The 226,407-nt window shown below is 60.5% G+C and carries 208 protein-coding genes (3 of these 208 cut by a window edge); 104 read left to right on the top strand and 104 right to left on the bottom strand.

Annotated elements, in window-relative coordinates; translation table 11 throughout:
• A protein-coding gene (gene polA, locus ACP7BX_RS09770) for a DNA polymerase I (RefSeq protein WP_426126874.1) crosses the window boundary here: on the bottom strand, positions 1-1,528 show its 5' portion. Its footprint begins 1,250 nt before the window's first position; only the first 1,528 of its 2,778 coding nucleotides appear in the window; the start codon lies at positions 1,526-1,528; its stop codon lies off the left edge, out of view.
• 74 nt (positions 1,529-1,602) lie between these two features.
• On the opposite strand from polA, the gene ACP7BX_RS09765 reads away from it, so the two are divergent.
• Positions 1,603-1,893 carry a DUF2782 domain-containing protein gene (locus tag ACP7BX_RS09765; protein WP_038851128.1) on the top strand — a complete coding sequence of 97 codons (291 nt, stop codon included), beginning with the start codon at positions 1,603-1,605 and terminating at the stop codon, positions 1,891-1,893.
• 56 nt (positions 1,894-1,949) lie between these two features.
• The gene (locus tag ACP7BX_RS09760) at positions 1,950-2,903 is read left to right on the top strand and encodes a homoserine kinase (protein WP_426126876.1); all 954 of its coding nucleotides are present in this window, start codon (positions 1,950-1,952) and stop codon (positions 2,901-2,903) included.
• Positions 2,904-2,930: 27 nt separating this feature from the next.
• Here ACP7BX_RS09760 and znuA read toward each other — a convergent pair whose 3' ends face one another.
• Entirely contained in the window at positions 2,931-3,860 is a 930-nt protein-coding gene (gene znuA, locus ACP7BX_RS09755) for a zinc ABC transporter substrate-binding protein ZnuA (protein ID WP_426126878.1), read from the bottom strand.
• Positions 3,861-3,918: 58 nt separating this feature from the next.
• Between znuA and ACP7BX_RS09750 the strand changes: the two genes are divergently transcribed.
• Genes ACP7BX_RS09750 through ACP7BX_RS09735 form a run of 4 tightly spaced genes read left to right on the top strand, consistent with a single transcriptional unit; the run spans position 3,919 to position 6,724 of the window.
• Positions 3,919-4,401 carry a Fur family transcriptional regulator gene (locus ACP7BX_RS09750; protein ID WP_028618648.1) on the top strand — a complete coding sequence of 161 codons (483 nt, stop codon included), beginning with the start codon at positions 3,919-3,921 and terminating at the stop codon, positions 4,399-4,401.
• Entirely contained in the window at positions 4,401-5,186 is a 786-nt protein-coding gene (znuC, locus tag ACP7BX_RS09745; RefSeq protein ID WP_426126880.1) for a zinc ABC transporter ATP-binding protein ZnuC, read from the top strand. Before ACP7BX_RS09750 ends, znuC begins: the two co-directional genes overlap by 1 nt.
• On the top strand, positions 5,179-5,967 hold the full coding sequence (znuB, locus tag ACP7BX_RS09740) for a zinc ABC transporter permease subunit ZnuB (protein WP_010207821.1): 789 nt from the start codon (positions 5,179-5,181) through the stop codon (positions 5,965-5,967). The genes znuC and znuB overlap by 8 nt, the downstream gene beginning before the upstream one ends.
• Before the next feature lie 37 nt (positions 5,968-6,004).
• A complete protein-coding gene (locus ACP7BX_RS09735) occupies positions 6,005-6,724 on the top strand; it encodes a PA5502 family lipoprotein (RefSeq protein ID WP_033899234.1) in 720 nt (239 codons plus the stop codon).
• Positions 6,725-6,769: 45 nt separating this feature from the next.
• On the opposite strand, the gene katE is transcribed toward ACP7BX_RS09735, so the two are convergent.
• Complete coding sequence (katE, locus tag ACP7BX_RS09730) at positions 6,770-8,899, bottom strand: catalase HPII (RefSeq protein WP_314527292.1); 2,130 nt, start codon at positions 8,897-8,899, stop codon at positions 6,770-6,772.
• 228 nt (positions 8,900-9,127) lie between these two features.
• Between katE and ACP7BX_RS09725 the strand changes: the two genes are divergently transcribed.
• The 3 genes from ACP7BX_RS09725 to ACP7BX_RS09715 are packed head-to-tail and all read left to right on the top strand — an operon-like array spanning position 9,128 to position 11,631.
• A complete protein-coding gene (locus ACP7BX_RS09725) occupies positions 9,128-10,135 on the top strand; it encodes a methionine ABC transporter ATP-binding protein (RefSeq protein WP_016978781.1) in 1,008 nt (335 codons plus the stop codon).
• Positions 10,135-10,809, top strand: a complete 675-nt coding sequence (locus ACP7BX_RS09720) for a methionine ABC transporter permease (protein WP_010207814.1) — start codon at positions 10,135-10,137, stop codon at positions 10,807-10,809. The genes ACP7BX_RS09725 and ACP7BX_RS09720 overlap by 1 nt, the downstream gene beginning before the upstream one ends.
• Before the next feature lie 51 nt (positions 10,810-10,860).
• Positions 10,861-11,631, top strand: a complete 771-nt coding sequence (locus ACP7BX_RS09715; protein ID WP_033899227.1) for a MetQ/NlpA family ABC transporter substrate-binding protein — start codon at positions 10,861-10,863, stop codon at positions 11,629-11,631.
• 54 nt (positions 11,632-11,685) lie between these two features.
• On the opposite strand, the gene ACP7BX_RS09710 is transcribed toward ACP7BX_RS09715, so the two are convergent.
• The 5 genes from ACP7BX_RS09710 to ACP7BX_RS09690 are packed head-to-tail and all read right to left on the bottom strand — an operon-like array spanning position 11,686 to position 15,609.
• Entirely contained in the window at positions 11,686-12,321 is a 636-nt protein-coding gene (locus ACP7BX_RS09710) for an SCO family protein (RefSeq protein WP_426126884.1), read from the bottom strand.
• Positions 12,318-13,217, bottom strand: coding sequence for a heme o synthase (gene cyoE / locus ACP7BX_RS09705; RefSeq protein ID WP_038851113.1), 900 nt, complete (start codon positions 13,215-13,217; stop codon positions 12,318-12,320). The genes ACP7BX_RS09710 and cyoE overlap by 4 nt, the downstream gene beginning before the upstream one ends.
• Positions 13,205-14,284: a COX15/CtaA family protein gene (locus tag ACP7BX_RS09700; RefSeq protein WP_033899218.1), complete on the bottom strand. Its 1,080-nt coding sequence runs from the start codon at positions 14,282-14,284 to the stop codon at positions 13,205-13,207. The genes cyoE and ACP7BX_RS09700 overlap by 13 nt, the downstream gene beginning before the upstream one ends.
• Positions 14,285-14,294: 10 nt before the next feature.
• Entirely contained in the window at positions 14,295-14,879 is a 585-nt protein-coding gene (locus ACP7BX_RS09695) for a hypothetical protein (RefSeq protein ID WP_426126887.1), read from the bottom strand.
• Positions 14,845-15,609, bottom strand: a complete 765-nt coding sequence (locus ACP7BX_RS09690; RefSeq protein ID WP_426126889.1) for an SURF1 family protein — start codon at positions 15,607-15,609, stop codon at positions 14,845-14,847. The genes ACP7BX_RS09695 and ACP7BX_RS09690 overlap by 35 nt, the downstream gene beginning before the upstream one ends.
• 28 nt (positions 15,610-15,637) lie before the next feature.
• Between ACP7BX_RS09690 and ACP7BX_RS09685 the strand changes: the two genes are divergently transcribed.
• Positions 15,638-15,841 carry a twin transmembrane helix small protein gene (locus ACP7BX_RS09685; RefSeq protein ID WP_426126891.1) on the top strand — a complete coding sequence of 68 codons (204 nt, stop codon included), beginning with the start codon at positions 15,638-15,640 and terminating at the stop codon, positions 15,839-15,841.
• 6 nt (positions 15,842-15,847) lie between these two features.
• Here the strand turns inward: ACP7BX_RS09685 and ACP7BX_RS09680 are convergent, their stop codons facing one another.
• Genes ACP7BX_RS09680 through coxB form a run of 4 tightly spaced genes read right to left on the bottom strand, consistent with a single transcriptional unit; the run spans position 15,848 to position 20,116 of the window.
• Positions 15,848-16,735 carry a cytochrome c oxidase subunit 3 gene (locus ACP7BX_RS09680; protein WP_016978773.1) on the bottom strand — a complete coding sequence of 296 codons (888 nt, stop codon included), beginning with the start codon at positions 16,733-16,735 and terminating at the stop codon, positions 15,848-15,850.
• Positions 16,736-16,770: 35 nt separating this feature from the next.
• Positions 16,771-17,322: a cytochrome c oxidase assembly protein gene (locus tag ACP7BX_RS09675; RefSeq protein WP_033899210.1), complete on the bottom strand. Its 552-nt coding sequence runs from the start codon at positions 17,320-17,322 to the stop codon at positions 16,771-16,773.
• A gap of 21 nt (positions 17,323-17,343) precedes the next feature.
• Complete coding sequence (ctaD, locus tag ACP7BX_RS09670) at positions 17,344-18,930, bottom strand: cytochrome c oxidase subunit I (protein WP_033899208.1); 1,587 nt, start codon at positions 18,928-18,930, stop codon at positions 17,344-17,346.
• Between the two features lie 58 nt (positions 18,931-18,988).
• Complete coding sequence (coxB, locus tag ACP7BX_RS09665; RefSeq protein WP_426126894.1) at positions 18,989-20,116, bottom strand: cytochrome c oxidase subunit II; 1,128 nt, start codon at positions 20,114-20,116, stop codon at positions 18,989-18,991.
• 367 nt (positions 20,117-20,483) lie between these two features.
• Between coxB and ACP7BX_RS09660 the strand changes: the two genes are divergently transcribed.
• Positions 20,484-21,131 (top strand): hypothetical protein, encoded by a 648-nt coding sequence (locus tag ACP7BX_RS09660; protein WP_269132404.1) that lies wholly within the window; start codon positions 20,484-20,486, stop codon positions 21,129-21,131.
• Positions 21,132-21,199: 68 nt separating this feature from the next.
• Here the strand turns inward: ACP7BX_RS09660 and ACP7BX_RS09655 are convergent, their stop codons facing one another.
• From ACP7BX_RS09655 to ACP7BX_RS09630, 6 genes are all read right to left on the bottom strand, one after another.
• Positions 21,200-22,741: a SulP family inorganic anion transporter gene (locus ACP7BX_RS09655; RefSeq protein ID WP_426126896.1), complete on the bottom strand. Its 1,542-nt coding sequence runs from the start codon at positions 22,739-22,741 to the stop codon at positions 21,200-21,202.
• A gap of 85 nt (positions 22,742-22,826) precedes the next feature.
• On the bottom strand, positions 22,827-23,558 hold the full coding sequence (locus ACP7BX_RS09650; protein ID WP_033899200.1) for a carbonic anhydrase: 732 nt from the start codon (positions 23,556-23,558) through the stop codon (positions 22,827-22,829).
• Positions 23,559-23,785: 227 nt separating this feature from the next.
• Positions 23,786-24,844, bottom strand: coding sequence for a PA0069 family radical SAM protein (locus ACP7BX_RS09645; protein WP_038851104.1), 1,059 nt, complete (start codon positions 24,842-24,844; stop codon positions 23,786-23,788).
• Positions 24,845-24,925: 81 nt separating this feature from the next.
• Positions 24,926-26,224, bottom strand: coding sequence for a c-type cytochrome (locus ACP7BX_RS09640; RefSeq protein ID WP_426126899.1), 1,299 nt, complete (start codon positions 26,222-26,224; stop codon positions 24,926-24,928).
• A gap of 12 nt (positions 26,225-26,236) precedes the next feature.
• On the bottom strand, positions 26,237-28,021 hold the full coding sequence (locus ACP7BX_RS09635; RefSeq protein WP_038851101.1) for a GMC family oxidoreductase: 1,785 nt from the start codon (positions 28,019-28,021) through the stop codon (positions 26,237-26,239).
• A gap of 2 nt (positions 28,022-28,023) precedes the next feature.
• A complete protein-coding gene (locus ACP7BX_RS09630) occupies positions 28,024-28,776 on the bottom strand; it encodes a gluconate 2-dehydrogenase subunit 3 family protein (RefSeq protein WP_033900409.1) in 753 nt (250 codons plus the stop codon).
• A 231-nt stretch (positions 28,777-29,007) separates the two neighbouring features.
• Between ACP7BX_RS09630 and ACP7BX_RS09625 the strand changes: the two genes are divergently transcribed.
• Entirely contained in the window at positions 29,008-29,655 is a 648-nt protein-coding gene (locus ACP7BX_RS09625; RefSeq protein ID WP_426126901.1) for a tyrosine-protein phosphatase, read from the top strand.
• 2 nt (positions 29,656-29,657) lie between these two features.
• Here ACP7BX_RS09625 and ACP7BX_RS09620 read toward each other — a convergent pair whose 3' ends face one another.
• From ACP7BX_RS09620 to prlC, 3 genes are all read right to left on the bottom strand, one after another.
• Positions 29,658-31,661 carry a M3 family metallopeptidase gene (locus tag ACP7BX_RS09620; RefSeq protein ID WP_426126903.1) on the bottom strand — a complete coding sequence of 668 codons (2,004 nt, stop codon included), beginning with the start codon at positions 31,659-31,661 and terminating at the stop codon, positions 29,658-29,660.
• A 124-nt stretch (positions 31,662-31,785) separates the two neighbouring features.
• The gene (locus ACP7BX_RS09615; protein ID WP_010207776.1) at positions 31,786-32,061 is read right to left on the bottom strand and encodes a YheV family putative zinc ribbon protein; all 276 of its coding nucleotides are present in this window, start codon (positions 32,059-32,061) and stop codon (positions 31,786-31,788) included.
• On the bottom strand, positions 32,058-34,157 hold the full coding sequence (prlC, locus tag ACP7BX_RS09610) for an oligopeptidase A (protein WP_177075791.1): 2,100 nt from the start codon (positions 34,155-34,157) through the stop codon (positions 32,058-32,060). Before prlC ends, ACP7BX_RS09615 begins: the two co-directional genes overlap by 4 nt.
• Before the next feature lie 54 nt (positions 34,158-34,211).
• Here prlC and ACP7BX_RS09605 point away from each other — a divergent pair, with 54 nt between their 5' ends.
• On the top strand, positions 34,212-34,754 hold the full coding sequence (locus tag ACP7BX_RS09605) for a gamma carbonic anhydrase family protein (protein ID WP_058424404.1): 543 nt from the start codon (positions 34,212-34,214) through the stop codon (positions 34,752-34,754).
• Positions 34,751-35,410 carry an HAD family hydrolase gene (locus ACP7BX_RS09600; protein WP_426126906.1) on the top strand — a complete coding sequence of 220 codons (660 nt, stop codon included), beginning with the start codon at positions 34,751-34,753 and terminating at the stop codon, positions 35,408-35,410. The genes ACP7BX_RS09605 and ACP7BX_RS09600 overlap by 4 nt, the downstream gene beginning before the upstream one ends.
• 95 nt (positions 35,411-35,505) lie before the next feature.
• Here the strand turns inward: ACP7BX_RS09600 and ACP7BX_RS09595 are convergent, their stop codons facing one another.
• On the bottom strand, positions 35,506-36,549 hold the full coding sequence (locus ACP7BX_RS09595) for an aminopeptidase (RefSeq protein ID WP_426126908.1): 1,044 nt from the start codon (positions 36,547-36,549) through the stop codon (positions 35,506-35,508).
• Positions 36,550-36,691: 142 nt separating this feature from the next.
• Between ACP7BX_RS09595 and ACP7BX_RS09590 the strand changes: the two genes are divergently transcribed.
• Entirely contained in the window at positions 36,692-37,114 is a 423-nt protein-coding gene (locus tag ACP7BX_RS09590; RefSeq protein ID WP_426126910.1) for a hypothetical protein, read from the top strand.
• On the opposite strand, the gene ACP7BX_RS09585 is transcribed toward ACP7BX_RS09590, so the two are convergent.
• Both ACP7BX_RS09585 and ACP7BX_RS09580 read right to left on the bottom strand, forming a co-directional pair.
• Entirely contained in the window at positions 37,115-37,354 is a 240-nt protein-coding gene (locus tag ACP7BX_RS09585; protein ID WP_016969660.1) for a DUF1161 domain-containing protein, read from the bottom strand.
• Between the two features lie 109 nt (positions 37,355-37,463).
• Positions 37,464-37,895, bottom strand: coding sequence for an OsmC family protein (locus tag ACP7BX_RS09580; RefSeq protein WP_038851085.1), 432 nt, complete (start codon positions 37,893-37,895; stop codon positions 37,464-37,466).
• Positions 37,896-38,112: 217 nt separating this feature from the next.
• Between ACP7BX_RS09580 and ACP7BX_RS09575 the strand changes: the two genes are divergently transcribed.
• Positions 38,113-39,114 carry an LLM class flavin-dependent oxidoreductase gene (locus tag ACP7BX_RS09575; protein ID WP_426126912.1) on the top strand — a complete coding sequence of 334 codons (1,002 nt, stop codon included), beginning with the start codon at positions 38,113-38,115 and terminating at the stop codon, positions 39,112-39,114.
• Between the two features lie 59 nt (positions 39,115-39,173).
• Here ACP7BX_RS09575 and ACP7BX_RS09570 read toward each other — a convergent pair whose 3' ends face one another.
• Both ACP7BX_RS09570 and ACP7BX_RS09565 read right to left on the bottom strand, forming a co-directional pair.
• Positions 39,174-39,401: a DUF1161 domain-containing protein gene (locus tag ACP7BX_RS09570; protein WP_028618619.1), complete on the bottom strand. Its 228-nt coding sequence runs from the start codon at positions 39,399-39,401 to the stop codon at positions 39,174-39,176.
• 115 nt (positions 39,402-39,516) lie between these two features.
• The gene (locus ACP7BX_RS09565; RefSeq protein WP_007953919.1) at positions 39,517-39,732 is read right to left on the bottom strand and encodes a dodecin; all 216 of its coding nucleotides are present in this window, start codon (positions 39,730-39,732) and stop codon (positions 39,517-39,519) included.
• A 156-nt stretch (positions 39,733-39,888) separates the two neighbouring features.
• Here ACP7BX_RS09565 and ACP7BX_RS09560 point away from each other — a divergent pair, with 156 nt between their 5' ends.
• Positions 39,889-40,215, top strand: coding sequence for a DUF883 family protein (locus ACP7BX_RS09560; protein WP_003170746.1), 327 nt, complete (start codon positions 39,889-39,891; stop codon positions 40,213-40,215).
• On the opposite strand, the gene ACP7BX_RS09555 is transcribed toward ACP7BX_RS09560, so the two are convergent.
• Positions 40,212-41,108: a LysR family transcriptional regulator gene (locus tag ACP7BX_RS09555; protein ID WP_426126914.1), complete on the bottom strand. Its 897-nt coding sequence runs from the start codon at positions 41,106-41,108 to the stop codon at positions 40,212-40,214. The genes ACP7BX_RS09560 and ACP7BX_RS09555 overlap by 4 nt on opposite strands.
• 110 nt (positions 41,109-41,218) lie before the next feature.
• On the opposite strand from ACP7BX_RS09555, the gene trpB reads away from it, so the two are divergent.
• The 3 genes from trpB (at position 41,219) to ACP7BX_RS09540 (ending at position 43,831) form a co-directional block, all read left to right on the top strand.
• Positions 41,219-42,445 carry a tryptophan synthase subunit beta gene (gene trpB, locus ACP7BX_RS09550; RefSeq protein ID WP_016978751.1) on the top strand — a complete coding sequence of 409 codons (1,227 nt, stop codon included), beginning with the start codon at positions 41,219-41,221 and terminating at the stop codon, positions 42,443-42,445.
• Positions 42,445-43,254 carry a tryptophan synthase subunit alpha gene (gene trpA / locus ACP7BX_RS09545; protein ID WP_016978750.1) on the top strand — a complete coding sequence of 270 codons (810 nt, stop codon included), beginning with the start codon at positions 42,445-42,447 and terminating at the stop codon, positions 43,252-43,254. Before trpB ends, trpA begins: the two co-directional genes overlap by 1 nt.
• Positions 43,255-43,390: 136 nt before the next feature.
• Positions 43,391-43,831: an anti-virulence regulator CigR family protein gene (locus ACP7BX_RS09540; protein WP_426126916.1), complete on the top strand. Its 441-nt coding sequence runs from the start codon at positions 43,391-43,393 to the stop codon at positions 43,829-43,831.
• 58 nt (positions 43,832-43,889) lie between these two features.
• On the opposite strand, the gene ACP7BX_RS09535 is transcribed toward ACP7BX_RS09540, so the two are convergent.
• From ACP7BX_RS09535 to ACP7BX_RS09510, 6 genes are all read right to left on the bottom strand, one after another.
• Complete coding sequence (locus ACP7BX_RS09535; RefSeq protein WP_133079513.1) at positions 43,890-45,200, bottom strand: MFS transporter; 1,311 nt, start codon at positions 45,198-45,200, stop codon at positions 43,890-43,892.
• A 68-nt stretch (positions 45,201-45,268) separates the two neighbouring features.
• Positions 45,269-46,417, bottom strand: a complete 1,149-nt coding sequence (gene dgoD / locus ACP7BX_RS09530) for a galactonate dehydratase (protein WP_003170741.1) — start codon at positions 46,415-46,417, stop codon at positions 45,269-45,271.
• A 47-nt stretch (positions 46,418-46,464) separates the two neighbouring features.
• Positions 46,465-47,085 carry a 2-dehydro-3-deoxy-6-phosphogalactonate aldolase gene (locus tag ACP7BX_RS09525; RefSeq protein WP_426126919.1) on the bottom strand — a complete coding sequence of 207 codons (621 nt, stop codon included), beginning with the start codon at positions 47,083-47,085 and terminating at the stop codon, positions 46,465-46,467.
• A 1-nt stretch (position 47,086) separates the two neighbouring features.
• The gene (locus ACP7BX_RS09520) at positions 47,087-48,046 is read right to left on the bottom strand and encodes a 2-dehydro-3-deoxygalactonokinase (protein ID WP_426126921.1); all 960 of its coding nucleotides are present in this window, start codon (positions 48,044-48,046) and stop codon (positions 47,087-47,089) included.
• Positions 48,047-48,142: 96 nt separating this feature from the next.
• Positions 48,143-48,472, bottom strand: a complete 330-nt coding sequence (locus ACP7BX_RS09515) for a DOPA 4,5-dioxygenase family protein (RefSeq protein ID WP_025999921.1) — start codon at positions 48,470-48,472, stop codon at positions 48,143-48,145.
• A gap of 31 nt (positions 48,473-48,503) precedes the next feature.
• Positions 48,504-49,454 (bottom strand): choline sulfate utilization transcriptional regulator, encoded by a 951-nt coding sequence (locus ACP7BX_RS09510; protein ID WP_133079510.1) that lies wholly within the window; start codon positions 49,452-49,454, stop codon positions 48,504-48,506.
• Positions 49,455-49,557: 103 nt separating this feature from the next.
• Between ACP7BX_RS09510 and betC the strand changes: the two genes are divergently transcribed.
• From betC to ACP7BX_RS09495, 3 genes are all read left to right on the top strand, one after another.
• On the top strand, positions 49,558-51,072 hold the full coding sequence (betC, locus tag ACP7BX_RS09505; protein WP_426126924.1) for a choline-sulfatase: 1,515 nt from the start codon (positions 49,558-49,560) through the stop codon (positions 51,070-51,072).
• Positions 51,073-51,087: 15 nt separating this feature from the next.
• On the top strand, positions 51,088-52,002 hold the full coding sequence (gene choX, locus ACP7BX_RS09500) for a choline ABC transporter substrate-binding protein (protein WP_426126926.1): 915 nt from the start codon (positions 51,088-51,090) through the stop codon (positions 52,000-52,002).
• Between the two features lie 172 nt (positions 52,003-52,174).
• On the top strand, positions 52,175-53,743 hold the full coding sequence (locus ACP7BX_RS09495; RefSeq protein ID WP_426126928.1) for a SulP family inorganic anion transporter: 1,569 nt from the start codon (positions 52,175-52,177) through the stop codon (positions 53,741-53,743).
• On the opposite strand, the gene aroE is transcribed toward ACP7BX_RS09495, so the two are convergent.
• Entirely contained in the window at positions 53,744-54,565 is an 822-nt protein-coding gene (aroE, locus tag ACP7BX_RS09490) for a shikimate dehydrogenase (RefSeq protein ID WP_426126930.1), read from the bottom strand.
• Positions 54,565-55,497: an oxygen-dependent coproporphyrinogen oxidase gene (gene hemF, locus ACP7BX_RS09485; RefSeq protein WP_033900452.1), complete on the bottom strand. Its 933-nt coding sequence runs from the start codon at positions 55,495-55,497 to the stop codon at positions 54,565-54,567. The genes aroE and hemF overlap by 1 nt, the downstream gene beginning before the upstream one ends.
• A 159-nt stretch (positions 55,498-55,656) precedes the next feature.
• Here hemF and ACP7BX_RS09480 point away from each other — a divergent pair, with 159 nt between their 5' ends.
• Entirely contained in the window at positions 55,657-56,634 is a 978-nt protein-coding gene (locus ACP7BX_RS09480) for a quinone oxidoreductase family protein (protein ID WP_033900454.1), read from the top strand.
• A gap of 131 nt (positions 56,635-56,765) precedes the next feature.
• Here ACP7BX_RS09480 and ACP7BX_RS09475 read toward each other — a convergent pair whose 3' ends face one another.
• From ACP7BX_RS09475 to ACP7BX_RS09465, 3 genes are all read right to left on the bottom strand, one after another.
• The gene (locus tag ACP7BX_RS09475) at positions 56,766-57,323 is read right to left on the bottom strand and encodes an L-threonylcarbamoyladenylate synthase (protein ID WP_003170728.1); all 558 of its coding nucleotides are present in this window, start codon (positions 57,321-57,323) and stop codon (positions 56,766-56,768) included.
• A 54-nt stretch (positions 57,324-57,377) separates the two neighbouring features.
• Positions 57,378-58,472 (bottom strand): DNA-processing protein DprA, encoded by a 1,095-nt coding sequence (dprA, locus tag ACP7BX_RS09470; RefSeq protein ID WP_426126931.1) that lies wholly within the window; start codon positions 58,470-58,472, stop codon positions 57,378-57,380.
• A gap of 63 nt (positions 58,473-58,535) precedes the next feature.
• Complete coding sequence (locus ACP7BX_RS09465; RefSeq protein ID WP_426126933.1) at positions 58,536-59,312, bottom strand: peptidoglycan-binding protein; 777 nt, start codon at positions 59,310-59,312, stop codon at positions 58,536-58,538.
• 135 nt (positions 59,313-59,447) lie between these two features.
• Between ACP7BX_RS09465 and def the strand changes: the two genes are divergently transcribed.
• The 5 genes from def (at position 59,448) to ACP7BX_RS09440 (ending at position 64,007) form a co-directional block, all read left to right on the top strand.
• Positions 59,448-59,954, top strand: coding sequence for a peptide deformylase (def, locus tag ACP7BX_RS09460; RefSeq protein WP_016978734.1), 507 nt, complete (start codon positions 59,448-59,450; stop codon positions 59,952-59,954).
• Positions 59,955-60,022: 68 nt separating this feature from the next.
• Positions 60,023-60,973 carry a methionyl-tRNA formyltransferase gene (gene fmt, locus ACP7BX_RS09455; protein ID WP_177004951.1) on the top strand — a complete coding sequence of 317 codons (951 nt, stop codon included), beginning with the start codon at positions 60,023-60,025 and terminating at the stop codon, positions 60,971-60,973.
• Positions 60,970-62,280: a 16S rRNA (cytosine(967)-C(5))-methyltransferase RsmB gene (gene rsmB / locus ACP7BX_RS09450; RefSeq protein ID WP_426126935.1), complete on the top strand. Its 1,311-nt coding sequence runs from the start codon at positions 60,970-60,972 to the stop codon at positions 62,278-62,280. The genes fmt and rsmB overlap by 4 nt, the downstream gene beginning before the upstream one ends.
• Positions 62,281-62,302: 22 nt before the next feature.
• A complete protein-coding gene (gene trkA / locus ACP7BX_RS09445) occupies positions 62,303-63,676 on the top strand; it encodes a Trk system potassium transporter TrkA (protein WP_010207735.1) in 1,374 nt (457 codons plus the stop codon).
• Positions 63,677-63,695: 19 nt separating this feature from the next.
• A complete protein-coding gene (locus tag ACP7BX_RS09440) occupies positions 63,696-64,007 on the top strand; it encodes a tetratricopeptide repeat protein (RefSeq protein WP_426126937.1) in 312 nt (103 codons plus the stop codon).
• A 134-nt stretch (positions 64,008-64,141) separates the two neighbouring features.
• Here ACP7BX_RS09440 and ACP7BX_RS09435 read toward each other — a convergent pair whose 3' ends face one another.
• Both ACP7BX_RS09435 and ACP7BX_RS09430 read right to left on the bottom strand, forming a co-directional pair.
• A complete protein-coding gene (locus ACP7BX_RS09435; protein ID WP_033900470.1) occupies positions 64,142-65,029 on the bottom strand; it encodes a lysophospholipid acyltransferase in 888 nt (295 codons plus the stop codon).
• 40 nt (positions 65,030-65,069) lie between these two features.
• Positions 65,070-65,627: a DNA-3-methyladenine glycosylase I gene (locus ACP7BX_RS09430; RefSeq protein WP_426126939.1), complete on the bottom strand. Its 558-nt coding sequence runs from the start codon at positions 65,625-65,627 to the stop codon at positions 65,070-65,072.
• Positions 65,628-65,708: 81 nt separating this feature from the next.
• Between ACP7BX_RS09430 and glyQ the strand changes: the two genes are divergently transcribed.
• From glyQ to ACP7BX_RS09410, 4 genes are all read left to right on the top strand, one after another.
• The gene (gene glyQ, locus ACP7BX_RS09425) at positions 65,709-66,662 is read left to right on the top strand and encodes a glycine--tRNA ligase subunit alpha (RefSeq protein WP_003187265.1); all 954 of its coding nucleotides are present in this window, start codon (positions 65,709-65,711) and stop codon (positions 66,660-66,662) included.
• On the top strand, positions 66,659-68,713 hold the full coding sequence (glyS, locus tag ACP7BX_RS09420) for a glycine--tRNA ligase subunit beta (RefSeq protein ID WP_033900472.1): 2,055 nt from the start codon (positions 66,659-66,661) through the stop codon (positions 68,711-68,713). Before glyQ ends, glyS begins: the two co-directional genes overlap by 4 nt.
• Positions 68,714-68,715: 2 nt before the next feature.
• Positions 68,716-69,252, top strand: a complete 537-nt coding sequence (gene gmhB / locus ACP7BX_RS09415) for a D-glycero-beta-D-manno-heptose 1,7-bisphosphate 7-phosphatase (protein ID WP_012721458.1) — start codon at positions 68,716-68,718, stop codon at positions 69,250-69,252.
• 82 nt (positions 69,253-69,334) lie between these two features.
• Entirely contained in the window at positions 69,335-70,105 is a 771-nt protein-coding gene (locus ACP7BX_RS09410) for a lysophospholipid acyltransferase family protein (RefSeq protein WP_426126942.1), read from the top strand.
• A 181-nt stretch (positions 70,106-70,286) separates the two neighbouring features.
• Here ACP7BX_RS09410 and ACP7BX_RS09405 read toward each other — a convergent pair whose 3' ends face one another.
• Together ACP7BX_RS09405 and ACP7BX_RS09400 are read right to left on the bottom strand one after the other, a co-directional pair.
• Positions 70,287-72,566, bottom strand: a complete 2,280-nt coding sequence (locus ACP7BX_RS09405) for a CHASE2 domain-containing protein (RefSeq protein ID WP_426126944.1) — start codon at positions 72,564-72,566, stop codon at positions 70,287-70,289.
• 3 nt (positions 72,567-72,569) lie between these two features.
• On the bottom strand, positions 72,570-73,487 hold the full coding sequence (locus tag ACP7BX_RS09400) for a FecR family protein (RefSeq protein WP_426126946.1): 918 nt from the start codon (positions 73,485-73,487) through the stop codon (positions 72,570-72,572).
• A 253-nt stretch (positions 73,488-73,740) separates the two neighbouring features.
• Between ACP7BX_RS09400 and ACP7BX_RS09395 the strand changes: the two genes are divergently transcribed.
• The gene (locus ACP7BX_RS09395) at positions 73,741-74,463 is read left to right on the top strand and encodes a response regulator transcription factor (RefSeq protein ID WP_038847382.1); all 723 of its coding nucleotides are present in this window, start codon (positions 73,741-73,743) and stop codon (positions 74,461-74,463) included.
• A 106-nt stretch (positions 74,464-74,569) separates the two neighbouring features.
• Here the strand turns inward: ACP7BX_RS09395 and gyrB are convergent, their stop codons facing one another.
• From gyrB to dnaA, 4 genes are read right to left on the bottom strand one after another with little or no spacing between them, the layout of a single operon-like run.
• The gene (gyrB, locus tag ACP7BX_RS09390; RefSeq protein ID WP_017528682.1) at positions 74,570-76,987 is read right to left on the bottom strand and encodes a DNA topoisomerase (ATP-hydrolyzing) subunit B; all 2,418 of its coding nucleotides are present in this window, start codon (positions 76,985-76,987) and stop codon (positions 74,570-74,572) included.
• A 4-nt stretch (positions 76,988-76,991) separates the two neighbouring features.
• On the bottom strand, positions 76,992-78,095 hold the full coding sequence (gene recF / locus ACP7BX_RS09385) for a DNA replication/repair protein RecF (RefSeq protein WP_426126949.1): 1,104 nt from the start codon (positions 78,093-78,095) through the stop codon (positions 76,992-76,994).
• A 20-nt stretch (positions 78,096-78,115) separates the two neighbouring features.
• Entirely contained in the window at positions 78,116-79,219 is a 1,104-nt protein-coding gene (gene dnaN, locus ACP7BX_RS09380; protein ID WP_016970682.1) for a DNA polymerase III subunit beta, read from the bottom strand.
• 38 nt (positions 79,220-79,257) lie between these two features.
• Complete coding sequence (gene dnaA, locus ACP7BX_RS09375) at positions 79,258-80,775, bottom strand: chromosomal replication initiator protein DnaA (RefSeq protein WP_426126952.1); 1,518 nt, start codon at positions 80,773-80,775, stop codon at positions 79,258-79,260.
• A gap of 585 nt (positions 80,776-81,360) precedes the next feature.
• Here dnaA and rpmH point away from each other — a divergent pair.
• The 5 genes from rpmH (at position 81,361) to mnmE (ending at position 85,289) form a co-directional block, all read left to right on the top strand.
• The gene (gene rpmH, locus ACP7BX_RS09370; RefSeq protein WP_003213577.1) at positions 81,361-81,495 is read left to right on the top strand and encodes a 50S ribosomal protein L34; all 135 of its coding nucleotides are present in this window, start codon (positions 81,361-81,363) and stop codon (positions 81,493-81,495) included.
• A 16-nt stretch (positions 81,496-81,511) separates the two neighbouring features.
• Positions 81,512-81,916 carry a ribonuclease P protein component gene (rnpA, locus tag ACP7BX_RS09365; protein ID WP_314527403.1) on the top strand — a complete coding sequence of 135 codons (405 nt, stop codon included), beginning with the start codon at positions 81,512-81,514 and terminating at the stop codon, positions 81,914-81,916.
• The gene (yidD, locus tag ACP7BX_RS09360; RefSeq protein ID WP_010207715.1) at positions 81,909-82,154 is read left to right on the top strand and encodes a membrane protein insertion efficiency factor YidD; all 246 of its coding nucleotides are present in this window, start codon (positions 81,909-81,911) and stop codon (positions 82,152-82,154) included. The genes rnpA and yidD overlap by 8 nt, the downstream gene beginning before the upstream one ends.
• Before the next feature lie 2 nt (positions 82,155-82,156).
• Positions 82,157-83,839 (top strand): membrane protein insertase YidC, encoded by a 1,683-nt coding sequence (yidC, locus tag ACP7BX_RS09355; protein ID WP_426126954.1) that lies wholly within the window; start codon positions 82,157-82,159, stop codon positions 83,837-83,839.
• A gap of 79 nt (positions 83,840-83,918) precedes the next feature.
• Positions 83,919-85,289, top strand: coding sequence for a tRNA uridine-5-carboxymethylaminomethyl(34) synthesis GTPase MnmE (gene mnmE / locus ACP7BX_RS09350; protein WP_095014086.1), 1,371 nt, complete (start codon positions 83,919-83,921; stop codon positions 85,287-85,289).
• A gap of 19 nt (positions 85,290-85,308) precedes the next feature.
• Here mnmE and ACP7BX_RS09345 read toward each other — a convergent pair whose 3' ends face one another.
• From ACP7BX_RS09345 to ACP7BX_RS09335, 3 genes are all read right to left on the bottom strand, one after another.
• On the bottom strand, positions 85,309-87,747 hold the full coding sequence (locus ACP7BX_RS09345; protein WP_426126956.1) for a TonB-dependent siderophore receptor: 2,439 nt from the start codon (positions 87,745-87,747) through the stop codon (positions 85,309-85,311).
• A 91-nt stretch (positions 87,748-87,838) separates the two neighbouring features.
• Complete coding sequence (locus ACP7BX_RS09340) at positions 87,839-88,774, bottom strand: FecR domain-containing protein (protein ID WP_426126958.1); 936 nt, start codon at positions 88,772-88,774, stop codon at positions 87,839-87,841.
• The gene (locus tag ACP7BX_RS09335; protein ID WP_177110907.1) at positions 88,774-89,280 is read right to left on the bottom strand and encodes a sigma-70 family RNA polymerase sigma factor; all 507 of its coding nucleotides are present in this window, start codon (positions 89,278-89,280) and stop codon (positions 88,774-88,776) included. Before ACP7BX_RS09335 ends, ACP7BX_RS09340 begins: the two co-directional genes overlap by 1 nt.
• A 564-nt stretch (positions 89,281-89,844) precedes the next feature.
• Between ACP7BX_RS09335 and mnmG the strand changes: the two genes are divergently transcribed.
• The 19 genes from mnmG (at position 89,845) to ACP7BX_RS09240 (ending at position 107,829) form a co-directional block, all read left to right on the top strand.
• Entirely contained in the window at positions 89,845-91,737 is a 1,893-nt protein-coding gene (mnmG, locus tag ACP7BX_RS09330) for a tRNA uridine-5-carboxymethylaminomethyl(34) synthesis enzyme MnmG (protein ID WP_025999919.1), read from the top strand.
• Positions 91,734-92,378, top strand: a complete 645-nt coding sequence (gene rsmG / locus ACP7BX_RS09325; protein WP_426126961.1) for a 16S rRNA (guanine(527)-N(7))-methyltransferase RsmG — start codon at positions 91,734-91,736, stop codon at positions 92,376-92,378. The genes mnmG and rsmG overlap by 4 nt, the downstream gene beginning before the upstream one ends.
• An 18-nt stretch (positions 92,379-92,396) precedes the next feature.
• Positions 92,397-93,194 (top strand): ParA family protein, encoded by a 798-nt coding sequence (locus ACP7BX_RS09320; RefSeq protein WP_016978715.1) that lies wholly within the window; start codon positions 92,397-92,399, stop codon positions 93,192-93,194.
• Positions 93,195-93,203: 9 nt separating this feature from the next.
• Positions 93,204-94,076: a ParB/RepB/Spo0J family partition protein gene (locus ACP7BX_RS09315; RefSeq protein ID WP_016970690.1), complete on the top strand. Its 873-nt coding sequence runs from the start codon at positions 93,204-93,206 to the stop codon at positions 94,074-94,076.
• 148 nt (positions 94,077-94,224) lie between these two features.
• Positions 94,225-94,632: a F0F1 ATP synthase subunit I gene (locus ACP7BX_RS09310; RefSeq protein WP_010565865.1), complete on the top strand. Its 408-nt coding sequence runs from the start codon at positions 94,225-94,227 to the stop codon at positions 94,630-94,632.
• 16 nt (positions 94,633-94,648) lie between these two features.
• On the top strand, positions 94,649-95,518 hold the full coding sequence (atpB, locus tag ACP7BX_RS09305; protein WP_016978714.1) for a F0F1 ATP synthase subunit A: 870 nt from the start codon (positions 94,649-94,651) through the stop codon (positions 95,516-95,518).
• A gap of 134 nt (positions 95,519-95,652) precedes the next feature.
• Positions 95,653-95,910 (top strand): F0F1 ATP synthase subunit C, encoded by a 258-nt coding sequence (gene atpE, locus ACP7BX_RS09300; protein WP_002555987.1) that lies wholly within the window; start codon positions 95,653-95,655, stop codon positions 95,908-95,910.
• 56 nt (positions 95,911-95,966) lie between these two features.
• Entirely contained in the window at positions 95,967-96,437 is a 471-nt protein-coding gene (locus ACP7BX_RS09295) for a F0F1 ATP synthase subunit B (RefSeq protein ID WP_008439543.1), read from the top strand.
• Between the two features lie 12 nt (positions 96,438-96,449).
• Positions 96,450-96,986 carry a F0F1 ATP synthase subunit delta gene (locus ACP7BX_RS09290; RefSeq protein ID WP_010207689.1) on the top strand — a complete coding sequence of 179 codons (537 nt, stop codon included), beginning with the start codon at positions 96,450-96,452 and terminating at the stop codon, positions 96,984-96,986.
• Positions 96,987-97,007: 21 nt separating this feature from the next.
• Positions 97,008-98,552, top strand: a complete 1,545-nt coding sequence (gene atpA / locus ACP7BX_RS09285) for a F0F1 ATP synthase subunit alpha (protein WP_010207686.1) — start codon at positions 97,008-97,010, stop codon at positions 98,550-98,552.
• A gap of 50 nt (positions 98,553-98,602) precedes the next feature.
• Positions 98,603-99,463, top strand: a complete 861-nt coding sequence (atpG, locus tag ACP7BX_RS09280; protein WP_010207685.1) for a F0F1 ATP synthase subunit gamma — start codon at positions 98,603-98,605, stop codon at positions 99,461-99,463.
• 27 nt (positions 99,464-99,490) lie between these two features.
• Entirely contained in the window at positions 99,491-100,867 is a 1,377-nt protein-coding gene (gene atpD / locus ACP7BX_RS09275; RefSeq protein ID WP_010207684.1) for a F0F1 ATP synthase subunit beta, read from the top strand.
• A gap of 44 nt (positions 100,868-100,911) precedes the next feature.
• Positions 100,912-101,328 carry a F0F1 ATP synthase subunit epsilon gene (locus ACP7BX_RS09270; RefSeq protein WP_003177061.1) on the top strand — a complete coding sequence of 139 codons (417 nt, stop codon included), beginning with the start codon at positions 100,912-100,914 and terminating at the stop codon, positions 101,326-101,328.
• A 123-nt stretch (positions 101,329-101,451) separates the two neighbouring features.
• Positions 101,452-102,819: a bifunctional UDP-N-acetylglucosamine diphosphorylase/glucosamine-1-phosphate N-acetyltransferase GlmU gene (gene glmU, locus ACP7BX_RS09265; RefSeq protein WP_426126963.1), complete on the top strand. Its 1,368-nt coding sequence runs from the start codon at positions 101,452-101,454 to the stop codon at positions 102,817-102,819.
• 128 nt (positions 102,820-102,947) lie between these two features.
• The gene (locus ACP7BX_RS09260) at positions 102,948-103,715 is read left to right on the top strand and encodes a DeoR/GlpR family DNA-binding transcription regulator (RefSeq protein WP_061434700.1); all 768 of its coding nucleotides are present in this window, start codon (positions 102,948-102,950) and stop codon (positions 103,713-103,715) included.
• Between the two features lie 10 nt (positions 103,716-103,725).
• Positions 103,726-105,558, top strand: a complete 1,833-nt coding sequence (gene glmS, locus ACP7BX_RS09255) for a glutamine--fructose-6-phosphate transaminase (isomerizing) (RefSeq protein WP_426126964.1) — start codon at positions 103,726-103,728, stop codon at positions 105,556-105,558.
• A gap of 60 nt (positions 105,559-105,618) precedes the next feature.
• The gene (locus tag ACP7BX_RS09250) at positions 105,619-105,984 is read left to right on the top strand and encodes a hypothetical protein (RefSeq protein WP_426126965.1); all 366 of its coding nucleotides are present in this window, start codon (positions 105,619-105,621) and stop codon (positions 105,982-105,984) included.
• Between the two features lie 100 nt (positions 105,985-106,084).
• Positions 106,085-106,666 (top strand): LemA family protein, encoded by a 582-nt coding sequence (locus tag ACP7BX_RS09245; RefSeq protein WP_426126966.1) that lies wholly within the window; start codon positions 106,085-106,087, stop codon positions 106,664-106,666.
• Positions 106,663-107,829 (top strand): hypothetical protein, encoded by a 1,167-nt coding sequence (locus tag ACP7BX_RS09240; RefSeq protein WP_426126967.1) that lies wholly within the window; start codon positions 106,663-106,665, stop codon positions 107,827-107,829. Before ACP7BX_RS09245 ends, ACP7BX_RS09240 begins: the two co-directional genes overlap by 4 nt.
• A gap of 3 nt (positions 107,830-107,832) precedes the next feature.
• Here the strand turns inward: ACP7BX_RS09240 and ACP7BX_RS09235 are convergent, their stop codons facing one another.
• The 5 genes from ACP7BX_RS09235 to ACP7BX_RS09215 all read right to left on the bottom strand — a co-directional run bounded on the left by ACP7BX_RS09235 (position 107,833) and on the right by ACP7BX_RS09215 (position 118,497).
• Entirely contained in the window at positions 107,833-108,627 is a 795-nt protein-coding gene (locus tag ACP7BX_RS09235) for a hypothetical protein (RefSeq protein ID WP_426126968.1), read from the bottom strand.
• The gene (locus ACP7BX_RS09230) at positions 108,609-109,619 is read right to left on the bottom strand and encodes a hypothetical protein (RefSeq protein WP_426126969.1); all 1,011 of its coding nucleotides are present in this window, start codon (positions 109,617-109,619) and stop codon (positions 108,609-108,611) included. Before ACP7BX_RS09230 ends, ACP7BX_RS09235 begins: the two co-directional genes overlap by 19 nt.
• Before the next feature lie 85 nt (positions 109,620-109,704).
• Entirely contained in the window at positions 109,705-112,005 is a 2,301-nt protein-coding gene (gene pbpC / locus ACP7BX_RS09225; protein WP_314527122.1) for a penicillin-binding protein 1C, read from the bottom strand.
• Positions 111,986-117,790, bottom strand: coding sequence for an MG2 domain-containing protein (locus ACP7BX_RS09220; protein WP_426126971.1), 5,805 nt, complete (start codon positions 117,788-117,790; stop codon positions 111,986-111,988). The genes pbpC and ACP7BX_RS09220 overlap by 20 nt, the downstream gene beginning before the upstream one ends.
• Before the next feature lie 77 nt (positions 117,791-117,867).
• Positions 117,868-118,497 carry a LysE family translocator gene (locus ACP7BX_RS09215; protein ID WP_314527117.1) on the bottom strand — a complete coding sequence of 210 codons (630 nt, stop codon included), beginning with the start codon at positions 118,495-118,497 and terminating at the stop codon, positions 117,868-117,870.
• A gap of 135 nt (positions 118,498-118,632) precedes the next feature.
• On the opposite strand from ACP7BX_RS09215, the gene ACP7BX_RS09210 reads away from it, so the two are divergent.
• Complete coding sequence (locus ACP7BX_RS09210; protein WP_426127354.1) at positions 118,633-119,106, top strand: Lrp/AsnC family transcriptional regulator; 474 nt, start codon at positions 118,633-118,635, stop codon at positions 119,104-119,106.
• Between the two features lie 234 nt (positions 119,107-119,340).
• Here ACP7BX_RS09210 and ACP7BX_RS09205 read toward each other — a convergent pair whose 3' ends face one another.
• From ACP7BX_RS09205 to ACP7BX_RS09180, 6 genes are read right to left on the bottom strand one after another with little or no spacing between them, the layout of a single operon-like run.
• Entirely contained in the window at positions 119,341-120,273 is a 933-nt protein-coding gene (locus ACP7BX_RS09205; protein WP_010207670.1) for a phosphatidate cytidylyltransferase, read from the bottom strand.
• Position 120,274: 1 nt separating this feature from the next.
• Positions 120,275-120,895 (bottom strand): lysophospholipid acyltransferase family protein, encoded by a 621-nt coding sequence (locus ACP7BX_RS09200; RefSeq protein ID WP_426126973.1) that lies wholly within the window; start codon positions 120,893-120,895, stop codon positions 120,275-120,277.
• A gap of 9 nt (positions 120,896-120,904) precedes the next feature.
• Complete coding sequence (locus ACP7BX_RS09195) at positions 120,905-121,348, bottom strand: hypothetical protein (protein WP_016978701.1); 444 nt, start codon at positions 121,346-121,348, stop codon at positions 120,905-120,907.
• Entirely contained in the window at positions 121,338-122,636 is a 1,299-nt protein-coding gene (locus tag ACP7BX_RS09190; RefSeq protein WP_426126975.1) for a phosphatase PAP2/dual specificity phosphatase family protein, read from the bottom strand. Before ACP7BX_RS09190 ends, ACP7BX_RS09195 begins: the two co-directional genes overlap by 11 nt.
• A gap of 2 nt (positions 122,637-122,638) precedes the next feature.
• On the bottom strand, positions 122,639-124,387 hold the full coding sequence (locus ACP7BX_RS09185) for a bifunctional alpha/beta hydrolase/class I SAM-dependent methyltransferase (protein WP_426126977.1): 1,749 nt from the start codon (positions 124,385-124,387) through the stop codon (positions 122,639-122,641).
• A gap of 11 nt (positions 124,388-124,398) precedes the next feature.
• A complete protein-coding gene (locus ACP7BX_RS09180) occupies positions 124,399-125,022 on the bottom strand; it encodes a CDP-alcohol phosphatidyltransferase family protein (RefSeq protein WP_426126979.1) in 624 nt (207 codons plus the stop codon).
• A 186-nt stretch (positions 125,023-125,208) separates the two neighbouring features.
• Here ACP7BX_RS09180 and hflK (ACP7BX_RS09175) point away from each other — a divergent pair, with 186 nt between their 5' ends.
• From hflK (ACP7BX_RS09175) to cfaB, 8 genes are all read left to right on the top strand, one after another.
• Entirely contained in the window at positions 125,209-127,113 is a 1,905-nt protein-coding gene (gene hflK / locus ACP7BX_RS09175) for a protease modulator HflK (RefSeq protein WP_426126982.1), read from the top strand.
• Between the two features lie 12 nt (positions 127,114-127,125).
• The gene (hflC, locus tag ACP7BX_RS09170; protein WP_033897227.1) at positions 127,126-128,115 is read left to right on the top strand and encodes a protease modulator HflC; all 990 of its coding nucleotides are present in this window, start codon (positions 127,126-127,128) and stop codon (positions 128,113-128,115) included.
• Positions 128,112-129,146 (top strand): protease modulator HflK, encoded by a 1,035-nt coding sequence (gene hflK / locus ACP7BX_RS09165; RefSeq protein WP_426126984.1) that lies wholly within the window; start codon positions 128,112-128,114, stop codon positions 129,144-129,146. Before hflC ends, hflK (ACP7BX_RS09165) begins: the two co-directional genes overlap by 4 nt.
• Complete coding sequence (locus ACP7BX_RS09160; RefSeq protein WP_426126986.1) at positions 129,143-131,029, top strand: cation-translocating P-type ATPase; 1,887 nt, start codon at positions 129,143-129,145, stop codon at positions 131,027-131,029. Before hflK (ACP7BX_RS09165) ends, ACP7BX_RS09160 begins: the two co-directional genes overlap by 4 nt.
• Positions 131,030-131,145: 116 nt before the next feature.
• The gene (locus ACP7BX_RS09155) at positions 131,146-131,400 is read left to right on the top strand and encodes a membrane protein (RefSeq protein ID WP_016978693.1); all 255 of its coding nucleotides are present in this window, start codon (positions 131,146-131,148) and stop codon (positions 131,398-131,400) included.
• 65 nt (positions 131,401-131,465) lie between these two features.
• Positions 131,466-132,311: a DUF692 domain-containing protein gene (locus ACP7BX_RS09150; protein WP_038845437.1), complete on the top strand. Its 846-nt coding sequence runs from the start codon at positions 131,466-131,468 to the stop codon at positions 132,309-132,311.
• Positions 132,302-133,090, top strand: coding sequence for a DNA-binding domain-containing protein (locus tag ACP7BX_RS09145; protein WP_177110925.1), 789 nt, complete (start codon positions 132,302-132,304; stop codon positions 133,088-133,090). The genes ACP7BX_RS09150 and ACP7BX_RS09145 overlap by 10 nt, the downstream gene beginning before the upstream one ends.
• 87 nt (positions 133,091-133,177) lie before the next feature.
• On the top strand, positions 133,178-134,362 hold the full coding sequence (gene cfaB, locus ACP7BX_RS09140; protein WP_038845439.1) for a C17 cyclopropane fatty acid synthase CfaB: 1,185 nt from the start codon (positions 133,178-133,180) through the stop codon (positions 134,360-134,362).
• 5 nt (positions 134,363-134,367) lie between these two features.
• Here cfaB and cls read toward each other — a convergent pair whose 3' ends face one another.
• Positions 134,368-135,807 carry a cardiolipin synthase gene (cls, locus tag ACP7BX_RS09135; RefSeq protein ID WP_033897233.1) on the bottom strand — a complete coding sequence of 480 codons (1,440 nt, stop codon included), beginning with the start codon at positions 135,805-135,807 and terminating at the stop codon, positions 134,368-134,370.
• A 130-nt stretch (positions 135,808-135,937) separates the two neighbouring features.
• On the opposite strand from cls, the gene ACP7BX_RS09130 reads away from it, so the two are divergent.
• A complete protein-coding gene (locus ACP7BX_RS09130) occupies positions 135,938-136,459 on the top strand; it encodes a DUF3617 domain-containing protein (RefSeq protein WP_016978689.1) in 522 nt (173 codons plus the stop codon).
• Here ACP7BX_RS09130 and ACP7BX_RS09125 read toward each other — a convergent pair.
• From ACP7BX_RS09125 to folE2, 8 genes are read right to left on the bottom strand one after another with little or no spacing between them, the layout of a single operon-like run.
• Entirely contained in the window at positions 136,443-137,261 is an 819-nt protein-coding gene (locus tag ACP7BX_RS09125) for a His/Gly/Thr/Pro-type tRNA ligase C-terminal domain-containing protein (protein ID WP_133078432.1), read from the bottom strand. The genes ACP7BX_RS09130 and ACP7BX_RS09125 overlap by 17 nt on opposite strands.
• Positions 137,262-137,272: 11 nt before the next feature.
• The gene (locus ACP7BX_RS09120) at positions 137,273-138,610 is read right to left on the bottom strand and encodes a dihydroorotase (protein WP_426126990.1); all 1,338 of its coding nucleotides are present in this window, start codon (positions 138,608-138,610) and stop codon (positions 137,273-137,275) included.
• A 3-nt stretch (positions 138,611-138,613) separates the two neighbouring features.
• Positions 138,614-139,174 carry a DapH/DapD/GlmU-related protein gene (locus tag ACP7BX_RS09115; protein WP_028618554.1) on the bottom strand — a complete coding sequence of 187 codons (561 nt, stop codon included), beginning with the start codon at positions 139,172-139,174 and terminating at the stop codon, positions 138,614-138,616.
• Positions 139,171-139,584 (bottom strand): phosphoribosyl-AMP cyclohydrolase, encoded by a 414-nt coding sequence (gene hisI, locus ACP7BX_RS09110; RefSeq protein ID WP_426126992.1) that lies wholly within the window; start codon positions 139,582-139,584, stop codon positions 139,171-139,173. Before hisI ends, ACP7BX_RS09115 begins: the two co-directional genes overlap by 4 nt.
• Positions 139,581-140,459 carry a metal ABC transporter substrate-binding protein gene (locus ACP7BX_RS09105; protein ID WP_095014060.1) on the bottom strand — a complete coding sequence of 293 codons (879 nt, stop codon included), beginning with the start codon at positions 140,457-140,459 and terminating at the stop codon, positions 139,581-139,583. Before ACP7BX_RS09105 ends, hisI begins: the two co-directional genes overlap by 4 nt.
• An 11-nt stretch (positions 140,460-140,470) precedes the next feature.
• Positions 140,471-141,337 (bottom strand): metal ABC transporter permease, encoded by an 867-nt coding sequence (locus ACP7BX_RS09100; protein ID WP_016978683.1) that lies wholly within the window; start codon positions 141,335-141,337, stop codon positions 140,471-140,473.
• Complete coding sequence (locus ACP7BX_RS09095) at positions 141,337-142,005, bottom strand: metal ABC transporter ATP-binding protein (RefSeq protein ID WP_426126995.1); 669 nt, start codon at positions 142,003-142,005, stop codon at positions 141,337-141,339. The genes ACP7BX_RS09100 and ACP7BX_RS09095 overlap by 1 nt, the downstream gene beginning before the upstream one ends.
• A complete protein-coding gene (gene folE2 / locus ACP7BX_RS09090; protein ID WP_177052547.1) occupies positions 142,002-142,892 on the bottom strand; it encodes a GTP cyclohydrolase FolE2 in 891 nt (296 codons plus the stop codon). Before folE2 ends, ACP7BX_RS09095 begins: the two co-directional genes overlap by 4 nt.
• Positions 142,893-143,020: 128 nt before the next feature.
• On the opposite strand from folE2, the gene ACP7BX_RS09085 reads away from it, so the two are divergent.
• Complete coding sequence (locus tag ACP7BX_RS09085) at positions 143,021-144,223, top strand: N-acetylmuramoyl-L-alanine amidase (RefSeq protein ID WP_033897240.1); 1,203 nt, start codon at positions 143,021-143,023, stop codon at positions 144,221-144,223.
• On the opposite strand, the gene ACP7BX_RS09080 is transcribed toward ACP7BX_RS09085, so the two are convergent.
• Positions 144,220-144,588, bottom strand: a complete 369-nt coding sequence (locus ACP7BX_RS09080; protein WP_016978679.1) for a hypothetical protein — start codon at positions 144,586-144,588, stop codon at positions 144,220-144,222. The genes ACP7BX_RS09085 and ACP7BX_RS09080 overlap by 4 nt on opposite strands.
• Positions 144,589-144,715: 127 nt before the next feature.
• Between ACP7BX_RS09080 and dksA the strand changes: the two genes are divergently transcribed.
• The 4 genes from dksA to ACP7BX_RS09060 are packed head-to-tail and all read left to right on the top strand — an operon-like array spanning position 144,716 to position 148,007.
• Entirely contained in the window at positions 144,716-145,120 is a 405-nt protein-coding gene (gene dksA, locus ACP7BX_RS09075; protein ID WP_033897241.1) for an RNA polymerase-binding protein DksA, read from the top strand.
• Between the two features lie 27 nt (positions 145,121-145,147).
• Positions 145,148-146,356 carry a zinc metallochaperone GTPase ZigA gene (zigA, locus tag ACP7BX_RS09070; protein ID WP_133078425.1) on the top strand — a complete coding sequence of 403 codons (1,209 nt, stop codon included), beginning with the start codon at positions 145,148-145,150 and terminating at the stop codon, positions 146,354-146,356.
• Entirely contained in the window at positions 146,356-147,000 is a 645-nt protein-coding gene (locus ACP7BX_RS09065; RefSeq protein ID WP_426126999.1) for a DUF1826 domain-containing protein, read from the top strand. Before zigA ends, ACP7BX_RS09065 begins: the two co-directional genes overlap by 1 nt.
• A 44-nt stretch (positions 147,001-147,044) precedes the next feature.
• Positions 147,045-148,007 carry a CobW family GTP-binding protein gene (locus ACP7BX_RS09060; RefSeq protein ID WP_426127001.1) on the top strand — a complete coding sequence of 321 codons (963 nt, stop codon included), beginning with the start codon at positions 147,045-147,047 and terminating at the stop codon, positions 148,005-148,007.
• Here ACP7BX_RS09060 and ACP7BX_RS09055 read toward each other — a convergent pair.
• Positions 148,001-148,393 carry a DUF3301 domain-containing protein gene (locus ACP7BX_RS09055; RefSeq protein ID WP_016978674.1) on the bottom strand — a complete coding sequence of 131 codons (393 nt, stop codon included), beginning with the start codon at positions 148,391-148,393 and terminating at the stop codon, positions 148,001-148,003. The genes ACP7BX_RS09060 and ACP7BX_RS09055 overlap by 7 nt on opposite strands.
• Positions 148,394-148,510: 117 nt before the next feature.
• Here ACP7BX_RS09055 and pdxY point away from each other — a divergent pair, with 117 nt between their 5' ends.
• On the top strand, positions 148,511-149,383 hold the full coding sequence (gene pdxY / locus ACP7BX_RS09050) for a pyridoxal kinase PdxY (protein ID WP_033897245.1): 873 nt from the start codon (positions 148,511-148,513) through the stop codon (positions 149,381-149,383).
• Positions 149,384-149,464: 81 nt separating this feature from the next.
• A complete protein-coding gene (locus ACP7BX_RS09045) occupies positions 149,465-150,493 on the top strand; it encodes a hypothetical protein (RefSeq protein ID WP_426127003.1) in 1,029 nt (342 codons plus the stop codon).
• A 3-nt stretch (positions 150,494-150,496) separates the two neighbouring features.
• On the opposite strand, the gene ACP7BX_RS09040 is transcribed toward ACP7BX_RS09045, so the two are convergent.
• On the bottom strand, positions 150,497-150,982 hold the full coding sequence (locus tag ACP7BX_RS09040; protein WP_033897247.1) for an acyl-CoA thioesterase: 486 nt from the start codon (positions 150,980-150,982) through the stop codon (positions 150,497-150,499).
• A gap of 291 nt (positions 150,983-151,273) precedes the next feature.
• Here ACP7BX_RS09040 and ACP7BX_RS09035 point away from each other — a divergent pair, with 291 nt between their 5' ends.
• Entirely contained in the window at positions 151,274-153,037 is a 1,764-nt protein-coding gene (locus ACP7BX_RS09035; protein ID WP_033897248.1) for a cation:proton antiporter, read from the top strand.
• A gap of 16 nt (positions 153,038-153,053) precedes the next feature.
• Here ACP7BX_RS09035 and ACP7BX_RS09030 read toward each other — a convergent pair whose 3' ends face one another.
• From ACP7BX_RS09030 to uvrD, 3 genes are all read right to left on the bottom strand, one after another.
• The gene (locus tag ACP7BX_RS09030) at positions 153,054-153,461 is read right to left on the bottom strand and encodes an SMI1/KNR4 family protein (protein ID WP_017739032.1); all 408 of its coding nucleotides are present in this window, start codon (positions 153,459-153,461) and stop codon (positions 153,054-153,056) included.
• Positions 153,462-153,597: 136 nt separating this feature from the next.
• A complete protein-coding gene (locus ACP7BX_RS09025; protein WP_033897249.1) occupies positions 153,598-154,470 on the bottom strand; it encodes a Tim44 domain-containing protein in 873 nt (290 codons plus the stop codon).
• A 189-nt stretch (positions 154,471-154,659) separates the two neighbouring features.
• Positions 154,660-156,843, bottom strand: coding sequence for a DNA helicase II (gene uvrD / locus ACP7BX_RS09020; protein WP_033897250.1), 2,184 nt, complete (start codon positions 156,841-156,843; stop codon positions 154,660-154,662).
• A gap of 247 nt (positions 156,844-157,090) precedes the next feature.
• Between uvrD and ACP7BX_RS09015 the strand changes: the two genes are divergently transcribed.
• The 3 genes from ACP7BX_RS09015 (at position 157,091) to ACP7BX_RS09005 (ending at position 161,283) form a co-directional block, all read left to right on the top strand.
• The gene (locus ACP7BX_RS09015; protein ID WP_426127007.1) at positions 157,091-159,964 is read left to right on the top strand and encodes an EAL domain-containing protein; all 2,874 of its coding nucleotides are present in this window, start codon (positions 157,091-157,093) and stop codon (positions 159,962-159,964) included.
• Between the two features lie 161 nt (positions 159,965-160,125).
• Positions 160,126-160,992, top strand: coding sequence for a transcriptional regulator HexR (gene hexR, locus ACP7BX_RS09010; protein WP_003177007.1), 867 nt, complete (start codon positions 160,126-160,128; stop codon positions 160,990-160,992).
• A 93-nt stretch (positions 160,993-161,085) separates the two neighbouring features.
• Positions 161,086-161,283 carry a PA3496 family putative envelope integrity protein gene (locus ACP7BX_RS09005; RefSeq protein ID WP_073860054.1) on the top strand — a complete coding sequence of 66 codons (198 nt, stop codon included), beginning with the start codon at positions 161,086-161,088 and terminating at the stop codon, positions 161,281-161,283.
• On the opposite strand, the gene ACP7BX_RS09000 is transcribed toward ACP7BX_RS09005, so the two are convergent.
• Entirely contained in the window at positions 161,213-162,187 is a 975-nt protein-coding gene (locus ACP7BX_RS09000) for a LysR family transcriptional regulator (protein WP_033897252.1), read from the bottom strand. The genes ACP7BX_RS09005 and ACP7BX_RS09000 overlap by 71 nt on opposite strands.
• Before the next feature lie 196 nt (positions 162,188-162,383).
• On the opposite strand from ACP7BX_RS09000, the gene ACP7BX_RS08995 reads away from it, so the two are divergent.
• Both ACP7BX_RS08995 and oadA read left to right on the top strand, forming a co-directional pair.
• On the top strand, positions 162,384-163,799 hold the full coding sequence (locus ACP7BX_RS08995; RefSeq protein WP_016978663.1) for an acetyl-CoA carboxylase biotin carboxylase subunit: 1,416 nt from the start codon (positions 162,384-162,386) through the stop codon (positions 163,797-163,799).
• Between the two features lie 11 nt (positions 163,800-163,810).
• Positions 163,811-165,619, top strand: a complete 1,809-nt coding sequence (oadA, locus tag ACP7BX_RS08990; RefSeq protein WP_177058418.1) for a sodium-extruding oxaloacetate decarboxylase subunit alpha — start codon at positions 163,811-163,813, stop codon at positions 165,617-165,619.
• A gap of 71 nt (positions 165,620-165,690) precedes the next feature.
• Here oadA and ACP7BX_RS08985 read toward each other — a convergent pair whose 3' ends face one another.
• On the bottom strand, positions 165,691-166,974 hold the full coding sequence (locus tag ACP7BX_RS08985; protein WP_426127010.1) for an autotransporter outer membrane beta-barrel domain-containing protein: 1,284 nt from the start codon (positions 166,972-166,974) through the stop codon (positions 165,691-165,693).
• Between the two features lie 234 nt (positions 166,975-167,208).
• Here ACP7BX_RS08985 and ACP7BX_RS08980 point away from each other — a divergent pair, with 234 nt between their 5' ends.
• Both ACP7BX_RS08980 and ACP7BX_RS08975 read left to right on the top strand, forming a co-directional pair.
• Positions 167,209-168,543: a type II toxin-antitoxin system HipA family toxin gene (locus tag ACP7BX_RS08980; protein ID WP_426127012.1), complete on the top strand. Its 1,335-nt coding sequence runs from the start codon at positions 167,209-167,211 to the stop codon at positions 168,541-168,543.
• Positions 168,540-168,815, top strand: coding sequence for a helix-turn-helix domain-containing protein (locus ACP7BX_RS08975; RefSeq protein ID WP_177110939.1), 276 nt, complete (start codon positions 168,540-168,542; stop codon positions 168,813-168,815). The genes ACP7BX_RS08980 and ACP7BX_RS08975 overlap by 4 nt, the downstream gene beginning before the upstream one ends.
• Before the next feature lie 39 nt (positions 168,816-168,854).
• Here ACP7BX_RS08975 and ACP7BX_RS08970 read toward each other — a convergent pair whose 3' ends face one another.
• The 3 genes from ACP7BX_RS08970 to ACP7BX_RS08960 are packed head-to-tail and all read right to left on the bottom strand — an operon-like array spanning position 168,855 to position 170,618.
• Positions 168,855-169,526 (bottom strand): GNAT family N-acetyltransferase, encoded by a 672-nt coding sequence (locus tag ACP7BX_RS08970; protein ID WP_426127014.1) that lies wholly within the window; start codon positions 169,524-169,526, stop codon positions 168,855-168,857.
• Between the two features lie 10 nt (positions 169,527-169,536).
• Positions 169,537-169,983, bottom strand: coding sequence for a GNAT family N-acetyltransferase (locus tag ACP7BX_RS08965; RefSeq protein ID WP_314527043.1), 447 nt, complete (start codon positions 169,981-169,983; stop codon positions 169,537-169,539).
• Positions 169,980-170,618, bottom strand: coding sequence for an FMN-binding negative transcriptional regulator (locus ACP7BX_RS08960; RefSeq protein WP_426127017.1), 639 nt, complete (start codon positions 170,616-170,618; stop codon positions 169,980-169,982). Before ACP7BX_RS08960 ends, ACP7BX_RS08965 begins: the two co-directional genes overlap by 4 nt.
• Positions 170,619-170,705: 87 nt before the next feature.
• Between ACP7BX_RS08960 and ACP7BX_RS08955 the strand changes: the two genes are divergently transcribed.
• On the top strand, positions 170,706-172,244 hold the full coding sequence (locus ACP7BX_RS08955; protein WP_426127019.1) for a PLP-dependent aminotransferase family protein: 1,539 nt from the start codon (positions 170,706-170,708) through the stop codon (positions 172,242-172,244).
• Here ACP7BX_RS08955 and ACP7BX_RS08950 read toward each other — a convergent pair whose 3' ends face one another.
• From ACP7BX_RS08950 to ACP7BX_RS08935, 4 genes are all read right to left on the bottom strand, one after another.
• A complete protein-coding gene (locus ACP7BX_RS08950; RefSeq protein ID WP_426127021.1) occupies positions 172,245-173,336 on the bottom strand; it encodes a polyamine ABC transporter substrate-binding protein in 1,092 nt (363 codons plus the stop codon). It abuts the gene before it with no gap.
• A complete protein-coding gene (locus tag ACP7BX_RS08945) occupies positions 173,333-174,373 on the bottom strand; it encodes a histone deacetylase family protein (protein ID WP_426127023.1) in 1,041 nt (346 codons plus the stop codon). The genes ACP7BX_RS08950 and ACP7BX_RS08945 overlap by 4 nt, the downstream gene beginning before the upstream one ends.
• A 122-nt stretch (positions 174,374-174,495) precedes the next feature.
• Complete coding sequence (locus tag ACP7BX_RS08940; RefSeq protein ID WP_426127025.1) at positions 174,496-175,488, bottom strand: AraC family transcriptional regulator; 993 nt, start codon at positions 175,486-175,488, stop codon at positions 174,496-174,498.
• 63 nt (positions 175,489-175,551) lie between these two features.
• Positions 175,552-177,507 carry a hypothetical protein gene (locus tag ACP7BX_RS08935; RefSeq protein WP_426160573.1) on the bottom strand — a complete coding sequence of 652 codons (1,956 nt, stop codon included), beginning with the start codon at positions 177,505-177,507 and terminating at the stop codon, positions 175,552-175,554.
• A gap of 127 nt (positions 177,508-177,634) precedes the next feature.
• Here ACP7BX_RS08935 and ACP7BX_RS08930 point away from each other — a divergent pair, with 127 nt between their 5' ends.
• Positions 177,635-177,781, top strand: a complete 147-nt coding sequence (locus ACP7BX_RS08930; protein WP_426160574.1) for a hypothetical protein — start codon at positions 177,635-177,637, stop codon at positions 177,779-177,781.
• Here ACP7BX_RS08930 and ACP7BX_RS08925 read toward each other — a convergent pair.
• The 4 genes from ACP7BX_RS08925 to aspA form a co-directional block, all read right to left on the bottom strand.
• Positions 177,778-180,174 carry a dermonecrotic toxin domain-containing protein gene (locus tag ACP7BX_RS08925; RefSeq protein ID WP_426127029.1) on the bottom strand — a complete coding sequence of 799 codons (2,397 nt, stop codon included), beginning with the start codon at positions 180,172-180,174 and terminating at the stop codon, positions 177,778-177,780. The genes ACP7BX_RS08930 and ACP7BX_RS08925 overlap by 4 nt on opposite strands.
• A gap of 110 nt (positions 180,175-180,284) precedes the next feature.
• A complete protein-coding gene (locus tag ACP7BX_RS08920; RefSeq protein WP_426127031.1) occupies positions 180,285-181,262 on the bottom strand; it encodes an asparaginase in 978 nt (325 codons plus the stop codon).
• A gap of 78 nt (positions 181,263-181,340) precedes the next feature.
• Positions 181,341-182,786, bottom strand: coding sequence for an alanine/glycine:cation symporter family protein (locus tag ACP7BX_RS08915; protein WP_426127033.1), 1,446 nt, complete (start codon positions 182,784-182,786; stop codon positions 181,341-181,343).
• Positions 182,787-183,166: 380 nt separating this feature from the next.
• A complete protein-coding gene (gene aspA, locus ACP7BX_RS08910) occupies positions 183,167-184,591 on the bottom strand; it encodes an aspartate ammonia-lyase (protein WP_028618519.1) in 1,425 nt (474 codons plus the stop codon).
• A 182-nt stretch (positions 184,592-184,773) separates the two neighbouring features.
• Here aspA and ACP7BX_RS08905 point away from each other — a divergent pair, with 182 nt between their 5' ends.
• The 5 genes from ACP7BX_RS08905 (at position 184,774) to ACP7BX_RS08885 (ending at position 188,450) form a co-directional block, all read left to right on the top strand.
• Entirely contained in the window at positions 184,774-185,694 is a 921-nt protein-coding gene (locus ACP7BX_RS08905; protein ID WP_033897266.1) for a LysR substrate-binding domain-containing protein, read from the top strand.
• A 203-nt stretch (positions 185,695-185,897) separates the two neighbouring features.
• Complete coding sequence (gene purE / locus ACP7BX_RS08900) at positions 185,898-186,389, top strand: 5-(carboxyamino)imidazole ribonucleotide mutase (protein ID WP_003176980.1); 492 nt, start codon at positions 185,898-185,900, stop codon at positions 186,387-186,389.
• Positions 186,390-186,400: 11 nt separating this feature from the next.
• Positions 186,401-187,486: a 5-(carboxyamino)imidazole ribonucleotide synthase gene (locus ACP7BX_RS08895; protein WP_426127035.1), complete on the top strand. Its 1,086-nt coding sequence runs from the start codon at positions 186,401-186,403 to the stop codon at positions 187,484-187,486.
• A gap of 104 nt (positions 187,487-187,590) precedes the next feature.
• Positions 187,591-187,836: a GlsB/YeaQ/YmgE family stress response membrane protein gene (locus ACP7BX_RS08890; RefSeq protein ID WP_016978642.1), complete on the top strand. Its 246-nt coding sequence runs from the start codon at positions 187,591-187,593 to the stop codon at positions 187,834-187,836.
• Positions 187,837-187,913: 77 nt separating this feature from the next.
• Positions 187,914-188,450: a DUF3299 domain-containing protein gene (locus ACP7BX_RS08885; RefSeq protein WP_426127037.1), complete on the top strand. Its 537-nt coding sequence runs from the start codon at positions 187,914-187,916 to the stop codon at positions 188,448-188,450.
• On the opposite strand, the gene ACP7BX_RS08880 is transcribed toward ACP7BX_RS08885, so the two are convergent.
• The 3 genes from ACP7BX_RS08880 to ACP7BX_RS08870 form a co-directional block, all read right to left on the bottom strand.
• Positions 188,447-194,014 (bottom strand): hypothetical protein, encoded by a 5,568-nt coding sequence (locus ACP7BX_RS08880; RefSeq protein WP_426127039.1) that lies wholly within the window; start codon positions 194,012-194,014, stop codon positions 188,447-188,449. The genes ACP7BX_RS08885 and ACP7BX_RS08880 overlap by 4 nt on opposite strands.
• 200 nt (positions 194,015-194,214) lie before the next feature.
• Entirely contained in the window at positions 194,215-195,114 is a 900-nt protein-coding gene (locus ACP7BX_RS08875) for a D-hexose-6-phosphate mutarotase (protein WP_426127041.1), read from the bottom strand.
• A gap of 58 nt (positions 195,115-195,172) precedes the next feature.
• A complete protein-coding gene (locus tag ACP7BX_RS08870; RefSeq protein ID WP_003176975.1) occupies positions 195,173-195,577 on the bottom strand; it encodes an acyl-CoA thioesterase in 405 nt (134 codons plus the stop codon).
• A gap of 446 nt (positions 195,578-196,023) precedes the next feature.
• On the opposite strand from ACP7BX_RS08870, the gene ACP7BX_RS08865 reads away from it, so the two are divergent.
• The gene (locus ACP7BX_RS08865; RefSeq protein ID WP_010207587.1) at positions 196,024-197,313 is read left to right on the top strand and encodes an MFS transporter; all 1,290 of its coding nucleotides are present in this window, start codon (positions 196,024-196,026) and stop codon (positions 197,311-197,313) included.
• Here the strand turns inward: ACP7BX_RS08865 and ACP7BX_RS08860 are convergent.
• Positions 197,310-197,810, bottom strand: a complete 501-nt coding sequence (locus tag ACP7BX_RS08860; protein ID WP_426127043.1) for a type II toxin-antitoxin system VapC family toxin — start codon at positions 197,808-197,810, stop codon at positions 197,310-197,312. The genes ACP7BX_RS08865 and ACP7BX_RS08860 overlap by 4 nt on opposite strands.
• Positions 197,807-198,841, bottom strand: a complete 1,035-nt coding sequence (locus tag ACP7BX_RS08855) for a helix-turn-helix domain-containing protein (RefSeq protein WP_426127045.1) — start codon at positions 198,839-198,841, stop codon at positions 197,807-197,809. Before ACP7BX_RS08855 ends, ACP7BX_RS08860 begins: the two co-directional genes overlap by 4 nt.
• 293 nt (positions 198,842-199,134) lie before the next feature.
• On the opposite strand from ACP7BX_RS08855, the gene ACP7BX_RS08850 reads away from it, so the two are divergent.
• From ACP7BX_RS08850 to ACP7BX_RS08810, 9 genes are all read left to right on the top strand, one after another.
• Positions 199,135-200,121: a phosphate ABC transporter substrate-binding protein PstS gene (locus tag ACP7BX_RS08850; protein ID WP_016978637.1), complete on the top strand. Its 987-nt coding sequence runs from the start codon at positions 199,135-199,137 to the stop codon at positions 200,119-200,121.
• 384 nt (positions 200,122-200,505) lie between these two features.
• The gene (locus ACP7BX_RS08845; RefSeq protein WP_177052780.1) at positions 200,506-202,539 is read left to right on the top strand and encodes an ABC transporter permease subunit; all 2,034 of its coding nucleotides are present in this window, start codon (positions 200,506-200,508) and stop codon (positions 202,537-202,539) included.
• 15 nt (positions 202,540-202,554) lie between these two features.
• Complete coding sequence (pstA, locus tag ACP7BX_RS08840; RefSeq protein WP_033897271.1) at positions 202,555-204,225, top strand: phosphate ABC transporter permease PstA; 1,671 nt, start codon at positions 202,555-202,557, stop codon at positions 204,223-204,225.
• A 72-nt stretch (positions 204,226-204,297) separates the two neighbouring features.
• Complete coding sequence (gene pstB / locus ACP7BX_RS08835; RefSeq protein WP_025856391.1) at positions 204,298-205,131, top strand: phosphate ABC transporter ATP-binding protein PstB; 834 nt, start codon at positions 204,298-204,300, stop codon at positions 205,129-205,131.
• Positions 205,132-205,201: 70 nt separating this feature from the next.
• Positions 205,202-205,963: a phosphate signaling complex protein PhoU gene (gene phoU / locus ACP7BX_RS08830; protein ID WP_016978634.1), complete on the top strand. Its 762-nt coding sequence runs from the start codon at positions 205,202-205,204 to the stop codon at positions 205,961-205,963.
• Positions 205,964-206,132: 169 nt separating this feature from the next.
• Complete coding sequence (locus tag ACP7BX_RS08825; protein WP_426127047.1) at positions 206,133-207,041, top strand: response regulator; 909 nt, start codon at positions 206,133-206,135, stop codon at positions 207,039-207,041.
• 187 nt (positions 207,042-207,228) lie between these two features.
• Complete coding sequence (locus ACP7BX_RS08820; RefSeq protein ID WP_314527009.1) at positions 207,229-207,552, top strand: type II toxin-antitoxin system RelE/ParE family toxin; 324 nt, start codon at positions 207,229-207,231, stop codon at positions 207,550-207,552.
• A gap of 3 nt (positions 207,553-207,555) precedes the next feature.
• Positions 207,556-207,855: a helix-turn-helix domain-containing protein gene (locus ACP7BX_RS08815; RefSeq protein WP_314527008.1), complete on the top strand. Its 300-nt coding sequence runs from the start codon at positions 207,556-207,558 to the stop codon at positions 207,853-207,855.
• A gap of 55 nt (positions 207,856-207,910) precedes the next feature.
• Positions 207,911-208,582, top strand: a complete 672-nt coding sequence (locus tag ACP7BX_RS08810; protein ID WP_426127050.1) for a peptidoglycan DD-metalloendopeptidase family protein — start codon at positions 207,911-207,913, stop codon at positions 208,580-208,582.
• A gap of 3 nt (positions 208,583-208,585) precedes the next feature.
• Here the strand turns inward: ACP7BX_RS08810 and ACP7BX_RS08805 are convergent, their stop codons facing one another.
• The 3 genes from ACP7BX_RS08805 to phoB all read right to left on the bottom strand — a co-directional run bounded on the left by ACP7BX_RS08805 (position 208,586) and on the right by phoB (position 212,098).
• Positions 208,586-209,926 carry a hemolysin family protein gene (locus tag ACP7BX_RS08805; protein ID WP_010207573.1) on the bottom strand — a complete coding sequence of 447 codons (1,341 nt, stop codon included), beginning with the start codon at positions 209,924-209,926 and terminating at the stop codon, positions 208,586-208,588.
• A 124-nt stretch (positions 209,927-210,050) separates the two neighbouring features.
• Positions 210,051-211,337 carry a phosphate regulon sensor histidine kinase PhoR gene (gene phoR / locus ACP7BX_RS08800; RefSeq protein WP_426127357.1) on the bottom strand — a complete coding sequence of 429 codons (1,287 nt, stop codon included), beginning with the start codon at positions 211,335-211,337 and terminating at the stop codon, positions 210,051-210,053.
• Between the two features lie 71 nt (positions 211,338-211,408).
• Complete coding sequence (gene phoB / locus ACP7BX_RS08795; protein WP_003176964.1) at positions 211,409-212,098, bottom strand: phosphate regulon transcriptional regulator PhoB; 690 nt, start codon at positions 212,096-212,098, stop codon at positions 211,409-211,411.
• A gap of 155 nt (positions 212,099-212,253) precedes the next feature.
• Here phoB and ACP7BX_RS08790 point away from each other — a divergent pair, with 155 nt between their 5' ends.
• Positions 212,254-212,634 carry a COG4315 family predicted lipoprotein gene (locus ACP7BX_RS08790; RefSeq protein ID WP_426127051.1) on the top strand — a complete coding sequence of 127 codons (381 nt, stop codon included), beginning with the start codon at positions 212,254-212,256 and terminating at the stop codon, positions 212,632-212,634.
• A gap of 32 nt (positions 212,635-212,666) precedes the next feature.
• Here the strand turns inward: ACP7BX_RS08790 and ubiA are convergent, their stop codons facing one another.
• Positions 212,667-213,557 (bottom strand): 4-hydroxybenzoate octaprenyltransferase, encoded by an 891-nt coding sequence (gene ubiA, locus ACP7BX_RS08785; protein WP_426127052.1) that lies wholly within the window; start codon positions 213,555-213,557, stop codon positions 212,667-212,669.
• Positions 213,557-214,120 (bottom strand): chorismate--pyruvate lyase family protein, encoded by a 564-nt coding sequence (locus ACP7BX_RS08780; protein ID WP_033897276.1) that lies wholly within the window; start codon positions 214,118-214,120, stop codon positions 213,557-213,559. The genes ubiA and ACP7BX_RS08780 overlap by 1 nt, the downstream gene beginning before the upstream one ends.
• Positions 214,121-214,314: 194 nt before the next feature.
• Between ACP7BX_RS08780 and ACP7BX_RS08775 the strand changes: the two genes are divergently transcribed.
• The 3 genes from ACP7BX_RS08775 (at position 214,315) to ACP7BX_RS08765 (ending at position 216,135) form a co-directional block, all read left to right on the top strand.
• Positions 214,315-214,482 (top strand): rubredoxin, encoded by a 168-nt coding sequence (locus tag ACP7BX_RS08775; RefSeq protein ID WP_015886569.1) that lies wholly within the window; start codon positions 214,315-214,317, stop codon positions 214,480-214,482.
• 37 nt (positions 214,483-214,519) lie between these two features.
• Positions 214,520-215,668: an NAD(P)/FAD-dependent oxidoreductase gene (locus ACP7BX_RS08770; protein WP_426127054.1), complete on the top strand. Its 1,149-nt coding sequence runs from the start codon at positions 214,520-214,522 to the stop codon at positions 215,666-215,668.
• Positions 215,669-215,859: 191 nt separating this feature from the next.
• A complete protein-coding gene (locus ACP7BX_RS08765) occupies positions 215,860-216,135 on the top strand; it encodes an HU family DNA-binding protein (protein ID WP_003176958.1) in 276 nt (91 codons plus the stop codon).
• Between the two features lie 91 nt (positions 216,136-216,226).
• Here ACP7BX_RS08765 and ACP7BX_RS08760 read toward each other — a convergent pair whose 3' ends face one another.
• Positions 216,227-216,889, bottom strand: a complete 663-nt coding sequence (locus ACP7BX_RS08760; protein ID WP_314526989.1) for a hypothetical protein — start codon at positions 216,887-216,889, stop codon at positions 216,227-216,229.
• Positions 216,890-216,897: 8 nt separating this feature from the next.
• Positions 216,898-221,340 (bottom strand): RHS repeat-associated core domain-containing protein, encoded by a 4,443-nt coding sequence (locus tag ACP7BX_RS08755; protein WP_426127057.1) that lies wholly within the window; start codon positions 221,338-221,340, stop codon positions 216,898-216,900.
• 12 nt (positions 221,341-221,352) lie between these two features.
• Positions 221,353-221,787 (bottom strand): DcrB-related protein, encoded by a 435-nt coding sequence (locus ACP7BX_RS08750; RefSeq protein ID WP_010207557.1) that lies wholly within the window; start codon positions 221,785-221,787, stop codon positions 221,353-221,355.
• Positions 221,788-221,802: 15 nt separating this feature from the next.
• Positions 221,803-223,743, bottom strand: coding sequence for a type VI secretion system Vgr family protein (locus tag ACP7BX_RS08745; protein WP_426127059.1), 1,941 nt, complete (start codon positions 223,741-223,743; stop codon positions 221,803-221,805).
• A 3-nt stretch (positions 223,744-223,746) separates the two neighbouring features.
• Positions 223,747-226,407, bottom strand: partial view of a type VI secretion system ATPase TssH gene (tssH, locus tag ACP7BX_RS08740; RefSeq protein ID WP_426127061.1) — the 3' portion only. It continues 3 nt past the right edge of the window; the window shows 2,661 of its 2,664 coding nt (coding positions 4-2,664); its start codon lies off the right edge, out of view — the gene reads right to left on this strand; its stop codon occupies positions 223,747-223,749.
• Positions 226,403-226,407: the final stretch of a type VI secretion system baseplate subunit TssG gene (gene tssG, locus ACP7BX_RS08735; RefSeq protein ID WP_426127063.1), read on the bottom strand. 1,039 nt of this gene lie beyond the right edge of the window; the window shows 5 of its 1,044 coding nt (coding positions 1,040-1,044); its start codon lies beyond the right edge, outside the window; the stop codon is at positions 226,403-226,405. The genes tssH and tssG overlap by 8 nt, the downstream gene beginning before the upstream one ends.

Here is a 226,407-nt window from a genome sequence, read left to right as displayed (position 1 = left end):
CAAACAGCGCCTGGTGCAGGCGCAAGGTGATATCGGCGTCTTCCGCCGCATATGGGCCAGCCTGCTCCAGCGCGATCTGGTCGAACGTCAGCTGCTTGGCGCCTTTGCCTGCGATGTCCTGGAAGGCGACGGTGTCGTAGTCCAGGTACTTCTTGGCCAGGCTGTCCATGTCGTGGCGGGTGGCCGTGGAATTGAGCACATAGGATTCAAGCATGGTGTCGAAGGCGATGCCGCGCACGGTAATGCCATTTGCCGGATCGCCACCGATGGCACAGTTGGCCAGGATGTTCATGTCGAACTTGGCGTGCTGGCCGACCTTGAGCTTGCTCGGGTCTTCCAGCAGCGGCTTGAGGGCCAGCAGCACGGTGTCGCGATCCAACTGCTCCGGCGCGCCGATGTAGGAGTGGGTCAGCGGGATGTAGGCCGCTTCATGGGGCTGGACGGCGAAGGAAACGCCGACCAACTGCGCCTGTTGGGCGTCAATACCGGTGGTTTCGGTGTCGAAGGCGATCAACTTCGCGTCATTGAGCTTCTTTAACCAGATGTCGAAGGTCGCCTGGTCGAGAATCGTGGTGTAGCTCGCCTCTGCTGGCGCCACTGCCTCAACGACTTCCTCAACAGCAGGCGCCGCCTTGAGCTCCACACGCTTGGCGTCACGCTGTATTTCATCAAACCAGCTCTTGAACTCCAGCAGGGTGTACAACTCCAGCAGCTTCTCGCGATCCGGCTCGATCAGGTGCAGGTCATCCAGGCCGACATCCAATGGCACATCGCACTTGATCGTCGCCAACTGGTAGGAAAGAAATGCACTCTCGCGATGCTCTTCCAACTTGGCCGGCAGGGTTTTGGCGCCACGGATAGGCAGGGTCGGCACGATATCCAGCTGCTCATAGAGCTCTTTGATGCCGCCGTTCACGCCGACGAGCAAGCCGGAAGCAGTCTTGGGACCAATGCCCGGAACGCCTGGAATGTTGTCGGACGAATCGCCCATCAGCGCCAGGTAGTCGATAATCTGCTCCGGTGCGACGCCGAATTTCTCCTTTACGCCGTCGATATCCATCGAACTACCGGTCATGGTGTTGACCAAGGTAATGTGCCCGTCGACCAGCTGCGCCATGTCCTTGTCACCGGTCGAGATCACCACCGGGCGGTTGGCCGCCGCGCTGCTGCGGGCCAGGGTACCGATCACATCATCGGCCTCGACGCCTTCGACGCAGAGCAACGGGAAACCCAGGGCGATCACACTCTGGTGCAGGGGCTCGATCTGCAGGCGCATGTCATCGGGCATGCTCGGGCGGTTGGCCTTGTATTCGGCGTACATGTCATCGCGAAAGGTCCCACCCTTGGCGTCGAACACCACCGCGAACGGGCTGCCCGGATACTGCTTGCGCAGGCTTTTGAGCATGTTCAACACGCCCTTGACCGCACCGGTGGGCAGGCCTTTGGAGGTGGTCAGCGGTGGCAACGCGTGGAAGGCGCGGTACAGATAAGAAGAACCGTCCACCAGGACGAGGGGTGCTTGGCTCATGAGCAGAATCAACCTTTTCGGCGGGTCAGGCGCTAGAATAGCCGGACCAATGACGACAAAGGGACAAGGTTATCATGCGTACATTCAATCGCCTGCTGTTCACCGGCTTGATTGCACTCGCTCCGATGGCTGCCATGGCGGCAGACAGCGCCCCTGGGGGCGATCCGGAAGTGACCATTCGCACGGAAGGCGACAAGACCATCCAGGAGTACCGCCAAAACGGCTTCCTGTATGCGATCAAGGTAACGCCGAAGGGCGCGCCTCCGTACTTCCTGGTGCGCGCAGACGGAACCGACGCGAACTTCATCCGCTCTGACCAGCCGGATATGCTGATCCCGTCATGGAAGATTTTCGAATGGAAATGATTTCTTAACTTAAATTGGCGCCGCGCACTGCGGCGCCCGTACTGGCAGTTTTAACCATGTCTGTGTTCACCCCCCTGGCTCGGCCCGAGCTGGAAACCTTTCTCGCCCCTTACGGCCTCGGCCGCCTGATCGACTTCCAGGGGATTGCCGCCGGTAGTGAAAACACCAATTTCTTTATCAGCCTGGAGCAGGGCGAGTTCGTCCTGACCCTGGTCGAACGTGGCCCGGTCGCGGAAATGCCGTTCTTCATCGAACTGCTCGACGTGCTCCACGACGCCGACCTGCCCGTGCCCTACGCGCTGCGCACTACTGATGGCGTGGCCCTGCGCGAGCTGAAAGGCAAACCAGCGCTGCTGCAACCGCGCCTGGCCGGCAAGCACATCAAGGAAGCCAACGCCCAGCACTGCGCCCAGGTCGGTGATCTGCTGGGCCATCTGCACCTGGCAACCCAAGGTGAAAAGGTGTTGGAGCGCAAGACCGATCGCGGCCTGGACTGGATGCTCAGCGAAGGCGGGCAGTTGATTTCGCACTTGAACGACGCACAACAACGCCTGCTGCAGGATGCACTGACCGAGATCGCAGCCCACAAGGCTGAGATCCTCGCGCTGCCACGCGCCAACGTGCACGCCGACCTGTTCCGCGACAACGCGATGTTCGAAGGCACGCACCTTACAGGCTTGATTGACTTCTACAACGCCTGCTCCGGTCCGATGCTGTACGACGTGGCGATCGCGCTGAATGACTGGTGCTCAGACGCGGACGGCGTGATCGATGGGCAACGCGCACGGGCATTGCTGGGGGCTTATGCGAGCCTGCGGCCGTTTACCGCCAAGGAAGCCGAGTTGTGGCCGACGATGCTGCGCGTGGCCTGTGTACGGTTCTGGTTGTCACGCCTGATCGCGGCTGAATCGTTCGCCGGGCAGGACGTGTTGATCCATGACCCGGCGGAGTTCGAGCATCGGTTGGTGCAGCGTCAGCAGGTTACCGTGCACCTGCCCTTCGCACTCTAACCTTTGCAGGAGCCGGCTTGCCGGCTTCTACAAGGACTCCAGGCAACCCGCCAAGTCATTGCCCAACTTCTCCAACACCTGCTCATAACCCTGAGCGGTAGCCGGGATGTAACCACCCAGCGCATCCAACTCCGCCAGCTTCACCGGCAAACCGGAGACCAGCGTTTCAGCCAGACGCGGACGCAACGGCGGCTCGCTGAACACGCAAGTCTTGCCCACTTCCTGCAAGCGCGTACGCATCGCCGCCACATGCTGGGCGCCAGGTTGAACCTCAGCAGCCACGCTGAACACGCCGGTGTGCTTGAGGCCGTAGGCGTCTTCGAAGTAGTCGAAGGCTTCGTGAAAGACAAAGTAAGGTTTGCCATCAATCGGCGCCAGGCGGGCTTTCAGGCGAGCATCCAGGGCATCCAGGCGCTCATTGAAGGCCTTCACGTTGCTCTGGTAACGCGCAGCATTGACCGGGTCGGCGGCAGCCAGGTCAGCCGCCATGCGCGCCGCAATCACCCGAGCGTTCACCGTCGACAGCCACAGATGCGCATCCAGGCTGCCTGGGCGGTGATCGTGGTCATGCTCGTCGGCTTCATCGGCGTGTGAGTGGCTATCTTCGGCAAAACGACGCAACTTCATGCCTGGCAGGTCCTGCACTGCCACCGTCGCAGCCGTACGACCTTTCAGCACGCGCGGCAGGAAGCTCTCCATATCCGGGCCGATCCAGTACAGCAGGTCCACCGACTGCACGCGCCGTACGTCGGATGGACGCAGCGCATAGTTATGCGGCGACGCACCCGGCGGCAATAACACCTCGGGAACTGCCACACCGTCCTGCACAGCCGCGGCGATCAACTGCAACGGTTTGATGCTGGTCAGCACCTTGACCTCGGCCTGAGCGGCGCTCGCGACGAACAAACTGGTGACAAATACGACAAAAACGGGAAAAAGTCGGGACACGATGACCACTCAATGGCGTAGGAACGGGTAACATAATAACGTCTCTATCAAATGTCTGTCGCCGCTCATGCCTAAAACACCGCTTGCCAGCCGTCCCCACGACCACTCTCACTGCGTGCATACCGCGCTGTCGGAGGCCGATACCCTGTGCACACAGAAGGGTCTGCGCCTGACCGCCCTGCGTCGTCGCGTGCTGGAGTTGGTGTGGCAGAGCCATAAGCCGCTGGGCGCCTACGACATCCTGGGCGTGCTCAGCGAGCAGGATGGCCGCCGCGCCGCGCCGCCGACCGTGTACCGCGCGCTGGATTTCCTGCTGGAAAACGGCCTGGTGCACCGCATCGCCTCGCTGAACGCCTTTGTCGGCTGCAGCCACCCGGAACATGCGCACCAGGGCCAGTTCCTGATCTGCCGCGAGTGCCACGCCGCCATCGAGCTTGAACAAAAAAGTATCAGCGACGCCATCATCAAGAGCTCTGCCGACGTCGGTTTCCGGGTCGAAGGGCAAACGGTCGAAGTGGTCGGCCTGTGCGCGGGCTGCCAGGGGGCTTGATGAGCAACGCGTTAATCCGCCTGGAACAGGTCGGGGTCACGTTCGCCGGGCAAGCCGTGCTGGATAACATCGCGCTAAGCGTGGAGCCTGGGCAGATTGTCACCCTGATCGGCCCCAACGGCGCCGGCAAGACCACCCTGGTGCGCGCCGTACTCGGCCTGCTCAAGCCCGACACCGGCAGTGTGTGGCGCAAGCCCAAGCTGCGTGTCGGCTACATGCCGCAGAAGCTGCACGTGGACCCGACCCTGCCACTGTCCGTGTTGCGCTTCCTGCGCCTGGTGCCGGGTGTGGACCGTGCCCGTGCGCAAGCGGCGCTCAAGGAAGTCGGCGCCGAACAGGTGATCGACAGCCCGGTGCAAAGCATCTCCGGCGGCGAAATGCAGCGCGTGCTGCTGGGCCGTGCCTTGTTGCGCGAGCCGGAACTGTTGGTGCTGGATGAGCCCGTGCAAGGCGTCGACGTCGCCGGCCAGGCCGAGCTGTACAGCCTGATCACCCGCCTGCGCGACCGCCATGGCTGCGGCGTGTTGATGGTGTCCCACGATTTGCACCTGGTCATGAGTACCACCGACCAGGTGGTGTGCCTCAACCGTCACGTGTGCTGCTCCGGCCATCCGGAACAAGTCAGCGGCGACCCGGCCTTCGTCGAGCTGTTCGGCAAGAACGCCCAGAGCCTGGCGATCTACCACCACCATCACGACCACGCCCATGACCTGCATGGCGCCGTGGTCGACGATCCCGGCACACCTCATACCCACGTTCATGGAGATAGCTGCAAGCATGGCTGATTTTCTGCTCTACGCCCTGCTGGCAGGCTTGGCTTTGGCGTTGGTGGCGGGCCCACTGGGTTCGTTCGTGGTCTGGCGGCGCATGGCCTATTTTGGCGACACGTTGTCACATGCCGCGCTCTTGGGCGTGGCCATGGGCTTCTTGCTGGATGTCAGCCCGACCATCGCCGTGACCGTGGGCTGTCTGTTACTGGCGGTGCTGCTGGTGACCCTGCAACAGCGCCAGCCGCTGGCCTCCGACACCTTGTTGGGTATCCTGGCGCCCAGCACGCTGTCCCTGGGCCTGGTGGTGCTGAGCTTCATGCATGAAGTGCGCATCGACCTGATGGCCTACCTCTTTGGCGACCTGCTGGCAATCAGCACCACCGACCTGGCCTGGATTCTCGGCGGCAGCGCAGCCGTGCTGGTCTTGCTGGTGGCCCTATGGCGCCCACTGCTGGCAATCACCGTGCATGAAGAACTGGCCACGGTGGAAGGTTTGCCCGTGCCGAGCCTGCGCATGGCCCTGATGTTGTTGATCGCCGTGGTGATTGCTGTCGCGATGAAGATTGTCGGCGTATTGTTGATCACGTCGCTGCTGATCATTCCCGCAGCCGCCGCCCAGCGCCATGCCCGTTCGCCGGAGCAGATGGCCATCGGCGCAAGTTTGCTGGGGATGCTTGCGGTGTGCGGGGGCCTGGCGCTGTCCTGGTTCAAGGACACGCCGGCGGGGCCATCGATTGTGGTCACGGCCGCCGCCCTGTTTCTGCTGAGTTTTGTCCTGCCCCGTCGAGGGGTGTAGACTTGCTCGCTTTTTGCGCAAATAGAGAGTCGCAGGAATGAAGCCGTTCACCTCCCGTTATCTGCTCCTTGCCGCATTTTCCTTGCTGCTGGGCGCCTGTCAAAGCACACCGCCCGCCGCCCCCGAGGCCCCGGACGCACGCGCTGCGGCCATCGCGCAGCTGGAACAAAACCTGGCCAGCAGCGAGTTGGCCACCGCCGAAGACCAGCTGGCGGCACTGCAAGCCCAGTCGCCCAACGACCCGGCGCTGGAAAACTATCAGCGCCAATTGGCAGAAGCCTACCTGCAGCGCAGCCAGATCGTGCTGCAAAAGGGTGACGTCAACGCCGCCGCCACCGCCCTGAGCCGCGCCCGCGCCCTGATGCCCAAGGCGCCCGCACTGACCGGCGGCGTCAACAGCGCCATCACCCACGCCCGCAAGGCCGAGCTGGATAAAGCCGAAGCCGCCCTGAAAGCCGCCGAAGCCAAGCCCGCCGCCAAGGTCATCGACCCGGCGGCGCCCAGTACCACGGTGGCGCTGAACCTCACCGATATTGAAGAACTGCGCCATCAGCTGGATGCGATCGCCACTGACGTGGTGAATTACCAGTGCGATGTGACCATCCAGGCGCCGCGCACCCAGGATTACCCGTGGCTGGCCACGTTGCTGACCAAACGGGTGAAGCGAATTGATTCGGGGTATGACCTGAAGATTCACCGGCAGATCTTGAAGAAGATTCCGGCGCAGGTGGTGCTGATTCCGCGCAAGGCGGAGTAAGAAAAGATGATCGCTCCCACCGAGTGGGAGCGATCCTTTTAACGCTTAAGCCGGAATCGCCTTGGCCTTCGGCTCCCGATCCCAGACCCGATGCTGGGCAATCGCCGCCACAAACGCCTTCAATGCCTTGGCATCCCCACCGACGATCAACCCCGCATCAACTTCCAGCTTCAACAGGTCCAGCAACTGCTTGGCCTCGCCCACCACCGCAATCGCCTTCAGATGCTTGTACGCCTCCAGCAGGTAGTGCAGCGCCACGCCGTCCTCGCTCAACGCCTTTACCGACTTGGCGCCGCCGGGTACAAACACCGCGTCGAACGCCACGGATGGCAAGCCCTCCATGGACGCATCCACCGGCAAACTCTTGCCGTCCGCCGTGGTGACCGGTGCCGAGGTCGGCCCGAGCAATTTGGCGTGGGCACCTTCGGCCTTCAACACCTTCTTCAATGCCTCGATCGCCGCGCCATCCACACCGTTAGCCGCGAGAATCGCCACTTTGCGCGTCTTGATGTCGCCCGACAACAGGTTCGCCTGGCTCAAGGCCGGTGAGCGCGACAGCGACGTCTTGCGCTCCGGCACCGTGCCTTTCTTCGGCACCGGCAAGCCCAGGTTTTGCGCCACACGCTTGGCCAGTTCAAGGTCAATGTTGGCCAGGATCTCATTCACCTGGCGCGCGCGAATGAACTCACGCTCAACCTTGCCCAGCTCAAAGCTGTAGGCCGCAATAATGTGTTCCTGTTCATGCTTGCTCATGCTGTGGAAAAACAGCCGCGCCTGGGAAAAGTGATCGCCGAACGACTCGCTACGCTCACGCACCTTATGGGCGTCGATACGCTCATGGTACGACTCGAAGCCGCCGTCCTGCGCCGCAGGCGGGGTTTCCTTGGGCCAGCCGCCATCGATGGAGTTGGGCTCGTAGGCCGCACGCCCTTTGTCGATAGTGGTGCGGTGCATGGCATCGCGCTGGCCATTGTGGAAAGGCGCCACCGGACGGTTGATCGGCAGCTCATGAAAGTTCGGGCCACCGAGTCGGCTGATCTGCGTATCGGTGTAGGAAAACAGACGGCCTTGTAGCAAAGGGTCATTGGAGAAGTCGATGCCCGGCACGATGTGGCCTGGGCAGAAGGCGACTTGCTCGACTTCAGCAAAGAAGTTGTCCGGGTTGCGGTTCAGCACCATCTTGCCCAGCGGGGTGATAGGCACCAGTTCTTCCGGGATGAGCTTGGTCGGGTCGAGGATGTCGAAGTCGAACGCATGCTCCTTATCCTCAGGAATCACCTGCACGCCCAATTCCCACTCGGGGTAATCGCCCATCTCAATGGCTTCCCAGAGATCGCGGCGATGGTAGTCGGTATCTTTACCGGCGAGCTTTTGCGCTTCGTCCCACACCAGCGAGCAGGTGCCGGCAGTAGGGCGCCAGTGGAATTTAACGAAGTTGGACGTCCCTTCGGCGTTGATGAAGCGAAAGGTATGTACGCCAAAGCCTTGCATGGCCCGTAGGCTTTTAGGAATCGCTCGGTCGGACATTGCCCAAATCACCATATGCGCCGATTCCGGCTGCAGCGACACGAAGTCCCAGAACGTATCGTGGGCCGAACCGCCGGTAGGAATCTCGTTGTGGGGCTCAGGTTTTACCGCATGGACAAAGTCAGGAAACTTGATCGCATCCTGAATGAAAAACACCGGCATGTTGTTACCGACCAGGTCGAAGTTGCCCTCGTCGGTGAAGAACTTCACGGCAAAACCACGTACGTCGCGCACCGTATCACCCGAGCCACGCGGGCCTTGCACAGTGGAAAAGCGCAGGAACACCGGGGTTTTGTGCCCAGGATCACGCAGGAAACCGGCCTTGGTCAGCGCCGAATGGTTCTCATAGGTCTGAAAGTAACCATGGGCACCGGTGCCGCGCGCATGCACGATGCGCTCCGGGATGCGCTCATGGTCAAAATGCGTGATCTTTTCACGCATGATGAAATCTTCGAGCAGCGAAGGCCCGCGCGCGCCGACCTTCAAGCTGTTCTGGTTGTCGGAAATCTTTACACCTTGGTTGGTACGCAGGGCCTGGCCAGTCGCGTCAGAGCGGAATTCTTCCAAGGCCTCCAGCTTGGCATTGGTGTTCTTACGGTCCAGGGTGTCGGTTCCGGCGAGTTCGCTCTTTGGCTTTTTCGTACTCATCAGTCAAAACTCCTTATTCAGACCCAGGCACGGCACCCGGGAATCGCATTGCTTAAGTAGTGACTGATGGGGTTTTGGGCCGTTCCTTTTTTATGACCTTTGATCGCGTTATTGCCAAATCGCTGGATGAATGCGAAATAAATGCTAAGAAACGCTATACGGACAGGCTAAAATGCGCGCCCGGCTAACCGCTGATCCCTTTTCCATGCGCCCCACAAGGTTCGCTACGTGATCGAGTTTCAAAACGTCCATAAAACCTACCGCGTCGCCGGTAGGGATATTCCCGCGCTGCACCCCACCAGCCTGACCGTCGAGAACGGCCAGGTGTTTGGTCTGATCGGTCATTCCGGCGCGGGCAAAAGTACACTGCTGCGCCTGATCAACCGCCTCGAAGAACCGAGTGGCGGCCAGATCACGGTGGACGGCGAAGAAGTCACCGCCTTGGACGCCAACGGCCTGCGCCGTTTCCGCCAGCAGGTCGGGATGATTTTCCAGCACTTCAACCTGCTGGCGTCCAAGACCGTCGCCGATAACGTGGCACTGCCACTGACCCTGGCCGGCGAATTGTCGCGCAAGGACATCGACCTGCGTGTCGCGGAGTTGCTGGCGCGCGTGGGCTTGTCGGACCACGCCAAGAAATACCCGGCACAGTTGTCCGGTGGCCAGAAACAACGCGTCGGCATCGCCCGCGCCCTGGCGACCAAGCCGAAGATCCTGCTGTGCGACGAAGCCACCAGCGCCCTTGACCCGCAGACCACCGCCTCGGTGCTGCAACTGCTGGCCGAGATCAACCGCGAGTTGAAGCTGACCATCGTGTTGATCACCCATGAAATGGACGTGATCCGCCGCGTCTGCGACCAGGTGGCCGTAATGGACGCGGGCGTGATCGTCGAGCAAGGCTCGGTGGCCGATGTGTTCCTGCATCCCAAGCACCCGACCACCAAGCGCTTCGTGCAAGAGTCCGAGCAGGTCGACGAAAACGAGCAACGCGACGACTTTGCCCATGTGCCAGGCCGCATCGTGCGCCTGACATTCCAGGGCGAAGCGACTTACGCGCCGTTGCTGGGCACCGTCGCCCGCGAAACGGGTGTGGACTACAGCATCCTCGCCGGTCGTATCGACCGCATCAAAGACATCCCTTACGGGCAATTGACCCTCGCCGTCACCGGTGGCGACATGGAAGCCGCGTTTGCGCGCTTCACCGCCGCTGACGTCCACATGGAGATCCTGCGCTAATGGACGTCCTGTTGAGTTTCTTCGCCAATATCGACTGGTCGGAAATCTGGCTCGCTACCGGCGACACCATGACCATGCTGTTCGGCTCGCTGTTCTTCACCGTGGTGCTCGGCCTGCCGCTGGGCGTGCTGTTGTTCCTGACCAGCCCGCGCCAACTGTTCGAACAGAAAGGCCTGTACGCGCTGCTGTCGCTGATCGTGAACATCCTGCGCTCGCTGCCGTTCATCATCCTGTTGATCGTGATGATCCCGTTCACCGTCCTGATCACCGGCACTTCGCTGGGCGTGGCGGGTGCGATTCCGCCGCTGGTCGTGGGGGCAACGCCGTTCTTCGCGCGCCTGGTGGAAACCGCCCTGCGTGAAGTGGACCGCGGCATCATCGAGGCCACCCAATCCATGGGCGCCAGCACACGCCAGATCATTACCAACGCCTTGCTGCCCGAAGCCCGTCCTGGCATTTTCGCAGCGATTACGGTGACGGCGATTACACTGGTGTCCTACACGGCGATGGCCGGTGTGGTCGGTGCCGGAGGCCTCGGTGACCTGGCGATCCGTTTCGGTTACCAGCGTTTCCAGACCGATGTGATGGTGGTCACCGTAGTGATGCTGCTGATCCTGGTGCAAATTCTGCAAACCGTCGGCGACAAGCTGGTGGTGCACTTTTCTCGAAAATAACGGCCATTGCCGGCCGCACGCCGGTACATGCCCGAACAAGGAGCTTGTTGGATGAAAAAACTACTGGTTGCTTTCGCCGCCGTTGCCGCGTTTTCCGCCCACGCCGAGACCATCACGGTCGCTGCTTCGCCGGTGCCTCATGCGGAAATCCTGGAATTCGTGAAACCTGCCCTCGCCAAAGAAGGCGTAGACCTGCAGGTCAAAGTCTTCACCGATTACGTGCAGCCGAACGTACAAGTCGCTGAAAAGCGCTTGGACGCCAACTTCTTCCAGCACCAGCCGTACCTGGATGAGTTCAACAAGGCCAAGGGCACTCACCTGGTGAGCGTTGGCGCTGTGCACCTGGAACCTCTGGGCGCCTACTCCAGCAAGTACAAGAAGCTGGACGAGCTGCCAAGCGGCGCCAACGTGGTCATCCCGAACGATGCCACCAACGGCGGCCGCGCCCTGCTGCTGCTGGCCAAGAACGGCCTGATCACCCTGAAGGACCCGACCAACATCCTGTCGACCATCAAGGACATCACCGCCAACCCTAAAAGCCTGAAATTCCGCGAACTGGAAGCCGCCACCCTGCCGCGCGTGCTGACCCAGGTCGACCTGGCGCTGATCAACACCAACTACGCGCTGGAAGCCAAGCTGGACCCATCCAAGGATGCGCTGGTCATCGAAGGCAGCGACTCGCCTTACGTGAACATCCTGGTGACCCGCGAAGACAACAAAGACTCGGACGCCGTGAAGAAGCTGGTTGCAGCCCTGCACACGCCTGAAGTGAAGAAGTTCATCGAAGAGAAGTACAAAGGCGCGATCAAGCCGGCATTCTGATCCACCGCTGAAACAACAAAACCCCCATCCGACCCGGTCGAATGGGGGTTTTGTTTATGGGCGCTGTAGCAATGCAGGCAACTGCGCCACCAGCTTCTGGTTGTTCAACGGCGCACGGATGAACCCGCGCTGGGTTCCATCCGGCCCGATCAGCGCCAGGTTGCCACTGTGGTCGACGGTGTAGTTGGGCTTGCTGGTATCGGCCGGAATGAACGGAATGCTCACCGCATTCGACACCTTCTGCACCTCCTCGACATTCGCACCGGTCAACCCGACAAACTGCGGATCGAAGTAACCCAGGTACTGCTTGAGCTGAGTCGGCGTGTCGCGATGCGGATCGACGCTGACCAAGATCACCTGCAACTTATCCACAACGTCCTTGGGCAATTCGCTCTTGATCTGGCGCAGCTGGGCAAGGGTGGTCGGGCAGATGTCCGGGCAGAAGGTGTAGCCGAAGAATAACAAGCTCCACTTGCCTTTCAATTCGTTGACCACCACCGGCTGACCTTCCTGATTGGTCATGGTCACCGGCGGCAACTGACGGCTTTGCGGCAACAGGATGATGCCGGCGTCGATCAAGGCGGTGGGATCGCCCTGGCCTTTGCCCGAGAGCACTTTGTTGACGGTCAGGCCCATGATCAATGCCACCAGGGCCACCAGGATGAAGACAGTTTTTTGAGTTCGAGTCATAGGTTCAACAGTAGGTAGTGGTCGAGGAGCAGCGCGATAAACAGCAGCAGCAAGTACCAGATAGAGTACTTGAAGGTGTTGATCGCCGCGTGCGGCCGACCGCCACGGTACAACACCCAGGCCCATTGCAGAAAGCGCCCGCCCAATACCAGTGCGCACGCAAGGTAGAGCAGGCCGCTCATGTGGATCACATAGGGCATCAGGCTCACCGCCAGCAGGGCGAAGGTGTAGAGCAGGATATGCACCTTGGTGTAATGCTCGCCGTGGGTCACCGGCAGCATCGGGATATCGGCCTTGGCGTATTCTTCCTTGCGGTGAATGGCCAGGGCCCAGAAGTGCGGCGGGGTCCAGGCGAAGATGATCAGCACCAGCAACAGGGGCTCTGCGCTGACATGCCCGGTGACGGCCACCCATCCCAACAGCGGCGGCGCCGCGCCAGCCAGGCCGCCGATGACGATATTCTGCGGCGTCGCCCGCTTGAGAAAACCGGTATAGATCACGGCATAGCCAAGCAGCGAAGCCAAGGTCAGCCAGGCCGCCAGCGGGTTGGTGAACGCCAACAGCAGCGCCAATCCCGCAACAGCCAGAAACAATGCAAAGGCCAGCGCCGCCAGCGGCGATACACGCCCCTCTGCCAGCGGCCGCTTATGGGTGCGAGCCATTACGGCGTCAATCCGCCGGTCCACCACATGGTTCACGGCCGCCGCGCCGCCCGCACACAGGGCTATCCCCAGGTTGCCGAACACCAGCACCGTCCATGGCACGCCCGCGCGGGTCGCCAGGAACATCCCTACCAGGGAGGTGATGAGCATCAACACCACCACTTTCGGCTTGGTCAGCTCCAGGTAGTCACGCCAGATCGCCTGGCCGTGACGCGCACCGATCAAGGTCGCCATGGCATCTCTCCTTTAAGGGTGATGAGGCCCGATACGTGTTTGCGTGGGATAAAACGCCAGCCGAACGGCAGCTGGTTGCGCACCCGGACCAGGCTGGTACGGGCGTGGTAGTTGACCAGTACCAGCGTCAGCAACAAGGCCGCACCGCCAGCGTTGTGCCCGACCGCCACCGGCAGCGGCAAGTGGAAATACACATTGCTCAAGCCCAGACAGATTTGCGCCGCTAGGGCGATCAGCAGCAAGCCGGCCAAGCGCGTCATGCCCACTGCCCGCAGTTGCCAGGCCAGGCCCAGCAGCACCAGGCTGACGATGACGGCGCCAATGCGGTGGGTCAGGTGGATGGCCGTGCGCGCCTCGCTGTCCAGTTGTCCGCCCAAGTAATTGGGCCCGATGTGCTGGGTCAGATGAAAGCCATTGGCGAAATCCGCCGCCGGCCACCATTCGCCGTGGCATGTCGGCAGATCGATACAGGCCACCGCCGCGTAGTTGGAACTGACCCAGCCCCCCAGCGCGATCTGGCCGATCACCAGCACCAGGCCCGCCGTCGCCCAATATTGCAGGCGCTTGGGCACGATCAAAGCGGGCAATACGCCGGACAAGCGCAAGGTCAGCAGAAACAGCAGGCTCAAGGTCGCAAAGCCGCCCAATAAATGCCCCGTCACCACCTGCGGCCATAACTTCAATGTCACCGTCCACATGCCAAACGCCGCCTGGGCGAAGACCACCGCCAGCAGGAACAGCGGCAGCTTCACCGGCTGGCCGGGGTCGCGCCGATGGCTCCACGAACGCGCAGCCAGCAACACGATCAGCAAGCCCAGGGTGCCGGCGAAATAGCGATGGGTCATCTCGGCCCAGCCCTTGTCGGCCTCCACCGGCGTATCGGGGAAATGCAGCTCGGCATGAGCCAACTGGGCTTCGGTCTTGGGCACGCTGATGAAGCCGTAGCAGCCCGGCCAATCCGGGCAACCCAGGCCGGCGTGGGTCAGGCGCGTATAGGCGCCGAGCAGCACGACGATCAGCGCCAGCAAGGTGGCAAACAACGCGAGGCGAAATCCAGGTTTGGCCATGACGATGCCCTTATCCGATGTTCGACAGTTTCAGCAGGTGGCGCAGGTCGTTGAGCAAATCCTTGCCCTTGACCTTGGCGTCGTAGCGCAACACCAGGTTGCCGTGGGGATCGACGATCCACAGTTGCGCATCACCCGGCGCGGCAGCGTCTTTGCTGAAGGTCGACAAGTCCAGCGGGTAGCGTTGCAGCTGCGGGTATTCAATTTTCAACTTGGCCTCGTACTCCGCGCTCACCGGCTGCGCGCTGGCCAAGGCATGGCTGGCGCGGGAGGCATCTCGACCCAGGCTGATTTGCAGTTGGCGTGCGAGGTACACCAATTGCTGGCAATCCGCTGCACAGGCAGTGGGTGCGGTCACCAGCAGTTGCCAGCGCTGCTCATCGGCCTGTACGCCAATATCGGCGCGGGTCTGGCCGTTGCCAATCATCTCGCCGTGGTAGCTGCGGTTCTCCGGCACCCAGAACTGCAGCTTGTACATAAAGGTGGCCAGCGCCATGGGCCCGATCACCATCATCAGGATCAGGATCAACTGCCAACGGCCTTTACGCCGATTCGGGGCTTCAGACATGTTGAGTGGATTCGTGGCCGCTCCCATGGGGCTTCTCCTTTTTGTTGTGCCATCCGAGGTAGAGATAAAGCGCCAGCAACGCCAGCGACATGGCGAACCACTGCACGGCATACGCCAAGTGTTTTTCCGGGCCCATGGCGACGATCGGCCAGGTGGTTTCATAGGTGCCGGGGCCGGCTTCGGCCCGCAACTCATAGGCGAAACCGTTGCGACCCAACTCAGCCCAAAGCGCGGCGGGGTGCAAAGCCGTCAGCAAGCGTGGCCATTGCGCGGTCGCGGGGTCCGGGTGCAATTGGAAGGTTTCGCCGGGGGCGACGTACACCCAGGCATCAAGGTTCAGCGGCTGATCCGGCGTGGTGAAGACGGGCGGCGTGCGCCGATCCGGCCAGGGCAGCCAACCGCGATTGAGCAACAGCCACAGGCCACTGGCCTGGTCGTGGAAGGGTTGCAGCAGCTCTACGCCGGCCTTGCCATCGCGCATGCGGTTGTCGAGGAATACGCTGTGTTCGGCGTCAAATTGGCCGCGCAGACGAACGCGGCGGAAGGCCGGGTCCGCCATGTCGTTAAGTTGCGTGCTGCTGATCGGCTCAGCCGCGCGCCGCTCGGCGTAGCTGTCCACCAGCAGCTGTTTTTCATGGCCGCGAGACAACTGCCAGAACCCCAGGCCGACCATCAACGGCAGCAGCACCAACACCACCAATGTCGGTGCGATTCCCGGCCGAAAGCATTTTATGGCGCTGGCTATACTTGTTTTCATTGCCCGCCCATCCCGTTGGAGCCCGACCATGCTCAAAGCCGCTATTGCCCTGATGCTGATCGCGACCGTCGTGAGCCTGTTCAGTGGCTTGTTCTTCCTGGTCAAGGACGAGGGCAACTCCAATCGCCTCGTCACTGCCTTGACCGTGCGTGTCGTACTGGCCGTGGTCACCGTAGCGCTGATCGCCTGGGGCTTTTTCAGCGGCCAGCTGGTGTCTCATGCGCCGTGGTAAAGCGCCTCACAGCACATAGACGAAGAAAAACAGGCCGATCCACACCACATCCACAAAGTGCCAATACCAACTGGCCGCCTCGAAACCGAACTGGTGCTCGGCGTTGAAATGCCCCTTGAGGATGCGCATCAGCATCACGAACAGAATGATGGTGCCGATGGTGACGTGAGCGCCGTGGAACCCGGTGAGCATGAAGAACGTCGCGCCGTACACGCCGGAGCCCAAGGTCAGGCCCAGCTCTTTATAGGCGTGGATGTATTCCTCGGCCTGAAACCCCAGGAACGCCAGGCCCAACAGCACAGTGATCGCCAGCCAGATTTTCAGCGCGCCACGATGGCCTTTACGCAGCGCGTGGTGGGCGATGGTGATGGTCACGCTGGAGCTCACCAGCAGAATGGTGTTCACCAGCGGCAGGCCCCACGGGCTGATGGTGCCTTCCGGTGCCGGGTACATTTTCGGGTCGGGGTTATTCAGCAACGGCCAGGCAAACTCGAAGTTCGGCCACAGCATATGTGCGACGCCCTTGGAGCCTTCACCCGCCAGCCAGGGCGCCGACATGTGGCGCACGTAAAACAGCGCACCGAAGAAAGCGATAAAGAACATCACCTCGGAAAAGATGAACCAGGTCATGCCCCAGCGGAACGAGCGGTCCATCTGCGAACTGTACAAACCGGCGCGGCTTTCCTTGATCACCGCGCCGAACCAGCCGAACAGCATGTAGGCCAATAACAGCCCGCCAACGAAAAAGATCCACGGGCCGTGGGATTCCGCCCGCGCGGCTTTAAGGTCGTTGAACCACAGACCCAGTCCGTACACCGTGATCAACAGGCCAAACGTGGCAATTATTGGCCATTTGCTTTGCGCTGGTACGTAGTACGTATCATGAGACGACATGTATTCGCTCTCCTGATTGAGGGGGCAAACAGTAGCTAGCCGCCGCTGTGGGCAGCCACCGGCGGTTGGCGCGCAGTGATATCAAACAGCGTGTACGCCAGGGTCAGATGCTTCACATCCTTGGGCATGTCGCGGTCGACAATGAAACGCACCGGCATCTCGATGCGCTGGCCCGGTTGCAACACTTGCTGGGTGAAGCAAAAGCACTCGGTCTTGTGGAAGTACATCGCCGCTTCGGCCGGGGAAATACTGGGCACGGCCTGGGCCGTCATCGGCTTGTCGGTGGGGTTGTGGGCCACGAACAGCATCTCGGTCACCGCGCCCGGATTGACCACCACTTCGTCAGCCTTGGCGTAAAAATCCCAGACCATGTCGATGGCGTTGGTGGACAAAAACTGCACACGCACCTGACGCGTTGGGTCGACGATCTGCTCGCCCTCGTACTGCCCGGCTGTCTTGCCGTTGATGCCGAACGCCTTGCACATCACGTCGTAGATCGGCACCAACGCAAAGCCAAAGGCGAACATCGCCACCACCAGAATCAGCAGGCGGGTGACCAGGCGCTTGGTGGGCACGGACTCAGCCATGGCAGCCTCCCGTCATCCTGTTCATTTGACCTCCGGCGGCGTGGTGAAGGTGTGGTATGGCGCCGGCGACGGGACGCTCCACTCCAGGCCTTCAGCGCCATCCCACGGTTTGGCGGGTGCCGGCGGGCCGCCACGGATGCACTTGATCACAATGAACAGGAAGAAGATCTGTGTGGCGCCAAACATGAACGCGCCAATCGACGAGACCATGTTGAAATCGGCGAACTGCAGGTTGTAGTCCGGCACCCGGCGCGGCATGCCCGCCAGCCCGACGAAGTGCATCGGGAAAAACGCCATGTTCATGCCGACGAAAGACAGCCAGAAGTGCAGCTTGCCCAGGGTTTCGTCGTACATGTGGCCGGTCCATTTCGGCAGCCAGTAGTAGGCTGAGGCGAAGATGCCGAAGATCGCGCCGGGCACCAGTACGTAATGGAAATGCGCCACCACAAAATAAGTGTCGTGGTACTGGAAGTCCGCCGGGGCAATCGCCAGCATCAGCCCGGAGAACCCGCCGATAGTGAAGAGGATCACAAAGGCCACGGCAAACAGCATCGGCGTCTCGAAGGTCAGCGAGCCTTGCCACATGGTGCTGACCCAGTTGAACACCTTCACCCCTGTGGGCACGGCGATCAGAAGCGTGGCGTACATGAAGAACAACTCGCCCACCAGCGGAATGCCCACCACGAACATGTGGTGCGCCCACACGATAAACGACAAGAAGGCGATGCTCGCCGTGGCGTAGACCATCGAGGTGTAGCCGAACAGCGGCTTGCGCGAGAAGGTCGGGATGATCGAGCTGACGGCGCCGAAGGCCGGCAGGATCATGATGTACACCTCAGGGTGACCGAAGAACCAGAACACGTGCTGGAACAACACCGGGTCACCACCGCCGGCCGCACTGAAGAAGCTGGTGCCGAAATGGATATCCATCAGCATCATGGTCACGCAGCCCGCCAGCACCGGCATCACCGCGATCAGCAGGAACGCGGTGATCAGCCAGGTCCAGACGAACAGCGGCATTTTCATCAAGGTCATGCCCGGCGCACGCAGGTTGAGGATGGTGGCGACCACGTTGATCGCGCCCATGATCGAACTGATGCCCATCAGGTGGATCGCGAAGATAAAGAACGTCACGCTTTCCGGCGCGTAGGTGGTGGAGAGCGGCGCGTAGAAGGTCCAGCCGAAGTTCGGCCCGCCTCCGGGCGTGAACAGCGTCGAAACCAGCAACAGGAACGCCGCCGGCAACAGCCAGAAACTGAAGTTGTTCATGCGCGGCAGGGCCATGTCGGGCGCGCCGATCATCAGCGGGATCATCCAGTTGGCCAGGCCGACAAACGCCGGCATCACCGCGCCGAACACCATGATCAGCCCGTGCATAGTGGTCATCTGGTTGAAGAACGCTGGCTGCACGATCTGCAGGCCGGGCTGGAACAGCTCGGCCCGGATCACCATGGCGAACGAGCCGCCAAGCAGGAACATGGCGAAGGCGAACCACAGGTACATGGTGCCGATGTCTTTGTGGTTGGTGGTCAGCACCCAGCGCATCAACCCCTTGGCGGGGCCGTGGGCATGGTCGGCGTGACCATGGTCATCGATCACAGCGCTCATGGCCGTTCTCCTGCAAGCGGGTGGGCGGGGCGGGTCGAGGTAAACGCCTTGAGAGAGGTCATTTGCTTTCCGCCTGCTTGATGGCCAGCACGTCTTTAGGCGTGACCATGTCGCCTTTGTTGTTGCCCCAGGCATTGCGCTCGTAGGTCACCACGGCGGCGATGTCCACTTCCGAGAGCTGCTTGCCGAAGGCCGCCATCGCGGTGCCGGGCTTGCCGTGGTAGACGAGACTCAGGTGGTCAGCCGCAGGGCCGGTCGCGATCTTGGAGCCCTTGAGCGCCGGGAACATCGGCGGCAGGCCCTGGCCTTCGGCCTGGTGACAGGCCACGCAGGTGGTGTGGTAGACCTTGTCACCACGGGCCACCAGCTCTTCCAGCGTCCACTCTTTGGAGGTCAGCTCCTTGAGCTTGGCGGCCTCTGCCTTGCGCTCGCCCAGCCAGGTCTCGTAGTCGGCCTTGGACTTGACCTCGACCACGATGGGCATGAAGCCGTGGTCCTTGCCGCACAGTTCGGCGCACTGGCCACGGTAGATGCCGGGCTTCTCAACGCGGGTCCAGGCCTCGTTGACGAACCCAGGAATGGCGTCGCGCTTGACCGCAAAGGCCGGCACCCACCAGGAGTGGATCACGTCGGCGGCCGTCACCAGGAAACGCACCTTGGCGCCCACCGGCAGCACCAGCGGCTGGTCGACTTCCAATAGGTAGTGTTCGCCCTTGGTGGCCTGGTTATGGATCTGTTCGGCGGGCGTGGCCAGGTTGCTGAAGAACTCCACGTCCTGGCCCAGGTATTTGTAATGCCACTTCCACTGGTAGCCGGTGACCTGGATATCGATATCCGATTCACTGCTGTCGTAGATATTGATCAGGGTCTTGGTAGCCGGAATGGCCATCGCGATCAGGATCAGCAAGGGCACGACGGTCCAGAGGATTTCCACGGTGGTGCTCTCGTGGAACTTGGCCGCGACCTGGCCCGTGGACCGGCGATGAACGATCATCGACCAGAACATCGCGCCAAACACGATGATGCCGATCACCACACAGATCCAGAAAATGGTCATGTGCAGGTCGAACACAGCGTGACTGACTTCTGTCGCCCCTGGCGCCATATTCGTTGTCCAGGCGGCATGTGCCTGGCCGAATACTGACCACAACAGGAGGCCCATCCAAACGTGTGGATGTCGCATCATTGCGGGTTCCCCTTATCGTTCTTGTTATCCCGCCGGTTTGCACCTGCGTCGAAGGGAGCGGCTTCCATACTGCTTACAACCGCCTGGCCTTGCCTGCTTATGCAGTCTGGCGTCATCAGCTAATCGCGTACAAATCCGAGTATAGACAGGCTCTGCAACCCCGCAATGTGTAGGGGCAAATGAGTCAAAATGACCGGTCAGGGCTAATAAAACCGGGGGCGGAATCGTTTATCCGACGAACGATGGCAATTCGATATAACGCGGGCGCATAACCATGAAATAATTATGACAAATGCGTCTTAGGCGCTCGTATAAACGAGCTACCTTATCCTCTCCCTTTTCCTACGCCTGCATCACTGGAGCTTTCATGAACACCGCCGCATTGCGCGAGCAGATTTCCCGTGCCCATCAACACGAAGCCAGCACGGGCCAGCTTGCCCAGCAACTGGAAAAACAATTGCCGCACCTGCATTCGGCCATTTCCCTGGCTGACGGTGATCGCAACATTGTCATGACCCGCTTTGTCAGCGCCTACATCGACCTCGTCCCGGATTTGCTGGACGCCGCCAACGACGTGGCCCGCGAAGCCGGAATCGAAAGCCAGATCAAACCGGTGCTGAAGATTGCCGAGCATTTCTTCCTGCAACCACCCGCGATCCTGGCCGGCCACGAAGGCCTCGACGGCCTGCTGGACGAGGCCTACTTGGCGCATCGATTGGTTGAAGAGGTGAATGATCTGTATATCAAGCACTTTGGCCAGCCGTTGATTCCGGCAGATACCACGGTGGCCAATGTCATCGCCCACCAACTGATTGGCGAAACCTTCGCCAATCAGTTGGATGAAGCGGTGCACCACGCGGTGGATGAAATGCTCAACGAAGACAGCTTTGCGCTGGAGTCGGTGGAGGCTTACCGCGAGACGCTCAAAAGCCCGGACACGGAAGCGGCGTGGAAGCGCTGGCCGTGCCTGTCGCGGCAGTTGGGGGTTGAGTTGGCGTTGGATCAGCCGGCTTAGTTTCCTGGGTCGCAAATGATCAAATGTGGGAGCCGGGTTTGCCCGGCTCTCACAGGGCTCCTGGGTGGTTAGGCTGGCGCGGAACCTATCCCCGTCGTCATCCTGACCCGACCTTCCAGCCGTCGCTTCAACCCACGCGCCTCGATCACCAGCGTCGAGCCCTTGGCCGCATTGGCCCGCCCCCACTCCTCCAGCAGCTCCAGGCAGGAATGGTCGATGTAACTCAAGTTGCTCAACGGCACATGCAGGGTGGTCCCCTCAGGCACCGTCGACAGCACCTGGGTGAGCGCCGGCACTTTCAAGAAGGTCGCCGCGCCTGTCAGACGCAGTTCCATTTCACCCTCTTTAGGCAAATCGATCAGGCTCACTTTCAGGCGTGACGCCTTGAACGCCAGCTTGACCAACGTCAACCCGAAGCCCACCAGCACGCCGGTCAGCAGGTCGGTAAAGATGATCGCCAACGCCGTGGCCGCGTAGGTAAACATCGGCATCCGTCCATAGCGCCCCAGTGCCTTGAACGCCTTGATGTCCACCAGCTTGATCCCGGTGTACACCAACACACCCGCCAGGCTCGCCACCGGAATGCTTTGCAGCACACTCGACAGCAACAGCACGAACGCCAGCAGCCACAGGCCGTGGAACATCGCCGACAGACGGGTGGTCGCACCGGCCTGCACGTTGGCCGAGCTGCGCACGATTACACCGGTCATCGGCAAGGCACCGACCAGGCCACAGAGCATGTTGCCTACGCCCTGGGCGGACAATTCCTTATCGAAATCAGAACGCTGACCACTGTGCATACGATCGACCGCCGCAGCGGAAAGCAGGGTTTCGGCGCTCGCGATAAATGCCACGGCGAAGGCGGCGATCAGCAGTTGCGGGTCGGCGAGGTTGAGCAGGTCACTGGGGCGTAGCCAGTCGATAGCGTCAGCGAGGTTTTCCGGGACTTCCACACGCTTGACCTGCAGCGCCAGTACCAGGCTCACCGCAGTGGTCAGGCCCACACCCAACAAGGCGCCCGGCACAAAGCGCAGGCGTTGCGGGCGCAATTTGTCCCAGGCGTACATCACCAGCATGGTCGACAACCCCAGCAATCCCGCCTGCCACCCCAGGCCGCCGCCCAAGGTTGGGATCGCCGCGGCCAACGCCGCCGGGAACCCCGCCAGGTTATCCAGCCCGGAAGGCTTGGGCGCGCCGTCGAGCATCACGTGAATCTGGGACAGCACAATCAGCACGCCAATCCCCGCCAGCATGCCGTACACCACAGCCGGCGCCGTGACGCGGAACCAGCAGCCCAGGCGCAACCGCCCGGCCACCAATTGCAGGAAGCCCGCCAACAACAAGATTGGGCCCAGCATCAGCATGCCGTGCTGACGCACCAGCTCGAACACCAACACAGCCAGGCCTGCTGCGGGACCACTGACCTGCAGCGGCGAGCCTGCCAGCCAACCCACCACCAGGCCACCGATGATCCCGGTGATCAGACCTTTTGCCGGCGGCATGCCAGAGGCAATCGCGATCCCCATGCACAACGGCAGGGCGACCAGAAACACAACCACCGAGGCGAGCAGCTCCCGTGGCAATACAGCTTTGAATTGAGCAGCACGCATGATGACTCTCCCGAGGCATTCGCCGGGCGCGGCAAAGCCTGGCTGCGTCCATGGCAGCCACCGCTTTACCCGGCAGGGAAGTGTTTTAGAAGCGCGCTTTAGGCGTCGCGGAAGGAATCGGCCCGTCACCGCTCAACGAGCGGAACGCTGACTGGTCCGCATCGTAGGCCCGGATTTCACTGGTCTCGATGTTGTAGATCCAACCATGGATAAACAAATGACCATTGGCCATGCGCGAAGCCACGGAAGGGTGGGTGCGCAAATGTTGCAGCTGGGCGATGACGTTTTCTTCGGTCAGCACCTTCATGCTCTCGCCTTCGTTGGCGCAGTCACAGTTGTCTTCAACCATGGACTTGGCAACTTCGGCATGCCGCAACCAGGCCCTGACGGTTGGCATTTTCTCCAGGCTGGCGGGGTTGAGTACCGCACGCATGGCGCCGCAATCGGAGTGCCCGCAGACAATGATGTGCTGCACGCCCAAGGCCAATACCGCGTACTCGATGGCAGTGGACACACCGCCGTTCATCTGGCCGTAAGGCGGCACCACGTTACCGACGTTACGCGTCACGAACAGGTCGCCAGGCGAACTCTGGGTGATCAGCTCGGGCACGATGCGCGAGTCGGCGCACGTGATGAACATCGCCCGTGGGCTCTGGGCCGTGGCGAGTTTCTTGAACAGTTCTTCCTGCTGGGGGAAGACGTCGTGATGGAAATGCAAAAAGCCGTCAACGATATGCTTAAGCGCTGCATCGGCGGTTTCCGCCACCTGAGGGGCTGAAGCCGACGCAGCCAACGGCTGTTTATCCTGGTCACTCATGATTCATCCTCTTGATTAATGCAGGGGAGCTTTCAGGTCAGTTCGACGCCGGGCCAAGAGAACAGTTGCAAACGCCTCAAAACCGGGCCGCCGACTCATCAGTCACTCGCTGAACAAGGTAACCGCCGAAACTTAACTCAAACTGAATGAACCGCTCTAGATCGCGGGTTTCAGTGATGTCAAAGTGAGACCATTCCTACAAGAAAGGCAAACCTTTCCTCTTCAGTCTACAACAAAGCCATCTGCCTGCCCGGTGGGCAAAAGGCCGTACAGTCCAGATTGAAACCTTCCCGCCGATCGAGCCCCAGGCGCTTGATCGCCTTGCTGAAGCGCTGGGCCAGCAAATCGGCAAACGGCCCTTCACCGCGCATGCGTACGCCAAAACGGCTGTCATACACCTCACCGCCACGCACCTGGCGCACAAGGCTCATCACATGAGCCGCCCGTTGCGGGTAATGCGCCGCCAGCCACTCCTCGAACAGCGGCGCCACCTCCAGCGGCAGGCGCAACATCATGTACGCCGCACTTTGCGCGCCCGCAGCATGGGCCTCGGTCAGCAGGCTCTCCAATTCGCTGTCGTTGATCATCGGGATCATCGGCGAACACAGCACGCCCACCGGGATCCCCGCCTCACGCATCACCCGAATCGCCCGCAACCGTGCCTTGGGCGCCGCCGTGCGCGGCTCCAGGATGCGCTTGAGCTCATCGTCCAGGCTGGTGAGGCTGATCATAACCGCCACCAATCGCTGGCGCGCCAACTCGGTGAGCAGGTCCAGGTCGCGCAAAATCAGCGAGCCCTTGGTGATGATGGTCACCGGATGCCGATAACGCAGCAGCACTTCGAGGGTTTGCCGGGTAATCCTGTACTCACGCTCGATCGGCTGGTACGGGTCGGTATTGGAACCCAGGTTGATCGGCGCGCACACATAACCCGGCTTCGACAGCTGCTGCTCCAGCACGTCCGCGGCATTGGTCTTGGCGATCAGTTTGGTTTCGAAATCCAACCCCGGCGACATGTCCCAATAGGCATGACTGGGCCGCGCATAGCAGTAGATGCAACCATGCTCGCAGCCACGATAGGGGTTGATGGAACGATCGAACGGCAAGTCCGGCGAGTTGTTACGGGTGATGATGCTCTTGGCCGTCTCGATACGCACTTCGGTGCCCTGGGTCGGAGGCACTTCCTGAAACCAGCCATCGTCCTCGGCGACGCTCACCGTAGGGGCAAAGCGATTATGCAGGTTGGTGGCCGTGCCCCGGCCACGGGGCGGCAGCGGAGTAGACATGAAAGCGCCTCGATACTGTTTTTATATACAGTATCGAGACGCGAGGGTTCTGACCAGTGCCGTTTGGCGGTCAGGCAAGCCTCAGTGCTTCTGCGTCACTTGCCCCAGGTCATCACCGGAGGTAGTGCGCATGTCGTTGTGGCGCAGGTCCTTCACATCGCTGGCGTTAACCGGGGCGCCCTTATTGCCCCAGCTGCCACGGATGAAGCTCACCACATCCGCCACTTCCTGATCCGACAACCGCCAGGCGAACGCCGGCATGGTGAAGGTCGACGGCGCCGCGTGGGTCGCCGGCAAGGTGCCGCCGTTCAACACGATGTTGATCAACGACGTGGCATCCGCCGTCTGCACTACCGGGTTGCCCGCCAGCGCTGGGAACACCCGCGTGTAGCCATGGCCATCGGTACGGTGGCAGGCCGCACAGTTGTCGATATACACCGAGGCGCCGCGCTGGCTGTCATCGCCTTTCCACAACGCCTCGGCCACTTGCTTGTCGTACTGGTGCGGCTGATCCTTGGAATTCACCGCCGGCAGGCTCTTGAGGTAACGGGCGATAGCCGTCAGGTCATTTTCCGACATGTACTGCATGCTGTGGACGACCACGTCGCTCATGCCACCAAATACCGCGCTGCGGTCACTGCGGCCGGTCTTGAGGAACTGCACCAGTTGCTCCTCGCTCCAGCTGCCGAGGCCATCCTTGTGGTCACCGCGCAGGCTTTTGGCGATCCAACCTTCCAGCGGCGCGCTGCCGGACAGGAAGGCATTGCCGTCAGCGGCACTCAGGGCTTTTTCCTGCATGGTCAGCGCCCGTGGCGTGTGGCACGCACCGCAATGGCCAAGGCCTTCCACCAGGTAGGCGCCCCGGCTGGTCACCGGGTCGGCCTCGGCTTGGGCCGGATGCTCCTCGACTGAAGGCGCAAACATCCAACGCCATGCCGCCAACGGCCAGCGCATGCTCAGTGGCCAGGGAATATCGCTGTCCTTGTTCTCCTGGGCGACCGGTTCAACACCCTTCATGAAATACGCATACAACGCCTGCATGTCGCTGTCGCTGACACGCGCATAAGACGGGTAGGGCATTGCCGGGTAAAGCGTACTACCGCTCTTGGCGACACCGTGGCGCACGGCCTTGTCGAAGTCTTCGAAGCTGTAGTCGCCCAGGCCGGTCTTGTCCGGGGTGATGTTGGTGGAATAGATCACGCCAATCGGGGTTTCCATTGGCAGGCCGCCAGCAAAGGGTTTACCCCCTTTGGCAGTGTGGCAAGCCACGCAGTCACCTGCGCGGGCCAGGTATTCACCTTGCTTGATCAAGTCCGTTTCAGCGGCGCTGACAGAGCAGCTGCTGAAAAGGGCGAAGGTCGCGATAACAAGTGCTTTCATGGTCATCGCTCCTTATGCCTGAACCAGTGGGCCGGGGTTTTTCAGGTACTGCTCGCGGATGGCCCGCGCCGACCAATAGGTCAACGCCGCCACCAGCCCTGTAGGGTTGTAGCCCAAGCCTTGTGGGAAAGCGGATGCACCTGGGACAAACACGTTGTGCACATCCCAGCACTGCAGGTAGCGATTCAACGCACTGGTTTTCGGGTCGGTGCCCATGATCGCGCCACCGTTCAAGTGGGTGGTCTGGTACGACGCCGTGTTGAAGTGCTCGCCGACTTTTTTGCCGAGCACGGCAATGGCCTTGGGGTTCATCGCCTCCGCGACCTTGCCCATTTTCTCGACCATGAAGCGGTTCATCTTGATGTCGTTTTCCTGCCAGTCGAATGTCATCCGCAGCAACGGCTGGCCGTAGGCATCACGGTACACCGGGTCCAGATCCAGGTAGTTACCCCGGTAGGATTGATGGGCACCGTGGGCATCCATCGACACCTGGTGGGTGTAGTAATCGGCGGTGGCGCGCTTCCAGGCACTGCCCCAGGCTGGGGTGCCCGGCGGGTTGGACGTACCGGCAATCGGCCGGCTGCCGGCCTGGTTGACCCACATCGGCGAACCGCCCACAAAGCCATGGGGCCCGTGGTCGAAGTTGTCGGCGTTGAAGTCATCGATGGCCACGCCATTGCCGCCCGCGCCGATGAAGTTGTTGGTGTGGGTGTCCTTGTCGAAGAACGCCTTGATGGTCGCCATGTTCTGGTAGGCGAAGTTCCTGCCCACCACGCCCTCGTTGGTGATCGGGTCGTAGGGTTTGCCGATACCGGAAAGCAGCATCAAGCGCACGTTATGGAACTGGAACGCGCCGAGGATCACCAGATCCGCCGGTTGCTCGCATTCCCGGCCCTGGGCGTCGATGTACGTCACGCCCGTGGCCTTGCTCTTGGTGCTGTCGAGGTTGACCTTGAGCACGTGGGAATTGGGCCGCAGTTCAAAGTTCGGCACCTGGCGCAACGCCGGCAGGATGTTCACGTTCGGCGAGGCCTTGGAGTACATGTAGCAGACGTAGCCGCTGCAAAAACCGCAGAAGTTGCACGGCCCCATCTGGGCGCCGTAGGGGTTGGTGTAAGGCCCCGAGGTATTGGCTGAGGGCAGGTTGTAGGGTTTGTAACCCACATCACTAGCCGCTTTCTGAAACAACTGTGCGGAGACGGTGTTTTTCTGCGACTCCAGCGGGAACGGGTTGGAACGATCGGGCGCGTACGGGTTGCCGCCACGGCCTTCGCCAACCAGTTGGCCTTTCACGGTCCAGGCTTGGCCGGAAGTGCCGAAGACTTTTTCTGCGTAGTCGAAGAACGGCTCCAGCTCTTCGTAACTCACGCCGAAGTCCTGGATGGTCATGTCCTTGGGAATGAAGTTTTTGCCGTAGCGTTCTTCATAATGGCTGCGCATGCGCAGCTCGATCGGATCGACACGGAAATGCACGCCGGACCAATGCAGGCCCGCACCGCCCACGCCATTGCCCGGCAGGAACGCACCCAACTGACGGTTGGGCAGGGCGACGTCATTCACGCTATGGCGAATGGTCACCGTCTCCTTGGAGATATCCTGGAAGAGTTTCTTACGCACGCTGTAGGTCAATTCGTCGATGACCTGGGGATAGTTGCCGTCCGGGTAAGTGTCCTGCATCGGGCCGCGCTCCAGCGCTACCACGTTCAGGCCTGCTTCCGTCAGTTCCTTGGCCATGATCGCGCCGGTCCAGCCGAAGCCAACGATCACTGCATCGACTTTCTTCATGATGGTCGCCACGTTTATGCCCTCTCGCCGCGGATGGAAACTGCCGGGAAGGGGTATTGCTCGTTGCGTTCAACCCAGTCCATGAAGTCGGCGCGGGCGCCGGGGAAGCCGATCATGGTCCAGCCGACCATGCCTTTGTTGCCACCGTGGATCGGGTCGCAGAAGAAGCCTTCCTTGGTGTTTTGCAGCAACAGGTTGAAGAACATCTTGGGCGGCACCGCCTCGAAATGCGCTGTCACCTCACCGCCGCCAGCCTCCAGACGGCGCAGCATATCGTCTCGGGTAGCGCTGTCTTGCGCAGCAAAAACTTTGCCGTTGAAGGCTTTCGACCAAGCATCCGTCGCAGCAATGCCCAGGCGATAGATCTCTTTGGGCACCAATTTGCTCTGCCAACCCATCTCTGGGGGCGCATCAGCGTTGAAAGGACCTTGCATGAACCACAGGGCGCCGCTGGCGTACGGCGTGTTCATCTGGCGGTCGATGTATTCCGGCGCACCCGCTTCCAGGGCACCTGGGCCTTGGGCATCGGCGGGAATCAATTGCGCGACGGCGGCGTTGATAAACGCCCATTCCTCGGCGGTGAAATACGTGGGTTCGTAGGCCTTTTCGCTGGCTTTAGGCTTGGCCGGCGCGGCCTGGGCCGGCTCAGGCGTGGCCATCAGCATCGAGCCGCCAAGGCCGGTGCTGGCAACCGTGACCACCGGGATCAAGGTCAAGGATTTGCGCAGAAAGTCACGCCGGGGGTTGTCTTGATCTTGATCAGACATGGTGGCACCTCATCATGTGGTCACGGGTTTATCAGCCGGCTTCTGTTGAGCGGCTTGGTTTTTTTCGGCAAACAATAGTTACAAATGATAGCAGGCTATGCATCGAGAGAAGCGTTTCAGCGACTAAAGACTGAGGATTCACGGTTCTTTGACGGCGTCCTCACACATCATTGACCCCCCTTGGACCAACCTGAGCGGCATTCACCTATCTCCTGCCCGGTCATGTCACCCATGCTCAAGAATCAATGGCTGCCAGCCTTCGGCCTCGCGTTCATCGCGCTGTTCTCCAGTGCCTTCGTTCAAGCCGACGAGCCGATTTCCATTCGTTCCCCCGAGTGGGCACAACCGGTGGGCACTCAATACAACCTTCACCAGATGACGCCCACGCTCTATCGCAGCGCGCTACCGGACAGCAACGCCGCGCCGCTGCTGGAAAAGCTCAAGATTGGCACCGTGATCAATTTCCTGCCGGAATCCGATGCCGACTGGCTCAAATCCCCCGATATCCGCCAGGTACAGCTGACTTATCGCACCAACCATGTGGATGATTCCGACGTACTGGCGGCCCTGAGAGCCATCCAGGAAGCCGAAACCAACGGTCCGGTGCTGATGCATTGCAAGCACGGCTCTGACCGTACCGGCCTGATGGCGGCGATGTATCGGGTGGTGATTCAGGGGTGGAGCAAGGAAGATGCGCTGAACGAGATGACCTTGGGCGGCTTCGGCACCAGCAATGGCTTCAAGGACGGTGTTCGCTACATGATGAGGGCCGATGTCGCCAAGTTACGCCATGCGTTACTCAATGGAGAATGCAGCACCAGTGCCTTCGCCCTGTGTTCGATGAAGAGTTGGATGAACACCGCCAACACTGGCTCCTGAATTCAAACTGCGTTGCCGGGTGTAACGTCTAAAAATAAACGAACCGATTCAACCAACGGTCGAGAGTGACCGGGAGCAAGCACGAGCTCGCGAAACGCACGACCCGTCTGCGGGTTGAACACACCCTCCTGCTCAAACCTTTTGAAGGCTGCACGTGCCAGTACTTCAGACCATTGGTAGGCATAAAATCCGCTTTCGTATCCCGACACCATATGGCTGAAGCCATTGGCGTAACGCACAGCGTCCAGCGCCGGAAGGTGCCCGACTTCACGGTTGGCACTCGCGAATACCTGCTCAATACTGCGGCCATCGCCTTGGGTGCGGTGCACTTCGATATCAAACAACGCCATGGTCAATGACTCTGCACGCGCCCAAGAGGTCTGGGTATTGGCATACGCGACTTGCTGCCGGGCTAACGTCTCAGGCAAATTCGCGCTCGTTTCGTGATGACTGGAAAGCCAGACAAGGCATTCAGGTGAATCACACCAGCGTTCAAAGAATTGACCGCAAAATTCCGCACTGTCCATGCCCACATCATCGACGCCCATTTTGGTGCGATAGCCTAAGCCCATCATCATGTGCTGGAAGCAGTGACCGAACTCATGAAAAAGGATCTTGAGCTGCCGATGCCCGAGCAAACAAGGCTCATCAGGAGCCCCTTCAAACTGGCTAAAGAGCACGACCATCGGTTGCACTCTGCGACTTTCAGCCGTAGTCCAGCGATTTCTCAACGATAATGCGTAGGGGAAATCCTCGGCATTTTGCCGATAGGGTACGAAATAGATCTGACCCAGCACTTCACCCTGATCCAGTAGCTGAAAGAGGCGAACCCCGGGCGCCCAGGAATCGAAGCCATACAGTTCGATAATTTGGATGTCGAACAGACGCCCCACGAGCGCAAACAACCGAGATAAGGTGGTATCGAGGGGAAAATAGACGCGCAGTTCCTCTTCGGCAATACCACTGGTTCTTTGCCGAATGATTTGCGCCAGAAAAGCGTGGTCCCAGGGTTGCAGGTCTACCAGCCCAAGCTCTTGACCCAATGCCGTGATCGCCTGCTTGTCATGTGCGAAGACTGTGCGTGATGCCGAAATCTGGTCACGAATAAAAGCCAGCACTTGATCATCGGTATCCAAAACTTGGAATTCGAGTGCCAATTGAACAAAGTTGGTGTAACCCAATAGCTTGGCTTTTTGATTACGGCTGACCATCAGCCTCTGCAACAACGGACCATTGTCGAACTGCCCGGCGTGCGGACCCAGGTCAGAAGCACGCGTGTTGTAGGCGGTGAAAATCTCCTCTCGCAATATTCGATTCTGCGCGTAAGCCATGCAGTCGCGGTAACTCTCCTCATTCAATGTCATCAGCCAACCTTGCAGGTTAACCGCACGGGCATTGCGTGCCATACGCGCTTTGAGCGCCGAAGAAAGTCCCAGCAGCACTGATTCATCGGTGATGTGCTTGCGCCACGCGCTGTTGGCCTGTTCCAACCGAGTCAGGAACGATTGCTGGAGACCGGCAATTTCACGGTCGAGCGTCGCCAGTCTTTTTTGCGCAACGGGCTCCAACTCGATACCCGCTAGCCGAAATCTACTCAGGGTGCGCCTCAGCAAACTCTGACGGGACGCATCGAACAGAGCTGCTGGTGAGCTCTCAACCAACATTTTGTAGCAGTCGAACAGCCCACGATGACTCGTCAGTTCTCTCACGAACTCTACGGCCCGAAAAGTGGCTTGCGCGCTGGCTTCCATCCACTGCTGATCGGTGTTTACGCTGTCGAGGAGGGAGATCACAACTAACACCTCGTCGATACGAGAGGTGACAGCTTCCATCGCCAGCACCAGATCATCCCAGTTTGGGTACTGCCGTTGGCTGGCGGTGATACGGGCTACTTCGGTGCGACTGCGCAACACCATCGCATCGATGGCAGGCACGAGATGCTCGGCACGAATGGCCGAGAAAGGCAGCAGGTGATAATCCTGCAACAAGGGATTGGGGTCGGGCATGGTGCTTCCTTGAAGACAACAACAGGGAGTTGTCATCCTGGAACACGCCACAGCAGAGAAGGGTGTAAATGCTTAACGCTCTTCGCCCTGAATTTTTTGTTTCAGGGCGAAGACATCACTGTTGTCAGTCTTTTTTCAGCTTCGGATTAGGAAAGAACTGCACTGCCTGCACCTTGGGGTCCGCCGGCGCTTTCAACGCCGAGGTGTTCACCCGCGTGCCCAATTCCTTGGGCACCGACAGCCCTTGGTCATTCAGCGTGTCGGTATAGCCGCAGGCCACGCACTCGCGATGGGGCACGTTGTCCTCGGTCCACATCTTCAACTTGTCCGGCTCGCTGCACGCCGGGCAGACCGCCCCGGCGATAAATTGCTTTTTGGTGATCACAGGCCCTTCACTCATGCTGCCGCGTCCTCACTCAGGCCGCTGTGGCGCAAGAGTGCGTCAATCGACGGCGCACGTCCGCGGAAGTCGACGAACAGCACCATCGGTTCCTGGGAACCGCCACGCGCCAGGATCGCCTCGCGGAAGGCGCGGCCGGTCTCAGCGTTGAGTACGCCCTCTTCTTCAAACTTGGAGAAGGCATCCGCCGACAACACTTCAGCCCACTTGTAGCTGTAGTAACCCGCCGCATAACCGCCAGCGAAAATGTGCGCGAAGCTGTTGGGGAAGCGGTTGTAGGCCGGCGGACGCATCACCGACACCTCATCGCGCACGCCTTCGAGCACCTGGGCCACGCTGCGGCCATCACCGTGGGTGGCATGCAGTTCGAAGTCGAACAGCGAAAACTCCAGCTGACGCACCATCATCAAGCCGGATTGGAAGTTTTTGGCGGCGAGCATTTTTTCCAGCAAGTCCTGGGGCAGTGGTTCGCCGCTCTCGTAGTGACCGGAGATCAACGCCAGGCCTTCCGGCTCCCAGCACCAGTTCTCCATGAACTGGCTCGGCAACTCTACCGCATCCCACGCCACGCCGTTGATACCGGACACGCCAGCATGTTCAACGCGGGTCAGCAGGTGATGCAGGCCGTGGCCGAATTCGTGGAACAGCGTGGTCACTTCATCGTGGGTCAGCAGGGCAGGCTTGCCGCTGTCAGCCGGGGTGAAGTTGCACACCAGGTTGGCCACTGGGCTCTGCAGTACGCCGTCGATTTTGCGGCGACGGTCGCGCGCGCCGTCCATCCACGCGCCGCCACGCTTGTTGGCGCGGGCGTACAGGTCGAAGAAGAAGCGGCCGACGTGCTGGCCGTTTTCCTTGATTTCAAACAGGCGGACATCCGGGTGCCAGGTGTCGAAGCCTTTTTGCTCGGCGATTTCGATGCCGTACAGGCGTTGCACGATGGCAAACAGGCCGCTCAAGACTTTGTCGATCGGGAAGTAGGCGCGCAGGGCTTCCTGGGACACGCTGTAGCGTTGCTCGCGAAGTTTTTCGCCGTAGAAACCGCTGTCCCAGCTTTGCAGGTCGGCGCAGCCTTGTTCGGCGGCGTAGGCCTTGAGCTGCTGCAGGTCCTGGGCGGCAAACGGCTTGCTGCGCTTGGCCAGGTCACGCAGGAAGCTCAGCACCTGGTCGCTGGACTCAGCCATTTTGGTGGCCAGGCTCAGTTCGGAGAAGGAGGCGTAGCCCAACAGCTTGGCCAGCTCCTGACGCAGGTCGAGGATCTGTTCCATCACCGGGCCGTTATCGTTCTGACCGGCATTCGGGCCTTGGTCCGACGCACGGGTGCAGTAGGCCGCGTAGACTTCTTCACGCAGGGCGCGGTCCTGGGCGTAGGTCATCACCGCGTAGTAGCTTGGGAATTCCAGGGTGATCAGCCAGCCGTCGAGGCTTTTGGCCTGGGCGGCGGCGGCCATTTGCGCCTTGGCCGAATCGGTCAGGCCGGCGAGGGTAGCTTCATCGGTGACGTGTTTGGTCCAGGCCTGGGTGGCGTCCAGCAACTGGTTGGAAAATTTGCTGCCCAGCTCGGATAGCTTGCTCTGCACTTCGGCGTAGCGTTTTTGCTGCTCCGGCGGCAGATCGATACCCGACAAGCGGAAGTCACGCAGGGAGTGTTCCAGGATGGTTTTTTGCGCCACGTCGAAACCGGCGGCTTCCGGACTGTTGGCCAGGGCTTCGAAGGCCTGGAACAGTGCGCGGTTCTGGCCCATCTCGGTAGAGTAGGCGCTCAACGCCGGCAGGCAGCCTTCATAGGCTTCGCGCAGTTCGGCGCTGTTGCACACGGCGTTGAGGTGGCTGACCGGGCTCCAGGCGGCGCCCAGGCGGTCATTCAGTTCGTCCATGGCCAGGACCAGACCGGCCCACGTCGGATTTTTCCCCTGGCTTTGCAGGATGCCTTCGATGGCAACGCGGTTGTCGGCGAGGATCTGTTCGATGGCCGGCTGGACGTGCTCGGCACGGATCGCCGAGAACGGCGGCAGGTCGTAGGACTGCAGAAGCGGGTTGTTCGCGCTCACGGTGGGCACCTTGGCTGAAGAAACATGTAAGAACAAAGATGGGGCCATCTTAATTACAATCAACGCCCACCGCAGCTATCAGCAGAAGAGAGAGAGGCTATCGTGACCCTTCGCACCTATCAGAACCACACGCCGGCCCTGGGCGCCGGGGCTTTTGTCGATATTTCGGCGGTGGTGATCGGCGACGTCGAAATCGGCGCCGACAGCTCGGTCTGGCCGCTGACCGTGATCCGCGGCGACATGCACCGCATCCGCATCGGTGCGCGCACCAGCGTGCAGGATGGCTGCGTGCTGCACATCACCCACGCAGGGCCCTTCAATCCGGATGGCTTCCCGTTGCTGATCGGCGACGACGTGACCATCGCCCACAAAGTCATGCTGCATGGCTGCACCGTGGGCAGCCGCATCCTGATCGGCATGGGCAGCATCGTCATGGACGGCGCGGTGGTGGAAGACGACGTGATCATCGGCGCCGGCAGCCTGGTGCCGCCAGGCAAGAAACTCGAAAGCGGGTTCCTGTACGTGGGCAGCCCGGTTAAACAAATCCGCCCGCTGACTGACAAGGAACGCGCCTTTTTCACCTACAGCGCCGCGAACTACGTGAAGCTCAAAGACCTGCACCTGGCTGAAGGATTCGACCGATGACCCTGCATTATCAAACCGTGCTGTTCGACCTGGACGGCACGCTCACTGACCCGCGCGAAGGCATTACCCGCTCGATCCAATATGCCCTCGGCAAACTGGGGATCGACGAGCCGGACCTGACCAAGCTGGAGCACTTCATCGGCCCGCCGTTGCTGCAAGCGTTCATGCAGTTCTACGGTTTTGACGAAGCCAAGGCCTGGGAGGCGGTGAATTTCTACCGCGAGCGCTTCAAGGTGACCGGCTTGTATGAGAACCGCGTGTTCGACGGCGTGATGCCGTTGCTGGATGACTTGAGCGGCCAGGGGCGCCAGCTCTACGTCGCCACCTCCAAGCCTTGGGTATTCGCCCGCGAGATCGCCCGGCACTTCGATTTCGCCAAGCACTTCAAGGTGATCTACGGCAGCGAACTGGACGGTACGCGCACCAACAAGGTCGAACTGATCGCCCACTTGATGAGCGAGGAAGGCCTGGACCCGGCCACCACCCTGATGATTGGTGACCGCAAGCATGACCTGATCGGCGCACGCAGCAACGGGTTGGACTCGGCGGCGGTGGGGTATGGGTTTGGCAGTTTTGAAGAGCTGAATGCCGAGGCGCCGACTTGGCATTTTGAAACATTGGGTGAGATGCATCAGGCGTTTTTGCAGCGGCCTTAAGATAGCTATCGCAGGCAAGCCAGCTCCCACAGTTGAACGCATTCTCATGTTGAAAATCGGTCAACTGTGAGAGCTGGCTTGCCTGCGAAGAGGCCCTAAAGGCCATCACCTTGCAACTGCCTCAACGCTGCTTTGCGCTGGTCAATCGGCATCCCACCGGTCTTCTCCACCGCCTTATAAAACCTCACCCAATCCCCACCTTCCCGCGCAAACAGCGCCGCAAACGCTGGCACCCACTGGTCATATAGCCCGAACGGCAACAACCGCGCGTTGTTCATCGGCTGGTTGATCCACGCGTCATAACGCTTATCCCCGCCCCACTGGCTGTCGCGCAGTTGCCGGTACTCGCTACGCAAACGCTCGAACTCGGCCGCCTTGGCCTGGCGCATCGCATCAGCCGCCAACGGTTGGGCGTAGAGTTTTTCCAAACGTTGCCGGGTGTCGAGGACCAGCTGGATAAACTGGTCACGCTGCTTCGACGTCGACAGGCTCTGCGGCGGCAACCCCCGCGCAGCACGCCATTGCCGCGTGCCTTCTTGCTCGACGAAATTGGCAAACGACTCGTTGAACTCGGTGTCGTCCTTCACATAGAAACGTTGGTGCGCCAGCTCATGGAAAATCAACGTGGCCAGGCGCTCATCGCCCCAGCTCATCATCGAATTCATGATCGGGTCGTTGAACCAGCCCAAGGTGGAATAGGCCTCGACGCCACCAATCGACACATCCATGCCGCGCTGTTTCAACAACGCCGCCTCACCGCGCGCCGCACCCTGGTTGTAGTAGCCGCGATAGGCCACACAACCGGCAATGGGGAAGCAATGGGTTTCGGGGGACAGGGAAAATTCCTGCGTGGCAAAGACATTCCAGACCACATAGGGCCGACCAATATCCGCATACAACCTGTAGCTCTGGTTGTCTGGCAGGTGCAAATGCTCACTGGCGAACGTGCGTGCTTTTTGTGATTGCGCCAGGTGTTCGCGCAACAGCGGTGGGCGGGACGGGTCGGCCAAGACCTGCGCCACTGGCTCTCGGGCCCGCAGCAATTGCCATTGGCCGCTGGCCAACTGGCTGTAATAACTGACACTGGAGCAGCCGCTGAGCAGCAAGACCATCACCCCTGGAAGAAAACGCCTGACCATGCCCCGACCGCTCCTGGGTAATTTGCTCGCCAGACTATCGCGCCTGTGCGGAATTTTTCCATGGCATGACGTGTTTATACTCATAGGGAGTCTGCTGCCATCGGCGCCAGGCTCACTACTTCCTTCCCATTGAGTGCCTGCCATGCGCCAGCTCTTGCTTCCCGTTGCCGCCCTGCTCCTCGGTGCCTGCACCACCACGCCCGTGCCACCGGCGGATCCGCAACAAGCCTGGGTCGACTTCACCACGCCGACACCGGGTTCCAAGCTGGTGATGGCGCAGCGCCTGGATGGCAAGAACCTGGAGGACGGGCGTTACTTCCAATTCCCGCCCGGCCATCACGAGCTGATGGTGCGCTTCGACTTTGAAGTCCCGGCCGGCGGCGGTTTGGGTGGGCTCAGCCAGATGATGTATCGCACCTGCTTCATGACCCTGGAATATGACCACTTCCAGGCCGGCCAGCGTTATGTGCTGGAAGGGCGCTCGCTGGCCTTCACGCCGAATATCCGGTTGTATGATTCAGCGCGTCAGTTGCTCGCGGAGGAACGCAGCGTCAACTGCATCTGATCAGTCGTTGTTTTTCTGGTAGATGATGCGCTTGGTGCCGTTTTCGCACGAACCGACAATCATCGCACTGTCGTGATTCTTGGCTTCTTCGGCGGTGATGATTTCCAGGGTGTACGAAGGAATCGCCTTGGCCTGGATCTTCACTTCAATCTCTTTCCTGAGCTCTTCACAATCTTTTGGCGCGGCCACGGCCGAAGTGGCCAATACACCGCAGATGATTGCCAAGGCAAAACGTTTCATGTGTGAAGCTCCCTGAATGCACTGCGCACGGATGTGCGCTTAGGCTGCAGGCTATTCGATCATATTTGGGGCTTCAGGAGCGAGCCTGCTCGCTCCTGAAGTAGAAGGCTTAGCCGACCAGCGTGGCATCCAGGCTGATCTTCGCATTCAGCACCTTGGACACCGGGCACCCTTCCTTGGCTTTTTTGCTCAGTTCATCGAACTGCGCCTGGCTTGCACCGGGAATCTTGGCCTTGAGGATCAGGTGCACGGCGGTGATCGCAAAACCGCCGTCCACCTGGTCCAGGGTCACTTCGGCCTGGGTGTCGATGCTGTCAGCCTTGAGCCCGGCATCGCCGAGAATCATGGAAAAGGCCATGGAGAAACAGCCAGCGTGGGCCGCTCCGATCAGTTCTTCGGGGTTGGTGCCCTTGCCACCCTCGAAACGCGCCTTGAAGCCGTAGGGCGCTTCACGTAGCACGCCGGTTTCCGTGGAAATGGACCCCAGGCCTGTCTTCAGGTCACCTTCCCAATGCGCGGATGCTTTTTTCACGATACTCATAGCGGTCTCCTCGAACGGTGGTTTTGCGTCAGTAAGGGTTCTGAGGATAGTCGGACTGGCAAAGTTCATCTTGTGAGAGAAACCTAGCAATCAAGTAGGAAATTTCCTGAGTCGCTATTGAATCTCGGGTATATGCCCTCATTGCATAGGCATGCACATGAAGCGGCAGGTTTTGGTTCGTCTAAGAAGCCTGCGCCCCTATTGGAGAAGCAGGCTTATGAAATCGCTGTCCGACGTAAAATTTTCCACCCTCGACCTGGTGCCCGTACGCGCCAATGGCAGCATCGCGCAGTCGCTGCGCAATTCCCTGGACCTGGCCCAGCACGTGGAAAAATTCGGCTACAACCGTTTCTGGGTGGCCGAGCACCACAATATGGACGGTATCGCCAGTTCGGCCACTTCGGTGCTGCTGGGCTACCTGGCCGGTGGTACGTCGACCATTCGCGTCGGTTCCGGCGGTGTAATGCTGCCCAACCACGCGCCGCTGGTGATTGCCGAACAGTTCGGCACCCTGGAGAGCCTCTACCCCGGCCGTATCGACCTGGGCCTGGGCCGCGCCCCTGGCTCCGACCAGATGACCGCCCGCGCCCTGCGCCGTGAACGCTCCGGCAGCGCGGATGAGTTCCCGGAAGACGTGGCTGAGCTGATGGCCTACCTGGGCCCACGCACTCCCGACCAACGGATCATCGCCGTGCCTGGCACCGGCACCAACGTACCGGTGTGGCTGCTCGGCTCCAGCTTGTTCAGTGCACAGCTGGCAGGCGAACGCGGTTTGCCCTACGCCTTCGCCTCGCATTTCGCACCCCGCCTGATGCATGAGGCGATTCGCGTGTACCGCAATCACTTCAAACCTTCAGCCGTGCTGGATAAACCCTACGTGATGCTCGGCATTCCTCTGGTGGCGGCAGACACCGACGAGCACGCCGACTACCTGGCAACCTCGGTCTACCAACGCATCCTCGCGCTAATGCGCGGGCAAAGCCTGGTGCAGCGCCCACCCGTAAAAACCATGGACGGCCTGTGGTTGCCCCATGAAAAAGACGCGGTCGGCAGCTTCCTGGGCCTGGCAATGGTCGGCGGCCCGGCGAAGATCCGCGCCAAGCTGGAGGTGTTGGTCGAGCAGACCGGCGCCGACGGGCTGATTTTCACCAGCGACCTGTACGAGCATGCCGACCGGATTCATTCCTACGAACTGCTGGCGCAGGTGATGAAGGGCTAAAACCTTCAGACGAAAAAAACCGACGCAGCGCGTCGGTTTTTTATGTCTGCAACACGGGATTAACCGCGCTTGTAGGCAATTTCCTTGGTGCCACCCTCGCAGGTGCCGACCACTGTGTGATCGCTCGGCGCAGCGCCTTTATCCACCACTTCCAGCGAATAACCCGAAGCGCCCTTGGCGTCGATTTTCGCTGCAATTTCGCTTTTGAGCTCTTCACAAGGCTTGCCCGCCGCCAGGGCCGTGCCTGCAATGCTCAACAAACCTACCGCTAACAGGAACTTCTTCATCCGTTACTTTCCTTGCGCTGATCGAAAAGAGCGTGCCGACGCTTGTGGCATCGGCACCCATTGGTTGTAGCGCAGGTTATGGCAATCGGCCAGTCAGCAAGTTCAACCGATGCGATTAACTACTGGCAATTCGGAACCCCACCTTGAGGGTGACCTGGAAGTGCGCAGCCTTGCCGTCCTTGATGTGACCACGGGTTTCAGTCACCTCGAACCATTCCAGATGCTTGATGCTCTTGTTGGCCTCGGCCAGCGCATTGTTGATGGCGTCTTCGATGCTGGAGGTAGACGAGCCCACCAGTTCGACTTTCTTGTAGGTGTGATGATCACTCATGGCAGTTCTCCTAAGGGTCGTTAAGCAAGCGTAGCAGTCAATGTTCGTACTGCTTCTGGCGACTGTTCGTACCCGAAAGTTCAGATTTACTGCACTTTCTGAAACGGCCGCAGTCGGTATCTACACACGCCACTCAATCACTTCAGGAGAGTCCACATGGCCAACACTTCTTTACGCAAAGCGTCGCTGGAAAGCATGGAAGCCGAGATTTCGAGCCTGCTCAAGTCTTTGGAAAGCCTCAAGGACGATGCATCCGACGAGTCGCGCAAAACCTTGAAGGCCCTGAAAAGCAATGCCGAGAATGCCCTCAAGCACTCCCGCCACCTGATCAGCGATGCCTACGAAGAAAGCAAAGTCAAAATTCGCGAAACCGGTGTTGCAACCCGGGACTACGCGCAAGAGCACCCATGGACCACAGCCGGCGTTGCCGTCGGTGCACTGGGCCTGCTCGCAGCTTATCTGCTGTGCAAACGCGGCGATTAAACCGGTTCGCGCCGTAGCTCAGCCTTGAGCCACTGCGCCAGCTGCTCGGCGCGCCCATCGGCGGCGCGCTTGGGCAGCCACAGCGCCAGGTGCGCCGGGGTTTCACTGAAACCCCACGGCGCCACCAGGCGACCCGCACGCAAGTCCTCGGCCACCAGCGGCTGCGGGGCGATGGCTACACCCAATCCTGCCACTGCCGCCTCCAGTAAATAATACAAATGCTCAAACCCCTGGCCGTGTTTCAACGCGCCGTGCTCGATGCCGTGCTGCGCCGCCCAACTGGGCCAAGCTTGCGGGCGTGACGTGGTGTGCAACAGCTTTTCACCACACAAGGCCTCGGCGGATGCCTTGCGCAAACGTTCATAGCCGGCAAAACGCGGGCTCATCACCGGGCCGATGCGTTCACTGGCCAGCTCATACACCTGCATATCCGCCGGCCATGGCGGCTCAGCGAACACCAACAGTGCGTCCAAGCCTGGGCGGCGCGGGTCCAGATCCCCATCACCCGCCGACAGGTGCAGGCGCAGGTCCGGCAAGTCCGCATTCAAGCGGCCCAGGCGCGGGATCAACCAGCGCGCCAGCAGGCTGCCCGAACAACCGAGTACAAAAGGCGCGTCGGCGCTGGCCTGGGTCAGCTCGGCACACACATCCCTCAATCGCTCGAAGGCCTCGGCGCTGGCATCCCGCAGCCGAACGCCCGCATCTGTGAGTTTAAGGCCGCGACCTTCCTTGACGAACAGGCTGATCCCCAAATGCTCCTCCAGCACCTTCAACTGGCGGCTGACAGCACCGTGGGTCACATGCAATTGCTCGGCGGCCTGACTGACGCTGTTCAAGCGCGCAGTCGCTTCAAAGGCACGCAGGGCATTGAGGGGTGGAAGGTCTCGGCTCATCTGTGAGTTTTCCTGACAGGTTGTGGCGATCTTATCGGTTTTCAGCGTAGAACGTCAGGGGTAGAGTGGCCCTCATTGCTTCCCACACCCCTTCTTTCCTGGAGCGTCCCATGACTCAGTCCCAGACCGATCTACGCAACGGCCCAGACGCCAACGGCCTGTTTGGCGCGTTCGGCGGCCGCTACGTCGCTGAAACCCTGATGCCGTTGATCCTCGACCTGGCCCGCGAATACGAAGCGGCCAAGGAAGATCCGGCATTCAAAGAGGAATTGGCCTACTTCCAGCGTGACTACGTCGGTCGTCCAAGTCCGCTGTACTTCGCCGAACGCCTGACCGAATTCTGCGGCGGCGCCAAGATCTACCTCAAGCGCGAAGAGCTGAACCACACCGGCGCGCACAAAATCAACAACTGCATCGGCCAGATACTGCTGGCCCGGCGCATGGGTAAAAAACGCATCATCGCCGAGACCGGCGCCGGCATGCACGGCGTGGCCACTGCCACCGTGGCCGCACGCTTCGGCCTGCAATGCGTGATCTACATGGGCACCACTGACATCGAGCGCCAGCAAGCCAACGTGTTCCGCATGAAGCTGCTGGGCGCCGAAGTGATCCCAGTGGTGGCCGGCACCGGCACCCTGAAAGACGCGATGAACGAAGCCCTGCGTGACTGGGTGACCAACGTCGACAGCACCTTCTACCTGATCGGCACCGTGGCCGGCCCGCACCCTTACCCTGCAATGGTGCGCGACTTCCAGGCCGTGATCGGCAAGGAAACCCGCGACCAGCTGCAAGCCCAGGAAGGCCGCCTGCCGGACAGCCTGGTGGCGTGCATCGGCGGCGGTTCCAATGCCATGGGCTTGTTCCACCCGTTCCTGGACGACACCAGCGTCGAGATCATCGGCGTTGAAGCGGCCGGCCACGGCATCGAAACCGGCAAACACGCCGCCAGCCTCAACGGTGGCGTACCGGGCGTACTGCACGGCAACCGTACGTTCCTGTTGCAGGACGACGACGGCCAGATCATCGACGCCCACTCGATCTCCGCTGGCCTGGATTACCCCGGCATCGGCCCGGAACACGCGTGGTTGCACGACATCGGTCGCGTCCAGTACACCTCGGTGACCGACGATGAAGCCCTCGACGCCTTCCACAAATGCTGCCGCCTGGAAGGGATCATTCCCGCCCTGGAAAGCGCCCACGCCTTGGCCGAAGTGTTCAAACGCGCGCCGACCCTGCCGAAGGATCACCTGATGGTGGTCAACCTGTCCGGTCGTGGCGACAAAGACATGCAGACCGTGATGCACCATATGGAAACCTCTCAGCAGGAGAAACACTGATGAGCCGCCTGCAAACCCGCTTCGCGCAGCTTAAAGAACAGAATCGCGCCGCCCTGGTGACCTTCGTTACCGCTGGCGACCCTGGCTACGACACCTCGCTGGCGATCCTCAAAGGCTTGCCAGCCGCCGGCGCCGACGTGATCGAGCTGGGCATGCCCTTCACCGACCCGATGGCCGACGGCCCGGCCATTCAACTGGCCAACATCCGCGCGTTGAACGCCAAGCAGAACCTGGTGAAAACCCTGCAGATGGTCCGCGAGTTCCGCCAGGACAACAACGACACGCCACTGGTGTTGATGGGCTACTTCAACCCAATCCACAAATACGGCGTGCCGCAGTTCATCGCCGACGCCAAGGAAGCCGGCGTGGACGGCCTGATCGTGGTCGACATGCCACCTGAACATAACGGCGAGCTGTGCGACCCGGCCCAGGCCGCAGGCATCGACTTTATCCGCCTGACCACGCCAACCACCGATGACGTGCGCCTGCCGACGGTTCTGAATGGCAGCTCCGGCTTTGTGTACTACGTGTCGGTGGCCGGTGTGACCGGTGCTGGCGCCGCGACCCTGGAGCACGTCGAAGAAGCCGTGACCCGCCTGCGTCGCCATACCGACCTGCCGATCAGCATCGGTTTTGGTATCCGCACGCCGGAACAAGCGGCGGCCATCGCCCGCTTGGCTGACGGTGTCGTCGTAGGTTCGGCGCTGATCGACCACATCGCCAACGCCAAGAATGATCAGCAAGCCATCGATGGTGTGCTGAGCCTGTGTGCGGCATTGTCGGAAGGCGTGCGTAACGCTCGTAAGTAAGGGCCCCGTAAGCAGTTGGTAAAGTTCCTGATACAGAGGAATCAACCCGCCCGGGCACGGCCTAAACAGCAAGACCAAGGGATTTCGAACCTCGTTCGAAATCCCTTTTTTGTTTGCGTGCCCTGAGGAATACCCGATGAAAATGCCCAAAACCGTGATTGCCGGCCTTGGTGTGCTGGTGCTTGGCGCCGGCGCCCTGGTGCAGGCTGCGCCTTATGACCAAGGCGGCCCTGACCGTGGCGGCCCACAAGGCCAGCACGAACAACGCGGCGATGACCATCGCGGCCCGCAGGACAACCGTCGCGGCGGCCCGCCCCAGGACTTCGGCCCGGTCCGCCAGATCATCCACGACAACCACGGCCAGTTCGCCCGCGGCGCACCGCCACCGCCGAATGTACGCCTGGTGCGTGGCCAGCCGCTGCCGCGTGGCTATTACGGCGAACGTCTCGATAACCGGGCCCTGGCGCGCCTGCCGGTGTATCCCGGCTATGAATGGCGCCGTTCGGGCCCGGATGTGGTGTTGATCGCCGTGGGTACGGGCATCGTCTATGAGATTCTGGACGGTGTCCTCAACTAACCCCGAGCCATGACTTCGTGGCGACTTGGCTTTTTTGTGGTGAGCGTCTCACCACAGGTTATTCGTTCAACTCGATGCGCTCCACCTTGCCCACCAGCAATATGTAGGAGAGCGCCCCGAGCAACGCCAGCACCGCGATATAGGTAATCGCTGGCGCAAACGAATCCCCACTGGCCAGAAAGCCAATCACGATAGGCGTGGCAATCGCCGACAGGTTGCCGATGAAGTTGAACACCCCACCGGTCAGCCCCAACAGGCGGGCCGGTGCCAGGGTCGAGACCAGCGACCAGGTAATCGACGCCAACCCATTACCAAAGAACGCCACCGCCAGGAACGCAATCACCCACGCGGTCGAGTCCACATAGTTGGCGCCGATGATCGCCGTGGAGATCAGCAGCCCGCCAATGATCGGCAACTTGCGCGCAAACCCCACCGACGCGCCGCGACGAATCAGCCAGTCGGAAAAGATCCCCGAACACAGCACGCCGACAAACGCCGCCAGGAATGGCAATGACGCCAGCAGTCCGGACTTGATGAAGTCCATGCCGCGGTATTTCACCAGGTAGGTCGGGAACCACGTCAGGAAGAACCACAGCGTGGAGTTGAGGCAGAACTGCCCCAGGTAGATCCCCCAGAGTTTGCGCTTGCTCAACACGATGCCCAGGTCGACCCAACTGAACGGCGCCTTGGCGGCTTTTTCCTGCATATCCACCAAGCCGCCACCTTCACGGATCAGGTCGATTTCAGCGGCATTCGCGCCTTTGAAATCCTTCGGTTCGCGGTACACCGCGTACCAGATCACCGCCCATACAATGCCCACGCCACCGGTCGCGACAAACACCATGTGCCAGCCAAAGGCATGTTGCAGCCAGGCCAGTACCGGCGTGAGGAATGCCAGCCCGACAAATTGCCCGGAGGTATAAACGCCAATCGCCGTGGCGCGCTCACGCTCGGGGAACCAGGTGGTGACCACGCGGCTGTTGATCGGGTAGGCCGGCGCTTCCAACGCGCCCACCGCCATGCGCAGCACGAACAACGCGATAAAACTGGCTGCAAACCCGAGCATGACGGTGGCGATGGACCACAACAGCAGGGCCGCCGTGTAGAGGATGCGCGGCGGCACGCGGTCTACCAGCCAGCCACCGGGGATCTGCATGGCGGCGTAGGTCCAGCCGAACGCGGAGAAAATCAGCCCGACGTGCACCGGGTCGATCCCCAGTTCGCTGGTCAGGGCCGGAGCGGCGATGGACAGGTTGCTGCGGTCGAGGTAGTTGATGACCACGGTGATAAACAGCAGCACCATGATGAAGAAGCGCTTTCGGGTAGGCGTGACTAAAGAAGCCTGCCCGGTGAAGGATTCAGGGTGCATGGGGGGTTGCCTCTTCTTATGTTTATTGAGGGCTTGCAGGAGCCGGCAGCCCGGCTCCTACAGGGTGCTTACCACTCGGCGAAGCTGCCGTCGGCGTGGCGCCATATAGGGTTGCGCCAGCGATGGCCGATGGCGGCGCGTTCGATTACGTATTCCTCGTTGATCTCGATGCCCAGGCCCGGCCCGTTGGGGATCTTCACAAAGCCCTGGTCATAGTCGAACACGCCCGGATCGCGCACGTAGTCGAGCAGGTCATTGCTCTCGTTGTAGTGAATGCCCAGGCTTTGCTCCTGGATAAACGCGTTGTAGCAGACCGCGTCCAATTGCAGGCACGCCGCCAGGGCAATCGGGCCCAGCGGGCAGTGCAGGGCCAGGGCCACGTCGTAGGCTTCGGCCATGTTGGCGATCTTGCGGGTTTCGGTGATGCCGCCGGCGTGGGACGCATCCGGCTGGATGATGTCGACGTAGCCTTCGCTGAGCACACGCTTGAAGTCCCAACGCGAGAACAGGCGCTCGCCCAGGGCAATCGGCGTGCTGGTCAGCGGCGCCAGCTCTTTGAGCGCTTCGTAGTTTTCGCTGAGCACCGGTTCTTCGATGAACATCAGTTTGTACGGGTCGAGTTCCTTCATCAGCACCTTGGCCATGGGCTTGTGCACCCGGCCATGGAAGTCGACGCCGATGCCAACGTTGGGGCCCACCGCGTCACGCACAGCGGCAACGTTGGCCAGGGCCAGGTCGACTTTCTCGAAGCTGTCGACGAACTGCAACTCTTCGGTGCCGTTCATCTTCACCGCCGTGAAACCACGGGCCACGGCCTCTTTGGCAGCACGGGCGGTGTCGGCCGGGCGGTCGCCGCCGATCCAGGAATACACGCGGATCTTGTCACGCACCTGGCCGCCGAGCAGGTCGCTGACTGACACACCGAGGGCCTTGCCCTTGATGTCCCACAGCGCCTGGTCGATGCCGGCGAGGGCACTCATGTGCACGGCGCCGCCGCGGTAGAAGCCGCCGCGATAGAGCACGGTCCAGATGTCTTCGATATTGCGGGGGTCTTTGCCGATCAGGTAGTCGGACAGTTCTTCGACAGCCGCTGCCACGGTGTGGGCGCGGCCCTCGACCACGGGCTCACCCCAGCCGGTCACACCCTGGTCGGTCTCGACCTTGAGGAAGCACCAGCGCGGTGGGACGATAAAGGTCGTCAGTTTGGTGATTTTCATCTGTTATCTCTCTTATAGATGCGGCGCCGGCAGGCGCGAAACTTGATTCAGTTGAGGGCTTTCCAGGCGGCGACATAAGCCTGGGCGCGGCTCGCGACCTGATCCACAGTCATACCCGGTTTGAACAACCCGGAACCCAGCCCGAAACCTTTGGCGCCGGCGTCGGTGAACACCTGCATGTTGTCCGGGGTAATGCCGCCCACCGGCAGCAGCAAGGTGCCGGCTGGCAATACCGCCAGCCACGCCTTGATCACCGAAGGGCCCATTTGCTCGGCGGGGAACAGCTTCAGCACGTCGGCACCTTCGCCCAGTGCGGCGAAGGCTTCGGTCGGCGTGGCCACGCCCGGCGACAGAAACAGGCCTGCAGCTTTGGCGGCACGCAACACCTTGGCATCGCTGTGGGGCATGACGATCACCTGGCCACCGGCCGCCTTTACCTGCTCGACCTGCTCCGGCGTCAACACCGTGCCGGCACCGATCAGGCAATCGGCGGGCAAGCTGTCGCGCAGGGTGCGGATGCTGGTGTAAGGGTCGGGAGAATTCAGCGGGACTTCGATCACCCGAAACCCCGCCTGGTACAACACCTGGCCGACAGCCTGGGCTTCGTCCGGGCGAATGCCGCGCAGGATGGCGATCAAACCGTTTTGCGCTAGTGCTTGTTTGAGCATGTCAGGCCTCCAATACAGGTTGAGTGAGCCCGGCCGCTACGGCCAATTGCCACAGGCCGCGCTCGGTGGCTTCCTGCGCCAGGCTGACGTGGGCAAAGCCGCAAAGGGCGAGGGCGCGTTGATAACGGGCGCAGAGGGGCACGGCGCCGACCAGGATGATCGGCTTGTGTTTGGCGTTGTCGGGCAGGCCGGCGAGTTCATGGCCGATAAGCAAGCCGGACAGGTAATCGGGCTGTTGGTCAGGCGCGAGTTCGCCGGTGAGCCCGAGGGTGCGGGCACTGAACAAGGTGGACAGCACGCCGCGCTGGCCGTCTTCGGAAAGCGCCACGTGCACGCCTCGGTCGAAGGCTTCGGCCTGGAATCGTTCGCTGGGTTGCTGGGTACGCCCGAGGATGCTGTGTTTGCTCAACACTGCAAACAGCTCGCCGGTCATGAAGGTATCGAAGTGCGTGATGCAGCCGTCGACCACCTCGACCCACTTGGAATGGCTGCCCGGCAGGCCAATCAACACATCGGCGCCCAGCCCTTGCAGTACGCCCAGCACCTGGGTTTCTTCGCCACGCATTACGTTGGGCAAGCCGACCTGCTCGATCACGCCCGGCACGATGTGCACGGCCACGCCGCGCAGGCTGTGCACCTGATGCAGCGCCTGGCCAAGGCTGGCGACGTCGACCGGGGTATTGCGATAGGCCGCTTCGCTCCAGCCTTGGGCGCTGCCGACCATGCCACAGGCAATCACCGGCAAACCCGGTTCGGCATCGAGCCAATCCCCGCACGCCGCATCGAACGCCAACTCAAAGCCGTTGCTGCAACGCACGCCGCCAATGTCCCGGGGTTCGCTGGGCAAATGCATGATGCCCCACGCCAGCGAGCGCTGTTCCAGCACGGTGCCTGCGGGGCCGAGTTTGTAAGCACGAAGGGAGCTGGTCCCCCAATCGAGCGCGATCAATTGCGCCTGCATCGCTTCACCTGAGTTCTGAGCGGATGCAGCGAATATAAACCTACGCGGGCGCAAGTCTCAATATATAAATATCAATCCCATATTTAGGGATTTTATTCAGGAAAAGGCTGACAAGTTCAGTTCGCGCATTGCTCCCATCCAGACTGCATAGTCGGTGTGGTCCTTCAAGTCATCGCCGGTCTCGGGGTGCAGGAACACCACCAGTCCGTTGCGATGGATCACCAACCACGGCAGCACCACGCCGATGTATTCGGGATCGAACGCCAGCTGGCAGCTCCAATCCGGGTGCGGGCCCACCGGTCGTTCGTGCACACGGCCCATGCGCAGCGGGAAGAGTTTGGCGGCGTCTTCGCACAGGGAGCGCGCCTGTTCGATCGTGCTGGCGTCGAAGTAGATATGGGCGTGATAGCCCTTGATACGTTGCATGGCGGACTCCGGATCCAATATGCGCCAGATGCTAGACCGCAATGGACGGCAGGGCCAGCCCGGTCAGCGACTGGGCGCTGCTGGCTTGTTCTGCCACCAGCCAGTCGACGAAGCGCTCGACCAACTGCCCTCGGCGTTTGCGCTGGGGTTGCACCACGTAATAGCCAAAACGCGAGATGACGGTGTCGCCCACCGGTCGGCACAACCAGCCCTGCTCCAGCAGGTTATCCACAAGGTGCCGCCAGCCGATAGCCACGCCCTGGCCGGCAATCGCCGCCTGGATCAACAGGGTGTAATTGTCGAAACGCAATTGGCCGGGCGTCGGTGCGCTGGCGATGCCCAGTTCGCGAAACACACCGCTCCAGTCGAACCACTGGCTGTTGTTTTCCTGGCGCAGGTGCAGCAAGGGGACATCGTGCAAATTTTGCACAGTCAGCGGCGTCGCCTGTTCCTTGAGCCACTGCGGGCTGCACACCGGGAACACTTCCTCGTTGAACAGCCACAGGCTGTCGCCCTGCTTGAAACGGCCGTCGCCAAACAACACCGCCACGTCGATATCGCTGCGCAAAGTGGCGTGGTTGCGCTCGCTGGTCACCAGGCTCACATCGACCTGAGGGTTGGCCTGGTGAAAGCGATGCAGGCGCGGCATCAGCCAATAGGCGGCGAAGGCGAAGTCGGTGGCGACTTGCAGCACTTCATGCTGGTCCTGTTGGGTGATCAGGCTCAAGCCCTGGTTGATGCCCTGCAACCCGCCTTGCACATGCTCGAACAACAGGGCGCCAGCGTCAGTCAGTTCGATGCCCCGGTAGATGCGATCAAACAGGCGAATCGCCAACTGCTCTTCCAGGCGCTTGATCTGCTGGCTGATGGCCGGTTGGGTGGTGCCCAGTTCCATCGCCGCGGCGGTAAAACTGCGATGGCGTGCGGCGGCTTCGAAGGCGCGCAGCAAATCGAGGGACAGGTCACCGAGGGCTTCATACATAAGCTGTGCTTATCCTAGACATTGCTTTTCATGGGCTTTACCCCACTTTCCGTGGGTTGCATGCTCATTGGCATAAACACCGCCTATGGAATGCCGATAGATCATGAAGCGCAAGAACATTCTTTTCATCATGGCCGATCAAATGGCCGCCCCGTTGCTTCCGTTCTACGGTTCTTCGCCTATCAAGTTGCCCAACCTGAGTCGCCTCGCCGAGCAGGGTGTGGTGTTCGATGCCGCCTATTGCAACAGCCCGTTGTGTGCGCCGTCGCGTTTCACACTGGTGAGTGGCCAGTTGCCGAGCAAGATTGGCGCCTACGACAACGCCGCCGACTTCCCCGCCGATGTGCCGACCTACGCCCACTACCTGCGTCGCCTCGGCTATCGCACCGCTTTGTCGGGCAAGATGCACTTCTGCGGTCCGGACCAGTTGCATGGCTACGAAGAACGCCTGACCAGCGACATCTACCCCGCCGATTATGGCTGGGCGGTGAACTGGGACGAGCCGGACGTGCGCCCCACCTGGTATCACAACATGTCGTCGGTGCTGCAAGCCGGGCCGTGCGTGCGCACCAACCAGCTGGATTTCGACGAAGAGGTGGTGTTCAAGGCGCAGCAATACCTGTTCGACCATATCCGCGAAGACGGCGACCAGCCGTTCTGCCTGACGGTATCGATGACTCACCCTCACGACCCGTACACCATTCCCAAACCGTTCTGGGATCTGTACGACGACGCCGACATCCCTTTGCCTACAACGCCAGCGCAAGGCGATCTCGACCCGCATTCCCAGCGCTTGCTCAAGGTCTACGACCTGTGGGACAAGCCGCTGCCTGTGGATAAGATCCGCGATGCACGGCGTGCCTACTTCGGCGCGTGCAGCTACATCGACAGCAACGTCGGCAAGCTGCTGCAAACCCTGGAAGACACCGGCCTGGCCGACGACACCATCATCGTGTTCTCCGGCGACCACGGCGACATGCTCGGCGAACGCGGCCTCTGGTACAAAATGCACTGGTTTGAAATGGCCGCCCGCGTGCCGCTGCTGGTCAGTGCGCCGGGACAGTTCGCGGCAGGCCACGTGAGCAAAGCGGTGTCCACCGCCGACCTGCTTCCGACTCTGGTGGAACTGGCCGGCGGCGAATTGGACCCGCGCCTGCCGCTGGACGGCCGCTCGCTGGTCCCGCACTTGCAAGGGCAGGGCGGGCACGACGAAGTGTTTGGCGAATACATGGCCGAAGGCACCATCAGCCCGCTGATGATGATTCGGCGGGGCGCCTACAAATTCATCTACAGCGAAGACGACCCTTGTCTACTGTTCGATGTACACAACGACCCACGGGAGCAGGAAGACCTCAGCCAGTCGCCGCAACACCGGGCACTGTTTGCAGCCTTCCTGGACGAGGCGCGGGCCAAATGGGACATCCCGGCGATCCACCAACAGGTGCTCGCCAGCCAACGCCGCCGCCGTCTGGTGTTTGAAGCACTGACCCAGGGCAAGCTGAAGAGCTGGGATCACCAGCCACTGGTGGACGCCAGTCAGCAATACATGCGCAACCATATCGACCTCGACGACCTGGAGCGCAAGGCACGTTATCCACAACCCTGCCAAAACCAATAACACTGAGGGAAGGCCATGCAAAAGTTAACTGTGATGCTGGGGCTCCTGGCGCTGGGAAGCGCCAATGTTTACGCAGACGCCAGTTGTGAAACGGTAAAGATGGCCGATCCGGGCTGGAGCGATATTGCGGCCACCAATGCCATCACCGGTTTTCTGCTGACGGGCATGGGCTACAAACCCAAGGTCGACACCCTGGCGGTGCCGATCACCTTTGGCGGGCTCAAGGACGGCCAGGTGGATGTGTTTCTGGGCAACTGGATGCCGGCCCAGCAGGGTTTCTATGACAAGTTCGTGGCCAATGGCGACGTGGTGCAACTGGCGAAAAACCTCGACGGCACCGAGTTCACCCTCGCCGTGCCCGATTATGTGTGGGACGCCGGGGTGCATGACTTTGCCGACCTGAACAAATTTGCCGACAAGTTCGACAAAAAGATCTACGGCATCGGCTCCGGCGCACCGGCGAATATTTCGTTGCAGGAAATCATCAAGAAGAACGACTTTGCGCTCGGCCAGTGGAAGCTGGTGGAGTCCAGCGAACAGGCGATGCTCGCCGAAGTGTCGCGGGCGGTTAAGAAGCAGAAATTCGTGACCTTCCTCGGCTGGACCCCGCACCCGATGAACGTGCAGTTGAAAATGCACTACCTCAAGGGCGGCGAGAAATACTTTGGTGACACTGGCAGCGTGTATACCTTGACCCGCAAAGGGTATGCGCAGGCCTGCCCGAACGTAGGAAAACTGCTGACCAACCTGAGTTTTACCCAGGACATGGAAAACAGCATCATGGCCGAGGTGGCCAACAACAAGGTCAGCAATGCCGATGCGGCGAAGGCGTGGATCAAGGCCAACCCGGCGGTATTGGATAAATGGCTGGAGGGCGTGAAGACCGTGGACGGCAAGGATGCGCTGACGGCCGTAAAAGCCAAACTCTAAGCCTCACCGCCAAGCCCGGTTGAAACGGGCTTGTGTGGGAGCTGGCTTGCCTGCGATGCAAACGACTCGGTCTGTCAGTAAGACCGAGGGGATCCTATCGCAGGCAAGCCAGCTCCCACAGGGGCCGGTGTGTGCTGATACCCTGATGCAACCCTTTCAATCCGAGCCTTTCATGCCCCGGCCCAACCGCCATACACTCTTCCCCTTCCTCGCCTGGCTCCCGCGCCAGACCCGCGCCAGCGTCGGCCGGGATGCGATGGTGGGCCTCAGTGGCGCGGTTCTCGCCTTGCCACAGTCAATTGCCTACGCGCTGATCGCCGGTCTCCCACCCGAATACGGCCTGTACGCCGCAATCATCCCGGTGCTGATCGCCTGCCTCTGGGGTTCCTCCTGGCATCTGATCTGCGGTCCCACGGCGGCGATTTCCATTGTGCTCTACGCCAGCGTCAGCCCGTTGGCCGTGCCGGGGTCGCAGGACTACATCACCCTGATCCTGTTGCTGACCTTCCTCGCCGGGGTTTTCCAGTGGCTGCTGGGCATGCTGCGCTTTGGCGCGCTGGTGAATTTTGTCTCTCATTCGGTGGTGCTCGGTTTCACCCTGGGCGCCGCCGTGGTGATTGCGCTCGGGCAACTGCCCAATCTGCTGGGGCTGGATTTACCGAGCCAGGCCACGGCGATCAATAGCCTGCTGGCACTGATCCACCATAGCGGCGAATGGGACCAAGCGTCCCTCGTTCTCGGGCTCGGTACCTTGCTGGTGGGTGCACTGCTCAAATACCTCGTACCGCGCTGGCCGACCCTGTTGATCGCCCTGGCGCTGGGCAGCCTGGTGGCGTGGCTGTGGCCGGCGATGTTCGGGCATGTGGCGCTGGTCAGTTCGTTTATCGGCAAACTGCCGCCGTTCAGCCCGTTGCCCATGGACTTGGACGTGATCCTGCGCCTGCTGCCGAGCGCCGTGGCGGTGGGCATGCTGGGGCTGGTGACCAGCTTGTCGATTGCCCGCTCGCTGTCGGCGCGTTCGCAGCAATTGCTCGATGCCAACCAGGAAGTGCGAGCGCAGGGTTTATCCAACATCGTTGGCGGATTTTTCTCCGGGTATTTGTCAGCCGGTTCGTTCACACGCTCCGGCCTCAGCTACGAGGCGGGCGCCTGTTCGCCGTTGGCGGGCGTGTTTTCCGCATTGTGGGTGGCACTGTTTGCGCTGTTTGGCGCGGCATTGATCGCCCATATTCCGATCCCGAGCATGGCCGCAAGCATCTTGCTGATCAGTTGGGGTCTGGTGGACCGTCGCGGCATTCGCGCGTTATTCCGCGTCAGTCGCGCCGAGTTCGTGGTGATGAGCCTGACCTGCGTCGCCACCTTGCTGCTGGAGTTGCAAACAGCGATTTACGCCGGGGTGCTGGCGTCGCTGTTTTTCTACCTCAAGCGCACCTCGCAGCCACGGGTACAGCAATGGCGCGATGGCGATGAAGATGTGCTGCGGGTGGGCGGCTCGATCTTTTTCGGCGCCAGCCACTACCTGCAAGTACGCCTGCAAAGCCTGCAGGGCGAACGGGTGGTGATCGAGGCGCAGCAGATCAACTTTATCGACTATTCCGGGGTGGAGATGCTGCATCAGGAAGCGCGGCGCTTGCGCGGCTTGGGGCGCAGCCTGACATTGCGCCGGGCCAGGCCGCAGGTAGTAGAAGAGTTGAAAAAGCTGGAAGGGGCCGACAGCTGCCCCATCCAGTTCCAGGAGTGATTACAGCGCCAACTGGCGGCGTAGTTCAGCCAGTACGGGCGCCGAGTACGGGCGCACGCCGCGCCACAGGAAGAAGGCTTCCGCCGCCTGTTCCACCAGCATGCCCAGGCCATCCATCGCCACGGCTGCGCCTTGTTCGGTGGCCCAGCGGCAAAACGCGGTCGGTTCCTTGGCGTACATCATGTCGTAGCAAAAGGTCTTGCCCGGTTCGATCAGGCTGCCCGCAATCGGCGGTACATCGCCTGACAGGCTGGCGGAGGTGGCGTTGATGATCACGTCCACCGGCTCACGCAACCAATCGAAACCACTGGCAGACACCGGGCCCAGGTCGTCGAACAACTCAGCGAGCATTTCGGCCTTTTCCACGGTGCGGTTGGCGATGATCAGCGAAGCAGGCTGTTCGGCCAGCAACGGCTCCAACGCGCCGCGTACCGCGCCACCAGCGCCCAGCAACAAGATGCGTTTGCCTTGCAGGCTCAACCCGGCGTTAACCGTGAGATCACGCACCAAGCCCGCACCGTCGGTGTTGTCGCCCAACAGGCTGCCGTCGGCCAGTTTGCTCAGGGTGTTCACCGCGCCCGCGCGCTGGGCGCGGTCGGTCAAGGTGTTGGCCAAGCGGTAGGCATCCTCCTTGAACGGTACGGTGACGTTGGCACCCCGACCTTGTAGAAAAAACTCACGGGCACAGCCAGTGAAATCCTCCAGCGGCGCCAGCAAGGTGCTGTAGTCCAGTTGCTCGCCGGTCTGCTCGGCGAACATGCGATGGATCAGCGGCGACTTGCTGTGGCCGATGGGGTTGCCGAACACGACATAGCGGTCCATCAGACAGCCGCCTTGGGCGCGGTCAGGCCCAGCCAATCACGGTCTTGCAAGAAGTAGTCGGTGAGGCGCGCTTCTTCGCTGCCGGCCTCGGCCTTCCAGTCGTAGCTCCAGCGCACTTGCGGCGGCAGCGACATCAGGATCGACTCGGTACGCCCGCCCGATTGCAGGCCAAACAAGGTGCCACGGTCGTAGACCAGATTGAATTCAACGTAGCGGCCGCGACGGAATTCCTGGAATTCGCGCTGCTGCTCGGTGTAGGCGGTGGCCTTGCGGCGCTGCACGATCGGCAGGTAGGCGTCGATGTAGGCATCGCCGATGGCGCGGATGAAGGCGAAGCAGGTGTCGAAGTCCCACTCGTTCAGGTCATCGAAGAACAGGCCGCCGATGCCGCGCGGTTCGTTGCGGTGCTTGATGTGGAAGTAGGTGTCGCACCAGGCTTTGTAGCGCGAGTACACGTCTGGACCGAACGGCGCACAGGCCTGCTCGGCCACGCGGTGCCAGTGGATGCAGTCTTCTTCATTGCCGTAGTAAGGCGTGAGGTCGAAACCGCCACCGAACCACCACACGGGCTCTTCGCCTTCTTTTTCAGCGATGAAAAAGCGCACATTGGCGTGGGAAGTCGGTACGTGTGGGTTGTGCGGATGAATCACCAGCGACACACCCAGGGCTTCAAAGCCGCGACCGGCCAATTCAGGGCGATGCGCGCTGGCAGATGGTGGGAGACCGCTGCCAAACACGTGGGAAAAGTTGACGCCGCCTTTTTCGATCACCGAACCGTTTTCGATCACACGGGTGCGTCCGCCGCCGCCGGCAGGCCGGGTCCAGGCGTCTTCGATAAAGCGAGTGTCCGTCTCGAAGGTTTCCAGGGCGCTGCAAATGCGGTCTTGCAGGTCAAGCAGGTAGGCCTTTACAGCCTCGGTGCGGGTAGTCATGGCATCACCTTGAATCGGGCAAAGCTACGCGAGGCCATTGGGCGTCGGCGGCAAATGGGCGCACAGGATACCACTGCACCCGGTTGCGCCGCAGTTGACGAAGATCAAGCTTAGGAGTCCGATAGGGGGCTACGCGATTCGAACCCAGGAGAAGTGCAGATGGCCAAACGTATCCAGTTCAGCGCCCATGGCGGCCCCGAAGTGCTTGAGTATGTGGACTACACGCCGGCAGAGCCCGGCCCGCAGCAGGTTCGCGTGCGTAACGAGGCGATTGGCCTGAACTTCATCGACACCTATTTCCGCAGTGGCCTGTACGCACCGCCCGCATTGCCATCGGGGTTGGGCGCAGAAGGCGCCGGTGTGGTCGACGCGGTCGGCAGCGAAGTCACCCAGTTCAAGGTCGGTGACCGCGTGGCCTACGGCAGCGGCCCGCTGGGCGCCTACAGCCAACTGCATGTGCTGCCCGCCGCCAACCTGGTGCACCTGCCGGACGACATCAGCTTCGAACAAGCCGCCGGCGCCATGCTCAAAGGCCTGACCGTGCAGTACCTGCTGCGCCAGACCTATGAACTGAAGGGCGGCGAAACCATCCTGTTCCACGCCGCTGCCGGTGGCGTCGGCTCCCTGGCCTGCCAATGGGCCAAGGCTCTGGGTGTAAAGCTGATCGGTACTGTGAGTTCGCCGGAAAAAGCCGCCCTGGCCAAATCCCTCGGTGCCTGGGAAACCATCGACTACAGCAAGGAAGACGTCGCACAGCGCGTGTTGGAATTGACCGACGGCAAAAAAGTGCCGGTGGTGTACGACGGCGTCGGCAAAGACACCTGGCTGACCTCGCTGGACAGCGTGGCGCCACGTGGGCTGGTGGTGAGTTTCGGCAATGCGTCCGGCGCGGTGGATGGGGTGAATTTGGGGATTCTGTCGGCCAAGGGTTCGCTGTACGTCACCCGGCCGACCCTGGCGACCTATGCCAACAACCCGCAAAACCTGCAGGCGATGGCGGATGACCTGTTCTCGATGATCCAGAGCGGCAAGGTGCGCATTGATATCAACCAGCGGTATGCGCTGGCGGAGGCGGCGAAGGCGCAGACGGAGTTGTCGGGGCGCAGGACGACTGGGTCGACTATTTTGTTGCCGTAAGACAATGGATATCTGGAGCCTGTAAGGGCCTCATCGCGGGCAAGCCCGGCTCCCACATTTGACCGCGTTGTCATGAACAACACTGATCAAGTGTGGGAGCCGGGCTTGCCCGCGATGGCCGCGCCTCGGTCTCAGGAAGGCCGCACAACCTCGCCAGTCACCAAATCACGAATCAAGCTCGGATTCTTGCGCCCACCCAAGGCGCCACCCAGCACCAGATCCACCTGGCCACGGAAGTATTGCTCCACGCGAATCCGCGTGCGCGCCGCCGGGCGACCTTGCGGGTTGGCCGATGTGGAAATCAACGGCCCTACCAGCGAGCACAAATCCCGCACCAGCGGATGGTCAGTCACCCGCAGGGCAACGGTGTCGTGCACACCCGTCACCCACTCCGGCAACAAGTCCTGATGGGGCACCAGCCAGGTGTTCGGCCCTGGCCAGGTGCTGGCCATGCGGTCGATCCAGTCCTGCGGGAAGTCTTCGAACAGAAAATCGAACTGACGGATGTTGTCTGCCACCAGGATCAGGCCCTTGTCCACCGAACGGTTCTTGATGGCGAGCAAACGGTCTACTGCTTCTTCGTTCCACGGGTCGCAGCCCAAGCCCCAAACCGCTTCGGTTGGGTAGGCAATCACCGCGCCTGCGCGAATTTCTCGTGCGGTTTCCAGCACACGCCACCGGTTGACCATTGTTCACTCTCCAGACTAAAGCTCTGCGCAGTTTACCGATCTTCTTTACAAAACCTAGCAGCGTGCAAGCCAGCGCCCGCTTTCGCAGATGACCTGGCCTTCGAGCTCAAGCTCCGTAAGGCTCGCCAGTACCTGGGACAACGGCCGTCCACTGGCAATCGCCAGGGCTTCGCTGGTGTGAGGCGCCGCGTGCAGCAGTGCCACCAACGGATGGACAACCGGCATCGGGGCAGGGCGTGACAACGCCTGCCAACCACGCAAACCTTCCAGGATGTGTTCGATGGTCTCCACCAGCACCGCGCCATCCCGGATCAACTGATGGCAACCCTTGGCGCCGGGATGATGGATGGAGCCCGGAATCGCATACACCTCGCGCCCTTGCTCCGCCGCGAGTTTCGCCGTGATCAGCGAACCGCTGGCCATGCTGGCTTCCACCACCAGCACGCCCAGGGACAAGCCACTGATGATCCGATTGCGTCGAGGAAAGTTACCCGCCTGAGGCGGCGCATCCAGAGGGAACTCGGAAACCACCGCGCTGCCCTGGTCAATCATCGCCGCTGCCAGCCGGCGGTGGCGCTGTGGATAAAAATTTTCCAGCCCGGTGCCGAGCACGCCGATTGTCTGGCCGCCCACATCCAATGCCGCTTGATGGGCTGCACCGTCAATGCCTAACGCAAGGCCACTGGTGATGACAAAACCGGCGCTCGCCAAGCTGCGCGAGAACGCCGCCGCCGTGTCCATGCCGGGACGCGATGCACGGCGGCTGCCTACTATCGCCAGTTGCGGTTTTTCCAGGATCGCAGGGTCACCGGCGACGAATAACAGCGGCGGCGCATCATCAATCTGGGCAAGCAGTGCGGGGTAGTCCGGCTGGTCCCACATCAGCAAATGCTGGGCCGGACAGGCCAGCCAGGCCAAAGCCTCGCTGGCAGCATCGCGGATTTCATGACTGCGCCGGGCATCGGCGCTGATGGCCGGCAGCCCGAGTGAACGCCAGGCGCTGGCAGGCGCACTGATGGCTTTTGAGGCAGAGCCGAACGCCTCGATCAACAAGCGAAAACGCTTCGGACCCAGTTCTGGCAGCCTGTGCAAGCGTAGTCGGGCTTCCAGTTCTGATGGGGAAATTTCATGGTTATTTGTCGGAAACATCTGATCATCCTTGACCGTAACAAGCTGTGGATAACTCTGTTGGTAACTTATTTAGCAGGCTATTTATTGTGTTTGATGAACAGTCTCGAAACGGTCCATCACCGCCAGCGGTCGTGAGGCATTGAGCACCAGGCCGTAACTGAGCTTTTCGTAGGTACGAAACACCAGCAGGGTGCCGGCCCGTTCGTCGGGCAGTTTCGTCGGCGCGCCGGTCAGGCGGTCGCGCACCGTGGCGCCGGCCTTGATCACGCTGAGGAGTTGGCCTTCGACCAGGCCGTCACGACGGCCTTTGTTCAGGGTTACGGCATCCAGCACGCCGATCTGTGTCACGCCCTTGGGAATATCGATGATCTGCCCTTCGATAAAGGCGGCCGTTGGCGTGACGGCAAGAGCTGCCGGGTCGACGGGTGTTTGCGCACGCAGCAGGCGGTCACCGGGGCGCACCTCCTGGGTGACACGCTGCACAGCCAGGGTGGTGAGGTCGCCTGCGGTGACAAAACGGGCGGTGCCGATGTCGTCGGCGTTGATCCCCAACAGCTCTCGGGTCTGCGGGTCGGTGTAGGCCTTGCCCCGTCGGAATATGCCGTAGTTGGGCTGGGAAGGGTCCAGGTTGCCCCTGGCATACACCCGCTCGCCATTGGCGCCAAGCACGCGGCCAGCCTCGGCAGCAACGATGTACGGTGCGTTGTCCAGGTCCTGGGGTGTATCAAGGATGCGGTTATGCAGCAGGAAGCGCTGGATAGCCTGTTGCGTCGGTTGTTCCAGGCGCTGGACGGGCGGGGGCAGCAGGGCCATGGAAAACGGGGCCCACAGCAGCAAGACGAGTAGCGATTTCCTCATGGGGTGAATCTCCTTTATTATGTGCGTTCGCGTGAAATGCCTTGGCCTTCGCGGCTTTTAAGGGTTTCACACCGGTCGTGTGGGTCCATCCCAACGCCGATTTGCCTCTACCTCACATGTGCAGCAATTACGCTTATGGCTATTTTGAACATCCTCGAATTCCCCGACTCGCGCCTGCGCACGATCGCCAAACCGGTGGCCGTAGTGGACGACAAGGTTCGTCAGTTGGTCGATGACATGTTTGAAACAATGTATGAAGCCCCGGGTATCGGCCTCGCCGCGACCCAGGTCAACGTGCATCAGCGCGTCGTGGTCATGGACCTGTCGGAAGATCGCAGCGAACCGATGGTGTACATCAACCCGGAGTTCGAACCGCTGACCGACGAGATGGGCGAATACCAGGAAGGCTGCCTCTCCGTGCCGGAGTTCTACGAGAACGTCGAGCGCCCGCTGCGCGTGAAGATCAAGGCCCTGGACCGCGACGGCAAGCCGTTCGAGCTGATTGCCGAAGGCCTGCTGGCGGTGTGCATCCAGCACGAATGCGACCACCTCAACGGCAAGCTGTTTGTCGATTACCTGTCCACGCTCAAGCGCGACCGGATCAAGAAGAAGCTGGAAAAAAAGCATCGCCAGCAAGCTTGATGCCCCCTTCCAAAGGCTTGCTGCGGCAAGCCTTTTTCTTTTGTGACTGCTTTTAACCGAGACCTCCCATGACCGAGCCACTGCGCATTGTTTTTGCCGGCACGCCTGAATTTGCCGCCGAACACCTCAAGGCCCTGCTTGCCAGCCCTTATGACATCGTCGCGGTGTACACCCAGCCGGATCGCCCGGCCGGTCGTGGGCAAAAACTGATGCCGAGCCCGGTCAAGCAGCTGGCGCTGGAGCACAACATTCCCGTGCTGCAACCACCGACCCTGCGCAACGCCGAGGCCCAGGCCGAACTGGCCGCGCTGAAGCCGGACCTGTTGGTGGTGGTGGCCTACGGCTTGATCCTGCCGCAAGCGGTGCTGGATATCCCACGCCTGGGCTGCATCAACAGCCATGCCTCGCTGCTGCCTCGCTGGCGCGGTGCGGCGCCGATCCAGCGTGCCGTGGAAGCCGGTGACAGCGAAAGCGGCGTGACCGTGATGCGCATGGAAGCCGGCCTGGACACCGGCCCGATGCTGCTCAAGGTCACTACGCCGATCACTGGCGAAGACACCGGTGGCAGCCTGCACGACCGCCTTGCCGAGCTGGGCCCGCCCGCCGTGATCCAGGCCATCGCCGGCCTGGCTGCGGGCACCCTGGAAGGTGAAGTGCAGGACGACAGCCTGGCCACTTACGCCCACAAGCTGAACAAAGACGAAGCGCGCATCGACTGGAGCCGCCCGGCCTTGGAGCTGGAACGCCTGGTGCGTGCGTTCAACCCGTGGCCGATCTGCCACAGCACCCTCAACGGCGAAGCCTTGAAAGTGTTGGCCGCCACCTTGGCCGAGGGCAAAGGCGCTCCCGGTGAGATCATCGGCGCCAGCAAGGACGGCCTGTTGGTCGCCTGCGGTGAACAGGCGCTGTGCCTGACCCGTCTGCAATTGCCAGGTGGCAAGGCACTTAATTTCAGCGATTTGTTCAACAGCCGTCGTGAGAAATTTGCCGTGGGCACTCTCCTCGGGGCAGCTCAATGAACCCACGTCTGGCCGCCGCCAAGGCTCTCGCTGCCGTCCTCCAAGGCAAGGCTTCGCTGAACAGTTCGTTGCCGACCCAACTGGACAAGGTCGAAGACCGTGATCGCGGTTTCACCCAGGACCTGGCCTTTGGCACGGCCCGCTGGCAGCCACGGTTGTCGGCGTTGGCAACCAAGTTGCTGCAAAAGCCGTTCAAGGCGGCCGATGCAGATGTGGAAGCGCTGCTGCTGGTGGGCCTCTATCAACTGCTCTACACCCGCGTACCGGCCCACGCCGCTATCGGTGAAACCGTCGGTTGCGCCGACAAGCTGAAAAAACCTTGGGCCAAGGCCCTGCTCAACGCCGTGCTGCGCCGAGCCCAGCGAGAAAGCGAAGCGCTGCTGGCCGAGCTGGAACATGACCCGGTGGTACGCACCGCCCACCCGCGCTGGCTGCAAAAGTCCCTGAAAGCCTTCTGGCCGGAGCAATGGGAAGCTATTTGCGCGGCGAACAATGCGCATCCGCCGATGATCCTGCGGGTCAATCGTCGTCATCACAGCCGTGACGCCTACCTGCAATTGCTCACCGAGGCCGGTATCAACGCCACGCCGTGCGTGTACAGCGTCGACGGCATCGTGCTCGAAGCCGCCGCCGATGTACGCAGCCTGCCGGGCTTTGCCGAAGGCTGGATCAGCGTCCAGGATGAAGCCGCGCAACTGGCTGCCGACCTGCTCGACCTGGCACCCGGTCAACGCGTGCTCGATGCCTGCTGCGCGCCAGGCGGTAAGACCTGTCACATTCTGGAAGTCGAAAAAGACCTGGCCGGTGTGATCGCTGTCGACCTGGAAGCCAAGCGCCTGGTGCGCGTGCGCGAAAACCTCGCGCGCCTGGGCCTCAGCGCCGAGCTGATCGCCGCCGACGGCCGTGATACCGCCACCTGGTGGGACGGCAAGCCGTTCCAACGCATCCTGCTCGATGCACCCTGTTCCGCCACCGGCGTGATCCGCCGCCACCCGGATATCAAGCTCACCCGCCAACCCGACGACATCGCCGCCCTGGCCGTGCTGCAAGGCGAACTGCTCGACGCGATGTGGCCGACCCTGGAAGTCGGCGGCATCCTGCTCTACGCCACCTGTTCTACCTTGCCGACGGAAAACACCGAGGTGATCGAAGCCTTCCTCGCCCGCACCAGCGGCGCCCGGGAGCTGGACCTCGCCACCACGGCTGGCATCAAGCAACCCCATGGCCGCCAGTTGCTCGCGCAAGAAGGCGGACACGACGGCTTCTACTACGCCAAACTGATCAAGATCGCCGCCGCGCGCGGCTGAATGGTTTTAAGGGAGTGACCGGATGAAAATCATCATCCTTGGGGCAGGGCAGGTCGGTGGCACGCTGGCCGAACATTTGGCCAGCGAAGCCAACGACATCACCGTGGTCGACACCGACAGCGAGCGTCTGCGCAACCTGGGCGACCGCCTCGACATCCGCACCGTGCAAGGCCGCGCATCGTTCCCGACGGTGCTGCGTCAGGCCGGAGCCGACGATGCCGACATGCTGGTGGCCGTGACCAACAGCGACGAAACCAACATGGTCGCCTGCCAGGTCGCCCATACCCTGTTCCACACCCCGACCAAAATCGCCCGTGTACGCGAGGCGGCCTACCTGACCCGCGCCGGGCTGTTCGACAACGACGCGATTCCGGTCGACGTGCTGATCAGCCCTGAACAGGTGGTGACCCACTACATCAAGCGCCTGATCGAGATTCCGGGCGCCTTGCAGGTGATCGACTTCGCCGGCGGCAAGGCGCAACTGGTCGCGGTGAAGGCCTACTACGGCGGCCCGCTGGTGGGCCAGCAACTGCGCCAGTTGCGCGAGCACATGCCGAATGTGGAAACCCGCGTCGCGGCGATTTTCCGGCGCGACCGCCCGATCCTGCCCCAAGGCGACACGGTGATCGAGGCCGACGACGAAGTGTTTTTCATCGCCGCCAAGGCGAATATTCGTGCCGTCATGAGCGAAATGCGCCGCCTCGACGAGACCTATAAACGCATCGTCATCGCCGGCGGCGGGCAGATCGGCGAGCGTTTGGCCGAAGCCATCGAAAGCCGCTATCAGGTGAAGATCATCGAGATGAGTCCGGCACGTTGCCGGCATTTGTCCGACACCCTCGACAGCACCGTCGTACTGCAAGGCAGTGCCTCGGACCGCGACCTGCTGATGGAAGAGAACATCGCCGACGCGGATATCTTCCTGGCCCTGACCAACGACGACGAAGCCAACATCATGTCATCGCTACTGGCCAAGCGCCTGGGCGCGAAGAAGGTGATGACCATCATCAACAACCCGGCTTATGTGGACCTGATCCAGGGCGGCGATATCGACATCGCCATCAGCCCGCAGTTGGCGACCATCGGCACCTTGCTGGCCCACGTGCGTCGTGGCGATATCGTCAGCGTGCACTCCCTGCGCCGGGGTGCGGCGGAAGCCATCGAGGCGATTGCTCACGGTGATTCCAAGTCGAGCAAGGTGATCGGCAAGGCCATCCGCGATATCGGCTTGCCGCCGGGCACCACCATTGGCGCGATCATTCGCGACGAAGAGGTGATCATTGCCCACGACGACACAGTGATCGAAACCGGGGACCATGTGATCTTGTTCCTGGTGGACAAGAAACATATCCGCGATGTGGAGAAACTGTTCCACGTGGGCCTGAGCTTTTTCTGACACAACGGAGTACGCCTGCATGCTCGAATCCCTGGAAAAAATGCTCGCCAAGGGTGTGGATAATTCCCTGCTGCGTTTTGGTTTGGGCAAGGGTTATCTGGATTTGAAAGACAACGCCAAGGCGGCGGAGCATCTGCAGAAATGTGTGGAGTTCGACCCCAAGTATTCGGCGGCGTGGAAGTTGTTGGGTAAGGCGCAGTTGGGGTTGGAAGATCGTGCGGCGGCGCGGCTGGCGTGGGAGAAGGGCATCGAAGCGGCCCAGGCCCATGGCGACAAACAGGCCGAAAAAGAAATGGTGGTGTTCCTGAAGAAACTCGACCGCCAGGCCTGAGGTGATCCCCTGTGGGAGCTGGCTTGCCTGCGATAGCATCATCAACTCGGTTTAACTATAAGACCGAGTTGCCCGCATCGCAGGCAAGCCAGCTCCCACATTTGATCTCCATTGGGTGAGAGATTGGTGGTAAGTCAGTACCACCGCTCCTCACCCGGCGGGCGTTTCTTGAAGCGCTTCATGCTCCACATGTACTGGCTCGGATACGCGCCGACATAACGCTCCACCACTTTGCTCATCGCCGCGCAGGAGGTGGCGGTGTCGGTGCTGTACATGTCTTCCGGCGCCGCCTCCAGGATCACTTTGTAACCCGAACCGTCCGGCAGCCGCAGCGCGTGCAGGAACACGCCGACGGCCTTGTGACCGGCAAGCATGTTCGGCACGAACTTGCTGGTCAGCGCCTGGGTGGCAAAGAACGGCACGAAGATCCCTGCGGATTCCGCCGGCTCAGGATCCGCCGGAATGCCCACCTGGCCGCCTTTGCGAACTTCCTTGATCACGCTGAGGATGCCTTCCTTGGTCGACGCCGCCACGCGGTTGCCCAGTTGCACGCGCTGCTTGCGCAGCAACTCATCCACCGCCTTGAGCTTGGGCGGGCGGTAGAAAATGATCGGTTTGCACTGGCTGCAATAGAAGTGGTTCAGCACTTCCCAGTTGCCCAGGTGGCTGGTGATGCCGACCACGCCTTTGCCCGAGGCCAGGGCTTCGTGCAGCACCTCCAGGCCTTCGACTTCACGCACCAGGTCGATGGAACGCTGGGCCGGCCAGATCCAGGCGCAGGCGCTTTCGGTCAGGGACTTGCCGATGTCCATCAGGCTGCGGCCGACTAAAGCTTCACGCTCGACGGGGTCCATGTCCGGGAAGCATTTGGACAGGTTGATCCGCACCGTGTCGCGGGAGCGGTTAGGGGTTTTCCACATGATCCAGCCAATCGCCGTGCCGACGGCCTGGACAGCGCGCCAGGGCAGCAGGGCAAACAACCGGAGAGCGCCTACCAGCAAGGCGCCTTTCAACTTTTCCACAGGTCACTCCTGATCGTGTGTGGTGCGCAAAGCCGGCATTCTAACCGGCGTTGGCCAACTCCGCGTAACGGTCGCAGTCCTGAGTGTGGTCCATGACCATGCCTGAGGCCTGCATGAACGCGTAGCAAATGGTCGGCCCGACGAAGGTGAAACCGGCTTTTTTCAAGGCTTTGCTCATGGCTTCAGCTTCGGGTGTAATCGCTGGCACTTCGCTGCGGTCCTTGAAGTGATTGACCTTGGGATGGCCACCAACAAAGGACCAGAGCAGCCCCACCGGGTCCTCCAGCGCCAGCCAGGCAGCGGCATTGCGGCGGGTGGCGTTGAGTTTCAGGCGATTGCGCACGATGCCCGGATCCTGCATCAGCGCTTCGATCTCGTCATCGGTCAACCGCGCCAACCGCTGCGCATCAAAGCCAAACAAGACCTTTCGATAATGCTCGCGTTTGCGTAAAACGGTGATCCAGGAAAGGCCCGCCTGGAACCCTTCGAGTAAAAGCAACTCGAACAAACCCTGCGCATCGCGCAGCGGCGTTCCCCACTCCTGATCGTGATAAGCCATGTACAGCGGATCTTCAGAACACCAAAAGCAGCGTGGCATAAGGCTCCAGGGGATGGTGGCGCGGCCGAATCGGGTATACTCCCGCTCTTTAAATCGCAGCCCAAGTAACAGGTGAATTTCGTGAGCCAGCCTACGCCAGCCGTGCGTACCTTCCAAGACTTGATCCTCGCCCTCCAGCAATACTGGGCCGAGCAAGGTTGTGTGGTACTTCAGCCCTACGATATGGAAGTAGGCGCCGGCACTTTCCACACCGCTACATTCCTGCGGGCCATTGGCCCGGAAACCTGGAACGCCGCTTATGTGCAGCCCAGTCGTCGCCCGACTGACGGCCGCTACGGCGAAAACCCGAACCGTCTGCAGCACTACTACCAGTTCCAGGTGGTACTGAAGCCGAACCCGGACAACTTCCAGGAACTGTACCTGGGCTCGCTCAAGCACGTGGGCCTGGACCCACTGGTCCACGATATCCGTTTTGTCGAAGACAACTGGGAATCGCCGACCCTGGGCGCCTGGGGCCTGGGCTGGGAAGTCTGGCTCAACGGCATGGAAGTGACGCAGTTCACCTACTTCCAGCAAGCGGGCGGCATCGAGTGCTACCCGGTGACCGGCGAAATCACCTACGGCCTGGAACGCCTGGCCATGTACCTGCAAGGCGTGGACTCGGTCTACGACCTGGTGTGGGCTGACGGCCCGTTCGGCAAAGTCACCTACGGCGACGTGTTCCACCAGAACGAGGTGGAGCAATCCACTTACAACTTCGAACACGCCAACGTCGACAAACTGTTCGAACTGTTCGACTTCTATGAAAGCGAAGCCAAGCGCCTGATCGAGCTCGACCAGCCGCTGCCGTTGCCAAGCTATGAAATGGTGTTGAAGGCCTCCCATACCTTCAACCTGCTGGATGCCCGCCGTGCCATCTCGGTCACCGCGCGCCAGCAATACATCCTGCGTGTACGCACCCTGGCGCGTTCCGTCGCCCAAGCCTACCTGCTGGCTCGCGCCAAGCTGGGCTTCCCGATGGCAACCCCGGACCTGCGTGATGAAGTGTTGGCTAAGCTGGAGGCTGCACAATGAGTGCTCAAGATTTCCTGGTTGAACTGGGCACCGAAGAGCTGCCACCCAAGGCCCTGAACACCCTGGCCGACGCGTTCCTGGCCGGTATCGAAAAAGGCCTGCAGACCGCCGGTCTTAAATTCGCCGCGAAGAAAGTCTACGCCGCGCCACGTCGCCTGGCCGTGTTGCTGACCGCGCTGGAAACCCAGCAGCCGGACCGCAGCATCAACCTCGACGGCCCACCGCGCCAGGCGGCTTTCGATGCCGAAGGCAACCCGACTCAGGCCGCCCTTGGTTTTGCCAAGAAGTGCGGCGTGGAGCTGAGCGAGATCGACCAGAGCGGCCCGAAACTGCGCTTCAGCCAGGTCATCACCGGCAAGCCGACCGCCAGCCTGTTGCCGACCATTGTTGAAGATTCGTTGAACGACCTGCCGATCCCGAAGCGCATGCGCTGGGGCGCTCGCAAGGAAGAGTTCGTACGTCCGACCCAGTGGCTGGTGATGCTGCTCGGTGACCAAGTCATCGATTGCACCCTCCTTGCCCAGAAAGCCGGTCGTGATTCACGTGGTCACCGCTTCCATCACCCTGAAGCTGTACGCATCACCTCGCCGGCCAACTACGCCGCCGACCTGCGTGCCGCCTACGTGCTGGCCGACGCCAACGAGCGTCGCGAGCTGATCAGCAAGCGTACCGAAGAGCTGGCCCGCCTGCAGGAAGGCACCGCCATCGTGCCGCCAAGCCTGCTCGACGAAGTGACCGCGCTGGTTGAATGGCCGGTGCCGCTGGTGTGCTCGTTCGAAGAGCGCTTCCTCGACGTGCCGCAAGAAGCACTGATCACCACCATGCAGGACAACCAGAAGTATTTCTGCCTGCTGGACGTGGACGGCAAGTTGTTGCCGCGCTTCATCACCGTGGCCAATATCGAAAGCAAGGACCCGCAGCAGATCATCGCCGGTAACGAAAAAGTCGTTCGCCCGCGCCTGACTGACGCCGAGTTCTTTTTCAAGCAAGACAAGAAGCAGAAGCTGGAAGACTTCAACCTGCGCCTGCAGAACGTGGTGTTCCAGGAAAAACTCGGCAGCGTCTACGACAAGGCCGTGCGCGTTTCCAAGCTGGCCGCCTACATTGCGCCACGCATTGGTGGCGATTCCGCCTGGGCTGCGCGTGCAGGCCTGCTGTCCAAGTGCGACCTTGCCACCGAGATGGTCGGCGAGTTCCCGGAGATGCAAGGCGTTGCTGGCTACTACTACGCCCTCAACGACGGCGAGCCGGACGATGTGGCCCTGGCCCTGAACGAGCAGTACATGCCGCGCGGTGCCGGTGCTGAACTGCCAAGCACCTTGACCGGCGCTGCGGTGGCCATCGCCGACAAGCTGGATACCCTTGTGGGTATCTTCGGTATCGGCATGCTGCCAACCGGCAGCAAAGACCCGTATGCCCTGCGCCGTGCGGCCCTGGGCGTGCTGCGTATCCTGATCGACAAGAAGCTCGACCTCGACCTGACCCAGGCCGTGGTGTTTGCCGTCGGCCAGTTCGGTGCCAAGGTCAAGCAAGCCGGCCTGGCCGAGCAAGTGCTGGAGTTCGTGTTCGACCGCCTGCGCGCGCGCTACGAAGACGAAGGCGTGGACGTGTCGGTGTACCTGGCGGTACGTGCCCTGCAACCGGGTTCGGCGCTGGACTTTGACCAGCGCGTACAAGCCGTGCAGGCCTTCCGCAAACTGCCGGAAGCCGACGCCCTGGCCGCTGTGAACAAACGTGTGTCGAACCTGCTGAGCAAGGCCGAAGGCCTGGGCAATGCTGACGTCGACCCAGGCCTGTTTGCCGACGCCAAGGAGTTCTCGCTGAACTCGGCCATCGCCAAAGCGGAGACAGCAGTGAAACCGCTGATCGCCGAGCGCAACTACGCCGAAGCGCTCGCGCGCCTGGCCACCTTGCGTGACCCGGTGGATGCGTTCTTCGAAGCCGTGATGATCAATGCCGACGATGCCGGCGTACGCAAAAACCGCTACGCCATGCTGGCGCGCCTGCGCGGTCTGTTCGTCAACATTGCTGACATTTCGACGCTGAGCTGACCATGTTGAAACTGCTGATTCTCGATCGGGACGGGGTGATTAATTACGACTCCGACGCTTACATCAAGTCGGTGGCGGAATGGATTCCACTGCCCGGCTCGATCGAGGCCATCGCGCAGTTGAGCAAAGCCGGCTGGACGGTGGCCATCGCCACCAACCAGTCCGGCATCGCCCGAGGCTACTACGACATCGCCACCCTGGACGCCATGCACGCGCGCTTGCGCACGTTGGTGGCCGAGCAGGGCGGTGAGGTGGGGTTGGTGGTGTACTGCCCCCACGGGCCGGATGAGGGCTGCGATTGCCGCAAACCCAAGCCTGGCATGTTGAAAACCATTGCAGAACATTACAAGGTGCCGTTAGCTGGGATATGGTTCGTCGGGGACAGCCTCGGTGACCTGGAGGCGGCCAAAGCCGTCGACTCTCAGCCAGTTTTGGTTAAGACCGGAAAAGGCGAAAAGACCCAGGCGAAAAACCTGCCGGTAGGCACCTTGATTTTTGACGATCTGGCGGCCGTTGCCGCAGAACTTATCAACAACTAGCCACCCTCGACTTCCTGAACAAGGATTGCTCGGGAGTGCGCTTTTAGCAGGCGGGCCGCGTCCCGCAACGGTAAATGCCGCCATGTCGATTTTGCAGGCCATCAGAACCTTTTTCTTTTACCTGCTGCTGGGCACCAGTTCGTTCCTCTGGTGCACCCTGAGCTTTTTTATTGCGCCCTTTTTGCCATTCAAGGCGCGCTATCGCTTTATCAACGTCTATTGGTGCCGCTGCGCGCTGTGGCTGTCCAAGGTGTTCCTGAACATCCGATTCGAGGTCAAGGGCGCGGAAAACGTCCCGGACCAGCCATGCGTGATTCTGTCGAACCACCAGAGCACCTGGGAAACGTTCTTCCTGTCGGCGTACTTCTCGCCGTTGAGCCAGGTACTCAAGCGCGAGCTGTTGTACGTGCCGTTCTTCGGCTGGGCCATGGCCATGCTGCGTCCGATCGCCATCGACCGTGACAACCCCAAGGCCGCGCTCAAGCATGTGGCCAAGAAAGGCGATGAGCTGCTCAAGGACGGTGTTTGGGTGCTGATCTTCCCCGAAGGCACTCGTGTGCCCTACGGCACAGTAGGCAAGTTCTCACGCGGCGGTACGGCTTTGGCGGTCAATGCACATCTGCCGGTGCTGCCGATTGCGCATAACGCCGGCAAGTTCTGGCCAAAGACCGGCTGGGCTAAACGCGAAGGCACTATCACTGTGGTGATCGGCGAACCGATGTACGCCGAAGGTGAAGGACCTCGTGCCATCGCTGCGCTGAATGACCGCGCCCAGGCGTGGAACGAAGCCCAGCAACGGGCCATGGGGTCGCTGCCACCGGAGCCGGTTGTAGTCGACACGCCGGTGATCTGAGCACCTGTGGATAACCTGTGTACGGTTTGTTGGCGAATCGCCTTTTTTGTCTTTTAAGAGGCTGATTTACTTACATATTTCTCAAGCTCATAAAATCACGGAAAAGGTGCATAAGTTTTTTCCGCATAAAAAAACCGGTCCTTGTGACCGGTTTTTTATACACAGCAGCAAAGTACGTTTTTCAGTCTTCCAGCAGCGGCAGTTGAAGGCTGAATGTGGTGCCTTTGCCCACCACGCTTTCGCAACTGATGCGTCCGCCATGACGCTCTACCACGGCCTTGACCATGGTCAGTCCCAATCCCAGGCCTTCGCTGCCTTGGGACGAATCGAAGCGGCGGTATTGGCTGAACAGCTCCGGCAGGTCCTGTGCGGCAATCCCAGGGCCCTGGTCGCTGATACGACATTCCAACCAGCCTTCCGCGCTACTGTGCCTCAACCTCACGGTCGTCCCGGAAGGCGAATACTTGATGGCGTTCTCCAGCACGTTGAACAACGCGCGGGTTAGCAATGATTGGTCAGCCGACACCATGCCTTCATCGGCCTCGTCCAAGTCGTGAACCAGATGAATCCCTTTGAGCTGGGCGATCAGCGCCACTTGGTCAAAGGCATCCATGACCAACATGGCGAACAGCGTCGGTTGGAACTGGTAACCATCAGCCTCGGCTTTCGCCAGTTGCACGAAGGATTCGGTGAGACCCAAGGCACGGCGAACCTGTTGTTCGATCTGGGCAAACACCGGGGACTCGCCGTTATGCACATCCAGCAGCGCAAGGATCGCTGAATGGGGTGCGCGCAGGTCGTGAGAGAGGAACCGCAACATGGTCTCGCGGTGTTGCTGGGCTTCGCGCTCCTTGCTCAGATCCGTCAGGCTCAGCAGCCAACCAAGGGCGACATCGCCTTCAGCTGGCAGCAAGGGCGCAAGCTCCATGCGCAGGCTGCGTTGGTGGATGTCCCGGAACTCCACAAGCTCCAGCGCCGACAGGGCGGGGCGCACGCCATTGTGCAGCGGTGGGTAGCCCAAGTCCGCCAGCTGCTCCAACAGGTTTTCGTTGACCAGATCATTGCCGAACACTTGCCGAGAGATGCGGTTGGCCAGCAGGATATTGCCCTTGGGATCGGTAATCAGGGTTGCCACCGGCAGGCACTCCAGGCCATCGGCCATAAAGCGCCGTGTGTCGCGTGTGCGGCTTACGGCCTGTTCCAGGGCAAAGATACGTGCCTGCAACACATCGCCTTTGCTGGCAGGTGCACGGCGGCGTTCGGGCAGGACTTTGGGTTCGTTGTCCAGGCGTGCCAGTTCCCAGCCGAAATAGGCGAGGATCACACTGAGGCGGCGCCAGTTCCAGATCAGGTAACTGAGCAGCAAACCAATCAGACAGGCCGCAGGCGACCACCAATGCCCCAGACGCAACAGGGCCAGGGAACCGAGTAATGCGGCGCCCATGCAGCCCAGGGTCATCCACAGCGCATAGCGCGGGCGATAGAGCAGCAGGCCCAATAACAACGCCACCAATGAGGTCGCCATCAAGGCCGCAAGCCAGCCTGGCAGATCAACGATGCTGCGGCCTTGCAGCAAGCCATTCAGCACGTTGGCCTGGATCTCCACACCTGCCGTGGTGCCCACCGTCGAAGACACAGGTGTGACGAAACGATCGCCCATACCGGAGGCTGTCGACCCCACCAGGATCAGGCGACCACGCAGTTGCTCGGGAGCCACTTCACCGCGCAATACGCTGGCGTAGGACACGCTGGGAAAATGCGTATGAGGGGCAATAAACGGGATGCGAATAGCATGCTCCCGATGCCAGTGCTGAGTGAGCGATTGCAGAGGCTCGCCCGGCATTTCAGACAACTCTCCACTCATCTCGTAGGCCAGCCACGCCAGTTGCGGTGCCGTGGCATCGGGCGGGCCTTCACGCAGGTAGAGGCTGCGGACCACGCCATCGCTGTCTGCTTCAACGTTGATGTGGCCCACGCCTTTGGCGCATTTGAGCAGGGGCATCATCTGCGTGTCCGGTTGGCTGTAGTTCGCAGCACCTTCACGCACAAGGGGTAGCAAGACATTGCCAGCGTTGCAGACCGATTCGGCCAGGCGTTTGTCATTGGCGGGGTCACCGGGCTCACTGAAGATCACATCAAACAGAATGCCCGCCGGTTGCGCGGCACTCAGGCGATCAATCAGGTCGGCGTGCAGGCTGCGTGGCCAAGGCCATCGGCCGAGCTTCTTAAGGCTGGAATCATCGATCGTCACCAGCAGGATACGTGGGTCGACGGGTAGTGGTGCGAGGCGACGCAGGCTGTCGTATAACGGATTGTTCAAGGCCAGGCCCGGGCTCAGCGACAGGTAGGCGGTGATGGGCAACAACAGTAAACCAATCCACAACCACTCGCGCACCAGGCCGTGGAACAGGCGCTGGGCATGGGTGGGTTGACGTTTCTCGGCCTTGCCCCAGAGCATCATTGGTCAACGTACCTGGGCAGTGGGCGGGTAGTAGAAGATGTCATAGCCCCCGGTTTCTCCCTCCAGGCCGTTTTCGTCGTAAGCCGACAAGCGCACGTGATAGAACGAGGCTTTGAGCCCAGTGAAGCTCATTTTCGGCGTGCTGGAAAAGTTTTCCTGCTTGATGTTCATAAAGGCTTTGTCAGTGGCGACCTGTGCACGGTAGCGCCGGGCGCCGGGCAATGGCCGAAGGTATAAGCTCCAGACCGGCGCGTCGCCTTTCTGGCCGTCTTGGCCGATGAGCTTCGGTGCGGCCAGCAGTTCTACGGGATTGAGGTCGCCCTGTTTCTTGAAGAGCAGGCCTTGGCGTGCATCCACTTTGATCTCGCCTGTCCGATCCCGGTTGGCGGCGACTTGACCGTCCAACACCTCCAACAACGATCGCTCAGCGTCATTGCGCACTCGAAAGTGCGTACCTCGCACACCCAGCACACCGACCGGCGTCACGATCTGGAAGCGATCATGATCACTGGCACGCTTGATCACATACGCCTCGGCCTGACCTTGTTCGAGTACCACTTGGGGAATCGACAGCTTCTTCTCCAAGTGGAGCCGCACCTGGGAATCAGAGGGCAACACCACGCGGGATCCATCACCCAGCAACAGGCTGACAAACGCCGACGCCGAGGTCTTCACACCTTCCTGTTCATCAATAGACATGCCTTCGAGCAGGGGAGTCGTCTTGCCCTGGGTATCGAGCTTCCAGGCTTCACCGGTGAGATGCTGGACTACGGCAGGCAGAGGCTGGACCCGGCACAAAAAGTCATCGTCGATGTATGGCGCACGAACCTTTGTAGCAGCGCCCGCCGAGCCCACCATCATGATCAACAAAGAGGGAAGGGCGCAGCGCAGGCAATTAGGAGAAAGAAACATGGCGCTCATACAAGTCAGGGTTCCAGAGGGCAACAGACATCAGCGCACAGGAGTTTACGGCAGCGCATGCGTCGGCTGATCCTTTTCCTTAGGGTCAGGAGCCGGTATCTTTCCCACATTGGTATCGAGGACTTTCAATGGGTTAACCGCTCATTGATCCCAGCGTATAGAGAGATCCGAGGGGTCGATGAATCTGCGCACAATTCTTCAGATTCAAAACCGGCCGACGGCTGTCGCACTCTTCAAATGAAAGGACCCACCCATGCGTGTCGCAATACTGGATGACGAGCCCGCTGAACTGCGCCGGGTGGAACAGACACTGCGACAAATCCCCAGCACCGCCGAACAGCCCTGGTCCCTGCATTGCTTCGAACGCGGTGAAGACCTGTTACGCCAACTGCGCCGGGAAACCTTCGACCTGCTGATACTCGACTGGCAATTGCCGGACATCACCGGCATCGCTTTGCTGCGCTGGACCCGCGAACACATGGAGTCGCCACCTGCGGTCATTATGCTCACCAGCCGCGATGCCGAGAGCGACATTGTCACCGCGCTCAACAGCGGCGCGGACGATTACGTCAGCAAACCTTTCCGCCCCAACGAATTAAAAGCACGGGTCACTGCCGTTCTGCGTCGGCATGGCCTGCAGAAGTCTGCCACCCATGAAGTGCAGAGCTTTAATGACCTGACCTTTGATGACGCCGAATTGACGGTGACCCGCGCAGGCAAACCCATCAACCTCACGGAACGTGAATATCGTCTGGCCAGTTGTCTGTTCGCTAACTTGGCCCGACCACTGTCTCGTGAGTACCTCTACGAACGGTTCTGGACCCATGAGGAAATGGTGTCGTCACGACCGCTGGATACGCATATCTACCGGCTACGAAACAAGCTGGGGCTGACGGCGGATCGGGGTTGGCAGTTGCTGACGATCTATGGGTATGGGTATCGATTGGAGAGTGTGGCGGCAGCCTCTCAAGGCTGATTACGCTGATGTTCCACGTGGAGCATTTTCAAATTCGCTGATTTTCACCCAATAAAAAAGGCCAACGCTAAGCGTTGGCCTTTTTAGTTTGGCAGGCTTACCGGGATCAGAAGTCCAGGTTGGAAACCGCCAGGGCATTGCTTTCGATGAAGTCACGACGAGGTTCGACCGCATCACCCATCAGGGTGTTGAAGATCTGGTCCGCGCCAATGGCGTCTTCGATGGTCACGCGCAGCATGCGACGCTGGGCTGGGTCCATGGTGGTTTCCCACAGTTGATCCGGGTTCATTTCACCCAGGCCTTTGTATCGCTGGATGGTATGGCGCTTGGTGCTTTCCGCCATCAGCCAGTCGAGGGCTTCCTTGAATTCCTTGACCTGCTTCTTGCGTTCGCCACGCTGAATATAAGCGCCGTCGTCCAACAGGGTGCTCAATTGAGCGCCCAAGGTAACCACGGTCTTGTAGTCATTGCTGCCGAAGAAATCGCGGTTGAAGGTGACGTAGTTCGACAGGCCGTGGGAGATCAGTTCGACCTCTGGCAACCACACGTTACGTTCACGGTCTTCACGCAGGCTGGCTTTGTACACCAGGCCAGACTTCTCGACAGTACGCAGGCGCACTTCGTACTGAGCCAGCCAATCCTGCATCGCTGCGTGATCGCCCAGTTGCTCCAGGCTGACGGCCGGCAGGTAGATGAAGTGCTCGGTCAACTCCTGAGGGTACAGGCGCGACAGACGCTTGAGGGTCTTCATCACCATGCGGAAGTCGTTTACCAGACGTTCCAGCGACTCACCGGAAATGCCCGGTGCTTCGTCATTCAAGTGCAAGCTGGCATCTTCAAGGGCTGACTGCGTCATGTACTCTTCCATGGCGTCGTCGTCTTTGATGTATTGCTCTTGCTTGCCCTTTTTCACTTTGTACAACGGCGGCTGAGCGATGTAGATGTAGCCACGCTCGATCAGCTCCGGCAACTGACGGAAGAAGAAGGTCAGCAGCAGGGTACGGATGTGCGAACCGTCGACGTCAGCATCGGTCATGATGATGATGTTGTGGTAGCGCAGCTTGTCGATGTTGTACTCGTCGCGGCCGATACCGCAGCCCAACGCCGTGATCAAGGTGCCGACTTCCTGGGAGGAAATCATCTTGTCGAAGCGGGCCTTCTCGACGTTGAGGATCTTACCCTTCAACGGCAGGATGGCCTGGGTGCGACGGTTACGACCCTGCTTGGCGGAACCGCCAGCAGAGTCACCTTCCACCAGATACAGTTCGGAGAGGGCAGGGTCCTTCTCCTGGCAGTCAGCCAGTTTGCCTGGCAAGCCGGCGATATCCAGCGCACCTTTACGGCGAGTCATCTCGCGGGCTTTACGCGCGGCTTCACGGGCACGGGCAGCGTCGATCATCTTGCCGACGACCAGCTTGGCTTCGTTCGGGTTCTCCAGCAGGAAGTCGGAGAAGTACTTGCCCATCTCCTGTTCCACGGCGGTCTTCACTTCGGAAGACACCAGCTTGTCTTTGGTCTGGGAGCTGAACTTCGGATCCGGCACTTTTACCGAGATGATCGCGGTCAGACCTTCACGCGCATCGTCACCGGTGGTGGCGACTTTGTGCTTCTTGGCCAAGCCTTCGGCTTCGATGTAGGTGTTCAAGTTACGCGTCAGTGCGGAACGGAAACCCACCAAGTGAGTACCACCGTCGCGCTGAGGAATGTTGTTGGTGAAACACAACAGGTTCTCGTTGAAGCTGTCGTTCCACTGCAGGGCGATTTCCACGCCGATGCCGTCTTCACGCTGGATGTTGAAGTGGAACACCTGGTTGACCGCAGTCTTGTTGGTGTTCAGGTATTCAACGAACGCACGCAGGCCGCCTTCGTACTTGAACAGCTCTTCCTTGCCGCTGCGTTCGTCCTTGAGGACGATACCGACACCGGAGTTGAGGAAGGACAGTTCACGAATCCGCTTGGCCAGGATGTCCCAGCTGAAGTGGATATTCTTGAAGGTTTCAGCCGATGGCTTGAAGTGGATCTGCGTACCGGTGGTTTCGCTGTCACCGACGATTTTCATCGGTTCTTGTGGAACACCGTGGACGTAGGTCTGCTCCCAGATCTTGCCGCTGCGGCGAACTGTCAAGATCAGCTCTTCGGACAGTGCGTTCACCACAGACACACCTACACCGTGCAAACCACCGGAGACTTTGTAGGAGTTGTCATCGAACTTACCGCCGGCGTGGAGCACGGTCATGATGACCTCTGCCGCCGAAACGCCTTCTTCTTTGTGTACGTCTACCGGAATGCCGCGACCGTTGTCGCGCACGGTAATCGACTCATCCGGGTGGATGATGATGCTGATGTCGTCGCAGTGACCGGCCAGAGCTTCGTCGATGGAGTTGTCGACCACCTCGAACACCATGTGGTGCAGACCGCTACCGTCATCAGTGTCGCCAATGTACATACCGGGACGTTTGCGTACGGCATCCAAACCTTTCAGCACTTTAATGCTGGTCGAGTCGTACGTGTTTTCTTCGCTCATGCCTTCACTCCCGATGGTCGTGGGTCTGGGTGATACGGCCTTGTTCCACGTGGAACAAAGCGACTGGCGTTTCCGTCTGCCAGCCTTCCCTCAATAATTCGTGGTCTACACAGGTGATAAACACCTGGCAGCGTAATTCTTCCAACAAGCGGCATAGCGCGCGGCGGTGTTGCTCGTCGAGTTCCGACGGCAAGTCATCCACCAGATAAATACATTGTCCGCGTCGGGCCTGGCTAACCAGGTGGCCCTGGGCGATACGCAGCGCACACACCACCAACTTCTGCTGACCACGGGACAAGATCTCCGCGGCATTATGAGCGCCTAATCTAAGACGCAAATCAGCCCGTTGGGGTCCGGCCTGGGTATGGCCAATTTGCTGATCCCGCTGCAAGGATGTCGCGAGCACTGCACTCAGCTCACGTTCTTTATCCCAACCACGGTAATAACTCAGCGTCAGCCCCTCGAGATCCAACAACTCACTCAAGGTCTGCTCAAAGACTGGTTTCAAGGCTTTGATATAGGCACGGCGGTATTCATCAATTTCGTCGCTGGCCAGGCACAGTTCCCGGTCCCAGGCCGCTTGCGAAGCGGCGTCAAGTGTACCATGCCGCAGCCATGAGTTCCGCTGCCGCAGGGCCTTCTGCAGGCGCTGCCAAGTGGCCATGAAACGCGGTTCCACGTGGAACACTCCCCAATCGAGGAACTGCCTGCGGATTTTTGGTGCACCTTCCAACAGACGGAAACTGTCGGGGTTGATCAATTGCAGCGGCAGGATCTCTGCCAACTGCGCAGCACTGCGCGCGTTTTGCCCGTCAATGCGAATCTGGAATTCTCCGCCGCGATCACGGGATATCCCCAGGCTGCTGTGCCCACCTTCAGCGAGTTCGACCTGGCCAAACACGGTGCACGCCAATTGCTCGTACTGAATCACCGGTAACAAGCGAGCGCTGCGAAAGGAACGAGCGAGCCCCAGCAGGTGAATGGCTTCCAGCACGCTGGTTTTGCCACTGCCGTTGGCGCCGTGGAGGATATTGATGCGGGGAGAGGGGGAGAAGGTCACCGGGTGCAGATTGCGCACCGCGGTGACCGAGACGCGACTGAGGGACATCTAGCTTCTGCTGAGCATGATTACAGGCGCATCGGCATGACAACATACGCCGAGTCGTCGTTGTCGGATTCCTGTACCAGGGCGCTGCTGTTGGAGTCCGACAGAATCAGGCGAACCTGTTCGGTGGTCATCACACCCAGTACGTCCAGCAGGTAGCTCACGTTGAAGCCGATTTCCAGAGAGCCGCCGTTGTAGTCGACGCCCACTTCTTCTTCCGCTTCTTCCTGCTCCGGGTTGTTCGCCTGGATTTTCAGCTGACCGTTGGCCAGTTGCAGACGGATGCCACGGTACTTCTCGTTGGACAGAATTGCGGTACGGCTGAACGCTTCACGCAGCGCCTGACGATCACCCAGTACCAGCTTGTCGCCACCTTTAGGCAGCACGCGCTCGTAATCCGGGAACTTGCCGTCAACCAGCTTGGAGGTGAAGGTGAACTCGCCGGTGGTCGCACGAATATGGTGTTGACCCAACACGATGCTGACGTTGCCTTCCGGCTCGGTGAGCAGACGCGCCAATTCAAGGATACCTTTGCGCGGTACGATCACCTGGTGACGGTCCGGCTGACCGATATCGGCGCGCATCGAGCACATGGCCAGACGGTGACCGTCGGTCGCCACGGCGCGGATGATGCCTTCCGACACCTCCAGCAGCATGCCGTTGAGGTAGTAACGCACGTCCTGCTGAGCCATGGCGAAGCTGGTGCGCTCGATCAAACGACGCAGTTTGCTCTGCTCCAGGCTGCAGGTCAGCGAGCCAGGGCCTTCTTCCACAGTCGGGAAATCATTGGCCGGCAAAGTGGACAAGGTAAAGCGGCTGCGACCGGCCTTGACCACCAACTTCGCGTCATCAACCTTGATGTCGATCAGCGCGTCGTTCGGCAGGCTTTTGCAGATGTCCATCAGCTTGCGCGCCGGGACGGTGATCTCGCCGGGTTCGGCGGGCTCTTCCAGCTGCACACGACCGACCAGCTCGACTTCCAGGTCAGTACCGGTCAAGGACAATTGCTGGCCTTCGACTACCAGCAATACGTTGGAAAGCACCGGCAAGGTCTGTCGGCGCTCGACGACGCCTGCGACCAGTTGCAGGGGTTTCAACAGGGCTTCGCGTTGAATGGTGAAATGCATGGTCTAGTCCCTTGCCTTAATAAGCTGCGCTGGTGTCATCAAGTGGTCAGTGTACGCAGCAGGTTCTTGTAGTCCTCGCGAATATCCGCGTCGGATTCCTTAAGTTCATTGATCTTGCGGCACGCATGCAAGACCGTGGTGTGGTCGCGTCCGCCAAACACATCACCGATTTCCGGCAGGCTGTGGTTGGTCAGCTCCTTGGAGAGCGCCATGGCCACCTGACGGGGACGTGCCACCGAGCGCGACCGGCGCTTGGACAGCAGGTCGGAAATCTTGATCTTGTAGTACTCGGCCACGGTGCGCTGGATGTTATCCACACTCACCAGTTTGTCCTGCAGCGCCAACAAGTCCTTCAGGGATTCACGAATCAGCTCGATGGTGATGTCGCGGCCCATGAAGTGAGAGTGCGCGATGACCCGCTTGAGCGCGCCTTCCAACTCCCGCACGTTGGAGCGGATGCGTTGAGCGATGAAGAACGCCGCATCGTGGGGCAGATCGACTTTAGCCTGGTCGGCCTTTTTCATCAGGATCGCGACGCGGGTTTCCAGCTCCGGCGGCTCTACCGCAACGGTCAGACCCCAACCGAAGCGAGATTTCAGACGTTCTTCCAGGCCTTCGATTTCTTTCGGGTAACGGTCACTGGTCAAGATGACCTGTTGGCCACCTTCGAGCAGGGCGTTAAAGGTGTGGAAGAACTCTTCCTGGGAGCGTTCTTTGCGGGCAAAGAATTGAATGTCATCGATCAGCAACGCATCAACCGAGCGGTAGAACCGCTTGAACTCGTTGATGGCGTTGAGCTGCAAGGCCTTGACCATGTCGGCCACGAAGCGCTCCGAGTGCAGGTACACGACCTTGGCATTCGGGTTCTTCTTTAATAGGTGGTTACCCACAGCGTGCATCAAGTGGGTCTTACCCAAGCCAACACCGCCATAAAGGAAGAGCGGGTTGTAACCGTGCTTGGGGTTGTCAGCAACCTGCCAGGCGGCTGCGCGAGCCAGTTGGTTGGATTTACCTTCGACGAAGTTCTCGAAGGTAAAGGTGCGGTTCAGGTAGCTGGTGTGCTTGAGCGCGCCTTCGACCTGCACGGTGCGCTGTTCGGCGCGGACCGGGGCCTGTTGGGAGGCAGCACCTGCCATCGGGTCAAAGCTGTCGCGGGACGGCTCTTCATTCTCTGCTGCATTTTTCTGCGCAGAGGATTTGGAGGGCGCTGGTGCAGGCGTCGGCGCGCTGACAGCAGGTGCTGCTGCCGCCTGGGCTTGCGACGCAGCCGCGGCCAATGGCGCATTCGGCGCAGCGCGAGGCGCCGAGCTACGTTTGCTGCCTATTAATAAGGAGAGAACAGGCGCGAGGCCGTTGCCATGTTCATCGAGCAGTTCGAGAACGCGGCTCAGGTACTTCTCGTTGACCCAGTCGAGAACAAAACGATTGGGCGCGTAGACACGCAACTCGTCGCCTTCGGCTTCGACCTGTAGCGGACGGATCCAGGTGTTGAATTGCTGGGCAGGCAGCTCTTCGCGCAAAATCTCCACGCACTGCTGCCAAAGTTCCACTGACACGGATATCCCCTAAGTTGAAAGCCGGTGAGGCAAAAACAGCCGCCATTGTAGCGGCGAGCCGCCCACTTATCCACATGTAGGTTGATCAGAGGCCAGCCAAAATCAACGTGTTAACGGTGATAAATGCGACCAATGGTCTGTGCATAAGCTCTGTGGATAAGCGCCCTTGAGGTCGTTGTACAAGTGGGGGCGAAAGTCTGTGGGTAACTGGCCTGTGGATAACAACCCATTCCACCCACAGCTTATCCGACAGCGCAGCACAGGCAGAGCACCGTTTCTCCCCTGTGTTGTCATTCTCTGTACATCACGTGGAATATGGCCTAAAGGCAGTTATCCACAGATAATTGGCTGCCTAGCTTTTATAAGCTTTACAGAAAAGCTTTAAATAACTTCCTTCTTTATTTTTATATCTATGCCCTGACCTGAGAAAGCCGAGCGGACAGAAAAAGGTAAATGAGCGGCAGAGATCTAATTAAAGGAAAAGCTGGTTGGAAATTGACCTAGAGGCTTGCTTTCTCTAGAATCGCCGGTCTCTTAAAACGGGGGCCATTCCGGCCCGTTGTGGACGAACCAGGTAACAACGCCATGAAACGTACTTTCCAACCAAGCACCATCAAACGCGCCCGTACTCACGGCTTCCGTGCTCGCATGGCCACCAAGAACGGCCGTGCTGTCCTGTCGCGTCGCCGCGCCAAAGGTCGTGCGCGTCTGGCAGTTTGATAATCCGGTACTGGTGGTGAGTCAGGACTTCAGTCGGGAAAAGCGTCTGCTAACCCCCCGGCATTTCAAGGCAGTCTTTGACTCCCCCACCGGCAAGGTTCCGGGGAAAAATCTCCTGCTCCTTGCGCGTAACAACGATCTTGATCACCCCCGTCTCGGGTTGGTGATCGGCAAGAAGAGCGTAAAGCTCTCCGTTGAGCGCAATCGCCTCAAGCGTCTGATGCGCGAATCGTTTCGCCTCCACCAGGACACTCTGGTTGGTTGGGATATTGTTATCGTCGCGCGCAAAGGCTTGGGTGATGTAGAAAACCCCGAATTGATTCAGCATTTCGGCAAGCTCTGGAAACGTCTGGCGCGTACCAACAAGCCAGTCCCAGTTGCCAACACCGAAACTGTAGGGGTAGACAGCACCGATGCGTAAACTGGCCCTCGTTCCGATCCAGTTTTATCGCTATGCCATTAGTCCTCTGATGGCCAGCCACTGTCGTTTCTACCCCAGTTGTTCCTGCTACGCGTTAGAGGCCATAGAAAATCATGGTCTTCTGCGCGGTGGCTGGCTGACCTTTCGTCGTTTAGGTCGCTGTCATCCGTGGAATCCCGGTGGTTATGACCCGGTTCCACCTATCCCTACCTCCCGTTCTTCTTCGATGGCCGAGTAATCATGGATATTAAACGCACGATCCTGATCGTCGCCCTGGCAATCGTGTCCTACGTCATGGTTCTTCAGTGGAACCAGGACTACGGCCAGGCTGCCCTGCCGACTCAGAATGTTGCTACCAATCAGGCTGCGCCGGCTATTCCGGACACCCCGCTGGGTAACAATGCGTCCGCGAGTGCCGATGTTCCCAGCGCGAATGGCGAGACAAGCGCCCCTTTAGAAACGCCAGTGGTCACCAATAAAGACCTCATCCACGTTAAAACGGATGTGCTCGACCTGGCTATCGACCCACAAGGTGGTGATATCGCGCAGTTGAAACTGCCGCTGTATCCACGTCGCCAAGACCATCCGGATGTTCCGTTCCAACTGTTCGATAACGGTGGTGAACGTACTTATCTGGCACAAAGTGGCCTGACCGGCACCAACGGTCCGGATGCCCGTGCTACCGGTCGTCCGGTTTATTCGACCGAACAGAAGACTTATCAACTGGCTGATGGCCAGAACCAGTTGAACGTTGACCTGAAATTCAGCCTCGACGGCGTCAACTACATCAAGCGTTTCAGCTTTACCCGTGGTCTGTACGACTTGAAGGTCACTTACCTGATCGACAACGAAAGCGACAAACCATGGAGCGGCAACCTGTTTGCCCAGCTCAAGCGTGACGCCAGTTCCGATCCTTCTTCCAGCACTGCCACCGGCACCGCGACTTACCTGGGCGCCGCCCTGTGGACAAGTAGCGAACCGTACAAAAAAGTGTCGATGAAAGATATCGACAAGGGCTCGCTGAAGGAAACCGTCCAAGGTGGCTGGGTCGCCTGGCTTCAACACTACTTTGTGACCGCCTGGATCCCGAGCAAAGGCGACGCGAACCTGGTTCAAACCCGCAAGGACAGCCAAGGCAACTACATCATTGGCTTCACTGGCCCGGCGTTGACCGTCGCACCAAGTGCCAAGGCTGAAACCAGCGCCACCCTGTACGCTGGTCCGAAAAGCCAGGCTGTGCTGAAAGAGTTGTCCCCAGGTCTGGAACTGACTGTGGATTACGGTTTCCTGTGGTTCATCGCCCAGCCGATTTTCTGGTTGCTGCAACATATCCACAGCATTGTGGGTAACTGGGGCTTCTCGATTATCTTCCTGACCATGCTGATCAAGGGGATCTTCTTCCCACTGTCGGCAGCCAGCTACAAGTCGATGGCACGCATGCGCGCCGTGGCACCGAAACTGGCGGCGCTGAAAGAGCAACATGGTGATGACAGGCAGAAAATGTCGCAGGCCATGATGGAGCTGTACAAGAAAGAGAAGATCAACCCGCTGGGCGGATGCTTGCCGATTCTGGTACAGATGCCGGTATTCCTGTCGCTGTACTGGGTACTCCTGGAAAGCGTGGAAATGCGCCAGGCACCGTTCATGCTGTGGATAACTGACCTGTCGATCAAAGACCCGTTCTTTATCCTGCCGATCATCATGGGCGCAACCATGTTCATCCAGCAGCGTTTGAACCCGACTCCGCCGGATCCGATGCAGGCCAAGGTGATGAAAATGATGCCAATCATCTTCACCTTCTTCTTCCTGTGGTTCCCAGCGGGCCTGGTGCTGTACTGGGTGGTCAACAACGTGTTGTCGATCTCTCAACAGTGGTACATCACACGTAAAATCGAAGCGGCTACCGCAAAAGCCTCTGCGTAATTTACTCTGTGGATAACCACTCAAGACGCCCCCTAGTGGGGCGTTTTGCTTTCCGTCACTTTAGTTCTGGAACCTGCTGATGAGCGCTCCTCGTGAAACCATCGCTGCTGTCGCTACCGCTCAAGGTCGCGGCGGTGTCGGTATCGTTCGTATCTCCGGACCGCTCGCCGGTAAGGCGGCCGAGGCTATCAGCGGCCGCGAGTTGAAGCCGCGATATGCCCATTACGGGCCATTCCTCGATGCCGACAAAAGTGTGTTGGATGAAGGGCTGGCGATTTACTTTCCAGGGCCAAACTCATTCACCGGCGAAGATGTCCTGGAATTGCAGGGGCACGGCGGCCCGGTTGTGCTGGATATGTTGTTGCAGCGCTGCCTGCAATTGGGCTGCCGCTTGGCTCGCCCAGGAGAATTCAGTGAACGTGCCTTCCTGAACGACAAACTCGACCTGGCCCAGGCCGAAGCCATCGCTGACTTGATCGAAGCCAGTTCTGCACAGGCGGCACGCAATGCACTGCGTTCGCTGCAGGGTGCGTTTTCCCTGCGTGTGCATAACCTGACCGAGCAGTTGATCAGCCTGCGTATCTACGTCGAGGCGGCGATTGATTTCCCGGAGGAAGAAATCGACTTTCTCGCTGATGGCCACGTCTTGGCGATGCTGGATAAAGTGCGCGATGAGTTATCCACAGTACTGCGTGAAGCCGGGCAGGGCGCTTTGTTGCGCGATGGCATGACCGTGGTGATTGCCGGTCGGCCCAATGCCGGCAAATCCAGCCTGCTCAACGCCCTGGCGGGGCGTGAAGCGGCGATTGTTACCGAGATCGCCGGCACGACGCGGGATATCTTGCGTGAACATATCCACATCGACGGTATGCCCCTGCACGTGGTCGACACCGCTGGCTTGCGCGATACCGATGACCAGGTGGAAAAGATTGGCGTAGAACGAGCGCTCAAAGCCATCAGTGAAGCGGATCGGGTGCTGTTGGTGGTCGACGCCACCGCGCCTGAGGCCGTGGACCCTTTTGCACTGTGGCCGGAATTCCTTGAGCAACGGCCGGACCCGGCCAAAGTCACCTTGATCCGTAACAAGGCCGACCTGACCGGTGAAGCCATTGCTATGGAAACCAGCACCGATGGCCATGTCACCATCAGCCTGAGCGCGAAAGCGGCAGGGGATGGCCTGGAGCTGCTACGCGAACACCTCAAGGCCTGCATGGGCTACGAGCAGACCTCGGAAAGCAGCTTCAGCGCACGCCGCAGGCACCTGGAGGCGTTGCGCCATGCGAGCGCAGCGTTGGAACACGGCCGGGCGCAGTTGACCTTGGCAGGCGCAGGGGAGCTGCTGGCTGAAGATTTACGTCAGGCACAGCAGCTGTTGGGTGAGATCACCGGTGCATTCAGCTCCGATGATTTGCTGGGGCGGATTTTTTCCAGCTTCTGCATCGGTAAATAACCGAGTTATCCACAACGCCCTACCAGTTGTAAGACACCGTACCGAGCAAGGTACGGCTGTCACCCCAATAGCAGCGGCCCGCATCGTTGCATCCAGAAACATATTCCTTGTCGAACAGGTTCTTGGCGTTCACGTCCACGGACCAGTGTTTGTCGATCTGATAGCCAACGGCTGCATCCACCAAGGTGACGCTGCCGGCGTCCAACTTTCCGTAGAGCGTGGGTGCGGTGTAGGAAAAGGTACTGTCGAAGTAACGCACGCCGCCGCCCAGGGACAACCCCTTGAGTTGGCCATCGAGGAAGCGATACTTGCCCCACACCGACGCCTGGTTGCGCGGAACCCCCGTCATCTGACGCCCCTCGACCAGCGATGTTGCTGAATCCTTGGTAATCCGCGCATCTGTGTAGGTATAAGCCGCCGTCACATTCAGGTTGGGCGTGAGGTTGCTGTTCACCTCGACTTCCGCACCTTTGGCTCGGCTTTCGCCCACCTGGCGGTAACTGTTGGTGGTGGCGTCGAGGTAGGTATCGTCTTGCTTGCGCAAGTCATACACCGACACAGTCATCGCCGTATCCCAGCCGATCGGCTCGTACTTCACGCCCAGTTCGTACTGGCTGCTGGTGATTGGCTTCAGCGGTGACCCTGCGTTGGAGATCTGCTGCACAGGGACAAACGCAGTGGAATAGCTGACATACGGTGTCAGGCCGTTGTCGAACTGGTACATCACCCCGCCCTGGTAGGTGAACTTACGGTCTTGCGATCCCGTGTTGCTGGCTTTGTTCACCTTGTCACGGAAATCACTGTCGACCCAGTCCTGACGACCGCCGAGCAAAAACAACCAATGGTCATACTTGCTCTGGATCTGTGCATATACCCCTTTCATCTGCTGTTCGAGCAATGTGTTCTGCACCGCCACCGGGGTCAACGGATCCCGCAGGTATACCGGGTTATACACATTGATGGTGCCGGCAAACCCCGCGTCCCAATCCTGATTGAATGAGGTGCGGTCATAGCTGGCGCCGAACAGCACGGTGTTTTCCAGCCCACCGACCTGGAATTTTCCTTCCAGCTGGTTATCCAGGGAATAAACCATCGATTTGTTGTAGCGGTCGTAGGCGGTCATGTTCAACTGGGTGCCGAAGCCGCGGTTATTCAGGGCACTGGGCCAGGTTTCATGGCGGTTGATGCGTGATTGCATGTAGCGCGAGTTCTGCCTGAATTGCCAATCGTCGTTAAAGCTGTGGCTAAATTCATAGCCGGTGCTCCAGGCTTCGCGCTCGAACGTATTCCAGTCCGGATCGCCGAGCATGGTGTGTTTGGAGAGTTTGCCATTGGGATTTGTAAGCAAGGTGCCAGCGGCTGGCAGGCCGAGTTCCAGGTTGGTGTGATCCTTCTGGTAATTGGCCAACAAGGTAAGGCTGTTGTAATCGTCGAAGTTCAAGGTCAGGGATGGCGCGATGTAGAGGCGATCGTTCGGGACATGATCGGTCTGTGTGTCGGACTTGCGACCGAGCATCACCACCCGACCGAGAATATTGTCGCTGTCGTTGAGCGGACCCGAGATATCCACACCCACTTGGCGTCGGTTGTTCGAGCCATAGCCCAACTGCACCTCGCCCTGTGGCGTGGACGTAGGGTGTTTACTGACCAGGTTCACCAAGCCCCCAGGAGCATTTTCGCCGTAGAGCAGGGAGGAAGGACCTCGGAAGATTTCAACCCGCTCCAGGCCATAAGGCTCGCTGGTCGTGTCGTACCTATTACCTTGAACGCGTAGGCCATCACGCAGCAGGCCGTAGCCGTAATCCGTTGCGTTGAAACCGCGAATGAAGAACAGGTCACCCGCCAAACTATCGCCGGCGGCGAAGGGGGGCGCGAAGATACCTGGTACGTAGCCAAGGACTTCAGTCAGGCTCTGGGATTTCTGGTCCTTGATGCGCTGGCCGGTGACGACCGACACCGAACGGGGCGTTTCCGAGAGAGGTGTGCTGGTCTTGGTGCCGATCCGGCTGTTTTGTGCCTTGTAGCCTACGTCCCCAGCAATCTCTTGATTGAAACCAACCTGTTGATAAGTACTGACAGTGGTCGGCGCAAGGGTGAGTTCGCCAGCAGGAACAGCCTGCAAGACATAGCTGCCGGGGGCCTGGACGACCGCCTGTAACCCCGAGTTTTGCAGCAACAATGCAAAACCTTGGTCCACCGAATAGTTACCTTCCAGCCCCGACGTGTTCAAGCGCGCGGTCTGCTGGGGCGAAAAAGACAGGATCACGTTCGCCCTGGCCGCAAATTGGCTTAAGGCGCTGTCGAGAGGACCGGCGCCAATGGCGTAGTGTTGCACAGCGCTGGCGGCCATGACGCCTGTAGAGAGCAAGGCAGCGACAGTGGCAGCCGTGCCCAGTAGCAGGCTGCAGGTCATACCGTGGAGGGAAAGTCGCTGGCGAAACTGGGTGGGGAGGCGCATAGGTGAGTTAGCCCTGAAGGTTGCATCGTGATTACCTGTAGGGCCGATCCAGGCAAAAAAAAGATAACCCCCTTGTGGATAATTTTTTCGGTCAACTGCTTCGCTTCACCGAAATCCAATATCGCGTTAAATACCTCACCTGAATCGGCAAGGTGGCTTGCAGGTTGGCCAGTACCGCGTCGGTAGCGTCCAGACGGAACGTCCCGGAAACACGCAGTCGAGCGCTGGCCTGATCACATTGCAGGACACCCGGTCTATAACGTGAAAGTTCGTCGATCACCTCCCCCAGTCGAGCATCCAACACGATCAACTGGCCTTCGACCCAGGCAGCTTGGGACCTTCGATAATTGTGGTTCGGTCCTACGTTCTGACGATCAAAGTCGACGCATTCACCTGCACTGAGCAAGCGGAGATGATCGGGCTGATCACCGGGCAACACACTTACCCGGTCCTCCAGCACCCCGACACGCGTGGTGTCTGGCAATTGGCGTACGGTAAACCGGGTCCCCAGTGCCTGGATCCGGCCTTGGCGGGTGTCGACGTAAAAGGGGGGCTGCCCGCCCGACTTACCCGTGTGGATAAGTACTTCACCTTCGCGCAGTCGGATCAAACGCTGGCGCCCGTCGAAGACCACATCAATCGCCGTGCGGGTATTGAGGTCGATCCGCGTGCCGTCGGCCAACTCGATACGCCGGCGTTCGCCTACAGATGTGCGGTAGTCGGCGCCTACATTGCTGTACTGCTGAACATTCCAACCCAGATAACCTGTACTGCCCAATACGAGCATCCACTTCAATACCTGGCGACGTTGTTGAGTAGCCGACAAGGCGCGTCGGGTGAAGTCTTGGGGCAGGGCTCCAAGGCTGCGCTGCAACTGTTCCATCTGGTTCCATGCGACCTGATGGGAGGGATCGCCGTTGAGCCACTGCTGCCAGGCCAAGCGTTCCGCAGCCGTAGGTGGCTGGGATTGAAACTGCACATACCAACTGGCGGCGGCTTCGAAGGTCTTGCGATCAGGCGCCGCCATTACAGGCTGGCCATGATCAGCGAACACTCGGTCAACGCTCGGATCATGTGCTTCTTCACTGTAGTCAGTGACACCTGCAATTGGTCGGCGATCTGTTGATAAGTCAGTCCCTCAATCTGCGACAGCAAGAAGATCCGCCGCGCTCGCTCGCCGAGTCCGCACAAGGCTTTATCCACTGCCACCAGGGTTTCGATGATGATGGCTTTATCTTCTTCACTGATAGCTGTGGCTTCAGGCCGTTCGGCCAGGGTCTGCTTGTAAGCCTGCTCAATGGCGTGCCGACGGTAGCGATCAATCACCAGGCCCCGCGCGATAGTCGCCAAATAGTCCCGTGGTTCAAGGATCTGCGCCGCATGACGTCCGCCCAAGATACGCACAAACGTATCGTGAGCTACATCGGCCGCATCGCAGGCGTTATGCAACTTACCTTTGAGCCACCCGTGCAACCAGGAATGGTGTTGCTCATAAATGTGCTGGACTGCGGCCGTGTGCGAAGGAGGGGACATAGGGTATGACAAGGCGGGTTAATGATAATCGCTATTATTAACTGCCCTGCCGTTTTCTCACAATAGCTCTCTTTTTGCAGTACTCATCGCCGAGTCGGACGATTCTGCGGGCTTGGCCGTGGGCGAAATACACACCAAGTGACCGATTTCTGTGGATTAAGCCCTGTGAATAACCGCCTCTGTGCCCAGTTGATAACAGGGCCTGAAACCTGAGTAAAAACCCGCCTGTGGATAAGCACCTGTTTAATCCACAGGCTTAAAGCACTTATCCAAGCCCCTCATTGGTACATGACCACAGACTTTTGAATCTCTGTACACAACGTAATTAAAGGGTTGTAGAGATCTATCCACAGAAAGTTAGCTGCATAGAAATAAACATAAAAACAAAGATTTAATAAATTTCTCTCTTTTAATTTCTATTGTCTGTGATTCATCCACAGCTGGTTAAATTTTGTGCAAAGGGTTCTTTAGGAAGGGCTAAGTCCCTATACTTGCCGCCAAAGCTCCAAAACCCTTTCAACAGACAATTCCTGATTACCTACATAAGCAGGCACGAGGTGCGTGGTGGATTTCCCTTCCCGTTTTGAAGTGATCGTCATCGGCGGCGGTCATGCCGGTACCGAGGCAGCACTGGCGTCAGCACGCATGGGCGTAAAAACCCTGTTGCTCACGCACAACGTGGAGACCCTCGGTGCAATGAGTTGCAACCCCGCTATTGGTGGGATCGGCAAAAGCCATCTGGTCAAGGAAATCGATGCCCTTGGCGGCGTGATGGCCATGGCCACCGATAAGGGTGGTATTCAATTTCGTGTGCTCAACAGCCGCAAAGGCCCAGCCGTACGGGCTACCCGAGCTCAAGCCGACCGCATCCTGTACAAGGCGGCCGTGCGCGAAACCCTGGAAAACCAGCCGAACCTGTGGATATTTCAACAAGCCGCAGATGATCTGATCGTCGAACAAGACCAGGTACGCGGTGTTGTCACGCAAATGGGCCTGCGTTTCTTCGCAGAATCCGTGGTGTTGACCACCGGCACGTTCCTCGGCGGACTTATCCACATCGGTATGCAGAATTATTCCGGCGGTCGCGCCGGTGATCCGCCGTCGATTGCCCTGGCAAAACGCCTGCGTGAATTGCCGCTGCGTGTCGGGCGCCTGAAAACCGGGACCCCGCCGCGTATCGACGGGCGTTCTGTGGATTTCTCGGTGATGACCGAACAGGCCGGCGACACGCCGATTCCAGTCATGTCGTTCATGGGCTCCAAAGAGCAGCACCCGAAACAGGTGAGTTGCTGGATCACCCACACCAACGCCCGCACCCACGAAATCATTGCCGCGAACCTCGACCGTTCGCCGATGTACTCCGGGGTAATCGAAGGGATCGGCCCGCGTTATTGCCCATCGATCGAAGACAAGATCCACCGCTTTGCCGATAAGGAAAGCCACCAGGTGTTTATCGAGCCCGAAGGCTTGACCACCCATGAGCTGTACCCGAACGGGATTTCCACTTCCCTGCCGTTCGACGTGCAAATCCAGATCGTGCAATCGATCCGTGGCATGGAAAACGCACACATCGTGCGTCCGGGCTACGCCATCGAATACGACTACTTCGACCCGCGCGACCTGAAGTACAGCCTGGAAACCAAAGTGATTGGCGGTCTGTTCTTCGCCGGCCAAATCAACGGCACTACCGGTTACGAAGAAGCCGGCGCCCAAGGTTTGCTGGCCGGAACCAACGCAGCACTGCGTGCACAAGGCAAAGACAGCTGGTGCCCGCGTCGCGACGAAGCGTATATCGGCGTATTGGTCGATGACCTGATTACCCTGGGCACCCAGGAACCGTACCGGATGTTCACTTCCCGGGCGGAATACCGTTTGATCCTGCGTGAAGACAACGCCGACCTGCGTTTGACCGAAAAAGGTCGCGAACTCGGCCTGGTCGATGATGTGCGTTGGGAAGCCTTCTGCAAAAAACGCGAAAGCATTGCGTTGGAAGAACAGCGCCTGAAAAGCACTTGGGTTCGCCCTGGCACCGAACAAGGCGACGCGATCGCTGAAAAATTCGGCACGCCGCTGACCCACGAATACAACTTGCTCAACCTGCTGTCCCGTCCGGAAATCGACTACGCTGGTCTGGTCGAAGTGACCGGCCAGGGCGCGGAAGATCCCCAGGTCGCCGAGCAGGTTGAAATCAAGACCAAATACGCCGGATACATTGACCGTCAACAGGACGAGATCGCTCGCCTGCGCGCCAGTGAAGACACCAAGCTGCCTGCGGATATCGATTACACCGGGATTTCCGGGCTGTCGAAAGAAATCCAAAGCAAGCTGGGGATAACTCGTCCCGAGACATTGGGCCAGGCTTCACGTATCCCCGGCGTCACCCCGGCAGCCATTTCGCTGTTGATGATTCATTTGAAAAAACGCGGCGCGGGCCGTCAGTTGGAGCAAAGCGCTTGAGTTCGTTGGTCACCTCGCAACACGCAGAAGAGTTATCCACAGGTGCACGCCAGTTGGGCGTTGACCTGACCGAAACCCAGCATGAGTTGCTGTTGGGGTATTTGGCGTTGTTGATCAAATGGAACAAGGCTTACAACCTGACCGCGGTGCGTGATCCCGACGAAATGGTGTCCCGTCACTTGCTCGACAGCTTGAGCGTGATGCCCTTCATCGAAAACGGCCGCTGGTTGGACGTGGGCAGTGGCGGCGGTATGCCTGGCATTCCGTTAGCCATCTTGTCTCCCGAGTCCCAAGTTACCTGTCTGGACAGCAACGGCAAGAAAACCCGCTTCCTGACCCAGGTCAAACTCGAACTCAAGCTGGATAACCTGCACGTTATCCACAGTCGCGTAGAAGCCTTCACGCCTGAACTGCCTTTCAACGGAATTGTTTCCAGGGCCTTCAGCAGCATGGAGAACTTCAGCAACTGGACCCGCCACTTGGGCGATCGCGATACGCGCTGGTTGGCAATGAAGGGCGTCCATCCAAGCGATGAGCTGTTAGCATTGCCGGCAGACTTCCACCTCGATAGCGAACACGCCTTGGCCGTACCCGGTTGCCAAGGCCAACGCCATCTGCTGATACTGCGCCGCACGGCATGATTGGGAACACAAGCAAGAATGGCTAAGGTATTCGCGATAGCGAACCAGAAAGGTGGCGTGGGCAAAACCACCACCTGCATCAACCTCGCAGCATCCCTGGTCGCGACCAAGCGCCGGGTGCTGTTGATCGATCTCGATCCACAGGGCAACGCCACCATGGGTAGCGGTGTGGATAAACACGGCCTGGAAAACTCGGTCTACGACTTGCTGATTGGCGAGTGCGACCTGGCCCAGGCCATGCACTACTCCGAACACGGTGGTTATCAACTGCTGCCGGCTAACCGCGATTTGACCGCGGCGGAAGTGGTGCTGCTGGAAATGCAGATGAAAGAAAGCCGTCTGCGCAGCGCCTTGGCGCCGATCCGCGAGAATTACGATTACATTTTGATCGACTGCCCACCGTCGCTGTCGATGCTCACGCTGAACGCGTTGGTGGCCGCCGATGGGGTGATTATCCCCATGCAGTGCGAGTACTACGCACTGGAAGGGTTGAGCGACCTTGTGGATAACATCAAGCGCATCGCCGAGTTGCTCAACCCGAACCTGCAGATCGAAGGCCTGCTGCGGACCATGTTCGATCCACGCCTGAGCCTGATGAACGATGTGTCGGCGCAGCTCAAGGAACACTTTGGTGATCAGCTTTACGACACCGTGATCCCGCGCAACATCCGTCTGGCCGAAGCGCCAAGCTACGGCATGCCCGCGCTGGCGTATGACAAGTCCTCGCGTGGCGCCATTGCTTACCTGGCTCTGGCCGGCGAGATGGTTCGCCGCCAACGCCGCAACTCACGCACCGCTGCAGCCCAGCCAACTTAAGGAATCCCCATGGCCGTCAAGAAACGAGGTCTCGGACGTGGACTGGATGCACTGTTGAGTGGTCCGACCGTCACATCGCTTGAAGAACAAGCGGTGCAGGCCGACGAGCGTGAGTTGCAGCACCTGCCGCTGGACCTGATCCAGCGCGGCAAATACCAGCCACGCCGGGACATGGATCCCCAGGCGCTGGAGGAACTGGCCAATTCGATCAAGGCCCAGGGCGTGATGCAGCCGATTGTGGTTCGCCCGATTGGCGGCGGCCGCTTTGAAATCATCGCCGGTGAGCGGCGCTGGCGCGCAAGCCAGCAGGCCGGCAAGGAAACCATCCCGGCGATGGTGCGCGACGTACCAGATGAAACCGCCATCGCCATGGCGTTGATCGAAAACATCCAGCGCGAAGACCTCAACCCGATCGAGGAAGCGATCGCCCTGCAGCGTTTGCAGCAGGAGTTCCAGTTGACCCAGCAACAAGTGGCCGAGGCGGTGGGTAAATCCCGCGTGACCGTGTCCAACTTGCTGCGTTTGATAGCGCTGCCGGAAGTCATCAAGACCATGTTGTCCCACGGCGACCTGGAGATGGGGCACGCCCGTGCTTTGCTCGGTTTGCCGGAAAATCAACAGGTTGAAGGGGCGCGACACGTTGTCGCACGGGGGCTCACCGTTCGCCAGACCGAGGCGCTGGTTCGCCAGTGGCTCAGCGGCAAACCTGCACCGGTCGAAACGGCCAAACCTGATCCGGATATCGCCCGTCTCGAGCAGCGCCTGGCCGAGCGCCTGGGCTCTGCGGTGCAAATTCGCCATGGCAAGAAAGGCAAAGGGCAATTGGTCATCGGTTATAACTCGCTCGATGAGCTCCAGGGCGTCCTTGCCCACATCCGCTGAAACATTTGCTTATGTAGCGTGTGATCGGAAATCACTACCCGACAGTTGAATAGGGGCAGAACCGCCCCTATACTCTGCGCGCATTTTGTCGGCACAAATTATGCCAAGTTATTGATTTCCGGCAGCCGACCATTGAGGAGCAAGAGTGATGGAAACCCGCACGCCAAACACGTTGCCGTTCCATCGCTTGGCCGTTTTTCCGGTTTTATTGGCTCAATTTGTCATTTTGCTGATCGCCGCATTGGCGCTTTGGTATTGGCATGGAGTCGTTGCCGGATATTCAGGACTCTGCGGAGGCCTGATAGCCTTGCTGCCCAATATGTATTTTGCTCACAGGGCCTTTCGGTTTTCCGGCGCCCGAGCAGCCCAGGCTATCGTCCGGTCATTTTATGCCGGCGAGGCAGGGAAACTGATTTTGACGGCAGTGCTGTTTGCACTGACCTTTGCAGGTGTGAAGCCATTGGCGCCGCTGGCTGTATTCGGCGTCTTCGTGTTGACCCAACTGGTCAGCTGGTTCGCTCCCCTGCTAATGAAAACAAGACTTTCGAAACCTTAGGGCGTTTGAGGCAACCATGGCAGAAACAACCGCTTCGGGCTATATCCAGCACCACTTGCAGAACCTGACCTTCGGTCAGCTTCCTAATGGCGGCTGGGGCTTTGCCCACTCCGCAGCAGAGGCCAAAGAAATGGGCTTCTGGGCTTTCCACCTGGACACTCTGGGCTGGTCGGTCGCATTGGGTCTGATCTTCGTCTTCATTTTCCGCATGGCGGCAAAGAAGGCGACTTCCGGTCAACCAGGTGCTTTGCAGAACTTCGTTGAAGTACTGGTCGAATTCGTCGATGGCAGCGTGAAAGACAGCTTCCATGGCCGTAGCCCGGTGATCGCACCGCTGGCACTGACCATCTTCGTCTGGGTGTTCCTGATGAACGCCGTCGACCTGATCCCGGTTGACTGGATTCCTCAGCTGGCCATGGCGATCAGCGGCGACCCGCACATTCCATTCCGTGCCGTATCGACCACTGACCCGAACGCCACCCTGGGCATGGCCCTGTCGGTCTTCGCGTTGATCATTTTCTACAGCATCAAGATCAAGGGCATCGGCGGCTTCATCGGCGAACTGACCCTGCACCCGTTCGGCAGCAAGAACATTTTCGTTCAAGCCCTGCTGATCCCGGTGAACTTCCTGCTGGAATTCGTGACCCTGATCGCCAAGCCGATTTCCCTGGCCCTGCGACTGTTCGGCAACATGTATGCCGGCGAGCTGGTGTTCATTCTGATCGCTGTGATGTTCGGCAGCGGCCTGCTCTGGCTTAGCGGCCTGGGCATTGTTCTGCAGTGGGCGTGGGCTGTGTTCCACATCCTGATCATCACCCTGCAGGCCTTCATCTTCATGATGCTGACCATCGTCTACCTGTCGATGGCGCACGAAGAGAACCATTAAGACCAGTCTCGACTAGTCTGATGTCCTTCCCGGTCAAACGGGAAGGTAGGCCCTACCGGGCTATGAAACGATTTGTTTTACCGCTTTAAAATCTAAAAAACCTAAACCATACGACGTAAAAGTCGGGAGGAAAGATGGAAACTGTAGTTGGTCTAACCGCTATCGCTGTTGCACTGTTGATCGGCCTGGGCGCCCTGGGTACTGCCATTGGTTTCGGCCTGCTGGGCGGCAAGTTCCTGGAAGGCGCAGCGCGTCAGCCAGAAATGGTTCCAATGCTGCAAGTTAAAATGTTCATCGTCGCCGGCCTGCTCGACGCCGTGACCATGATCGGTGTTGGTATCGCTCTGTTCTTCACCTTCGCGAACCCTTTCGTTGGTCAACTCGCCGGTTAATCACTCGTCTTTTCGAGTGATTGGTGTGTTGTGCAACGAATGAGCGAGGTATTGGCGTGAACATTAATGCAACCATTATTGGTCAGTCCTTAGCGTTCTTGATTTTTGTCGTTTTCTGCATGAAGTTCGTATGGCCTCCGGTCATCGCAGCTCTGCACGAACGTCAGAAGAAGATCGCGGATGGGCTGGACGCTGCAGCACGAGCAGCTCGCGACCTGGAGTTGGCCCAAGATAAAGCGGGTCAACAACTGCGCGAAGCGAAAGCTCAAGCAGCCGAAATCATTGAGCAAGCCAAGAAACGCGGTAACCAGATCGTTGAAGAGGCTGTTGAAAAAGCCCGTATCGACGCTGACCGTGTGAAGGTTCAGGCTCAGGCCGAGATCGAGCAGGAACTGAACGGTGTCAAAGATGCGCTGCGTGCCCAACTGGGTGCTCTGGCCGTCGGCGGTGCTGAGAAGATCCTGGGTGCCACAATCGATCAAAACGCGCACGCGGAGCTGGTAAACAAACTGGCTGCTGAAATTTAAGCGAGGGCGATCATGGCAGAATTGACCACGTTGGCCCGACCTTACGCTAAGGCAGCCTTCGAGCACGCCCAGGCCCACCAGCAGCTGGCCTCTTGGTCAGCCATGCTCGGCCTGGCTGCAGCAGTGTCGCAAGACGACACCATGCAGCGCGTGCTCAAGGCCCCGCGACTGACGAGCGCAGACAAGGCCGCCACTTTTATTGAAGTGTGCGGCGACAAGTTCGATGTGAAGGTACAGAACTTCATCCACGTCGTTGCCGAAAACGACCGTCTCCTGCTTCTGCCGGAGATTGCCGCTCTGTTCGACCTGTACAAGGCCGAGCAAGAGAAGTCGGTAGACGTTGAAGTGACCAGTGCTTTTGCATTGAACCAAGAACAGCAAGACAAACTCGCCAAGGTTCTCAGTGCACGACTCGACCGGGAAGTGCGCCTGCAAGTTGCGGAAGACAAGTCCCTCATCGGGGGCATTGTCATTCGCGCCGGCGACCTGGTTATCGATGGCTCGATTCGCGGCAAACTCGCGAATCTTGCCGAAGCATTGAAATCTTGAGTTTGAAGGGGCAGCAGAGCAATGCAGCAACTCAATCCTTCCGAAATAAGTGAAATTATCAAGGGCCGCATCGACAAGCTCGATGTGACCTCCCAAGCCCGTAACGAAGGCACTGTCGTCAGCGTATCTGACGGTATCGTGCGGATTCACGGTCTGGCCGACGTAATGTCCGGCGAGATGATCGAGTTTCCGGGCGGCGTCTTCGGTATGGCCCTCAACCTGGAGCAGGACTCCGTAGGTGCCGTAATCCTGGGCGCTTACCAGTCTCTGGCTGAAGGCATGAGCGCCAAGTGCACCGGCCGCATCCTGGAGGTTCCGGTTGGTAAGGAACTGCTGGGTCGCGTAGTCGACGCACTGGGTAACCCTGTTGACGGCAAAGGTCCACTGGGCAACACCGAGACCGACGCGGTCGAGAAAGTTGCTCCAGGCGTGATCTGGCGTAAGTCGGTAGACCAGCCTGTACAGACTGGCTACAAGGCTGTCGATGCCATGATCCCTGTCGGCCGTGGCCAGCGTGAGCTGATCATCGGTGACCGTCAGATCGGTAAAACCGCTCTGGCGATCGACGCGATCATCAACCAGAAAGACAGCGGCATTTTCTGCGTCTACGTAGCCATTGGTCAGAAGCAATCGACCATCGCCAACGTGGTTCGCAAGCTGGAAGAGAACGGCGCACTGAAAAACACGATCATCGTGGCTGCCAGTGCTTCGGAATCGCCTGCACTGCAATACCTGGCACCGTATGCCGGTTGCACCATGGGTGAATTCTTCCGCGACCGCGGTGAAGACGCGCTGATCGTTTATGACGATCTGTCCAAGCAAGCAGTGGCTTACCGCCAGATTTCCCTGCTGCTGCGCCGTCCACCAGGCCGTGAAGCTTACCCAGGCGACGTGTTCTATCTCCACTCCCGTCTGCTGGAGCGCGCATCCCGCGTTTCGGAAGAGTACGTAGAGAAGTTCACCAACGGCGCAGTGACCGGCAAAACCGGTTCCCTGACCGCACTGCCGATCATCGAAACCCAGGCTGGCGACGTTTCCGCGTTCGTTCCGACCAACGTGATTTCCATCACCGACGGTCAGATCTTCCTGGAATCGGCCATGTTCAACTCAGGCATCCGCCCTGCAGTGAACGCCGGTGTTTCGGTATCCCGTGTGGGTGGTGCCGCTCAGACCAAGATCATCAAGAAGCTCTCCGGTGGTATCCGTACCGCTCTGGCTCAGTACCGTGAACTGGCGGCATTCGCCCAGTTCGCTTCTGACCTGGACGAAGCGACCCGTAAGCAACTTGAGCATGGTCAGCGCGTTACCGAGCTGATGAAGCAGAAGCAATACGCCCCAATGTCGATCGCTGACATGGCGTTGTCGCTGTATGCCGCTGAGCGTGGGTTCCTGACTGACGTCGAAATCGCCAAGGTCGGCAGCTTTGAACAAGCGCTGATTGCTTACTTCAACCGCGATCACGCCGACTTGTTGGCCAAGATCAACGTGAAGGGTGACTTCAATGACGAAATCGACGCTGGCCTCAAAGCCGGTATCGAGAAGTTCAAGGCCACCCAAACCTGGTAAGCCGCAGCGGGAGCCGCAAGGCTCCCGCTTGCTAACCTGATAGGTGTTACATGGCAGGCGCAAAAGAGATTCGCAGTAAGATTGCGAGCATCAAAAGCACGCAAAAAATTACCAGCGCCATGGAAAAAGTGGCGGTCAGCAAAATGCGCAAGGCACAAATGCGCATGGCTGCTAGCCGTCCTTATGCGGAGCGTATCCGCCAGGTAATTGGGCATCTGGCCAACGCCAACCCGGAATACCGCCACCCCTTCATGATCGACCGCGAAGTAAAGCGTGTGGGTTATGTGGTTGTGAGCAGTGACCGTGGTTTGTGCGGTGGTTTGAATACCAACCTGTTCAAGGCCCTGGTCAAGGACATGGCGGTAAACCGCGAAAAGGGCGTCGAGATCGATCTGTGTGTTGTTGGTAGCAAGGGTGCGGCCTTTTTCCGCAACTTCGGCGGCAACGTCGTAGCAGCTATCAGCCACCTGGGTGAAGAGCCGTCGATCAATGATTTGATCGGCAGTGTGAAGGTGATGCTGGATGCATACCTGGAAGGCCGGATTGACCGCCTCTCCGTGGTATCCAACAAGTTCATCAACACCATGACCCAGCAGCCAACCGTGGAGCAATTGATTCCACTGGTGGCGACTCCGGATCAGGAACTCAAGCACCACTGGGACTACCTCTACGAACCAGACGCCAAAGAGCTGCTTGACGGCTTGATGGTGCGCTACGTGGAGTCGCAGGTGTACCAGGCGGTGGTCGAGAACAACGCAGCTGAACAAGCGGCGCGGATGATCGCGATGAAAAACGCTACCGATAACGCCGGTGATCTGATCAGCGATTTGCAGCTGATCTACAACAAGGCGCGTCAGGCTGCGATCACCCAAGAGATCTCGGAAATCGTCGGCGGCGCTGCCGCGGTTTAACGGTTCAAATATTCAGAGGATCCAGCTATGAGTAGCGGACGTATCGTTCAAATCATCGGCGCCGTTATCGACGTGGAATTTCCACGCGACAGCGTACCGAGCATCTACAACGCGCTGAAAGTACAAGGCGCGGACACTACTCTGGAAGTTCAGCAGCAGCTGGGCGACGGCGTAGTTCGTACCATTGCGATGGGTTCCACCGAAGGCTTGAAGCGCGGTCTGGACGTTGTCGACTCTGGCGCAGCCATCTCCGTACCGGTCGGTAAAGCGACCCTGGGCCGGATCATGGACGTACTGGGCAACCCGATTGACGAAGCTGGCCCGATCGACACCGAAGAGCGCTGGGGCATTCACCGTCCAGCACCTTCGTTCGCGGAACAAGCTGGCGGCAACGACCTGCTGGAAACCGGCATCAAGGTTATCGACCTGGTCTGCCCGTTCGCCAAAGGCGGTAAAGTCGGTCTGTTCGGTGGTGCCGGTGTAGGCAAGACCGTAAACATGATGGAACTGATCCGTAACATCGCCATCGAGCACAGCGGTTATTCCGTGTTCGCCGGTGTGGGCGAGCGTACCCGTGAGGGTAACGACTTCTACCACGAGATGAAGGACTCCAACGTTCTGGACAAAGTGGCACTGGTTTACGGTCAGATGAACGAGCCGCCGGGTAACCGTCTGCGCGTAGCACTGACCGGCCTGACCATGGCCGAGAAGTTCCGTGACGAAGGTAACGACGTTCTGCTGTTCGTCGACAACATCTATCGTTACACCCTGGCCGGTACTGAAGTATCCGCACTGCTGGGCCGTATGCCTTCGGCAGTAGGTTACCAGCCGACCCTGGCTGAAGAGATGGGCGTTCTGCAAGAACGTATCACTTCGACCAAGGAAGGTTCGATCACTTCGATCCAAGCGGTATACGTACCTGCGGATGACTTGACCGACCCGTCGCCAGCGACCACCTTCGCCCACTTGGACGCCACCGTCGTACTGTCCCGTGACATCGCTTCCCTGGGTATCTACCCAGCGGTCGATCCACTCGACTCGACTTCGCGCCAGCTGGATCCGAACGTGATCGGCCAGGAGCACTACGACACCGCTCGCGGCGTTCAGTACGTGCTGCAGCGTTACAAAGAACTGAAGGACATCATCGCGATCCTGGGTATGGACGAGCTGTCGGAAGCCGACAAGCAGTTGGTAAACCGTGCTCGTAAGATCCAGCGTTTCTTGTCGCAGCCGTTCTTCGTGGCTGAAGTCTTCACCGGTGCATCGGGTAAATACGTTTCCCTGAAAGACACCATTGCTGGCTTCAAAGGCATCCTCAACGGTGACTACGACCACCTGCCAGAACAAGCGTTCTACATGGTCGGCGGCATCGAAGAAGCGATCGAGAAAGCCAAGAAACTGTAATCCAGGCGCCCGGAAACGGGCGCTCATCAGGTTGAGGCAATCAGATGGCTATGACAGTCCATTGCGATATCGTCAGCGCGGAAGGGGAAATCTTCTCCGGTCTGGTAGAGATGGTGATTGCACACGGCGAACTCGGTGACCTTGGTATTGCCATGGGTCACGCGCCGTTGATCACCAGCTTGAAGCCAGGTCCGATCACTCTGACCAAGCAAGGCGGGGAAAAAGAGGTGTTTTACATCTCGGGTGGTTTCCTCGAGGTTCAGCCGAACATGGTCAAGGTACTTGCCGACACCGTGCAACGTGCTGGCGACCTGGATGAAGCCTCCGCTCAGGAAGCCGTCAAGGCTGCTGAGAAGGCCCTGAATGAAAAGGGTGCGGACTTCGACTACAGCGCTGCTGCTGTACGTCTGGCCGAGGCTGCAGCTCAGCTGCGCACGCTCCAGCAGATCCGCAAGAAGTAAGCGGCCACGCCGTCATGCTTCATGCGCGATTGATTAAAAAGGGTAGCCTCGGCTACCCTTTTTCTTTTTCAGCAAAACACTTCTCTGGTCTGAAGCCGGACCGCCCAGGATTGGTAGCCACTCATGTCTCTTGAAATCGTCATTCTCGCCGCAGGCCAGGGCACCCGCATGCGTTCGGCCCTGCCCAAGGTGCTGCACCCGGTTGCCGGCAATTCCATGCTGGGCCATGTTATCCACAGCGCCCGGCAACTCGATCCGCAACGCATTCATGTAGTGATCGGCCATGGTGCTGATGTGGTGCGTGAGCGCCTTGCCGCGGACGATCTGAATTTCGTATTGCAAGACAAGCAACTGGGCACCGGCCACGCCACCGCCCAAGCCGTACCCTTCATCAGCGCCGACACCGTGCTGATCCTCTACGGTGACGTGCCGCTGATCGAAGTCGAAACCCTGCAACGCCTGCTCAAGCATGTCGTGCCTGGGCAGATGGGCCTGCTGACGGTTGAACTGGATGATCCTACTGGTTACGGGCGCATCGTGCGTAACGCCGATGGCAAGGTTGCCGCTATCGTTGAGCACAAGGATGCCAGCGAAGCCCAACGCGCTATTACCGAGGGCAACACCGGGATCCTGGCGGTCCCCGCCGATAAGCTCGGCGATTGGATGAGCCGTCTGTCCAACAACAACGCCCAGGGCGAGTACTACCTCACCGACGTCATCGAGATGGCGGTAAGCGATGGCCTGTTGGTCGCCACCGAGCAGCCCCACGACCAAATGGAAGTGCAGGGCGCCAACGACCGCAAGCAACTCGCCGAACTGGAACGTCACTACCAATTGCGCGAAGGCCGTCGTCTGATGGCCCAAGGCGTGACCTTGCGTGACCCGGCACGCTTCGATGTACGGGGTGAAGTGACTGTCGGCCGCGATGTGCTGATCGACATCAACGTGATCCTCGAAGGTCGCGTGATCATCGAAGACGACGTGGTGATTGGCCCGAACTGTGTGATCAAGGACAGCACCCTGCGCAAAGGCGTGGTGGTCAAGGCCAACAGTCACCTGGACGGCGCGGTGATGGGGGAGGGCAGCGATGCGGGTCCGTTTGCGCGACTGCGCCCCGGCAGCGTGCTGGAGGCCAAGGCCCATGTGGGTAACTTCGTCGAGCTGAAAAACGCTCATTTGGGCGAAGGTGCCAAGGTGGGTCACCTGACTTATCTGGGCGATGCCGTCATCGGCGCACGCACCAATATCGGCGCCGGCACCATCACCTGCAACTACGACGGTGCCAACAAGCACCAGACCGTGCTGGGCGAAGACGTTTTCATCGGTTCGAATAATTCGCTGGTTGCCCCGGTGACAGTGGGCGACGGCGCTACCACGGCTGCCGGTTCCACCATCAATCAGGATGTGGATAACTTGCAACTCGGCGTAGCCCGCGCCCGCCAACGCAACATTGACGGCTGGAAGCGCCCGGTCAAAATCAATAAGACCTGAGTTATCCACATTCACTGAAACCTGTTGGCTAACCACCCACAGGTTTTTTTATACCCGCATATTGACGATTTTCTCCGAATAGGTTTTGATTGCCTTCGTTATCTTTCGAAACGAAACTTAAAGCCAAAATGTCGAAACGAAATACGCCCCAACGACGCCACAACATCCTGACCTTGCTCAATGAACAGGGCGAAGTCAGCGTGGATGAATTGGCCAAGCGTTTCGAAACCTCGGAAGTTACGATCCGTAAGGACCTGGCCGCCCTTGAAAGCAACGGCCTGCTGCTGCGTCGCTACGGGGGCGCAATCACCATGCCCCAGGAGTTGGTGGGCGACGCTGCCCAGCCCATCTCGGTGTACAAGCGCGCCATCGCCCGTGCCGCCGTGATGCGCCTGCGTGAACACGCCCGCATCATCATCGACAGCGGCAGCACCACCGCTGCCATGATCCCCGAACTGGGTCACCAGCCAGGCCTGGTGGTGATGACCAACTCCCTGCACGTGGCCAGCGCCTTGAGCGAACTGGAACACGAGCCGGTGCTGTTGATGACCGGTGGCACTTGGGACCCGCATTCGGACTCGTTCCAGGGGCAGGTCGCCGAGCAAGTGCTGCGCTCTTATGACTTCGATCAGTTGTTCATCGGTGCCGACGGCATCGACTTGGAGCGCGGCACCACCACCTTCAACGAACTGCTGGGCCTGAGCCGCGTCATGGCCGAGGTCGCCCGTGAAGTGGTGGTCATGGTCGAATCCGACAAGATCGGCCGCAAGATTCCCAACCTGGAACTGCCCTGGAGCAGCGTCCATACCCTTATCACCGATGATCGCCTGCCGCTTGAGGCCCGCGACCAGATCCAAGCCCGCGGCATTACGCTGATATGCGCGGCAATCATCTAGGAGAAACACCATGTGTGGCATCGTAGGCGCAGTCGCTGAACGCAACATCACCCCGATCCTGCTCGAAGGCCTCAAGCGCCTGGAATACCGCGGCTACGACAGCGCCGGTGTGGCGGTCTTCACCAACGCCGGCAAGCTGGAGCGCATGCGCCGTCCGGGCAAGGTCAGCGAGTTGGAGCAGGCCCTGGCCGGCGATCCGCTGGTTGGCCGTCTGGGTATCGCCCACACCCGTTGGGCGACTCACGGTGCGCCGTGCGAACGCAACGCCCACCCGCACTTTTCCGGCGACCTGGCCGTGGTGCACAACGGCATCATCGAAAACCACGAAGTGCTGCGCGAGCAACTCAAGGGCCTGGGCTACGTGTTCACTTCGGACACCGACACCGAAGTCATCGCCCACCTGCTCAATCACAAGCTCAAGGACCTGGGCGACCTGACCGTCGCGCTCAAGGCCACGGTCAAGGAACTGCACGGCGCTTACGGCTTGGCCGTGGTCAGTGCCAGCCAACCGGACCGCGTCGTCGCGGCTCGCAGTGGCAGCCCGCTGGTGATCGGCCTGGGCCTGGGCGAAAACTTCCTCGCCTCCGACCAACTGGCCCTGCGCCAGGTCACCGACCGCTTCATGTACCTGGAAGAAGGCGATATTGCTGACATCCGTCGTGAAAGCGTGGCGATCTGGGACGTTAACGGTCAGTCCGTCGAGCGCGAAGCCGTGCAATACCGCGACGGCGCCGAAGCCGCCGACAAAGGTGAATACCGCCACTTCATGCTCAAGGAAATCCACGAGCAACCGGCTGTGGTGCAACGCACCCTGGAAGGTCGCCTGAGCCAGAACCAAGTGCTGGTCAACGCCTTCGGCCCACAGGCCGCCGAACTCTTCGCCAAAGTGCGCAACGTGCAGATTGTTGCCTGCGGCACCAGCTACCACGCCGGCATGGTTGCGCGTTACTGGCTGGAAGAACTGGCCGGCATCCCGTGCCAGGTCGAAGTCGCCAGCGAATTCCGCTACCGCAAGGTGGTGGTGCAGCCCGACACCCTGTTCGTGACCATCTCCCAGTCCGGCGAAACCGCCGACACCCTGGCCGCCTTGCGCAACGCCAAGGAGCTGGGCTTCCTGGCCAGCCTGGCGATCTGCAACGTCAGCATCAGCTCCCTGGTGCGTGAGTCCGACCTGACCCTGTTGACCCAGGCCGGTCGCGAGATCGGCGTGGCATCCACCAAAGCCTTCACCACCCAGCTGGTGGGCCTGTTGCTGCTGACCCTGTCCCTGGGTCAAGTGCGCGGCACCCTGGCCGAAGGCGTCGAAGCCACCCTGGTCGAAGAATTGCGCCGCCTGCCAACCCGTCTGGGCGAAGCCCTGGCCATGGACAGCACCGTGGAAAAAGTCGCCGAACTGTTCGCCGACAAGAACCACACCCTGTTCCTCGGCCGTGGCGCGCAATACCCGGTGGCGATGGAAGGTTCGCTCAAGCTCAAGGAAATCTCGTACATCCACGCCGAAGCCTACCCGGCCGGCGAGCTCAAGCACGGCCCATTGGCCCTGGTGGATGACGACATGCCGGTGGTCACCGTGGCGCCGAACAACGAACTGCTGGAAAAGCTCAAGTCCAACCTGCAGGAAGTCCGCGCCCGTGGCGGCCAACTGGTGGTGTTTGCTGACGAAAAGGCCGGCATGACTAACGGTGAAGGCACCCACGTCATCAACATGCCGCACATCAACGACACCCTGTCGCCGATCCTCTACACCATTCCGCTGCAGTTGCTGTCGTACTACGTCGCTGTGTTGAAAGGCACCGACGTCGACCAGCCGCGTAACTTGGCGAAGTCAGTAACCGTGGAGTAATCCGCCACATCCTGGAGACCCGCCCGGGCCTCCAGGCTCCCGCGAAAGGACGCGCCCTCGATGCAAACCCCCTCCCAGCTCCACCAGCGCTTGAACAACCGCCGCTTCACCGTCGCCAACAACGCCCAGGGACTTTCTGGCTCGGGCACGGTGTTTCATTACCTTGTCGAGGGTGATGCCATCTCCGGCACGTACCAGGGCGGACGCATTCGCCTGGGCACGCAAGTGGGCCGAGTGACAGGCCCGGACACTATCGAATTGCTGTTTCAGTGCCTGACCTTGGACGGTGAGCTGTTGTCCGGTTGGTCGCGTGGCACAGTCGGCATTGATCACGCTGGTCTGACGACACTGGCCTTCGAGTGGGGCTGGTTGTCGGGTGACATAGGCGGTGGCGAGTCCAGTTACGTGGAGTTCTTCTCCCGTTAACCACCTCTTGTCGGTTCTGTGGGCCAGTGCCCGGCGCGGCCTCTTGTTTTAGTCCTAGAATGCGACCCTGTGGATAACTCAGCCAGGGAATGCCTTCACCATGAACATCGAACTCCTAATCGCCGGCATCGTTGTGCTGATCATTGTTGTCGGCCTGGTCGGCTGGATGGTGGGCGTCTACAACGGCCTGGTGATGCGGCGTAACGATGTGGACAAGGCTTTCGCCAATATCGATGTGCTGCTCAAGCAACGGGCGGATCAGATCCCGGATCTGATGCGTGTGGTGCAGACCGCGATGAACCATGAGCACGCGCTGTTTACCCGCCTCAGTGACGCGCGCCAGCAATACCTCAACGCCAGCAGCCTGAATGACAAGGTCGAGACGTCCAACCAGTTGAATACGGCGCTCAAGTCGGTGATTGCGGTGGCGGAGGGTTACCCGACGCTGATTTCCGGTCCCAATATGGTCGAGCTTCAGCAGGCGATTTCGGCTGTTGAAGAGCGCATCGCCGACCGTCGTGAATTCTTCAATGAGTCGGTCAATCTCTACAACATCGCTATCGCGGTGTTCCCCGACCTGTTTTTCGCGCGGATGCTCAGCTATCAACGCATTCCGCTGCTGGCCATCAGTGCCGAAGAAACCCGTTACGAAGGCGTGAAGCTTGAGGTGCCGGGGGCATGAAAACCACGCAGGCGGGCGAAGAGAAAAAGAAGTCGCGTTGGAAAACCCTGTTGGCGCTGTTGTGCCTGGCAGGGTTTGCCTGCTTGTTGGTCTACGCGCCGATGACCGTAGTGGCGATGTTTTTCCCGGTATTCGCCCTGGTGTGCCTGCTGGCCAGCTTCGGCCCCAACTTCTACAAGACCGAACAACGACTGGCCACCAGCCAGATACGGTCGCTGGCCATGGGCTTGGTAGAAATCCGTGGCAAGGTGATTGTGGATAAACCGCTGGTGTCTCCGGTGCACGGCAAGCCCTGCGCTGGCTACGTGTGGATCATCGAAGACGGCGAAAAGGACGACGACGGGCGCTGGAGTTGGAGCCGGGCCAAGGGCGAGGCGCGCTGCAACGACTTCCGTGTACAGGACGCCACGGGAGAAATCCGCGTCATTGCCGAAGGCATCGACCTGTTCGGTAACAAATCACCGGACGACTATGAACTGATCGGCAGCTCGCGCCGCCAAGGCGAAATCCTGCTGGTCCAGGACTTGGACGTGATGCTGATCGGCGACGCCTGCGAGCGCGATGGCCAGACCGTGATCGCCCAGGGCAAACAGTCCAAGGCTGTATTCGGCGTGGCACTGACCGAGGACGTGGAAAACCGCCGGGTACTGGCGCCGTTGTGGCGTGTCGGTAGCTTCTACGGCGCGGTGGTGGCGATGCTCGGGGTTGGCGTGATGGCCATGACCCCCGCGCATTTTGCCCAATTGCAGTTGCCGGGCCCGGACACTTATCAACAGATGGAATCACTTGGCCCTGTGTATAAGCTGCTGGCCTGGCTGTACCGCGAGGGCGGTTTTCCGATCCCCTTCATGGCCGCGTTCGGCTTCATGCTGACGATTTTCGTGGTGTTGATATGGACCCGGCTGTTGCTGCCCAAAGGCATGCGCCTGGCGGTCGGCCGTGTGCTCGGCGCTTGGATGGCGTTGGGCATGGTGATTGGCGGCGTGGTCACCCTGCTGCTGTTCGTCGCCCATGTGGATGCGTTGAAACAGTTTCTGGTGTGGATGCTGATCCTGCTGGGCACCCTGGTGTTCTCGTTGTTTGAGCAGCGCAAAATGGGGGTTGCGTACAGGCATTTTGCCAAACGGGTGAGCAAGGGTAGTTTCAGCGATGAAGACGGATAATCTTTAACTCACGGCTAGTTCGACCCGTGACCCGACTTCATTAGGCTTAAGTCCAAAGCCCGCCACTAAACGATCAATGATCGTCTCCAGAGAGCCTTTTAATTTCAAGTCCTTAAGATTCACTTCTTCAAGCGCCAGACGCTCCAGGAACGTACTCATGTCGGTGCTTACTGCCGAGGGCAGGGTTATTGGTTGGTCTGAAAGTAATTGGCTTAAGGCAAGAACATCGTTCCTGTGCTTTTTGATGTTCTTGCTATCGACGGGTTCTCCGTTCGCTTTGGCGTCCGATAAGTTGAGCCAGGCTTTGGCCTTTAGAGGAATTAACCGATCAACGCTGATATGAGTGATATCCCCGAGAAGCTGTCGACCTTCCAGCAGGAAGGTGTAATAGGCGTCATCCAGTAAAAATGCAGATAGGCTGGATACTGAATCGTCTGTTGGGATAGGGACCAGCTTGGTATCTTCTGGGACTGCAAGTCCTTCAGGTGCTCGTGTAAACAGCTCGATTTGTACCGGATATTCTTCATCGCTTGGGTGTTGAAAGCGGAAGAAAACGGGCCGCTCTCCATCTCCCTGTTTGATCCGATAACCACCCGCCCGGATGAATGCCCAGAAGTGGGCAACAAAATCTGAATCCAAGGCTTCTATGACCAGCACGATGTCCAAGTCCTTGGTTGCCCTGAAGGCCCCCCCGGCGTCGTCCACTGTAATCCAGGCAGCAACGCCACCAATCATCACATAGCGGTCCCGATAATCGGCAAAATGTCGCCCGAATAGCGTTAGTCCTCTGATAGCCAAATAACTCTCTCCTTCAACTCATCCAGTGCAATCTGAATACGCTCATCGGGGCAGTCTTCCAGACTCAACAGTAACGATGCTTCATCCGCCAGGTTTTGCTCTTTCTTCAGGCTGGAGTAAGACCAGATCTCGACCCAGGCCCTCTGCTCATCGATACCATCAGTCACCGTCACCTCAAGGCTATCAAACACCTTTCTCGTCATGCCGTAGACCGGCGAGGCAGGCTCGGCCAGCATTGAGACACTGGCCAGCGCGGTTTCCCCTGCCAGGTAAACCCCTTCACCCAGATGGAGCTTCCGATCGATAGGGAGTTTTCGCTTAACTGGGGACCGCAGATAAGTACGTGCTTTTTGAAAAACCTTTGCTTGGGAGCCGCTGAATTCGTAGTGGTTGATGAAGCCTTTGCTCTGAGCTGGACGAATGATGTCCAACGTTAGCAACTGATGGATGACCTTGCCCAAGGTCACACGGCTGTATTTGTAAGGGCCCATGATTTGATTAGCAGTCAGGAGCGTATGGTTTTGCCAGCCACGGTAGAGGCAGTGCAGCAACATTGCTTGCGATGCAGGCAACAGGGCACTGGTTTCTGCGTCAGCTCTGCGTTTACGGAAGTGCTCACGCAGGTCCAGCGCCAACTCGGGCACGAACATCTGATAGCCAGGCTGGATAAAGTTGATCTGCTGCTTGATCAGGCTGCGTCGCTCCAGCACGGACAACGATTTGCTGACGTATACGACCACCGCCTCGCTGGCTTTCTGAACGTGTTGGATGTGTTTTTTTAAAGCGACAGCGCCGGGATAGGTATCGTCCGTTGGCAAAAGTAGAAGAATTGAAAGCGCAGGGGTAGAGCCGAGTTGAAGCGTGAGTTCAGCTATTCCATAGGCGTCCGTGATGAAGAACGGAAGCTTTAAGCCTGTTACCGTCGCCACGTCCGTTTCTATACCTAGAACAGATTGGACATAGGTACGTGTTTGGTCTCTGAGGTTATCCATGTGCGCAGCTCTTGTTAACCTATTTTTTTCACTGTAAACCCATATGGGTTACACGTCAAAAAACTGGATAACATAGTGCCGTGGTTTAAGGCACAAACTCCACCTTCAACCCTCGACTCGTACTGCGCCCCTGATCATCACTGACCCGCAACCGATACTCCCCCGACTTGCCCGGTCGCCAGTTCAGCGTGCTTTGCGGCGGGCCCTGGCCGATCAAGGTTTGATCGACAAACCAGTACAACGTCGCTGCGTCGCTAGCGGCGTTGGCATTCAGCGGGATGCTTTCCTGGGGCTGGGACAGGCGCAATTGATAGCTCACCTGGGTCAGCGGCGAGCGGATCTGCGGGGCTTCGCTCTGGTCACTGAGGCGGTTGGGCTGGCAGTTTTTCATCACGTTGGGCGGCGTACGTCGCGGCAGACCGGCGGCGCGGTACAGGCGTTGCACGTCGCTGGGCCAGAATTCGAAGACCTCTTCACGGGTGTATTGCGCGTCGAACGGCGGGCAGGCGGCCTTGCCGGTGCGGGTGTCGATCAGCACCGGGCGGTGCAGGTTGGACACGCGAATTGGCGACACGCCGGGGATGTACCAGGTCTTGCGGGTTTGCGGGCACCAGCGGTTGGGTAACTCGCCGGACGCAGCGCAGACATCGATGCGCACCAGCCCGGCGGGCGGTTTGTCGGCCTTGATGACCACGTTGGGCAAGGCCAAAGGCAATGCGTCGGCGATGCGGAAGAACAACGGCGCGGCGGTTTTGGCACCGATGAAGGCAGGATTCGGCCGGCCATCGAAATTACCCACCCACACCACCAGCACGTAGGGGCCTACCAGTCCTGCACTCCACGCATCATGAAAACCCCAGGAAGTGCCGGTTTTCCAGGCGGTACGCCAGTGGCGTCCGGGCAGACCATCCGGGCGAGGGTTTCGGCGCAGCATATCGCGCACCATAAACGCCGCCTGGGGCGTCAGCAGTGGGGCGCCGGTGGTCTGGGGCTGTTCCTGCAAATAGCGCAATGGCCGCAGATGCCCATCACCGGCCAGCATCACATACAGCCGCGCCAATTCTTCCGGGGTCATTTCACCGCCACCGAGGGCCAGGGCCAGGCCGTAATGGCTTTCGTCACGCAGGCCTTTGATCCCGGCGCGTTGCAACAGCCCATACAAGGAGGGCGACTTGACCTGGCTGGCGAGCCACACCGCCGGGATATTGCGACTACGGATCAGGGCGTCCCGCGCGGTCAGTGGGCCGACAAAACTACCGTCGAAATTTTCCGGCTGGAAGTAGCCGAAGTTACTCGGCAGGTCCTTGAGGATGCTCATGGGGTGGATCACCCCCTGGTCCAGCGCCAGCCCGTACAGGAACGGCTTGAGCGTCGACCCTGGTGAGCGCCGCGACAGCACGCCATTGACCTGGCCGTGAAGGCTTGTGGATAAATAATCCGCCGACCCGACCAAGGCCTTGACGCTCTGGTCGCGGCTGTCGATCAGGATCGCCGTGGCGTTTTCCACACCCGTGCTGCGCCGTTCGGCGATGAAGCCGGTGATCAGGCGTTCGAGCAATTGTTGCAGCGGCAGGTTGAGGGTGCTGTTCAGCTCATTGCCGGGCTGGGACGCCAGCAGTTGTTCACTCAAATGCGGCGCCAGGAACGGAATCTGCTGGCGGTTGCGTGCTTCCAGGGGCAAGTCCAACAAGCTGTCATTGCGCGGGTCTTGTGGATAAGTTTCGCGCCAGTCAGTCATCAAGCGCTGCCGCGCCTGTTGCAGCGACGGGCCGAAGCGTGCGCGTCGCCCCGGTTGCTGCGGAATCACCGCCAGCGCCAGCGCCTCGGAAAGCGACAACTGCGTCGCCGATTTGCCGAAGTAGATACGGCTGGCCGCCTCGGCACCTTCGATATTGCCGCCCATCGGCGCCAGGTTCAGATAGGCCTCAAGGATGTCGTGCTTGCTGTAGCGCGCCTCCAGCCACAGCGCCAAGGCCATCTGCTGCAACTTGCCCGGCACTTGGCGGGTGTTCAAGTCCCATAGGCGCCGTGCCAATTGCATGCTCAAGGTTGAGCCACCCTGGCGCTGGCCACCGCTGTAGGTGGCCATGGCCGCGCGCAATAACGCCGGGGGATTGATCCCCGGGTGCCAGTAGAAATTGCGGTCTTCCTTGAGCAGCAAGGCTTCGACCAATGAAGGAGAAATCCGCTCCAACGGTAGCCAAAGACGGTATTGCCCGTCATCCGCCAAGGTCATGCGCAGCAGCGAGCCATCATCGGCCAACACCACACGTGATGACGTGACGGCTTGCTCCAGCGGCGCATGTGGCCATAGACGCAGCCCCACCAGGACCACCGCCGCTGCGAACAGCGGCAGTGTCAGGCGCTTAAGGCTTGGTAATTTCAAGCTGGCCTACTTTGCCGCGCCCTTGCAGGGTGGTTTCGTACATGCCTTCGGCATAGGCCGGTGGCGTATTGAAAGTGCCCGCGTTGGTAGCGCGCACGCGGTACACGAAAGTGCCTACGTCGCGCAGTGCCGTACCGTACAACACCACTCGATCATCGCGCACATCGACGTACTCCGGCTGCCAGTTGCTCAGCTCGGTTTCGCCGATGGGGGCTTGCCAGCTTTCTTCTTCCTGGCTGTCCTCTTCCACGTACTCGGACTCTTCGCCTTCACCTTCCTCGCTGCTGGCGGCTTCCGGCTCCGGCGGCAAGTTATATACAGGCTCGACGCCACCCGGCAGCAGGTCGACCACGGCCACTTGTTGCACCTGGTCACGGTCGGTCGCGCGCAGACGCAGGCGCACCAGGAACTCATCACCTACCGCGACCTTGCTCACCGGCTCGCCCTTGAGGTCGAGGTATTCGTGGATGATCTCCAGGCCATTGGTGATCGGCTTGAGCTTGGCGCCCTTGTCGAAACCGGCTTCGCTGAGCATGAAGAACGCCGCCGGGCCGTCGGATTTTTCCATCACCAGCTTCTGCGTCGCGCCCGGCACGGCGGCGCGGGGTGGCTGACCGGCCATCTCCAGCAATTGCTGCTGCTTGTCCCCCAGCCAGGCCGTGGCCTTGAGGGTCATGTCGCTTTGCGCGCGCTGGCCGTAGTTGTCCAGGGCGCGCAGCAGCAGGGCCGCCGACAGCGAGTTGTAACGCTGCTCGTTGAGGCGCTTACCGAGTTTATCCAGCAGCGCTGCAGGCACATCGTCCATCAGCTCTGGGAAATGTCGCGCCAACAGGTGCAGGTGTTCGGCGTCGTGCACCAGCGGGTCGTAGTACAAACCGTCGCTGTCCCACTTATCCACAAGCGAGCGCCAGGGGATTTTGCGGAACAGCGTGTCAGCCTGGCGATCCTGCTTGAGCAGCTTGTAGCTGGCCGCCAGGTAAGCGGCGCCCAGGTCGTTCTGCCAGCTGTCCTTGAAGTAGCCCTCGTAGCGCTCGCGGATATCGCTCAAGGCGCCGCTTACCAGAATCCCCTGACGGCTTAGCAGGTAACTGGCGTATGCGCGATTGCGCAATTCCGACAGGCCCTCGCTAGGGCCATTAGCCAGGTCGGTCAGGTACGCATTCGAGCGCACCAACAGGTCTTCCGGCACCGGCAAGCCGCGCTCCTTGGCTTCGATCAGGAAGTCGGTGGCGTACAGGCTGGCGTACGGTGCTACGTCCGGGTTGGCCGCCCACAAACCAAAGCCGCCGGCCTGGTTCTGGCGCTGGCGCAGCATGCGCACCGCACTGCCGAAGGCCTGTTCGGCTTCAGGTGCGTTGCCGCCCCAGATCAACGCCGGCATGGCCTTGGACACCAGTTGCTCGGTGCAGGCGTAGCCGTAGTCGTCCAGGTAATGCTTGAGGCCGTTGGCCCACACCAGAGGCGAGGCCGCCACGCCCAACTGTACGTCGCGCAATTGGCTGAACAATTCACGGGTCGGCTTGAGCTCTTTGCTGGCGCTCTCAAAGCGGCCCAGGCTCAGGGCGACGCGATGTTCGCTCAGTGGGCGGATCGAAGTGGTTTCGGCCACCTGGATGCGTTTGCCATCCGGCAGCACTGCGACAAATCGCAGGTCCGCCGAACCCAGGGTCTCGCCAACCTTGATCTTGAACTCGGCGGTGCCTTCCTTGCGCGGTTGCAGGGACAAGGTGCTGCCCTTGTCGCCCTGTACCTTCAGGCCATCGCTGGTCTGCAGTTCAAACTTCACCTCTGCCGCCGCGTCGAGGTTGCTGAACACCCCGGCGCTGACGTTGAACACATCCCCCGGCGCCACAAAGGCCGGCACGTTGGGCGTGATCACGATCGGGCCGCGCACGTCGGTATTGGTTTCGCTGACGCCGACACTGTCGTTATCCACAGCCACCGCAAACAGGTGCAGCTTGCCGTTGAAGCTGTCCGGGACTTGGTAATGCAGTACGGTTTCGCCAGCGGGCAGGTCGACCAGTCCAGACCACCAAGCCACGGGCGGCTGGTGTTTACGCTTGAACGGGTTGAGGTGATTGGCCAGGGCGCCTTCCGTATCGCCACCGGGCGCTGCCCCACTGAGCAGACGGCTGAATTCCGGCAGGATCAGGTCAAGAATCTGACTGGTGCCGACCTCCAGCGCTCGCTTCTGGAAGAAGAAGCCCAGCGGATCCGGCGTCTGGTAGCGCGCCACTTGCAGGATGCCTTCGTCCACCGCATACACCACTGCGCGGCCTGGGCGGTCGGCGTTGACCTTGATGTCGAGCATCTGCCCCGGCTCGATCTTCGCCGGGCCCTCAACCTTCAACGCCATGCGCCGCGCATCCAGGTTGATGCTGAAGGGCACCACGCCATAGGACAGCGGGCTCATGTACACCTCGGCCGAGCCCATGTCGCGCACAAACTGCACGTTGACGTAGGCATTGCCTTCAAGCCCTGCAGGCACGCGGATATGTTGCACGCTGTTGGTGCTGTCGGCCTTGAACCATTGCTGGGTGTAGACCTTGTCCCGCTCGATGGTGATCAAGCCGGCACCGGTATACGGCGCGCGAATGCTGATGGCGATTTCATCACCGGTGGCATAGCTGCGTTTATCCAGGCGCAGTTGCAGCTCGGCATTGCGTTCCAGCGAGCGCGACGTGTTGCCACGCCCTGCCACGCTGTAGTCGATCTGGTTGAGCAGGTTGCCGTTGGCGTCTTTCAATTGCAGGGTGAAGTCACCCGGTGTGCCGGTGTTCAGGGCCTGCTTGGCGCCTTCCTGGGTCATCACCAGCGGTGAGGCCGGCTGGCTGATGTTCTTGATGCGCGACTCGTACTTGTAGGTGCCGTTGGATTGTTTCACCAGCACCGACACATAACGATGCTCGACCACTTCAGTGGTCAGGCCGTCCACCGCCAGGGGCGAAAGGTCCGGCGCGACGGCCAGCCATTGCACTTGGCGAGGCGCATCCTTGGCGACGTACGACAGCGAATCCTGACTTTTCACACCCACAAGGTAGGGCGCGGATGACACCAGCAAGGCACTTTGCGCCGCCACATTGCGACCGCCTTCCGCTTCGAACACCTGGCTCATCACCTGCAGGCGATAGGTGCTATTGGCGAAGCGTTGCAGGTTGAGGTCGAGCACGGCCTGGCCGTTGTCGTCGACGGTGGTTTCGGCCAGGTCTTCCGTGGTGGCATCTTCCAGGGAGTCGTTGAGACGGAAACGGTAATCCGGGTAACGATCAAACGCCGCGAGCGTCGGGCTCAGGGACATTTTGGCTGTCACGCGACGGCCGGACGCCGGGGCGCCAAACAGGTGCATCGCGGTGACCTTGGCCACCACTTGGTCCGGTGGAATCCAGCCTGGCACAGGCGTGTCGTGCAAACTCAGGCTGACCTTCATGCGGTCCGGTTCGAAGTCACGGACCTTGAAGCTCACGCTGCCCAGGTCGGTGCGGGTCTGCTTCTGGCCGATCAACTGCAAGGTCGCGGTGTATTCCCCGGCGGGGGCGACTTCACTGCTGGGGAAATCAAAGGTTTCAAAACCGCTGGCGGACAGCTTCAACGGCTGGCGAATCACTTCCAGGCCACGGGGGTCGGTGATTTGCAGCTCAACCGGCAGGCCCAGCAAGGCGCCTTTCCAGTTGCCGCTGCGCACGATCATGCCCAGGTGCGCGGTTTCGCCCGGACGGTACAGGCCGCGGTCGGTAAACAGGTAGGCGCTGAGGCGATCAATCGCACCGTCTTCTTCCAAACCGCCTACATCGAAGCGCGACAGATCCAGTTGCTGGGACTGACGGGCGATCGGCAAAAACGACTGGTCATTGCCGCGAGTGACCACATACATCAGCGGCGTTTTCTCACGGCGCAGTTCATCCAGCTTGGCGAAGTGTGCGTGGCCTTCGGCGTCGGTGCGGCCACTGCTCACCGGCAGACCGTTACGCCCAATAATGTCGACTTGCGCGTCGGACACCGGCGAACCGTTGCCGATGGACTGCACATACACGTCATGGCTGCCATCGCTGGAGCGCTTGGCGATGATGCCCAGGTCTGTCACCACGATAAAACGCAGGTCGCTGGTGCTGCTGCGGTCGTACTCGAAAGTGCGTTGGGCCGGGTCATCCTGCGGGCTCAACTTGAGTACGAAAATCCCACGACGGCCGCCATTGGCGGTGAGGTAGTGGCTGAGGTCCACGTTGTCGTAGACGGTTTTCGCCGGGTCATTGGATGACAGCGGGATATCCAGCGACTGACGCTCGACCATGCGATCGAAATATTCGTTGCCGAAGTTCGGCCGGGCAAAGCTGCCGCTGCTTTGGTCCACCAGGTGTTGCAACTGGTTGGGCAGCAGGCGGGCGATTTCCACATGGGCGCCAGGCACACCGCGAGCCATGAAGCCCAGGCGTTTTTCGCCATTAAGGCTGAGCAAGGCGCCGTCAGACAGGAACTGCAAGGTGCGTGGGTAAGCCGGCATGCTGATCAGCGACGCCGTAGGATTCTTCGCCAGGTAGCCGCCGATGGCTTCCAGGTTGGCGGGGACTCGCACATACACCGCGCGCCCGGCCGGGGCCTTGAATTTGAAGGCGTGCAGGGTATTCAGCGGTTCGACGCTGGGCACATGGGTCAGGTTGAGCTTGGTGCTGCGGGCGAGCAGGGCGTCGTCGATGTCGTTGCTGCTGTAGGGGCGCGTGTCGTCTTGGGCTTTTTCCGGCAACAACCAGGCCTGGACCTTACCGGCGATGGTCTCGTCGGCGACGGCGCTGGAACTGCTGAACATCAGCACCGGCTCTGGTTCACCCCGTGTGTTGTCGACAAAACTCACTTCGGCGCCGGTGAAGGTCAGGCGATAGCGGCCGGGCACGGTGACTTCCGACACCAGCGGCGCGGTGCTGGCGTTGCCGCCGTCGCGGGCCTTGATGCCTTCGTCGAGCTTGGCGCTGACGGGCGTGCTTTCCAGTGGTGTGGCCAGGGCGGCGGAGCGCACGTACGCATTGAGTTTTTTCTCGTCGAAGGTGATTTCCGGGCGATTGGGCAACTGGGCGTCGCGGTAGGCCAGGCCTTTGCCGAGGGTTACCGTGACGCGCTTGCGTAGGTTGTCTTCATCCACTGGGTGGGAAAAATGGAAGGTCGCCACCAGCTGTTTCAGCGTCGGGTTGGACGGGTCCTGGTACAGCTCGTTTTGCGCCAGGGTGGCGCGGAACGGTTGGGTGGAAAACTGCGTGCTGTACTGGTCGAGCAACACGCCGTCGGCGAGCAGGTTTTTCTTCGCCATGTCCAGGGTGTAATGGGCATCGATGGGCCAGTCTTTTTCCGGCACGAACAACAGGCTGCGGTCATCCGCCCAGCGCCAGGTGCCCGCTACCGCAGGTTTAAGGGTAATACCCTCGGTGACCGGTTTGCCGATGGCCGACAACGGAGCCACGGATTCGCCAAAGCGCACCTGCAAGTTATCCACAACCGGCGTTTGCTGGGTGTAGTCGGTAAGGTTGGGTTTGTGCAGCGAGTAGCTCGCGGTATGCGGCTGTGGCAGGTTGGAGTACCAATGCCAGCCGTAGAAACCGGCGGCGGCCAGCAATACCAGGCCCACTAAGCCGGCACCGGTTTGACGCGGATAAGCGCGCGCCTTGTTGCCCAGGTTCGCCAGCCCACGCCCGACTGCACGCAGCCAGACCGGCGGATGCCATTGGCCAAAGACGGCTCCCACCACAGTCAATAACGCACCGACAATACGGCGGCTGATCGCTTTGAACGAATCGAACATGGTGAGCATCCCTGGCTAAGTGCGGCGTATCTTACACGCGTCTTTGATACAAAAGATGACGCCGATACGCCGCACCGCTAGGCGTGTTGCACAAAAGTGAGACGCACCGCAAAACCGATCAAAAGACTGCCGAATAGCCATTGCTGCACACGCTGCGCCGAGCGATTGCGTGCCAGCCACTGGCCAATGCGTGCGCCGGCCAGGGCGTAGCAACAGTCGAAGGCGAAACCGACTGCGACCAGAATCACCCCCAGCAACGCGAATTGCGCCGCCACGGGGCCGGCTTGCGGGTCGATGAATTGCGGCAGCAGCACCGAGCAAAACAGCAGCGCCTTGGGATTGAGCAGATTGGTCAGCAAGCCGCGTTGCAGTGCGGCACGCCAGGCACGCGTTGTCAGGGTGGCGTTGGTGGTATCGAGGGCTGGCAACATGTTCGCCCGCAGGCACTGGACCCCCAGCCACAACAGATAGGCCGCGCCGCCCAGGCGTACTACATCAAAGGTCCAGGGCGCCACCTTGAACAAGGTCGCCAAACCCATGCCCGCCAGGGCCACATGGCAGGCGCGGGCCAGTCCCAGGCCAATCGCTGTGGTCAGCGCCAAGGCCTTGCCCTGGCGCGCGCCGGTCTGCAGCAGCAGGATCATGTCCGGCCCTGGCAGCAGATACGCCACCGAAAGAGCCACCAGAAACAACCAGAGTTCCGCCATGTTCCACCCCCTTGTGTGTTGGCCAATTCTAGGGCCGAAGGGCGGGGCAGGTACTTGCTTAGTCAGCCAGAAAAGCGTCTAGTCTTGGCACTATCTGCCACTTATTACCATGAAAGCCATCCACTTATGCCAAATCTGAAACTCGATGCTTTTGACCGCAAGATTCTCGAAGCCCTGCAACGCGACGGCCGTCTGAGCAATGTGCAACTGGCCGACGAGATCGGGCTGTCTGCCTCACCCTGCCTGCGGCGCGTGCGCCTGCTAGAAGAAGCCGGCGTGATTCGCGGCTACCAGGCCACACTGGATCGCGATGAAGTGGGCCTGGGGATGATGGTGTTCGTGGGCGTGAAGGTGGAGCGGCATAACGACACCGAAGCCAACGCCTTTCGCGAGGCGGTCACGGCGTTGCCAGAGGTGATCTCGGCGTTCCTGGTGTCGGGGGAGTCGGACTTTCTGTTGCAGGTGGTGGTGCCGGATTTGCGCGGCTATGAGCGGTTCGTCACGGGGAGTTTGCTGAAGCTGCCGGGCGTGAGGGACATTCGCAGTAACTTCGCGATCCAGACCGTGAAAACCCCAGGGGCGTTGCCGCTGGGGCATTTGCCCAATTAATCGCCTTCTGTGGTGAGCGGGCTTGCCCCGCGCTGGGCTGCGCAGCAGCCCCAAACCAAACCACACCCAACTTCCAGGCGCTCCACAATGGCTTTCTTGGGGCTGCTTCGCAGCCCAGCGCGGGGCAAGCCCGCTCACCACAGGGTTACTGCGGCGTCATGCAGTCGAGTGAACGATCCACCATCACGTTGCCGTTTCCACATTTTGCTCTTCATAGGGTTTTGGATGAGGGGCTCAGGTCCACCAATACCGCACAAGATGAAAGAAAATCGGCGCCGCAAAGCACACCGAATCCAACCGATCCAGCATCCCGCCGTGCCCTTCGATCATATGGCCCCAGTCCTTCACGCCGCGATCGCGTTTGATCGCCGACATCACGATGCCGCCGGCAAACCCGAGCAGGTTGATCAGCAGTGCAATCAAGAACGACTGCCACGGGTTGAACGGCGTGGTCCACCACAGTGCCGCGCCTATCAGGGATGAGAGCAGGATGCCGCCGACAAAGCCTTCCACGGTTTTCGACGGTGACAGGTTCGGCGCGATCTTGTGCTTGCCGAACAATTTCCCACACACGTACTGCAAGACGTCCGACAGTTGCACCACGATCACCAGGTAGGCAATCAGCAGCAGGTTGCGGCCTTCGTAGCCGGGGATGTCGAGGGTGAGCAGGGCGGGCACGAAAGACACACAGAACACTGCGATCATCAGGCCCCACTGCACTTTCGACGCGCGTTCCAGGAAGTGCGTGCTGTCGCCACCCAGGGAGGCGAGGATCGGCAGCAGCAGGAACACGTACACCGGGATGAAGATCGAGAACAGCCCGTACCAGTCCGAGTAGATCAGCAGGTATTGCAGCGGCAGCGCCAGGTAGAACGCGGCGACCAGCGCCGGGTAGTCGCTGCGGCGGGTGGGTGTGAGGGTGAGGAATTCGCGCAGGGCGTAGAACGACACCGCGTAGAACAGCAGGATCACCGCGCCGGTGCCGAGCCAGAAGGCGATGCCGATCACCACCACCATGACCCACCAGGCGTTGATGCGCGCATTGAGGTTGTCGATGACGGCATTGGGGCTGCCACGGGTGCGCAGTTTGAGGATCAGGCCGATCAGCGAAGCAAGCACCAGGATGGCGCCGATGCCGCCGAACAACATCAGGGTTTGGCTATCCATGTCAGACAGGCTCCGGAGCAAGGGCGAGCAGGGCGTCGCGGGTGCGTGCGAGGAACGCGGCTTTGTCTTCGCCGTCTTCCAGTTGCAGCGGCGCGCCGAAGCTGGTGGTGCACAGCAGGGGCAGCGGCAGCACGCGGCCCTTGGGCATGACCCGGTTGAGATTGGCGATCCACACTGGCACCAATTCGGCCTGTGGGTAACTTTTCGCCAGGTGATACAAACCACTTTTGAACGGCAACAGGCCGTCTTCAAGGTTGCGTGTGCCTTCGGGGAAGATGATCAGTGAATCGCCGCCTTCCAGAGCGTTGAGCATGGGTTGCAAAGGGTTATCCACAGGGTCCTTGCGTTCGCGGTCGATCAGCACGCCGTTGAACACTCGGTTGATGATGTAGCGACGCACGGCGCTGGTATTCCAGTAATCGCTGCCGGCGACCGGGCGCGTGAATTTGCGCAGGTTCTGCGGCAGCGAGGCCCACAGCAACACGAAGTCTCCGTGGCTGCTGTGGTTGGCGAAGTAGATGCGTTGCACCGGCACCGGCGCGCAACCGAGCCACAGGCTGCGGGCGCCGGTGACGGTGCGGGCCATGGAGGTAATCAGTGTGGCGACCACGGGTTCGAACATGGGGATTCCTTATCCGGCGAAAGGCAGCCAAGGGCTGGCGAGGATCACGCCCAGGGTCAGCAGCGCTTGCGCGCCTAGCAGCCAGGCTTGTTTGCGCAACAGTTTGAGCGCGCCACGACGGCGCTCGGTCCAGGGTCGGCCAACGCGCTTGGCCGATTGCAGGCCAAGGGTTTGCAAGGCCTGGTCGAGGTCCGGGGTGCGGTCGATGTCCCGGGCCAGCAGCGCGAACAGGTCGGCGTCGAAGGCCACGCGCAGCGCCCAGTACTTTTGCAGCAGCCCGAGGATAATCATCCACAGGCTCAGCAGCAGGCAGATCGGCGCAATACTGGCCATCAGCAGTTGGGCCAGGCCGAACAGTACGCCGACCAGGGTCAGGCCTGTGGATAACTGATCCAGCGAGCGACCACGACGCAGCAAGCTGGCGACAACCTGCAGTTCCATATCAGCGGGCATGGGGTAAACCCTCCAAAGCTTCACGGTGTGCGGGGTGCAGGACCACATCGGCCCGCGCTGTACGAATGATAGTCAGCGCATCCTCTATCGTCGCGGCGCGCCCGGTGTGCAGTAGCCAGGCCGCGATGGCGGTGGCGCTGCGCGAATAGCCAAGGGCGCAGCACACCAGCAAGGGGCCGTTAGTGCGCAAGCGTTCGATGGCTTGCGCGGCTTGCAGGCATTCGGCGGGACTCGGGGCAATCAGGTCCAGCACGGGAATGGCGTGGTAAGCGCGGCCCTGTGGATTAATCGGCAATTCGGCACAGAGATCGACGATGGCCTTGAAGGGTTCTTGCTCGTTCGTTGTAGGAATACGCCCGAGCCAGACGTTATCCACAATCAGGTCAGGTTGTGGATGCTTGCGTGTCCACAGGCGTGAGTTGATCCAGGCAGCGGCCAGATAGGGCGCATACAGCCAACGCGCGGCAGGTGTCAGTTGGCCGTCGGCGCGTTTCTGGAACCCCGCAGCGCCGAGCACGAAGTAATTGGCCTTGATCAAGGCGAGGGAAACCGCAGGCCAAAGTATCCACAGCCATGCGCCACCCATCACAAGCGCAAGGATCGCCAGAGCCAAGGCGCCTACGCCATAGCGCACACCCAACCGCCAGCGCTTGGGATCCCGCGTCAGCCGTGCATTCAATAACGGGCTCGGATGTTCCACCGGCCACAACCACACACACAGCCACCCGGCGAGGGCGCCTGTGGGTAAGTCGATAAAGTGATGTTGATAAGTGGTCAGCACTGAAATGCCGATCACCGCGAACCAGCCATGCACCAGCCAACGCCAGATTCCCTGGGTATGGCGTTGGTACATGACCCACAGGATCACCAGCAACGCGATATGCAGGGACGGCGCCTGGTTGAACGGCTTGTCGAACCCCGCCAGCACCGCAAACAGCCAGCCGAACACGCCGTCCAGCTCCGGCCGTTCGAAGGTGAAGCGCAGCGGCCAGATCAGGAAGCAGCTCACGGCGATCACCTGGGCACTCAGCAAACGCAGCGCATGTTGCTTCAGTTCATGCCGGGTGTTGGGCAGCAGCAGGGAAAACCCGTAGAGCAGGTCGATGGACCAGTAGGGCACGATGGTCCAGGCCCAGAACGGCATATGGGTTTCCCAATCGAACACCAGCGTGCCGACGTCGCTACGCTGGCTGGTCACCCAGGTGGCAAAGCCGTAGGTGCTGAAAAACAGCGGCGCCAACAGCAGCAGCCACAGGAACGCGGGTTTCAATAAGCCGGGTTCGCGCATGCTCAGATCTTCTGTGCCAGGGACACCGTGAAAATGCCCCACTCATCCACTCGCTGGGTGATCTTGCGGAAACCGGCGGCTTCCACCAGTTGGTCCATTTCCGCCTGGCTGCGGCGGCGCATCACCCAGGCCTGGCCCTGGCGGTGGCTGGTCAGCGCGCGGGCGATCAGCTCCAGTTGCGGGTGCCATGGCTGGCCGGTGTAGACCAGATAGCCGCCGGGCTCTACGGCCTCAGCGAGGCCCGCCAGCGAACCGCCGACCATGCCGTTATCGGCAAACAGCTCATACAGCCCGGACACCACCGCGAGCGTTGGCTTGGGTTCCAGCGCGGCCAGGTTCAAACGGTCAAACGCATCGCCTTTGACGAACTGCGCAATGTCCCCCAGGCCTTTCTCGCGAATCAGCGCACCCCCGTCGCGCACGTTGATGTCGCTGTAGTCGCGCAGCAGGATCGATTCCGGCAGCGGTGACACGCCCTGCAAGGCTTCGAGGATGTAGCGGCCATGACCGGCGGCGATATCCACGATACGCACTTCGCGATCTTCCCCGCGCAACTTGGCCATCGCCAAGCGCAACAGTTCTTCTACATTCAACTTGCGCTTGCGAATACCGCGCCAGCCGATGGAGTTGAGGTAGTTGGTGTCGATCATCCGTCCCAGCCCGCCCTTGCCGGTGGGCGTGTTGCGGTACACGTAGTCGAGGGTGCTACCGGAGTCGAAACCGGTGTCGAAGCCCAGCTTCACACCGTCCGAGAGGTTCTTGCCCAGGCCCATGCTGGCGCGGGTCATGCGCCAGTACAGGTCGCGCAAAGAGTTGCGCGGTAGCGGCGCGGCCAGGGCTTCGGACTCGGCGCAAGTAGCGCCCAGCTTATCGGCGTCCAGCAGTGACGCGCGGTCCAGCGGGTGTTCGAAGTTCTGCAGGATGAAACGCCGGGCGCTGCTCACAGCAGTTGCGCGGTCGCGTTCGCCCAGGGTGTCGTGGAAAAAACCGGGGAGAATGTGCAGCTCTTTTTTCAGGCTGCCGAGGCGGTCGAAAAATTGCTGCTGGGGTTTGCGGTGCACCACAAAGTCCGAACCCGAGATCAGCAGTTGCGTCGGCACCTGGATCGCCTGGGCATCGGCGACAACCCGGTCGGCCGCTTCGTACAGGCCGAGCAGCACATTCACCGAGATCGCCTTGGTGATCAGCGGATCGCTGTCGTAGGAGGCGACGCGCTCCGGATCATGGCTGAGAAACTTGGCCTTGACGTAACTGTTGACGAAAAAATTGCCACGGAATTTGCGCATCAGCGCCAGGCCCGGACGGGCAAATGGCACGTAGAGCTTGACCTTGAACGCCGGGGACGCGAGCACCAGCGCGCGGATTTTTGGCGCGTAGTCGTGCACCCAGGTCGCGGCAATCACCGCGCCGACGCTTTGCGCAATGACGGCGAAGTTCTCCTCCTCGATGCCATAGGTGGCGCCGATGTGGTCGCAGAAGGTCTGCACATCACGGGCGCTGGTGGCGAAGCTGGGGCTGTCACCGCGCTCGCCGGGGGATTGGCCGTGGCCACGGGCGTCCCAGGCGAAGAAGTCGAATTGCGGCAGGTTCAGCTCATCCACCAGGTGGGCGATACGCCCCGAATGCTCATGGCCGCGATGGAACAACACGATTGCCTTGCGCGGCCCGGTAGTTTCCGTGGCCGGCCAGTGCCGGTAGAAAAGCTCGACGCCGTCGTGGGTACTGAAGGTGTGCTGTTGCTGTTCGCGCATCGCAAAAATCCTTATGCAATCGGTGAGGTTTCTTGTTGTTCTTTGAGGCCCTGACGCACGCGGTTGACCAAGGTGTAGGCGAGCAGGGCGGCCACCAGCCACATCACGGCGTCGATCCAACCCGCGCCCAGCCAGCCCAGCGCCACGCCGGTGGCCAGTACCCCGAGTACGAACGCGCGATCGCTTTTGCCCATCGGCCCGTCATAGCGCCGCGATGCGCCCACCATCGGCCCCAGCACGCCGGCGTATTCGCTGAACACCGCCAACAACGCCACCAGTAGCACCGGCGCCAGGTTCACGCCGGGGATCAGCGCAAACGGCAGGATCAACGCGCTGTCGGCGATCACATCACACAGTTCATTCAGGTAGGCGCCCAGGCGTGACTGCTGGCCGAATTCACGGGCAAGCATGCCGTCGATGGCGTTGAGGGCCATGCGCAGGATCATCCACAGCGGGATCAGCGCAAACAGCCACAGGTGTTGGGCGAAGCTGGCAATCAACAGGCCGACCAGCAAGGAAATCACGCCGGCCAGCACGGTGATCTGGTTGGCGGTGGTGCCATTGTCATAGAGGCGCTGCACAAGAGGGCGCAGCAGGTTTTGAAAACGCGGCTTGAGCTGATAGATCGAAATCATGGGGAGTGACGCTTCCTTGTCCGTGGACCCGCGAAAAACTGTTCTGGAGTGTGCCCGATTCTTCGTGGCCTGCACCAGTGATGGCGCGTGTTTCTGGGGGTTTAGTCACGGTCTGCTTCTAAGCAAACAAAAATTTCACGCCTTGTGTTATATCGTAACTAATTGTGTGCGAGCGGACATAAGTGGATGCAAGTGGATCTGGAAGCTGACGGCGCTTCGGTGGAAGGCCTTCCGCGTTTTCAACAGGGGCTGTTCCATGCCCGCCGATTGCGCCAGGCCGGTATCAGCCTGACGGTGTTGGCCGTTGCCGGCTGGGTGCTGGCGCTGTTTGTCGCGTTGTTTGCGCCGCTGTCGATCTGGCCGGTGGTGTTGATCAACTGTGCGTCGGCGTTGTTGTTATTGGTAGCCGGCTTGCAATCAGCGTGGTGGGTGGCGGATTGGCGTGCCCAGGCGTTGGAAGAACCGTCGGTTGATGTGCCGGTTGAAGACGCAGGCCGCTACGCGCGCCTTATGGAGCGCTTTGGTAAGCAGATCGGTACGCCGGTGTTGTGGCTCGGCGGCTGGTCGTTGCTGGCGTTGGTCAGCATTGTCGAGTTCTGGAACCTGGCGCTGCCCGCCGCCGCAGTCGGTCAATCGGCAAGCATCGGCGCGGCCCTGGCATTGGGGTTGGCGTTTGGTGTGCTGGTGTTTGAACGCCGTCTGGCCCAGGAGACCACCGCGCAATGGCCGGAAGCCTCGCAACTGGCGCAGTTGAGTCGGGTGGCGATTATTTGCCTGGTGGTCAGTGCGGTGTGCCTGCTGTTTGCCGGGGCTAACTCGGTCTGGCCGCTGAGGCTGGCCGTATTGATCGGCTTGCTGCCGGCGCTCGTCTCCCTGGAGTTTCTATTAAGAGCTGTGTTGTCGCTGTTCAGCCCCCGTCAGCCACGCGTCGAGCCGCGCTTGATGGCGCAAAGCTTTATCGCCGGATTGTTACGCTGGCCGCCGCAGCCCTTGCTCGCGCTGCAACATGAATTGCACAACCGCTTTGGCATCGACCTGCGCCAGATCTGGGCATTTACCTACATGCGCCGGGCGTTCCTGCCGGTGTTGCTGGTGGTGCTGGCGGTAGGCTGGGCGCTTACTGGCGTGCACGAAGTGCCACTGCAAGGCCGTGGGATCTATGAACGTTTCGGTAAGCCGGTGCAGGTCTTCGGCCCTGGCCTGCATGCGGGATTGCCGTGGCCACTGGGCCGCGTGATCAGTGTGGAAAACGGCGTGGTGCATGAGCTGGCCACCAGCGTCAGCGAAGCCGCCACGCCAGAACTGGCCCCCGCCGAAGGCCCGGCGCCGCTGATCGCCAACCGCTTGTGGGACGCCAGCCATGTGAATGACAAGTCCCAGGTGATCGCCAGCAGCAGCGGCGACAAACAGAGCTTCCAGATCGTCAATATGGATGTGCGGTTCGTCTACCGCATCGGCCTCAGCGACCAGGCCGCGCTCGCCGCCACCTATAACAGCGCGGACGTGCCGACCCTGATCCGCAGCACCGCCAGCCGTATCCTTGTGCATGACTTCGCCTCGCGCACCCTCGACGAATTGCTCGGCGAACAACGCACGAGCCTGGCCGACGAAGTCGGCCGCGCCGTGCAGGCCGACCTGCAAACACTCGACAGCGGCGTAGAAATTCTCGCCACGGTGGTGGAGGCGATTCACCCACCGGCCGGCGCCGCCAACGCTTATCACGGTGTGCAGGCTGCGCAGATCGGTGCCCAGGCCCTGATTTCCCGCGAACGCGGTGCGGCCAGCGAGCAAACCAACCAGGCGTTGCTGCAAGCCAGCACCGCCCGTGACCAGGCTACGGCCACTGCCCGCGAAGTGAACGCGGGCGCCCAGGCGGCCAACCTGCGTTTTGCCGCCGAACAAAAGGCCTACGCCACGGCCGGCCAGGCGTTCGTTTTGGAACAGTACCTCGGCCAACTCAGCCAGGGCCTGGCCCACGCCAAACTGTTGATTCTGGATCATCGCCTGGGTGCCGACGGCGCGCCGACGATCGATCTGCGTTCTTTTACCTTGCCGGCCGATCCTTCGGTGCCGCGTAAAGCCGTTCAATAAGGAGTCTGTCTGTTGAGCGCTCATTCTCACGATCACGGTCATCATCACGGCCATCACCACCATCATCATCACGGTGACGAACAAGCGGCCGGCCCGTTCCCTTGGCGGCGTATGGCCTGGGCGCTGTTGCTGGTGCTGTTTGCGGTCGCTGCCGCCAGCCTGGTGCAGGTGCGTTCCGGCGAGGCCACGGTGATTACCCGTTTCGGTAACCCGTCGCGGGTGCTGCTGGAGCCGGGCCTTGGCTGGCGCTGGCCGGCGCCGTTCGAAGCGGCGATCCCGGTGGATTTGCGCCTGCGCACCACCTCCAGCGGGTTGCAGGATGTGGGTACCCGCGACGGCCTGCGCATCATCGTGCAGGCGTACGTGGCGTGGCAGGTGCAGGGCGACGCAGACAACGTGCAGCGCTTCATGCGCGCCGTGCAGAACCAACCGGATGAAGCGGCGCGGCAGATTCGTACCTTCGTGGGTTCGGCGTTGGAAACCACGGCGGCCAGCTTCGACCTGTCCAGCCTGATCAACACCGACGCCAGCCAAGTGCGCATCGCCGATTTCGAAGCGCAGCTGCGCCAGCAGATCGATCAACAATTGCTCACCACCTATGGCGTGCGTGTGGCCCAGGTCGGCATTGAACGCCTGACTTTGCCTTCGGTCACGCTTACCGCGACCGTCGACCGCATGCGCGCCGAGCGTGAAACCATCGCCACCGAACGTACCGCCGTGGGCAAGCGCGAGGCCGCGCAGATCCGCTCCGCCGCCGAGCGTGATGCGCGCATCGTGCAGGCCGATGCCACAGTGAAGGCTGCCGATATCGAGGCCCAGTCGCGGGTCGAAGCGGCGCAGATCTATGGCCGCGCCTACGCGGGTAATCCACAGCTGTACAACCTGCTGCGCTCTCTGGATACCTTGGGCACCGTTGTCACGCCAGGCACCAAGATCATCCTGCGCACCGACGCGGCGCCGTTCCGCGCCTTGGTGGACGGACCGAAGGACGTCCAGCCATGACGATGCGTGACAGCCCGGACAGCCCCTGGATCCAGGCCGGGCGCCTGACCTTCCTGGCGCTGTACGCGGTGACGGTATTGGCGGCGTTGGCCTGGGCGTTTTCCAATGTGCGCCAGATCGACCCGCAGAACCGTGCGGTGGTCCTGCATTTTGGCGCCCTCGACCGTATCCAGAATGCCGGGCTGTTGCTGGCGTGGCCGCAGCCGTTCGAGCAGGTGGTGTTGCTACCGGCGGCTGACCGCGTGATCGAACGTCGGGTGGAGAACCTGCTGCGCTCCGACGCGGCGATCCAGGCCGACCGTGTGGCCAGCTTCGCCACGCCCTTGAGTGATGCGCTGGCGGGTTCCGGTTACCTGCTGACTGGCGATGCCGGCGTGGTGCAACTGGATGTGCGGGTGTTCTACAAAGTCACCGAACCCTATGCCTTTGTGTTGCAGGGCGATCATGTGCTGCCGGCCCTGGATCGACTGGTGACGCGCAGCGCGGTGGCCCTCACCGCGGCGCGGGACCTGGACACGATTCTGGTGGCGCGACCTGAACTGATCGGCACCGACAACGGCGCCGCTGAGCGCCGTGAGCGGTTACGTGGCGACTTGGTGCAAGGCATCAACAAACGCCTGGTGGAATTGGCTTCCACAGGTTTGGGATTGGGTATCCAAGTGACCCGTGTCGATGTGCAATCGAGCCTGCCGGGCCCGGCAGTCAATGCGTTCAACGCCGTGCTGACCGCCAGCCAGCAAGCCGACAAGGCCGTGGCCAACGCGCGCACCGACGCGGAAAAACTCACTCAGACCGCCACCCAGCAGGCCGACCGCCTGGTGCAAGTCGCCCACGCCCAGGCCAGCGAACGCCTGGCCAATGCCCAGGCGCAAACCGCGACCGTCGCCAGCCTGGCCCAAGTGAAAGACCCGGGCTTGCTGCTGCGCCTGTACCGCGAGCGCGTGCCGAAAATTCTCGGCCAGGCCGGCTCTGTGACCACGGTCGATCCGAAAGACGACTCCCGCTTGATCATCCAGGGAGCCGAACAATGAGCGCACCTATGCTGACCTCCGCCGAACAGCGCAGCGCTGCCCGGCAATTGACCCTGGCCATGCTGGCCTTGGGGTTGCTGGTGCTGGGCCTGGTATGGCGCTGGCTCGCGCCCGACCAGACCGGCGTAAGCCAATTGCTGCTGGGCGTCGCGTCCTTGCTGGTGGCCGTGCCGGTGATGCGTTCGGCCTGGTACAGCCTGCGGTTTCCGAGTTTGCATGGCATCACCGATCAACTGATCGCCCTGGCCATGCTCGGTGCCTGGGCCACAGGGGATCTGCTGACAGCGGCGTTGCTGCCGATCATCATGATCTTCGGCCATGTGCTGGAAGAGCGCAGCGTGATCGGTTCCCAGGAAGCGATCCATGCCTTGGGCAAGCTGACGCGCAGCCACGCGCGCTTGGTGCAGGCTGACGGCAGCATTGTCGAAGTGGACAACGGCATGCTGAACACCGGCGATGTGGTCGAGGTGCGCGCCGGTGACCGGGTGCCGGCCGATGGCGTGGTGCTGTCGGGCCAGGCGAGCCTGGACACGGCGCCGATTACCGGTGAGTCGGTGCCGTTGGAAGCCAGTGTGGGTGTGCAGGTGTTTGGCGGGGCGATCAACCTGGATGGCTTGCTGCGCCTGCAAGTGACGCGCACGGGCAATGAATCCACCTTGGGCAAAGTCATCGCGCTGATGCAGAACGCCGAGCGCTCCAAGCCGCCGATCACACGCCTGCTGGAACGTTATGCCGGCAGCTATATGGTGCTGGTGTTGTTGCTGGCGGCGGTGACCTGGTTTGTGACCAACGACGCCCAGGCGATGCTCGCGGTGCTGGTGGCGGCGTGCCCGTGTGCGTTGGTGCTGTCGGCGCCGGCCACGGCGATTGCCGGGATAGCAGTCGCGGCGCGGCATGGGATTTTGATTCGCAGCTCGGCGTTTCTGGAAGAGCTGGCGGACCTGACCTCGTTGGTGGTCGACAAGACCGGGACGCTGACATTCGGCACCCTGCGCCTGCAATCCATCGAAACCACCGCGCCGGATCGCCAGGTGCTGCTGAATCTGGCGGCCAGCCTGGGCTCTGCGAGCAGCCATCCGGTCAGCCGGGCGTTGGCGGGGTTGGCAACGCAGGAACAACTGCTGGCGTTGACGGATATCCGTGAGCGTCAGGGGCTGGGCGTCGTGGCGCAGACCGATCAGGGTGAAGCGGCCTTGGGTCGGCCGGAATTGTTCGAGCAACTGGGTATCGTCACCACCGTCGTGCCGAACCACGATGGCCCCATCGCCGGGCTGGCGCTGAATGGGCAGTTCCTCGCCTGGCTGCTACTGGCCGACAGCGTCAAGCCGGAGGCTCGCCAGGCGCTGCAAGAACTGCGTGATCTGGGCCTGGGTCGCCAACTGCTGCTTACCGGCGATCGTCAAAGCGTGGCCAATAGCCTGGCGCTGGAGGTGGGCATCAGCGATGTCGAAGCGCAGGCCTTGCCGGAAGACAAGCTCAACCGCGTGTTGGGTGAAATCGGCAGCGGCTTTCGCCCGATGGTGGTGGGGGATGGCATCAACGATTCCCTGGCGCTCAAGGCCGGTGTGGTCGGTGTGGCCATGGGCGCGGGCGGGGCGGATATTGCCCTGGCGTCGGCGGACGTGGTGCTGATCGGCAGCGACCTGCGGCGCCTGGGCACCTGTGTGCGCTTGAGCCGCCAGTGCCGGCAGACCTTGCAGGTCAACGTGATCATCGGCCTGGGTTGGACCTTGGCCATTGTCGTGTTTGCCGCGTTTGGCTGGTTGGGGGCGGCGGGCGCCATGATTGCAGCGGTGCTGCATAACCTCAGCACCTTGTTGGTCTTGGGGAACGCCGGGCGTTTGCTACGCTTCCAGGAGCCCCTTTTGAAGCTCGAAGAATAATTTTCAGAAATATTTGTACACGGCTGTAACGCGGCTGAGGGACCTCACTCTAGTGGTGTGTCGAGACTGAACAATCCGTTCAGACCGACACCCCTACGATCATGAGGAATACAACAATGAACATCAAATCCGCTGCTGCTGGTGCCGCTCTCGCAATGGCCGCTGCCACTATGTTTGCCGGTGTTGTCACTCAGGCTCAAGCCGCTGACACCGCTGTTCACTGCTATGGCATCAACGCGTGCAAAGGCCAGAACGACTGCAAAACCAAGGACCACGCCTGCAAAGGCCAGGGTTCTTGCAAAGGCCAGGGCTTCAAGGCAATGGCCAGTGCCGATGCCTGCACCAAGGCTGGCGGCAAAGTCGGCGAATAACCGACCGTTAAGTGCACCCGCAGCGGTCGCCCCCACCGCTGCGGACACTTTCCCAGGAGTGTCTTATGCCTACCTCTCTTCCGAGCCTCGGTTACGGCCTGGGTTTACGCAGTGAGTACTACCAACAGATCCTTGAACAATCGCCGGCGGTGGATTGGTTTGAAGTGATCTCCGAGAATTACCTGGTCCAGGGCGGTAAAGCCTTGTATTACCTGGATGCGATAGCCGAGCGTTATCCCCTGGTGATGCACGGTGTGTCCCTGTCCATCGGCGGGCCCCATGCCCTTGATACCGATTACCTGAAGCAGATCAAACAGCTCGCCGAGCGTATCCAGCCGGCGTGGGTTTCCGATCACCTGTGCTGGAGCCGCGGCAGCGCCCACCAGTTGCATGACCTGCTGCCGCTGCCTTACACCGAAGAAAGCCTCTACCACGTGGCCGCCCGTGTGCGCCAAGTGCAGGACGTGTTGCAACGCCCATTGGTGCTGGAAAACGTCTCCAGTTATGTGCGCTCGAAGGCGGACGAATTCACCGAGTGGGAATTCCTCAATGCCCTGGCCCACCTGTCGGGCTGCCAGCTGTTGCTGGACGTTAACAACGTGTACGTCAGCTCGCGCAATCATGGCTTTGACGCCTGGACGTTTATTCGTAACTTGCCGCCGGAAAGCATCCGCCAGCTGCATCTGGCGGGGCATATGGACTATGGCGACTACGTGGTCGACACCCATGACCATCCGGTGTGTGATCCGGTGTGGGCGCTTTATCAACAGACGCTTGAGCATCTGGGGCCCGTGTCGACGCTACTGGAACGGGATGACCATTTCCCACCCTTTGAAGAGCTGCTCACCGAACTGAGCAAGGCCCGTGAACTGGGTGCGACCGCCCTGGCCAGGAGACAGCTATGCGCCTGACGGATTGGCAGTTGGCCTTTGAGCAGCACCTGTTATCCGAAACGCCAGTGGCCAACAATGGTTTCGCCGCCACGTTGCTGGGCGGGCCAACGCTGGATGTGGACACGGGCCTGGCGATTTATCACAACGCCTATCTCTCGCGGTTGCAGGAAGTCTTGCGGCATGACTTCAGCGCCCTCCTTTATTGGCTGGGCGATGACGAGTTTGCCGCGCTGACCGAAGCCTACCTGCGCCGCTACCCCTCGGCCCATTACAGCCTGCGCTGGCTGGGCGAGCGTTTCCCGGTGTTTATCCTTGAGCATCTGGTGGCGCAGCAGAGTGCGCCATTGGCGGAGCTGGCGCGGTTGGAGTGGGCATTCACCCTGGCATTTGATGCGCCGCAGGGCGAGCCACTGACGCTGAACGACATGGCGTCGTTGCCGCCAGAGGCGTGGCCGGTGTTGCAGGTTTCCCTGGCGCCGACGGTGCAACCGCTGCTGTGCCAGTTCAACAGCGTAGCGATCTGGCGTGCCAGCAAGGACGAATCCGACTTCCCCGACAGCCACACGCTGGACCCGGCGCAGACGTGCCTGGTGTGGCGCCATCAGAATGTCTGCCATTACCGCAGCCTGGAACCCGCCGAGGCCTCTGCCCTGACGGGCATGGCGACCACCGGTTGGAGCTTTGCCGAACTGTGCGCCGAGTTGGCAGTCACTCATGCAGAGGGTGCGCCATTGCAGGCCGTTACGTGGCTGAAGCAGTGGGTCCAGGACGGGTTGCTCGAGCGCCGGGCCCCATAGAGGAGCGCTATCAAATCGATAGCCTCCTACTTTGTCTTGGGATGGTCTAACCTCTCAGCAGACGTCTGAAACAAGGGGGGACTACTCATGCTCGCGCAACTTCCACCGGCCTTACAGAATCTTCAGCTACCGCTGCGTCTTCGACTCTGGGACGGCCATGAATTCAACTTGGGCCCCGAGCCCAGTGTGACCATCGTGGTGAAGGACCCCACGGTCGTGACCAAGCTGACCCATCCAACGCTCGATTCACTGGGCGAAGCCTTCGTCGAGGGCAAATTGGAGCTGGAAGGCTCCATCGCCGAGGTCATCCGGGTGTGTGACGAATTGAGTCACGCCCTGATCGAAGACGACGAGGGGAGTCGTCCGGTGCGCTCGATCCACGACAAGGCCACTGACGCAGCGGCCATTTCCTACCATTACGACCTGTCCAACGAGTTCTACCAGCTGTGGCTGGACCAGGACATGGCGTACTCCTGCGGTTATTTCGAAACCGGCAGCGAATCCATCGACCAGGCCCAACAAGACAAATTCCGCCACCTGTGCCGCAAGTTGCGGCTGCAGCCGGGCGAGTATTTGCTGGATGTCGGTTGTGGTTGGGGTGGGCTGGCGCGGTTTGCCGCGCGGGAGTTTGGGGTCAAGGTGTTTGGTATCACCCTGAGCAAGGAGCAGTTGGCGCTGGCCCGGGAACGGGTGAAAGCCGAAGGCCTGGAAGACCAGGTGGACCTGCAACTGCTCGACTACCGCGACCTGCCGCAAGACGGGCGTTTCGACAAAGTGGTCAGCGTGGGCATGTTCGAACACGTCGGCCACGCCAACCTGGCGGAGTACTGCAAGACTCTGTTCGGCGCCGTGCGCGAAGGCGGCCTGGTGATGAACCACGGCATCACCGCCAAGCACACCGATGGTCGCCCTGTGGGGCGCGGCGCGGGTGAGTTCATCGAGCGCTACGTGTTCCCCAACGGCGAACTGCCGCATTTGGCGATGATGACGGCCGAGATCAGCGAAGTCGGGCTGGAAGTGGTCGACGTCGAAAGCCTGCGCCTGCACTACGCGCGTACTCTGGACCATTGGAGCGAGCGCCTGGAAGACAACCTGGAAGCGGCGGCCAAGATGGTGCCGGAGCAAGCGTTGCGTATCTGGCGGCTGTACCTGGCCGGTTGTGCCTATGCGTTTGCGCGGGGCTGGATCAACCTGCACCAGATTCTGGCGGTGAAACCCCATGCCGATGGCAGCCATGACTTGCCGTGGACACGGGAAGATATCTACCGCTGAGCCCGTTACAAGATCGGTGAAATAAGCCGCGCAACCCGCATGCCCAGTTGCTGAAGGCGGCGGGTTTCCCGGCTTTCTTCTTGGCTGACTTCATGGGCCAGGGCGAAGTCGTCCAGCAGCATGTGCTCGACTTCCTTGGCGAAGGCCTCGTCGACCGTCAGCAACATCACTTCGAAATTCAGCCGGAACGAACGGTTGTCCATGTTCGCACTGCCGATGGCGGCGATTTCGTCGTCTACCAACACCACCTTCTGATGCAGGAAGCCTGGCGTATAGCGAAATACCCGCACGCCGGCGCGCACGGCTTCGATCGCGTACAGGCTGGACGCGGCGTAGACGATGCGGTGATCGGGCCGCGAAGGCAGTAGCAGCCGCACATCGACACCGCGCAGCACGGCCAGGCGCAGTGCAGAGAACACCGCTTCGTCGGGGATGAAATAGGGGCTGGTGATCCAGACGCGCTCGGTCGCGGCGTGGATGGCTTCGACGAAGAACAGCGAGCAGGTTTCATAAGGGTCGGCCGGACCGCTGGCGAGCAGTTGGCAGAGCACGCCGTCCTCGGGGTAGGCGTCCGGCAAAATCAGTGGCGGCAGTTCGCGCGCGGCCCAAAACCAGTCTTCGGCAAACGACTCTTGCAAGCATGCCACCACCGGGCCGGTCACCTGCACATGGGTATCGCGCCACGGCGCCAGCGGCGGTTTCTTGCCCAGGTATTCATCGCCGACGTTATGCCCGCCGACAAACCCGGTGATGCCGTCCACCACCACGATCTTGCGATGGTTGCGGAAGTTGACCTGAAAGCGATTGAGCCAGCCGCTGCGGGTGGCGAAGGCTTTGACGTTCACCCCGGCGTCGCGCAGCGACTGCACATAACGATGGGGCAGGGCGTGGCTGCCGATGCGGTCATACAGCACGTAGATGGCGACGCCTTCTGCGGCCTTTTCCTTCAACAGCGCGTGCAGTTGGCGGCCGAGTTCGTCGTCATGAATGATGAAGAACTGGAACAGCACCGCCGTCTTGGCATTGCGGATCGCCGCGAAGATTGCGCTGAAGGTGGCGTCGCCATTGATCAGCAAACGCACTTCATTGTTGGCCAGGCATGGCATGCGGCCCAGCTTGGGCATGGCGCGCAGCGAGGCGTAGGCGCTGGAGTTGCGTGCCGCCAGGGCTTCCTCGACCCACGGGCGCCAGTTCAGCTCGGTGATGGCGGTGTGCATTTCCTGGTTGGCCTGGCGACGGGCCTGGATGTACGCGTCGAACGTGCTGCGGCCGAAGATCAGGTAGGGGATCAGCGTGAGGTAGGGCATGAACATCAGCGACAAGGCCCAGGCGATCGAGCCTTGGGCGGTTCTGACGGTCAGCACCGCGTGGATCGCGGCGAGGGTCCCGAGAAAATGCAGCGTGGCGATGAAGTAGGCGAGCAGGTGCGGGCCAAAGAAATCCATGAACGACGTTACTCCAGGCAATCCAGTGCCTAACAGACCATGTCTGGTCAGGAATGTCGCTATTTTATTTGCCGTGCAACCCTGGCACCTTTGCGGCGTCTAACGCCCAACATTACCCAGGAGTTACCCGATGAATGCTCGTCTGCTGTCTTTGGCCATGATGATTGGTGTGTCGCTGCCGGTGGCGGCACAGGCGCAGATGCTGGCGCCGGGCTTGTGGGAACTGACCACCAGCAATATGAAAGTCGATAACCAGGACTTGCCCGACCTGTCGCTGATCCTCGGTCAGCTCAAGCAACAGATGACCCCGGAACAGCGTGCCATGCTCGAAAAACAGGGCATCACCATGGCCGGCAAAGGCGTGCAGGTGTGCCTCACCCCGGCGCAGGTTGCCTCCGATTCGATCCCGCTGACCGACCCGCAATCGGGCTGCAAGCAGGAAGTGACCGACAAGACCGGCAACCAGTGGAAATTCCGTTTCAGTTGCCCGAAAGCCCAAGGCACGGGTGTAGCCACTTTCCAGAGCCAAAAAGAATTCACCACCACCGTCAACGGTACCTTCAATGCCACCGGCATTCAGCAGAAGGGCAGCCTGGACAGCCATGCCCAGTGGCTGGGCAACGATTGCGGGACGGTCAAGCCTCGCGCTTGAGCCTTTCGCACAGGGCTTCGATACTCATCTGACCGAGGTCTTCCCCCAGGCGGCTACGCAGGCTGACGTAGCCGCCGGCTTTTTCCCGCTCGCCAACAATCACCAGATACGGCACTTGGTGCAGGCTGTGCTCGCGCATCTTGTAGCTGACCTTCTCGTTGCGTCGGTCCACCACCGCCCGTATGCCCACACGTTTCAATGCTTCACAGACCTGCTGGCCGAAGTCGGCCTGGCTTTCACTCAGGGTGAGCACCGCAGCCTGCTGGCTGGCCCAACAGGTGCCGTAAATGCGTTGTTGCGATGCGTTGAGGGTGACCTTGGTCAGCTTGAAGGCTCGGATCACACCGGTGCTGGGCACATGAAGACCGTGGCACAGGGCTTCAAAATCGCCCAGGCGCCGTACCGAATGATTGGTGTTCGCCAAGTGACGCATGCGCGCTTCGATCTGTTCAAGGTCGAGCGCTGTGAAGGCGCGTTCGTAGGCCAAGTCATAGAAAAAACCATCGTCGATGGGCGACCCGGCTGTCAGTTGAGCGATAGGAAACAGTTGCTGAGTGGCCATCGCCAACAGACTTGCGCAGGAGCGACGCAGAATCTCCAGCCCCTCGGGATCCTGGGTGGTGATGATCTGGAGTCGGGCGTCCTGTTCCAGCAGGTGTTCACAACCCACCAGTACACCGTCAACGCGACCGGCGACCGAGGTTTTGGCCAGCCCCAAGCCGATGCTGGCGGCTACCTCGTAAACCGACAGTGCCTCGTCGTACTCGCGTTGGGTGCCGTCTGGCAGGGTGATCCGGATCATCGCCGTCGTCTCTAGCGCTGGAAATGCAAAGGTAATCCTTGGCAGCTGTCGATTACCTGACCGTTATGAAAGGCCAAGTGACCGGAAACCAGGGTGGTGCTGACGCTGTGACGAAAGCTGCGTTCGGCGAAGGGCGTCCAGCCGCAGCGGGCCAGGATGGGTTGGCTGCTGACCGGCTTGCCCTCGGGCTCAGGTTTGATCAGCACCAGGTCGGCCCAATAACCTTCACGCAGGTAGCCACGGTCGGGGATGGCGAACAGGTCGGCCACACGGTGACTGGTTTTTGCGACCAGCGTGGTCAACGGCAGCAGCCCATCGGCCACTAGTTCCAGCAGCGCGGGCAGGGCGTGCTGCACCAGGGGCAATCCCGACGGCGCCTCGCGATAACCCAACTGTTTTTGCGTCCAGGTATGCGGCGCGTGATCGCTGCCGATGACATCCAGGCGGTCGCTTAACAAGGCCAGGCGCAAGGCGTCGCGGTCGGCGCGGGTCTTGATGGCCGGGTTGCATTTGATCTGGTGGCCGAGGCGGTGATAGTCGCGGTCATCGAACAGCAGGTGGTGCAGGCAGACCTCGGCGGTGATGCGTTTTTCGCTCAAGGGCTTGTCTTCGAACAGTGCCAGTTCGCGGGCGCTGGTCAGGTGCAGCACATGCAGGCGGGTGCCATGGCGCTTGGCCAACTCCACGGCAAAGGATGACGAGCGATAGCACGCCTCGGCATCGCGGATCAGCGGGTGCGCGACGGCGGGGATGTGCTCGCCGAAGCGTTCGCGCAGACGCTGTTCGTTGGCCTGGATGCTTGGCGTGTGTTCACAGTGGGCCAGCAAAATCGTGGGCACTTCGGCGAACAGGCGCTCCAGGATCCGAGGATCGTCCACCAGCATATTGCCGGTCGAAGCCCCCATGAACACTTTGACCCCGGCCACCTCACGTGGGTCGAGGGCTGCGACGGTGTCGAGGTTGTCGTTGCTCACGCCGAAGTGGAAGCCATAGTTGGCCACCGAGTGCAGGGCGGCGCGGCGCTTTTTGTCGGCCAGGGCGTCCAGGTCGAGGGTGGCCGGGTGCGTGTTGGGCATGTCCATGAAACTGGTGATACCACCGGCTACCGCCGCGCGGGATTCGCTGTAGAAGCTGCCTTTGTCCGGCGCGCCAGGTTCGCGAAAGTGCACTTGGTCATCGATCATGCCGGGCAGCAGCCAGTGACCTTGGGCGTCGATGGCGACAGGCGCGTTGCTGTCCTGGATGCTGCTGGCGATCTTTTCGATACGACCATTGGCGACCAGCACATCGGCGTCGAATTCCTGGCCTTCGTTCACCAGGCGGGCGTTGCGGATCAGCAGGCGGCTCATGGTTCAGAACTCGTTTTGCAGGGCTTTGTAGCCGCGCACCAGGTCAACGTTGGTGCGGGCCACGTCTTCGGAAAACTCCGAGGCGCTCACGCTCACCGGCGGGAATTGCGAGAGGTCGGTGTTCGGTCCGATGCGCGTGGTGGAGGGCACGTAGAACGCGGCGGGCAAGTCGCGTCCGTCGACCACCGAGTTGTGGCGCACCACGCAGCCATCACCCACGGCGCAGTTGAACAGCACGCTGTTGAAGCCAATGAACACGCGGTCACCGACGGTGCAGGGGCCATGGACGATGGAGCGGTGCGCAATCGAGGTGAACTCTCCGATGGTCACCGCCGCGCCGGATTTGGAGTGGATGACCACGCCGTCCTGGATGTTGGAGTTGGCGCCGATGATGATCGGGTCCATGCCGCCGCTGGCGTCGACTTCGTCGGCGCGGATCACGGCGTAGGGGCCGACGAACACGTTTTCGCCAATGATGACTTTGCCGCAGATGATGGCGGTCTTGTCGACGTAGGCCGATTCGGCAATCACGGGCAGATCGCCGGACGGGTTTTTGCGGATCATGCTAAGGGCTCCGTAATGATGTGGACGTAGTCGCCGTCGATGGCGTTGTAGAAGCAGGTCGGCCGTCCGGTGTGGCAGGCCGGGCCTTGCTGGTCGACGATCAGCAGGACCGCGTCGCCGTCGCAATCCAGGCGTGCTTCCACCAGCTGTTGCCAGTGACCAGAGCTTTCGCCTTTGCGCCACAACTGCTGGCGTGAGCGCGACCAGTAGTAGACCTGCCCGGTGCCCAGGGTTTCCTTGAGGGCCTGGCGGTTCATCCAGGCCAGCATCAACACCTCGCCGCTGCCGTGTTGCTGGGCGATGGCGGCGATCAGGCCATCGCTGTTCCACGGCAGGGCATCGAGCACGGGTTCGAGTGGAAAGCGGCTGCCGACGGCAGCCCCTTCCAGGTCGAGCATGCTCAAGGTCATGGCTTGCTCAGCGCTGCGCACAAGGTGTTGAGGTTGTATTCGAACAGCCCGGTAAAGGTGCTGGCCGGGCCTTCTGCGGCAAGGGCGTCGGAGTACAGCGTGCCGCCGATCTGCGCGCCGCTTTCGTCAGCGATCTGCTTGAGCAGGCGCGAATCCTTGATGTTTTCCATGAACACGGCTTTGACTTTGTCTTTGCGGATCTGGGTGATCAGCGCGGCGACTTCGGCGGCGGACGGCTCGCGTTCGGTGGACAGACCCTGTGGCGCGAGGAACTCGATACCGTAAGCCTGGCCCAGGTAGCCGAAGGCGTCGTGGGAGGTGACGATGCGGCGGTTACCGGCGGGCAGTGCGCCGAACTTGGTCTTGGCTTCGGCCAGCAGGCGATAGATTTCTTTCAGGTAGGTTTGGCTGTTGTGCTGGTAGTCGGCTTTGTTGGCCGGATCGGCAGCGATCAATGCCTTCGTGATGTTGTTCACGTAGATTTCGGCGTTGGCCAAGTTGTGCCAGGCGTGCGGGTCGGGGATGGTCTCGCCGTCTTCGTCCATGGTGTGGGAGATCACGCCTTTGCTGGCGGTCACCACCGTGGCTTTGGTTTCGGTGCTGGTCACCAGACGGTCCAGCCAGGGTTCGAAGCCCAGGCCGTTCTTGATGATCACCTTGGCCTTGAGCAGTGCCTTGGCATCGTCCGGGGTAGGCTCGTAGGTGTGGGCGTCGGCGTCGGGGCCGACCATGTTGCTGATCTGGATGTGATCACCACCAATCTGGTGAGTGATGTCATCGAGGATGCTGAAGCTGGTAACCACCTGAAGCTTGTCGGCGGCCTGGGCCGTCGACAACGACAGGACGAGACTGAACAGCACGAGTAGAGCGCGCATCGGGAAACACCTCATTGGGATGACAGCAAAGGCGGGCGGCGCAGCAAGCCGTGCACCGGACCGAAGACCACGGACAGCAGATACCCGGCGCCCGCCACCAGCACGATGGCCGGGCCGCTGGGCAACGAGTAGTAGAACGACAGCAACAAGCCCAGCCACACCGACAGGCATCCCAGCACTGCCGATACCGCGATCAACACCGGCAGGCGCCGGCTCCAGAAACGTGAAGCGATGGCCGGCAACATCATCAGGCCCACCACCATCAAGGCGCCGATGGCCTGGAAGCCGATGACCAGGTTCAGCACCACCAACGTCAGGAACAAACCATGGGCCAGCGGACCGAGGCGGCTGACGGTCTGCAGGAACAACGGGTCGAGGGTGTCCAGCAGCAGCGGTTTGTAGATCGCGGCCATGGCGATCAGGCTGAAGCTGGAAACCCACAGCATGCCGGTGAGGGTGGTTTCATCCACCGCCAGGGCGGAGCCAAACAGCAGGTGCAGCAGGTCGAGGCGTTTGCCGGCGATGCCGAGGATCAGCACGCCCGCGGCCAGGGAGATGGGGTAGATAGCGGCGAGGCTGGCGTCTTCGCGCAGGCCGGTACGGCGAGTGATCCAAGCGGACAGGCCAGCCATGCTCAGGCCCGCGCCGAGGCCGCCGATGGTCAGGGCGGGCAGGCTGAGGCCGGCGAACCAGAAGCCGAGGGCTGCGCCGGGCAGGATGCCGTGGGCGACAGCGTCACCGATCAGGCTCATGCGCCGCAGGATCAGGAACACGCCCAGCGGCGCGGTACTGCAGGCGAGTACCAACCCGCCGATGAGGGCGCGGCGCATAAAGACGAAGTCGACGAAGGGCATCCACAGGTGGGCGGCGAAATGCATCAGGCCACCTGCATCTGTGGCTGCGGGCGGATCAGCTCTTTGCTCGGGCCGAACATGCAGCCGGTGCTTTTGATCTGCACCACTTGCTGGGTGTGGTGGCGCACGGAGGCGAGGTCATGGCAGACCACGATCAGCGTGCGGCCTTGCTCATGCCAGGCGTGGATGTGTTTCCAGCACAGCGCCTGGCCTTCTTCATCGAGGGCGGCGTGGGGCTCGTCGAGCAGCAGAACGGGCGCTTCGGCCAGGCTCATGCGAGCAAGGAGGGCGCGTTGCAGCTCGCCACCGGACAGTGCCATCAACGGGCGATGCTCAAGGCCGCTGAGGCACCAGTCTTCCAGTACTGCCTCAAGACGTTGGCTGCGCTGTTGCGGGGACAGTTGCGTGCCCCAGAAACCGGCGGCGACCAGCTCTTGCAGGCTGATGGGAAACTGACGGTCCAGGTGTTGCTGCTGGGGCAGGAACGACAGGCCGCCACGGCGTGGAACCTCCACCGTGACCTTGCCCGCCAGCGGCTTTTGCAGGCCGGCGATGACTTTAAGCAGGCTGCTTTTACCGGTGCCGTTGGCGCCGATGATGCCGGTGAGGCTGCCTTTTTCCAGGGTGAGGTCGATGGCGGGCGTCAGCGGTTGGCCGGGAGCGCCCCAGCGTAAAGCGGTGCAGGTGATCATGCAGGGTGTCTCGTCCAGCGGCTTTCAGCCACGGCATCGTGCGCGTGCAGGCTTTCGGCGTGGATCACTTTCAGGTGGAAGGCTTTGACGGCATCCGAGCGTTTCAAGGCGAGGTTCAGGCGGCGGGCGGCGTCTTCGCAGAACATCAGGTTCTGCCCGTTGGCCAGGGCGAAGGCTTGTTCGTCCGCACGTTTCACGGCGGTTTGTACGGCGGTGCCGAGGGCGGCTTCGACGGTGTCGATTAAGTCTGTCAGTGGCAATTGCTCGCCTTGCAGCTCGACATGCAATTGCGCACTGCTGCGCTGGCTGTGTGGCGTGGCGACGATGCCATTGGCGCTGCCGAGCCAGGTCAATACGTCTTCATGCTGCAACGGTGTGTTGGCGAAGTCGTCGAGAAATTGTTGCTGAATCAACTGCCTGGCGAGGGCAGCGGAGCAGGGACAGGTCGAGGAGTAAGTAACGTCAATTTTTAGTTCCACGTGGAACATCTGGTTTTCCAGACGCGCTTCGATGCTCACCGGGTAGCCTTTCCAACCGGCCAAAGGACTGACCAGTGCCGGGCGTTTGAGCAGCAAATCGGTGTGGATACGCAGGTAGGCGTTATTAGATAAACCTTCATGACTGTCGAGAAAACGCTGCAGTACATTACGCAGAAGTGCGGGCGTAAGCGGTTGCTGGTCGAGCATCTCCAAGGCCAGGTACAGGCGTGACATATGAATGCCACGGGCGGCGCCATCGTCCAGGCTCACGCCGGCATCGGCGGTGGCGGTCAGGCGCTGGCCGTCGATGAGAATCGGCAGGGCGATACCGCACATGCCCACCCAGTCGAGTGGCAAGGCTTGGCGTGAAGCCTGCGCGGCGATATCCGGCAGAGTCAGCGCATTCATGAGCAGGTCCATCGTTGGAAATAAAAAGACATGTTATATTATAACTATTGAGTCGACGATGATTTTTCTGCTCCAGCCTTTTTTCAGTCATGTCGAGTAGGGACGCTCCTTTATTTGCGGTATTTTTCATGCACAGACGTCAGCTCCTAAACCTGCTTCTGGCCAGCCCGCTGTTCACCTTGCCGTTTGCCGCCCACGCCACGCAGATCAGCAACGCCCGCCTGTGGCGCTCGGACGACAAGCTGCGCCTGGTGTTCGACCTCAGCGGTCCGGTGCAATACAAGACCTTCACCTTGAGCGCGCCGGAGCGCTTGATCATCGACTTGAGCGGCGCCGGGCTCAGTGGGGATTTCTCTCAGTTGGCGCTGAAGAACAGCGGGATCACCTCGATTCGTTCGGGGCATTTCGGCAAAGGCGACACGCGCATCGTGCTGGACCTGGCCGCACCGATGCAGCTCAACAGCTTTCTATTGCCGCCTCAGGATGGCCAAGGCCATCGACTGGTCCTGGACCTGACCAGCGCCACCCAGGCGCCTCGCCAGATTGCGGCCGAGCCCAAGCCTTTGGTGGATAAAGCGCATCCTAAACGCGACATCATTGTCGTGGTCGACCCCGGCCACGGCGGCAAGGACCCAGGCGCCGTCGGCTCCAAAGGCCAGCGCGAAAAAGACGTGGTGCTGTCCATCGCCCAACTGCTGGCTAAACGCTTGAAGCGCGAGAAAGGCTTCGACGTGAAGTTGGTGCGTAACGACGACTTCTTCGTGCCGTTGCGCAAGCGCGTGGAAATCGCCCACAAGCACAATGCCGACATGTTTATCTCGGTGCATGCGGACGCGGCGCCACGCATCACCGCTTCGGGCGCGTCGGTGTATGCCCTGTCCGAAGGCGGCGCCACTTCCGCCACGGCGCGGTTCATGGCGCAACGGGAAAACGGCGCCGATCTGCTCGGCGCCACCAGCCTGCTCAATCTGAAAGACAAGGACCCGATGCTCGCCGGGGTGATCCTGGATATGTCGATGAACGCTACTATCGCGTCCAGCCTGCAACTGGGCAGCTCGATCCTGGGCAGCCTGGAAGGCATCACCAGCCTGCATCAAAAGCGTGTGGAACAAGCCGGGTTTGCGGTGCTCAAGTCACCGGACGTGCCGTCGATCCTCGTGGAAACCGGGTTTATTTCCAACGCACGGGACAGTGCGCGGCTGGTCACCGCGCGTCATCAACAGGCGGTTGCCGACGGCCTGTTCGAAGGCCTGAAGAAATACTTCCAGAAGAACCCACCGATGAACAGCTACATGGCATGGGTGCAGGAACAGAAGAACGGTCAGGTCTAACAGCCGGTTATACGGCTACAGGTGAATTTGGCGCTGGCGCCACCCGAACTGGAAAACCGGTTGAGGGTGGTCCAGCCCACGCGCCGCGTGTAGCCGACCCACGCCTCACCGTCCGACGCCAACCCGGTAAAGAACGTCAGTTGCCCATAGCGGCTGTTGGTTTGTGCCCAATAGCGTTTGCCGATCACCTCGTACCCGCGCAAATACGTGGTGCTGCCGACCGTCGCCACGCTGTAGGCGTTGCCTGAAGGGTCAACGCAAGCGAGCAGATTGGCGCTGCGCGTGCAGTTGGCCAGCAAGCTTGGCGCCTGGGCGCACGCAGGTCCCACGGCAACCAATAACAGGGCGCACACCAGGTATCTCATCGGGTTTCTCAAGGCTGGGGAGTGTTGAAGCATTGCGCCCTTCGTCGTGGTGAGCAAGAGGGGATTGGCTTATTTGTATTGTTATACTATAACATTAAAACACAGCCTGACCCGTGAACCGCTCCCCATGACCGAACAAGACCTCCTGGCCCAGCCTTGCGCCGACTACATGAATGAAGCCCAGCAAGGGTTCTTCCGTGAGTTGCTGCTGGCCCAGCGCAATGAGCTGCAAGCCCGCATCGACGCCGAGTTCCTGGTGCTGCGCGAGCAGGAAACCAACAGCGACCCCGCCGATGTCGGCAGCGCCGAAGAACAGCGCCAATGGCAACTGCGCCTGCTGGAGCGGGAAAAGAAGCTGTTGGACAAGATCGACGATGCCCTCGACTTGCTGGCGCGCGGCGAATACGGCTGGTGCCGCGAAACCGGCGAGCCCATCGGCCTACAGCGCTTGTTGCTGCGTCCTACCGCCACCCTGTGTATCGAAGCCAAAGAACGTGAAGAGCTGCGCGAACGCCATAAACGGGCGATTTGACCGGCCAACCCTGATGAGGAATACCTGATGCCCAATCGTCTCCCCGTTACTGTGTTGTCCGGCTTTCTCGGCGCCGGTAAAAGCACGCTGCTCAACTACGTCCTGCGCAACCGCGAAAACCTGCGGGTGGCGGTGATCGTCAACGACATGAGCGAAATCAACATCGACGGCAGCGAAGTCCAGCGCGACGTCACGCTCAACCGCTCCGAAGAAAAACTGGTGGAGATGAGCAACGGCTGCATCTGCTGCACCTTGCGCGAAGACTTGCTCGAAGAAGTGGGAAAACTCGCCAAGGAAGGTCGTTTCGATTACCTGCTGATCGAGTCCACCGGCATCTCCGAACCCTTGCCTGTGGCCGAAACCTTCACCTTCCGCGACGAAAACGAGCAAAGCCTGGCCGACATCGCGCGCCTGGACACCATGGTCACCGTAGTCGACGGCATGAACTTCCTGCTCGACTACCAGGCGGCCGAAAGCTTGGCGTCGCGGGGTGAAACCCTCGGTGAAGAAGACGAGCGTTCCATCACCGATCTGCTGATCGAGCAGATCGAATTCGCCGACGTGATCCTCATCAGCAAGATCGACCTGATCAGCAGCCGCGAACGCGAAGAGTTGATGGCGATCCTTGAGCGCCTCAATGCCCAGGCGGAAATCATCCCAATGGTCATGGGCGAAGTGCCGCTGAACAAGATCCTCAACACCGGCCGTTTCGACTTTGAACGCGCCGCCCAAGCCCCAGGCTGGCTGCAGGAACTGCGCGGTGAACATGTGCCGGAAACCGAGGAATATGGCATTGCTTCCACCGCTTACCGTGCGCGCCGTCCCTTCCATCCACAGCGTTTCTTCGACTTCATCGACCGCCCGTGGGTCAACGGCAAACTGCTGCGCTCCAAAGGTTTTTTCTGGCTGGCCAGCAAGCACCAGGATGCGGGCAGTTGGTCCCAGGCTGGCGGTTTGATGCGCCATGGTTTTGCCGGGCGCTGGTGGCGCTTTGTGCCAAAAAGCCAGTGGCCTCAGGACGAAGAAAGCATCGCTGCGATCATGGGCAACTGGCAACTGAGCACCGGTGATTGCCGCCAGGAACTGGTGTTTATCGGGCAGAACATCGACTTCACTCTACTGCGTGCCGAGTTGGACGCGTGCCTGCTCAACGATGAAGAAATGGCCCAGGGCGTAGACGGTTGGCGCCTGCTGGCCGATCCCTTTGGCCCTTGGTATGAGGAGGCAGCCGCCTGATGCTGGCCCCGGTGATTCCCCTGCGTCCTGTGATTCGCCAGACCCGTGGCGAAACCCCGCTGGCGCTGTCCGACATCCTGGAAGATGGCGTCAACCTGGCCGTGTGGGAGCGGCAGTTGCCGTTGCACATCGCCGAGTTCGGGGCCTTGCTGGTGGCGCTCAACGAGCCGTTGGCCGATGCCATGGTGATCGAGCTCAACAACGAAGACGCCGAGCCGAACTGGCAGGGATTGGCGTCCAGCTGCCGTGATCTGGAAGGCTACGAAGGCTTTATCGCCGATGTGTCCTGGCTGGTCAGCGCATTCGCCTGCCTGCTGGGCGCCAAGCGTATTGGCGTGCGTTTGCGGTTGCTGGATAAGGCGATGTGCCCACGTTTTCACGTCGACCATGTGCCGGTGCGGCTGATCACCACCTATGCGGGGGGCGGCAGCCAGTGGTTGCGCGAAGGCGTGATGGACCGGCGCAGGCTGAGCCAGCCTGAGGCCGAGCCCACCGAGCGTGTCGAACAGATTCACTGCGGCGAAGTCGCCCTGCTCAAGGGCACCAAATGGCACGGTAATGAGAATTACGGTTTGATCCACCGGTCACCGGCGCTCAAGGCCGGTGAGCGTCGATTGATCCTGACACTGGATTGGCTCGCATAACCGCGTAGGATCAAACGCTCTACACGGTCCGAACGATGCCCCTCATGCTGCAGAACATTCCCACCCACGTGATTGCCGGGCCCTTGGGCGCCGGCAAGACCAGCCTTATCAAGCACCTGCTCGCCCAGCGTCCGGCCAACGAGCGCTGGGCGGTGCTGATCAACGAGTTCGGGCAGATTGGCCTGGACGCGGCCTTGCTCACCCAAGATGACGACGGCATTGCCCTGGGCGAAGTCGCCGGAGGCTGTCTGTGTTGTGTGAATGGTGCACCGTTCCAGGTAGGACTAGGTCGTCTGTTGCGTAAGGCCAAGCCCGACCGGCTGTTTATCGAACCGTCGGGCCTGGGCCATCCGGCGCAGTTGCTCAAGCAGTTGCGGCAGGCACCGTGGCAGGGCGTGCTGGCCGTCCAGCCCTGTGTGCTGGTGCTGGATGCCCAGGCGCTGGCAGCAGGAAAACCATTGCCGCCAGCGCAGCAAGAGGCTCTGACAAGTGCCGGGTTGCTGGTGCTGAACAAGGATGAAGGGTTGGACGCCGGGCAGCGCCGAGCGATCGAACGGCAGTTGCCCGAATGCCCGCTCTACTGGACCCGCCAGGCGCAATTGCCCCTGCAACAATTACCCGGCCTGAACGCGCAGGCTTCAGCCGCTGTGGATAACATCGAAGTGCCCGAAGGCCTCGCGCAAATGCCGGCGGTGTGGAGCGATCCTACTCAACCGATCTGCCTGAGTCAGACTCAAGAAGGTGGTTGGAGCGTCGGATGGCGCTGGCACCCGAGCCAGCCATTCGATACCCGCCGCCTCGACCAGTGGCTGACAAGCCTTGAATGGCGCCGCGCCAAACTGGTTATCCACAGCGCCGAAGGGTGGGTTTCGACCAACGCGGTGGACAACAGCGAGTTGACTTGGCAGGCCAGCGAATGGCGCCGCGATTCACGTATCGAGTTGATTTTCAGCGAGCCACAGGACTTGGACGCCTTGCAGGCCGCACTAAAGGCCTGCCGTTACTGACGGTTCTTGGCGTGGTCCTGGCGCCACTGGCTCAGCTCGATCACTTCGGCGCTGGGCAGCGGCGTCTTGATCTCGAACGGGTAGGGCGCCAGTTCGATCTGCGCGCTGTGGGCGCCGAATTGGGTGATGGTCCCCGGATGGCGGGTTTCGCCGGTCACGGTGAATTCAAAGTTGTAGATACGCGCCAGGCGCCGCCGCCCATTGGCATCCTTCACAAACCCGATTCGCTTGAGCGCCACCGCGCCGTCCAGCAGCTCGATGTCGAGCTTGGCACAATGCTGCTTGACCCGCTCCAGCGCCCGCTCACGCAGGCCGTGGTTGTGCCACACCCAGGCGGCACCGGTCGCCAGCAGCATCAACACGAAGATGTTTCCCAGGGTCAGCATGCGAAAGACTCCAACAAAGTGAGAGCAGCTTAACTGTGTCGCCGGTCTGTCGTACAGGCTGCGTTTAGTCGCATACTGCGCGGCCAGAATTTCAATGGCTTTACGGAAATCCCGCGCATGAAACGCACACCTCATCTGCTTGCGATCCAGTCTCATGTGGTCTTTGGCCACGCCGGAAACAGCGCCGCCGTATTCCCCATGCAGCGCGTCGGGGTGAACGTCTGGCCGTTGAACACGGTGCAGTTCTCCAACCACACCCAGTATGGCCAATGGGCGGGCGAAGTGTTGGCGCCGCAGCAAATTCCGGCGCTGGTGGAAGGCATTGCGGCGATCGGCGAGCTGGGCAACTGCGACGCCGTGCTGTCCGGCTACCTGGGCAGTGCGGACCAGGGGCGGGCGATTCTCAGCGGCGTGGCGCGCATCAAGGCCATCAACCCCAAGGCCCTGTATTTGTGCGACCCGGTGATGGGCCATCCGGAGAAGGGCTGCATCGTGCCCCAGGAAGTCAGCGATTTCCTGCTGGACGAAGCCGCGGCCATGGCCGATTTCCTGTGCCCCAACCAGCTGGAGTTGGACAGTTTTGCCGGGCGTAAGCCGCAATCGCTGTTCGATTGCCTGGCCATGGCCAAGGCGCTGCTGGCACGCGGGCCGAAGGCGGTGTTGGTTAAACACCTGGATTACCCCGGTAAGCTGCCGGACGGTTTCGAGATGCTGCTGGTGACCGCCGAGGGCAGCTGGCACCTGCGCCGGCCGTTGCTGGCGTTTCCGCGTCAGCCCGTGGGCGTGGGCGACCTGACCTCGGGGCTGTTCCTGGCGCGGGTACTATTGGGCGACAGCCTGTTGGCGGCGTTCGAGTTCACCGCCGCAGCTGTGCATGAAGTGCTGCTGGAAACCCAGGCCTGCGCCAGTTATGAACTGGAACTCGTGCGCGCCCAGGACCGTATCGCCCATCCCCGCGTGCGGTTCGAAGCGACGCCGATTGAGCTGTAGGAACATTCCTGATTGAGCCAGGCAAAGGGCGTCCGGTACTATCGGCGCCTCTTTGTCCCCTGTGCTTTTCAAGGAAGAACCATGTCATATTTCCTACGGGCTTTTTCCACGCTAAGCCTGGTTTCGCTGCTCAGCGCTTGCAGCATCAACGGTAGCTACCCGGACGCCACCGAACCCGATGCCGCCAAGCTGCGGTTCATCTCCAACACCCAGAACTCCACCCTCGACTTCTTCGACGCCCAGCACTGCGCAGGCCGTACTACCGGCATGCTCAACAACTCCTTGATGACCGACACCCAGCGTCGGGTGGGCATGATCGTGCCGCCGCCGGAAAAAGCCCGTGGTTTGCTGGAGGTCAAGCTGGCGCCTGGCAAGCCGGTGTTCATGCGCATCAACACCAATGGCAGCGGCTACGTGTGCGCCAAGGCGATCAGCTTTACGCCTGAGGCGGGCAAGGAATATGAAGTGACGTTCGACGTGGCCGATGGCAGTTGCATTACCACCTTCCAACGTCTGCAGCGCTTCAACGGTAAAGACGAGCGTATTCCGCAGCCGATGATCGAAAGCCCGCTGCAAGCGTGCGCCGGCAGCACGCCGATGTTCCCCAAGCAGATTCCAGAAACGCCCAAGCGCGCTGCGTTGATCGGTTCCATCGTTGACACCAACCTGCAGTTGTTCAAGATGATGAACCCGCAAACACCTGTCGAACCGCCGTCGACACCCAAGTCGCTTGAAGAGCAGATTGCCAAGCGCAAGGCGGCAATGAGTTCGTTCACGTTGCCGGAGGCCTACTGGACCCAATATCGCCAGAACTTCACCCTGCTCAATGAAGATGCGGCGGCGCAAGAGGCGCGCACGATGGGCCTCTACAAGGAAGTGCTGCGCTACCGATTGAGCGTCACCGAAGACGCCGTGTTGGAACAATGGCTGAACCCGACGGATACCACCACGCGTGATCGTGTGGCGGAGAACGACAAAGTGATGGCCGCCTATTACATCAACACGCGCAAGTCAGTGATGGTTGAAGTGCTCAACCATCACCTGGCGCGCATGGGCCAACTGGATCAGCGCTTTGAGGTGTGTGCGCATTTCGACAAGTGCTGGCACTGATGCCTACAGCGCGTCGGCCTTGATTTCCTGGTAGCGCTTTTCCAGCTCCTGGCGGATCTGCCGGCGCTGCTGTGCCTGAACGAACCGGCGTTTGTCTTCGCTGTTCTGCGGTTGCAAAGGCGGCACGGCGGCTGGTTTGCGCTGGTCGTCCACGGCCACCATGGTGAAGAAGCAGCTGTTGGTGTGGCGCACCGAGCGTTCGCGGATGTTTTCGGTCACTACCTTGATGCCCACCTCCATCGAGGTGTTGCCGGTGTAGTTGACTGACGCGAGGAAGGTCACCAGCTCGCCGACATGGATCGGCTCGCGGAAAATCACCTGGTCCACCGACAACGTCACGACATAACGGCCGGCATAACGGCTCGCGCAGGCGTAGGCCACTTCGTCGAGGTACTTGAGCAGGGTGCCGCCGTGGACATTGCCTGAGAAGTTGGCCATATCTGGGGTCATCAATACCGTCATCGACAGCTGGGCGTTTCCGGGTTCCATAGCACACTCACGGGTTGTAGGCATTGGTTGGGGGGCACCTCTGCGGGTGCTGGAATCTTTGCTGCGCCTTCCTTAACGGGACGCCGGTGGTCGGCTTGCCGTCACGCGTGTACCGATCTGTTTCCATATATTGCACCGGCTTTCTGCCGGAAGTCGCGGTGTTAACCTTCAAAAGCCCATCTCAGGGCATTTCTTACGATCAAGGCAGACTTTTCCTTTCGCCCTTTGCGACATTTCAAAGGCGCGGGCGGAAGTGGGAAAAGCGCCAGTACCCTCAAGGAGCCCCTCGCCATGCACGCCATCAGCTTTATCCAGGACCTGGCCGTGATCATGCTGGTGGCAGGGGTTGTCACCATCCTGTTTCACCGCCTCAAGCAGCCGGTGGTGCTGGGCTACATCGTCGCCGGGTTCATCATCGGCCCGCACACCCCGCCGTTCGGCTTGATCCACGACGAAGACACCATCAAGACCCTCGCCGAGCTGGGGGTGATCTTCCTGATGTTCTGCCTGGGCCTGGAGTTCAGCCTGCGCAAGCTGTTCAAGGTCGGCGCCACAGCCTTCATCGCGGCTTTCCTGGAAATCATCCTGATGATCTGGATCGGCTACGAAATCGGCCGCTGGTTCGACTGGAACACCATGGACTCGTTGTTCCTCGGCGCGATCCTGGCGATTTCCTCCACCACCATCATCGTCAAGGCACTCAATGACCTGAAGATGAAAAACCAGCGCTTCGCCCAGCTGATTTTCGGCGTGCTGATCGTCGAAGACATCCTCGGCATCGGCATCATCGCCTTGCTGTCGAGCATTGCCGTCAGCGGCACGGTCAGCTCCGGCGAAGTGTTTTCCACGGTCGGCAAGCTATCGCTGTTCATGATCGTCGCGCTGGTCATCGGCATTTTGCTGGTGCCACGCTTGCTGGCTTATGTGGCCAAGTTCGAAAGCAACGAGATGCTGCTGATCACCGTACTGGGCCTGTGTTTCGGTTTCTGCCTGCTGGTGGTCAAGCTGGAGTACAGCATGGTGCTGGGCGCATTCCTGATCGGCGCGATCATGGCCGAATCCCGTCAGTTGATTAAGATCGAGCGCCTGATCGAGCCGGTTCGCGACATGTTCAGCGCCATCTTCTTCGTGGCCATCGGCTTGATGATCGACCCGCAGATCCTGCTGCAATACGCCTGGCCGATTGCGGTGATCACCGTGGCGGTGGTGTTGGGCAAGATGCTTTCCTGTGGCCTGGGGGCGTTTATCGCCGGCAATGACGGCCGTACCTCACTGCGCGTGGGCATGGGGCTGTCACAGATTGGCGAGTTTTCCTTCATCATCGCGGCGTTGGGGATGACGTTGCAGGTGACCAGTGACTTCCTTTACCCAGTCGCCGTGGCGGTTTCAGCCATTACCACACTGCTCACGCCCTATCTGATTCGCGGTGCCGACCCATTGTCCTTGAAGATCGCGGCGATCATGCCGCAGCGAATGAGCCGGGTGTTCGGCATGTACGGCGAATGGCTGCGCAGTATCCAGCCTCAAGGTGAAGGCGCAATGCTGGCGTCGATGATCCGCAAGATCATCCTGCAAGTCGGGGTGAACCTGGCGCTGGTGGTGGCGATCTTCTTCGCCGGCAGCTTTTTCGCGGCGCGTATCGGTGGGTATCTGGAAGGCTGGATCAGCGATCCGAGCTGGCAGAAGGCATTGATCTGGGGCGGGGCGTTGTTGTTGTCGCTGCCCTTCCTGATTGCGGCGTATCGCAAACTCAAGGCGCTGTCGATGCTGTTGGCGGAGATGAGCGTGAAGCCCGAAATGGCCGGGCGGCATACCCAGCGCGTACGGCGGGTGATTGCAGAGCTGATCCCGATCCTGTCGCTGCTGGTGATCTTCCTGCTATTGGCAGCCTTGTCGGCCAGTATTCTGCCGACCAACAAGTTGCTGGTGCTCATTGCCGTGGTCACGGCGGCGGTGGCGGCCGTGCTCTGGCGGTGGTTCATCCGCGTGCATACGCGGATGCAGGTCGCCTTGCTGGAGACGCTGGACAACCACAAGGATACGCCCGAGCACTAAGCGCCTGGGTGTGGGCTCAGCTTTCCAGCCAGACGTCCCGCGCCCAGTGCCACACCGATTCCCAGGTTTCTTCGGTCACGAGTTCTTCTTCGCCGGACCACAGCACCACGGTGCCGTCTTCTTCAACGCAGTAGTAGTCGTCACCGTCCTGGCAGATCGGGATCATGCTGCGATCAACACCCGCATCCCAGGCATTGGCAGCCACGTCGGGCAAGTAGGTATGGGATTGCGGGTCGGTAACGGTCACCGGCTCCAGGCTGCCGTACACCACATCGCTGACGGTCAGCAGAAACTCACGGAAGACAAACGGGATATCGATGAACAGTTGTTCCTCGATTTCCACCAGTTGGTCTTCGTCAGGCAGCTCCAAAGGAACCGGGACCGGTTCGTTGGCTTCACGCAATTGTTCGATGATTTCTTCCACGGCCGGGATCCTCTTGCTAGATGGCGCGGTTTATAGGGGCGTTTTATACAGTAGCTCGCTATAAGTGCAACCGTGAAATAGAAAACCCCGGACAAGTCCGGGGTTTTTTGTAACTGCTTGCTCAAGCGTGCAGGGATCAGCCGTTCTGGCGGATACCGGCGACCAGCCAAGGCTGGTTGTCGCCTTGTGGACGTTCCATGTTCCAGCTTTCGCTGAACACTTCGCCCTGGTCGAAACGCGAGGTCTTCGACACACCGCTGAAGGTCAGGGTGGCGATGGTCTTGTCGGCGCGATCATCCACACCGTCCAACTGCACGCGCAGGTCGTCGATGTAAGTCGACTGGAATGCATCGCCAATCTCGGCGCGTTCGCGCTTGAGGAACTCCAGCAGTTGCGGGGTCACGAACTCGGCGATCTTGTCCATTTCGTTGGCGTCCCAGTGCTGCTGCAGGGACTGGAAGTGGCTGCGGGCCGCTTCGACGAAACGCTCTTCGTTGAACCAGGCCGGCGCGTTGATCACCGGGCGGGCTGCAGCAGGGGCTGCCGAACCGCCGAAGATCGAGCCCATGGCTGGTTTTTGCTCGAACACTTCACGCTGCATCGGCGCGCCGGCTGGAGCCAGGTGCTCCTGCTGCTTGCGGCGACGGGCGGCGATAAAGCGGAAGATCACAAAGGCGATGACCGCCAGGATCAGCATGTCGAAGATCTGCATGCCCTGGAAGCCGCCACCCATGAACATGGAAGCGAGCAGGCCACCGGCAGCGATACCGGCCAGAGGGCCCAACCAGCGCGAAGCACCGCCGGCCTTGGCAGCGGCGCCGGCAGCACCGGCTGCGCCTGCGGTCGCGGCTGCACCGCCCATGCCACCGGCGGATGGAGCCATTTGGCTGGTCTGGTGAGTCGGTGCCGCACCGGAACTTTTGCCGCCACCGAAGCGTTTGGCGTTGGCGTCGATGCTCATCGTCAGGCCGATGCACAACGCCATGGCGATGCTAAGAAAACGTTTCATAAAGGGAATTCCCATTTGTGGATTGCACGCGCGCCATGTTGCACAGGTGGAGTGACACTGGCTAGCGACATAATGTTTCGGGCTTTTGCGTAGGACCGATTCAGAATGGTCTGTAGGACTTATTACAGATATTGGCCCGCGCCTGTTAAAAACAAGGGCGGGCCAGTCACCTTCATGTAGGCAAATGTTTCAGACGGCTTCGAGCTTCGCGTAGCCCATCATCAGCCACTTGCTGCCTTCGGCGAAGTTCACCTGCACCCGGGCCTGTGCACCAGCGCCTTCGAAGTTGAGGATCACGCCTTCGCCGAACACCGAATGCCTGACCTGCTGGCCAAGGCTGAACTGGGTTTCCGGAATCTCGGAACCCGCGAACATACTGCTGGAGTTCTGCTGCTGCCCGCCGCCGAACGGGCGACTGACGCTGTTGGACAAGCGCACTTCCTGGATCAGGCCCTTCGGTACTTCACGTACGAAGCGCGACACCTTGTTGTAGGTCTCGCTGCCGTACAGGCGTCGGGTCTCGGCGTAGGTCATCACCAGGTTCTGCATGGCGCGCGTGATGCCCACGTAGGCCAGACGGCGTTCTTCCTCAAGACGGCCGGGTTCTTCCAGGCTCATCTTGTGCGGGAACAGGCCTTCTTCCATGCCCACCAGGAACACGTACGGGAATTCCAGGCCCTTGGCGCTGTGCAAGGTCATCAGCTGGATACTGTCTTCATGCTCATCCGCCTGGGTATCGCCGGCTTCCAGCGACGCATGGCCGAGGAAAGCAGCCAGCGGCGTCAGCTCTTCATCTTCCTCGGTGTTTTCGAAGGCACGGGCAGCGCTTACCAGTTCCTCAAGGTTTTCTACCCGGGCCTGGCCTTTCTCGCCTTTTTCCGCCTCGTGGTAGGCGATCAGCCCGGACTGTTCGATCACCGTCTGGGTCATCAGGTGCAATGGCATTTCCGCGCACTTGGCTGCCAGGTTCTCGATCAGCTCGACAAACACACCCAAAGCGCCGGCTGCGCGGCCGGTCAGGCCTTTATTGACGATGAGCAAGCGCATGGCTTCCCACATCGACACATCGGCATGACGTGCGTGGTCGCGAATCGCTTCGACGGTTTTCTCGCCGATGCCACGCGCCGGGATGTTGATCACCCGCTCCAGCGCCGCATCGTTGCCGCGACCTTCCAGCAAACGCAGGTAGGCCATGGCGTTCTTGATTTCGGCGCGCTCGAAGAAGCGCTGGCCGCCATAGATGCGATACGGGATGCGTTCGCGCAGCAAGGCTTCTTCCAATACCCGCGATTGGGCGTTGGAGCGGTACAGGATGGCGATATCGCTGCGCGCCAGGCCGGTTTTCAGCGCGCTTTCGATGGTTTCCACCACGTAGCGTGCTTCATCGTGCTCATTGAAGGCAGCGTACAGGTTGATCGCCTCGCCTTCGCCGCCGTCGGTCCACAGCTCTTTGCCCAGGCGCCCGGTGTTGTTGGCGATCAAGGCGTTGGCGGCCTTGAGGATCCCGGCGGTGGAGCGGTAGTTCTGTTCCAGGCGGATGGTCACCGCGTCCGGGAAGTCTTCGGAATACTGGTAGATGTTCTCGATTTTCGCGCCACGCCAGCCGTAGATCGACTGGTCGTCGTCGCCCACTACCATCAGGCTGTCGCCGCCTTTGGCCAGCAGGCGCAACCAGGCGTACTGCACGGCGTTGGTGTCCTGGAACTCGTCCACCAGGATGTGGCGGAAGCGTTTCTGGTAATGGGCCAACAGGCCTGGGTTGTCGCGCCACAGGTCGAGGGCGCGCAGCAGCAGCTCGGAGAAGTCGATGACCCCGGCGCGTGCACAGGCGGCCTCGTAGGCTTCATAGATGCTGCGCATGGTCGCCAGGAACAAATCGCCGCTGGCCTGGATATGTTGCGGGCGCAGGCCTTCGTCTTTCTGGCCGTTGATGAACCATTGCGCCTGGCGCGCCGGCCAACGCTGTTCATCCAGGCCCAGCTCGCGGATCACGCGCTTGACCAGGCGTTGCTGGTCATCGCTGTCGAGGATCTGGAAGGTCTGGGCCAAACCCGCCTCCTGCCAGTGCGCCCGCAGCAGGCGGTGCGCCAGGCCGTGGAAGGTGCCGACCCACATGCCGGCCGGGCTGATGCCCATCAACTGCTCGATGCGGTGGCGCATCTCGGCAGCGGCCTTGTTGGTGAAGGTCACCGACAGGATGGAATGCGGGGACGCGTTTTCGACCTGGATCAACCAGGCGATACGGTGCACCAGCACTCGGGTTTTACCGGAGCCAGCACCGGCCAGGACCAACTGACGGCCAACGGGGGCTGCTACGGCCTGGCGTTGGGCATCGTTGAGGGAGTTCAGCAAAAGGGAGAGATCATCGCGCATCGGCGCATTCTAGGGTGCCCGGGGGAGTGGGGCAAATACCAATGCCGGGTGGTCGACGGAAAACCGCCAGGGTGATGACCGGTCGGTCAATGGCCACAGCCCGCGCCGCGTCTCGCTCAAGCCGTCTGGCCCGGAAGTTTGCGCTGTACGACCGTGCAGTTTTTATGACGCAGAGCAGTTTGGCCCAGGCGCTTGCTTGTGTATGCTCCGTCGACGTTTCGGGCTCACCATTATAAGAACACTGCCTATGATCCTCAGCACCGACCTGCTCGGCCCCTCGACGGCACCCGCGCAGGTTCTTCGCAAACACTACGCCACGGAGATGGCGGTCGAGCGCACGCGCCTGCTGTATCAGGGCTCGCTGCTGCCGACCCTGTTGATGCTGGTCAATGGCCTGGTCTGCGCCTGGCTGTTGTGGAACCCCCAGCAATACCTGCTGGACAGCATCTGGCTGGTCTGGCTGCTGGCCCTGGTGGCGATGCGCGTGATCCAGGTGGCGGCGTTCGACTCGGCCATGCCCAGTCGCCAGGCCCAGCCGGTGTGGCGGCGGATGTTCATGCTCGGCTCGGCCGTCAGCGGCCTGACGCTGGCCACGGCCGCCATCGCGCTGGTGCCGGTCGACAGCTTCATGCAACAAGCCTGGGTGTTCGGCCTGATCGGCGCAGCGACGCTCTCGGCCAGCGTGGCCTATGCCGTGAGCCTGCCAGCGTTTTTGTCGTTTGCCTTGCCGTGCCTGGTGCCGGCCATCCTCTACCTGTTCTGGACCGGCGACCCGCAGCAGCGCGGTTGGGGCGTGCTTGGCCTGATCCTGCTGGCGTCCTTGAGCCTGGTGGCGTGGCAGGTCAATCGCCTGATCCAACGCGGGCTGCTGCGCCGTTTTCAGAACCAGGCGTTGATCGAGCATCTGCAGCAGGCGCAACAGCGCAGCGAGCAACTCAATCAGGAGCTGGTGCGCGAAGTGGAACAACGTCGTCAGGTCGAGCAAGAGCTGCGCGAAGCCCAGATCGGCCTGCAAGACCGCGTGGCCCAACGCAGCCAGGAACTGGACGCCGCCAGCCTGGCCCTGAATAAAAGCGAAGCGCGCCTGGCCATGGCGCTGCAAGCCAGTGAGTTGGGCCTGTGGGACTGGAACCTGCAAACCGACGAAGTCCATCACACCCAGCTCAAGGAGTTGTTCGGCCTGGAGCCGGAATACGTCACGGCGATGCTCAGCCACCTCAAGCCACGCCTGCATCCTGAAGATTTGCCGCTGCTCAAGCGTGCCTTGGTGGAGCACCTCAAGGGCCGCAGCGAGGACTACCTGGTGGAATACCGCGTGCGCCATGGCGATGGGCACTGGGTGTGGATCGAAGACCGTGGCCGCGCCGTGGAGCGCGGGCCCAGTGGACGGGTCACGCGCATGCTCGGCACGCGGCGTGATATCAGCGCCGGCAAGGCCCTGGAAGAACAGCAGCGCTTGGCCTCGACCGTATTCGAGGCCGCCAGCGAAGGCATCGTGATCCTTGACCCGGACTACAAGCTGATTGCCGTCAATCAGGCGTTCAGCCGTGTCACCGGCTTTGAAACCGACGATATGATCGGCCGCAATGTGGTCGAACTGCCCAGCAGCCGCGATGCCCGCCGTCACTTCCCGGTGATCCGCCAGGCGTTGCTCAGCCACGGCACTTGGCAGGGTGAGCTGGTGGAAACGCGCAAGAACGGTGAGCTGTACCCGCAGTGGCTGCAATTGAATGTTGTGCGTGATATCCGGGGAAAAGTCAGCCATATCGTGGGCTTCTTCGCTGATCTATCGGCGCGGCGTGAGTCGGAAGAGCGCATGCGCTACCTCACCCATTACGACGAGCTGACCGGCCTGGCCAACCGCTCGCTGTTCCGCGAAAGGCTGCGCGAGGCCCATCAGCGGGTCCGCCAGGGTGGGCGCAGCCTGGCGTTGCTGCACATCAACCTCGACCGCTTCAAATTGCTCAATGACAGCCTTGGCCATGAAGTCGCCGACCAGTTGCTGCAAAAAATGGCGCGCCGCCTGATCAATGCGTTACCTGAGGCTGACACCATCGCGCGTCTGTCCGGCGACGAATTCGCCGTGCTGTTCGACGCCTACGGCAACCTGTCGAGCCTGGCGCGGGTCGCCACGCGGTTGCTGGCCAAACTGCGGGTGCCGGTGACGGTGGACGGGCATGAGCTGGTTGTGAGTGCCTCGATCGGCGTCAGCCTGCTGCCGGACAATGCGCGGGAAATTTCTGCATTGGTCAGCCAATCCAACATGGCCATGCAACATGCCAAGCACCTGGGCGGCAATAACTTTCAGTTCTACACCGACAGCCTGCAAGCCAGCACCCTGGAGCGTTTGCAGCTGGAAAACCATCTGCGCAAGGCCATCGAAGAGCGCCAGCTCACGGTGTTCTACCAACCCAAGCTGTGCCTGGCCACCGGCAAGCTGAATGCCGCCGAAGCGTTGATCCGCTGGGACCATCCGCAGTGGGGCATGGTGCCGCCGGGGGACTTTATCGGTCTGGCCGAAGAGACCGGCCTGATCGTGCCGCTCGGCGAATTCGTGCTGCGCGAGGCCTGCTGGCAGGCGTGTGAATGGCAACGCCAAGGTCTGGCGCCAATCCGGGTGTCGGTGAACCTGTCCGTGCATCAACTGCGACAGGGCAAGCTGGTCAGCCTGGTGCGCCAGGTGCTCGAAGAAACCGGGCTGGACCCGCAATACCTGGAGCTGGAGCTGACCGAAAGCCAATTGCTCGACAGCGTCGAACACATCATCGCGACCTTCCAGCAACTGCGTGACCTGGGCGTGAAGCTGGCGATCGACGATTTCGGCACCGGTTATTCGTCCCTCAGCTATCTCAAGCGCATTCCCGTGGACTACGTGAAGATCGACCAGACTTTCATCCGTGGGCTGGGCCAGGGGCGTGAAGACGCCGCTATCACCCGCGCGATTATCGCCATGGCCCATGGGCTGGCGCTCAAGGTAGTGGCCGAAGGCGTGGAAGATCAGCAGCAGTTGGACTTCCTGCGCGGTGAGCGTTGTGATGAGGTACAGGGCTACTTGATCAGTCGGCCGATGCAGGCCGAAGGGCTGGCAGAATTGTTACGGAAAAATGCAGATTATCCCTAGTGATACCTGGGACGCCCCTGTGGCTACAACTTGGCCGCCCTTAGATTCAAAGGGGAGCAGGGCGATTTAGTGATGCGTCGGACGGGCAAAACGACAATTCTTGTAGTATAACTACAAGCTTGCTACATCCCTGGCCCTGCCCATAACAAGAGTCCTGCCCTTTGAACCTGTTGCAACATATCGCCCAGTCGCGCCACCTGTTACGCAAATCGGAACTCAAGGTTGCCGATCACGTGCTGCTTGACCCTGCGGCTGTGATGCACAGTTCCATGGCCGACCTGGCGCACAGCGTGGGCATCAGCGAGCCGACCATCGTGCGCTTCTGCCGCGCCATCGGTTGTTCCGGGTTCCAGGACTTGAAACTCAAGTTGGCGCAAAGCCTGGCCGCCGGTGCCAGCTTCGGCCAATTCGCGATCCATGAAGACGACTCCGTCGCCGACTACAGCCTGAAGATCTTCGACACCACCCTGCATACCCTGATGGAAGTGCGCGAGAAGCTCGACCCGGTGGAGTTGCAAAAGGCCGTGACGGCCATGTCCCAGGCCCAGCGTGTCGAGTTCTATGGCTTTGGTGCTTCGGGCGCGGTGGCGGCCGATGCCCAGCACAAATTCTTCCGTCTGCTGCTCACTGCCGCGGCCTACAGCGACCCGCACATGCAGGCCATGTCGGCGGTGACCTTGAAACCTACGGATGTGGCGATCTGCATTTCCCAGTCGGGCCGCTCCAAAGACTTGCTGATTACCGCCAACCTGGTGCGTGAAAGCGGCGCTTCGCTGATTACCCTGTGCCCGAGCCAGACGCCGTTGGCGGAACTGTCCACGGTCAACCTGGCAATCGATGTGCACGAAGACACCGAGATCTACACGCCGCTGACTTCGCGCATCGCCCACCTGGTGGTGATCGACGTGCTGGCGATGGGCGTTGCCATGGCGCGCGGGCCGAGCCTGGTCAACCACCTCAAGAGCGTGAAGCGCAGCTTGCGCAGCCTGCGGTTGTCGCCCAAGTCCGTCAAAGCATTGGATGATTGATCAAAGTTTCATCAGTTTGTAATCCCCGCGCCGCCAAACCGTCATCGCCCAGGGCCATCCTGAACTCCCCGTACTCGCATTGGGAGACTCCAAATGGCCCGGCCCTACGAAGACAGCAACAGCTCCGTCAAAACCCGTCGTCAGCAGGAAGACCAGCGCCGCATGGCGTTCCGTCGCGCAATCGAAGACCGTTGCGAGGAGCGCCAGCTGCTCCAGAGCATCAGTGACTACCCGGAACTCCACTGGCAGGCACCCGCGGCTGCCCAGCGAAACGCTCAGCCAGCGCGCTGATTTGCACCCGTTCGCTGCGGATAAAGCCCAGGAACGCATGGGCCACCGGTGACAGGCGCTTGGCTTTGGCTTGCACCAGGCACCAACTGCGGTACAGCGGCAGCTCTTCCACCGGCAGCTCCTTGAGCCCGCCGGTGGCCAGCTCCATGTTGACCGCGTGACGCGTCAGCAGCGCCACGCCCAACCCCGCGCAGACACATTCGCGCTGCGCCTCGGCCGAGGCCACTTCCACCGTCTGGGTGAAGTGCACGCGTTTTTCCTTGAAATACTCCTCGCACGCCAGTCGCGTACCGGAACCCGGTTCGCGCAGCAGCAGCGTGTAGGGTTCCAGGTCCTGTAGGCGCAGCGGCCCTTGCAGGCTCAGCGGGTGATCGGGTGGCGCCACGGCGACGATCGGGTTGTTGAGGAACGGCAGGAATTCCAGGCCCATGTCCTGGGGCACCATGGACATGATCACCAAGTCATCGCGGTTGTCCGAAAGCCGGCGAATCACCTGGGCGCGGTTCACCACCGTGAGGTGCAATTGCACCTCGGGATGTTGGCGCTTGAAGGCGGCAAACAGGTGTGGCACGAAGTATTTTGCGCTGGATTCAATCGCCAGCTTCAACTGGCCTTGCAGCGAACCCTGCATGTCCGACAGCTGCATATCGAGGTTTTCCAGGCGCCCGAAGATATCGCGGCTGGCTCGCTGTAAGGCTTCGGCGGCCTCGGTCATGTAGAGCTTTTTGCCCACGTAATCGAACAGCGGTTGGCCGATCAGCTCTTCCAGCTGGCGAATTTGTAGGCTAACGGCCGGTTGTGTGAGGGACATTTCCTCGGCAGCACGGCTGTAGGAGCGCAAATCGCACACTTCATTGAAGATCTGCAATTGACGCAATGTCATACGCATCAATGACTTACGCATTTTTAGCATGCTCCCGCGAAACCTGATGACCTCAACTATAAGTCTTTACTTATGCACGACCCAATAATTATTGATTTTTGTTAATCCCTCGGCGGGCTTAGTGTGTGTCTCGCGACTGTCATGAAACATTTGGTCACGCGCCGACCCGGCTCCAGCGGGTCGAAGAACGCAGCAATCGGCTCAAGGGAATTTCCAAGTGATAAAAAAGATCCTGATCGCCAACCGTGGTGAAATTGCCGTACGCATCGTGCGTGCCTGCGCCGAGATGGGCATTCGCTCGGTCGCGGTCTACTCCGACGCCGACCGTCACGCGTTGCACGTCAAGCGTGCCGACGAAGCCCACAGCATTGGCGCCGAGCCCCTGGCTGGCTACCTGAACCCGCGCAAGCTGGTGAACCTGGCGGTGGAAACCGGCTGTGATGCGCTGCACCCCGGCTACGGCTTTTTGTCGGAGAACGCCGAACTGGCGGATATCTGCGCCGAACGTGGTATCAAGTTCATCGGCCCGTCGGCGGAAGTGATCCGCCGCATGGGCGACAAGACCGAAGCGCGCCGCAGCATGATCAAGGCCGGTGTGCCGGTCACGCCGGGCACCGAAGGCAACGTCGCGGATATCCATGAGGCGCTCACCGAAGGCGACCGCATCGGTTATCCGGTGATGCTCAAGGCCACTTCGGGTGGCGGCGGCCGTGGTATCCGCCGCTGCAACAGCCGCGAAGAACTTGAACAAGCCTTCCCCCGCGTTATCTCCGAAGCCACCAAGGCCTTCGGTTCGGCGGAAGTGTTCCTGGAAAAATGCATCGTCAATCCCAAGCACATCGAGGCGCAGATCCTCGGTGACAGCTTTGGGAACGTGGTGCATCTGTTCGAGCGCGATTGCTCGATCCAGCGTCGTAACCAGAAGCTCATCGAAATCGCTCCAAGCCCGCAACTGACGCCGGAACAGCGCGCCTACATCGGCGACCTGTCGGTACGCGCCGCCAAGGCGGTGGGCTACGAGAACGCCGGCACCGTGGAGTTCCTGCTCGCCGAGGGCGAGGTGTACTTCATGGAGATGAACACCCGCGTGCAGGTGGAACACACCATCACCGAAGAAATCACCGGGATCGACATCGTCCGCGAACAGATCCGCATCGCCTCTGGCCTGCCGCTGTCGGTGAAACAGGAAGACATCCAGCACCGTGGTTTCGCGTTGCAGTTCCGCATCAACGCCGAAGACCCGAAGAACAACTTCCTGCCAAGCTTCGGCAAGATCACCCGTTACTACGCACCCGGCGGCCCCGGCGTGCGTACCGACACGGCGATCTACACCGGCTACACCATCCCGCCGTTCTACGACTCCATGTGCCTGAAACTGGTGGTGTGGGCGTTGACCTGGGAAGAAGCCATGGACCGCGGCCTGCGTGCCCTGGACGACATGCGCCTGCAAGGCGTGAAGACCACCGCCGCTTACTACCAGGAAATCCTGCGCAACCCGGAATTCCGCAGCGGCCAGTTCAACACCAGCTTCGTTGAAGCCCACCCTGAACTGACCAATTACTCGATCAAGCGCAAACCCGAAGAGCTGGCCCTGGCCATCGCCGCCGCCATCGCCGCCCACGCAGGCCTGTGAGGAATACAACAATGTCCAAGAAAATCTTTGTCACCGACACCATCCTGCGCGACGCCCACCAATCGTTGCTCGCGACCCGCATGCGCACCGACGACATGCTGCCGATCTGCGACAAGCTCGACAAAGTCGGCTACTGGTCCCTGGAAGTCTGGGGCGGCGCCACCTTTGACGCCTGCGTACGCTTCCTCAAAGAAGACCCGTGGGAGCGCCTGCGCAAGCTGCGCGCCGCGTTGCCCAACACGCGCCTGCAAATGCTGCTGCGTGGTCAGAACCTGCTGGGCTACCGCCACTACAGCGACGACGTGGTCAAGGCGTTCGTGGCCAAGGCTGCGGTGAATGGCATCGACGTGTTCCGCATCTTTGACGCGATGAACGACGTGCGTAACCTGCGCGTGGCCATCGAAGCGGTGAAAGCTGCCGGTAAACATGCCCAAGGCACTATCGCCTACACCACCAGCCCGGTGCACACCGTCGAAGCCTTCGTGGCCCAGGCCAAGCAACTGGAAGCCATGGGTTGCGACTCGATCGCAATCAAGGACATGGCCGGTCTGCTGACGCCGTACGCCACCGGCGAACTGGTCAAGGCGCTGAAGGCCGAGCAAAACCTGCCGATCTTCATTCACTCCCATGACACCGCTGGTCTGGCCGCGATGTGCCAACTCAAGGCCATCGAAAACGGTGCCGACCACATCGACACCGCCATCTCCAGCTTCGCCTGGGGCACCAGCCACCCAGGGACCGAGTCGATGGTCGCTGCCCTTAAAGGCAGCGAGTTCGACACCGGCCTGAGCCTGGAACTGCTGCAGGAAATCGGCCTGTACTTCTACGCCGTGCGTAAGAAATATCACCAGTTCGAGAGCGAATTCACCGCTGTCGACACCCGTGTGCAAGTCAATCAGGTGCCGGGCGGGATGATTTCCAACCTGGCCAACCAGTTGAAAGAGCAGGGCGCCCTCAACCGCATGAGCGAAGTGCTGGCCGAAATCCCGCGCGTGCGTGAAGACCTCGGCTTCCCACCGCTGGTCACGCCGACCTCGCAGATCGTCGGTACCCAGGCGTTCTTCAACGTGCTGGCCGGCGAGCGTTACAAGACCATCACCAACGAAGTGAAGCTCTACCTGCAAGGCGGCTACGGCAAGGCGCCGGGCACCGTGAACGAGAAGTTGCGTCGCCAAGCCATCGGCAGCGAAGAAGTGATCGACGTGCGCCCGGCTGATTTGCTCAAGCCGGAAATGACCAAGCTGCGCGGCGAAATCGGCGCATTGGCCAAGTCCGAAGAAGACGTGCTGACCTACGCCATGTTCCCGGACATCGGGCGCAAGTTTCTCGAAGAACGCGATGCCGGCACCCTGGCGCCGGAAGTGTTGCTGCCCATCCCAGAAGCCGGCGGCGTGGCCCGTGCCGGTGGTGAGGGTGTGCCGACCGAATTCGTCATCGACGTGCACGGCGAAAGCTACCGCGTGGACATCACCGGTGTCGGCGTGAAGGCTGAAGGCAAGCGTCACTTCTACCTGTCCATCGACGGCATGCCGGAAGAAGTGGTGTTCGAGCCGCTCAACGAGTTTGTCAGCGGCGGCAGCAGCAACCGCAAGCACGCCACCGCGCCGGGTCATGTCAGCACCGCGATGCCGGGCAACATCGTCGACGTGCTGGTCAAGGAAGGCGACGTGGTCAAGGCCGGCCAGGCCGTGCTGATCACCGAAGCCATGAAGATGGAAACCGAAGTGCAGGCAGCCATTGCCGGCAAGGTGACCGCCGTTCATGTGGCTAAAGGCGACCGGGTCAACCCTGGCGAAATCCTGATTGAAATCGAAGGCTGATCCAGCCTTCGACACTACCGTTTAATCCTCGGGGGGGCAGGTGCTCCCCTTTTTTTTCGCCTGTGATTTGATCAGAACTGCATCCGCCACTGGCCTATCAGGCCCTGGTTGCTGCTGTTGGAGCCATTTTCCGCGCTGTAGGTCAAGCCGACCGTGTGGTTTGTCGACAGTGCCAGATCGAGTCCTGCCTGCAGGCCCAGGCTATTGCGGTCGAGGGACGCGCCCTGAACAGTGAAGCCGTCAATGCCACTCTGGCGAAAGGACTGGCGCACCTGGCTGTCGACGTCGCCATAGAGGTGTTTCCAGCTCGTACTCAAGTGGGGCGTCAGGCTCATCTGGTTATCGAAGCGAAACACCGTGGCCAGGCGCAGGCCAAGGGTGCTGCTGAGGTTCTGCTGGGTTTGCGCCTCGACGTTCAGCGCGGCGGGCCCGCCTTGCTCCTTGAAGCTGTCACGGCTGTAGCGCTGGTAGCCGAGGCCGGCAAACGGTTCGACACTGAAGCCGTCATTGCCCAGTTGATAGCCCGCTTCGCCGAAGACATTCTGGCTGTTGGCGTTGTAGCGACCCTTTAGCGTGTCCTTGTAATTCAGGATCTCGATACCACGCAGGTTCTTCCCGGCATGACTGCTGTAGATCGCCCCCAGACGCAGCGCCAATGGGCCGTCCTGGCGCACCGCGTAACCGCCCAGGTGCCAGCTGTCCAGGTCTGCGCTGAAGCGCTGCGTGTCGAAGCGACTAGTGGATTTTGCCCCCAGTACGCCGACGCGCCAGGCGTGGTCGACCGACCAATCTGCACCCATCAAAACGCCCTGGTTGGCGGTATTCAGGCCGGCAGTGCCGCGTTGGCTATTGAGGCCACCTTCGCTGCCGAGGTTTTTCACCCAGAAGTGGCTGTCAGTGTTGGTGGGCAATTCACGCAGGGTCGAGAGCACTCGGTTGCTCAATTGCTGGGTGGTGCTTTGGGTGGCCGCCGCCAGGTTGGCGTTCTGGCTGCCGGCCAGTTGCTCAAGCGCCGCGCCGAATGCGCCGGGTTTCTGCGCGAGTTCGGCGTTGAGTTTTTCCAGGGCTTTGATCTGCTCGGAATTCAGCTTCCCTGACTCCAGCAGGCGAGTCAGCGCGGGCTCCAGCACCTTTGCCACCTGCAAGCCGTTGTAGGAAGTGGCTTGCCGAGTGAAATGGCCATCGATGGGCACACCTTCAGTTTCGGGTGAATAGGACCATTCATCATCGAGCGCGTCGTAGGGTTGATACCAATACGGCATGTACTCGATGTCGCCTCTGGCTTGGGCGAGTGGAAGGCTGGTGGCAATGGCAAGGCTGATATAGAGCGCGATTCTGCGGGGTGCTATGGGCATGACTTCCCGACCTCTTATGGATGAGGTCGGGAATTTATCGAGCTAGCCGGGGGATAACTGTCAGGGCATTGGCCGGTGATTTGCGGGAGTGGTCCTTGTTGGAGGAAGAAATAAAGCTCGGCTTGAAATACCGATATGCATTTTATTGCGGTTATGCTTCTGGAATTTTCGAGTTTATGCACTATATTGCATATTCGTCATCCGATCGCGCTCTAGAGGTGCATTAAGTTGCAGATGGAAACCCCATTCAAACTGACTGTGCAGGTATTCGAGGCCAATACCTGGCAGGACGCGATGATTCTGGAATTCCTTGAGCCGCAAAACGGCTTTGCCAGCCCATGCCGATACGGTTACGAAACCTCCTATTTGGGCAATCACTTGGAGCGTATTGAAACCCTGTTTGCCGCAGCGGTCAGCGTTCGGGTGCCGCTTACCTGGGGGCGCGAGTCTCTTAAGCACGTCCCGCCGTTCCTGTATGACATTGCTCCGGCGGGTGCCGCCAAGCGTTTTCTGCTGAGCCGCGTGGGTGCGCAGAAACCGGACAACATCGGCACGGATTTATTCTTGCTGGCACGCAGTACGCCCGCGCCCATCGGGCATATGCGTATCAAAGAGTCCGTCCTGACAGAACAGGGCCGTCCCGTCGTAGGCTTTGCACGCCAAGACGTGGTTGAGCGCGATAATCGCTTCCTCGAATACGCCTACGAGCAAGGTGCTGCCATTGGCGGCGCCACCGGGGCGGGAGGGGAAGCGCCCAAATTGCTGTTGGCTCAAGGTCGCGATGGGTTGTTGTACCCGGACGCGGTGCTGGAGGACGACCAAGTCATCCAGCACTGGTTTATCAAGTTTGCCCGTAATCACGGCCTGCAACGGGACCAGGACATACTCAGAAGCGAGTACCACTATTACAAGGCCCTGCAAGTGCTGGGGATCGAAACCGTTGCCGTCGAAGGTCTGGCATTGGAGGAGGCTTCCAAGCCGAGCCTATGGATGCATCGCTTTGATCGTGCGGTCAGTGCCCAGGGCGTGCAGCGTTTTGCAGTGGAGTCAATTTACTCGGCTGCCGGTGTCACCGCACCGGGAAGTGCCATGGATCATTTGAACGTCGTGCAACTGCTGGCTGATTTATGGAGGGCCGTCGGTCAAGGCGGGCAGCTCATCGAGCTGGTTGTCGATTACCTGCGCCGTGATCTGCTGAACAAGATCCTGGGCAACTCCGATAACCACGGGCGTAACACATCGATTATTCGGGCACGCGACGGTTTGCAGCTCGCGCCGATCTATGACCTGGCGCCAATGGTCATGGACGACGAGGGCGTCACGCGCACGACGAAATGGCCGGGCGCCTTGGAGGTCGCAGGAGACATCCATTGGCGTGGGGTATGCGACGCGCTTTCCGATGTAGTCGAGCCTGACCTGGCTTTCGAACGCCTGCGCCAGGAGGCACAACACCTGCGAGCCTTGCCGGATATTCTCGTCGCCAGTGGCCTGCCAGAGGTCACCATGAATCATCCCCGAATTGCATTGCGTGACCTGGACCGGCGATTGGCTGAATGGGGGCTAAGATGAGTCTTTCCATCGACCAGCGCGCAGAGGTCATCGAGCAGGTGGAACGAGGCTTGGCCGATGGCACGCTCGAACTGGGCGAGGCCGTGCGTCGACTGCGCACCGAAGTCACCGGCCTGCATCAAAGTCAGTTCGCCAAGATGTGCCGGATTTCCGTACGCACCTTGGTGCATATCGAGCATGGCGAGGGGAATCAGACGCTGAAGTCGCTGAACGCGGTGTTCCGCCCATTCGGATTGAGGATGGGGGTTGTAAAGATTCGTCGAGACGTGTGAAAGAACCGTTCCCACCCAGGGTGGGAACGTTCAGCCACATCAGGCCCGGCACTCTGTGAGTGTTTTCACCTGCCCATCGTTCTTCTGATTGGCCTCTGACAACCATTGCTCAAACCCCGCCCCAACTGTCGGCCATTCGGCGTCGATGATCGAGTACCACGCCGTATCGCGGTTCTGCCCCTTCACCACCATGTGCTGGCGGAACACACCCTCGAAACTGAACCCCAGGCGCTCGGCCGCGTACTTGGAGCGGGCGTTGCCGTTGTTGCACTTCCACTCCAGGCGACGATAACCCTGGTCGAACGCATGCTTGGCCAGCAAGTACACCGCCTCGGTGCTTTTCGGTGAGCGCTGCATCGGCGCACCAAAGGTGACGTGACCGATTTCGATACGGCCCTGGGCGGGAACGATAGACATCAGGCTGAGGATGCCTTGGGCCTGGCCGGTCGCGCGGTCGATCACGCTGAAAAAGTACGGGTCACTGTGGGCTGCGTGGTTGTTCAGCCAGTCATTGAACGCGCGGCGCTCGGGGAAGGGGCCGTAAGGCAAGTAGTCCCACAGCTTGGGGTCGGCGCCGGGGCCCTGGAGGGCCTGGAACAGATCATCACCATGGCGCGCCGGGTCGAGTTTTTCCAGGCGGATAAAGCGCCCTTCAAGCAGTTGCACGGTCGGCGCCGGAACGCCTTTCCAGTCGGCGAGGGAAGTGGACATGCTGCGCTCCTTAAAGACCTTTGCGAAATTGGATGAAACCCGGGCGTTCGGCGATGCGTTCGTACAGCTGGATCGCGGTGGCGTTGGTCTCGTGGGTCAGCCAGTGGACCTTGCAGCAACCGTCGGCCTTGGCGGTGGCGTAGACGAATTCGATGAGCTTGCGGCCCACGCCAGTGCCGCGTTGCGCCGGGTCCACCAGCAGGTCCTGCAGGTAGCAGGAGTTCTCGATGCTCCAGTTGGAGCGGTGGTAAATGAAGTTGACCATGCCCACCGCCTTGCCATCCTGCCACGCCAGCGCCGAGTGGGTCGGCTCATGGGCGTCGATCAGGCGCTGCCAGGTGCTTTGGCTGACCGCGTCCGGCAGCTCGGTGTTGTAGAACTTCAGGTACGCCTGCCACAGCGGCAACCACGCGGCGTGGTCGTCGGCGGTGACCTGGCGGATATCGATCGGGCTCATTCTGCAACTCCTTGGGGAATAAAGCGGGCGAGGGTCTGGTCGCGTACGTCCTGGCTGGCAGCCAATCCTTCGCGGACACCGGCGATGTCGGCTGGACTGCGGTTCTGGCTGAGTTTGCGTTTGCCGATCAGGCGCTCGATCGGTAGGGCAAAGCCGACAATGGCCTTGAGCATGCCGTCAATGTAGTCGGACGGGGCGTCGCTGACTTTCCAAGGCTGGTCACGCCCGCCTTCATGGCGGTCGGTCAGAGTGGTGACCACGCCGAGCAGACGCTCGGCATCGCTGAACACCTCGGCCTTGCCGTAGGCATGCACGGCGATGTAATTCCAGGTGGGCACGACTTTGCCGTGTTCGGCCTTGGCCGGGTAAAACGCCGGGCTGATGTAGGCCTCGGCGCCGGCAAAGATCACCAGCGCTTCGCCGCCGTTTTGCAGGTCCTTCCACTGCGGATTGGCCTTGGCCAGGTGCCCGTAGAGCGTGCCGTGGGCGCCTTCATCGGGATTGAGCAGCAGCGGCAAGTGGCTGGCTAGCAGGCCTTGCTCACCCACCGTCACCAGCTGCGCCAGGCGGGTGTGCTGGATCAGTTGCTGTAATTCGGGCAAATCTTCAAGGGCAAAGGCGCGGGGTGTGTACATGGAAATATTCCTTGGCGAATGCCTGCATCCTAGGCAGGCTAATGGTCTGTTGTAAGAGCCATCTAACGCCAATTTTATAGGTCCAATATGTCGCCCATCACGCCGCCGCTGTCGTTCAACCCCGCCGGTATCGAGCTGGATCGCCGTCAGGGGCTGACGCGCCAGCTGTATGAAGCATTGCGCCAGCGTGTACTGGATGGGCGATTGGTCAGCGGGACGCGTTTGCCTGCCAGCCGTGATCTGGCGGCGGCCCTGTCGATCTCGCGTAACAGTGTGGTGCGTGCCTACGATCAGCTGTACGCGGAAGGATTTATCGAGAGCCGGGTAGGGGACGGTACTTATGTCGCTCAGCTACCCACCGCCAAAAAACTATCCACAAAAGTATCCACAAGGTTTTCAACAGGGTTATCCCCAACCTTATCCACAAAACTGGCAAATTTGCCTGAAGATTTGGACGAAGAAGTTATCCACAGGGCCGGTTTGGCGCGGATAAAAACCAACCACCTGTCGCTGCCTCCCTCGGGGCCTCCAAGGGCCTTCCGGGTGGGCGTACCCGCGTTCGATCTGTTTCCCTTTGAAATCTGGGCCAAGCTGAACGGGGCTTTCTGGCGTAAGCCGGACCTGGAGCAACTGTGCTACGGCGACCCGGCGGGTGACAGCCGCCTACGCGGATTGATCGCCGCTTACCTGCGCAGTTCGCGGGGCATGCAATGCACCGCTGAACAAATAGTGATCACCAGTGGCGCACAGCAGGCAATCAGCCTTTGTGCACAGTTGCTGGTGGAGCCCGGCGATGGCGTGGCGGTGGAAAACCCCGGCTACCGCGCCGCAGGGCATGCCTTTGCTTTGGCTGGCGGGCAATTGCACGGGGTACCGGTGGACGGCGAGGGCATTGATTGCCAGGTGCTCAACCGCTTGCAGGATTGTCGCGTGGCGTACGTCACGCCTTCGCACCAGTATCCGATGGGCGTGGTGATGAGCCTGGCGCGGCGCCTGGAATTGCTGGCCTGGGCCGAACGCACGGAGGGCTGGATCATCGAGGACGATTACGACGGCGAGTACCGCTATACCGGCGCGCCGCTGTCGCCGCTGGCGGCCTTGGATCGCAGCGGTCGTGTGCTGTATGTCGGCACCTTCGGCAAGGTGGCTTTTCCGGCGTTGCGTCTAGGCTACCTGGTATTGCCACCGGGCCTGGTCGATGCCTTCGCCCGGCGTCGTGCGGTGGATATGCGCCACTCCGAGGTCAGCACCCAGGCGGTGATGGCCGAGTTCATGGCTGCCGGGCACTTCCAACGCCACATCCGACGCATGCGCCGTGCTGCCCTGAGTCGGCGCAATGCGTTGTTGGTCGGCTGGCCAAGCGGGCTGGAGGGGGTTGGCGAACTACCCAATGTCGCAGCCGGGCTGCATGTGACCGTTCGCGTGGACAGCCTGGCCCGCGAGCAGCAGTTGCTCGCCCAAGCCCACACGGTCGACGTCGAAATCAACGGCTTGAGCAGCTACTGGCTGTCGCAATCCACCACGCCGATGGATCAGCGCGCCGGCCTGGTACTGGGCTTCGCCGCCGTGCCAGAAGCCGATATTGCCGCAGCGCTGGCGCGGTTGCGCCAGGCCTGGCAATGCTGATCAGGTGCCCGACTTGATCTTGGTCCAGACCCGCGTCCTGGCCCGCTCTGCATCACGCCCCAGCGGCTTCAAGGTGTACAGCGTGGCCATCGCCGCCTCGGTCGGGTACAGGTTCGGGTTGTTGCGAATCGACGGATCGACTTGCTCGGTCGCATCCTTGTTAGGGTTCGGGTAGCCGACAAAATCGCTGATCGGCGCAATCACCTGAGGTTGCAGCAGGTAGTTGATAAAGGTGTAGGCGTCCTGCGGATTTTGCGCGCCCTTGGGAATGGCGAGCATGTCGAACCAGATCGGCGCACCTTCCTTGGGCAAACGCATGTCCACCGTCACGCCGTTCTTGGCTTCCTTTGCGCGATTGGCGGCCTGGGAAAAGCTGCCTGAATAGCCCACGGCCACGCAGATGTCGCCGTTGGCGATATCGGCCATGTATTTGGATGAATGGAAGTAGGTGATATAGGGCCGGATCTTCATCAACAGCGCTTCAGCCTTGACGTAGTCCTTGGGGTTGCTGCTGTTGGGGTCCAGGCTCAGGTGCTGCAAGGCCAGCGGCAGGATTTCCGATGGCGAATCGAGCAAGGCCACGCCGCATTGCTTGAGTTTGCTGATGTTCTCTTCCTTGAAGATCAAGTCCCAGCTGTCGACGGGTGCGTTGGGCCCGAGTACCGCCTTGACCTTGTCCGGGTTGAAACCGATCAGGATGGTGCCGTACATGTAGGGCACGCCAAATTTATTACCGGGGTCGTTGGCCTCGATCAGCTTCATCAGCTTGGGGTCGAGGTGGTTCCAGTTGGGCAATTGGCTGCGGTCCAGGGGCTGGAACACACCGGCTTCGATCTGCTTGGCGAGGAACACATTGGACGGCACCACCACGTCATAGCCGGAATTGCCGGTGAGCAGCTTGGCTTCCAGCGCTTCGTTGGTGTCGAAGATGTCGTACACCAGTTTGACCTTCGGGTTCTGCGCCTTGAAATCTTCCAGCGCCTTGGGCGTGATGTAGTCGAACCAGTTGTAGACCTTGAGGGTTTTTTCTTCAGCCTGGACGGCACCGCTCAAGACGGTGGCGCAGAGGGCGAGGGTGGTGAGCAGCTTCATCGGGTCGCTCCTTCTTGTTCGAAACCTTCGAGCACATTGACGGCGTTGATGCCGATTTCTTCGACGGCGTAGCCGCCTTCCATCACGAACAGCGTCGGTTTGCCCAGGCGGGCGAGGCGTTGGCCCATGGCCAGGTAATCCGGGCTGTCGAGCTTGAACTGTGAAATGGGATCGTCCTTGAACGTGTCCACGCCCAGGGACACCACGATGATGTCGGCGCCGTAGCGTTCGGTCTCTTGGCAGGCTTCTTCGAGGGCTGCACTCCACTGCTCCCAGCCGGAACCGGCCGGCAGTGGATAGTTGAAGTTGAAGCCCTCACCCGGCCCATCCCCGCGTTCATCGGCATAGCCCAGGAAAAACGGAAATTCCGCTTCCGGATGGCCGTGGATCGAAGTGAACAAGACGTCGCTGCGCTCATAAAAGATCGACTGGGTGCCGTTGCCGTGGTGGTAATCCACGTCGATGATCGCGACTTTTTTGTGGCCCTGGTCGAGAAACGCCTGCGCGGCAATGGCGGCGTTGTTGAGGTAGCAATAACCGCCCATCAAGTCGCTGGCGGCGTGGTGCCCCGGTGGCCGGCAGAGCGCGAAGGCACTGTGGGCGCCTTGCTGGATGGCCTGTTGCGCAGTGAGTGCGACTTGCGCCGCGCTGTACGCCGCTTGCCAGGTGCCGGCGGTAATCGGTGCGCCGCCGTCGAAACTGTAATAGCCGAGCTGGCCGTGCAGGCTGGTGGGCAGCACCCGGCGCAGCGTGCGGGCGGGCCAGGTGTAGGGCAGCAGGTCACCGTCCTGGCCGAACTCGGTCCAGCGGTCCCACGCACCTTTGAAGAAGTCGAGATAGTCGCGGCTGTGGATGCGTTGCAAGGGGGCCAGGCCAAAGTCCTGCGGCGCCTGCACCGGGCCGAGTTCACGGTCCTTGACGCGTTGCAACACGTGGTCGGCACGAGACGGCATTTCGAAGCAGGGCATCAGTTGCCCGTCCATCAGTTCGCAGCGTCCGTGATGCAGGTGGTGATCGTCGGAGTAGATCGTCAGCATGGGTACTCCCCGCAGGCTCGTTGTTGTGCCTTGCAGTGTTGCGTCACGCAGCAGTCATGAGAACGGCAGGAGCGGCCAGAAGGGGATAAATGTGGCCAATGGCTTTGACCGGAAATCGCCCGTTAATGGCGCATAAGACTGGGCGCCACCCCACTCCAGCGCACGAACGCGTGGCGAAAACTGGCGGTTTCGCTGAAGCCCAGTTGTTCGGCGATCTGATGGATCGGCATCTGGTTTTGCGCCAGCCACAGCTTGGCTTGCTCAAAGCGCAGCTCATCGAGCAGTTGCTGATAGCTGCAACCCAAAGCCTGTAAGTGTCGACGCAATGTACGCGCCGAACAGTTCATCTGCGCCGCCAAGCCATCAAGGCCCGGTGCGGCGTGCAGTTGGTCGGCCAGCAATTGGCGCACGCGATTGAGCCAGGCCTGACGTCCGGTGAACTCGGAGTTTTGTTTGCGGCAGCGTTCGGCCATGGCCCGATGGGTGATGGCGTCGGCCAGGGGCAGGGGGCGTGCAAGCCACTCCTGATCGAAGGCAAAGCCATTGGCGGGGGCGTCGAAACGCAACGGACAGTCGAAGCGCTCGGCGTAACGGGCGTGATAAACCGGCGCCGAGTAATCGAAGCGTGCCTCACGCAGGGGTAACGCGCAGCCGAGCAAGTCATCGCAGATCACCTTCAGCGACACCAGGCAAAACTCCACATTGAACGCCGCCAGCGCCGGGTCTTCCCGATAGTCGCCGGCGGTCAGCCAGACCTGATCGCCAGCTTCCACCAGGCTCAGCTCGAAAAGTGTTCCCAGCAGTGCCGGGTAGCGCAGCGCCAGACGCAAAGCGTCACCTAAGGTGGCACTGGTGAGCAGCGCATAACCGAGCAGACCGTAGCTGGACACATGCATGCGCTGTCCCAGTTCCAGGCCGATGTCCTGGCACAGGGCCACGGCATTGGCGCACACGCGCATTTCCTGGCAGGTGGTGATTCGGGTGTCGGCATGGCGCAGATCGGCTACGCCAATGCCGCTTCCGGCCAGCAATACATCGCTCGCCAGGCCCTGGTCCTTGAAGGTGGCCAGGACCAGGGATACGGCGTTAAGGGTGGTCAGGTGTGAATGCAGCATGGGGAAACCTGCGCCAGGGTGTGGCAGAGGGGCAGCAAATTGCATGCCGCCCCGTGGCGTCGATCAATCGCCGGACTTGGTTTTCGATGTATTGAAAAACAGTTTTTCGGCCTGCATCACGCTGATCTCACTGCGGTAGAACGCGACGGTTTCCGCGCGGGTCAACTCTGCGGGTAGATTGGCTGTGTTTCCCGCCGACCGTTCTGCCGGGGTTATCAGGCGGGCAGATTGATAAGCATTGTCCGATGTCCAGTCGGCGCTGTAATGGAAGTGTGCGTACCACAACACGGTCCCGTTGGTGCGGTCAGTGATGCTGTACTCATCCAGGAAGTCGTTCGGGTCTTTTGAGATCCTGCGACGTTTCACGGTTTCTTTTTTAATGCTGATGACCTTACGCCGTTCAAGCCATTGGACACCGGACACGGTAGGCGGATGCAGCTTGAGCCTGCGCTGTACCAACTGATTGCTCTGTTGGTAGAGGTCTTTGAGGGCCGTATCGAGGTCTTTGGTTACAGTACTGGCGGAGACGGACAGCCCATCGTTTTCGGTGAGGTTGTGTTGTGTCAGGGCGTGTTCGATCGTGTTGCTGGCGTGTTCCAGTTGCTGAGCATGCTGGTGATACAAGTACTCGATGCCGAACGGTGCGCGTTCGGAGAACAGGGCATGGGAACGGGCCTTTGCGAGAAACAACGGCAACTCATCGAGCAAGGCCTGGCCCTGATCGATGCTGGTTTGTACGTCCAACGCAATGGATTCGGTCGAGGGGGGCGGGGTTTTTTCGCGCCGGACCCAGACGCCGTCAGTTTTCTCATGGTAGGTCGCGAGGACTTGATTGGTCAGCGGCGAGAGAATATCCACCAGGCCGGTCTCCACGCCGACATCGGATAAGCGCGGCTTGCCGATCAACAGGCCGCTGAAACGCGTGTAGATAAATTGCTTTTGGGGACGCAGCGGGGATGACGGTGGGGTGGGGCGGCTTCTCAGGTTCGTTCTTTCTTGGCTCAGATAACCGAGGTTACTGGTGGCGCGCCGCTGGAATTCGGTGAGCTCCTTGCGTAACTCAAGCAACGGCTCGGTGATGGCTTGTTTGGGGAACTCGACGGGAAAATCCTGCAAGCGTTCATCCAGTATCTGAAACTGCTCGATCAGGCTGCTCAGGCTATCAATGCGTTCATCCAGGCGCCGTTGGCTGATCTCTTCCAGCGTGTCGTACAGGCACCGGATCGCGATGTCGGCAGTGTTGACGATCTCGTCAATCTGCGTCCAGGCACCCGGCGCCGTGCTGAGGGTATCTTCAAGCAGGCACAGGTTGCGGCTGAGTGTCACGCGAAACGCCATGAGGGTGTCGATGGTGTGGACGGGCATCTTTGCCTGCTGGTCAGCCAGGTGCAGCGAGCCGGTTTTACCCAGGCGTTTGAGTTCCTCGAAGCGGCCAGTCATGTATTGGAGTTGAGTGAGCAAATTGTTGGTCAACTCGTGCGTCTCACGAAATATCTTGATGTCACGCTCTTGCGGCGACTCGGTCTGGCGTTCCAGTTGTTCCAGTACGGTTTGCCTGTTGGGGGTGAAGCGGGTGAGGATGTCGCGCATTGCCTCTTGAGTCAGTTTGGTCTGGGCCTTGATGTAGCTAAGGGCTTTTGGCGCGTAGTCCGTGCTGGGGTTGTGAACGTTCAATTCTTTGAGCTTTTGCAGTGCCGACTCGTAGTCTTTGCGCTGGTCCTCCAGGGTCTGGATGTAGGTTCGCCGCAAGGTTTCGATCGATTCAGGAGGGGCGTTGTCGTATTCACGGCGAGCGAGTTGCAGCGCCTTTTGCGCGGTGGCTTTGCCGCTCTCAAATTGATCAAGTTCCTTGCGCAGCTCATCAGCCCTCTTTTTCGCAAGCGCGCGTGCTTTACCGTTCATGATCTTGGGGCCGCCCCCTCGCAGGCGCAGGCGCGTATCGACAAACCACTGGCCCTGGCGGCTGTGGATCAAGGGCGGGCCGGTGCGCTCGGGACGAGTGGAGTCGACGATCAACACGGTGTCGTTTTCATCTACCTGCACCTGGAACCAGCGCTCACCCACGGGGGCGTACCAGTGCTCGCCGCCGCGATACAGGTGTTGATGGGGGCCTGCCTTTCTGTTGATTTCGCCGAGGGTGGTGGGCTTGGTCACTTTGAAACTGTCCAGCACGGTGGCCAGGCGCACTGGCGTGCGGTTGACCGCGCCGCTGATGTGCAAGGGGCGCTCGTGGGGGCCCAGCGTGTCGGAGCTGATCGTCGCGAGTTTGCTGACGATCTGCGGTTTCAGTTAGGTGGGCGGTTGGGGGGGCGGTGGCGGTAAAGCCTTGCCTCTTTGTGCCTGGCCTGGCGAACGGTGGGTGACAGAATGCAAGGTGATGGCCATGCCGATATTCAGCAGCAGGTCCGCGAGGGCGGCCCAGGGCGACTCCTGTTCGGGGTGGGACTGGGCGTCGACCACGTTTTGCAGTTGATCCATGATCTGCCAGATCCAGGCCGCCGTGCCCACGGTGCGCCCGAGAAACGGCAGGACGGCGTTGAAGGCTGCCCAGCCGACGCGCTTGAAGGTGGCCCAGCGTGCCTCGGCATTGGACACCGATTTCCGGTCAGCCAGTGTCACCAAGGCGTTGGCATTGGCGTTATACAACGTGGCGAACAGATCGCCGTCCACGGTGTTCTGGCTCAACTTCACCGGCCCGCTCATTGCCAGGGCATTGGGTCTGTCCACCAGGAATTTGAGTACTGCCCAGGGCGAAGGCAGATCACCGGGGAACACGAACTGAGCGTAGTCATCGCGGTTGGCATCGGGCAGCCAGGCCAGTACCGAGTCGCGCAGGTTTGCAGACTGTTGCAGGGCATAGAGCAGATTGTTCGGCGACGGAAATTGCGACAGCGGTTTATCGAGCAGCGGACGGTAGAGCAAGCACGGGCCGGCGTCCATGTCCTGAGGGCCAATCACGAACATATTGGCGACCACGTCGGGGGTCGTATCCAGCCGCAGGCTCGGCACAAAGGCCAGCGGGCGGATGACAATCATCTGGCCCTCCACCTGGCGGTCGGCGGGGGCAGCCTGCATCAACGCGGTGATATACCGATAGCCCTGTTCATTGATTCCACCCTCGTCGCGGATTTTGCATTGCAGTGCCAGCATCGGCAGTTGGATGCGCAAGTGCTGGGTGTAGAGCAACTGGCGGCGCGCGGCCTCCAGGGGATCGTCCAGCAGTGTTTCCTTGACCAGGGTCGGGTAGGTGTTGCCGATGTCCACACGGCTGATCAAGTCTTCCAGGTAGTCAAGGGTCAGCCAGTCAGGCAACTGTTCCTGCTTGCGCTGGCGCAGCGTCTTGACGCCCAGAGGCAGGGCGATCAGGTTCTGCAGGGCCAGCTCGGTCAGGCTGAATATAGACGTGTCGAACTGCCCGGGTACCGGGAATAAGCCCCAGATCACGGGGCTGCGCACCACAATCTCGAGGTTGCCCAACCACCCTGTGGAGGCCGTGGGGTGGTCCTTGAGCATCTCGGCGTTTAGCTGGTCGAGAGCGTATTGCTGGATCGGGCTTATGCCCTCTTGATAAGTCCGGCCACGATTCAAGCTGTGCAGGGTCGCGAGGTCTTTGAGGTGGCGCGAGAAGGCATCCTGGTCTGAGGCCGAGGCGGCGGTCAGCCAGTCGGGCAGGGCTTGCACGTACTGCTGCAAGTCCGGGCCACTGGGTGTGGCTTGCGGCGCTGGCGGTTGTATAAGGCTTCGCTGGGAGGCGCCCGGCTCGCGCAAACCGGAAAAATTGATGCTGCCGATGGCCATGATCTGGAGGCTGATAAAGGCGCAGGCCAGGTAGTCGAAAAAATCGCCATTGGGCTCCACCAGGCGCCACTGCACTTTTATGGGCCCCAGTTCGGTGCCTAGCAACTGCGGCAAATCCTCACCCAGTTGTTCCAGGCTGGTGTGTTTCTTGAATCCGTCGAGCAGGGTGTGGGTGAGAACCACCTCGTGACCCTTTTGTTGACCGGTCAAGACACTGATCAGGTGCTCATCCAGGTGGGTGGTCTTGCCCTTGTCGTCGACCTGGTCGATATCAATCACGTAGGCCCTGACGGCCTGGGGGTCATCGACGCTGCGCAGGGCGAAGTCCGGCGTGCGATATAGCTGGTGTGCCAGTTGGCAATCATCGTCGGTCAAGCCGGGCGCCTGGTCGAGGTTCCAGAAGTCGCGCAGCGTCTTTGACAGCGCGTGCCAGCGCGGGCCGCTGTCAGCCTCCGAAGCGTTCCAGTACTCCATCTGAGCCTGTTGATAACCGCGTAACATCAACGGTGCCAGCGCATTGAGCAGGCGGGTGATGTCGAGGATGCGCACCGGCAAGTGTACGGCGGGCTCAACGATCGGCAGTTGGGTCAGGAAGTGTTCACCTTCGATGTACAGCACGGGCACCGCCAGCACGGCCTGGACGGCGAGGATGTCGGTGAGTGCCTTGTAATGGCGGCCGACGGGTACGACGTGGCCATCTTCAATGTCCCAGATCGGGGTGCCCACCATGGTCACGTTCGGGTCGATGTCCAGAGCCGGGTATAGCTCTTGTAACTGTTCACGCAGCAACGTGGCGGCGACTTCGCGGAACGCAGGCCCGGTGGACATTTGCGTGATGAGCGTATCGGTGAGGTTTTGATGGGAATAGGTTGACGGAGTAAGGGTCATGGCGCGTCCTGGCAGGCAAAAGAATGGCAACGGCCTCAGGGGAAACCTGGAGCGTTGCCATGCTAGGAAGCCTTGGCTCAGGCGCGGTGGTGCTTATGTAAGGTGGCTGTTCAGCTCAGTTCGCCGCACAGGTCCAGCTCCACAAGGCGGCGCACTTGCTGGCTGTCGAGCCCGGCGCCCAGCAGCGCGTTGAGCTTGCCGAATGCCGCTTCACGGGTCATGCCGCCACCGGACAGCACGCCGACGCCACGCAGGCGGCTACCGGCCTCGTAGACATCCAACTCAACGCCGCCTTCATGGCATTGGGTGATGGCCACGACCACAATCCCTTTGTCGTGCGCCTGTTGCAGGCTGGCGAGGAATTGCGGGTTGTCGCTCGGCCCGGTGCCGCTGCCGAAGCATTCGACGATCAGCGCCTGGATGCCGCTGCCGATCACCGCGTCCAGTTGGGCCGCGCCGATGCCCGGCACCAATGGCAGTACGCCGACGTTAGCCAGGGCTTTGGGCTGGCGGTAATCCAGGGCGAGTGGAATGGCATCGGCAGGGTCAGCGCCGCCCTGGCGGTTCAGCGCGGCGAACGGGTTGCGGCCGAAGCTGCGGATCTTTGCGCAGCGGGTGGGCGCCATCATTGCGCCGTGGAAGTGCAGGTGCACGCTCGGTGCCAGACCTGCACCCAACGCCTGCAACGCGCCACTGACGTTTTCCCACGCATCGCTGTCCGGCACGCCGGCCGGCAGCATGGAACCGGTGAACACCACCGGCGCCGGCAGGCCCAACAGTTGGAAGCACATGGCTGCCGCGCTGTAGGCCAGGGTGTCGGTGCCGTGCAGGATCAGCACGCCGTCGCAGCCTTGGTCCACTGCGTCGATCACGGCGATGCGCAGGCGCTGCCAATAGGCGGGGGCCATGTTGGCGCTGTCGATCAGCGGGGCCATTTCCTGGAAGCGCCAGGCGGGCAAAGGCTGACCGGCGAGCTGTTCGCGCATGCGGGCTTCAAAGCCGGACGCGGGGGCCAGGCCGTTGGCGCTGGCCTGCATGCCGATGGTGCCGCCGGTGTAGAGCACCATCACGTTGTGAGCTGGTTGCATCGAGAAATCTCCTGAACGAAAAACGCCGCCGGGCCCAGAGCATGCCCAAGGCCGGGCGGCGTGTCATCTATCGATGTTTTAGCGTTGTACTTGGGCGTTCAGCTCAGCCGAAGTAGCGGCATCCGGTTTTACCGGATTGGCCGGCCAGGCCTTGCGGTCCAGGTCCAGGTCAGGGAACCGGCTGGAGTCGAACACTGGCGTCTTGATACCCGCCGCGCGCTGGTTGTCGTAGTCATTCAGGATGCGCATGGCGATCTTGAACAGGAACGCCAGGGCGAACAGGTTGACGAACGCGAGCATGGTCATGGTGATGTCTGCGAAGGCGAACACGGTGCTCAGGTTCTCGATGGAACCCCAGAAAATCAGCACCAGCACCAGCGCGCGGTAGCCCATCAGCACCTTGCGGTTGTTGCCCACCAGGAAGCGCAGGTTGCTCTCGCCGAGGTAGTAGTTGTACATGATCGAGGTGAACACGAACAACGCCAGGGCCACGGAGATGAACATGCGGCCCCAGTCGCCCACTACAGCGGCCAGGGAGTTCTGGGTCAGGGCAATGCCGTCGCCTTCAAAGCCTGGGGTGTAGAAACCGGAGAGCAGGATCAGCAGCGCGGTGCAGGTGCAGATCACGAAGGTGTCGAGGAACACGCTGAACGCCTGGACCACGCCCTGGGCAATCGGGTGCTCTACGGAAGCCACCGCCGCCACGTTAGGCGCACTGCCTAAACCTGCTTCGTTGGCGAACACGCCGCGCTTCACGCCCATGATGATCGCACTGCCCACCAGGCCACCGAAGGCTTGGTCGAGGCCGAAAGCGCTCTTGACGATGGTCGCGAGCATGGCCGGAACGTGGTCGAATTGCAGCACGATCACGTACAGGGTCACGGCGATGTAGACCAGGGTCTTGACTGGCACCAGCAGGTCGGCAATCGAAGCAATACGCTTGATCCCGCCGATGAACACCAGGCCCAACAGCACAGCCAGCGCGAGGCCGGTGTAGGTGGTGTCCAGGCCAAAGGCGTTGTTCAGCGAGTGGGTCACGGCGTGGGCTTGCAGGCCGTTGAAGGCAAAACCGAAGGTCACCAGCAACAGGAAGGCCATGACCATACCCAGCCAGCGCTTCTGCAAGCCGTGCTGGATGTAATACGCCGGGCCACCACGGTAGGTGCCTTCGGCATCAGTGCGTTTGTACAACTGGCCGAGGGAGCACTCGATGAAGCTCGACGACATGCCCACCAACGCGGTGACCCACATCCAGAACACGGCACCGGGGCCACCCAGGGTCACGGCAATGCCGACGCCGGCGATGTTACCGGCACCCACGCGGCCAGCCAGGCTGAGCATCAGCGCCTGGAACGAGCTGAGTTGGTCGGAGCTGCTTTTCAGGCTGTCTTTGAACACCGAGAACATGTGGAAAAAGTGACGCAGTTGAACGAAACGCGAGCGAATCGTGAAATAACCGCCGAGCCCGACAATGAGCACGATCAGTACTTTCCCTGAGAGGAAGTCGTTGATGACTTCGAGCATGGAGTGTTCCTCGCTGATTTTTCTAATGGCAAACGCAGGACGGTCCGACCACGCCGCATGGCACCAGGCAGTGCGCGGCAGTTCGACCCCAATCCTTTTGCGGGTTGTTATTCATGCGGTTTCGCGCTGTATCCGGGCCTCGTTACCGACGGCCGCAGACGCGAAGAGGGGCGGCACTATACCTAGGAGCGCGTGATCCGTCTGCACGGGGCGATTAAAGGTTTCAGCAGGGCGGTGGGCTTGCAGGGCGATATTGGATTTTTTATGGGCGTCATTTCACAACCTTGAGGCAAAAAAAAGGGCCTGAAGAACGAGCCTTCAGGCCCTCAAAAGGTGAGAGGTGTCTAGTCCCTCAACCTGGTGAGCGGTGCAACAAACGCTTAGGCCTTCAGGGGAACCAAGCGTGGGGCAATCATGTTTTCGGGGCGCAGGATGTCGTCGAGCATGGCGTCGTCGAGCAAGCCTTCTTCACGCACCAATTCCAGCACGCCACGGCCGCTTTCAAGAGCGATACGGGCGATGCGGGTGGCGTTTTCATAGCCGATGTACGGGTTCAACGCGGTGACCAGGCCGATGGAGTGCTCGACCAGTTCGCGGCAGCGCGCTTCGTTGGCGGTGATGCCGACGATGCAGTGCTCGCGCAACATGTCCATGGCGCGTTGCAGCAGGCGGATCGAGTCGAAGATCTTGAAAGCGATCAGCGGCTCCATCACGTTCAGTTGCAGTTGGCCGCCTTCGGCTGCCATGGTCAGGGCCAGGTCGTTGCCGATCACTTGGAATGCCACCTGGTTCACGGCTTCCGGGATCACCGGGTTAACCTTGCCGGGCATGATCGAGCTGCCTGGCTGACGGGCCGGCAGGTTGATCTCGTTGATCCCGGTACGTGGGCCGCTGGACAGCAGGCGCAGGTCGTTGCAGATCTTCGACAGCTTTACGGCGGTACGCTTGAGCATGCCGGAGAACAGCACGAAGGCGCCCATGTCGGAGGTGGCTTCGATCAGGTCGGCTGCCGGCACCAGTGGCTGGCCGCTGATGGTGGCCAGGCGTTGCACGGCCAGGGCCTGATAGCGCGGGTCGGCGTTGATGCCGGTGCCGATGGCGGTGCCGCCCAGGTTCACTTCGGTCAACAGCTCTGGCGCCAGGGTTTTCAGGCGGGCCAGGTCTTCGCTCAGGGTGGTGGCGAAGGCGCGGAATTCCTGGCCGAGGGTCATCGGCACGGCGTCTTGCAATTGGGTGCGGCCCATTTTCAGCACATGGCCGAACTCGACGCCTTTGGCGGCGAAGGCCTGGATCAGGCTGTCAAGGCTGGCCAGCAGCGCGTCATGGCCCAGCAGCAGACCCAGGCGGATCGCGGTCGGGTAGGCGTCGTTGGTCGACTGCGCCATGTTCACGTCGTTGTTCGGGTGCAGGTACTGGTACTCGCCCTTGTTGTGGCCCATGGCCTCCAACGCGATGTTGGCGATGACTTCGTTGGCATTCATGTTGGTTGAAGTGCCAGCGCCGCCTTGAATCATGTCCACCACGAACTCTTCGTGGAAATCGCCGCGGATCAGACGTGCACAGGCTTCGCTGATGGCAGCGTGCTTGGCTTCGCTGAGCTGACCCAGCTCGCGGTTGGCGTCAGCCGCCGCTTGCTTGACCATTGCCAGACCGACCACCAATTTCGGGTAATGCGAAATCGGAACGCCCGAGAGACGGAAGTTGTTCACCGCTCGCAGGGTCTGGATGCCGTAATACGCTTGAGCCGGTACTTCGAGTACGCCAAGCAGGTCTTTTTCGGTACGGAATGATGCAGCAGAGGACATGACGGAAATCATCTCGATAGGGACCCGGAACTGGCCGGAACGCTGCGAATGCTAGGCTTGTGGAAGTTTTTGGGCCAATGCTGTTAAACACTGGCCTATGCACAAACGGCATAATGCAGGTGTGACCCGGCTATGATGACGGGCGTGTGTGCCAAAATGGTGCGTACCCGTGGGAGGAAGTGATGAACCTTGAGAGCAAATGGCTGGAAGACTTCAGCGCCTTGGCGGCCACCCGCAGCTTTTCCCAGGCGGCGGAACGACGCTTTGTGACCCAGCCGGCGTTCAGCCGACGTATCCGCAGCCTGGAAGCGGCGTTGGGGCTGACGCTGGTCAACCGCTCGCGCACACCCGTGGAACTCACGGCGGCGGGGCAGTTGTTTCTGGTGACCGCGCGCACGGTGGTTGAACAGCTCGGTGAAGTGCTGCGCCATTTGCATCATCTGGAAGGCGGGCAGGGTGAAGTCATGCAAGTGGCGGCGGCCCACTCCCTGGCGTTGGGCTTCTTCCCGCGCTGGATTGCGCAGTTGCGCAACGAAGGCCTGAACATCGCCACGCGGCTGGTCGCCACCAACGTCGGCGACGCGGTGCATGCCCTGCGCGAGGGCGGTTGCGACTTGATGCTGGCATTCTACGACCCGGATGCGGCGATGCAGATGGACTCGGAAATCTTCCCCTCCCTGCACTTGGGCAACACCGAAATGCTCCCGGTGTGTGCGGCGGATGCCGATGGCAAGCCGTTGTTTGACCTGGAAGGCGAGGGCAGCGTGCCGCTTTTGGCCTACAGCGCGGGTGCTTTTCTCGGCCGCTCCGTGCACTTGCTGTTGCGTCAACGTGCACTGCGCTTTACCACGGTGTATGAAACCGCCATGGCTGACAGCCTCAAGAGCATGGCTCTGGAAGGCTTGGGTATCGCCTGGGTGCCGCAACTGAGCGTGCGGGCGGAGTTGGCCCGAGGTGAGTTGGTGGTGTGCGGCGGGCCGCAATGGCATGTGCCGCTGGAAATCCGCCTGTATCGCTGTGCCTTGGTCCGTAAGGCGAATGTGCGGTTGCTGTGGCGAAAACTGGAAGGTGGAGCAGCGCAGAATCCGGCGGGGGATCGCTGACCTCAGAGTCAATAAAACCGCCGGTTTGCACCGCTAGACAGATGGTCATCCAAGGGGCTGTTTATCTCGATTATTACGGTATACTGCGCGGCCTTCGGCCGGTCCAACCGGCCTTAATTCGTACAACAAGCCACGCCGGATTTCCCGCGTGGCTTGTTGTTTTTTGACGCGCCTGCGGGCGCCCAGAGAGAAGAGGCACGACGATGAGTGCATTGGTTGGCGTGATCATGGGCTCCAAGTCCGATTGGTCCACCCTTAGCCACACCGCCGATATGCTGGAAAAACTCGGCATTCCGTATGAAGTGAAAGTGGTCTCTGCCCACCGCACCCCGGATTTGCTGTTCCAGTATGCCGATGAAGCAGAATCCCGTGGCATCGAGGTGATCATCGCCGGTGCCGGCGGTGCAGCGCACTTGCCAGGCATGTGTGCGGCCAAGACCCACCTGCCGGTGCTCGGCGTGCCGGTGCAGTCGGCGATGCTCTCGGGCGTGGATTCGCTGCTGTCCATCGTGCAGATGCCAGCCGGCATTCCGGTGGCGACCCTGGCGATCGGCAAGGCCGGCGCAATCAACGCCGCCCTGCTGTCCGCCAGCATCCTGGGCGCCAAGCACCCGCAGTTTCATGCGGTGCTGAAAAAATTCCGTGCTGAGCAGACAGACAGCGTGCTGGACAATCCAGACCCACGCATCGCCTGAGGTTGTTGACGATGAAAATCGGTGTAATCGGTGGCGGCCAACTGGGTCGCATGCTGGCCTTGGCGGGAACCCCGCTGGGGATGAACTTCGCTTTCCTGGACCCGGCGCCGGACGCTTGCGCAGCCGCGTTGGGTGAACATCTGCGCGCTGACTACAGTGACCCGGACCACCTGCGCCAACTGGCGGATGAAGTCGACCTGGTAACCTTCGAGTTCGAAAGCGTGCCGGCCGAAACCGTGGCGTTCCTGTCGCAGTTCGTGCCGGTGTACCCGAGCGCCGAAGCCTTGCGCATCGCCCGTGACCGCTGGTTCGAAAAAAGCATGTTCAAGGACCTGGGCATTCCCACCCCGGCCTTCGCCGACATCCAGTCCCAGGCGGACCTGGACGCTGCCGTCGCCAGCATCGGCCTGCCGGCTGTGCTGAAAACCCGCACCCTGGGCTACGACGGCAAGGGCCAGAAAGTCCTGCGCACGGCCGCTGATGTGGTCGGCACTTTTGCCGAGCTGGGCAGCGTGTCTTGCCTGCTGGAAGGCTTCGTGCCGTTCACCGGCGAAGTCTCGCTGATCGCCGTGCGTGCCCGTGATGGCGAAACCCGCTTCTACCCGTTGGTGCACAACACCCACGACAGCGGCATCCTCAAGTTGTCGGTCGCCAGTACCGATCACCCGTTGCAGGCCCTGGCGGAAGATTATTCCAGCCGTGTGCTCAAGCAACTGGATTACGTCGGCGTGATGGCGTTCGAGTTCTTTGAAGTCGACGGTGGCCTCAAGGCCAACGAAATCGCCCCGCGCGTGCACAACTCCGGGCACTGGACCACCGAAGGCGCCGAGTGCAGCCAGTTCGAAAACCACCTGCGGGCGGTCGCGGGCTTGCCATTGGGCTCCACCGCCAAGGTCGGCGAGAGCGCCATGCTCAATTTCATCGGCACGGTGCCGGCGGTGGAAAAAGTCATCGCCATCGATGACTGCCACCTGCATCACTATGGCAAGGCCTTCAAGGCTGGGCGCAAGGTCGGCCACGCCAACCTGCGCTGCAAGGACCGCGCGACATTGGAAGCGCAGATCCTCAAGGTTGAAGCGCTGATCGCCGAGCAATAAGGTAAGTCCGACGGGAACCATTGGTGACCGTCGTCTCTCTGATTGCAGGATGCCAAAGCCTGACTAGGCTTTGGCATAGCTCACTTCAATCAGAGGGAAATGCCATGGGTATCATCGGAACCATCTTTATCGGCTTGATCGTCGGCCTGCTGGCGCGTTTCCTGAAACCAGGCGACGACAGCATGGGTTGGATCATGACCATCCTGCTGGGTATCGCCGGCTCCCTGGCCGCGACCTACGGTGGTCAGGCGCTGGGTATCTACCAGGCAGGCCAAGGTGCAGGCTTCATCGGTGCCCTGGTTGGCGCGATCATCCTGTTGGTGATCTACGGCCTGATCAAAAAGAAGTAATCTGCCGACAAAGTCCTCTGCGCTGCGCAGGCGCAGGGGGCTAGAATGCTCGGCACCTGTACTTGCCGAGCTTCTCCATGCGCCGTCTTTTGTTGATGTTCCTTTTGCTGGGCCCTGGCCTGGCGCACGCCGGTGAACTGCCGGAAACCGACTGGCTCGACCTGATGCCGCTTTCCGACCAGAAAGCCCTCGAAGCCATGCCCGAGATCGACCACAACTCCCCCGAAGCCCAGGGCACCTTTACCGATAAAGGTGGCTTGAAGCAGAGCAAGGGGTTGCCGGCGGTGATGTATTCGACCAAGACCGTCGCAGCCATGAATGGCAAGAACATCCGTATCGGCGGTTACCCGGTGCCGTTGGAAACCGACGCCAAGGGTCGCAGCACCTTGTTCTTCCTCGTGCCGTACCCAGGCGCGTGCATCCACGTGCCGCCGCCGCCGCCCAATCAGCTGGTGCTGGTGCGCTACCCCAAGGGCTTGCAGCTGGACGATATCTACACGCCGCTGTGGGTGACCGGCACCCTCAAGGTCGAAAAGGTCAACAACGACCTGGCGGACGCCGCCTACGCGTTGGATGCCGGCAAGGTACGGGTGGTCAAGGAGTCGGATCTTTAACGCCCTGCATCGGGATAAAACACCCGCTTGGCTTGTGGCCAATAGATCTCTGCGCGATGAATATCCAATCGTCGGCCCTGGCGAGCGGCCTCGACTTGGGCGGTTGCCCCTAACGCCCGCTGTGCCGGCGTCTTGAGATGGGATTTGGCAGGGACGCTATGGGACGCCTGCTCATAGTGCAGGTGCGCGTAGGCCCACAACTTGCCTTTGGCATGGATCTCGAACTCATCCAGAAAGTCCGGAACCTTGATCCATTTTTCGGTACCAGGTTTTTTTGATTGTCGGGTGCCGGCGACCCGGTCAAGGGTTTTGCGGGTGCTTAGAACCCCGGGCTGGCTGTGCAAGAACTCCAGGGCATTGGCATCGGGCGCTTGCTTGATAACGAGGTCCAGACGCAGCAGTTTGGCCATTGTGTTCAAGCGGGTCGCGTGTTCCCTAAAATGCCGTACTTGCGCCAGTAGACCCTGTCGAGCTGTCTCATTGATGACGGTGGTGCAGGCTGCCTCAAGGTCATCGGCGCCTTGATTGAGCTTGGCTGCGCCCAGCCTGATACGGTCTTCGACACCCGCGGGTTCGGCCGACGCTTTGTTCCTGTAAAACACGATGAGGTCATCCTGTTCCTCTAGCACGTCCTGCATTTTCTTGGCGGCGGCGTTCAGCTCCTGAGTCAGGTTCGTCTGGTTGGAAGAGGCTGGTGCACTGGGCTCTTTAACCTGAATGGTCGACTTGATCCAGAGCTTGTCCTCGCCAGACTTGATATAGGTGGCGATGCGCTGATCCTCGCTGTCGAGGATGTCGGCAACGTCGCTGTTCTCGGTCCTGGGTTTGGCAAGCACGGTTTTAGTGGTGCGGGGCCGGTCGCCGGCGATCAGTATGGGAATACGATTTTTCGGCGTAGGTTGGGTGGACAGTTTCGACGTGCCAGGCGCAGGCGGGGTGACGGGCGATGGTCCGGCTTTCGCCGCTGGGAGTTTTTCCAGGGTGTCCAGCATCCGTTCCAGTTCGGCGTCCAGTAAAGACTTCAACGCCTTGGTCTGTTCAATAATGGTGTTAACGGCGCTGCGTTTAGCGTCGAGAAAGTCGTAGAGCGGTTTAAGGGTGAGTGTGTCTTGCCCCTGGAATGCGCCAGTCTCTTTCACCCGATGAAGGCTTTTTTGCTGAGCCTCCAGATAGCCTTCCAGATCATCAACGACTGCCGCATAACGCGGCCTGAGGTTGTTTGCCACATCAATGGCATCGCTCAACCGTGATCTGCCAAAGTCCGGTGTCGTGGCGAAATCCTTGGGGTCGAAGATTCGCAACTCGGTGTGCCTTGCGTGTACCAGGCCCAGTTCCTGGACGGCTTCCTGGTGTAGGAACGATTTGTCGAACAGCAGGTTTATCGTATTGAATTCGGTCGATTGGGTGGCCTGATCCAGCAGTCGTGTCGCGGTGTCCATTGTCTCGTATGCTTGTTGATAGCGCGCATCCCGTTCAGCTTTGGCTTTTTTAAGCTCCTCCAGCCTTTTCCCCCCCGCATGCCCACTTTCGCCGACCGGCGTCCACACTCCGTCCTTGTTGACGATGCGGTGCGCAGGACGTGTCTTGTTGTGCGGGTGAACGATATAGAACTCTGTGTCGCCTGCGAGGCCGTGGCGCGTTTCGACCCCATACCATTGGCCGCGGGAACGGACATAACTCTGCTGATTCTTGCCATCGTAGACACCGTTGGCCCGGCGGCTGAATTCCGCGCTCTGTTCATACGGAACGTGCGCGATGTAGCCGTCGAGATCCGGGATACGTTGCAGGCCCTCTTCGCCAAACGGGATGTACCGCGGCCCGAACGCTTGGTTGGTCAGCGGATCGATCAGGCGGTACTCCGGCAACAGGTCGGTGCCGACGCTGCGCATGGGCACATGGTCGATGCCTTCTACGGTAAACAGACTGTCCTGCGTCTCAAGGGGTTTCCAGGTTTGCGGGTCGACCGACTGTAGCGTTCGGCCAGAGGGCATGAACGATGGTTTGACGAGGGTCTTCCTGAACAACGCCAGGCCTGCGTCCACCTGGCGCGCAGCCGCAACGCTGAGCCGCAGCGCACTCAAGCCGCCGATCTTGAGCAAGGACGGTACGGCTTCCAGCGGGTTGAGTTCTTTGAGGGAGGTCAGCAAAAACGTTTTGGTGAGTGCCGCGAACCTCGGCAGCGCCGCCTGAAAACTGATCCTCCCGGCTTGTGCAACTAGGCGCGTCGAACCGCCAACGTACTTACCGATGGGGGCGGCGAAGGAGAGCACGTCGGTGAAGAGCGACAACGCGCCGCTTTCCACGCGTTGTGGGTCGCCCGAGGCGATGTCCTCTATCCCGCCCCAGAAAGGCACCAGCATCTTGGCGTAGAAGCTGAAGTCGTTAATGGTTTCGTGTGCCGCCTCAAGCGCTGAGGTGTTGCGTTCAGCGGCCAATTTGAGCTGGGACTCGTCCGTGTGAAACAGCGCATCGGCAACGATGGCTGCCAGTTGTCGACTGCGCGCCGAAGTCAATGTTTGTGCGGCCCGCAGGTACTCCGAAGGGGCTGGCGCAGTGGCGGGCAACACCTGACCGATGGGCTCGGCAATCAACAGGCTGGACACCGTTTCGCGCGGGCGCTGGCCCTGTTGATACGCGGCCCAATCGAACGGCATAGACGTTGCGCGGCGAAAGGCTGCCTTGCCCGAGCGGCTTGAGCCGCCGGTGGATTCCACGACAACCTTGCCATTGACCGTCAGCGTTTGAATGTCTGGACGCGCACGGATCACTGCCGCGCGAGGGAACACCTCATAGTAGGTGGTGCGGTGCTTATCCCGGGCCTGGATGATAAAGCCGTGACGTCCCCGTGCGGCCGCGATGTTCTGTGGGGTTTCGCGCTCAACCGTCACGTGTTGCAGTTCCTGGCGCAGGGCGTACAGCGTGACCTCGCCGTTTTCGATCGCGCTGCGGTCAGGCAGTGGCAGGTTGGGCAGCAATGCTCGGATAAAGGTTTGGTAGGCTGATTTGGCGCCGCTCAGGTAATCATTGAAGCCTTGTTCGAACGCTGCGTCCGTGGTGAAACGCCAGCGGCCAGGGGGGGCTTGGGAAATGGTTGCCGTGGCCTGGGTTATCTCCTGCTCGTGCTGCTCCAACGCCTCTACGGCCAATTGGGCTTGTTCAGGTGTGTATTCATTGCTTGCGCTAGGCAGTACGCCGTTGGCTTTGGCCCACTCCAGCGTGGGCTCCAGCCGGGCCAGCGCGATCACCAGTGTTTGCTCGGGCGTGGCGCTCTCGCTTGTTGTGGCCAGTAACCCGAGCAGTTGTGGGAAGGTCATGTGTTGAGCCGAGCCGGGTGTAATGGCGTGCGCAAGCGCCACGGCTGCCTTGAAATTCACCCAGGCGATAGAGCTGGCGTAATGCAGGTCGTCAGGAATGTCCCTTACCCAAACCTCCGAGGCGGAAGCCTGTTGCAGCAGGCGCTTGGCCAATTGGATGCCGCCAGGAGTGAGCTGGCAGTTGTGGCTCAGGGACTGCTCAAGTTGTCGATGAATGTAGCTGTAGTTGTAGCCCCAGTGCAGGGGGGTGGCTATTTCTTCTCCGGCGACGGTCGTGCGAGCTTTGCCTTTTGGGCGTTCAAAATTCAGCCAAAGCGTGCGCCAGACCAGGTTGCGCAGCACTTTCTCCGGTGGGTTCTCACCCTCGGCGGTATACCAGTCCAATGCTCTGACCAATTGGTTGGCGAACTCAAGGCATTGACGCGTCTTGAACCACTGTTCGAGCACGACTGTGGGGGTCTTCAGCGCCTGGGCTTCGCGTTGGGGTGTCAGAAAGTGCAGGGTCAACTGCTTGAATATCGAACCGTTGCCAGTGATGAGTTGCTGGTTGATCCGTCGTTGCAGGTTGGCATCGTCTTGTTCATCCATGAGCTGATCAAAAGGCAGTTCGCCTACACTCAGGTCCAGCGACAGTGAGGCGGCGTGTTCCTGAAGTCGCTCAATCATCTGTTGCAGCGGATTATCCGCTGCGATGGGAACTGCATAGAACTTGAGTGCAAGATCAAGCCGAACGGTGCCGTCTGCGCGAATGCCGTCACCGACGTCCCGTCGCGCCGCTATCAAGACGTTGACATCGTTGCGCCAATAGATCGGCACCGTGCTCAGGGGTAGCAGCACGCCCTGAACGGTAAAGCGGGTCAGCGGCGAGTCCGCCAGCGCTGGCTGGTTATTGACGAGCTTTTCCAATACCCGCAAGGGCGACCAGTCGATCTCGGCTGGGCTGGATCGTTGGCGCATCCAGTCTGCGAAGTCGCTGTCATCCTTGAGTTTGTTCAAGACCTCCACAGCCCGCGCGCATGCCTTGAACAGTGGTGATTGGCGATGAGGTGCAAAGAACTCTTCTGTCAGCGGTTGCTGCCTGGCCCGCGCCTGGAGGCTGTTCAACTGGGCCAGCAGGCCAGGGAAGTCAATCAGTCGGTCGGCCTGTGTTTGCATCAACTGCTGCTGGGCCGTAACCGCCGCCCCCCTTTGTTGTGCGCGGGTGATCAAGAGCGGCCGGGCATGCTGCGTGATGGACCGGCTGAAATCCAGCAGTGCAAACAGGCTGGCCGCCTGGTCGATTTTTTTCACCACGCCCTCCGGGGCGTCGCGATGAGTGGCCCAGTGGTACTCGATATCCTGGCGCTGCTTGCTGAGCAACAGGCCAACTTGATGGTGGAAAAAATGCTCAACACCGGTGACCGGCATCAGATTGACCCGCGCATCTCTGTTGGCCCGTGGCGCCAGGCTTGTAAACGCCGGGTGGTGGCGATGAGCAAGGCTGACCAGCAGCTGTTCACGCCCAGGCTCTGTTTTAAACAACCGGGTGATATGTGTCTTCAGCGCCGTGGGACTGGTGAACCCGATCAGGCCTTGCCTCGGCAGGTAGAGCACCGTGGGGTTGGAGGTTCGGTGTTCATCCAGTGGCCAGGTGCACAGGGCGAACGCACCGATCAGCGCCAGTTCGTCGGGTCCTGTGGTGTCTTGCAGGTTGAGGTGAAAGATGTTCAGGGTGCCGGGCAGGGCGGCTGTGCCCAGTTGCCGGACCAACGCGACACTGGCGGGGTCAAGGGACGCCGTTTCGAATCGCAATGACGCCTCGCACTGGATCAGAAGCGCGAGGGCTTGAGCGATATAGGTACTGCGGGATTGTTGGGTTGCGCTGTGACTGGCACTCCAGAAGTGATTGAGGTCATTGAGGTAGTACTCAACCCCCAGCAACTGATTCATCAGGGTTCTGATTGCTATCTGGCCTGCGTCACCCAGTCGCAGGAATGCGCCGTTTTTATAGAGATAGAAGTCACTGCGCTGGTGGTAATACGCCGGAATCCGACATTGATGGAGCGCGTCCTGCGCCAGGGTTTTCAGCGTCCTGTCGTTCGCGCTGGGCGCATCAATCAGGGAGTCCTCAGGATTTTTCAGGTAAAGGTGTTCGGTGGGGTGCTTATCAAGGGATTTGGCGAGCGCCTCCAGGACGAGCTGATTGGCGCAAAAGGTCAATGAAGGTTGGGCGCGGAGGATCTCTGTTACTGCGTCGTTCCACTTGACCATGAGTTGGGCCACGTGGGAGGGAGGCTGTTGCGTTACTTCCAGGGGAGAAGGAATCATTGAGGGGCCTTTGTCAGATGCGTTTTTTGCACCATAACGAGGCTGATTAGACTTGAGGCTCTACATAAATGATGCAGCGATCCGCCGCACTAAAGGGCAGTGCGCCGGACCTGCATCCATCAACGGGGTGCCCGTCAGAAAGATTACAACGGGGCTGCAGTGATACTGACCGCCAGCGTGTGGCTTTGCCCCGGGGCCAACACCACCACATCATCCAGCACATTCGCCGTCTCGATGCACAGCATGCCTGGCCAGCCATCATCGGCCATGTCGTCAAACGCCTTGGCGCGTTCGGTCCAGGGGTTCCAGATCACCGTCGACTTCGAACCCTCGGCAGTGAGCTGAATGCGGCGCTGCCAGTCTTTGTCGACGATGTTCAGCTGTGACGGCGTGTCGAGGTAAATTCGATCGGTCTCGGCCGTGAAGTGCAGCAGGCCGGATTGTGTCTTCTCGGCCCAATTGTCTGCGGTATCGAGATAGGCATGCCCGTCCAGCCCTTCGACCTGCACGTTGCGCACATCGCTGACGGCGAAGTAGGTGTGCAGCGCCTGGCTGAGGGTTACGGTACCGGTGCCACGGTTGTGGCTGGTCAGGCGGATATGCAGTTGCTCATCCAGCAGCAGGCTCAGTGTCAGGTCAACCGGATGGGGCCAGCCAGGAAACCCGCCTGCCGGCACCGGCAGTACCAGATCCACGCGTAGCGCGTCACCTTCAAGCTCGGTCGCGGCCAATTCCCACAACGCGGTACGCACGAAACCGTGGGCGCCGGCGGGCTGCTCGCTCTGGCGCATCGCCTTGACGCTCTGCGGGTTGCGCTCAAACACACCAAACCATGGCCAGCACACCGGCACACCGGTACGAATGCCTTTGCCTTGCTTGAAGACCGCGTTAGGGTTCGGCCAGATCAGCGGCTGTTCGCCATCGCGTCCGTAACTGAAGATATGCGCGCCCTGCTGGGCCACCATCAGTTCGGCGCCGTTGTGGCGAATACGCCAGCAATCCAGCTCGTCGATTTTCACGGTTTCAACGTGGGGCGTCGGCATAACAAAGCACTCTTGGTGGCAGGCAATGGGGCAATTGACCGTCAAATCCCGGCGAGGTTTAACGTGCGCGCGAAGGAACCGAGCGCGTGCGACCGCTGCCGTCGATGGCGACGAATACAAATACCGCCTCGGTCACCTTGCGCCATTCGCTGGACAGCGGATCGTCGCTCCACACTTCGACCATCATCTGAATCGAGCTGCGGCCGATTTCCAGGGCCTGCGTATAAAAGGACAGCTGCGCGCCCACCGCAACCGGCACCAGGAACGCCATGCGATCAATGGCCACGGTTGCCACACGCCCACCTGCGACCTTGCTGGCCATGGCGGTGCCGGCCAGGTCCATCTGTGCGACCAGCCAGCCGCCAAAGATGTCGCCAAAACCGTTGGTTTCACGCGGGAGCGCGGTGATTTGCAGGGCGAGATCGCCTTGCGGGATAGGATCTTCTTGTTCGAGTTCGATCATGCCGAGGGCCTCTGACCCGTAACGCTTCATGGGTATTTCAAGTGGATAGCCGTCTTCGAAAAAAACGTTTCAGCACCAACATACACCGCGTGATGCGTTTCTCGTAAGGCGTACTAAAGGGAAACTCTGCCAAATCGGCTGGATGGCACCCAACGGCGTTTTGGCACAGCAGCCCCTCAAGACTGCGGTTCTGGCGCTTGCAGGGGCCGAGTATATCGAGACCCTGGCGCCACGACGACCTCTGGGCGTTCATTTGGTCGGCATTTAGCGGCTGTATCGCGGCTTTTTCCGGCAACTGTGCCTCTAGGCGCAATTAATGGGGAATATTTAGCGCCTTTGAACTGTTGTTCGCTCAACGCTGTGCTTTTTCTAGCGATTTGCTATCTTGCCAAGCCTGCCGCAAGTCCCGGGCTTGCCGTCCCGACTACTATAAGAGAAGCCTTACCATGTCCTCCGTGCCCGCAAGCAGTGCGCAACCGTCGCGCCCGCTGACCCGCAACGACTACAAAACCCTGTCGCTGTCTGCCTTGGGCGGGGCGCTGGAGTTTTATGATTTCATCATTTTCGTGTTTTTCGCCACCGTGGTCGGGAAACTCTTCTTCCCTGTGGACATGCCTGAATGGCTGCGCATGATGCAGACCTTCGGCATCTTCGCCGCCGGCTACCTGGCGCGCCCCCTGGGCGGCATTATCATGGCGCACTTCGGCGACCTGCTGGGCCGCAAGAAAATGTTCACCCTGAGCATCTTCATGATGGCCGTGCCGACCCTGATCATGGGCCTGCTGCCGACCTACGCGCAGATCGGCCTGTGGGCACCGGTGCTGTTGCTGCTGATGCGCATCATCCAGGGCGCGGCAATCGGTGGCGAAGTACCGGGCGCCTGGGTGTTCGTCTCCGAACACGTACCGCCGCGCCACATCGGCTACGCCTGCGGCACCCTGACCAGCGGCCTCACTGCCGGTATCTTGCTGGGTTCGCTGGTGGCCACCGCGATCAATACGCTTTATAGCCCGGAGCAGGTCTCGGATTTCGCCTGGCGCATTCCGTTCCTGCTTGGCGGCGTGTTCGGCCTGCTGTCGGTGTACCTGCGCCGCTGGCTGCATGAAACACCGATCTTTGCCGAAATGCAGCAGCGCAAGACCCTGGCCGCCGAACTGCCATTGCGCGCGGTCCTGCGTGATCACCGTGGCGCCATCGTGTTGTCGATGCTGCTGACCTGGCTGCTGTCGGCTGGCGTGGTGGTGGTCATCCTGATGACCCCGACCGTGCTGCAAACCGTCTACCACTTCAGCCCGACCGTTGCGCTGCAGGCCAACAGTCTGGCCATTGTTACCCTGAGCCTGGGTTGCATCGCCTCGGGCGCCTTGGCTGACCGCTTCGGCGCCGGCCGCGTGCTGGTCACCGGTTGTGCACTGCTGCTGGCGACGTCCTGGACGCTGTATCACAGCCTTATGGCCCACCCGGATTGGTTGTTCCCGCTGTACGCCCTGACTGGCCTGTTCGTAGGCACCATCGGCGTCGTTCCCTACGTGATGGTCAAAGCCTTCCCGCCTGTTGTGCGTTTCAGTGGCTTGTCGTTTTCCTACAACGTGGCCTACGCCGTGTTCGGCGGGCTGACGCCGCTGGCGGTGTCGCTGCTGATGAAGGAAAGTCCGATGGGTCCGGCTTACTACGTTGCCGCCCTGTGCTTGATGGGGATGGTGGTGGGTGGGTATCTGTGGAAGCGTTCGCGCTAAGCCTGTTCAGGCTCTCGCCACCGCGAGAGCCTGGTTTCGCATTCGGCGCCTGGCCACCGTGCGCCGTGCCAGAGCATATTTTCCAAGGCCTGAGCGGCGACTGATGGCGTGATTGTGTGGTGTTCCACCATCAGGTCCAGTAGCCATAGTGCACCACGCACTTGAATACCCTCTTTCTGCGCCTGGCGACGCAGTTGTCCATCACCTGTCAGCAACGGCCTGCCTGTAGTGTGAGCCAGTAAATAGCAGGACACATCGGCCATTGAGCTATTGCGGTGCTCGATTTTCAATGTGAGTAAATTTTGTACACCTCTTTCGTCAAACGCCTCTACCAAAAGTCCCTGCGCGAGCAACTCTTCATGCAGAAAATCTTCGAGCTCATACAGAACAAAGTCAGTACAGCAAAGGGTGAGGGGTAGTTTGAACATCTGTTCCAGCAGTCCGGCATTTCTGAAGTCGATCCAGATATTCGTATCGCTGATATAGATCAGGCTCATGCACTCTCCAGTGCCTTCAAGGGCCTTCGCAGTAGTTCCGCAGCTCGAGACCTAGTGATCAAGTCTTCCGCCAGCGCCCAGAACACCAGAGACTCAAAACGTTGAGGCGGTTTGCAGGGAAGTGGCTCGGGTTCGGTCTTGCGCCACCCATTGGCACTGAATTGAATGGTGAGCAGCTTGTAGCCGGTATCGCCCACCAGGCCGAGATCTTTCAGGCGGCGCAACGCAGCATGCATTGAAAGTCCGTACTGACGTTTGGCAATCAACAGCTCCTGAGTATGGATCCTCGAGCGAGGACGGCTACCAAAATCACGGGTAACGGCTTCAGCTGGATAAAGAAATGCACCCGCGAAACGATGACAACAATTCTCTTTTTCGCGCTCCGACATCTCTTCGGGCAGCCGCATGACCCAATGTCCCAGCTCATGGGCCGCGGTAAAACGAATGCGCTCACCTGAGCGCTGGCCGTTCAAGGCAATCAGTACGTGCTCGCCGTCACGGGTGGCTACGCAGGCGCCATCAAAATCATCCGGGCCCTCGAGCATTACTACCTTGATGCCATGTTCTTCCAGTTGTTCGGTCAGGTTAGCGATCGGATCGCCGCCAATGCCCCAATACTTTCGCAGTTCGTCAGCTGCGATCTCGGCGTCTTCTATAGAAGAGACCGGCAGTAAATACGCTGGGGTTTTGGCAGTCTGAATATCCCGCGGCTCGAAGCATTCTTCCAGGGCAATATAGCGTTCCAGATGCTCCCGGACCTGCTCCTCGACCTGCACCTGGCGGTATTGAGGCATCTTGGCCAGTTTGCGGAACTCCAGCGGGGCCAGAGGCAAGGCTTCAGGGCGGAAAAAATATTCTGGACTCACTTCCAGTACTTTGGCCAATTGCAAAAGCCGCTGTGAGTTGGGAGTACTTAATCCCTTTTCATATTTACTCAGGCCTTGTTTGGTGATGTCGCCCAACTGGAGTGCTAACGCTTCAAGTGACATGCCCTTAAGCAGCCTTGCGCGACGAATTCGGTCATTGATCATAAAAGTCTCCTTAGGTTGACAAGGCTATTCCCGGCTGTGTATTTGTCAACCTTTGGCGGAGTTTTGAATGCGCTGGCAGGTTAGAGGGCACGCGTCCGAGCAGCAACCCTAAAGGGCTGTCGGAAAAGTCCGAGCGGGATCTTGACCAACAATTCTGAGTGTTCCCGGTTTAAGCCAGAGTCGTGTCCAATAGTGGCCTTTCATCTAACTGTCACATTCCAGACATAGAGTGTTCACACGGCCTCCCGATACTTGGCCCCGATCCAACTATCCCTATCTGCTAGGAGCAAGGCATGAAACTGAAACGTTTGATGGCGGCAATGACTTTTGTCGCTGCTGGCGTTGCGACCGCCAACGCGGTGGCCGCTGGTGTTGATCCGGCAATCCCGGCGTACGTGAAGACCACTGGTGTATCGGGCAACTTGTCCAGCGTCGGTTCCGATACCCTGGCTAACCTGATGACCCTGTGGGCCGAGGGTTACAAAAAGGAATACCCGAACGTCAACATCCAGATTCAAGCTGCCGGTTCTGCTACTGCGCCACCTGCGCTGACTGAAGGCACCTCCAACCTGGGCCCGATGAGCCGCAAGATGAAGGACACCGAACTGGCGGCCTTCGAGCAGAAGTACGGCTACAAGCCAACCGCTATTCCGGTTGCCGTGGATGCCCTGGCCGTGTTCGTGCACAAGGACAACCCGATCCAGCACCTGACCATGGAGCAAGTCGACGCGATCTTCTCCTCGACTCGCCTGTGCGGAGGCAAAGCCGACGTGAAAACCTGGGGTGACCTGGGTGTGACCGGCGACCTGGCCAACAAGCCGGTTCAGCTGTTCGGTCGTAACTCGGTATCCGGCACCTACGGCTACTTCAAAGAAGAAGCCCTGTGCAAAGGCGACTACAAGCCAAACGTGAACGAACAACCGGGCTCGGCTTCGGTCGTGCAGTCGATCAGCTCCTCGCTGAACGGCATCGGTTACTCGGGCATCGGCTACAAGACCGCCAGCGTGAAAACCGTGGCCCTGGCCAAGAAAGGCAGCACTGACTTCATCGAAGACAGTGAAGAAAACGCCCTGAACGGCAAATACCCGCTGTCGCGTTTCCTCTACGTGTACGTCAACAAAGCCCCGAACAAGCCTCTGGCCCCGCTGGAAGCCGAGTTCGTGAAGCTGGTTCTGTCCAAACAGGGCCAGGAAGTTGTGGTGAAAGACGGCTACATCCCACTGCCAGCCAAAGTCGCCGCCAAGGCCCTGGCTGACCTGGGTCTGAAAGAAGGCAACTGATTGCCTCTGCGGGGCCGGAGTACCGGCCCCGCATCCGAATTTTCTAGTCCGCTGCCAGCCTTGCTTCGCGGCGGATTTGTTGCGTCACTGCACTGTCATCTTTCTGTCATACAGGATCGCTAGGGTGTGCGCATGAATGATCTGGCCAATTCCACCATGACGACGACTTCTCCCCCCAAGCGCATTGATTTCAATACGCCTGAGCTGCAACGCAAGCGCCGCATTCGCGCGCTCAAGGATCGCCTGACCCGTTGGTATGTGCTGGTCGGCGGCCTCGCCGTCCTCGGCGCCATCACCCTGATTTTCTTCTTTCTTGCCTATGTCGTCGCGCCGCTGTTCCAAGGTGCCTCATTGACCAAGGAAGACGCCCTGACCCCGGCCTGGATCCAGGACGCGGGCAAGCCGCTGATGATCTCCCTCGAAGAACAGAACCAAGTCGCCATGCGGGTTTCCGACAAGGGCCAGGCACTGTTCTTTAATGTGGAAACCGGCGCCGAACTCAAGCGTGTCGACCTGCCACTGCCTGCCGGCACCAGCGTTGCCTCTATCGGTGAAGACCAGCCCGGTAGCCCGTTGGTGATCCTCGGTCTGTCCAATGGCCAGTCCATGGTGTTCCGCCACACCTATAAGGTGTCCTACCCGGACGGCAAGAAAACCATTACGCCTGCGATCGAATACCCCTACGGTGAAACGCCGATCGTGCTGGATGACGCCGGTCGCCCGCTGGAGCATGTCGCCCTTAACGCCACCGATTCCACCTTGGTGGTTGCAGGTTCCGCCGGTTCGCACTTGAACGTGCTGTCCCTGAGCCGCGAAGAAAACATGATGACTGGCGAAGTCACCAGCGAGCAGAAGCGCATCGAGCTGCCGCAGATGACCGAGCCGGTGAAGGCGATCTTCATCGACCCACGCCAGCAATGGTTGTACGTGATCAACGGCCGCGCCCTGGCCGATGTGTTCAGCCTGCGCGACAAGAGCCTCAACGGGCGCTACAAATTGCTCGAAGACGGCACGGCCGAAATCACCGCCAGCACGCAGCTGGTGGGCGGTATTTCGCTGATCGTCGGTAACTCCAAAGGCGGCCTGGCCCAGTGGTTCATGGCCCGCGACCCGGATGGCGAGCAGCGCTTCAAGCAGATCCGCACCTTCCAGATGGGAACCACGCCTATCGTAGAAATTTCTGCCGAAGAACGTCGCAAAGGCTTCACCGCCCTCGATGCTTCCGGCAAGTTCGGCGTGTTCCACAGCACCGCGCACCGCACCCTGTTGGTCGACCCTGTAGTCGATGGCCAAGGCGTGTACGGCATGTCGCCACGGGCCAACCGCGTGATCGTGGAAGCCGGCGGCAAGCTGCAGCCGTTGATGCTCGACAACCCGCACCCGGAAGTGTCCTGGAGCGCACTGTGGAGCAAGGTTTGGTACGAGAACTACGACGAGCCTAAATACGTCTGGCAATCGACCGCCGCCAACACCGATTTCGAACCCAAGATGAGCCTGGCCCCGCTGACCTTCGGCACCCTGAAGGCTGCGTTCTACGCCATGCTGCTGGCTGCACCTCTGGCCGTTGCCGCCGCGATCTACACCGCGTACTTCATGGCCCCGAGCCTGCGCCGCAAGGTCAAGCCGGTGATCGAACTGATGGAAGCCATGCCGACGGTGATCCTCGGCTTCTTCGCCGGCCTGTTCCTGGCGCCGTATGTGGAAGGGCATCTACCGGGCATCTTCAGCCTGTTGATGCTGTTGCCGATTGGCATCCTGGTCGCCGGTTTCATCTTCAGCCGCTTGCCTGAATCGATCCGCCTGCGCGTTCCCGATGGCTGGGAAAGCGCGATCCTGATCCCGGTGATCCTGTTCGTGGGCTGGCTCTCGCTGTACATGAGCCCGTACCTGGAAACCTGGTTCTTCGGCGGCGACATGCGCATGTGGATCTCCCACGACCTGGGCATCACCTACGACCAGCGCAACGCTCTGGTAGTCGGGTTGGCCATGGGCTTCGCGGTGATTCCGAACATCTATTCCATCGCCGAAGACGCCGTGTTCAGCGTGCCACGCGGCCTGACCCTGGGCTCGCTGGCCTTGGGCGCCACACCGTGGCAGACCATGACACGCGTGGTCATCCTGACCGCCAGCCCGGGTATCTTCTCGGCGCTGATGATCGGCATGGGCCGTGCTGTCGGCGAGACCATGATCGTGTTGATGGCCACCGGTAACACCCCGGTGATGGAGATGAACCTGTTCGAGGGCTTGCGCACCTTGGCGGCCAACGTGGCGGTGGAAATGCCTGAGTCGGAAGTGGGCGGCAGTCACTACCGCGTGCTGTTCCTCTCGGCACTGGTGCTGCTGCTGTTCACCTTCATCATGAACACCCTCGCGGAGCTGATCCGTCAGCGTCTGCGCAAGAAATACTCGTCGCTTTAAGAAAGGTAGAAGTCTGTGAAACAGAACTCCCTGAATGGATGGTTCAAGAGCGGCGCCCCCGGCGTCTGGATCAGCGGTGGCGCGGTGTCCATCGCGGTCATCATGACCATTGGTTTGCTGGCTGTGATCGCCGTGCGTGGCCTCGGCCACTTCTGGCCGGCCGACCTGATCCAGGCCAACTACAACGTGCCGGGCCAGGCGAACCATATCGTCATCGGCGAAGTGGTGCAGAAGGAAGAAGTGCCTCGCGAGCGCCTGAAAAGCGCGGGCCTGCCGGTGCCGGACCAAGGCCCGGAGTTCATGACCCGCGAGCTGATCAAGGTCGGCAACCGTGACCTGAACGGCAACGACTTCACCTGGATCGTCGGCGAGTGGCTCAAGGACCAGACCACGCCGGCGAACCTGATGACCATCGAGCGCCGTGAGTGGGGTAACTTCTACGGCACCCTGGTCAACGTCAAGCAAGACGGCAAGGTCATCGCCGAAGGCGAGGCCGCATGGCCGGAGCTGCAGGCCCGTGTGGATCGCGTCAACAAGCTGGCCGCCCAGCTCAAGACCCTGGAAAAATCCGATATCGGCGCGATCAACGCCGGTCTAGAACGCATTCGCCTGCACGGCCGCAAGCTGGAACTGGAAGGCAAGCTCGACGCCGCCGCCCAGGCCGACATGGATGCCGACCGCGCCGAGCTGAATGCCCGCTACCAGGACATCGAAGCCCGCCTGGCCGACCTGCATGCCCAGTTCAATCGCGACGCGCTGACCGCCCGCGACGGTAACGGCAAGGAAGTGGAAATCGGCATCGGCAAAGTGGTGCACGCCTACCAGCCAAACGCCATGGGCACGATCACCAAGATCGGCTTCTACTTCAGCAAGGTCTGGGAATTCCTCAGCGATGATCCACGGGAAGCCAACACCGAAGGCGGGATTTTCCCGGCCATCTTCGGCACCGTGATGATGACCCTGATCATGGCGATGATCGTCACCCCGTTCGGCGTGCTGGCGGCGGTGTACCTGCGTGAATACGCCAAGCAGAACACCCTGACCCGCGTTATCCGTATCGCCGTGAACAACCTGGCCGGTGTACCGGCCATCGTCTACGGCGTGTTCGGCCTGGGCTTCTTCGTGTATGTATTGGGTGGCTCGGTTGACCGCCTGTTCTTCGCCGAAGCCCTGCCGGCGCCGACCTTCGGTACGCCGGGCCTGTTGTGGGCCTCGCTGACCCTGGCGCTGCTGGCGGTGCCGGTGGTGATCGTGGCCACCGAAGAGGGCCTGGCGCGGATTCCTCGCACCGTACGCGAAGGTTCCCTGGCACTGGGCGCGACCAAGGCGGAAACGCTGTGGAAGATCGTGCTGCCGATGGCCAGCCCGGCGATGATGACCGGCATGATCCTCGCCGTGGCCCGCGCCGCCGGTGAAGTGGCGCCGCTGATGCTGGTGGGTGTGGTGAAACTGGCGCCGTCGCTGCCGCTGGACGGCAACTACCCGTACCTGCACCTGGACCAGAAGATCATGCACCTGGGCTTCCATATCTATGACGTCGGCTTCCAGAGCCCCAACGTCGAAGCCGCACGGCCGCTGGTGTACGCCACCGCGTTGCTGCTGGTGCTGGTGATCGCCACGCTCAACTTGTCGGCGGTGTGGATCCGTAACCACCTGCGCGAAAAATACAAAGCGTTGGATAGCTGATCTGAATATTGCTTGCCGCAGGCCCGATGCCTGCGGTTCAACACAACGAATTGGTAGCACAGGGAGCATCCCATGCAACAAGACACCCACACCCACGGCATCAACATGTCTGCCCTGGGTCGCGACAAGCAGAGCCTGAGCCTGGCCCAGGAAACCGTGGCCATCGAAGTGCCAGGCCTGAGCCTGTACTACGGTGAAAAACAGGCGCTGTTCGACGTCAGCATGAACATTCCCAAGCAGCGCGTGACCGCCTTCATCGGCCCATCGGGCTGCGGCAAGTCCACGCTGCTGCGCACCTTCAACCGCATGAACGACCTGGTGGACGGCTGCCGCGTAGACGGTGCCATCAACCTCTACGGCACCAATATCTACCGCAAGGGCGAAGACGTGGCCGAGCTGCGTCGCCGCGTGGGCATGGTGTTCCAGAAGCCCAACCCGTTCCCCAAGACCATCTACGAAAACGTGGTCTACGGCCTGCGCATCCAGGGCATCAACAAGAAGCGCATCCTCGACGAAGCCGTCGAGTGGGCCTTGAAAGGCGCGGCGCTGTGGGACGAAGTCAAAGACCGTCTGCACGACTCGGCCCTCGGCCTGTCCGGCGGTCAGCAACAGCGTCTGGTCATTGCCCGCACCATTGCGGTTGAGCCGGAAGTGCTGCTGCTCGACGAACCTTGCTCGGCACTCGACCCGATCTCCACGCTGAAAGTCGAAGAGCTGATCTACGAGCTGAAATCCAAGTTCACCATCGTCATCGTGACCCACAACATGCAACAGGCGGCGCGGGTTTCCGACTACACCGCGTTCATGTACATGGGCAAACTGGTGGAGTTCGGCGATACCGATACCCTGTTCACCAATCCGGCGAAGAAGCAGACCGAAGACTACATCACCGGTCGCTACGGCTAGGATGCCGGGATTTTCCTCGCACTGACGCTGCGGTTCTCCGCACCTTACCGGACGCTCCAAGGACGCCAACATGATTAGCAAAGAAGGCCTTACCCATCACATCTCCGCGCAGTTCAACGCCGAGCTTGAGGAAGTGCGCAGCCACCTCCTGGCGATGGGCGGGCTGGTGGAGAAGCAAGTCAACGACGCCGTCACCGCGCTGATCGAGGCCGACTCGGGCCTGGCCCAGCAAGTGCGTGAGATCGACGACCAGATCAACCAGATGGAACGCAACATCGACGAAGAATGCCTGCGCATTCTTGCCCGTCGCCAGCCGGCGGCGTCCGACCTGCGTTTGATCATCAGCATCTCCAAGTCGGTGATCGACCTGGAGCGCATCGGCGACGAAGCCACCAAGATCGCCCGCCGCGCCATCCAGCTGTGCGAAGAAGGCGAAGCACCGCGCGGTTACGTGGAAGTGCGTCACATCGGCGACCAGGTGCGCAACATGGTGCGCGATGCCCTCGACGCCTTTGCTCGCTTCGATGCTGAGCTGGCACTGTCGGTGGCCCAGTACGACAAGATCATCGACCGCGAATACAAGACCGCGCTGCGTGAACTCGCGACCTACATGATGGAAGACCCCCGCTCTATCTCGCGGGTCTTGAGCATTATCTGGGTGCTGCGTTCCCTGGAGCGTATCGGCGACCACGCGCGCAATATCTCGGAATTGGTGATTTACCTGGTACGCGGCACCGACGTACGGCACATGGGCCTCAAGCGCATGAAGGCTGAAGTTGAAGGTTCGGCCGATCTTATCCCTAATGTTCCGGGCCAAACTGACGATAAGTAAGGTTGCCCGAGAAATTAACGCCCGGCCTTTGGTCGGGCGTTTTTGTTTGTGGCCACTGAATTTTTTGCACGTTGAGCGAGATAAATTCCCAACGTGACTACCGAGTTTTGGCAAAATGCCATCAGTCAGGCGTCTTGCGTGCCGAAGTTTTAATTAGGATGAAGGGTCGATGAGTAAAGTCAGTGTATTGGTGGTGGATGACGCCTCGTTTATCCGCGACCTGGTGAAGAAGTGCCTGCGCAACTACTTCCCCGGGATCAAGCTTGAAGACGCGGTGAACGGCAAAAAGGCCCAGGCCATCCTGATGCGCGAGAGCTTCGACCTGGTGCTGTGCGACTGGGAAATGCCGGAGATGTCCGGCCTTGAATTGTTGACCTGGTGCCGTGAGCAGCCTCACCTCAAGGCCATGCCGTTCGTGATGGTGACCAGCCGTGGCGACAAGGAAAACGTGGTCCAGGCCATCCAGGCCGGAGTTTCGGGTTACGTCAGCAAGCCGTTCACCAACGAGCAGTTGTTGAACAAGGTCAAGCAGGCCCTGCACAAAATCGGCCGCCTCGACGCGCTGGTCGCCAGTGCACCGACCAAAATGAACTCGGCGTTCGGCAACGATTCCCTCAGCGCGCTGACCGGCGGCAAGCCGGAAGCCGCACGCGCAGCTCCGATTGCTGCTGCGGCGCCTGCGCCCAATAAAGGCTTGCTCAACAGCCCACCGGTACAGGCACCTTCAGCAGCGCCGGCCGGCGGTCGTGGCCAGGGCCAGCTGCGCCTGTCCAGCGGCAACCAGCAATGCGTGATCAAGGCGCTGAGCATCAAGGAAGCGCTGCTGGTGGTACGTCGTGGCGAAGTCCTGCCTCAGGTACTGGAAAGCGCCGTGCTCGACCTGGAGCAGGGCGACAACGCCGAAGTGGCCCGTCTCAACGGCTACCTGCACGCCATCGTCGCCTTTGAGCCCAAGCCTGACAGCGATTGGCTGCAGCTGACCTTCCGGTTTATTGACCAGGACGCGCAGAAGCTCGACTACATCTCCCGCCTGATTGCACGCGGCACGGCGCAGAAGCACTTTGTGCCGGGTGCGTAATCTCCTGAATACCGGGAATCGACCGACTGTCTGATTCCCGCTCCCTGTCTTGATTTATATCTGTTTCGATATAGGCTCTCGGTAACGTCTCAGTGTTATCGAGTCTTCGCTATGCCTTGAAACAAACCTCTAAGCCCCTTGGCCGAATCGTCGATTACGCTTTTCCTTTCCAGAAAAGGAGAAGCCAATGCCAAGGCACAAGGATGTGGTGTTTCTAGGAAGTTCGCTCAAGGACCTCAAAGCGTTTCCTCTCGACGCCCGTAGGGCGGCAGGCTTTCAGTTGGATCTCTTGCAACAGGGTGAGCAGCCGTTTGATTGCAAGCCGATGAAAACCATCGGGAGAGGTGTCAGTGAGATTCGGATTGCTGAGGAGTCAGGAGCTTTTCGAGTGTTTTATGTGGTCAACCGGCCAGAGGCCATTTATGTGCTGCACGCGCTGCGCAAGACCACACAAAAAACCGAAGGGCGTGATATCGAGCTGGCGCGCGCCAGATTGCAGGAGTTAGGGTGACCCATGACTAATCAAAAAGTTTACGGCGAACGTTTCAACTGTGTTTGGGACGCTCTGGAGGATACGCCCCAGCAAGCCGCCAATATGCGGCTGCGGTCAAAATTGCTCTTGGAGCTGTGCCAGACCATTCGCAGCTGGGAGCTTTCTCAAAAAGAGGCGGCACATAGGTTGGGCATCAGTCAGCCCCGACTTAACGACGTCCTTACCGGCAAGATCGACAAGCTCTCTCTGGATGCCTTGGTCAATCTGTCGGCCGCTGCCCAAATGAACGTGGATATTTGTTTCAACGGGCTGCCAGCCTGAAGTTGTCATCAAACCCCGCTAACCTGCCGCTCAGTCATCCCGGCAGGTTCACGCCATGCTCATGCGCTTTTTACTGTGCTGTGGGCTGGCCACGGTCGCCGTGTCGACCCAGGCCATGACCCTCTACAAATCCACCGATGCCAACGGCGTGGTGTTTTTCAGTGACCGGCATACCCCGGGCGCCCAGGCGTTTGTGATTCAGGATCGCAAGGTCGAACGCGTGAAGCCGCCGATGCTGGTCGTGCCCAAACCGAGCGATCAACAGCAGGCCTACCGCTACCCTTTGCCCTGGCGTGGCGGCCCATTCCGCCTGAGCCAAGGCCCCAACGGCAGCTTCAGCCATACCGACGCCAAGAGCCGCTACGCCATGGACATCGCCATGCCCGAAGGCACGCCGATCATTGCGGCGCGCAGCGGAATGGTGGTGAAGACCGAGAATGAGCAGGTCGGGCGTGGCAATGATGCGTCGGGGAATTTTGTGCGAGTGCGTCATGACGACGGCAGTGAGGCGGTGTACCTGCACCTCAAGCAAGGTTCGGTCAGCGTTCGGGCAGGTCAACGTGTGGCGGTGGGAAGCCCGCTGGCCCTGTCGGGCAATACCGGCAACAGCAGCGGGCCGCACTTGCATTTCGTGGTGCAGCGCGCCACTGAGGCGGGGCTGGTGTCGATCCCGTATGAGTTCAACCAGCCCGTGGGTGCATTGCCCAACTTTGCGTTGGGCAATTGAGGGTCAATCGAGCAGCAGCACCTTGGCCAATACGATTTTCGGCCCTTTCATCTTCTTGATGATGATGCGCAAGCCTTCCACCTCCAGCACTTCTTCCTCTTCCGGCACGCGCTTGAGGGTGTCGTAGATCAGGCCGGCCAGGGTTTCGGCTTCGATGTGATCCAGGTCCACGCCCAGCAGGCGCTCGACCTTGAACAACGGCGTGTCGCCACGCACCAGCAGCTTGCCCGGCTGATAGGCCAGGATTCCGCGTTCGGCCTTGCGGTGTTCGTCCTGGATATCGCCCACCAGCACTTCCAGCACGTCTTCCATGGTCAGGTAGCCGATGATCTTGCCGTCGGCTTCTTCCACCAGGGCGAAGTGCGCGCCGCCTTTGCGGAACTGCTCCAGCAGTTGCGACAGCGGCATGTGCCGCGACACACGCTCCAGCGGGCGGGTCAACTCGGCCAGGTTGAACGACTCGGGGATGTGGTCCAGGGCCGCCAGTTCCAGCAGCAGATCCTTGATGTGCAGCAGACCCACGAATTCGTTGCGCACCGCGTCATACACCGGGTAGCGGCTGAATTTGTGGCGGCGGAACAGCGCGAGGATTTCCTTGAGCGGGGCATTGAAGTCCAGGGTCACCAGGTCTTCCCGGGAGTTGGCCCAGTCCACCACTTCCAGTTCGCCCATTTCCACGGCGGAGGCCAGCACGCGCATGCCTTGGTCGCTCGGGTCCTGGCCACGGCTGGAGTGCAGGATCAGCTTGAGTTCTTCACGGCTGTAATGGTGTTCGTGGTGCGGGCCAGGCTCGCCTTGGCCGGCGATACGCAGGATGGCGTTGGCGCTGGCGTTGAGCAGGTAGATCGCCGGGTACATGGCCCAGTAGAACAGGTACAGCGGCACCGCCGTCCAGAGCGACAGCAACTCGGGTTTGCGAATCGCCCAGGACTTGGGCGCCAGCTCACCGACCACAATGTGCAGGTAGGAAATCACGAAGAAGGCGGCAAAGAACGACACGCCCTTGATCACTTCCGGCGACTCGACGCCCACGGCGCCCAGCAACGGTTCGAGGATGTGCGCGAAGGCCGGCTCACCGACCCAACCCAGGCCCAGTGAGGCGAGGGTGATACCCAGCTGGCAGGCCGACAGGTAGGCGTCGAGCTGGCTGTGCACGGTACGCAGGATCTGCCCGCGCCAGCCGTTCTTGTGGGCGATGGCCTCGACCCGAGTGGCGCGCAATTTGACCATGGCAAATTCCGCCGCAACGAAGAAACCGTTGAGCAGTACCAGGATCAGTGCAAAAAGAATCATGCCGAAGTCGGCGAAGAGTGTAGCGAGGGTGATACCAGGGGAAGGGTCCATGATGGGGTTTTGCAGGTTCCGTGTGTTCAATAAGGGGTGGCAGGTGGGCCTGAAAGGCAGGCGCAAGTCGGCCAATGTAGCGGCTGACGGGGCGCTTGCCTAGTGCCCACTGCCGGGCGGGCCGTCAGGTGTCCTGATCAATTGCCTTTGATCGGGTCATCTGTGCTGGCGGGAAATGGCAGGTAAACGTACTGCCATGGCCCAGCACGCTGCTGATCTCCAGGCGCGCGCGATGGCGCAGCAACACGTGCTTGACGATCGCCAGGCCAAGCCCGGTGCCGCCGGTGTTGGAGTTGCGGCTGGAGTCGACACGGTAGAAACGCTCGGTCAGGCGCGGCAGGTGCTTGGCGTCGATGCCGATGCCGGAGTCCTGCACGCTCAGGTGCGCGCCCTGTTCGTCGGCCCACCAGCGGATGCGGATATTGCCTTTGTCCTGGGTGTACTTCACGGCGTTGAACACCAGGTTGGAAAACGCGCTGCGCAATTCGCCTTCGCTGCCTTTGAGCTGCACGGCCGGGTCGGCTTCCAGGGTGATCTGTTGCCCGCGTTGGCCGGACAGGGCCTGGGCGTCGTTCTTGATGGTCTGCAGCAGGCTTTGCACGGCGACGGGATGGTTGTCCGAGGGGTAATCGGTCGCCTCCAACTTGGCCAGCAACAGCAGGTCGTTGAGCAGTGTCTGCATACGTGAACCTTGCTGCTGCATCTGTTGCAGGGCACGGCTCCAGCGCGGATTGATCTCGTCGACGTTGTCCAGCAGCGTCTCCAGATAGCCGCAGATTACCGTCAGCGGTGTGCGCAACTCGTGTGAGACGTTGGCGACGAAGTCTTTGCGCATCTGTTCCAGCTGGTGGATGCGGGTGACGTCGCGCACCAGCATCAGGTGTTCATTGTTGCCGTAGCGCGTCAGGTACAGCTGGATACGCACGCGGTCATTGGTGGGCGAGGGGATTTCCAGGGCTTCTTCGTAGTTCTCCTGTTCGAAGTACTCCTTGAAGCGCGGATGGCGCACCAGGTTGGTCACCGGCTGGCCACTGTCCTGGGGTGTCTTGAGGCCCAGCAGGGTCTCGGCGGCGCGGTTCCACCATTCCAGGTTGCCGTCGCTGTCGAGCATGATCACCGCATCTTTCAACGCGGCGGTGGATTCCTGCACCCGGTCGATCACTGCTTGCAGGCGCCCGCGTACCCGTTGGTCGCGGCGTTGCAGGTGGTAGATGCTGTCGAACACTTCGCCCCACAGGCCGTAGCCATCGGGCGGTGCTTCGTCGGGTTTGTGCTGGCGCAGCCATTCGTGCAGGCGCAGCAGTTGCTTGAGGGTCCAACCCAGGTACAAGGCAATGCCGGCTGCCAGGCTCCAGCCGTAGTAACCGCTGATCAAACCCACCAACAGGCAGCCGGTGATCAGCAAAAGCATGTGGCGGATCAGGGTGCCATGCCAGTTTTGGTTCACTTGAACATGCGTCCTTGTCAGCTGTTAAGTCAGGCTCAGCCCTTGGTGGAAAATCGATAACCGGTGCCGCGCACGGTTTGTACCAGATTCTCGTAGGCATCGCCCAAGGCTTTGCGCAGGCGACGGATATGCACGTCCACGGTGCGCTCTTCCACATACACGTTGCCGCCCCACACCTGGTCCAGCAGTTGGCCGCGGGTGTAGGCGCGCTCCTGATGGGTCATGAAAAATTGCAGCAGGCGATATTCGGTCGGGCCCATCTCGGCCGGCTTGCCGTCGATGGTCACGCGGTGGCTGATCGGGTCCAGCAGCAGGCCGCCGACTTCGATGGGCGCTTCGCCATCGGTCGGGCCGGCACGGCGCAGCACGGCTTTCAGACGCGCTACCAACTCGCGTGGGGAAAACGGCTTGGTGATGTAATCATCTGCGCCAACTTCCAGGCCCTGGATCTTGTTGTCCTCTTCGCCTTTGGCGGTGAGCATGATGATCGGGATATCCCCGGTCAGCTCGTCACGCTTGAGACGGCGGGCCAGCTCGATGCCGGAGGTGCCGGGCAGCATCCAGTCCAGCAGGATCAGGTCCGGCTTGCGGTCGACGATAATGGCATGGGCCTGCTGGGAGTTCTCGGCCTCCAGGCAGTCGTAGCCGGCCATTTCCAACGCAACGGCGATCATCTCGCGGATGGGCGCTTCGTCGTCAACAATCAGAATGCTCCTGCCAACCATGCTCAAAAATCCTCTTGTCATTTAACTGTCTTGCGCCGCATTAGATAACGGAATTATTGCAGTCGTGTGACAGTAATTTAGTCGCTCAGGCAATTCCCGCCTCTCTGGACTACGCTTTGGGTCCGAATCCTGACAACCACAAAAGGAAGGTTCCGATGACTTACAGCACGATTTCCTGGAAAGCCCTGCTGGTAACGGCGGCGTTGACGCTGCCGACCCTGGCGTTCGCGGCGGAACCCGCGATGACGAAAGACGGGATGCTGGTCGATCACAAGGGCATGACGCTATACACCTTTGCCAAGGACGCCGATGGCAAGTCCATGTGCAACGAAAAGTGCGCCACCAACTGGCCTCCGCTGATGGCTGAGTCCACCGATAAGCCCATGGGGAAATGGACCGTCATCACCCGTGACGATCAGAAAAGCCAATGGGCTTACAGCGGGAAGCCGCTCTATACCTTCATCATGGACAAGAAGGCGGGCGACATGACCGGTGAGGGCAAAATGGACGGGGCCTGGGAAGTCGCCAAACCTTGATGCATACCCCTAACGGTGAGGGGCCAGGCCCCTCATCGAAATGCGTAATCCGCCACAATCCCGACAAATATCGCCAACCCCGCCCAGTGGTTGTGCAAAAACGCCTTGAAGCACTTCATCCGATCCTTGTCCCGCGTGTACCAGAACTCCCAGACAAAACAGCCTGCCGCCGCCAGCAACCCCAGGTGGAACCATCCACCCAGCTCAAACCGTGCCCCGGCCAACAACAGGCAGCCCAGTGATAGCCCCTGCAAGGTCAGAATGATCACGCGATCAGCTTCACCAAACAGGATGGCCGTAGATTTCACACCGATTTTCAAATCGTCATCGCGATCGGTCATCGCGTAATAGGTGTCGTAGCCCACCGTCCACAGCAGGTTGGCGATATACAGCAGCCACGCGGTGGCGGGCAGGCTGCCGGTCTCGGCAGTGAACGCCATCGGCATGCCCCAGGAAAACGCCGCCCCCAGCACCACCTGCGGGTAGTAGGTGTAGCGCTTCATGAACGGGTAGCTCGCCGCCAGGGCCAGGCCGCCGAGGGACAGCAGGATGGTGGTGGCGTTGGTCAGCAGCACCAGCAGGAAACTGATGCCCATCAGCACCGCGAAAAACACCAGTGCCTCTTTCGAACTGATCTTGCCGCTCACCAGCGGGCGCTGCTCGGTGCGCTTCACATGGCCGTCGACCTTGCGGTCGGCCCAGTCATTGATCACGCAGCCACCGGCGCGGGTCAGCACCACACCCAGCACGAAAATCACGATATTGAGCAGGGACGGCGAGCCCTTGCCGGCGATCCACAGCGCCCACAGCGTCGGCCACAGCAGCAGGTAGATGCCGATGGGCTTGTCCATGCGGGTCAGTTGGATGAAGTCCCAGGCCCTCGGGTTCAAGTGGTTCAGGGATTTGAGCAGACGCTGGTACATCAGCAGTTCTCCGGATGGGCGTGCAACGCGTGCCAGAAGCTGGGCAGAAAGACCTCTGCGACCAGCACGCTCAGCGGCCCGCGATCAAAACGTGAACGGCGCGCCCATAGTCCGTCGACCTGATCCGCCGCAGGCAGCCATTCTATTGGGTAATGGCACACCTCGATGGCCTGGCGCGTGAATGCCTGGTCGCAGAACAGCAATTCGCCCAGTGAGCGGCTGCCCAACTCATCCATATGCAAGCCGTCGCCCTGCAAGGCGCTGCGTGCCGCCACGCTGCGCGCGAACACCCAAGGCTGGCCGTGCCCGCGCAAATACACCTCGCGTACCCAGCCGATACTGGCCGGTGGCAATGCCAGGGCGGCGCATTCATCGTCTCGCAACGGTTGCCAGCCCTCGAACAGCGGCGTCACGCTGAAACCGTCGTTGGACAGCCACGTCAGCCGCCGTGTCAGTGAGTCTTCGTTGAACAGCCAATTGAGCGTCAAGGGCGCGGGCGCGGGGTGCAGAAGGCTCTGGATCAGCCATTGGCAAGCATCGGGAGGGTCGATTGAGTGCGGCACGGTGAGTCAGTATTGGCAGCAAAAGAGGCGGCGAGCTTACCATGACGCCTCTGGTTTTTGCCGGACCGAACCGGCTGTTTGCGTCGATCGTGCTTGCATCTGCCGGCCCCGATCAGTACAAAACGCCCTGAGCCGCACGGCAACGCGGGTCTATCGACCGTCGGCCAAGATGCCTGACCCTGAGGAAGCAAGTGATGAAGAAGTGGCAATGTGTAGTCTGTGGCCTGATCTATGACGAGAAAGACGGCTGGCCGGATGACGGAATTCTGCCTGGCACCCGTTGGGAAGACGTCCCGGAAGACTGGCTGTGCCCGGACTGCGGCGTGGGCAAAATGGATTTCGAAATGATCGAAATCGGCTGATTTTTGGTTTTCAGATAAGTACTACAAGGAGAAAGGAATGAACGCACCTGTCGTGATCATCGGCACAGGATTGGCCGGTTACAACGTGGCCCGGGAGTTTCGCAAGCTCGACAGCGAGACCCCATTGCTGCTGATCACCGCCGATGACGGGCGTTCCTACTCCAAGCCCATGCTCTCCACCGGTTTTGGCAAGAACAAGGAAGCCGATGGCCTGAGCATGGCTGAACCTGGCGCCATGGCCGAGCAACTCAAGGCCGAAGTGCGCACCCACACTCGCGTCAGCGGCATCGACCCGGGCCACAAGCGCTTGTGGATCGGTGAAGAAGCGGTGGCTTACCGCGACCTGATCCTGGCCTGGGGCGCCGAAACCGTGCGTGTACCGGTGGAAGGTGATGCGGCTGAGCTGATTTTCCCCATCAACGACCTCGAAGATTACGCACGCTTCCGTACCGCCGCTGCCGGCAAGCGCCGTGTGCTGTTGCTCGGCGCGGGCTTGATCGGCTGTGAATTCGCCAACGACCTGATCCTGGGCGGTTATGAAATCGACCTGGTGGCACCGTGCGAGCAAGTCATGCCGACCCTGCTGCACCCGGCCGCGGCCGCAGCGGTACAGGCCGGGCTGCAAAGCCTCGGCGCGCGCTTCCATCTTGGGCCAGTACTCAATCGCCTGCAGCGCACCGCTGACGGCCTGGAAGCTCACCTGTCGGACGGTGAAGTCATCGCCTGCGACCTTGTGGTCTCGGCCATCGGCCTGCGCCCACGCGTAGACCTGGCCGCCGCCGCCGGCCTGCAGACCAATCGCGGGATCACGGTGGACCGTCACCTCAAGACCTCCCACGCCAACATCTATGCCCTGGGCGATTGCGCCGAGGTCGACGGCCTGAACCTGCTGTACGTGATGCCGCTGATGAGCTGCGCCCGCGCGCTGGCCCAGACCCTGGCCGGCAACGCCACAGCGGTCAGCTACGGCCCGATGCCGGTGACCGTCAAGACGCCGGTCTGCCCGCTGGTGGTCTCGCCACCGCCACGGGGCACCGAAGGCGTGTGGAGCGTTGAGGGCGAGGGTGCCGACATCAAGGCCTTGTGCCGCGACGCCAGCGGCCGCCTGCTGGGCTACGCCCTGACCGGCAGCGCCGTGATGGAAAAACTCGCCCTCAATAAAGAACTTCCGCCGTTGCTGGCGTAAATACCGGTCGTTCTGTCGGAATAACCGCGTTTTTCACCCTAGAAAGGTCGCCGCAAGACTGGCGGAGCGTGCGAGGGCATGCCATCCTCACTCCCGTCTGCCGCAGAGTAGAGCCTGCGGCGCTTTGGGCGCTGCTCCAGAAGAGAGCAGCACGGACATAACAACAAAAAACCGTCAAAGAGGCTTCACTTATGCGTAAACCAGAACTCGCAGCCGCCATCGCTGAAAAAGCGGATCTCACCAAAGAACAGGCCAACCGCGTCCTCAACGCCGTTCTCGAAGAAATCACCGGCGCCCTGCACCGCAAGGACAGCGTCACCCTGGTTGGCTTCGGCACCTTCCTGCAACGCCATCGCGGCGCCCGCACCGGCAAAAACCCACAGACCGGTGAGCCGGTGAAAATCAAGGCCAGCAACACTGTTGCGTTCAAACCGGGCAAATCGCTGAAAGACACTGTTAACGCGTAAGAGCGTTACCGTCTCGAAGGGGGCGGGGTGGTAGGGAAAAATGGGCACGCCGACGGGGTTGGGTGCCCATTTTTTGTGGGGGCCTTGCTGGTTAATCACACACCAGCGAGTGATCCGGGAGATGACTCAGTTTGAACTTCTTTAATTCTTGTGCAACGGAGTTCTGAAGATGCTCCGGGTCCATCAGCATTTTGACTTCACGCTCCCAGCCCGCTGCTCCGCCTACACGTTGAGTCACACCTTCAGGCCACCCTTGAAGAATGGATTTGTAATGCTCGATGCGCTCGTGGGCTATTGCATGCTTCTTGCACCAGGCCAATAGCACGATGTTGTCGGTCATGGCCTGTACTGGAAAGTTGTCTCCACCGGCTACAGTAGTTTGATAAATGGAGTCCAGTGTGGCGCATGACAGTGTATCGAGGAATGCAGTAGGGCATTGCGATCGAAAACGGTCAACAAGTTCTCCGAACTTAGTTGAGTGGCGCAACGGGCTTATCGAATCTTCAATACCCTTGCTGTTTAATAGAGATATCGGCGCAACCAGCGAGACCACCGGGAAGGACGCCATCAATGAGTGGGTGTGGAATACCGGGACATAGTGCTCCTCACCATAAACAGGCTTAAGGTAAATGCCGGTCAACAGGGGGCCGTTACGCTTTAATAAGTGAAGGGGTTTATATAACTCATAACTCCCCATCACTTCTTTCCAGTCTTGGGTAATTGCCTTTTTTTCAGTGGCCGTCATTTTTTTCATAAGGTGTCTCAGGGGTGTATCGCCGTCTGTGAAGGTGGTTTTATCGGGAGGTTATTATTATTGTTGGTCTGTTGTCGACTGCTAATCGGCCCGTTCGGGTCTTTCGTGAACTTGTAATCCAATACTTCCCCGGTGTTCTTGTTGTAAACATCTGGTCGGGCGCTGCCGGCGGTTCCTTTCGGGACCTCGACGCCTTTCAAGTAGGATTTCTCCACCGCCAAGTGAGTCTTTTGACCTGTCATGCGCTGATAGCGGTTTAGCAATTTGTCGGCATAAGTATGCTTTTTACTGCCTTGGACCGGGCCAGTACCTGCAGCACCATGTTTATTTTTAACGCCCCATTTTTCCGCCTTACTGGCAATTTTCTTGACGAAATCCTTATCCGACAGACTGGCGGCTGTCGGTTTTTTGCTTGTGCAGGACAATCCCAGTGGATCTATCCAGGTGATAGGGTTAGGGCCGTACGCGTATAAATTGAGCCCACCCATCAACCCGATAGGATCTGGTGTTGTGAAGCGGCCGATATCCGGGTCATAAAAACGGAAGGTATTGAAGTGAAGCCCGGTTTCTCTATCCAGGTACTGGCCTTGGAATCTGAGGTTTTGCTCCTCGATGTAAGAGGGTTCACGGGTTTCCCGTAGGGTGTTTCCCCAGACTCGATAGCTGGCCTGCCACAGTGTTTGGCCGTCGGCTTCAGTGAGCTCTAAAGGGAGGCCATTGAAATCGTTATGGTAGTACCGGATTTTTTGCTGAGCGCCTACGCCGTCTACCTTGGCCAATGGCTCATAGCCGTCTTCTTCATACAGATAGAGGCTGGTCTGGTTGTTTCGGTGTTCTTGCAGGAGCCGTAAGCCATCCCAACTGAAGTGTGTCGTACCGAGTAAGTACCCGTCGCTGCTCGTCTCGCTTTTCTCAATCCGTCGACCCAGCGGGTCGTAGGTCATACGGACCACATTGCCGTTCGGGTTCCGTACTTCGATCAGACGATGCTCAGCGTCATAACGCATGTGCTGTACACCACGATGACCGCTTCGCTTTTCGACCATTCGGCCAAAGCCGTCATAGCGATAACGTTTGTCCTGATAAGTCAGCAGACGGTTATGCACAACCCGTCCACTACCGGATGGCGGCCCATCCAATAAGTTGGCGGCGGCGTCATAGGAAAAGGTTTCGTGCTGCCCCATTCCGCTGTCTTGGCTGGCAATAATCCGGGCGGTGGCATCGTAGTGCAGCAACTGGCGAGCGTGGTTGGCAGGGTGCCGGTCCAATTTAGCGATCAGATTGTCTGCCGTGTCGTATTCGAACTGCTTTTGTAACGATGTCGCTTCCAGCGCTCCCGGGCTGGTCTTGCGGCGTTGTCGTGCACGCAGGCGTCCTGAGCGATCGTAGTTGCTTTGGGTACTGATCTGGCCCTGGGTGCGCAGTACTTCGCGGTGCAGCCGGTCACGCTCGAAATCGCAGATGACTTGGCCATCAAGGTTGATTTGATGCAGGTGACCGCTGCCGTAATAAAGACGATTGATCCAGCGCCCGTCGGGCAGTTTGCTTTGGATCAGGTTCCCCAATTCATCGTAGCGATGTTGCAGTGAGCCCGCTGGGCTCTGTTCTTCCAGCATCTGCCCGAGCGCGTCATACGAGAACCCGAGTGTCTGCGACAGGCCGCGAGTGTCCATGAAGTGGACGCCAGTCAGTTGGTCCAACGTATCGTAGGTGTATTGGGTGTGACCATCGTCGGTTGTCTTGGCGCTCAACCGCCCCATTGCATCGCGTTTGAGGCGATGAACAATGGGTTTGGCAGCTATTTCCGGTACTAGCCCGATCCCGCTGCCGTAAGGTGAGGGAACGCTTTCAAACTGGATGACATTATCCAGGCAGTCGTGTTCATAGCGTTTGGAACTGCCATCCAGGTCCCGTTGCTCGGTCAGGCGATCGCCTGCATCCCATGAGAACCGATAGCTCTCGCCATTCTCGTTGGTCAGAGACAGAAGGCGGCCATAATCATCGTATCCAAACTGCACGTTACGATCGTGGGCATCAGTGCGTTGACGTACCTGGCCACGTCGGGTGTATTGGTAAAAGGTGCTGTGGCCGGCGGGATCCGTGTACCCGACCAGTTGTCCGCTGGCATCGCGCCGATAGTGTTCTTCGCGCCCGTCCGGCAGTTGGACTCCAATCAGCCTGCCCTGCGTGTCGTGCTTGAATTCAGTCCGCTCTCCCAGTGCGTCAGAGATGGCCTGCAAATGTCCGCGTGCGTCATAAATGAACCGGGTGGGCGAGCCTGAGCAATCGACGTGTTCTACCAGTTGCCCTGCCTGGTTCCAGCGGAGCTTTTTATGTTTGCCGCTGGCATCGATGATTTCAACAGGCTGACCGTGAGTGTCGTACTGATAGCGCGTGATGTTGCCCAGAGGGTCGGTCTCACGGATACAGTTGCCCCGCGGGTCATACAGGAATTTCCAACTGTTGCCGGCGGCGTCGGTCTCGACGAGGGGCAAGGCCCAATGATCAAGCCAAAGGGTTGTGTCGCGGCGACCCAGAGGGTCCATTTCGCTGATTAGATTGCCGGATTCGTCGTAACAGTATTCATAGCGTCCGCCTTGCGGGTCTGTTGCGCTGAGCAGTTGGCGTTCGTCGTTCCATTCAAAGAGCCAAGTTTGCCCCAGATTATCGGTGTACTGGGTCACCTGATATTGCGTGTTCCAAACGCGCGTGCTTACCCGCTGTAAGCCGTCAGTGATACGTGTCGTTCCTGCGTTCAGGTCATAGTCGAAGTGATAGCGATCGCCTTCATTGCTCCAATGACCCGTAACGCGCCACTCGACGCCTTCAATCAAGGCCCATTCATAGAAGCAGCGCAGCCCGGTAGGCAGTTGATGCTCCACCATGCGACGCCCGGCGTCGTATGCGAAGCGCCGTTGGACCTGATCCGTAGTGTCACGTACTTCTGCCAGGTCGCCGGCGTGGTCGTAGCCATAGCTGACCAGGACTTCCCGTCGATGATCGGGGTACAGCCGCTCAATCCGATGGACACGGCCTTGCTCGCGAATCAATTCGACTCGAGCCAAATCAAACGTGTCGCGCAGCGCCATCAGTTGACCTGCTGCGTCATAGTCCAGATAGATGCGATTGTCGTTGCGGTCACCCAATTGACTCAGGCGCAGCGACGAAGCGTCGCCGGGGGAGGCGTCAAATAGCCGATACAGGCCGTTGTCGCTTTCAATCAATAACTGCCCGTTACGGTGGCGTCGAATGCTCAAACCTTCGCCTGGGCTGAACATTGCACTACCCAACGCCACTGAACCCAGATTGATACGACGGCCCTGCTCGTCGGTGTAGATCAGTTCTTCCCCGCCATCCGGGTGAGACAGTATCTGCACAGCGACTTCATAAGGCACGCTCCAGCCTGCACCGAACAGCCCATCGCGGCGAAGGTCGCGGCTGTTGTAAAAGCGCTGCCAGTCAATCGGCAACAATCCAGGTAAGGAAAAATCCAGGTCGAAATCGCTGCCCAGCACTTTGGCGCCTGTTGCCGCATGCACGGGGTTGGGTGACCCCATTGCAGCGTTTGCCATCGCTCCCATGGCTTGGCTCACCGCGTATGACCCCACGCCACTGAGCAACATGCACGGCAAATTACTCAGCGTTTTTCCCTTCGCGCCCTTGAGCATCATCAGGGCTTCAATCGCCAGCCCCACACCAGGCGTCTTACCGCTGCGAATCTCCTGCACCACTACCGTACCGCCACCAATCGTGACATTTGGCGAAATCAGGCCTGAAGAAACCACCGTCGCATCGCACATACTGCGGTCGCCGCTGCGTACGGCGGGTTGGCCGTTGATGGTGACTTTATCGGAGCCCTCGGCAAGGAGCTGCGGGGGCATTGGCGGGTGGCGGGCGCAGAGGACCAGGTCGGTGGGCAACGGCACGACACCGGGTGCTGGAGAGGCAACGGTAGGGCGCCACAGTTGTGAGAAAAATCCCTCGGCCATGTCGAGGAAGCCGGGCTCTGGCGCCGCTTCGACATCAGGTTCGGGCGCGTCGGGTTCAAACTCGGTCCCGGCGGGCGCGACATGGGAAGGAATTGCACCCGCGGCACGCGCAGCCGGAATGCTATTGACGAAGGTGTCGGTCGAACCCACCGCAATCGTGGCTTCTACAACGGGGGGAAACAGCGCATTGGCGAAACTCTCACACATTTTGCTGAGGCCCTTGTCGGCCCCCGTCTTGCTCATGGTCATGCCGACGACAATGCCGACCACGGCGCCGAGGATGCAGCCACCAATGCCGGCCGTCGCGACCGTCACACCAATCGCGGCCGCCACCGCAGCAGTCGCCAGTGCCGTGATCGCCACGTTGGCCGCCACCTCCAGCACGCCGCCGAGGATATCGGCCATCATGGAGGTGTGGGTCAGCGCATCGCCCATCCGGGCGGCCCATAACGCGTCAGACATGCAGGCCGCTCATCAAGAAATAGCGTCGAACGACAGCGAGTTTTTGATCAACGCCCAGTGCGCCGCCTCGGCGTCCCCGAGCTTGTCTGCCTTCACATAACTCAACGCGAGCATCTTGCGCGTACCCGGCAGCACCAACGCCAGCTGGTACTGGAACACCTTGTCATTGCCCTTGTTGAACTGGCTGCGCAGCTCGATGCCTTCCACTTCTTGAGCCGCGCCCAGGCGCACGTCCACGCCCGGCTGATAACGCAGGTCCTGCACCTGTTTTTCCAGGCGCTGGAGTTGGTCATTGAAGTTGCTGTGCAGGGTTTCACCCTCGGCGAGCAGGCTGCGGCTGACGATCAGGGAGGTGCCCAATTCAGGAAACTTGAGGATATTGATCGTTGCGTCCTGCAGCTCACTGGCGGGTAGTTGAAACTGGAATTCGTTGATCCGGTACGTCATGGCAAACAGGTCTCGTCAGGAGCTTTTAGGCGCGGGGAACGCGGCTTTGATATTGGCGTCGATGGCGGCTTTCTGGCCCTGGCCGTCCGGTGTCGCGCCGGGGCCGCCGCCGTTGTTCAGGTGCAGCACGCCGCCGGTGTTGAACTCGGCATCGCCGCTGGCATAGAAGCTGATTTGCACGCCCGTGAGGTTGATCTGCCCGCTGGCGTTCAACTCCAGGATGCTTTCGCCGCAGACCAGGCGCAGGTTTTCACCGACTTCGATGACATAGCTCTGGCTGATGCTGTCGGTCTTCCTCTGGCCTACCGAAAGGATGTCTTCCTGCTTGACGATGCGCAGGCGGTTGTTGCCGATGGTTACCGTCTCGTTATGGCCAATGCTCTTGTTGCGGTCATGCCCCACCGAATGGCTCTCATCCACCTCGACCACGATGTCCTGATTGCGCTCGGCATGGATGTACAGCTGCTCCAACCCCTTCTTGTCCTCCATGCGGATTTCATTGAAGTTGGCCGGTGTGCCGCCCTTGCTCGAACGGCTTTTCATGCCGCTCTGGGTGGCGTTTTCCGGCAGGTCGTAAGGCACCGTCTGTTCGGCGTTGTAGACCCGCCCGGTGATGATCGGCCGGTCCGGGTCACCTTCCAAAAAGCTCACAATCACTTCCTGGCCGATCCGTGGGATCTGCATCGAGCCCCAGTTCTTGCCGGCCCAGGATTGCGACACGCGAATCCAGCATGAGCTGTTCTCGTTGGATTGGTCGTGACGGTCCCAGTAGAAGTGCACCTTCACGCGGCCGTACTGGTCGGTCCAGATTTCCTCGCCTTTGGGGCCGACCACCAGCGCGGTCTGCGGGCCTTTGACGATGGGCCGGTGGGTGTTGGCCAGCGGGCGGAAGCTCTGCTGGGCGTCGATGCAGGTGAGGCTGCTTTCGAACTGTGCCGAACCCGACCCACCGCCGCTTTCCAGGCTTTCCTGGACGATGTAGTAGCGACAGCCGACGATCAGGTATTCACGGTTCTGGTCCTGACGACTGAAGCCGGTCAGGCTGAACAAATGTCCCGAACCCAGGCCGCGAGCATTGCCGCTGAACTCGATCTGTTCATGCAGGGTTTGCAGCGCTTCGATGCGGGTGCGCGCGTAGTGCTCGCCGTCTTCGCTTTGCACGTAGGTGCCGGGGTAGTCGTACAGCGGATAGTCGCCGGCGGTGTGCGGGCGCGGCATGGCCGAGCGCACGTCGATGCTGGCGCTGGGGCGCTGGAAATCGTAGTCGTTGAGCTCCAGCGAACCCGGCTGCACTTCGTGCGCCAGGTGCCAGTTGTGCATATGGTCGCGTTCGCGCTGCTGCTCGTCCTTGGGGTAGTAAGGGATCGACGCATAGCCGGGCACCGTGGTGTGGGCGCCGTAGGCATCAGCCAGCACTAGCACATGGCGGTCCTGCTCATGGCGGAAGAAGTAGTAGATGCCTTCCTGCTCCATCAAGCGGCTGACGAAATCAAAGCTGGTCTCGCGGTACTGCACGCAGTATTCCCATTCGCGGTAGGGCCGGCTCAGGGCGTCTTCGAAGTCGGAAAAACCCAGGTCGCGGAACACCTGCTTGATGATCTGCGGGATGCTCAGGTTCTGGAAAATCCGGCAGTCCGACGTGCGGCTGAGCAACCAAAACCACGGGCGCAGCGTCACCTGATAACTGGCGAACTGGCCCTGGTCGATATTCTGGCTGCACCGCGCGACGATGCCGTGGAAGTGCCGCTCGCCACCGTCCGCCAGTTGCAGGCCCACGCTCATGGGTTTGCCGAGCAACTGGTTGAGATCGATGTTGGCGTCCAGCGACGTCAGTTGCAGCTCGTAATTGAACAGCCTGCCCAGCTCCTCGCCGCCGCCCATTTCATTGAGCAGCAGCACATCCGGCCCGAGGGGGCTGGTGACTTTGGCCAGGCGTGAGGCTTGGTTGAATGGCATCGTTTAGGCCGCGTCGCTGAAGTCGTAGTGCAATTCATTATCCCGGCTGCTGATGCGCACACCCGCCAGCGGCTTGCCTTCGAGCATGCGCGTGAGGAACTCACGGCTCATGTCCGGCAGCAGGCTGTTGGTCAGAATGGTGTCGATCATGCGCCCGCCACTTTCGGTCTCGGTGCACCGCGAGACGATCAGGTCGACCACCGCGTCGTCGTAATCGAACGCCACCTTGTGCGTGCTCTCTACGCGCTTCTTGATGCGGCCCAGTTGCAGGCGGGTGATTGCCTTGAGCATCTCGTCGCTCAGCGGGTAGTAAGGGATGGTCACCAGACGGCCGAGCAGGGCTGGCGGGAAGATCTCCAGCAGCGGCTGGCGCAAAGCCTTGGCGATTTCTTCCGGCTCCGGCACGTTCGCCGGGTCTTTGCACACGTGGGAAATCAGCTCGGTACCGGCGTTGGTGGTCAGCAGGATCAGGGTGTTCTTGAAGTCGATCACCCGGCCTTCACCATCTTCCATCACGCCCTTGTCGAACACCTGGAAGAAGATCTCATGCACGTCCGGGTGGGCTTTTTCCACCTCGTCCAGCAGCACCACGCTGTAGGGTTTGCGTCGCACCGCTTCGGTCAGCACGCCGCCTTCGCCGTAGCCGATATAGCCCGGTGGTGCGCCTTTGAGGGTCGACACCGTGTGGGCTTCCTGGAATTCGCTCATGTTGATGGTGATGACGTTCTGCTCACCGCCGTACATGGCTTCGGCCAGGGCCAGGGCAGTTTCGGTCTTGCCCACGCCGGAGGTGCCGGCCAGCATGAACACGCCAATCGGCTTGCTCGGGTTGTCGAGGCCGGCGCGGGAGGTCTGGATGCGCTTGGCGATCATCTGCAGGGCATGGTCCTGGCCGATGATGCGTTTTTTCAGGTGCTGGTCGAGGTTGAGCACGGTCTCCAGTTCGTTGCGCGCCATACGGCCCACCGGGATGCCGGTCCAGTCAGCGACCACCGAGGCCACGGCCTGGTAATCCACGGTTGGCAGGATCAGCGGGGTTTCGCCTTGCAGGGCGGTGAGGCGTTGTTGCAGGTCGACCAGTTGAGCGCGCAGTTCATCGTTGCCGCTGTCCACCACACCGGCTTTTTCGCGCAAGGTTGCACGGGTGGCGAGCAGCTCGTCCACCAGGGCTTTCTCTTCGGCCCAGCGGCTTTCCAAGGTCGCCAGACGCTCACGCTCAGCGCTCAACAGCGCCTCGGTGTTGGTTTGGCGCGCACCAATCGCAATGCCGATGGCATGCTCACGGGCGATAATTTGCAACTCGGTTTCCAGTGCCTCGATGCGACGGCGGCTGTCGTCCACCTCCGCAGGCACCGCGTGCAGGCTGATGGCGACGCGGGCGCAGGCGGTGTCCAGCAGGCTCACGGATTTGTCCGGCAACTGGCGCGCCGGGATGTAGCGGTGGGACAGCTTCACCGAAGCTTCCAGCGCTTCGTCGAGAATCTGTACCTGGTGGTGTTTCTCCATGGTCGACGCCACGCCACGCATCATCAGCAACGCTTTGTCTTCCGACGGCTCGGCCACCTGCACCACTTGGAAACGGCGGGTCAGGGCCGGGTCTTTCTCAATGTGCTTCTTGTACTCGGCCCAGGTGGTGGCGGCCACGGTACGCAAGGTGCCGCGGGCCAGGGCTGGCTTGAGCAAGTTGGCCGCATCGCCAGTCCCGGCGGCGCCACCGGCACCCACCAGCGTATGCGCTTCGTCGATAAACAGGATGATCGGCTTGGGCGACGCCTGGACGTCTTCGATGACCTGGCGTAGACGCTGTTCGAACTCGCCTTTCATGCTCGCGCCAGCTTGCAGCAGGCCCACGTCGAGGCTGCGCAGTTCCACGTCTTTCAGGGCTGGCGGCACGTCACCGGCGACGATGCGCAGGGCGAAACCTTCGACCACTGCAGTCTTGCCCACCCCGGCTTCACCGGTGAGGATCGGGTTGTTCTGGCGGCGACGCATGAGAATGTCGACCAGTTGGCGGATTTCTTCGTCACGGCCAACAATCGGGTCGAGCTTGCCGCTGCGCGCCTGTTCGGTCAGGTCGACCGTGAAGCGCTTGAGGGCTTCCTGCTTGCCCATCGCGCTCGGCGCCATGGCACCGCTGGCTTCACCGGGCACGGCACCGGCATTGAAACCATCGCTGGCGCTCAAGGCGTTTTCCGGCGAATCCCCGACGTATTCGTCGAAACGCTCGCTCAGGGCCTCGGCCTTGATCTTGTCAAACTCGGCAGACAAGCCCAACAGCGCATGGCGCAGGCTTGGCGTCTTCAGGATGCCGAGCACCAGGTAGCCAGTGCGCACTTGGCTTTCGCCAAACATCAGGCTGCCATACACCCAGCCGCGCTCAACGGCTTCTTCCACATGGGAGGACAGGTCGGTGATCGACGTCGAGCCACGCGGCAAACGGTCCAGCGCTTCGGTCAGGTCACGGGCCAGGCGTGCCGGCTCCACGTTGAACTGACGGATGAGGCGGTGCAGGTCCGAATCCTGCAGTTGCAGCAACTGGTGGAACCAGTGGGCCAGTTCCACATACGGATTGCCCCGCAGTTTGCAGAACACGGTGGCGGCTTCGATGGCCTTGTAGGCCACGCTGTTGAGTTTGCCGAACAGTGCGGCGCGACTGATTTCACC

Source organism: Pseudomonas sp. DWP3-1-3b3 (assembly GCF_049896305.1).
Lineage (GTDB): Bacteria > Pseudomonadota > Gammaproteobacteria > Pseudomonadales > Pseudomonadaceae > Aquipseudomonas > Aquipseudomonas azotoformans_A.
The sequence above is the reverse complement of the archived record's forward strand: the minus strand, read 5'-3'. Positions and strand labels throughout refer to the sequence as shown.

What these genes read in the sequence shown, in the direction of transcription:
- ACP7BX_RS09765 (WP_038851128.1), top strand. Translation starts at nt 1,603, where the DNA reads ATGCGTACATTCAATCGCCTGCTGTTCACCGGCTTGATTGCACTCGCT.
- ACP7BX_RS09760 (WP_426126876.1), top strand. Translation starts at nt 1,950, where the DNA reads ATGTCTGTGTTCACCCCCCTGGCTCGGCCCGAGCTGGAAACCTTTCTC.
- ACP7BX_RS09750 (WP_028618648.1), top strand. Translation starts at nt 3,919, where the DNA reads ATGCCTAAAACACCGCTTGCCAGCCGTCCCCACGACCACTCTCACTGC.
- znuC (WP_426126880.1), top strand. Translation starts at nt 4,401, where the DNA reads ATGAGCAACGCGTTAATCCGCCTGGAACAGGTCGGGGTCACGTTCGCC.
- znuB (WP_010207821.1), top strand. Translation starts at nt 5,179, where the DNA reads ATGGCTGATTTTCTGCTCTACGCCCTGCTGGCAGGCTTGGCTTTGGCG.
- ACP7BX_RS09735 (WP_033899234.1), top strand. Translation starts at nt 6,005, where the DNA reads ATGAAGCCGTTCACCTCCCGTTATCTGCTCCTTGCCGCATTTTCCTTG.
- katE (WP_314527292.1), bottom strand. Translation starts at nt 8,899, where the DNA reads ATGAGTACGAAAAAGCCAAAGAGCGAACTCGCCGGAACCGACACCCTG.
- ACP7BX_RS09720 (WP_010207814.1), top strand. Translation starts at nt 10,135, where the DNA reads ATGGACGTCCTGTTGAGTTTCTTCGCCAATATCGACTGGTCGGAAATC.
- ACP7BX_RS09715 (WP_033899227.1), top strand. Translation starts at nt 10,861, where the DNA reads ATGAAAAAACTACTGGTTGCTTTCGCCGCCGTTGCCGCGTTTTCCGCC.
- ACP7BX_RS09710 (WP_426126884.1), bottom strand. Translation starts at nt 12,321, where the DNA reads ATGACTCGAACTCAAAAAACTGTCTTCATCCTGGTGGCCCTGGTGGCA.
- cyoE (WP_038851113.1), bottom strand. Translation starts at nt 13,217, where the DNA reads ATGGCGACCTTGATCGGTGCGCGTCACGGCCAGGCGATCTGGCGTGAC.
- ACP7BX_RS09700 (WP_033899218.1), bottom strand. Translation starts at nt 14,284, where the DNA reads ATGGCCAAACCTGGATTTCGCCTCGCGTTGTTTGCCACCTTGCTGGCG.
- ACP7BX_RS09695 (WP_426126887.1), bottom strand. Translation starts at nt 14,879, where the DNA reads ATGGGAGCGGCCACGAATCCACTCAACATGTCTGAAGCCCCGAATCGG.
- ACP7BX_RS09690 (WP_426126889.1), bottom strand. Translation starts at nt 15,609, where the DNA reads ATGAAAACAAGTATAGCCAGCGCCATAAAATGCTTTCGGCCGGGAATC.
- ACP7BX_RS09685 (WP_426126891.1), top strand. Translation starts at nt 15,638, where the DNA reads ATGCTCAAAGCCGCTATTGCCCTGATGCTGATCGCGACCGTCGTGAGC.
- ACP7BX_RS09680 (WP_016978773.1), bottom strand. Translation starts at nt 16,735, where the DNA reads ATGTCGTCTCATGATACGTACTACGTACCAGCGCAAAGCAAATGGCCA.
- ACP7BX_RS09675 (WP_033899210.1), bottom strand. Translation starts at nt 17,322, where the DNA reads ATGGCTGAGTCCGTGCCCACCAAGCGCCTGGTCACCCGCCTGCTGATT.
- ctaD (WP_033899208.1), bottom strand. Translation starts at nt 18,930, where the DNA reads ATGAGCGCTGTGATCGATGACCATGGTCACGCCGACCATGCCCACGGC.
- coxB (WP_426126894.1), bottom strand. Translation starts at nt 20,116, where the DNA reads ATGATGCGACATCCACACGTTTGGATGGGCCTCCTGTTGTGGTCAGTA.
- ACP7BX_RS09660 (WP_269132404.1), top strand. Translation starts at nt 20,484, where the DNA reads ATGAACACCGCCGCATTGCGCGAGCAGATTTCCCGTGCCCATCAACAC.
- ACP7BX_RS09655 (WP_426126896.1), bottom strand. Translation starts at nt 22,741, where the DNA reads ATGCGTGCTGCTCAATTCAAAGCTGTATTGCCACGGGAGCTGCTCGCC.
- ACP7BX_RS09650 (WP_033899200.1), bottom strand. Translation starts at nt 23,558, where the DNA reads ATGAGTGACCAGGATAAACAGCCGTTGGCTGCGTCGGCTTCAGCCCCT.
- ACP7BX_RS09645 (WP_038851104.1), bottom strand. Translation starts at nt 24,844, where the DNA reads ATGTCTACTCCGCTGCCGCCCCGTGGCCGGGGCACGGCCACCAACCTG.
- ACP7BX_RS09640 (WP_426126899.1), bottom strand. Translation starts at nt 26,224, where the DNA reads ATGAAAGCACTTGTTATCGCGACCTTCGCCCTTTTCAGCAGCTGCTCT.
- ACP7BX_RS09630 (WP_033900409.1), bottom strand. Translation starts at nt 28,776, where the DNA reads ATGTCTGATCAAGATCAAGACAACCCCCGGCGTGACTTTCTGCGCAAA.
- ACP7BX_RS09625 (WP_426126901.1), top strand. Translation starts at nt 29,008, where the DNA reads ATGCTCAAGAATCAATGGCTGCCAGCCTTCGGCCTCGCGTTCATCGCG.
- ACP7BX_RS09620 (WP_426126903.1), bottom strand. Translation starts at nt 31,661, where the DNA reads ATGCCCGACCCCAATCCCTTGTTGCAGGATTATCACCTGCTGCCTTTC.
- ACP7BX_RS09615 (WP_010207776.1), bottom strand. Translation starts at nt 32,061, where the DNA reads ATGAGTGAAGGGCCTGTGATCACCAAAAAGCAATTTATCGCCGGGGCG.
- prlC (WP_177075791.1), bottom strand. Translation starts at nt 34,157, where the DNA reads ATGGCCCCATCTTTGTTCTTACATGTTTCTTCAGCCAAGGTGCCCACC.
- ACP7BX_RS09600 (WP_426126906.1), top strand. Translation starts at nt 34,751, where the DNA reads ATGACCCTGCATTATCAAACCGTGCTGTTCGACCTGGACGGCACGCTC.
- ACP7BX_RS09595 (WP_426126908.1), bottom strand. Translation starts at nt 36,549, where the DNA reads ATGGTCAGGCGTTTTCTTCCAGGGGTGATGGTCTTGCTGCTCAGCGGC.
- ACP7BX_RS09590 (WP_426126910.1), top strand. Translation starts at nt 36,692, where the DNA reads ATGCGCCAGCTCTTGCTTCCCGTTGCCGCCCTGCTCCTCGGTGCCTGC.
- ACP7BX_RS09585 (WP_016969660.1), bottom strand. Translation starts at nt 37,354, where the DNA reads ATGAAACGTTTTGCCTTGGCAATCATCTGCGGTGTATTGGCCACTTCG.
- ACP7BX_RS09580 (WP_038851085.1), bottom strand. Translation starts at nt 37,895, where the DNA reads ATGAGTATCGTGAAAAAAGCATCCGCGCATTGGGAAGGTGACCTGAAG.
- ACP7BX_RS09575 (WP_426126912.1), top strand. Translation starts at nt 38,113, where the DNA reads ATGAAATCGCTGTCCGACGTAAAATTTTCCACCCTCGACCTGGTGCCC.
- ACP7BX_RS09570 (WP_028618619.1), bottom strand. Translation starts at nt 39,401, where the DNA reads ATGAAGAAGTTCCTGTTAGCGGTAGGTTTGTTGAGCATTGCAGGCACG.
- ACP7BX_RS09565 (WP_007953919.1), bottom strand. Translation starts at nt 39,732, where the DNA reads ATGAGTGATCATCACACCTACAAGAAAGTCGAACTGGTGGGCTCGTCT.
- ACP7BX_RS09560 (WP_003170746.1), top strand. Translation starts at nt 39,889, where the DNA reads ATGGCCAACACTTCTTTACGCAAAGCGTCGCTGGAAAGCATGGAAGCC.
- ACP7BX_RS09555 (WP_426126914.1), bottom strand. Translation starts at nt 41,108, where the DNA reads ATGAGCCGAGACCTTCCACCCCTCAATGCCCTGCGTGCCTTTGAAGCG.
- trpB (WP_016978751.1), top strand. Translation starts at nt 41,219, where the DNA reads ATGACTCAGTCCCAGACCGATCTACGCAACGGCCCAGACGCCAACGGC.
- trpA (WP_016978750.1), top strand. Translation starts at nt 42,445, where the DNA reads ATGAGCCGCCTGCAAACCCGCTTCGCGCAGCTTAAAGAACAGAATCGC.
- ACP7BX_RS09540 (WP_426126916.1), top strand. Translation starts at nt 43,391, where the DNA reads ATGAAAATGCCCAAAACCGTGATTGCCGGCCTTGGTGTGCTGGTGCTT.
- ACP7BX_RS09535 (WP_133079513.1), bottom strand. Translation starts at nt 45,200, where the DNA reads ATGCACCCTGAATCCTTCACCGGGCAGGCTTCTTTAGTCACGCCTACC.
- dgoD (WP_003170741.1), bottom strand. Translation starts at nt 46,417, where the DNA reads ATGAAAATCACCAAACTGACGACCTTTATCGTCCCACCGCGCTGGTGC.
- ACP7BX_RS09525 (WP_426126919.1), bottom strand. Translation starts at nt 47,085, where the DNA reads ATGCTCAAACAAGCACTAGCGCAAAACGGTTTGATCGCCATCCTGCGC.
- ACP7BX_RS09520 (WP_426126921.1), bottom strand. Translation starts at nt 48,046, where the DNA reads ATGCAGGCGCAATTGATCGCGCTCGATTGGGGGACCAGCTCCCTTCGT.
- ACP7BX_RS09515 (WP_025999921.1), bottom strand. Translation starts at nt 48,472, where the DNA reads ATGCAACGTATCAAGGGCTATCACGCCCATATCTACTTCGACGCCAGC.
- ACP7BX_RS09510 (WP_133079510.1), bottom strand. Translation starts at nt 49,454, where the DNA reads ATGTATGAAGCCCTCGGTGACCTGTCCCTCGATTTGCTGCGCGCCTTC.
- betC (WP_426126924.1), top strand. Translation starts at nt 49,558, where the DNA reads ATGAAGCGCAAGAACATTCTTTTCATCATGGCCGATCAAATGGCCGCC.
- choX (WP_426126926.1), top strand. Translation starts at nt 51,088, where the DNA reads ATGCAAAAGTTAACTGTGATGCTGGGGCTCCTGGCGCTGGGAAGCGCC.
- ACP7BX_RS09495 (WP_426126928.1), top strand. Translation starts at nt 52,175, where the DNA reads ATGCCCCGGCCCAACCGCCATACACTCTTCCCCTTCCTCGCCTGGCTC.
- aroE (WP_426126930.1), bottom strand. Translation starts at nt 54,565, where the DNA reads ATGGACCGCTATGTCGTGTTCGGCAACCCCATCGGCCACAGCAAGTCG.
- hemF (WP_033900452.1), bottom strand. Translation starts at nt 55,497, where the DNA reads ATGACTACCCGCACCGAGGCTGTAAAGGCCTACCTGCTTGACCTGCAA.
- ACP7BX_RS09480 (WP_033900454.1), top strand. Translation starts at nt 55,657, where the DNA reads ATGGCCAAACGTATCCAGTTCAGCGCCCATGGCGGCCCCGAAGTGCTT.
- ACP7BX_RS09475 (WP_003170728.1), bottom strand. Translation starts at nt 57,323, where the DNA reads ATGGTCAACCGGTGGCGTGTGCTGGAAACCGCACGAGAAATTCGCGCA.
- dprA (WP_426126931.1), bottom strand. Translation starts at nt 58,472, where the DNA reads ATGTTTCCGACAAATAACCATGAAATTTCCCCATCAGAACTGGAAGCC.
- ACP7BX_RS09465 (WP_426126933.1), bottom strand. Translation starts at nt 59,312, where the DNA reads ATGAGGAAATCGCTACTCGTCTTGCTGCTGTGGGCCCCGTTTTCCATG.
- def (WP_016978734.1), top strand. Translation starts at nt 59,448, where the DNA reads ATGGCTATTTTGAACATCCTCGAATTCCCCGACTCGCGCCTGCGCACG.
- fmt (WP_177004951.1), top strand. Translation starts at nt 60,023, where the DNA reads ATGACCGAGCCACTGCGCATTGTTTTTGCCGGCACGCCTGAATTTGCC.
- rsmB (WP_426126935.1), top strand. Translation starts at nt 60,970, where the DNA reads ATGAACCCACGTCTGGCCGCCGCCAAGGCTCTCGCTGCCGTCCTCCAA.
- trkA (WP_010207735.1), top strand. Translation starts at nt 62,303, where the DNA reads ATGAAAATCATCATCCTTGGGGCAGGGCAGGTCGGTGGCACGCTGGCC.
- ACP7BX_RS09440 (WP_426126937.1), top strand. Translation starts at nt 63,696, where the DNA reads ATGCTCGAATCCCTGGAAAAAATGCTCGCCAAGGGTGTGGATAATTCC.
- ACP7BX_RS09430 (WP_426126939.1), bottom strand. Translation starts at nt 65,627, where the DNA reads ATGCCACGCTGCTTTTGGTGTTCTGAAGATCCGCTGTACATGGCTTAT.
- glyS (WP_033900472.1), top strand. Translation starts at nt 66,659, where the DNA reads ATGAGTGCTCAAGATTTCCTGGTTGAACTGGGCACCGAAGAGCTGCCA.
- gmhB (WP_012721458.1), top strand. Translation starts at nt 68,716, where the DNA reads ATGTTGAAACTGCTGATTCTCGATCGGGACGGGGTGATTAATTACGAC.
- ACP7BX_RS09410 (WP_426126942.1), top strand. Translation starts at nt 69,335, where the DNA reads ATGTCGATTTTGCAGGCCATCAGAACCTTTTTCTTTTACCTGCTGCTG.
- ACP7BX_RS09405 (WP_426126944.1), bottom strand. Translation starts at nt 72,566, where the DNA reads ATGATGCTCTGGGGCAAGGCCGAGAAACGTCAACCCACCCATGCCCAG.
- ACP7BX_RS09400 (WP_426126946.1), bottom strand. Translation starts at nt 73,487, where the DNA reads ATGAGCGCCATGTTTCTTTCTCCTAATTGCCTGCGCTGCGCCCTTCCC.
- ACP7BX_RS09395 (WP_038847382.1), top strand. Translation starts at nt 73,741, where the DNA reads ATGCGTGTCGCAATACTGGATGACGAGCCCGCTGAACTGCGCCGGGTG.
- gyrB (WP_017528682.1), bottom strand. Translation starts at nt 76,987, where the DNA reads ATGAGCGAAGAAAACACGTACGACTCGACCAGCATTAAAGTGCTGAAA.
- recF (WP_426126949.1), bottom strand. Translation starts at nt 78,095, where the DNA reads ATGTCCCTCAGTCGCGTCTCGGTCACCGCGGTGCGCAATCTGCACCCG.
- dnaN (WP_016970682.1), bottom strand. Translation starts at nt 79,219, where the DNA reads ATGCATTTCACCATTCAACGCGAAGCCCTGTTGAAACCCCTGCAACTG.
- rpmH (WP_003213577.1), top strand. Translation starts at nt 81,361, where the DNA reads ATGAAACGTACTTTCCAACCAAGCACCATCAAACGCGCCCGTACTCAC.
- yidD (WP_010207715.1), top strand. Translation starts at nt 81,909, where the DNA reads ATGCGTAAACTGGCCCTCGTTCCGATCCAGTTTTATCGCTATGCCATT.
- yidC (WP_426126954.1), top strand. Translation starts at nt 82,157, where the DNA reads ATGGATATTAAACGCACGATCCTGATCGTCGCCCTGGCAATCGTGTCC.
- mnmE (WP_095014086.1), top strand. Translation starts at nt 83,919, where the DNA reads ATGAGCGCTCCTCGTGAAACCATCGCTGCTGTCGCTACCGCTCAAGGT.
- ACP7BX_RS09345 (WP_426126956.1), bottom strand. Translation starts at nt 87,747, where the DNA reads ATGCGCCTCCCCACCCAGTTTCGCCAGCGACTTTCCCTCCACGGTATG.
- ACP7BX_RS09340 (WP_426126958.1), bottom strand. Translation starts at nt 88,774, where the DNA reads ATGGCGGCGCCTGATCGCAAGACCTTCGAAGCCGCCGCCAGTTGGTAT.
- ACP7BX_RS09335 (WP_177110907.1), bottom strand. Translation starts at nt 89,280, where the DNA reads ATGTCCCCTCCTTCGCACACGGCCGCAGTCCAGCACATTTATGAGCAA.
- ACP7BX_RS09320 (WP_016978715.1), top strand. Translation starts at nt 92,397, where the DNA reads ATGGCTAAGGTATTCGCGATAGCGAACCAGAAAGGTGGCGTGGGCAAA.
- ACP7BX_RS09315 (WP_016970690.1), top strand. Translation starts at nt 93,204, where the DNA reads ATGGCCGTCAAGAAACGAGGTCTCGGACGTGGACTGGATGCACTGTTG.
- ACP7BX_RS09310 (WP_010565865.1), top strand. Translation starts at nt 94,225, where the DNA reads ATGGAAACCCGCACGCCAAACACGTTGCCGTTCCATCGCTTGGCCGTT.
- atpB (WP_016978714.1), top strand. Translation starts at nt 94,649, where the DNA reads ATGGCAGAAACAACCGCTTCGGGCTATATCCAGCACCACTTGCAGAAC.
- atpE (WP_002555987.1), top strand. Translation starts at nt 95,653, where the DNA reads ATGGAAACTGTAGTTGGTCTAACCGCTATCGCTGTTGCACTGTTGATC.
- ACP7BX_RS09290 (WP_010207689.1), top strand. Translation starts at nt 96,450, where the DNA reads ATGGCAGAATTGACCACGTTGGCCCGACCTTACGCTAAGGCAGCCTTC.
- atpA (WP_010207686.1), top strand. Translation starts at nt 97,008, where the DNA reads ATGCAGCAACTCAATCCTTCCGAAATAAGTGAAATTATCAAGGGCCGC.
- atpG (WP_010207685.1), top strand. Translation starts at nt 98,603, where the DNA reads ATGGCAGGCGCAAAAGAGATTCGCAGTAAGATTGCGAGCATCAAAAGC.
- atpD (WP_010207684.1), top strand. Translation starts at nt 99,491, where the DNA reads ATGAGTAGCGGACGTATCGTTCAAATCATCGGCGCCGTTATCGACGTG.
- ACP7BX_RS09270 (WP_003177061.1), top strand. Translation starts at nt 100,912, where the DNA reads ATGGCTATGACAGTCCATTGCGATATCGTCAGCGCGGAAGGGGAAATC.
- glmU (WP_426126963.1), top strand. Translation starts at nt 101,452, where the DNA reads ATGTCTCTTGAAATCGTCATTCTCGCCGCAGGCCAGGGCACCCGCATG.
- ACP7BX_RS09260 (WP_061434700.1), top strand. Translation starts at nt 102,948, where the DNA reads ATGTCGAAACGAAATACGCCCCAACGACGCCACAACATCCTGACCTTG.
- glmS (WP_426126964.1), top strand. Translation starts at nt 103,726, where the DNA reads ATGTGTGGCATCGTAGGCGCAGTCGCTGAACGCAACATCACCCCGATC.
- ACP7BX_RS09250 (WP_426126965.1), top strand. Translation starts at nt 105,619, where the DNA reads ATGCAAACCCCCTCCCAGCTCCACCAGCGCTTGAACAACCGCCGCTTC.
- ACP7BX_RS09245 (WP_426126966.1), top strand. Translation starts at nt 106,085, where the DNA reads ATGAACATCGAACTCCTAATCGCCGGCATCGTTGTGCTGATCATTGTT.
- ACP7BX_RS09240 (WP_426126967.1), top strand. Translation starts at nt 106,663, where the DNA reads ATGAAAACCACGCAGGCGGGCGAAGAGAAAAAGAAGTCGCGTTGGAAA.
- ACP7BX_RS09230 (WP_426126969.1), bottom strand. Translation starts at nt 109,619, where the DNA reads ATGGATAACCTCAGAGACCAAACACGTACCTATGTCCAATCTGTTCTA.
- ACP7BX_RS09220 (WP_426126971.1), bottom strand. Translation starts at nt 117,790, where the DNA reads ATGTTCGATTCGTTCAAAGCGATCAGCCGCCGTATTGTCGGTGCGTTA.
- ACP7BX_RS09215 (WP_314527117.1), bottom strand. Translation starts at nt 118,497, where the DNA reads ATGGCGGAACTCTGGTTGTTTCTGGTGGCTCTTTCGGTGGCGTATCTG.
- ACP7BX_RS09205 (WP_010207670.1), bottom strand. Translation starts at nt 120,273, where the DNA reads ATGGATAGCCAAACCCTGATGTTGTTCGGCGGCATCGGCGCCATCCTG.
- ACP7BX_RS09200 (WP_426126973.1), bottom strand. Translation starts at nt 120,895, where the DNA reads ATGTTCGAACCCGTGGTCGCCACACTGATTACCTCCATGGCCCGCACC.
- ACP7BX_RS09195 (WP_016978701.1), bottom strand. Translation starts at nt 121,348, where the DNA reads ATGCCCGCTGATATGGAACTGCAGGTTGTCGCCAGCTTGCTGCGTCGT.
- ACP7BX_RS09190 (WP_426126975.1), bottom strand. Translation starts at nt 122,636, where the DNA reads ATGCGCGAACCCGGCTTATTGAAACCCGCGTTCCTGTGGCTGCTGCTG.
- ACP7BX_RS09185 (WP_426126977.1), bottom strand. Translation starts at nt 124,387, where the DNA reads ATGCGCGAACAGCAACAGCACACCTTCAGTACCCACGACGGCGTCGAG.
- ACP7BX_RS09180 (WP_426126979.1), bottom strand. Translation starts at nt 125,022, where the DNA reads ATGATTTCGATCTATCAGCTCAAGCCGCGTTTTCAAAACCTGCTGCGC.
- hflK (WP_426126982.1), top strand. Translation starts at nt 125,209, where the DNA reads ATGCAAGTGGATCTGGAAGCTGACGGCGCTTCGGTGGAAGGCCTTCCG.
- hflK (WP_426126984.1), top strand. Translation starts at nt 128,112, where the DNA reads ATGACGATGCGTGACAGCCCGGACAGCCCCTGGATCCAGGCCGGGCGC.
- ACP7BX_RS09160 (WP_426126986.1), top strand. Translation starts at nt 129,143, where the DNA reads ATGAGCGCACCTATGCTGACCTCCGCCGAACAGCGCAGCGCTGCCCGG.
- ACP7BX_RS09155 (WP_016978693.1), top strand. Translation starts at nt 131,146, where the DNA reads ATGAACATCAAATCCGCTGCTGCTGGTGCCGCTCTCGCAATGGCCGCT.
- ACP7BX_RS09150 (WP_038845437.1), top strand. Translation starts at nt 131,466, where the DNA reads ATGCCTACCTCTCTTCCGAGCCTCGGTTACGGCCTGGGTTTACGCAGT.
- ACP7BX_RS09145 (WP_177110925.1), top strand. Translation starts at nt 132,302, where the DNA reads ATGCGCCTGACGGATTGGCAGTTGGCCTTTGAGCAGCACCTGTTATCC.
- cfaB (WP_038845439.1), top strand. Translation starts at nt 133,178, where the DNA reads ATGCTCGCGCAACTTCCACCGGCCTTACAGAATCTTCAGCTACCGCTG.
- cls (WP_033897233.1), bottom strand. Translation starts at nt 135,807, where the DNA reads ATGGATTTCTTTGGCCCGCACCTGCTCGCCTACTTCATCGCCACGCTG.
- ACP7BX_RS09130 (WP_016978689.1), top strand. Translation starts at nt 135,938, where the DNA reads ATGAATGCTCGTCTGCTGTCTTTGGCCATGATGATTGGTGTGTCGCTG.
- ACP7BX_RS09125 (WP_133078432.1), bottom strand. Translation starts at nt 137,261, where the DNA reads ATGATCCGGATCACCCTGCCAGACGGCACCCAACGCGAGTACGACGAG.
- ACP7BX_RS09120 (WP_426126990.1), bottom strand. Translation starts at nt 138,610, where the DNA reads ATGAGCCGCCTGCTGATCCGCAACGCCCGCCTGGTGAACGAAGGCCAG.
- ACP7BX_RS09115 (WP_028618554.1), bottom strand. Translation starts at nt 139,174, where the DNA reads ATGATCCGCAAAAACCCGTCCGGCGATCTGCCCGTGATTGCCGAATCG.
- hisI (WP_426126992.1), bottom strand. Translation starts at nt 139,584, where the DNA reads ATGACCTTGAGCATGCTCGACCTGGAAGGGGCTGCCGTCGGCAGCCGC.
- ACP7BX_RS09105 (WP_095014060.1), bottom strand. Translation starts at nt 140,459, where the DNA reads ATGCGCGCTCTACTCGTGCTGTTCAGTCTCGTCCTGTCGTTGTCGACG.
- ACP7BX_RS09100 (WP_016978683.1), bottom strand. Translation starts at nt 141,337, where the DNA reads ATGCATTTCGCCGCCCACCTGTGGATGCCCTTCGTCGACTTCGTCTTT.
- ACP7BX_RS09095 (WP_426126995.1), bottom strand. Translation starts at nt 142,005, where the DNA reads ATGATCACCTGCACCGCTTTACGCTGGGGCGCTCCCGGCCAACCGCTG.
- folE2 (WP_177052547.1), bottom strand. Translation starts at nt 142,892, where the DNA reads ATGAATGCGCTGACTCTGCCGGATATCGCCGCGCAGGCTTCACGCCAA.
- ACP7BX_RS09085 (WP_033897240.1), top strand. Translation starts at nt 143,021, where the DNA reads ATGCACAGACGTCAGCTCCTAAACCTGCTTCTGGCCAGCCCGCTGTTC.
- ACP7BX_RS09080 (WP_016978679.1), bottom strand. Translation starts at nt 144,588, where the DNA reads ATGAGATACCTGGTGTGCGCCCTGTTATTGGTTGCCGTGGGACCTGCG.
- dksA (WP_033897241.1), top strand. Translation starts at nt 144,716, where the DNA reads ATGACCGAACAAGACCTCCTGGCCCAGCCTTGCGCCGACTACATGAAT.
- zigA (WP_133078425.1), top strand. Translation starts at nt 145,148, where the DNA reads ATGCCCAATCGTCTCCCCGTTACTGTGTTGTCCGGCTTTCTCGGCGCC.
- ACP7BX_RS09065 (WP_426126999.1), top strand. Translation starts at nt 146,356, where the DNA reads ATGCTGGCCCCGGTGATTCCCCTGCGTCCTGTGATTCGCCAGACCCGT.
- ACP7BX_RS09060 (WP_426127001.1), top strand. Translation starts at nt 147,045, where the DNA reads ATGCTGCAGAACATTCCCACCCACGTGATTGCCGGGCCCTTGGGCGCC.
- ACP7BX_RS09055 (WP_016978674.1), bottom strand. Translation starts at nt 148,393, where the DNA reads ATGCTGACCCTGGGAAACATCTTCGTGTTGATGCTGCTGGCGACCGGT.
- pdxY (WP_033897245.1), top strand. Translation starts at nt 148,511, where the DNA reads ATGAAACGCACACCTCATCTGCTTGCGATCCAGTCTCATGTGGTCTTT.
- ACP7BX_RS09045 (WP_426127003.1), top strand. Translation starts at nt 149,465, where the DNA reads ATGTCATATTTCCTACGGGCTTTTTCCACGCTAAGCCTGGTTTCGCTG.
- ACP7BX_RS09040 (WP_033897247.1), bottom strand. Translation starts at nt 150,982, where the DNA reads ATGGAACCCGGAAACGCCCAGCTGTCGATGACGGTATTGATGACCCCA.
- ACP7BX_RS09035 (WP_033897248.1), top strand. Translation starts at nt 151,274, where the DNA reads ATGCACGCCATCAGCTTTATCCAGGACCTGGCCGTGATCATGCTGGTG.
- ACP7BX_RS09025 (WP_033897249.1), bottom strand. Translation starts at nt 154,470, where the DNA reads ATGAAACGTTTTCTTAGCATCGCCATGGCGTTGTGCATCGGCCTGACG.
- uvrD (WP_033897250.1), bottom strand. Translation starts at nt 156,843, where the DNA reads ATGCGCGATGATCTCTCCCTTTTGCTGAACTCCCTCAACGATGCCCAA.
- ACP7BX_RS09015 (WP_426127007.1), top strand. Translation starts at nt 157,091, where the DNA reads ATGATCCTCAGCACCGACCTGCTCGGCCCCTCGACGGCACCCGCGCAG.
- ACP7BX_RS09005 (WP_073860054.1), top strand. Translation starts at nt 161,086, where the DNA reads ATGGCCCGGCCCTACGAAGACAGCAACAGCTCCGTCAAAACCCGTCGT.
- ACP7BX_RS09000 (WP_033897252.1), bottom strand. Translation starts at nt 162,187, where the DNA reads ATGCGTAAGTCATTGATGCGTATGACATTGCGTCAATTGCAGATCTTC.
- oadA (WP_177058418.1), top strand. Translation starts at nt 163,811, where the DNA reads ATGTCCAAGAAAATCTTTGTCACCGACACCATCCTGCGCGACGCCCAC.
- ACP7BX_RS08985 (WP_426127010.1), bottom strand. Translation starts at nt 166,974, where the DNA reads ATGCCCATAGCACCCCGCAGAATCGCGCTCTATATCAGCCTTGCCATT.
- ACP7BX_RS08980 (WP_426127012.1), top strand. Translation starts at nt 167,209, where the DNA reads ATGGAAACCCCATTCAAACTGACTGTGCAGGTATTCGAGGCCAATACC.
- ACP7BX_RS08975 (WP_177110939.1), top strand. Translation starts at nt 168,540, where the DNA reads ATGAGTCTTTCCATCGACCAGCGCGCAGAGGTCATCGAGCAGGTGGAA.
- ACP7BX_RS08970 (WP_426127014.1), bottom strand. Translation starts at nt 169,526, where the DNA reads ATGTCCACTTCCCTCGCCGACTGGAAAGGCGTTCCGGCGCCGACCGTG.
- ACP7BX_RS08965 (WP_314527043.1), bottom strand. Translation starts at nt 169,983, where the DNA reads ATGAGCCCGATCGATATCCGCCAGGTCACCGCCGACGACCACGCCGCG.
- ACP7BX_RS08960 (WP_426127017.1), bottom strand. Translation starts at nt 170,618, where the DNA reads ATGTACACACCCCGCGCCTTTGCCCTTGAAGATTTGCCCGAATTACAG.
- ACP7BX_RS08955 (WP_426127019.1), top strand. Translation starts at nt 170,706, where the DNA reads ATGTCGCCCATCACGCCGCCGCTGTCGTTCAACCCCGCCGGTATCGAG.
- ACP7BX_RS08950 (WP_426127021.1), bottom strand. Translation starts at nt 173,336, where the DNA reads ATGAAGCTGCTCACCACCCTCGCCCTCTGCGCCACCGTCTTGAGCGGT.
- ACP7BX_RS08945 (WP_426127023.1), bottom strand. Translation starts at nt 174,373, where the DNA reads ATGCTGACGATCTACTCCGACGATCACCACCTGCATCACGGACGCTGC.
- ACP7BX_RS08940 (WP_426127025.1), bottom strand. Translation starts at nt 175,488, where the DNA reads ATGCTGCATTCACACCTGACCACCCTTAACGCCGTATCCCTGGTCCTG.
- ACP7BX_RS08925 (WP_426127029.1), bottom strand. Translation starts at nt 180,174, where the DNA reads ATGACCCTTACTCCGTCAACCTATTCCCATCAAAACCTCACCGATACG.
- ACP7BX_RS08920 (WP_426127031.1), bottom strand. Translation starts at nt 181,262, where the DNA reads ATGCAACCAGCTCACAACGTGATGGTGCTCTACACCGGCGGCACCATC.
- ACP7BX_RS08915 (WP_426127033.1), bottom strand. Translation starts at nt 182,786, where the DNA reads ATGCTCGAAGTCATCAACGACTTCCTCTCAGGGAAAGTACTGATCGTG.
- aspA (WP_028618519.1), bottom strand. Translation starts at nt 184,591, where the DNA reads ATGTCCTCTGCTGCATCATTCCGTACCGAAAAAGACCTGCTTGGCGTA.
- ACP7BX_RS08905 (WP_033897266.1), top strand. Translation starts at nt 184,774, where the DNA reads ATGAACCTTGAGAGCAAATGGCTGGAAGACTTCAGCGCCTTGGCGGCC.
- purE (WP_003176980.1), top strand. Translation starts at nt 185,898, where the DNA reads ATGAGTGCATTGGTTGGCGTGATCATGGGCTCCAAGTCCGATTGGTCC.
- ACP7BX_RS08895 (WP_426127035.1), top strand. Translation starts at nt 186,401, where the DNA reads ATGAAAATCGGTGTAATCGGTGGCGGCCAACTGGGTCGCATGCTGGCC.
- ACP7BX_RS08890 (WP_016978642.1), top strand. Translation starts at nt 187,591, where the DNA reads ATGGGTATCATCGGAACCATCTTTATCGGCTTGATCGTCGGCCTGCTG.
- ACP7BX_RS08885 (WP_426127037.1), top strand. Translation starts at nt 187,914, where the DNA reads ATGCGCCGTCTTTTGTTGATGTTCCTTTTGCTGGGCCCTGGCCTGGCG.
- ACP7BX_RS08880 (WP_426127039.1), bottom strand. Translation starts at nt 194,014, where the DNA reads ATGGTCAAGTGGAACGACGCAGTAACAGAGATCCTCCGCGCCCAACCT.
- ACP7BX_RS08875 (WP_426127041.1), bottom strand. Translation starts at nt 195,114, where the DNA reads ATGCCGACGCCCCACGTTGAAACCGTGAAAATCGACGAGCTGGATTGC.
- ACP7BX_RS08870 (WP_003176975.1), bottom strand. Translation starts at nt 195,577, where the DNA reads ATGATCGAACTCGAACAAGAAGATCCTATCCCGCAAGGCGATCTCGCC.
- ACP7BX_RS08865 (WP_010207587.1), top strand. Translation starts at nt 196,024, where the DNA reads ATGTCCTCCGTGCCCGCAAGCAGTGCGCAACCGTCGCGCCCGCTGACC.
- ACP7BX_RS08860 (WP_426127043.1), bottom strand. Translation starts at nt 197,810, where the DNA reads ATGAGCCTGATCTATATCAGCGATACGAATATCTGGATCGACTTCAGA.
- ACP7BX_RS08855 (WP_426127045.1), bottom strand. Translation starts at nt 198,841, where the DNA reads ATGATCAATGACCGAATTCGTCGCGCAAGGCTGCTTAAGGGCATGTCA.
- ACP7BX_RS08850 (WP_016978637.1), top strand. Translation starts at nt 199,135, where the DNA reads ATGAAACTGAAACGTTTGATGGCGGCAATGACTTTTGTCGCTGCTGGC.
- pstB (WP_025856391.1), top strand. Translation starts at nt 204,298, where the DNA reads ATGCAACAAGACACCCACACCCACGGCATCAACATGTCTGCCCTGGGT.
- phoU (WP_016978634.1), top strand. Translation starts at nt 205,202, where the DNA reads ATGATTAGCAAAGAAGGCCTTACCCATCACATCTCCGCGCAGTTCAAC.
- ACP7BX_RS08825 (WP_426127047.1), top strand. Translation starts at nt 206,133, where the DNA reads ATGAGTAAAGTCAGTGTATTGGTGGTGGATGACGCCTCGTTTATCCGC.
- ACP7BX_RS08820 (WP_314527009.1), top strand. Translation starts at nt 207,229, where the DNA reads ATGCCAAGGCACAAGGATGTGGTGTTTCTAGGAAGTTCGCTCAAGGAC.
- ACP7BX_RS08815 (WP_314527008.1), top strand. Translation starts at nt 207,556, where the DNA reads ATGACTAATCAAAAAGTTTACGGCGAACGTTTCAACTGTGTTTGGGAC.
- ACP7BX_RS08810 (WP_426127050.1), top strand. Translation starts at nt 207,911, where the DNA reads ATGCTCATGCGCTTTTTACTGTGCTGTGGGCTGGCCACGGTCGCCGTG.
- ACP7BX_RS08805 (WP_010207573.1), bottom strand. Translation starts at nt 209,926, where the DNA reads ATGGACCCTTCCCCTGGTATCACCCTCGCTACACTCTTCGCCGACTTC.
- phoR (WP_426127357.1), bottom strand. Translation starts at nt 211,337, where the DNA reads ATGCTTTTGCTGATCACCGGCTGCCTGTTGGTGGGTTTGATCAGCGGT.
- phoB (WP_003176964.1), bottom strand. Translation starts at nt 212,098, where the DNA reads ATGGTTGGCAGGAGCATTCTGATTGTTGACGACGAAGCGCCCATCCGC.
- ACP7BX_RS08790 (WP_426127051.1), top strand. Translation starts at nt 212,254, where the DNA reads ATGACTTACAGCACGATTTCCTGGAAAGCCCTGCTGGTAACGGCGGCG.
- ubiA (WP_426127052.1), bottom strand. Translation starts at nt 213,557, where the DNA reads ATGTACCAGCGTCTGCTCAAATCCCTGAACCACTTGAACCCGAGGGCC.
- ACP7BX_RS08775 (WP_015886569.1), top strand. Translation starts at nt 214,315, where the DNA reads ATGAAGAAGTGGCAATGTGTAGTCTGTGGCCTGATCTATGACGAGAAA.
- ACP7BX_RS08770 (WP_426127054.1), top strand. Translation starts at nt 214,520, where the DNA reads ATGAACGCACCTGTCGTGATCATCGGCACAGGATTGGCCGGTTACAAC.
- ACP7BX_RS08765 (WP_003176958.1), top strand. Translation starts at nt 215,860, where the DNA reads ATGCGTAAACCAGAACTCGCAGCCGCCATCGCTGAAAAAGCGGATCTC.
- ACP7BX_RS08760 (WP_314526989.1), bottom strand. Translation starts at nt 216,889, where the DNA reads ATGAAAAAAATGACGGCCACTGAAAAAAAGGCAATTACCCAAGACTGG.
- ACP7BX_RS08755 (WP_426127057.1), bottom strand. Translation starts at nt 221,340, where the DNA reads ATGTCTGACGCGTTATGGGCCGCCCGGATGGGCGATGCGCTGACCCAC.
- ACP7BX_RS08750 (WP_010207557.1), bottom strand. Translation starts at nt 221,787, where the DNA reads ATGACGTACCGGATCAACGAATTCCAGTTTCAACTACCCGCCAGTGAG.
- ACP7BX_RS08745 (WP_426127059.1), bottom strand. Translation starts at nt 223,743, where the DNA reads ATGCCATTCAACCAAGCCTCACGCCTGGCCAAAGTCACCAGCCCCCTC.